This is a genomic window from Pseudomonas sp. LBUM1649, from assembly GCF_059716155.1.
In genome coordinates this window covers 5,484,395-5,707,500 of sequence record NZ_CP166807.1, presented here as the reverse complement: position 1 = coordinate 5,707,500, position 223,106 = coordinate 5,484,395, and the positions used below count along the sequence as shown (strand labels likewise).

The following is a 223,106-nucleotide window of genomic DNA, read 5'->3' as shown; positions in this document are numbered from 1 at the left end:
TGTAACGGGGCTCAAACCATACACCGAAGCTACGGGTATCACTTAGGTGATGCGGTAGAGGAGCGTTCTGTAAGCCTGTGAAGGTGAGTTGAGAAGCTTGCTGGAGGTATCAGAAGTGCGAATGCTGACATGAGTAACGACAATGGGTGTGAAAAACACCCACGCCGAAAGACCAAGGTTTCCTGCGCAACGTTAATCGACGCAGGGTTAGTCGGTCCCTAAGGCGAGGCTGAAAAGCGTAGTCGATGGAAAACAGGTTAATATTCCTGTACTTCTGGTTATTGCGATGGAGGGACGGAGAAGGCTAGGCCAGCTTGGCGTTGGTTGTCCAAGTTTAAGGTGGTAGGCTGGAATCTTAGGTAAATCCGGGATTCTAAGGCCGAGAGCTGATGACGAGTGTTCCTTTGGAACACGAAGTGGTTGATGCCATGCTTCCAAGAAAAGCTTCTAAGCTTCAGGTAACCAGGAACCGTACCCCAAACCGACACAGGTGGTTGGGTAGAGAATACCAAGGCGCTTGAGAGAACTCGGGTGAAGGAACTAGGCAAAATGGCACCGTAACTTCGGGAGAAGGTGCGCCGGTGAGGGTGAAGCATTTACTGCGTAAGCCCACGCCGGTCGAAGATACCAGGCCGCTGCGACTGTTTATTAAAAACACAGCACTCTGCAAACACGAAAGTGGACGTATAGGGTGTGACGCCTGCCCGGTGCCGGAAGGTTAATTGATGGGGTTAGCTAACGCGAAGCTCTTGATCGAAGCCCCGGTAAACGGCGGCCGTAACTATAACGGTCCTAAGGTAGCGAAATTCCTTGTCGGGTAAGTTCCGACCTGCACGAATGGCGTAACGATGGCGGCGCTGTCTCCACCCGAGACTCAGTGAAATTGAAATCGCTGTGAAGATGCAGTGTATCCGCGGCTAGACGGAAAGACCCCGTGAACCTTTACTATAGCTTTGCACTGGACTTTGAATTTGCTTGTGTAGGATAGGTGGGAGGCTTTGAAGCGTGGACGCCAGTTCGCGTGGAGCCAACCTTGAAATACCACCCTGGCAACTTTGAGGTTCTAACTCAGGTCCGTTATCCGGATCGAGGACAGTGTATGGTGGGTAGTTTGACTGGGGCGGTCTCCTCCTAAAGAGTAACGGAGGAGTACGAAGGTGCGCTCAGACCGGTCGGAAATCGGTCGTAGAGTATAAAGGCAAAAGCGCGCTTGACTGCGAGACAGACACGTCGAGCAGGTACGAAAGTAGGTCTTAGTGATCCGGTGGTTCTGTATGGAAGGGCCATCGCTCAACGGATAAAAGGTACTCCGGGGATAACAGGCTGATACCGCCCAAGAGTTCATATCGACGGCGGTGTTTGGCACCTCGATGTCGGCTCATCACATCCTGGGGCTGAAGCCGGTCCCAAGGGTATGGCTGTTCGCCATTTAAAGTGGTACGCGAGCTGGGTTTAGAACGTCGTGAGACAGTTCGGTCCCTATCTGCCGTGGACGTTTGAGATTTGAGAGGGGCTGCTCCTAGTACGAGAGGACCGGAGTGGACGAACCTCTGGTGTTCCGGTTGTCACGCCAGTGGCATTGCCGGGTAGCTATGTTCGGAATAGATAACCGCTGAAAGCATCTAAGCGGGAAACTAGCCTCAAGATGAGATCTCACTGGGACCTTGAGTCCCCTGAAGGGCCGTCGAAGACTACGACGTTGATAGGTTGGGTGTGTAAGCGCTGTGAGGCGTTGAGCTAACCAATACTAATTGCCCGTGAGGCTTGACCATATAACACCCAAGCAATTTGCTTACTTCGAGAGAAGCATCAGATTGCGGTGTGTGAAGACGAAACGAACCGAAAGTTCGAGATCTCACAAAACACCTGGCTATCACATACCCAATTTGCTGAAGCGAGGCCAACTGGCCACGACTCAGTACCCGAATTTCTTGACGACCATAGAGCATTGGAACCACCTGATCCCATCCCGAACTCAGCAGTGAAACGATGCATCGCCGATGGTAGTGTGGGGTTTCCCCATGTGAGAGTAGGTCATCGTCAAGATTAAATTCCAAAACCCCTATCTGCGTATGCAGGTAGGGGTTTTGTCTTTTCCCGAAAGAAAATCACGATGACTCGTGCACAAATTGGCACAGTTATTTTCGATTCAGGGCACTAGAATAGGCCCAACCTTTTCGGAGTCAGAGCGTTATATGCCAGATCCGGTTGACGCCTCAAGGCTGTCAGAATTACCGCTGAACGATTTGGTGGCATGCCACGAGTGCGACTTGCTGATGCGCAAGCCCGAGCTCGACCATGGCGAGAAAGCCCTGTGCCCGCGATGTGGCTACGAGCTCTATGCCCATCGATACAACGTCGTGCAGCGTAGTCTCGCCCTGGTTATTGCGGCACTGCTGTTGTATATCCCGGCGAACTTTTTACCCATCATGCAACTCAATCTGCTCGGGCAGTCGTCGCAAGACACTGTCTGGAGCGGGGTTGTCGCGCTTTTCGATACAGGCATGCAAAGCGTTTCAGTCATTGTGTTCCTGAGCAGCATGGCAATTCCGCTGCTCAAGCTGCTCTGCCAACTGGTCGTATTGCTGAGTATCCGTTTTGACGTCGGACGCAGCTACGGATTGCTGCTTTACCGTATTTACCACCATTTGCGGGACTGGGGGATGCTTGAGGTTTACCTCATGGGCGTACTGGTCGCGATCGTCAAACTGGCAGATATGGCAGCAATGACCATCGGCCTTGGCCTGGCGTGCTTCATTGGATTGTTGTTGGTTCAGGTCTGGCTGGAGGTCGTGATGTCTCCTCACCAGATCTGGCAGGCTTTATCAGGAGAGGATGCCCATGCGGGCGATTGATGCAGGCATTCTGATTTGCGCCGAATGCCATGAATTGAACAAGCAGGAAGCTGATACCGACGAACAGATCTGCACTCGCTGCGGCGCGCTGGTGCATGCCCGCAGCCCGAACAGTGTGGCGCGGACCTGGGCGTTGCTGATCACCGCCGCGATTCTTTACGTGCCGGCCAATGTGCTGCCGATCATGACCGTGAGCTCCCTGGGCAAGGGTGATCCCAGCACCATCATGTCCGGTGTTATCCAACTGGTTCAGCACGGCATGATTCCCATCGCCGCGGTGGTGTTTATCGCCAGCATTGTGGTGCCCACGTTCAAATTGGTGGGTATCGCCTTGCTGCTGTTTTCCGTGCAGCGCCGCCAGCCACTCTCGGCCCGCCAGCGCATATGGATGTACCGCTTTATCGAGTTCATCGGCCGCTGGTCGATGCTCGATATCTTTGTGATTGCCATCCTGGTGGCGGTCGTGAATTTTGGACGGCTTGCCAGCATCGAAGCTGATCTGGGCGCCATTGCGTTCGCCAGCGTGGTGATTTTGACGATGCTTGCCGCAGTAACTTTCGATCCCCGACTGATTTGGGATAACACGGAGTCGGACGACGACCATGACTGATCTGCCTACAGCTAAAACCCGACCTGCTTCGAACTGGTCGGCCATTTGGGTGTTGCCCCTGATTGCCTTGATCATTGGTGGCTGGCTCGGCTGGCGCGCCTACACCGAGACCGGTATCGAGATTCAGGTACGCTTCGAAAGCGGTGAAGGCATCCAGGCCAACAAGACCGAAGTCGTCTACAAAGGCATGTCGGTCGGCAAGGTGAAAACCCTCAAGCTTGATGATGAAGGCAGCTCCAAAGGGGTGATCGCGACCGTCGAGATGAACAAGGACGTGGAGCAATACCTGCGCACCAGCACGCGCTTCTGGCTGGTCAAGCCGAGCGTGACGCTGGCCGGTATCACCGGGCTGGAGACGCTGGTCTCGGGTAACTATGTCGCGATCAGCCCGGGTGAGGGCGAGCCTGCCCGCAAGTTCAAGGCCCTGGCCCAGGAGCCGCCGCTATCGGACGCCCAGCCCGGCCTGCACCTGACCATCAAGGCTGATCGCCTGGGTTCGCTGAACCGTGGCAGCCCGGTGTTCTACAAGCAGATCAAGGTCGGGCAGATCAAAAGCTACGTGCTCTCCGAAGACCAGAGTACTGTCGAACTCAAGGTCTTTATCGAGCCGACCTACGCCAAACTCGTGCGCAAACACACGCGCTTCTGGAATGCCAGCGGCATCAGCATCGATGCCAACCTGTCCGGTGTAAAAGTACGCAGTGAGTCCCTGGCCAGTATCGTTGCTGGCGGTATTGCGTTTGCCACGCCTGAAAACCGCAAGGACAGCCCGCCAACCGATCCGAGCCTGCCGTTCCGTCTTTATGAAGACTTCGACGCGGCCGCCGCCGGGATCAAAATCAAGGTCAAGCTAAGTGACTTCGAAGGTTTGCAGGCTGGCCGCACGCCGGTGATGTACAAAGGTATTCAGGTCGGCACACTCAAGGCACTCAAGGTCGATCCCGATTTGTCCGGTGCCAGCGCCGAGTTGACGCTGGACCCCCTGGCCGAGGATTACCTGGTCGATGGCACCCAGTTCTGGGTAGTCAAGCCGTCGATTTCCCTGGCGGGCATTACCGGCCTTGAAGCATTGGTCAAGGGTAACTACATCGCCGTGCGTCCCGGGGACAAAGGCGCCGCGCCGCAACGTGAGTTTGTCGCACGGCCTAAGGCGCCGCCGCTGGATTTGCGTTCACCGGGCCTGCACCTGGTGTTGTTCACCGATAACCTCGGCTCGCTGGAAGTGGGCAGCCCGGTGCTCTACAAGCAGGTCAAGGTGGGCTCGGTACAGAGTTATCAGTTTTCGCGCAAAAAGAAACAGCTGGTGATTGGGGTCCATATCGAGAAGGAATACGAAGACTTGGTCAACGCCTCTACGCGGTTCTGGAATGCCAGTGGCATCACGTTGACGGGCGGACTGACCGGCGGGATTCAGGTTAAGAGCGAATCGCTGCAAAGCCTGATGGCCGGCGGCATCGCCTTTGAAACACCGGAGGCCAAGGCGCCATTGCAGAAGCGCATCCCACGTTTCCGCCTGTTCGCCAGTCATGAGCAAGCCAACCAGAAAGGCGCAATGATCACGATCAAGGTCGACCGTGCCGATGGCCTGCATACCGGCACACCGATCCGCTTCAAGGGGCTGGATGTCGGCAAGATTGAAGACGTCGACCTGAGTGACGATCTGCAGTCGGTGCTACTGACTGCGCGGATCGATGAAGTCCCGGATCGCATCGCTCGCGTCGGCAGTCAGTTCTGGGTGGTCAAGCCCGAGCTGGGGCTGATCAAGACGTCGAACCTGGAAACATTGGTCACCGGGCAATACATCGAGGTGCAACCGGCACCGAAGAATCTGGGGCCGCAGAAGAACTTCGTGGCGTTGGCCAGTCCGCCGGAAACTGCCAAACAGGAAGCCGGTTTGAGCCTGGTGTTGAGCGCTCCTCGCCGTGGTTCGCTGAAGGCTGGTGTACCGGTGACTTATCGAGAAATCACCGTGGGCAAGGTCACGGGTTATGAGCTGGGCCAGACGGCTGATCGTGTGCTGATCCGCATCCTGATCGAGCCAAAGTACGCGCCATTGGTCCGCAGCGGCACGCGCTTCTGGAACACCAGCGGTTTTGACTTTGATGTTGGCCTGTTCAGAGGGGCGACGGTGCGTACCGAATCGCTGGAGACGATGATTCAGGGCGGTGTTGCCTTCGCCACGCCGGACGGCGAGCGCATGGGCAACCCGGCGCGGACGGAGCAGACATTCCCGCTGTTCGACAAGTTCGAAGAGGAATGGCTGACCTGGGCGCCGAAGATTTCGCTCGGTAAATAACCCTGAGCTAATAAGGCGTCAGGAATGACGCCTTCGCGAGCAGGCTCGCTCCCACAGGGGATTTATGTACACCGGTCCACTGTGGGAGCGAGCCTGCTCGCGAAGAGGCCCTTAAGAGCACTGTAAGAACCACAAAGAAGGCCGCGATCCATTGGAACGCGGCCTTTTTCGTATCTAACGGTTCAACTCAAACCGTATCCAGCTCCGGCTCATCCGCCTCAACATTTACAGTCGCCTTCACCTCATCGTGGCGACGAATGTACTTCCAGTCATCCTCATCGATGTAGATGCCAGCCGGGCCGCTGCCACCTTCCAGGTCGATGGCGACACTGGCGCAGACCTGCGGCTTCACACTGGCCAGGATTGGCACGAAGCCCAGTTGCAGACTGGTTTCGAGCAGCGCCGCCTGGTTTTTCTCGTCGATGTCCGCGGCCTCGTCGAGGTAGTACGGCAAGCGCACACGCCCGGCCAGGTCGCGGTCCATCAAGTGCAGCAACAAATACATGTTGGTCAGCGCCTTGATGGTCATGGTGGTGCCGTTGGACGCGGCGCCGTCGATGTCGGTGTGGATCACCGGCGATCCATTGACCTTGGTGATCTCGAACGCCAGTTCAAACAAGTCCTTGAGGCCGAGCTGGTTGTGGTTCGCCGCCACCAGCCGCGCCAGGTATTCCTTGGCCTCTTCGTTCTTGTTGTCTTGCTCGGCGCTCTGGCTGAGGTCGAAGACGGACAGGGTCTCGCCTTCTTCGTACTGACCGGCGCTGTGGATGATCTGGTCGATGTGCTTGAGTGCTTCTTTGTTCGGCGCCAGCACGATGCGGAAGCTTTGCAGGTTGGACACCTGGCGCTTGTTGATTTCGCGGTTGAACAGCGCCAGCTGGTGCTCGAGGCTGTCGTAGTCGCTGCGGATGTTGCGCAGGGTCCGGGCGATGTCGGTAACGGCCGCACGCCGGGCCTTGCCCAGGGTCAGGGCTTCATCGGTGCGGTGAGCGTAAGCGTTGATCAGCAGTTGCAGGCGACGTTCCATATCGTCTTCGCTGTCGAACTTGGCCACGCCCTTGAGGCGCACCTGGGCGTACAGCGCCTCGATCTGGCCATCGGCGCGCAGCAGGCCTTGCCAACTGTCCTGATAGTCGTTGAGCAGTGGCAGCAGGTTGTCCATCGAGTCGTCGACCGGATCCATGAACGGCGTGCCGAACGGCAGATCCGCCGGCAACAACTGACGGCGGCGCAGGGCGTCGTCGAGGGTGCGTTGCTTGGCTTCCATGTCACCGATCTGCCGGCCGACCAGTTGCAGCTTGGCCGACAGTTGCTGGACGCGCTCGGTGAAGGCATCGCTGGAACGCTTCAGTTCGTCCTGTGCGGCCTCCATCTGCGCCAGCTGCTCCAGCTTGTCGCTTTCTTCGGCGCTCAGGGTTTGCGCGCGACGGAAGTCTTCCAACGCTTTCTGGGCATCCAGCACCTGCTGGTACAGCGCTTCGGTCTGGGTCTTGCTCGCGGCGCGGTCGGCAGCCACGGCTTGCTGGGTCTTCAGTTGCTTGAGTTCTTTGTCCAGGCGCTCTTTCTGATCGCGCAGCGCGGCGCGGTCAGCCAGGGCTTGCAGAGCCGGTGGCTCGATGTGCGAGAGGTCGATCGACAGGCCCGGCACTTCGAAGCGCTCGCCTTTGAAAGCGTCGAGAATCAGCTCCATGGATTTCACCCATTCGCCGTTCTCGTCGAGGGTGATCCCGTGTTCGCCCAGCGGCAGGCTGAAAAGTGCGCTGTTGAACAGACGCATCAGGCGCTCGACGTCCTGTTGCGAGAACTCTTCGCGCAGACGCGCGTAGCTGTTGTTGTCGGCGTGATCCAGTTGCTGCTTCACCGACTTCAGGCGTTTTTCCAGATCGCGCAGGCGTTCCTCCAGGTCCTCGGCACTGAACTGTCGCGACTGCGCCAAGGCACCTGCCAGCTCGTCGTGGGCGTCCTTGGCCGCGAGCAATTGTTGCTCAAGCACCTTGACGTCATCGACCAGGGCAAACCGATGCTTGAGCACCGACAGCTCGCCGAGCCAGCGCTGGATGCCAGTAATTTCCCGCTCCAGACGCATCAGCTCCTGGGTGCCACCACGTTGATCGTTCTGCAGGGCGTCCTGCTCGTGGCGATAGTGCTCGGCCTGGATGGTCAGCTCTTCCTTGCGGGCGCTGGCGTAGTCCGACCAGGTGCCGAGCAGGGAGTCGAGCAGCGGCGAGATCCGGTGCAGCTTGCCGCGCAGGATGTCGCGCTGTTTCACGCCGTTGGCCAGGGCTTCGACCAATGGGCCGGCGGCCACCAGCGAGTTGTAGTCCTGCTCCATGCGGCGTACGTCGCGGAAGGCCTCTTCGCAGGCGGCGATGTAATCGACGCTACCGGAGCGCAAGCTGTGCTCGAACGCATCGAGAAACAGTTGCTTGAGCTTGGCCGCGGTGATTTCACGCATGTGCAGCAGGTTGATGAACAGTGCGCGGAAGGTCTTCAGGCTCTGTTCGCTGGTGGAGCGCAGGGGGATCAGTGTCAGGTCCAGCGGGATCGAGGTGTGTCCACCGACCAGCAAGCGGCGCAGTTCATCGGGCTTGAGTTCGTAGGCTTTCAGGCCTTCGCGCTCAAGGTTGCTGAACAGTTCTTTCTGGCGCAGGCAGGTGTCGTTTTTCTGGTAGTGGGCCAGGTCCAGCTGGCCGGCATAGGCAAAGAACTGGTGACCGAAGCCACCACCCGGACCGCGTCCGACCACGCCGATCACGTGAGGTCCATGGGGCAGGTTCACCTCCACCAGGATGTAGCTGGTGTCGGAGGCGAAGTAGAAGCGCCGGGATTGCTCCAGGCTGTACTTGCCGAAGCTCATGTCCGACATGCGCGCCAGGATCGGGAACTGCAGCGCATTGATCGAAGCGGATTTACCGAGGTTGTTCGCGCCATAGACCGACAGTGGCTCTTCCAGCGGGAACAGGCCGAGGCTGTAGCCGGCGGTGTTCAGAAGGGCAAAGCGGCGGATGCCGTAGCGTTCCTTGCTCATGCGTCGAGCTCCTGTTCTTCGGCAATGGCACGGGCTAAAGCGTCATCTTCGTTTTCGCCGGCGCTCTCTACCTCAAAGTCGCTGAGGTCGAGCGGGTCGTCGGTCTGCAGCAGTTTTTCGTCGCTGTCATCGTCGATCAGCACCGGTACCGGCAGCGGCAATACGCTGTGCAGGCTGGCCGCCAGGTCACGGTCCTGTTGCACTGACAGGCACACATCGAGGAAACGGTGCATCGGCGGCAGGAAGCGGTACACGCCGTTTTCTTCGCCGGCGAAGCCGAGCTGGGTCATGCGTCGCATGATTTTTTCTTCCAGCTCATCCTGGGTCTGCACTTCGGCCTGGATGAACAGGTCGCGGTACTTTTCCAGCAACGAAGGCAGTTCATCGCGACCGAGGCTGCCACCGTCGAGCACGGCGATCGGGTCGCGGCCCTGGTCGGCCAGGTGCTCGACGAGGATGAAGGTGAACAGCGCCAGGCGCTGTGCGGTCTTGTTCACCGTCGCGGCCGCCAGGTCCGGCACGAAGTAGTAGAAACCACGGGTGTCGCAGACCAGTTCAAACCCCAGGGCCTTGAACAGCGTGCGGTACTGGTCCTGGAAGTTCGACAGTTGGGCGTACAGCTCCGGGTCGCGGCGGCTGACGTGGTAGCCCTTGAACAGCTCGCGAAAGATCGGTGCCAGTTGGGACAGTTCGGATAGATCAAGATGCATATGGGGTGCTCGCAGAATCCTCGGCGGCGGCGTCGCCGACCGAGAGCAGGGCGAAGGAGCGCAGGCTGACCTGGTGCTCGTGTGTGTGGTAATCGCGACGTTCCAGGCGTTCGCGCTTGAAGCGTTTTTCCCGTGACAGGCGCGAGAACCAGTACAGCAATTCGTCGGTGGCGCCGTCCGGCTCCTGCTCCAGCAGCCAGGTCATCAGGTCCGGCAACGGCAGGGCGTCTTCGCAGCGTTCGAGCATTTCGCGAACCGTGCGTGGCGCACGCGGGGATTCGCCTTTCTGGGTCTTGTGGGCCTTGGGGAAGCGCGCCGGCTTCGGTTCGAAACGGGCCAAGGCGTAAACGTAGGCCTCGACCTGGCTGGCGCTGCCGAGGAAGGTGCTTTGCGGTCGTGTGAACAAGGGCATGGCCGCCTGCGGCACGGCATCGATGCCTTTTCGGCGAATGGCGGCCAGGGCCAGTGCCGCGCCTCGGGTGACGGCATTGTGGCGACGTGCCTCCTCACGCAGCGGCAGCAACAGTTCGCGCGCGTGACGCAGGGTCAACTGGGCACTGGTCTGCATTTCGAGGATGCGCGCGTGGGTGCGCAGCAGCATGTCGTCGTCGACCAGGTGGCCGAGGCGCTGCTGTTCGCTGAGCATCTTCAGCAGGACGGTTTCGACCTTGCGCACGCCTTGTTCGAAGGCGCCGTCGGCGTTCACCAGATCAATCATCGGCTCGACGTATTCGTCCCAGGTCGCCAGCACTTCAGCGTAACGCTGGCGCAACGGAATCTGCCGGTCGCTGGTTTTCGCCCGTTCGGCGACCGCCACCAATGCCTGTTCGTCGTTATCGAGTTTTTTCAGCACGTCACGCACGCGCATGTCGAGCAGGCGCAACTGGCGGGCCAGGTCATTGCCGTCGCGGATATCGAACGCGTCCTGGATATAACCGGCCAGACGCTCGAGGTGGCGCAGGTAGGCTTCGATTTCCAAACACAGGCCCAAACGGTGTTCACGGCGCAGGTAGGCGAGGAAGTCGTGAATTTGCGCGTTGAGCTCGAAACGGTTCGGGCTTTTCGCCACCGGAACCAGAATATCGAGGCGAATCCACACGTCCAGCAGGCTGGTGATGTCCTGCGGCGTACTGTCGAGTTGCTGGGCGCCTAGTTGCGTGCGCAGTTCGTTGAGGCTCAGGGTGCCTTGGTCGAAATGCTCACAAAGCGGCTCCAGAAGTGCCCAGTGTTCAGCGAGGGCGCGCAAGACGCGCTTGGGTTCGATCATCGGAATGGCCGGCTGGTTGGCGATTAAAAGCCGCGATTGTACTGCATCAGGCGCGATGCGATTCACTCTCGGGACGGGCTGTCGCCATTTTTCATAGGTGGAAAGACTATCGGTGAAGTCTATCGATCAACAGCGGGCGATCTTGAGCGAAGAGCGGTAGAATCTCCGCACTTTAGTTATCCACAAGTGGCCGACCTTTGCTTATCGAGTCCCGTCGTCGCGCTTATTTGAACGCCATGCAGGTGGTCAACTGGCTGCCGCGCACCGAATTGCCCTTTGCCGCCCCGTCGCGGCCCGAGCTGCTGGAGCCGCCCGAGGCCCTGGTCGTTGCTCCCGTGGCGCCGGTGCCCGTGGTCGATGCGCCCGTCTCGCCTGCGGTAAAACCTGCCGAACGGGTGAAGATCGAGGTGCCCCGGCCATCGCTGGCGAGCACGCGCACCGGCGCTACACCTGCGGCCGAGGAGGCACCGGTTGTCGCCAGGGTCGCGCCGGTGCCGCCGCCGCGCTTTGCCCTGCAACTGCTGCGAGCCGGTCGCTGCCTGCTGTTGGTGGAGTTACCCACAGGCGAATCGTTCCAGGCGCGCGACCCCGCTTATCTGCTGCTCAAGGACATGCTGCGTGCCGCCGGTCTCCCGGACAGCCCGCAGATCGTCGGCGAGCCGGTACGCTGGCCGCTGCTGGTGCGTGGGACGATGGACCAGGGCCCGGATGCGGCCCGTGACTTTGTGCAAGGTTTCCTCTCGGTGCGCATGGAAGAAGCGCCATGCGCTTGCCTCTGGCTGATCGGCCTGCCCGCGGTGCGGTTTGCCGGTGAGGCGGACGTCGATGCGTTCAACCGCGAACTGCAGATCGAAGGTCTGGGCTCGGCGTGGGCGGTACCGGGTCTGGAATTGTTAATGGAAGAGCCACAGCGCAAGGCCGCCGTGTGGCAAGCCATGCGTCGGCTGATGGCGCGCTGGAAAGAATCGAATGAGTGACGCTGTATCGTTCCGCCCGATGACCGAGGCGGACCTGGAAACTGTTCTGAAGATCGAATACGCGGCCTACAGCCATCCCTGGACCCGCGGGATTTTTCTCGATGGCCTGGGCAAGTATCAGATCTGGCTGATGTACGAAGGTCAGCAGCAGGTGGGCCATGGGGTGGTGCAGATCATTCTTGATGAGGCGCATCTGCTCAACATCACCGTCAAGCCGGAAAACCAGGGCCGAGGTCTGGGTTTGACTTTGCTGGAGCATTTGATGTCGATCGCCTACAAGGCCGACGCCCGGGAATGCTTCCTGGAAGTGCGTGACAGCAATACCGCGGCGTTCAAGTTGTATGAGCGGTATGGTTTCAACGAGATCGGGCGTCGACGGGATTACTACCCGGCGGTGGGTGGGCGCGAAGATGCGGTGGTCATGGCCTGCACCCTGGTGGATTGAAACCATCGCCATGGTTGAACGTCGATTCCTGTGTAGGAGCTGCCGAAGGCTCGGGCCGCGTTCGGACGATCTTTTGATCTTGACCTGAAAAATCAAAAGATCGCAGCCTACGGCAGCTCCTATGTATGGACTCGCCCCCACTGTCTACCCGCTTTTGAAAAACTGTCGCCCCGTTGCATCTATGTATCAGGCCTATTCATGGAAGCCGTCTTCGGCATCTGGCCAAAATTGGAAGAGCTCGTGGTATGCCGATTACAGTCAGGCCTCGAAGGCCAGTAGGAGCTTAGGCATCAATCCACGCCGGTCTTACCTGGGGTCAATTTTTTTCAACAAAGGGTCGGACAGTCAGTACCTCGGTGGCAGAACTCTGTCGCTCAGTGGCTCATCGTCGCTTGCTGGCCATCACCAGCGTGGCGACGATAAGTCTGATCATTCTGTAAAAGCACCCAGACGATTCGCAGGTTGCGGTTGGCTAGCCTGATCGCAGCCTCCTTACGGCCCAGCCGGCTCATCCAGCGCAACAAGCGGCGGTCATCGGGTTGCTGGGAATCAGGTCGTAGTTGTTGCAGCACCGCATGGGCTCCCTGGATCATCAGGCTGCGTAAATAGACATCACCTCGCTTGGTCATGCCCCCCAGCCGGACCGTCTGCCCGCTACTGTGCTGGTCAGGCACCATGCCAAAGTACGCGGCAAACTTGCGGGCATTGGGAAATCGCTCAGGCTTGCTTTCCTTGGCCACCAGTGCCGTGGCAGTGACTGGGCCGATGCCGCGCACAGTCATCAGTCGCTTCGCCGTCATGTCGGCGTTGGCGGCCACTTCCAGGCGTCCCGTCAGCACGCTGATGCGCTCGCCCAAATGGCGCCACTCGGCCAACAGTTCGTCGATCAGTTCACGCAGCAGGCCCGGCACCGGCTGGGTAGCATCCTCCAGTACCCGCGGTATTTTCTGGCTGATCGCAACATCGCCCTGCGCCAAAGCCACGCCGTGCTCGAGCAGCAGGCCGCGCATCTGATTACTGACGGCCGTGCGTCGACGCACATAGCCCTGACGAGCGCGATGCAACGCCTGCATTGCCAGTGCCGCAACGCTTTTGACCGGTACTGCGCAGATTTTTTCATCGCGACCCGCCCGCAAAATCGCCAGTGCATCGTTGCGATCATTTTTAGGCCCGCTGCGATGGGTGGCCACCAAACCGGCTGGAAGAATCCGCGCCAGGTTGCCTTGGTCTTGCAGCTGCCGGGCCCAGGCTTGAGCACCCGGACCGGTCTCCATCAAAATCACGACATGAGGCGGCAGCTGCCGGAGAAACTCATAAAACGCCTCACGCGACTTGATCCGCTGCTCGTAGCGCACTTGGCCAAGGACATCTTCACCGGCGACCTGAAAGACCTGCTTGGCCAGATCCACCGCTAAGGTTGTACAGGCCGACAAATCGGAAGAAGACAGGGATTGATCAATCGAACTATGATTTTTCATGGACTCGCCCTCGCTGTCGTTGGCTGTTTAGACTGCCAGCGTGGCGCATTGACGCCTCGGCTGGGGCGAGTCCATCCAATTACAGGTAAATCTGCAGATCAACGTTTCTTGTCCATTGGATCGCTCTGCGCCATCTCCGCCTCGTCCAGCCCATTGCCCCCACCAATGTCGTCTTCATCGACAATGCTCAAGTCCCAATCGGCCTGATCACCTTCACCCACTTCCTGGGCATCCCGCGCACCGTCTTCACGAATCAGCGTTTCCGGGCTCATGTCATCATCGGTAGAATCATGATCATCGGTCGATGCTCCCGTCATGCCGGCTTCACGCACGCGTTCTTCGGGCATCAGTTTCTCGCGTTCCTTTTGCGGCAATTCATCACCGATTTTTGCGCTGGGTTCTTCCGCGTCGAAATCCAGCTCATGCATCGAGCCCATGCGATCTTCGTTATCATCGATGGGTTCCGGTTGTACCGCATCGTACGGACGTCGTGAATCAGTCATGGCAATTCCTCATACTGTTAGCCTTATAGGGTGGACCCACTGGGTTGCAGAGAATTCCACCGGCATGGAGCGCCATGAACAGGCAGCAGCGGGCATTTGCATAACGCGCGTGACCCCGACGGACGGTTGTCTGTCAAAGCAGCGCACCATTATCGAGGCTTCATTGCATGAACGAATTACAAGATCTGATTGATAACAACGAGCGCTGGGCCGACGCAATCACCAAAGAAGATCCTGACTTCTTCGCCAAGCTGGCTCGTCAACAAACGCCGGAGTACCTGTGGATCGGCTGTTCCGATGCGCGGGTGCCGGCCAACGAGATCGTCGGCATGTTGCCAGGCGATCTATTTGTGCACCGCAACGTGGCCAACGTGGTGCTGCACACTGACCTAAACTGCTTGTCGGTGATCCAGTACGCGGTCGACGTGCTCAAGGTCAAACACATCCTCGTGACCGGCCACTATGGCTGTGGCGGCGTGCGCGCCTCGATGCAGGATCGCCAGTTCGGCCTGATCGACGGTTGGCTGCGTTCGATCCGCGATCTCTACTACGAGAAGCGTGAAGAACTCGCCAAACTGGCTACCGAAGAGGAACAGGTCGACCGCCTCTGCGAACTCAACGTGATTCAGCAAGTGGCCAACGTCGCCCATACCAGCATTGTGCAAAATGCCTGGCATCGCGGGCAGAACCTGTCGATTCACGGTTGCATCTACGGCATCAAGGACGGTCGCTGGAAAAGCCTGAACACCACCATCAGCGGTTTCGAGCAATTGCCGCCGCAGTACCGACTGCGTCCGGTCGAGACGTTGTAAGTCTCAGCAGCAGAAGGTTTGCCGACGCCAGTGTTGCAAAAGCATCTGGTCGTCGGCACCTTCCGTTAGCTGATAATCCAGCCGACGGTTATAGCGCAGGAGCGGGTATCGCCGGGGCTGGCGCTGGCGCCTTGAGCAGTTTGAGCTGGGCCTTGATCGATGCCGTCGCACATTTGCCTGCGGCCTGTGCGGACGTCAGCTTGCGAATCGAGGTGTAGAACAGCGCACAGGTTTTATCGGCCTGGGCCACTTGCCAGGTCTGAGTGCAGGTTTTCAGCTCGACATCAGCATTGCTGTCCGTTTCACGGCCCATGGCGGCCTGCCAGCACGCGGCACTCAAATCCTGGCCCATGACTTTCAGGCCCGCGGTATCGGCCTGGGCCAGGGCATCTTTACCGGTGTAACTGGCCGGATCGGCGGCGTACCAGATGTAGCTTGGATGGTTGGCGCCCAATACCGGTACTTTTACCCCGTCCACCGGGCTGATCGTCACCAGGCTCAACACGTTCACGGTTGGCCCGTATTGCTGCTTGATCCAGTTGCGCACCGGTACACCGAAGGCAACCGTTGGCAATGCCACGCCGCTGGAATGCAGGGTGACCTGCTTGACCATGCTGGTCTGGTAGTCCTTGAAGTAGTCGTAGACGCCTTCCAGGTCCTTGCCGGCGTTCGATGGTGCGGCAATCGGGGCGATATCGATGATGGTCTGGTAGCCCGGCGTCTGCTCGGCCGGGACGCCATTGACGGTCAGCAGCGTGGCCCAGCGATCCGTGGTGGCCGATTTCAGGTAATCCTGGGCCTGGGTCAGCGAATAATCGGGTGGGAAGTGCAGCAGTTCAACGCTTCTGCGGTTTTCCAGGGCCATGCCCAGTGGCAGGAAAAAATACCAGCTATAGGCCCACTTGCCGTCGGCATTCAGTTTGCGGGCAGCGCTGTAGGCCAGATCCCCGGCGTCAAGCAATGCTGCCAAGGGCTTTTCATAGCTTCTGGGCACACCCGTGATTTCGGCATGAAGTTGATCGTTATCGGTTTTGACCAGAACCTTGGCCGTGCTGTAGCCATCGCGCTGCACGCTTTGCGTCAGGTAATGCTCGACGGTCTGCTCCAGCGTCCAATTGCGAAAGCAGATCACGTTGCAGTTGTTGGGGTACGCGAACAAACGGCTGACGCGTTCGGTGCTGCCCAACTTCAGGGCGACATCGGCGTGGGCAGCGGTGCTCAGGTTGAGGGCTGCGAGGGTGAGGGCCGCGAGGGTGAGGCCTGCGAGTCTTAACATGCTCAGATCCTTTTCAGCGTGGTCGCGATACGAAGATGCACTTCATACTGGATCAACGCAATGATGCAGAAAAGTAGGCCTCACGCATTTTTTTTGAAGCGTGCGATGCAGCCCGCGATCAGTGATTGCGGGAAGCGTGAGGTCACGCGATCACAAGAGACGCAGCGCCAATTGGCTGCCGGCGCGCAAGTATTCAACCTGTGCGGTGACCGCATCCTTGACGATCGCCTCACCGGTATCGGTCAGTCTGGCTTTTTTGGCATCGAGGACGGCGCTCTGCAATAACTGCATGGCGACATCCATCGCTTTCTGAAAGGCCGTCACATTGTTGTGCTGGCCAAATTCGCGGACAACAGCGTCCATGCGGCGATCGGCATCGTCTCGCAGGGCCCTGTACTCAACCACCGAGACGTTACCGTCCTGGTAAATTTCATTGATCAACTCTTCCAGTGTCTTGGATATCGGTGTCATCGGATCTTCCTTGGGTTTTTGGTGATTGATACTCCAGGACAGGTTAATTCAACGAGGCGGGCTGCAAGAGTCAGGACTTGCCTTCGTATTGAGTGGGACAACGCTGCGCGTTTTGTAAGAAGGGATCTTTCAGTCTGTCGGTTTCGTTCGACTTCGCTATTCGACGCTGCTTCTCGACGTAGTTTCTCCCTGGTCCGACCCGCTGATGCGCGGGCGCCAGTGCAGGAGGGCACCGAGCATGATGAACAGGAAGTTGTAGGTGTTCAGGCCGGAAATCGCGCTGATCGCCGGTTTGGTGGAAAACTCATGGAACAGCCATCCAGCCGTCAGCAGCACCAGCAGGATGGTCAGCAGCGGGCTCCTCTGGACAGACGCAAACCTTAATTCAAGCGGATGTTTTTTGCGGCGCTGTTTTGCGGCTATGGGACTTTGGTCTAACGGGTTGTCCGCCGACGCGTTTGCGTAGACCATGGGCGCCTTGGTTTTTGCCTGTGCCAGAGTTCTTTTCATGACTGCCAATACCGATCCACGTCCGCAGCCGTTCAGCCGTTCGGACTACAAGACCCTGGGGCTCGCGGCCCTCGGCGGCGCGCTGGAAATCTACGACTTCATCATCTTCGTATTTTTCGCCCTGACCTTGAGCCAGCTGTTTTTCCCGCCGGAAATGCCTGAGTGGCTGCGGCTGCTGCAAAGCTTCGGCATCTTTGTCACCGGGTACCTGGCGCGGCCTCTGGGCGGGATCCTGATGGCGCATTTCGCCGACAGCCTGGGCCGCAAGAAGGTGTTCAGCCTGAGCATCCTGATGATGGCGCTGCCGTGCCTGCTGATCGGGATCATGCCGACCTACGCGCAGATCGGTTATTTCGCGCCACTGCTGCTGTTGGCCCTGCGCGTCCTCCAGGGCGCGGCGGTGGGTGGCGAGGTGCCGAGCGCCTGGGTATTCGTGGCCGAGCACGCGCCGGTCGGCCATCGCGGCTACGCCCTGGGCTTCCTGCAGGCGGGGCTGACCTTCGGTTATTTGCTCGGCGCGCTGACGGCAACGTTCCTGGCGCAGGCCTTCACCCAGGCTGAAATACTCGATTACGCCTGGCGTTATCCTTTCCTGCTGGGCGGGGTGTTTGGGGTGATTGGCGTCTGGCTGCGGCGCTGGCTCAGCGAAACCCCGGTGTTCATGGGCATGCAGGCCCGGCGCGAGACGGCTGTCGAGTTGCCGTTGCGGGCGGTCCTGCGTGAACATCGCCTGGCCATGCTGCCAGCGATGATCCTCACCTGCGTGCTGACGTCGGCGGTGGTGGTGTTCGTGGTCATCACCCCGACTATGATGCAGAAAACCTTCGGCATGACCGCCAGCCACACCTTCGCCCTGAGCGCACTGGGCATCGTTTTCCTGAACATTGGCTGCGTGCTCGCCGGTTTGCTGGTCGACCGCATCGGCGCCTGGCGCACAGTGATGCTCTATAGTCTGCTGCTGCCACTGGGCATCGGCGTGCTCTACGCCTGCCTGATCAGCGGCGGCAGCTGGGTCGGCCTGGCTTATGCGGTGGCCGGACTGAGTTGCGGGGTGGTGGGCGCGGTGCCGTCGGTGATGGTCAGCCTGTTCCCGGCGCGGATTCGCGTCTCGGGTATTTCCTTCACCTACAACATTGCCTACGCCGCCTGGGCGAGCATCACACCGTTGCTGTTGATCGGTCTGATGCCGTGGAGCCCGTGGATCTGCGTGATCTTCTGCGCGGTGATGGGCGCGGTGGGCGTGGGCAGCGCGGCATATTTCGGCACGCGGATGCCGAGAATCGCCAGTTGCCCGGCCGCCGGTACGGCGTGATAGAAAGGGGGCGATTGGCGCGGCGGCATTATATTTGTAGGACAACCTTCAAGCGCTCTTCAGAAAACCCCCGCAGGGCCGATGGCTAGGCTGTAAGTCGCTTTCTATCCCAGCCCATCGGTGCGTCCCCATGTTCAATAAACGCTTGAAGCAGGAGCTGTCGGCTCTTCGCGAAGAACTCTCCAGCCTTCAGCAAGTCAAGGAAAGCCTGGAAAGCGAGATGCTCGTGCTGACCCTCGATGTTGATGGGCGGGTGCAGTCGGTCAACCAGAACTTCCTCAGCGAGATGCACTACAAGAGCAACGAGCTGATCGGCCGGCACATCGAAGAGATCGTTCCGGATCATGTAAGAAACGACGAATTCCAGCTGCGTTTCAAGACCGCATTGAACCGGAGCGAGCACTTTGCCGGTGCCGTGCGTCTGTTGCGCGGCACCGGCCAGGAAGCCTGGTTGCGTTCGATCGTGCAGCCCGTGCGCTCGGCAGACGGCCGGATCAAGCATTTTTCGATTTTCTCCAGCGACCTGACCCGCACCATCGAGGCCTCCCGCGAGCATGAAAACTTGATCGGTGCGCTGGTGCGCTCGACTGCGGTGATCGAGTTCGACCTCAACGGCAACGTACTGACCGCCAACGACCGCTTTCTCAGCGGCATGGGGTACAGCCTGGGGCAGATCAAAGGCAAACATCACCGCACTTTTTGCCTTCCCGAGGAGTACAACAGCGCCGAGTACCAGAACTTCTGGCGCCGCCTGAGCGCAGGCGAGTTCGTGGCCGACCGTTTCAAACGCGTCGACAGCCACGGTCGTACAGTCTGGCTGGAGGCTTCCTACAACCCGGTGACCGATGCCAACAACAAGCTCTACAAAGTGGTGAAGTTCGCCACGGTGATCACCGATCAGATCAATCAGGAGCAGGCGGTGGCCGAAGCGGCCAACATTGCCTACAGCACCTCGCAGCAAACCGATCAAAGCGCCCAGCGCGGCAACGCCGTGGTGACGCAGGCGGTGGATGTGATGCGTGACCTGGCCAGACACATGCAAACCGCTGGCGATGGCATCGAAGCCTTGAACGAGCAATCGCTGGTGATCGGCACCATCGTCAAGACCATCAGCGGGATTGCCGAACAGACCAACCTGCTGGCGCTCAACGCGGCCATCGAAGCGGCCCGTGCCGGTGAGCAAGGGCGAGGTTTTGCAGTGGTGGCGGACGAGGTTCGGCAACTGGCTTCGCGCACCAGCCAGGCCACCGAAGAAATTGTCCTCGTGGTGCGGCAAAACCAGGACATGGCGCGTAACGCCGTGGCCCTGATGGCCGACGGCAAGCTCCAGGCGGAACAGGGCCTGGCGCTGGCGGCGGAAGCGGGCACGGTGATCGTCGAGATCCAGGACGGCGCGCAGAAAGTGGTCAATGCAGTGGGGCAGTTTGCCAATCAGTTGGCGACGTGACTTCTGCGCTTTTGAGGAATGCGTGACCCGCTGTGGGAGCGAGCCTGCTCGCGAAAGACGCCTCGGCGACGCGTTAAACCAGAAAGCACTCGTTATCGTTAGCGACCATCGCGAGCAGGCTCGCTCCTACAGTGACCATCGGCGAGCCGCTGGACGGCAAGACCTTGCAGTCGTAACGTGGCGGCTACCCAAGCTGCAAGCCATCCACAATGAGGTCAGGCAATGAGTAAACTGCGTGTGGGCGTTATTTTTGGGGGCCGCTCGGCCGAGCACGAGGTGTCGCTGCAATCGGCAAAAAACATTGTCGATGCACTGGATCGTTCGCGCTTCGAGCCGGTACTGATCGGCATCGACAAGCAAGGCCACTGGCACCTCAACGACCCCTCGAACTTCCTGCTGAACCAGGAAAACCCGGCCCTGATCGCGCTCAATCAATCCAATCGCGAATTGGCCGTGGTTCCGGGCAAGGCCCGTCAGCAACTGGTGGAAACTGCAGGTCCCGAGCTGCTGGGCCACGTCGACGTGATCTTCCCGATCGTCCACGGCACCCTTGGCGAAGACGGTTGCCTGCAGGGCTTGCTACGCATGGCCGATTTGCCGTTTGTCGGTTCCGATGTGCTGGGTTCGGCGGTCTGCATGGACAAGGACATCAGCAAGCGCCTGTTGCGTGATGCCGGTCTGGCCGTCACGCCGTTCGTCACCCTGACCCGCGCCAGCGCCGCGCGCACAGGCTTCGCCGAGGTCAGCGGCAAGCTCGGCCTGCCGCTGTTCGTCAAACCGGCCAACCAGGGTTCTTCCGTCGGCGTGAGCAAAGTGGCCGACGAAGTCGAATATGCGACGGCAGTCGAGCTGGCATTGAGCTTCGATGAAAAAGTGCTGATCGAGTCCGCGGTCAAGGGGCGCGAGATCGAATGCGCGGTACTTGGCAACGAAGATGCCATCGCCAGCGGTTGTGGCGAGATCGTGGTGCACAGCGGGTTTTACTCTTACGACAGCAAGTACATCGACGACAAGGCCGCTCAAGTGGTGGTCCCGGCCCAGATCAGCGTCGAAGCCAGCGAGTGCATTCGTGCCATGGCCGTCGAGGCGTTCCAGGTGCTGGGCTGCTCCGGGCTGGCGCGGGTCGATGTATTTTTGACTGAGAGTGGCGAAGTCCTGATCAACGAAATCAATTCGCTGCCGGGATTCACCCGCATCAGCATGTACCCGAAACTCTGGCAAGCTGCCGGTATGACCTACAGTGAACTGGTCACGCGGCTGATCGACCTGGCACTGGCGAAACACCAGGCTCGGCAGGCGTTGAAAATCAGTCGTTGAACACGCACGGGCGCGCTTGCCTGCGAGCCCGTCGACAGGGCCTGCCAGCGGCCAGGCAGACCCCTTCACGCCGTTGTGCGACTCAATCCCCCAATGCTTCCCCTTCACGTCGAGGATCGGCTCCACCGGCCAGCGACGCCTTCCCCTGTGAATCCTTGACCCGGACAATCGCCTGGGTGCCGCTGGTCATGTCGATCTCGCTCACAGGATGGCCCTTATCCTTCAGCGTCTGAATCAGTGCCGGGCTGAACTGCCCGCGTTCCAGTTCGGTCGGGCCATTTCGGCTGCCGAAGTTGGGCAGGTTGATGGCTGCTTGCGGATCGAGCTGCCAGTCGAGCAGGCCGATGGTGGATTTGGCCACGTACTCGATGATCTGCGAGCCACCGGGCGATCCAATGCTGGCAAGAAAGTCACCACTGCGGCGGTCGAAGATCAAGGTCGGGGCCATGGAGGAGCGCGGACGCTTGCCGGGTTCGACGCGGTTGGCGACTTTCTGTCCGTTCTCCTCGGGAATGAACGAGAAGTCGGTCATCTCGTTGTTGAGCAGGAAGCCCTGGACCATCACATGCGAGCCGAAAGCGGATTCGATGGTGGTGGTCATGGACACCGCGCCGCCCTGGTCATCGACCGCCACCACTTGCGAGGTGGAGATTCGCAGGGGGGAGCGGTCTGGCGCGTAAGCGACCTGGATGCCCGGCGGCGTGCCCGGTTTGGCCGTGCCCATGCTGTGCTCGCCGACCAGCGCAGCCCGGCTGGCCAGGTAAGCCGGGTCAATCAGGCCCTTGACGGGCACCGGCACGAAGTCCGAGTCGGCCACGTACTGCGCGCGATCGGCATAAGCCAGGCGCTCGGCTTCGCTGATCAAGTGCACAGCCTCGGCGGGCGGTTCGAAGCCAGCGGCTGTGTTGGTTTTGACCGGTTGCATCGGCGCCAGGGCCCAGCGCTTATCACGTGTCTCCAGGGCTTGCAGGGTGCCGAGGATCTGCGCCATGGCGATCCCGCCCGACGACGGTGGTGGCATACCACAGACCTGCCAGCGCTTGTAGTCGGTACACAAGGGCGCGCGTTCCTTGGCGCTGTAGTTGGCCAGGTCGCTCAGCGACAGGCTGCCAGGGTTGGAGTGCCCCTGGACCTTGGCCACGATCTCTTGCGCAATGGGCCCTTTGTACAAGGCATCCGGTCCTTCCTTGGCGATGCGTTGCAACGCGGCGGCCAAGGGCTGATTTTTCAACAGTGTGCCGCTGGCCTTCGGGCTGCCATCGGTATTCAGGAAATACGCCGTCATCTCTGCAGAGCGCCTTATGGACGAATCCGCAGCGATCAGCCGATGCAGGCGCGGTGAGATGACAAAGCCTTGCTCCGCCAGTTCGATGGCGGGCTCGAACAGCTGCGCCCATGGCAGGCGACCGTGTTTCTGATGGGCCAGTTCAAGGGCTCGCAACACCCCCGGCGTCCCCACCGAGCGCCCGCCAATCTGTGCCTGGGTGAAGGGCATCGGTTGGCCATCGGCCTGCAGGAACAGCTTCTCGGTGGCACCGGCCGGTGCGGTTTCGCGCCCGTCGTAAGTGCGCACGGATTGGCCATCCCAGAGCACGATCAACGCACCGCCACCGATGCCCGAGGACTGCGGCTCGACCAGCGTCAGAACCGCTTGCATGGCAATGGCGGCATCGATGGCCGAGCCACCCCGACGCAGCATCTCCCGTCCGGCTTCGGCCGCCAATGGGTTGGCGGCTGCCGCCATGTGGCTTGAAGCGTGTCGGCTCTGCAGGCCGGTGCGATAACCGGACGCGCTTTCCGGTGCAGTTGGCAGCGTCGGGACAGACGCGTTGTGGCAGGCGCCAAGGGTTAGCGCGGTGATGATCAGCGCGACGGCTGGCAGGCGCGCGCGACTCGAGTGGGAGGCTGAGAACACGGGGGGCACTCCGTCCGTGGGATAAATGTACCGGGGACTGTATCGGCGACCTCGCAGTGACGCAAACCAGGTTCCGAGGAGGGCCGGACGTTCATCGACACCTGCGTGATGACCACTGGTTGCATCTGCACGGCAATGCCCACGATGCGGTGGGCGAGAGATCAACTTGAATCTGCTTGAACAGTTCTATCCCGCCGACCGCGATTGGCAGGCCATGGTCTGGTTGCGCACCTGGCAAATCTGGGAACGGGCATTGTCGGCGCTACCGACGGTTCGTTGCTGATGTAGGAGCGAGCATGCTCGCGATGGTCGTCAACGATGACGCGTGCTGACTGACTAAACGCGGTGCCCTTGAGTCCATCGCGAGCATGCTCGCTCCTACAATGGAGCAGCCATTTTCTTGAGGCATAAAAAAACGGCCTACCTTGCGGTAAGCCGTTTTTAGTACTTGGTGGCTACACAGGGACTTGAACCCCGGACCCCAGCATTATGAATGCTATGCTCTAACCAACTGAGCTATGTAGCCAAGTGGCGCGCATTATTCACCGGTAATGCAGATGCGTCAAGCGTAAATTTAAAATATTTCTCTACGCTTTCAACCGCTTATCTTCCGGAGCCGAAAAACCGGGCTGGAGGAGGGCATCGATCGAGTTGATATCTGCCGAATACCGAGGTCGTTAGCAGGCTAAGGGGATGGCGCTGCCGCAGCGAAAAATGGCACATTGACCCACCTGCCCGTGTGCACCCCTCTGTTTTTCGGAAATTTCATGGCTATCAGCAACGTTCAGACCGCCACCGCAGCGGCGCCCGCGACTCCACAAAGCAGCCCTCTGGTCATGCGCATCATCGGCGCAGTGGCACTGGCGCACCTGATCAACGACCTGATTCAATCGGTGCTGCCGTCGATCTACCCGATGCTCAAGGCCAACTATGGCCTGACGTTCACCCAGGTCGGCCTGATCACCCTGACCTTCCAGCTGACCGCTTCGCTACTGCAACCCTGGGTCGGCTACCACACTGACCGCCACCCCAAGCCCTGGCTGTTGCCAGCCGGTACGGTCTGCACCTTGATCGGCATAGTGATGATGTCGATGGTCGGCAGCTTCCCGCTGATTCTGCTGGCGGCGGGCTTGATCGGTATTGGCTCCTCGACCTTCCACCCGGAAGCTTCTCGCGTGGCACGACTGGCCTCGGGTGGGCGATTTGGCTTGGCGCAATCGACCTTTCAGGTCGGCGGCAACGCGGGGTCGGCTTTCGGTCCGTTGCTGGCGGCGGCGATCATCATCCCTTACGGGCAAGGGCATGTGGCCTGGTTCGGCTTGTTCGCGGTGTTTGCACTGTTCGTGCTCTATCGGATCAGTCGCTGGTACGCCAACCACTTGAACCTGTTCAGGCTCAAGCAGGGCCAGGCAGCGACCCACGGCCTGTCCAAGGGCCGGGTGACCAGCGCGCTGGTGGTGCTCGGGCTGCTGGTGTTCTCCAAGTACTTCTACATGTCCAGCCTCACCAGTTACTTCACGTTCTACCTGATCGAGAAGTTCGACCTGTCGGTGGCCAGTTCGCAACTGCACCTGTTCCTGTTTCTCGGCGCGGTGGCCGCGGGGACATTCTTTGGCGGGCCCATCGGCGACAGGATCGGGCGTAAGGCCGTGATCTGGTTCTCGATCCTTGGGGTTGCACCGTTCACATTGCTACTGCCGCATGTGGACCTGTTCTGGACCAGTGTCCTCAGTGTGGTCATCGGCTTCATCCTCGCCTCGGCGTTCTCGGCCATCGTGGTGTACGCCCAGGAGCTGGTGCCAGGCAATGTCGGGATGATTGCCGGGGTATTCTTCGGCCTGATGTTCGGCTTCGGCGGGATTGGCGCGGCACTGCTGGGTCACCTGGCGGATGTCCACGGCATCGAATACGTGTACTTGCTGTGTTCGTTCCTGCCGTTGTTGGGCGTATTGGCGATTTTCCTGCCGCGTACCAAAAAGGCCTGATCACGCACCACGTGGCCGCAAGTGCGAGCTTGCACAAGACTTCCGGCTGAAAAGCCGGATAATGGCGGCCATTCGTTTGCTCGTTATTCTGGTATCCCGCATGGAAATCAAGGTCAACTTTCTCGACAACCTTCGACTTGAAGCCAAGTTCGATGACTTCACCGTGGTGGCCGATCAGCCTATCCGCTACAAGGGCGATGGTTCGGCACCGGGTCCCTTCGATTACTTCCTGGCTTCGTCGGCGTTGTGTGCGGCTTACTTTGTGAAGTTGTACTGCAGCACTCGCAATATTCCCACCGAAAACATCCGGCTGTCGCAGAACAACATCGTCGACCCGGAAAACCGCTACAACCAGATTTTCAAGATTCAGGTCGAGTTGCCGGCAGATATCTCCGACAAAGACCGCCAGGGCATCTTGCGCTCCATCGACCGTTGCACGGTGAAAAAGGTGGTGCAAGCCGGGCCTGAGTTTGTGATTGAAGAGGTGGAGAACCTGGATGCCGATGCCCAGGCGTTGCTGATGCCAGCTGCCAATTCAGGTTCAGAAGCGGGCACCTACATAATGGGCAAGGACCTGCCGCTGGAACAGACCATCGCCAACATGTCGGGCATCCTGGCCGACCTGGGCATGAAGATCGAAATCGCTTCGTGGCGCAATATCGTGCCCAATGTGTGGTCGCTGCATATCCGCGATGCGCACTCGCCGATGTGTTTTACCAATGGCAAGGGCGCGACCAAAGAAGGCGCGCTGGCGTCGGCGCTGGGCGAGTTCATCGAGCGACTGAACTGTAACTTTTTCTACAACGATCAGTTTTGGGGAGAAGACATCGCCAACGCGGCGTTTGTGCACTACCCGAACGAACGCTGGTTCCAGCCTGGCCCTAAAGATGCGCTGCCGGCCGAGATTCTCGACGAGTATTGCCTGCGGATTTTCAACCGCGATGGCGAGTTGCGTGGCTCGCATCTGTTCGACACCAACTCGGGCAACGAGGAGCGCGGCATCTGTTCGCTGCCGTATGTGCGCCAGTCGGACGGCGAGGTGGTATATTTCCCGTCCAACCTGATCGAAAACCTGTACCTCAGCAATGGCATGAGTGCCGGTAATACGCTAGCCGAAGCGCAGGTGCAGTGCCTGTCGGAAATCTTCGAACGCGCGGTAAAACGCGAAATCATCGAAGGTGAATTTGCCCTGCCGGATGTGCCGGCCGACGTGCTGGCGAAGTACCCCGGGATACTGGCCGGTATCCAGGCGCTGGAAGAGCAGGGGTTCCCCGTGCTGGTGAAGGATGCGTCCCTGGGAGGCGAATTCCCGGTGATGTGCGTCACCTTGATGAACCCGCGTACCGGTGGTGTGTTCGCCTCGTTCGGCGCGCACCCAAGCCTGGAAGTGGCGCTGGAACGCAGCCTGACGGAATTGTTGCAGGGCCGCAGCTTCGAAGGCCTCAATGACTTGCCCCTGCCGACCTTTGAAGGTCATGCGGTGACTGAGCCAAATAACTTCGTCGAGCACTTTATCGACTCCAGCGGCGTGGTGTCGTGGCGCTTCTTCAGTGCCCAGTCGGATTACGAATTCGTGGAGTGGGACTTCTCGGGCCAGGGTGAAAACTCCAATGTCGAGGAAGCCGCGACCTTGTTCGGCATTCTCGAAGGCATGGGCAAAGAAGTGTACATGGCGGTGTATGACCACATCGGTGCAACGGCCTGTCGCATCCTGGTGCCGGACTACTCGGAAATCTATCCGGTGGACGATCTGATCTGGGATAACACCAACAAGGCGCTGTTTTTCCGCGAGGACATCCTGAATCTGCACAGCTTGGACAAGGCCGGCCTGAAGGCACTGGTCAAGCGACTGGAAGACAGCGAGCTGGATGACTACACCGACATCACCACCTTGATCGGCATCGAATTCGACGACAATACCGCCTGGGGTCAGTTGACGATCCTGGAGTTGAAGTTGCTGATCTATCTCGTCTTGCAAAAATTTGATGAGGCGAAAGAACTGGTGGAAACCTTCCTTCAGTACAACGACAACACGGTCGAGCGCGGCTTGTTCTACCAGGCCGTGAATGTGGTGCTGGAAATGCAGCTGGACGAGGACCTGGAGCTGGTCGATTACGAGGCCAACTTCCGCCGGATGTTCGGTAACGAACGCATGGACGCCGCGATCGGCTCCGTGAACGGCAGCGTGCGCTTCTTCGGCTTGACGCCTACCAGCATGAAGCTGGAGGGTCTCGACAGACACCTGCGGCTGATCGACAGCTACAAGAAACTGCACTCGGCTCGCGCGAAGGTGGCGGGTTAATCCCGCTGATAACGCCCACAAAAAAAGCACCCTAGGGTGCTTTTTTTGTTGATGGCTGCAAACGTCAGACGTTGAAGCGGAAGTGCATCACGTCGCCGTCCTTGACGATGTAATCCTTGCCTTCCAGGCGCCATTTACCGGCTTCCTTGGTACCGGCTTCACCCTTGTACTGGATGAAATCGTTGTAGGCGATCACTTCGGCGCGGATGAAGCCTTTTTCGAAGTCGGTGTGGATCACGCCAGCGGCTTGTGGTGCGGTGGCACCGACGCGCACGGTCCAGGCGCGGACTTCTTCGACACCGGCGGTGAAATAGGTCTGCAGGTGCAGCATTTCGTAGCCGGCGCGGATCACACGGTTCAAGCCAGGCTCTTCGAGGCCCAGGGCTTCGAGGAACATGTCTTTTTCTTCGCCGTCTTCCAGTTCGGCGATTTCGGCTTCGATCTTGTTGCAGACCGGAACCACCATGGCGCCTTCTTCTTCAGCGATGGCTTTGACGATGTCCAGCAGCGGGTTGTTCTCGAAACCGTCTTCAGCGACGTTGGCGATGTACATGACCGGCTTGGTGGTCAGCAGGTGGAAGCCACGAATCACCGCTTTGTCATCGGCACCCATGTTCTTCATCAGCGTGCGCGCAGGCTTGCCGAGGGTGAAGTGAGCGATCAATTGCTCCAGCAGGCCCTTTTGGACAACGGCGTCCTTGTCACCACCCTTGGCATTGCGGGCGACTTTCTGCAGTTGCTTCTCGCAGCTGTCGAGGTCGGCGAAGATCAGTTCCAGCTCGATGATTTCGATGTCGCGTTTAGGGTCGACGCTGTTGGAGACGTGAATCACGTTCTCGTCTTCGAAGCAGCGGACCACGTGAGCGATGGCATCGGTCTCACGGATGTTGGCGAGGAACTTGTTGCCCAGGCCTTCACCTTTCGAGGCGCCGGCAACCAGGCCCGCGATGTCGACAAATTCCATGGTGGTCGGCAGGATGCGCTTCGGATTGACGATGGCCGCCAGGGCTTCCAGGCGCGGATCCGGCATCGGCACGATACCGGTGTTCGGTTCGATGGTGCAGAAGGGGAAGTTCTCGGCCGCGATACCGGATTTGGTCAGGGCGTTGAACAGGGTGGACTTGCCGACGTTAGGCAGGCCGACGATGCCGCAATTGAATCCCATGGTGTTTCCCCTCGGGTAAAAGTCAGGCCTTCTGGCTGTGCAGGTTTTTCATCGCGCGGTTCCATTCACCGGCGAGGATATCCGGCAGCACGCCGAGGGCAAAGTCGATGCTGGCATCGAGTTTTTCCTGTTCGGCGCGTGGCGCACGACCCAGGACGAAGTTTGAAACCATACTGGCAACGCCCGGGTGGCCAATGCCAAGCCGCAAGCGATGAAAGGTATTCTGATTGCCCAGTTGCGCAATGATGTCGCGCAACCCGTTGTGACCGCCATGGCCGCCGCCCACTTTGAGTTTGGCGACGCCTGGAGGCAGATCGAGTTCGTCGTGTGCCACGAGGATTTCTTCAGGCTTGATGCGGAAGAAACCTGCAAGGGCCGCCACGGCCTGGCCGCTGCGGTTCATGTACGTGGTGGGAATCAGCAGACGAACATCCTGACCCTGATGCGAATAGCGCCCGGTCAGGCCGAAATATTTGCGGTCCGCCACAAGGTTCACGCCTTGTGCGTTCGCGATGCGCTCAACAAAAAGGGCCCCTGCGTTATGCCGGGTCTGTTCGTATTCAGCGCCTGGATTACCCAGGCCAACGATCAGTTTTATGGCAGTCACGATAGGGGCCCTTCCTTGGAGTGGTGGATAACATCGCTGCAATCGGTGCGTGCGGCGAAAGTGGACGAAAATTGCTCATTTACCATAGATGTAAACTCCGCGTTCTCGCCCGCTTTCTCGCTACGCTCTAGTCCGCGATGTTTCCGGTCACTCCGGCGAACAGAGTAAAATTACTCTGCTGCGCCTTCTTCGGTAGCTTCTGGAGCAACACGTGGAGCGTGAACGTTGGCAACAGCCTTGTCATCGCCGTGTGCCAGGGCCACGAACTCAACGCCTTTAGGAGCCTTGAGGTCGGACAGGTGAATGATCGAACCGATTTCGGCGTTAGCCAGGTCGACTTCGATGAATTCAGGCAGGTCTTTCGGCAGGCAGGTCACTTCGATTTCCGAAACAACGTGCGAGATTTCGCCGCCTTTCTTGGTCGGAGCTTCTTCGCCAACGAAGTGTACAGGCACGGTAGCGGTCAGTTTCTGACCCGCTACAACGCGTACGAAGTCAGCGTGCAGTACGTGACCTTTGGCCGGGTGACGCTGCAGAGCCTTGATGATTACGTTCTGCTTGGTGCCGCCAACGTTCAGCTCGATGATGTGGCTGTAAGCCGCTTCGTTTTCGAGCAGTTTGGCAACTTCTTTAGCCAGCATGCTGATGGATTCAGGGGCTTTTTCGCCACCGTAAACTACAGCTGGAACCAGGCTTGCGAGACGACGCAGGCGGCGGCTCGCACCTTTCCCCAGGTCGGAACGCACTTCAGCATTCAGAGTAAAATCGTTCATGTTGTATCTCCAAAATAACCACACTCGCCCCAGCGTTTGCGACCAGCGCTAAAGGCGATATGGGCAAAAAAGCCCCGCCCCGACAGGAATGCCGGGGCGGGGCGCTTTTCGTCAACGAGACATTTCGAGAAGGGCAGGGCCCTTAGCGGAACATCGCGCTGATCGATTCTTCATTGCTGATGCGGCGGACCGCCTCGGCAACAACCGGTGCGATATCCAGTTGACGGATACGTGCACAGGCTTGTGCTGCAGCGGACAGCGGGATGGTGTTAGTCACCACCAGCTCGTCCAGCACGGAATTTTCAATGTTTTCGATCGCCCGACCCGACAGCACAGGGTGCGTGCAGTAGGCGAAAACCTTGGCAGCGCCATGCTCTTTCAAGGCCTTGGCCGCGTGGCACAGGGTGCCGGCGGTATCGACCATGTCATCGACCAGAATACAGGTACGCCCTTCGACATCACCGATGATATGCATCACTTCAGAGTGATTGGCTTTCTCACGGCGTTTGTCGATGATTCCGAGATCCACGCCCAGCGACTTGGCAACAGCACGTGCACGCACGACGCCACCAATGTCCGGGGACACGATCATCAGGTTTTCGAAGCGCTGATCTTCAATGTCATCCACCAGAACCGGGGAGCCGTAGATGTTATCTACCGGAATATCGAAGAAACCCTGGATTTGGTCAGCATGCAGATCAACCGTGAGAACACGGTCGATGCCGACTACGGTAAGCATGTCAGCCACGACTTTCGCGCTGATAGCCACACGTGCAGAACGCGGACGGCGATCCTGACGGGCATAACCAAAGTAAGGAATAACAGCAGTAATACGAGTAGCCGAGGAGCGGCGGAAGGCATCAGCCATCACTACCAGTTCCATCAGGTTATCGTTGGTCGGAGCGCAAGTCGGCTGAATAATGAAGACATCTTTACCGCGGACGTTTTCATTGATCTCGGCTGTAATTTCGCCGTCGGAGAATTTACCGACAGAGATGTCACCGAGAGGGATATGCAGCTGACGTACGACACGCCGAGCCAGATCGGGGTTAGCGTTCCCCGTAAAGACCATCATCTTGGACACGCGCAGTACCTGAAGGCTGAGGGTATACCTGGATGAGTATAGGAAAATGGCAGGGGCGGCTGGATTCGAACCAACGCATGGCAGGATCAAAACCTGCTGCCTTACCGCTTGGCGACGCCCCTGTATCTGTTGCAACGAGTACCCAGTACTCGTGTTCCTTTAGAGCAGACTTTGCAGCTTGCGATGCAACATCGAAATGTTGCTTCCTTTTGCTACAAACCCTGTAAGGGTCTCTGTAAGAAGGGCCGAGACTTTATCAGCTTCAGCTTTGCTTGGGAAGCCCCCAAACACACAACTTCCAGTTCCGGTGAGTTTTGCTTCGGTAAAATTACCTAACAAATTCAATGCGTTACGTACCTCTGGATAACGCCTTGCTACCACCGGCAAGCAGTCATTTCGACTGTTTCCCTTGGGAACGGGGCGCACTTTAATGGGAGGAGTGTTACGTGTCAACAACGGATCTGAAAAAATTTCTGCCGTACTTACAGAGACTTGCGGCACCAGCACGAGATACCAGGGTTCTTCCGGGTCGACAGGGGTCAGTTTCTCCCCCACGCCCTCGGCGAAAGCCGCATGGCCGCGCACGAAAACCGGGACATCGGCGCCCAGCGTCAGGCCCAGCGCGGCCAGTCGATCCTCATCCCAACCCAGTTGCCAGAGGTGATTGAGGCCGAGCAGGGTGGTGGCGGCATTCGAACTGCCGCCGCCAATGCCGCCGCCCATGGGCAGGATCTTTTCAATCCAGATATCCATGCCGAGCGAACAGCCGGATTGCGCCTGAAGTTGTCTTGCGGCTTTGACGATCAGGTTGCTGTCGTGCGGGACGCCTTCGAACTCGGTGTGCAGGCGAATGACACCGTCGTCGCGCACGGCGAAGGTGATTTCGTCGCCGTAGTCGAGAAATTGAAACAATGTCTGCAGCTCGTGGTAGCCGTCTTCACGGCGACCAAGAATGTGCAGCATCAAATTGAGTTTGGCTGGGGAGGGCAGGGTCAGGCGATTGGTCGGCATGTCACTGCCCCAATTTGCGCGGTTGCCAGGCCTTGATCACCAATGTGACATCCAGGTCGGTGCCGTGCAGTTTGATTCGCTCGGGCAACCAGTAGCCGTTTTGCTCGGTGTAGGCGGTATATTCGACCTGCCAGCCGTCCTGTTCGAGGTTGGCCAGGCGGCTGTCGCCATCGAGCGTCAAGCGGCTTTTGCTGTCCGGCGCCGGTAGCCCGCGGACCCACCAGGCCAGGTTGGCAACCGGCAGCTTCCAGCCCAGCTGCTCTTCAAGCAGGGCATCCGGGGACGACGCTTCGTAGCGCCCCTGGTTGGCGACTTCCAGGGAAACCTTGCCCGGACGCCCGGTCAGGCGCGCCGCACCGCGACCCAATGGGCCCGAAAGGCGGATGTCGTAGTAATCCTGGCGTTGCAGCCAGAACAGCGTGCCGCTGCCGGAATCTTTTGGCGCACGGATGCCGATCTTGCCGTCGATCTGCCAGCCGTCAAGGCTCGCAAGCTGCTGTTTGTGCTCGCGCCATTGCGCAGGGTTACCGTGGCCTTCGACCGATTCGCGGGCAGTGAAACCCGCGCAGCCGGCGAGCAAGGCGATGAAACTGAAAACGATGAGGTGGCGCAAAAACATAATCTTAAAGAGTCTCTGATCCGGTCAGGCGCTTGATGGTGCCGCGCAGGGTAGGGCTGTCGGGTTGTTCCTTGAGGAACTTGCCCCAGATTTGCCGGGCTTCATGTTGTTTGCCATTGGCCCACAGGACTTCGCCTAGGTGGGCGGCGACTTCCTGGTCGGGAAAGCGCTCCAGGGCCTGGCGCAGCAGGCGCTCGGCTTCGTCGAGATTGCCCAGGCGGTAATTCACCCAGCCGAGGCTGTCGAGAACCGCCGGGTCTTCCGGGCTGATCTGGTGTGCTTGTTCGATCAGCGCCTTGGCTTCAGCGTATCGCGTCGTCCGGTCAGACAGGGTATAGCCGAGGGCGTTCAATGCCATGGCATTGTCCGGGTCGCGCTTGATGATCAGGCGCAGGTCTTTTTCCATCTGTGCCAGGTCATTGCGCTTTTCCGCCTGCATGGCGCGGGTATAGAGCAGGTTCAGGTCGTCCGGGTATTTTTGCAGGGCTTGTTCCAAAACTTTCCAGGCCTTGTCGCCTTGTTTATTGGCGGACAGGGTTTCGGCTTCGATCAGATACAACTGGATCGCGTAGTCCGGTTGCTCGTCGCGTTCGGCCGCGAGGCGGGTTTGGGCTTCGGCGGTCCTGCCGTTGTTCATCAGGATATCGGCCTGGCGTAGCTGCGCCGGCAGGTAGTCGTTGCCCGGGCCGACCTTGGCGTACTCGATCAGCGCGCCTTGTGGATCGTTACGCTCTTCGGCGATGCGCCCCAGGTTCAGGTGCGCCGAGTCGACGTGGCTGTCACGGGCGATCAGGTCTTCCAGGTAGCCCTTGGCCTCGTCCCAGGCCTTGGCTTCCAGGCAGACGAGCGCCAGCGAATAACGCAGGTCGTCGTCTTCCGGGTATTGCTGCACCAGGCTTGAGAACTGGGACTTGGCGTCATCCATGCGGTCCTGTTCAACCAGCATGCGCGCGTAGGTCAGGCGCAGGCGCTTGTCGTCCGGGTATTTCCTGATGCTCTTTTGCAGCAGCGGCAAGGCTTCGTCACCGCGATCGAGGGCTTGCAGCAGGCGCGCGCGCAGAAGGATCGGGGCAATTTCGCCGTCGTCCGGCGGATTGTCTTCCAGCAGGGTCAGCGCGCCTTTGGTGTCGCCATCCTGTTGCAGCAGCAAGGCCTTGCCAAAAATCAGCTGGCCGTTGTTCGGGTGGCGCTGCAACAAGCGGTCGAAACTTTTCATAAGGCCATTGCGCGTGTCCTGGTCGGTATCGGCCGCGGACAGCGCGAGGAAGTCGAAATGGGTATCGCCCTTGCCTTGCAGCACTTTCTCCATGTAGACCATGGAGTCGTCATAGCGCCCGGCACGCGCCAGTTGCACGGCGGCGGCCCGCTGGGCCTCAAGGTCATCCGGAGCGTTCTTGGCCCAGATAAGTGCCGTGTCCAGGGCGGCCTGGTCGGCGCCCAGGTACTCGGCAATGCGGAAAGCTCGCTCGGAGATGCCCGCATCCTGAGTGTTGATGGCCTGGGTCACGTAGTTGTCCAGGGCGATGTCGAAACGATTGCGCTGGCCAGCCAGTTCCGCGCTCAGCAGGCTGAAGACGGTGTCTTCGCTGAACGAGCTGTAGACCTTGGGCTTTTCAGGGGCCGGGGTCGCGTCTTCGACCGGCGACGGGTCGTCCGTCGACACAGGGGCCAGAGCCTGGCAGCCGCTGAGAAAGACAAGGGCAAGGAGCAACGCGGAAGATCTATTCATATAGGAAGAGGACGACTAACCTGCGGTCGGGCCATCATGACACAAGCCTTCGGTCAAACATAACCGGCCGGCCAATTTCCATCTGCACCGCCCTTGTAGGAGCGAGCTTGCTCGCGAAAAACGCATAGGCGCCGTGTGCATTCAGGCACCCCGCGGCATCGTTAACGACCATCGCGAGCGAGCTCGCTCCTACAGGGGGGAGCGTGTAAACGAGAACCGCTCGCAAACCTGGGCGGTTCCTACCAGGGTGATAGATATCGAGTAGTTGTTCTGAATCTGACGAAGTAGGACAATTGCCGGCTTCACGTCACCACCAGCGACCTTGAATGGCCTTCCTTGCACTCGGTATTAACCACAAGACTGCTTCAGTAGACGTCCGCGAGCGCGTGGCCTTTACCCCTGAGCAGCTGGTTGAGGCCTTGCAGCAGCTCTGCCGACTCACCGACAGCCGCGAAGCTGCGATCCTCTCCACCTGCAATCGCAGTGAACTCTATATAGAACAGGATCACCTGTCGGCGGATACCGTGCTGCGCTGGCTGGCCGAATATCATCATTTGAGCCTCGATGAGCTGCGCGCGAGCGCTTATGTGCACGAAGACGATGCGGCAGTTCGTCACATGATGCGGGTGGCTTCCGGGCTCGATTCGCTGGTGTTGGGCGAACCGCAGATTCTCGGCCAGATGAAATCGGCCTACGCCGTGGCTCGCGAGGCCGGCACCATCGGGCCGTTGCTCGGGCGCTTGTTCCAGGCGACGTTCAATGCGGCCAAGCAAGTGCGCACCGACACCGCCATTGGCGAGAACCCGGTGTCCGTGGCGTTTGCCGCGGTCAGCCTGGCAAAACAGATTTTCAGTGACCTGCAACGCAGCCAGGCCTTGCTGATCGGCGCTGGCGAGACCATCACCCTGGTCGCCCGCCATCTGCACGACCTGGGTGTGAAGCGTATCGTGGTCGCCAACCGTACACTGGAGCGCGCGAGCACGCTGGCCGAGCAGTTCGGCGCCCATGCGGTGCTGCTGTCGGACATTCCGGCGGAGTTGGTGCGCAGCGACATCGTCATCAGCTCCACGGCGAGCCAGTTGCCGATCCTTGGCAAGGGCGCTGTTGAAAGCGCCCTGAAGTTGCGCAAGCACAAACCGATCTTCATGGTCGATATCGCCGTTCCGCGTGATATCGAGCCTGAAGTCGGCGAGTTGGACGACGTCTACCTGTACAGCGTCGACGATCTCCACGAAGTGGTCGCCGAGAACCTCAAGAGTCGCCAGGGTGCAGCCCAGGCCGCGGAAGAGATGGTCTCGGTCGGCGCCGAAGATTTCATGGTGCGCCTGCGTGAACTGGCGGCGGTGGATGTGCTCAAGGCCTATCGTCAACAGAGCGAACGCTTGCGCGATGAAGAATTGCACAAGGCCCAGCGCCTGCTGGCCAACGGCAGCAGTGCCGAAGAGGTGCTGGTGCAATTGGCACGCGGCCTGACCAATAAACTCTTGCATGCACCGAGCGTGCAGTTGAAAAAGCTCTCTGCCGAAGGTCGCCTCGATGCGCTGGCGATGGCCCAGGAACTCTTTGCCCTCGGTGAGGGCTCATCGGAAAGCTTTTCGGATAAGAAACCGCAATGAAAGCGTCACTGCTCAATAAGCTGGACATCCTCCAGGACCGTTTCGAGGAATTGACCGCCTTGCTTGGCGATGGCGAGGTCATTTCCGATCAGAACAAGTTCCGCGCCTATTCCAAGGAATACGCGGAAGTCGAGCCGATCGTCGGAACCTACAAACAGTTGCTCAAAGTGCAGGGCGACCTCGAAGGCGCCCAGGCCCTGCTCAAGGACAGCGACCCGGACATGCGCGAAATGGCCGTGGAAGAAGTCCGCGAAGCCAAGGAACGCCTGGTCGAGTTGGAAGCCGATCTGCAGCGCATGTTGTTGCCCAAAGACCCGAACGATGGGCGCAACGTGTTCCTCGAAATCCGCGCGGGCACCGGCGGTGACGAAGCGGCGATTTTTTCCGGCGACCTGTTCCGCATGTATTCGCGTTACGCCGAGCGTCGCGGTTGGCGGGTGGAGATCCTCTCGGAAAACGAGGGTGAACACGGCGGCTATAAGGAAGTCATCGCGCGGGTCGAAGGCGACAACGTCTACGGCAAGCTGAAGTTCGAGTCCGGCGCCCACCGCGTGCAACGAGTGCCGGCGACCGAGTCCCAGGGGCGCATCCACACCTCGGCCTGCACCGTGGCGGTATTGCCCGAGCCGGACGAACAGGAAGCGATCGAGATCAACCCGGCAGACCTGCGCATCGATACCTACCGTTCCTCCGGTGCGGGCGGTCAGCACGTGAATAAGACCGATTCGGCGATCCGCATCACACACTTGCCGTCCGGTATCGTCGTGGAATGCCAGGAAGAGCGTTCGCAACACAAGAACCGTGCGCGGGCGATGTCCTGGTTGTCGGCCAAGCTCAACGACCAGCAAACCAGTGCCGCCGCCAATGCCATCGCCAGTGAGCGTAAATTGCTGGTGGGTTCGGGGGATCGCTCCGAACGTATCCGCACCTACAACTTTGCCCAGGGCCGGGTGACCGACCACCGGGTCAACCTGACGCTGTATTCGCTCGACGAAATCCTCGCCGGGGGCGTCGACGCAGTGATCGAGCCGTTGTTGGCCGAGTACCAGGCCGATCAACTGGCAGCGATAGGTGAGTAAATGACGATCATTGCCAGTTTGTTGCGTGCGGCCGATCTGCCCGACTCGCCCACGGCGCGCCTGGATGCCGAATTGTTGCTGGCGGCCGCGTTGGGCAAGTCCCGCAGCTTCTTGCACACCTGGCCGGAACGCATCGTGCCGAGCGAAGCGGCGTTGACCTTCGCCGAGTATTTGCAGCGCCGCCGCAGCGGTGAACCGGTGGCGTACATTCTCGGCCAGCAAGGTTTCTGGAAGCTCGACCTGGAAGTCGCGCCGCACACGCTGATCCCACGCCCGGACACTGAGTTGCTGGTGGAGGCCGCGTTGGAGCTGTTGCCGGCCACCCCCGCCAAAGTACTCGACCTGGGCACTGGCAGTGGTGCGATTGCCCTGGCCCTGGCCAGCGAACGCCCGGCATGGAAAGTCACTGCCGTGGATCGGGTGCCGGAAGCCGTGGCCCTGGCCGAACGCAATCGCCAGCGTCTGCACCTGAACAACGCCACGGTGCTGCTCAGCCATTGGTTTGGTGCCCTGCAGGGTCAGTGTTTTCAACTGATCATCAGCAATCCGCCTTATATCGCGTCCGCCGACCCGCACCTGGTGGAAGGCGACGTGCGCTTCGAGCCGGCCAGCGCCCTGGTAGCCGGTGTCGACGGGCTCGACGATTTGCGCTTGATCATTGCCCAGGCCCCGGACCATCTGGACGCGGGCGGCTGGCTGATGCTCGAGCACGGTTTCGATCAGGCCGAGGCGGTGCGTGACTTGCTGCTGAACCGTGGTTTTGAACAGGTCCACAGCCGCATCGATCTGGGCGGTCATCAACGCATCAGCCTGGGGTGCCTGCCATGCTGAATGATCAGGAATTGCTGCGTTACAGCCGGCAGATTCTGTTGCAGCACATTGATATCGACGGTCAGTTACGGCTCAAGGAAAGCCGCGTGCTGATTGTCGGCCTCGGCGGGCTTGGCGCGCCGGTGGCGATGTACCTGGCCGCGGCCGGCGTGGGTGAGTTGCATCTGGCGGACTTCGATACGGTCGACCTGACCAACCTGCAACGCCAGATCATTCACGACACCGACAGCGTCGGCATGAGCAAGGTCGATTCGGCCATCAAGCGCCTGTCGGCAATCAACCCGCAGATCGGGCTGATCGCCCATCGCGCGGCGCTCGATGAAGACTCACTGGCTGCTGTTGTAGCCGGGGTCGATCTGGTCCTCGACTGTTCCGACAATTTCTCCACCCGTGAAGCGGTCAACGCGGCTTGCGTGAGCGCCAGCAAGCCGCTGGTCAGCGGCGCGGCGATTCGCCTTGAAGGGCAATTGTCGGTGTTCGACTCGCGTCGAGCAGAAAGTCCGTGCTACCACTGTTTATATGGGCACGGCAGCGAAGCCGAATTGACCTGCAGCGAGGCCGGGGTGGTCGGTCCCCTGGTGGGGCTGGTCGGCAGCCTGCAAGCCCTCGAAGCGCTGAAGTTGCTGGCGGGTTTTGGCGAGCCGCTGGTGGGGCGCCTGTTGCTGATCGACGCCTTGGGCACGCGCTTCCGTGAGTTGCGGGTCAAGCGTGATCCAGGTTGCAGCGTCTGTGGGCCCAAGCATGCGTGAAGCGCCGATTGGCGTATTCGACTCCGGTGTCGGTGGGCTTTCGGTGCTGGCCGAGATCCAGCGTTTGTTGCCTGACGAATCTCTGTTGTATGTCGCCGATTGCGGGAATATTCCTTACGGCGAGAAAACCCCGGAATTTATCAAACAGCGTTGCAGCGTCATGGCCGAGTTTTTTCAACGCCAGGGCGCCAAGGCCCTGGTCTTGGCTTGCAACACCGCCACTGTCGCCGGTGTTGCCGACTTGCGTCGCGATTACCCGCAGTGGCCCATCGTCGGCATGGAACCCGCCGTCAAGCCGGCCGCCGCCGCTACCCGCAGTGGCGTGGTCGGGGTGCTCGCCACTACGGGCACCCTGCAGAGCGCCAAGTTCGCCGCGTTGCTCGACCGTTTCGCCACCGACGTTCGAGTGATCACCCAACCCTGCCCAGGGTTGGTTGAGTTGATCGAAAAAGGCGATCTGCACAGTCCCGCCCTGCGTCAATTGCTGGAAGGTTACGTCCAGCCGCTGCTTGGCGAGGGCGCCGACACCATCATCCTGGGCTGTACCCATTACCCGTTCCTCAAGCCGCTACTCAAACAGATGATCCCCGACGACATCAGCCTGATCGACACCGGTGCGGCGGTCGCGCGCCAGCTTCAGCGCCTGCTGGCCGAGCGCGAATTGCTCGCCGCCGGACCTGCGCGTGCTGCGCAATTCTGGACGAGCGCCGATCCAGTTCATTTCACAAATATATTGCCGATCTTGTGGAATAACGCTGGCGTTGTGCGAAGCTTTGAAGGGTAAGCAAGTTTTGCGCAAGGGCAAGAATTTGGGGTGAACTTCTGCATAACCGTCGACTTCTATAGCTGGGAACGTAGAGCAACAAAAAAAACCAAACGTTATCGTTCGGAAAAGGATGTTTCTATGAAGCGACTCTTTTGCTTGGCCGCGATTGCGGCTGCACTGATGGGGCACAGTTTCACAGCACAGGCGGCAGGCGTGGAGTTCGGGGTCGGCCAGACCGGCGAATCGACCATGACGTATCGCCTGGGCATGCAATTCGATTGGGACAAGAGTTGGTGGCAGAGCGACGTGGGTCGTTTGACCGGTTACTGGAGCGGCGCCTACACCTATTGGGATGGCAACGAGACCACCAGCAACCACAGCCTTTCGTTCTCGCCAGTATTTGTTTACGAGTTTGCCGGTCAGAGCGTTAAACCCTACGTTGAGCTCGGGTTTGGCGTGGCGGTATTCGCCAGTACCGAAGTCGAAAGCAACGAACTGGGCAGCGCGTTTCAGTTCGAGGACCGCTTCGGTGTTGGCCTGCGCTTTGCCGGCGGGCATGAAGTCGGAATTCGCGCGACGCACTATTCCAATGCCGGTATTACAAGTCCGAACGATGGTATAGAAAGTTATGCACTGCATTACACGATGCCGTTGTAAGGCTCGGTAAATGTGGGTAATGCAATTTCCAGATGAGCAAGAAGCCTGTGGCGAGGGGATTCATCCCCGTTGGGTCGCGAAGCGGCCCCCAGCGTCCGTTCAAACAAACCGAGTTGTTCGGATTTACGACTGCTTCGCAGCCGAACGGGGATAAATCCCCTCGCCACATTTGAGCTTCAGCGATACGCCGTCGAAATCCCCTGGCGCTCCTCAATGCATTCCGGTGCCCCCATCTCGAATTCCCGGCAGATCAGCGGGCGTTTTTCGTAGATGGTGCACATCATCGTGTTGCGATCCAGCGCGGCGCACCAGCCATCATCCAGGCGCAGCATGACCTCCCCACCCCAGTCATCGGTGTCGATGAATCGCTCGGGCACGCCGGTATCGGTGATCAGCATGACTTCGAGCTGACAGCAGCAGGCTGCACAGGTCGAGCATGTAACGACCGGTTCGGAGATTTGGGTGTGGGGAATAGTTTTCATGGCGCGCAGTGTAAGGCAGTCGGTAGGTGCTGTGTGAAAGCCCTGACGGACGCTCAGACCTGTGGATCGCCAACCAAACGCTGCGTTCAAGCATCGAAGCGCCCGAGCAGCGGCGCGGTGATCGCCGAAGGTTTAGCCAGCAGCAACTGCGCGGTGCCGATGCTGCGCTCAAGAAAGCCGCCTTCGCAGTAACACAGGTAAAACTCCCACAGCCGCAGGAAATGCTCGTCGTAGCCCAATTCGCCAAGGCGAGCCTGGGCACGGCGAAAATTCACATGCCACAGGCGCAGGGTGCGCGCGTAGTGCAGACCGAAGTCCTCCATGTGCAGCAGGTTCATGTCGGTTTCGCGGCTGACGATCTCCAGCATTTTCTGCACACAGGGCAGGGCACCGCCGGGGAAAATATAGCGCTGGATGAAATCGACACTGCGCCTGGCCTGTTCGTAGCGCTGCTCGCGAATGGTGATGGTCTGCAGCAGCATCAAGCCGTTGCTCTTGAGCAAATGCGCACATTGCTTGAAGTAGGTCGGCAAAAAACGGTGACCAACCGCTTCGATCATCTCGATCGACACCAGTTTGTCGTACTGCCCGGTGAGGTCGCGATAGTCCTTGAGCAACAGCGTTACCTGGCCTTGCAGCCCCAGGTTTTCGATGCGTTGCGCGGTATAAGCGTGCTGCTCCCTGGAGAGCGTAGTGGTGGTGACTTTGCAGCCGTAATTCTGCGCCGCGTACAACGCCATGCTGCCCCAGCCGGTGCCGATTTCCAGCAAGTGATCGTCGGGTTTCAGGTCGAGTTTCTGGCAGATCCGCGCAAGCTTGTTCAACTGCGCTTGTTCGAGGCTGTCCTCGGGGCTCAGAAACTGTGCAGCCGAGTACATCATGGTCGGGTCGAGAAACTGTTCGAACAGGTCATTGCCCAGGTCATAGTGAGCGGCAATGTTTTTCTGGGAGCCCTTGCGTGTATTGCGATTGAGCCAGTGCAGTGCCTGGACGAATGGTTGACCGAGTTTCGCCAGGCCACCTTCGAGTGCATCCAGCACCTCAAGATTGCTGACGAAGATGCGGATTACCGCCGTCAGGTCCGGCGAGCTCCAGTAGCCATGAATGTAAGCCTCGCCCGCGCCGATCGAACCATTGCTCGCCACTAGCCCCCAGGCAGCGGCATCGTGGATCTGGATTTCTCCCAGCAAATGACTGCCGGCGGTGCCGAACACGTACCGTTCACTCTCGTCGATGACCACCAGTTGCCCATGCTGAAGGTGCGCGAGTTGACGCAGTACACCTCGGCGCAGCAGCGATCCGGTCAGGCCGTTGGTACTCAACAGGCTCGCTTTGGCAAAGGCACTAGAGGATTTCATGGCGGCGATCCCTGGGTGTAACGATGGCGGTTTTAAAGCTGCCATCGGCAGCCTGATGAGCAAATATCGGAACGCGTTTGAACAGCAGGCGCAGGGCCTGCCAGTAAATCGCCAGGCAGGTTTTCGCGGTCATCCAGGGGAAGCGCCGCAGGTACCGGTGCAGGCTGGCGCGATTCAGGGCTTCGCGTTTCAGGTTCAGCGTGGCGTCGAACAGTTTCAGATCGCCCTGCCAGTCCGCCATGTGCACACCGAGTTTTTTCGCAGCGGGGCTGAAGCTCATTCGGTGTTCGAGATCCCGGGGCAAAAACGGCGATACGTGAAAGGCCTTGGCGACGGTGAAATGTTGATAGAAGTCGTGCAGGTCCTCGGGCGTCCTGGCTGGCAGCACGTAGTGATAACGCTCGCGCCACGGGGTATTGGTGACTTCGGCGAGGATCGCCCCCAGTTGGCCATCGGCTTCGTAGCAGTAGAAAAAACTCACCGGGTTGAACGACAGGCCCCAGCTGCGAGGCTGGGTCAGCAGGCAGATCGAACCTTGTGGCGCATGGCCGAGCGCCTGGCGAACTTGTTCGCGCACGGCATCGCGCAGTCCCATGCCGTTACCGGTAAAGGCCTTGAGGTAGTCGCGTTCGCGAAACGAAAAGGGTGAAAAGCGGTGGCTGCCCGACAGTGGCGACAACCCCAGTACGGCGTCCTGTTCGTCGAGGTCGAGGTACAGCAAGCCGATCCGGTAGCGGAACTCATGGCATTTCGGCGAGAACCGCCGATGGGCGATCCAGCCGCTGTAAAGGGCGCTGTTCACAACGTTTCACCGAACGAGCGGGCAACGCGCAGCGCACTGACCACGCCATCTTCATGGAAACCGTTGGCCCAGTAGGCGCCGCAATAAAAGGTGTGTTGCGTACCGTTCAGTTCTTCCCAGCGTTCTTGTGCCGCCACTGCCGCCAGACTGTACTGCGGATGGGCATAGGTGAATCGGCCTAGCACCTTGGAAGGGCTGATCCCGGCGCTCTGGTTGAGGCTAACGCAGAAGGTGGTATCGCTTTCGAGGCCTTGCAGGATGTTCATGTCGTAGGTCACCGCAGCTCGTGTGTGGCCGGCGCCCCCGAGGCGATAATTCCAACTGGCCCAGGCAAGTTTGTTCGAAGGCAACAGCCGTGTGTCCGTATGCAGCACTACTTCATTGTCGGCGTAGGGCAGGGCGCCGAGAATCGACTGTTCGGCGGCGCTCGGCCTGGCCAGCAGGTTCAGCGCCTGATCGCTGTGGCAGGCGAATATCACTTTATCGAAGCGTTCACTGCCGGCGGTGCTGTGGATAACTACACCTCCGTCATCGCGCTCGACTTGCGTCACCGGACAATTGAGGCGGACCTTTTTGTCGAAAGTTACCGTCAACGGTTTGATGTAGGCACTTGATCCCCCCTCGATCACGCACCATTGCGGGCGATGATCGACCGACAGCAAGCCATGATTCTTGAAGAAACGGATGAAGCTTCGCAGCGGGAAACCCAGCACGTCGGCCATGGGCATCGACCAGATCGCCGCGCCCATTGGCACGATGTAATGCAGGATGAAGCGCTCGCCGTAACCACCGGCCTTGAGGTATTGATCCAGCGTGGTATCGGCGGTGATCCGGCCTTCGCAGAGGTCAAGCTGAGCTTGTTTGTTGAAACGCAAAATGTCCCGCAGCATGCCCCAGAAGCCCGGCGACAGCAGGTTGCGGCGCTGGGCAAAAAGGCTGTTGAGGTTGTTGCCGTTGTACTCCAGACCGCTGTCCGGGTCGGATACCGAAAAGCTCATTTGGGTCGGTTTGAAACCCACGCCAATCTGGCTCAGCAAGCGGATAAAATTCGGGTAGGTCCAGTCATTGAACACGATGAAGCCGGTGTCCACGGCATAGCGACGGCCATCGGCGGCCACTTCCACGGTGTGGGTGTGCCCGCCGACCCGGTCGCCGGCCTCGAACAGGGTGATCTCGTGGTTGCGGTTGAGCAGATAAGCGCTGGTCAACCCCGAGATACCGCTGCCGATGATGGCGATGTTCACGGTATGTCCTTGATCGGCGGGTTGCTGCGCACCATGCGTTTGCCAATGGCCAGCTGCACCCGGTTGGGCATTTTCGACAGTGGCCAGAGGACCGCCATGAACAGCGCCGGGAAGGCGATCTCCAGGGGTCGATGCTTGAGTTTGGCGAAGATGTGCCGCGCTGCTTTACCCGCCGGCACACTGAGGGGCATCGGGAAATCATTCTTCGCGGTCAAGGGTGTGTCGACAAATCCTGGGCTGACCACCGTGACTTCAATGCCCTCCGGCGCCAGGTCGATGCGCAACGACTCGAACAGGTAACGCAACCCGGCCTTTGATGCGCCGTATGCTTCAGCACGCGGCAGCGGCAGGTAGGTCACCGAGCTGGCGACGCCCACCAGGTGCGGCGCGAGACCTGCCCTTAACAGCGGGAGCGCTGCTTCAATGCAATAACTGCTGGCCAGCAGATTGGTGCGCACGACGTGCTCGATGATCGATGAGTCGAACTGCTGAACGTCGACATATTCACAGGTGCCGGCATTCAAAATCACGGTATCGAGCGAACCCCAGGCTTCTGCGATCTGCTCGCCGATTTCGCGCACGGTCTGGCTGTTGGTCAAATCGCCCGGAACAATCAGCACTTGCCCGGGATAGCGCTGCGACAACACTTTCAGTGGCACCACTGAGCGCGAACTGACGGCCAGGTGTGCGCCGGTTTTCAGTATTTCTTCGGCCAGCGCGGCGCCAATGCCGCTGCTGGCTCCGGTCAGCCAATACCGCCGTGGAGACGTAAAACTCATCCCATTCTCCTTTTCAGCCAGGCGATCGCTCGGCCCAATAGAGGTAAATGTTCATACATCAGTGCGCCGGCATCGAAGTAGTCCCGGTGGCGATAAACCTTGTCGTGCCAGCGCAGGTGTGAGCAGCCGTCGACGCGTATCAGCCGCCCGCTGGCCAGGCGCGGATGACGGTAGTTCATGACCCAGCGTAGGTAGCCTTCGCCTTCAGCCACCTGGTCGTAGCCGTGAAAATCGAAACGCAATTCGCTGACATTGGCGTAGAGCTCGCCGAAATAACTGCGCAAATTTCCGAGCCCCTGCACTTCATGCAGCGGATCAGTGAAGTGCACGTCGGTGGTGTAGAGCTCATCCAGGCGTTGCAGATTGTCTTTGTTCAGGTCTGCAAACTGCCGGGCAAAGCGCCGCAGGAAATCACTCATAGCCACCTCCGGCGTCATATTGTCGAGAAGGCAGGTTCTTGAACGCAGCCAGCGCGCGCGCGCGGGACGTACTTAGATTGACGATTGGCGACGGGTAATCCGCCACCCCGAACAATCCGCCGAGGTTCGCCGGGTTGTGCACGTCTTTCTTGTTCAGCCCCGCCAACTCCGGTAGCCAGTGCTTGATGAAGACACCTTCGGGGTCGAATTTTTCTGATTGGCTCAGCGGGTTGAAGATCCGGAAATAAGGTGCCGAGTCGGTACCGGTGGACGAACTCCACTGCCAGCCGCCGTTGTTCGCTGCAAGGTCGCCATCGATCAGGTGCCGCATAAAAAAGCGTTCGCCTTCGCGCCAGTCGATCAGCAGGTTCTTGGTCAGGAACATGGCCACCACCATGCGCAGACGGTTGTGCATCCAGCCGGTTTCCAGCAGTTGGCGCATGGCGGCGTCGATGATGGGAAGACCGGTGCGCGCCTGTTGCCAGGCGGCCAGTTCTTCAGGGGCGTGGCGCCAGGCCAGGGCTTCGGTTTCCGGGCGAAACGCGCGGTGGCGGGAAACCCGTGGGTAGCCCACCAGAATGTGTTTGTAGAACTCGCGCCACAATAGCTCGTTGATCCAGGTGACGGCGCCAACCTTGCCGCTTTCGAACTCGCCCTGATTGCTTTGCAGGGCAGCATGCAGGCACTGGCGCGGGGAAATGACGCCGGCTGCGAGGTAGGTAGAGAGCTGGCTGGTGCCGGGTTTGGCCGGGAAGTCCCGCTCACTTTTGTAGTAGTCGATCTGGGCGTCGGCGAAGGTGTCGAGGCGCCGCCGGGCTTCGCCTTCACCGGCAGGCCAGAGGACACGCAGGGTTTCGCTCGGCGTTTCGAAGCCCTCGACACTTGAGGGAATTGCGTCGCTGACGATACTCAGCGGCGCTTGAGCCATGGGCGCGCTGACCAGGTTCGGCAGTGAGCGGTGCAGACGGTCGTAGCACACCTTGCGGAACTGACTGAAAACCTGAAAGTAAGTGCCGGTTTTGGTCAGTACGGTGCCAGGCGAGAACAGCAACTGGTCGAGATAACTGTGGAGTGGGATGCCCTTGGCCTTGAGCAACTGCGCGACAGCTGCATCACGACGACTTTCGTGAATGCCGTATTCCTCGTTGACGTGAACGGCACCAATCTTCAATTGCTGGCAAAGATCGAGCAAAACCTTCTGTGCCTCGTCCCAGCGAGAGGCCTTGCGGATCAGCAAGGGAATATTCAGCTCGCCAAGTGCCTGGCTCAACTCAGCCAGGTTGCGTAACCAGAAGTCCACTTTGCACGGTGCATCGTCGTGTTCACGCCATTGCTCCGGGCTCAGTAGGTACACCGCCACGCACGGGCCAACCGCGGCGGCAGCCGAGAGGGCGGTGTTGTCGTTTATGCGCAAATCGCTGCGCAGCCAGATCAATTGCATGGTAGTGACCCCATTAAATCAGCCCACGCTGAGCGAGTGCCTGGTGTGCCAACAACGGATCTTCGGCCAGGGACAAATCAGCAATGACGGAGGTTCTGGTGGACAATTCGGTGTGGTGAATGGTCACCGTTGGTCCGACGATCATTTTTGGGCAACTGACGCCGTTCAAAAGTTTCGGCAGCTGCGAAAGGTTCATGGCTTTGCTGGAATACAGCAGTACGCCCCGGGCTTGCAGGTGATCGACCGCCAGCGCCAATTCGCCGACGGGCAGCGGCCAGTCGAACACCTCCACCGGGCAATCGGCGCTACTGATCAGCCACGCGGTTAGCCATAGGTGGGGTTCCAGTGGCAGGTCCGAATGGTTGATCAACAGCAGTGGCGAGGTGTGCAGCTGGCGGTTGTTATGGTAGATGCGCGCGCCGAATTTGCTGCGTAGCCAGGAATAAAAGAACACGCGCTCCATTTGAGCACCGAACTGTCCCTGCCAGCGTTGTTCCAGTTCTGCCAGCAATGGCATCAGCAGCTGTTCGCACAGGGTTCGCGGCGGGTACAGCGACATCGCCTGATTGATGGTGTCGTCCAACGTACGTTCGGTCAGTCGCGTGACCGCCTGCAGCAAAGTCTGGCGCAGCAATTGCCAATCGTTTTCCACCGATTCGCTAAAGGCCTGTGGGGTGTCGAGCAGTTGCTTGACCTGGCTGACGGCGACGCCGCGGTTGAGCCAGGTGAGGATCGTCAGGATCCGTTGCACATGCTCGGCCGAGAACAGCCGATGCCCCTTGGGTGTGCGCTGCGGCACGATTAAGCCATAGCGCCGCTCCCACGCGCGCAAGGTGATGGCGTTGACGCCGGTCTGCCTTGCCACTTCGCGAATCGGCAGCCAGCCTTCATCGAGGGCTTTCTTGAAGTCCGTGCCAAGGCCTTCGCTGGCGCTGCTATCGAGTGGGGTTTTCATTAGATGGCGTTTCGCAAGCTGAGATTTTCCGGGTGCGGTTGCAGGTAAACCTGTTGCGCGATGTACGGATCCGGATGTTGGCGAAAGTGATGCTTGAGCAGCGTCAGGGGCACCACCAGTGGCACGATGCCCAGGCGGTACTGGCCGATGACGTGCTGCATTTCCTGTTTGTCCTCGGCGCTTATCGCTTGTTTGAGATAGCCACTGATGTGCTGCAAGACATTGGTGTGGGTGCGGCGCGTGGCGCATTTTTTCAGGGCGGCCATCAGTTCGCTGAAGTATCGCGGGCCGAGTTCTTGCGGATCGCTGTGGCCCATATTGCCCAGCAGGTTGCCCAGGGTTTTGTATTGCACCGGGTTGTGAGCCATCAGCAAGTACTTGTAGCGCGAATGAAAATCCGTGAGGCCGCGTCGGCTCAGGCCATCTTGCAGCAGTTGCTGCCAGGCGCTGTAGGCGAACACGCGGGTAAGGAAATTTTCTCGCAGCACCGGGTCGTTGAGCCGGCCGTCCTCTTCAACCGGCAAGTCAGGATGCAAGGTGCAGAACGCCTGGGCGTAAATGCCTTGGCCACCGCCGTTCAGCGGTGCGCCGTTGGAGTGATAGACCTTGACCCGCTCCAGGCCACAGGATGGGGATTTTTGCATGAAGATGTAGCCGCAAATATCGTCCAGCTCCGTAGCCATTTTTTGCCCGTACTCGGCCAGTGGCCGGGTGACATTGAGGTGGCGATCGACCGTGCCGACGGCTTCGGGCTGATCCGGATCACCCACCAGCCGGATCGGCTCGCGAGGAATGCCCAGGCCGATGGCGACCTCTGGGCAGACGGGCACGAAGTCGAAGTAATCGGTGAGGATGCGGTTGCACAGTTGTGATGCCTTGTGCCCGCCGTTGTAGCGCACCTCGGCACCCGTCAGGCAGGCACTGATGGCGATTTTCGGTTTGGTGGCTGGCAGTAGCATCGGAGCACCTCGGAATCTAAACTTGTACAGATTCGTAATCATGTACAACTTAGCTTCATCATAGATCCAAAGGTGTGCAAGTCAAATTATTTGTATAAGTTTTAATGGGCCCTACGCCCAACCGAACTTCCAGTTGTTCTGATCGGAGAGTTTTTGCCACTCGATCCGTTCACTGCGTTGGGTAAGCACTGCCTGCAATTCAACCTCCCGCACCGTTCCGTCCTCATCACGAAACAGCTCAGTCACCAGAAAATGTTTTTCGCGGTGTTGCGGGTGCGCTGCTGTCCATTTCGACAGCAGCAATTTGCCGGGGTTGATGTGGTTCACTGCAAGTGTGCATGCAGGCGGCGGGCGGCTTCCTGGCCGCTGAGCCACGCACCTTCGACGCGTCCGGACAGACACCAGTCGCCGCACGCATACAGGCCCAGGTCCGCATCGGCCAGGGTGCCCCATTCATGGCTGCTGGCGGGGCGGGCGTAGAGCCAGCGGTGGGCCAGGCTGAAGCTGGGCGCGGGCATGGCATCGTGCAACAGCTCGGCGAATGCGCCGTGCAATTGCTCGATCACTGCTTCTTTTGGCAAGTCGATATGCTGGCGACTCCAGGCGCTGGTGGCGTGTAACACCCAGGTGTCGAGGGTGTTGTCGCGCCCCGGTTTGCTGCGATTGCGAGCCAGCCAGTCAAGCGGACTGTCTTGCACGAAGCAGCCCTCCATCGGCGTTTCCAGGGGAGTCTCGAACGCCAGTGCCACGGCCCAGGTGGGGTCCATTTTTACCCCGGCGGCGGCGCCAGCGAGCTTCGGCGCGGAGGCCAACAGTGCGGTTGCCTGAGGTGCCGGGGTGGCGATGATCACATGACTGAACGGACCATGGGTAAAGCCTTCGGCATCCTGCAGATGCCAGTGTTCTTCGCCGCGATACACCTCGGTGATCCGGCAGGCGAAATGCACTTCCAGGTCGCCCAGCAGGGCGCGGGTGATGGCGCTCATCCGAGGGGTACCGACCCAGCGCGTCTGTTCGTCCGGCGACAGATCGAGCTGGCCGCCATGGAAGGTATACAGCTGCGGTGTCCATTCGGCGACCCAACCATGGGCCTGCCAGCGCTGGACTTCGGTGACAAAGCGACGGTCGCGGGCGGTGAAATATTGCGCGCCCATGTCCAGGGCACCCGCATCGCTGCGCTTGCTCGACATGCGTCCGCCGCTGCCGCGGCTTTTATCGAAAAGTTGCACGACATGCCCCAGGTCGGTCAGGGCTTGTGCGGCTGAGAGTCCGGCAATGCCGGTGCCGATGATTGCGATAGGTACAGTCATAAGGGCCTCGTTTACCTGTCTGTACAGACTACGCCGGGGTTGAAACCTGTACAATATTGTTTTTTGGTATAACTTTCAGCGTTCTCGTTCTGACAGCTTGGCCTATTGTTAAACACAGAGCCTGCCCGATACCAAAAGATCCCTTACTTATAAAAATAGACTAGTGATCAGGGTAAAACGCCACGCGAGGAAGTAGTCATGCACATATTGCTGACCGGCGGTACTGGTTTGATAGGACGTCAGCTCTGCCGACACTGGTTGAGTCAAGGGCATCGCCTGACAGTCTGGAGCCGGACGCCGGCAAAAGTCGCCAAAATCTGCGGCGCCCAGGTGCGTGGTATTGCGCGGCTTGAAGAGGTGGGGCAAGACCCGGTGGACGCCATCGTCAATCTGGCCGGTGCGCCGATTGCCGATCGCCCATGGACCCACAAGCGCAAAGCCCTGTTGTGGAGTAGCCGCATCACCCTGACTGAAACCCTGCTGGCCTGGCTCGAAAGCCGTGAACAGAAACCGCAGATACTGATTTCGGGGTCCGCGGTCGGTTGGTACGGCGATGGTGGCGAGCGTGAACTGACCGAGAATTCGCCACCGGTCATCGATGATTTCGCCAGTCAGTTATGCATAGCCTGGGAGGAAACTGCCCAGCGCGCCGAAGGTCTGGGCATGCGCGTGATCTTCATTCGCACCGGGCTGGTGTTGTCGGCAGAGGGCGGCTTTTTGTCGCGCCTGTTGCTGCCATTCAAACTGGGGCTGGGCGGGCCTATTGGCAGTGGCCGGCAGTGGATGCCGTGGATTCATATCAACGATCAAATCGCCCTGATTGATTTTCTTCTGCATCAGCAAAGCGCCAGTGGTCCTTATAATGCCTGCGCGCCCATACCGGTGCGCAACCGCGAGTTCGCCAAGACGTTGGGCAGCGTGCTGCACCGCCCGACGTTCATGCCCATGCCGGCGCTGGCTTTAAAGGTCTGCCTGGGCGAGTTGTCATTGCTGTTGCTGGGCGGCCAGAAGGCAGTACCGGCTCGCTTGCTGGAAGCGGGTTTCACTTTCCAGTTCACTGATTTGCGCGCGGCCCTGGACGATCTTTCCAGCCGCCTTTGAAATAGGACGTTGCATGACCGATCACGCATTGCTTCTGGTCAATCTGGGCTCTCCGGCTTCCACCTCGGTGGCGGATGTGCGCAGTTACCTCAATCAATTTCTGATGGACCCGTACGTGATTGACCTGCCATGGCCGCTGCGGCGCTTGCTGGTGTCGCTGATCCTGATCAAGCGCCCCGAGCAGTCGGCGCATGCCTACGCGTCGATCTGGTGGGACGAGGGGTCGCCGCTGGTGGTGCTCAGCCGTCGCCTGCAACAGGCCATGACTGCGCAGTGGCATCACGGCCCGGTGGAGCTGGCGATGCGTTACGGTGAGCCGTCGATTGAATCGGCACTGGTGCGCCTGGCAGCACAAGGGCATAAGCGGATCACACTGGCACCGCTTTATCCACAATTCGCCGACAGCACCACCACGACGGTGATCGAAGAAGTCAAACGCGTACTGCGTGAGAAAAACCTCGACGTGCAACTGTCGGTGCTCCAGCCGTTCTACGATCAACCGGAATACCTCGATGCGCTGGTGGCCACGACCCGGCCTTATCTGGAACAGGACTTCGATCACCTCCTGTTGAGCTTCCACGGTTTGCCGGAGCGGCACCTGACGAAACTCAACCCGGGGCACAGCTTCGAAGGCGGGGGCGATTGCTGCGCCGGTGCACCGCCGCAAGTGGTCGCGACCTGTTATCGCGGTCAATGCCTGCGCACCGCCGCAGCGTTCGCCAAGCGCATGGGATTGCCGGACGGCAAATGGTCGGTGTCGTTCCAGTCGCGCCTGGGGCGAGCCAAGTGGATCGAGCCCTACACCGAAGCTCGCCTGGATGAACTCGGCAAAAGCGGCGTCAAGAAAGTGTTGGTGATGTGCCCGGCCTTCGTGGCCGATTGCATCGAGACGCTGGAAGAAATCGGCGATCGCGGGCTGGAGCAATTCCGCGAAGCGGGGGGGGAAGAGTTGGTGCTGGTGCCGTGCCTCAACGATGATCCGCAGTGGGCGAAGGCGTTGAATGCCTTGTGCGAAAGGGCGCCGTTGATGCTGTAAGAGGTGGTAATTGTGAAGAGGTGCCAATTGTGGTGAGGGGATTTAGCGAAACGTCGCACCGCCCCGTTGGGTCGCGCAGCGGCCCTAAAAAATGGGACTGCTGCGCAGTCCAACGGGGATGAATCCCCTCGCCACAGGGTTAGATCAGCGGCTCATTCGCCTTCTTGTGCTTCCAGCTGTCATTGCCCGGCAGGATCAGGTTCAGCGCAATCGCCACCACCGCGCAGAGCGCGATGCCTTTGAGGCCGAAGTCGTCCGGGCCGGTGCCAGTACCGACCAGCACGCCGCCAATACCGAACACCAGGGTCACCGAGACGATCACCAGGTTGCGTGCTTCGCCCAGGTCGATCTTGTGGCGAATCAGCGTGTTCATCCCCACGGCCGCAATCGAGCCGAACAACAGGCAGAGAATCCCGCCCATCACCGGCACCGGAATACTTTGCAGCAGCGCACCGAATTTGCCGATGAACGCCAGGCTGATGGCGAAGATCGCCGCCCAGGTCATGATTTTCGGGTTGTAGTTCTTGGTCAGCATCACCGCGCCGGTGACTTCGGCGTACGTGGTGTTGGGTGGACCGCCGAACAGGCCGGCGGCGGTGGTGGCAATGCCATCGCCCAGCAGGGTGCGATGCAGGCCAGGCTTCTTCAGGTAATCGCGACCGGTCACGCTACCCACGGCGATCACGCCGCCGATGTGCTCGATGGCCGGGGCCAGGGCCACCGGAACGATGAACAGAATCGCCTGCCAGTTGAATTCCGGGGCAGTGAAGTTCGGAATCGCGAACCAGGGTGCAGCGGCAATTTTCGCGGTATCGACCACGCCAAAGTAGAACGCCATGCCAAACCCCACCAGCACGCCGGAAATGATCGGCACCAGGCGGAAAATGCCTTTGCCGAACACTGCGACGATCAGGGTGGTCAGCAACGCCGGCATCGAGATCAGCATCGCCGTCTGGTAATGAATCAGTTCGCTACCGTCGCCAGCCTTGCCCATCGCCATGTTGGCAGCAATCGGCGCCATGGCCAGGCCGATGGAGATGATCACAGGGCCAATTACCACCGGCGGCAGCAGGCGGTCGATGAAGCCAGTGCCTTTGATTTTCACTGCCAGGCCGAGGAAGGTATAGACAAAACCGGCCGCCATCACGCCACCCATGGTCGCGGCGAGACCGAACTGGCCCTTGGCGAGAATGATCGGGGTGATGAACGCGAAGCTCGACGCCAGGAACACCGGCACCTGACGCCCGGTGACGATCTGGAACAGAATCGTCCCCAGGCCTGCGGTGAACAGCGCCACGTTCGGGTCGAGACCGGTGATGAGCGGCATCAACACCAGGGCCCCGAAGGCCACGAACAGCATCTGGGCGCCAGACAGCACCGTGCGCCAGAGCGGATCGTTGAACTCTTGCTGCATGCTCACGCGTCCTTCTGCTTGGTGCCGAAGATCTTGTCGCCAGCATCACCCAGGCCCGGGATGATGTAACCGTGTTCGTTGAGTCTCTGGTCGATGGAAGCGGTGTAGATGGTCACGTCCGGGTGAGCCTTCTCGACAGCGGCGATGCCTTCAGGGGCGGCAACCAGCACCATGGCGCGGATTTCGCGGCAACCGGCCTTTTTCAGCAGGTCGATGGTCGCAACCATGGAGCTGCCGGTGGCGAGCATCGGGTCGATGATCATCGCCAGGCGTTCGTCGATTTCCGGCACCAGTTTCTCGAGGTAGGTGTGGGCTTCGAGGGTTTCCTCGTTGCGGGCCACGCCCACGGCGCTGACTTTGGCGCCCGGGATCAGGCTCAGCACGCCTTCGAGCATGCCGATACCGGCGCGCAGGATAGGTACCACGGTAATCTTCTTGCCGGCGATCTTCTCCACCGACACGGTGCCGCACCAACCCTCGATATCGTAGGTTTCCAGCGGCAGGTCTTTGGTGGCTTCATAGGTCAGCAGTGCACCGACTTCCTGAGCGAGCTCGCGGAAATTCTTCGTGCTGATGTCTGCGCGGCGCATTAGGCCAAGTTTGTGACGGATCAGCGGGTGGCGGATCTCGAGGATGGGCATGGGAAAGGCTCCGGCGGCGGGCAAAAAAACCGGCCTAGATTAATCTATCCGAGGTTGTTGTCCTATAGACATAGAGTACGTTAGTCCACAAACGCTTGATCTGGCCGTTCGGGATGCGTACCTTTGCCCGCTTTTCCGAATCCGTCCCCCCCATTGGAGAGCGCCATGTCCGCTGATCTCGAGCATATCCGTCAAATCATGCGAGAGGCTGACTGCCTGTACACCGAAGCTGAAGTCGAGGCGGCCATCGCCCGCGTCGGTGCACACATCAACGATCAATTGGCGGACAGCAACCCGGTGGTGTTCTGCGTGATGAACGGCGGGCTGATTTTCGCCGGCAAACTGCTCACTCACCTGCAATTCCCGCTGGAAGCGTCCTACCTGCACGCCACCCGCTATCGCAACGAAACCAGCGGCGGCGAGCTGTTCTGGAAGGCCAAGCCGGAAGTGTCGTTCATCGACCGTGATGTACTGATCATCGACGACATCCTCGACGAAGGTCATACCCTGGGCGCTATCATCGACTTCTGCAAACACGCCGGCGCACGTAAAGTGCACACTGCCGTGCTGATCGACAAGGACCACGACCGCAAGGCTCGTCCGGACTTGAAGGCCGATTTTGTCGGTTTGCCGTGCATCGACCGTTACATCTTTGGCTACGGCATGGACTACAAAGGCTACTGGCGTAACGCCAACGGGATTTTTGCCGTTAAAGGAATGTAAGAACATGAACGTGCCGAGCTTTCTTGATCAGACCCTGTTCGCCGAGTTGGCCGAGAAAGCCGCGGCCAACCCTCGCGGGCGCCAGCATCACAACTTCCACCAGATGGCAGACGCCTGCCATCGCATGGCCGTGGGGTTGCAACCTTCGACGTATATCCCGCCCCATCGTCACCTGGGCGACAACAAGGCCGAAACCTTGTTGGTGCTCAAGGGGCGGCTGGGCGTGTTGATCTTCGATGAGTCCGGCGCTGTCCTGAGCAAGACGGTCCTGCAGGCCGGTGGCGACTGTGTCGGCGTGGACCTGCCTACGGGAGTGTTCCACGGCCTGGTAGTGCTCGAAGCCGATAGCCTGATGTTCGAGTGCAAGGCGGGTCCCTATCGTCCGGTCGGCGAAGGTGAGCTGGCGCATTGGGCGCCACGTGAAGGCGACCCCGGTGTTGCCGAGTATCAGGCCTGGATGCGCGCGCAGTTCGATTGATTGATTTTGCAACGCGTTCACCCTTGGAGCCTGTCATGAGTCTGTTTATCCGCTGCTGTGCCGCCCTGTTGCTGACCCTCAGCCTGCCCCTGGCGGCCGCCCCGGCACCTATGCACGGGCAGTTCCTGCCGCCGGATGACCTGACCCTGCGTGACGCGGAACCGGAGCAGCAACAACTGCTGCAAGTCACCGAGTATTCGGTGGTGGTCGGCAGTCAGCGCCAATCCAGCCAGCAGCCGATCCCGGTCACCTCGCCGCTGATGATTCGCCTCAAGGGCAAATCCTTGAACAAGGGTGCGACCATCAGTCAGGTGCTTGTCAATTTCGATGGCGAAAGCAAAAGCCTGAAAAAACCACTCTACGACGACAAGAGCAAAACGTTGACGCTTTATTACCCGCTGGCTCAATACCGGGTGGTCATCGACTTGTTGCGTAACGACACGGTGTATTGCCAGTTTCTCAGCTACGCCAACGGCCACATCTGGGCCGATCTGCACACCGGGGCTGTTCGTCCGCGTTGAGCCCGGCGCCCGCGCAGGGGTAAACTGCCCGCCCCGTGAAATGTCTGCGAGCTGGAGTCGGCAATGCGTAAAGATAAGAAACAAGTGATTGGTGACGAGATCGGCGATGAGCAGATCAAGTTGTTCCTCGATTTCGAACCGGTCGACGCGACTTCTCCGTCCCTGCACAAGCTGATCAAGGCCTACCGTGGTCTGCGGATCGACGACTTCGAGCGTTTCCTGACGTTCTTCGTCGAGGCAGGCCTGGACCTGGACGGCAAGGATGAGCACGGCAAGGACTTCGTTGCCCTGATCCAGGATCAGCGCAATGCGCCGGACTACATCGAGTTGATCGAGAAGGCTCGCGGCTGATCTATCTGAGGCGAACCGAATCCCCTCGCCACAAAGTCAGTTGAGCCAGCGATATTGGTTTCATCAGGCAAAAAAACGCCCCGCCATCAATGATGGACGGGGCGTTTTTCATGGGGCCGGATCAAGCGTAGCTTTCAGTCTCGCTACTGGCCTCAACCAGTTCCAGGGCAACGTTGTTCTGCGTGTTGATCTTGCGATACAGCGCCGCGTCGGTTTCCAGGACTTTCTCCCGGGCCGGGAAGATCTCTGCCAGTTTGGCAGCCCATTGACCCTTGGCTTTGCCCGGGAAGCATTTTTCGATCAGTTCCAGCATGATCGAAACCGTCACCGAGGCACCTGGCGAGGCGCCGAGCAGGGCGGCAAGGGAACCGTCCTTGGCCGCGACCAGTTCGGTACCGAATTGCAGGACGCCGCCTTTTTTCGGGTCTTTCTTGATGATCTGCACCCGTTGGCCGGCCACTTCCAGGCGCCAGTCTTCGGCTTTCGCTTCAGGGTAGAAGCGACGCAGGGACTCCAGGCGCTGCTCCATCGACTGCATCACTTCGCTGACCAGGTACTTGGTCAGGTCCATGTTGTTTTTCGCCACCGCCAGCATCGGGCCGATGTTGCCGGCGCGAACCGACATCGGCAGGTCCATGAAGGAACCGTGCTTGAGGAACTTGGTGGTGAAACCGGCGTAAGGTCCGAACAGCAGGGATTTCTTGCCGTCGACGACACGGGTATCCAGGTGCGGCACGGACATCGGTGGCGAACCCACGGCAGCCTGGCTGTAGACCTTGGCCTGGTGGTGCTTGACCACTTCCGGGTTGTCGCAACGCAGCCATTGGCCACTGATCGGGAAACCGCCGAAGCCTTTGCTCTCTTCGATGCCCGAAGCCTGCAACAGCGGCAATGCCGCGCCGCCAGCGCCGAGGAAGACGAACTTGGCGTCGACTTCACGGCTGTTGCCGCTGTTGACGTCCTTGATGCTGACAGTCCAGCCGCCGTTGTTGCGCTTGAGGCCGGTCACCCGCTTGCAGTACTTGACCTGGGCATCGGGGGCGCTGGTCAGGTGCTTGAGCAACTGGTTGGTCAGGGCGCCGAAGTTGACGTCGGTACCGTTGATCACGCGAGTGGCCGCGAGGGTTTCGCCAGGATCGCGCCCCGGCATCATCAGCGGCATCCACTCGGCCATCTTGGCCTTGTCTTCGGTGTATTCCATGTCGTCGAAGGCGTGGTGCTTGCTCAGCACGTTGAAGCGTTCCTTGAGAAAGGACACGCCGCTCTCGCCCTGCACGAAACTCAGGTGTGGCACCGGGCTGATAAACGATTTGCACGAGCCGAAAGTGCCTTTCTTGGTCAGGTACGACCAGAACTGCTTCGACACCTCGAACTGGGTGTTGATGTGCACGGCTTTCTTGATGTCGACGGTGCCATCGGCAGCCTGCGGCGTGTAGTTCAGCTCGCACAGGCCGGCGTGACCGGTACCGGCGTTGTTCCACGGGTTGGAACTCTCCGCGGCACCGGAATCCATCAGCTCGACGACTTCCAGCTTGATCGCGGGGTCGAGCTCTTTGAGCAGTACCGCGAGGGTGGCACTCATGATGCCGGCCCCAACCAGTACTACGTCGACTGCTTCGTTATGCGCCATTTAACGCGTCTCCAAAATCTGCAGCACCAAATTGTCGGCATGGCTGCCAGGAGTGACGGGGCGTGTCAGTGATGCCCCAGGTACCCATGGCAGGATCGCCATGTCCGAATCTTCGCAATTTTTCGCAACTTCGACGGACGCTACCTGCCGGGTCTAATAAGAGTCATATGAACTCATTTCAACGAGCGACTGGCAATTCGACTTATGGTCGATACATCCGCTTGTGCAACCAAATCCGTAGCGGACAGGCTTCAGGCTCCGGTATTCGAGGTGTACTCGGTCCTGTGTCGTTGGGCTGTACTGGACGCTAATGGTGCATATTCAGACGCAAAACTATTCATTTGCTCGCCACACTCTTGTGAAGTTGTGAAAACCCGTTTTTTTCACGCTCTTTTGGAGACGTGAACCTCAAAAAAGGGCTGTCCCAGCCTGGCACCGTGCCCGAAATACGGGCAAACAGCTCAGTGACCGAGCGTAATGACAGCTCTGCAGATTCGCGAAAAGTGGAGGTTTTGCCAAAGGAACAGCAAGCGCGCCAGCTTCACTCGATCTGTGTGGGCGGCTCTCTGTGGGCGGTGCGGGGTGCCAAAACCGAAGCATTGACGATGCTGCGAGGCCCGATCAGGAGACGTCCTTATAATCGGGGGGAGATTGTAGCGAAGAAACGCAGGGAATTGGTCGTGTTTAATGACTTTTATTAGGCGTCTGGTCAGGTCGCCATCAGGTGCTGTGCCCGTGAGTGCGGTGGATGCGGGCTGACGCGGGCACTGGCGGGCAGGGGTTGCTGCAGCCAGTTGAGGCGAATTTCTTCGATTTCGACCCAGCCATCGCCCATGGGCTGGAGGCTGCACTGCTTGAATGCCTGGCAATGGCCGTTGCTGTCGAGCAGGGCAAAGCTGCGGTGCCGTGGGCGTGGGGCGAACAGCGAAACGAGAAAGCGCATGGCGAAGTACCTTCCGGGTGACTGTTGTGAAGAATGGCAGCGAGCCGTTACGTGCAAGTGTATGGGGGGTGACAGATGTGTGACAGGAAGGGGATTCTGAAACTTTTGTCAGAATTTTCTGCAATTGTTGCGCTGGTTCGCTGCAGTGGCGCACCGCTATACTGCGGGCCTGTTAGTGCCTGATTCTGGAGAGAAGAGTATGTTGCAACGCCTGTTGTTCGGTTTGATCACTGTGACCAGCTTGACGTTGGTCGGCTGCGCCCACAGCCCGCAACAACTGAACCCGGAACCCAAGCTGACGGCTCAACTGGCGCCGGTCGGCCACGGCCAGCCGGTGGTGGTGCGAGTGGTCGACGGGCGTCCGTCGCCAACCCTGGGCACCCGTGGCGGTCTGTACCCGGAAACCAGCGCGATTACCGTGCAGGGCGCGCAGATCCTGCCGAAACTGCAGGCGCAGGCCGAAGCGGCCGTGCGGTTGCTGGGCTTCACCCCGACAGCTAATGCGCTGAACGCGCCACAAATCACCGTGACCCTGGCCGAGTTGAAGTACCAGTCGCCGAAAGAAGGCATGTACGTTACCGAAGCCACCATTGGCGCGACCTTCCGTTCCGATGTGCAGAATGCCAACCGTCGTTACAGCGGTCGTTATGGCGCGTCCCTGGACCAGCGTTTTGGCATGGCACCGAACCAGGAAACCAACACCAAGCTGGTCAGCGACGTGTTGAGCGATGCGTTGACCCGCTTGTTCAAGGATCCAACCGTGGGTCAGGTTCTCGGCGAGTAAACGGTTCGCCAGATGCCGAAAAGCCCGGTGCCAGCAATGACCTCGGGCTTTTTTCTTGGCCATTGGTCATTTGATTTGTTAATTGTCTCAACGGCAGGGGCAGGCGCGCAGGCTTTCGGTAGAATTCGCCCGCGGTCGCAGGTGAGGTGCCTGCTGCCAAGGTTTTTTTGAGGTTTGTGATGTCGCTGCATTTGATGACGCTGTTTACCGCCCATCCCGCCAAATTGATCAATCTGCTGGCCTTGCTGCTTACCTTCCCGGGCGGTTGGTTGCTGCACGCCACGCGTCGCCGTGAACAGCGCGCGATGGCCAGTCTCCAGGCGCAGCGCCAGAGCAGTCCAAGTCAGGAACCGACGCTGGATTGGGCAACCCTGCGCATGAACCGGTTTTTCTACCGCTTCGGTTTTGCCTGCCTCGGCTTGGCGCTGCTCGTATCCTGGATCAGCACGCGCGTCTGAACACTGTGGTGAGGGGCTTCAGTGGGGAGGGGGTTTTTGTGGCGAGGGGATTTATCCCCGCTCGGCTGCGAAGCAGTCGCAAACCCTGAGAATGCGGTGTATCAGAAAGATCGCAGTTACAGGTTTTGGGACTGCTGCGCAGTCCAACGGGGATACATCCCCTCGCCACAAGCGGTTAAAGCGGCAATCCAGCCTTCACCCGATACTGATTGCGCACCGGGGTCGCATATTGCAGCACCAGGTACGGGCGATGTTCTTCGGGGCAGGCGTCCAGGCGTTGCTGCCATTGATCCTGAGCCTTGGCCAGTTCGTCGGCCGGGAACATCTTGCTGGCGCTTGGCACCTGCAGTTGCGGGTCGGCATCCTGCCATTGGGCGTAGGCCAGGTAGTGCACCGGGAACAAGCGGTAACCGCCGAGAATCTGCCTGTCCATCTCGACCGCCAATTGCTTGGTGTCTTCGAACAGCTCGGTGATGGGCGCCGCAAAGTTCACGTGCACCCGGCCCTTGTAGCCGGTGATGCCCTTGGCGATGCTCACGTCATCCTCGCCCGGGGCCTTGGTGTAGCTGCCGGTGGTGGCGCGGATGTAGAGTTCGCGGGCCTTGGCCTGGTCGCACGGATCGTACTCATAGCTGATCGACACGGGGGTCAGGTTCAGCGAGCGGATAACCTCGCCGAACGGCTCGTCCTTGCGGCTCATGTGGAACATCTTGAGGATCGCCGACTCGGTGCGGTCGTCGCCGTCCTTGGCCCGACCTTCGGCCTGGGCGATCCAGATCGAGGCACAATCGTTGCGGATCGAATGGTTGATGTACGCCGACAGCAGTTGGTACGCCGCCATTTTCTCGCGGCGACCGCTGATCGAGCGGTGCACGATGAAGCTCTTGTTCAGGCGCATGAGATCGCTGACAAAGGGCTTCTGCAGCAGATTGTCACCGATGGCGATGCGCGGGGTCGGCAGGCCGGCGTGGTACACGGCGTAATTGACGAAGGCCGGGTCCATCACGATGTCACGGTGGTTGGCGATGAACAGATAGGCACTGCCGGACTTGAACTGCTCCACACCGGTGTACGTCACACCGTCCGTGGCGCGCTCGATGGTGTGGTCGACGTAGTACTCGACTTTGTCCTGCAAGGTGGCAACCGACGTGATGCCAGCGAACTCGCGGCGCAGCCGATGAGCTATAAGGGGTTTGAGTGCCCAGCCTAAGGCGCCGGCAAAACGCGGGAAGCGGAAGTGGGTGAGGATATCTAGAAACGCCTTGTCGCCGAGCAGTCGTGCCAGCACCGCTGGGACTTCGCAATCGTCGTAAGGTCGGATGGCATCGAATTCGCCCATCATGCTCTCTTGTTAGAAACGGCTAGGGTAAGTAAAGGTTTTGATCGAAAACCAGCGGGGCAGGGTCTGAAAAAGTAGTCAGACAAAATAGCCCTGCAAATAGACCGGCGATTATACGCACAAGTCACCTGGGGAGACCGCGATGCTGGAAACTGCGCAGTATGAATGTCCGTATTGTGGTGAGGCGGTTGAGACTACGCTGGATTTATCCGGCGGTGATCAAACCTATATCGAGGACTGTCAGGTCTGTTGCAAGCCGATAACCTTCGTTCTGCAAGTTCACGGTGAGGAATGGCATCTCGAAGTTTTCAGTGAAAACGAATGAGGGGTGTGTATGCAGCGAGTCTACGAACCGGAAAACCTGATGGAAGGCGAGTTGCTGCAGGGCATGCTCGCCAGCGAAGGCATCGAAGCGCATCTGGTGGGGCGAGATCTGGTTGGCGCCTCTGGTGAACTGCCGATCTTTGGTGTGCTGGGGCTGGCGGTGGATAATGACCAGGCTGAATACGCCCGCGAGCTGATCACCGCGTACAATGCTGCGCTGCCGCTGTCCGGCGATGAACCAGACAGCTTTCCCGGCACGCTGGTCTGTTAGGCTGGCGTTCGTTTGATCAAGAGTCGTGCTGCCCCATGTGTGGACGTTATGCCCTGTTTCGCTGGAATCGCGACTTTGCGACCCTGCCAGGTTTTCCAGCCGATCAACAGGCCCAGTGGAACATTTCCCCTAATGATTCGGTGCTGATGCTGCGCGCAGGCCAGGACGGCCAGCGTGAACTGGCCCGCGCCCGCTGGGGCCTGACACCGCCGTGGCTGACCGACTTATCCCGCACCCCGGCCCATGCCCGGGCCGAAACCGTTGCCGAACAGCCGATGTTTCGCGAGGCTCTGCGTCAGCGCCGCTGCCTGCTGCCGGCCAACGGTTTCTATGAATGGCGCGGTACCACTCGCAAGCGGCCGTACTGGCTGACACCAGGTGAGGGCTCGTCGCTGTTTTTCGCCGCCATTTGGGAGGCCTACCCGGTGCAGGAGCAGGTGTGGCTGAGCACGGCGGTGATCACGCAACCGGCGGCGAGTCAGCGTCGACCATTGATTCTCGATGAGGTGGGGCAGGAAATCTGGCTCGATCCCGAGACGCCGCTGCATGCCTTGCAAGCCTTGCTCGCCAGCGAACCCGCTGCGTTGCGTGAGCGGGTGCTGGCCAACATGGTCAATGATCCGAAGCTCAATGGGCCGGAGTGTCTTACTCCGGGTTGAAAAGATCGCAGCCTGCGGCAGCTCCTGTAGGAGCTGCCGCAGGCTGCGATCTTTTGACCTTGCTCTTGAACTCGCTGCTGTCCGTTCAACTGGCGTTGTGATTTTTTTCCTGCGTTGATGAGAGCTTTGCTGGAAATAGACGTCTTATCTCTTGTGTATCTGGCGTCGATACATTTCCACGCCTAGGATAGGCGGCAGTTTTCATGGAGTTTTTCGATGAACAAGATTTTGGTCGTAGGTGCACTGGGCGCAGCGCTTCTGCTCACCGGCTGCCAGTCGGTCAACACCACCAGCGGTGGCGCCGTGGGTGTTGAACGCAAGCAATACATGTTCAGCATGCTGTCCACTGATGAGGTCAATCAGATGTACGCCCAGTCTTATCAAAAGACCGTGGGCGAGGCGAGCGGCAAGGGTGTGCTGGACAAGACCAGCAGCGATGCCAAGCGCCTCCAGTTGATTTCCGATCGGCTGATTGCCCAGGCTCCGGTTTTTCGTCCGGATTCGGCCCAGTGGAATTGGGAAGTCAATCTGATCAAGAGCGATGAGCTCAACGCCAACTGCGGGCCTGGTGGCAAGATCATTTTCTATACCGGCCTGATGGACAGCCTGAAGCTGACCGATGACGAAATCGCCGCCATCCTCGGCCACGAAATCGCCCACGCCCTGCGCGAGCACGGTCGTGAGGCGATGTCCAAGGCCTATGGCATGGAAATGGCCAAGCAGGGCGCCGGTGCCTTGTTCGGCCTGGGTCAGGGCAGCCTGGCTCTCGCCGATGCCGTGGCCAACTACGGCATGACCTTGCCCAACAGCCGGTCCAATGAAAACGAGGCGGACCTGATTGGCCTCGAGCTGGCCGCGCGTGCCGGCTACGACCCGAACGCCGCGATCACCTTGTGGAACAAGATGGCCAAGGCATCGGAAGGTTCGCCGCCTGAGTTCATGAGTACTCACCCGGCTTCGTCGAGCCGTATTGCTTCGTTGCAGGCGGCGATCCCGAAGGTCATGCCGCTTTACGAGCAGACCAAGAAGCACTGATAAAGATGCGGTGAGGCCGCTGGCGCCATCGTCGGAACGCCGCCCGGAGCAAGCTCGCTCCCACATTGGTTTTGTGATCGACACTGACCCCTGTGGGAGCGAGCTTGCTCGCGAAGAACGATAACGCGGTCTACCGACCTACACCGTCAAACCCACCCGCTGCTCTGCATTGCCTTGTACACCGCGACAATCGCCAGGATGAAAAACGCCGACGCCGCCAGTCGACGGATCAACGTCAATGGCAGTTTGTCCGCCGCAAAGTTGCCCGCCAGAACCACCGGCACGTTGGCAATCAACATGCCGAGGGTGGTGCCGATGATCACCAGCCATAGTTCAGGATATTGCGCGGCGAGCATCACGGTCGCGATCTGGGTCTTGTCGCCGATTTCCGCGAGGAAAAACGCAATCAACGTGGTCAGGAACGGTCCGAACTTGCGGGCGGTACTGGCTTCGTCATCGTCCATCTTGTCCGGCACCAGGGTCCACAGTGCCGTCGCGGCAAAGCTGGCGGCGAGAATCCAGTGCAGCATCGTGTCGGAGAAGAAACTGCCAACCCAGGCGCCTACCGCGCCGGCCGCCGCATGGTTGGCCAGGGTCGCGGCTACGATGCCGGCGATGATCGGCCAGGGTTTGCGAAAACGGGCGGCGAGAATGAGCGCGAGCAATTGCGTCTTGTCGCCGATTTCGGCCAAGGCAACGATGGCGGTGGGTACCAGTAGTGAATCCAGCATCAGGGTTTTTCCTAAGGGGCGGGTCGACACGGCTATGACACGTACAGCCTTCCCGCCCCGGGTAAGGTGTTCGTGTCATAGGTCTTGTCAAACCCTGCGATCCGTCTGATGCGGACGCTTGGGTCGCATGCGCCATGGTCTGTTGACCAAGTATGTTGACGCATGCCGGACGAGCATGGCGCTCGTGGGAGACTACTCCCCTAGGACGGTGCGGATTCTGCCTAGGCAAAATCCATTCGGCAAGTACAAATGTCTATCCGCGTTTTGCACGGTAGATGCGGAAACCCTGTCCTTCGGCCTTGATTGCGCAGACCCCGAGATGCTCTTCGATCAGTGGTTGATACTTCAGGAAGCTATTCGCCACAAGCCGAAGTTCGCCGCCATTTTTCAGATGTTTTGCCGCTTTTCGCAGCAGGTTTTCTGTTGCGTAGTAATCGGTGTGCACGCCGACATGGAAGGGTGGGTTGCTCAGGATGGCGCTCAATCCCATCGGTGCAGCATCGATGCCGTCACCGGTAATGACGTCTGCTTCCAGACCGTTGGCCGCCAGGGTCAGGCGACTGCTGGCAGCGGCAAAGGCATCGACATCCAGCAACGTGACCTGGTTATGGGGATAACGACGTTTCACCGCCGCGCCCAACACCCCTGCGCCGCAACCGAAGTCCAGCAAGTGGCCGCTTGGCAGTTTATCGAGGTGTTCCAGCAATAGCGCACTGCCACGATCCAGTCGACCGTGGCTGAACACGCCTGGCAGGCTGATGACTTTCAACGGGCCTTCGGCCAGCGGCAATTCATAAGTATGGGCCAGGCTTTCCAGCGGTTTGGCGTCTGGTGCGTTGGCCACGGTGACCAGCCAGAGCTGGCAATGCCGCGCGCTGTCGAGCTTGCGTGGTTTGCCAAACGGGTTCAGCTGTTTGGCGGCGCCTTCGATGCCGCTTTTTTTCTCACCGACCAAGTACAACTCGCGGCCGGCCAGCCGAGAGGCGAGCGCGTTGAGGATGTAATCGGTCAGGTCCTTGGACTTGGGCAGAAACACCACGGCGCTATCGAATGCGCGCTCAGGCGCGTTAACACCAAAATGGCTGCGCTCGGCGAAGCGCGCATCCAGCGCGGCCTGATCGCCGGCGTGCCAACTCCAGCCATGGGCGTCGGGCAGGCGGCCCAACAAGTCGTCGGCGGGCAGACCGGCCAACAACACCGAACCCTGGAATAACTCAGCCTGACGAAGCAGTACTTCACTGCGCGGATCCATAACTGCTCCTGTGAAAAAAAGTGCCGCAGTTTATCAACTGACGACCCGCAGCGCCTCACCGTTGAAGTATCCCAGGGCGTTTTCGGTCAATTGGCCAACGATTCGCTGCCGCGCTTCGCGACTGCCCCAGGCGTTGTGCGGGGTGACGATCAGGCGTGGAATGTCCTGGGCCAGCAGTGGATTGCCGTTGACCGGCGGCTCCACGCTCAGCACGTCGGTGGCGGCACCGCCCAGGTGACCGTTGCGCAAGGCATCGGCCAGCGCCTGCTCGTCGATCAAGCCGCCACGGGCGGTGTTGACGACGAAGGCGCCGGGTTTCATCGAAGCCAGTTCTGGGGCCCCGATGAAGTGGCGGGTGTGTTCGTTGAGCGGGCAGTGCAGGGTCAGCGCGTCGATTTGCGGCAGCAGTTGTTCCAGCGGCAAGCGGTCTGGCCGGGCGGGGCGTCCCGGAATCTGGCCCAGCAGCACGTGCATGCCAAAGGCTTCGGCCAGGCGCGCGACCGCACCGCCCAATTCGCCATGACCGAGCAGACCAAGGGTTTTGCCTTGCAGCTCGACGATCGGGTAATCCAGCAGGCAGAACTGTTTGGCCTGTTGCCAGCGCCCCTCACCGACGGCTTTCTGATAGTCGGCCAGACGCGTTGCCAGGTTGAGCAGCAGCATGATCGTGTGCTGTGCCACGGATGGTGTGCCGTAACCCTGGCAGTTGCACACGGTTATTCCATGGGCACGGGCGGCCGCGAGGTCGACGTTGTTGGTGCCGGTGGCGGTGATCAGGATCAGTTTCAGCTCGGGACTGGCAGCGATGGCGGCCGCGTCGATCCGGATTTTATTGGTGATGGCGACGCTGGCGCCCTTGAGATGATCGATCACCTGATCGGGTAAGGTCTGGGCGAACAGCTGCAGTTCGCTGAAAGCTTCGCGCAGCGGGCTGAGGTCGAGATCGCCCAGGTCCAGGGACGGGTGGTCGAGGAAAACAGCGCGGTGAATGTTCGTCATCAACTGTACCTTTTGTGCAATGAACTGAAGGCGTAATCTGCCGAGCCTACCAGATGAAATAAATAGTTACGCTTGGCCTAAAGGAGCCCCCATGTACTGGACCGAGTTCTTGACCGTTGCGCTGATTCACCTGCTGGCCGTGGCCAGCCCCGGCCCGGACTTTGCCGTGGTGGTACGGGAAAGCGTGACTCATGGTCGTCGCGCCGGCACCTGGACAGCGCTTGGCGTCGGTACGGCGATTTTCCTCCACGTTGGTTACTCGCTGCTGGGCATCGGCCTGATCGTGTCCCAGTCGATCGTCCTGTTCAACGCCTTGAAATGGGCCGCCGCCGCTTATCTGCTGTACATCGGTTTCAAGGCGCTGCGGGCGAAACCGGCCAAGGCCGTGACAGACGATCTGCACAAGGAAGCCGGCGAGCGCACCGCGCGTGGCGCCTTCACTTCGGGGTTTGTGACCAACGGTCTGAACCCGAAAGCCACGCTGTTTTTCCTGTCGCTGTTCACCGTGGTGATCAATCCGCATACACCGCTGGCCGTGCAGGCCGGTTACGGGGTTTACCTGGCGGTGGCGACAGCGATCTGGTTCTGCCTGGTGGCCATGCTCTTCAGCCAGCAGCGCGTGCGCGCCGGTTTCGCCCGCATGGGTCATTGGTTCGACCGGACCATGGGCGCGGTGTTGATCGCCATTGGTGTGAAACTCGCGTTTACCGAGATGCACTGACCAAACACAAATCCCTGTAAGAGCTGCCGCAGGCTCGGGCCGCGTTCGGACGATCTTTTGATCTTCAAAAAGCCAAATCAAAAGATCGCAGCCTGCGGCAGCTCCTACATGTGCGGTTCTGCAAATCATCCCTTTGGCTGATTTGGCTGGCGATCAGGGGCACTACAGTGCTTACTCTACAGTCACGACCGAGTAGTCAGAAAAGGGATTCTTATGTTGCAGACTCGCGTTATCCCCCCAGCCGAAGGCGCTTACCAGTATCCGCTGCTGATCAAACGGCTGCTGATGTCCGGCGCGCGTTATGAGAAAACCCGCGAGATCGTTTACCGCGACCAGTTGCGCTACAGCTATCCGACCCTGATCGAACGGGTCGCACGGCTGGCCAATGTGCTGACGGCTGCCGGGGTCAAGCCCGGGGATACCGTGGCGGTGATGGACTGGGACAGCCACCGATACCTGGAATGCATGTTTGCCATTCCGATGATCGGCGCGGTGATCCACACCATCAACGTGCGCCTGTCGCCGGAGCAGATCCTCTACACCATGAATCACGCCGTGGACCGCTATGTCCTGGTCAACAGCGAATTCGTCGGACTGTACAACGCGATCGCCGGGAACCTGACCTCGGTCGAGAAAACCCTGCTCCTGACCGACCTGCCGGAAAAGACCGCCGACCTGCCAAACCTCGTCGGTGAGTACGAGCAATTGCTGGCAGCGGCAAGCCCGCAGTACGACTTCCAGGACTTCGACGAAAACTCGGTGGCGACCACGTTCTACACCACGGGCACCACTGGCAACCCCAAGGGCGTGTATTTCACCCATCGGCAGCTGGTGCTGCACACTATGGGTGTATCGACGATTATGGGGGCGATCGACAGCGTGCGCCTGTTGGGCACCAACGACGTGTACATGCCCATCACGCCGATGTTCCACGTGCATGCCTGGGGCCTGCCCTATGTGGCGACCATGCTCGGGCTCAAGCAGGTGTATCCGGGACGCTACGATCCGGAGTATCTGGTGGAGTTGTGGCGCAAGGAAAAAGTCTCCTTCTCGCACTGTGTGCCGACCATCCTGCAGATGGTCCTCAACGCCAAGGCTGCCCAGGACACTGACTTCGGTGGCTGGAAAATCGTCATCGGTGGCAGTGCGCTCAACCACGCGCTGTACGAAGCCGCGAAGGCCAAGGGCATTCAGTTGACCGCCGCCTACGGCATGTCGGAGACCGGGCCGCTGGTGTCCTGCGCGCACCTCAATGATGAACTGATGGCCGGAACCGAGGACGAACGCACCACCTACCGGATCAAGGCCGGTGTGCCAGGGCCGTTGGTGGAAGCGGCGATCGTCGACGCCGAAGGCAACTTCCTGCCGGCCGATGGCGAAACCCAAGGCGAACTGGTGTTGCGTGCGCCGTGGCTCACCGAGGGCTATTTCAACGAACCGCAGAAGGGCGCCGAACTCTGGGCCGGTGGCTGGCTGCACACCGGGGACGTGGCAACCCTGGACAGCATGGGTGTGATCGACATTCGCGACCGGATCAAGGACGTGATCAAGACCGGGGGCGAGTGGATCTCCTCCCTGGACCTCGAAGACCTGATCAGTCGTCACCCGGCGGTACGCGAAGTAGCAGTGGTGGGGATTGCCGATCCGCAGTGGGGCGAGCGGCCGTTTGCCTTGCTGGTACTGCGCGAGGGCCATGCCATCGGCGCCCGGGAACTCAAGGAGCATCTCAAGCCGTTCGTGGAGCTGGGGCACCTGAGCAAGTGGGCCATTCCGAGTCAGATCGCCCTTGTTACTGAAATTCCCAAGACCAGTGTCGGTAAGCTCGACAAGAAGCAAATTCGCATCGACATCACCAAATGGCAGGCCAACAACAGCACCTTCCTCTCGACGCTTTAAGCGTCCCTTGGCGTGCCCAAAAGGGCACGCCAGCCCCACCAAGCAAGCGCTTGGCTTGTCAAATCCGGATTTTCAGCCATTCTTGCCATGCCGACAGGTGTCGGCATGGCAAAGGACTGTTCCAGAGTGGCTGGCAGGCGCAAATCACACTTTAGAGGGATCAAGCACTACTACCTGCTGGCTATAGTCCGCTCAAGGATTTTTAAGAACGGAGCAAACGCACAAACCGGGGCGATGCAACTTTGGAATGACTTTTGGGAAGCCATGGCTCCCTGTTATCCAAGCGTTTTTAGAAGTGCTCACTGCCATAACAATAAAATGCACATGGAGTAGCGTCGATGACATCAGTAAACCAGTTCTGGCGCCGGGCTAAACTGCCTCTGGCCGTCAGCCTTGCCTCTACGCTCGCCGGGCCTGCATTCGGCGTCAGTTTCAACATCGGTGAAATCGAAGGTCAATTCGACTCTTCCCTGTCGGTCGGTGCGAGTTGGTCTACTGAAAGCGCCAACAAAAACCTCATCGGCGTCAACAACGGCGGTCGCGGCCTGTCCCAGACTTCCGATGACGGTCACTTGAACTTCAAAAGCGGTGAAACCTTCTCGAAAATCTTCAAGGGTATCCATGACCTTGAGTTGAAGTATGGCGACACCGGCATTTTCGTCCGTGGCAAATACTGGTACGACTTTGAGCTCAAGGACGAGAGCCGTCCGTTCAAGGACATCAGCGACAGCAACCGCAAGGAAGGCGCCAAATCCGCCGGCGGCCAGATCCTCGACGCTTTCGTCTATCACAACTACGCCATTGCCGATCAGCCAGGTTCCGTACGTCTGGGCAAGCAAGTGGTGAGCTGGGGTGAAAGTACCTTCATCGGCGGCGGTATCAACTCGATCAACCCGATCGATGTGTCCGCATTCCGTCGTCCCGGTGCCGAGATCAAGGAAGGCCTGATCCCGGTCAACATGTTCTACGTGTCCCAGAGCCTCACCGAGAATCTCTCGACCGAAGCGTTCTACCAGATCGAATGGGACCAGACGGTTGCCGACAACTGCGGCACCTTCTTCTCGCAACCGGACGTGATCGCCGATGGTTGCGACCAAAACCTGGCCGTGCTGCGGACCCGTAACGGGATCAACAACGCTCTGGCGGCGGCGGGGCTGCCGGCCGGGGCGCGTAACGCTGCCATCAACACGCTGGCTGCCAGGGGCGTGACCTGGGGTAACCCGGATGAAGGCGTCATTGTTCGTCGTGGTCCGGATCGCGATGCGCGTGACAGCGGCCAGTTCGGCGTGTCCTTCAAGTACATGTTCGAGCCGCTGGACACCGAGTTCGGTGGCTATTTCATGAACTACCACAGTCGTGCGCCGATTTTCAGTGGCAAGGGTGCCCCTGCGAGTGCCTATAACCCGCAGGCACTGGGCGCCGCACTGGGCGGCGCACTGATTGGCGCGGGCATTCCGCCCGCCGCCGTGGGTGGTATCGTGGGTGGCCCGACGGGTCTGGCTGCACAGTTTTTGCCGTTGCAAGTGGCAGGTAACTCCAGTTACTTCGTCGAATACCCGGAAGACATTCGCCTGTATGGCCTGAGCTTCTCCACCACGTTGCCAACCGGTACCGCGTGGAGTGGTGAAATCAGCTACCGTCCGAACGCACCGGTACAGCTCAACACCACCGACATCCTCTTTTCCGGCCTGACGCCACTGAACCCTAACGTTTCCGTGCTCCAGGGCGCGCCAGGGCAGGATCAGCATGGCTATCGCCGCAAGGAAGTGACCCAGCTGCAAACGACCTTGACCCACTTCTTCGACCAGGTGATGGGCGCCGAGCGTCTGACCCTGGTGGGTGAGGTCGGCTGGACCCACGTCGGCGGCCTGGAAAGCAATTCCAAGGCACGTTACGGCCGTGACCCGAGCTATGGCCCTGGCCCATTGCCAAACAATCAGTGCGTGACATTGAACAGCGGAACGCTGGCAGGCGGGCCGCAAAACAACGTCAGTCGCTACTGCGAAAACGACGGCTACACCACTGCCAACTCCTGGGGTTATCGCGGTCGCGCCATCTGGGAATACAACGACGTATTCGCCGGTGTGAACCTCAAGCCGAACGTGGCCTGGTCCCACGACGTGGAAGGTTACTCCCCTGGCCCTGGCGGCAACTTCGAGGAAGGTCGCAAAGCGGTCAGCCTGGGTGTCGATGCCGAGTACCAGAACACCTACACCGCAAGCCTGGCGTACACCAACTTCTTCGACGGCAAGTACACCACCGTGGATGACCGCGACTTCGTTGCGCTCAGCTTCGGCGTGAACTTCTAAGCACTGTATTTTCAGGACGAGCACACATATGAAAATAACCAAGAGTCTGTTCCACGTCGGTGTCCTGGGGCTTTCGCTGCTGGCGACCGGCGTAATGGCAGCGGTCCCGGCGGCAGAAGCGGACAAGCTGGGCAAGAGCCTGACCCCGATGGGCGCCGAAATGGCGGGCAATGCCGACGGTTCGATCCCGGCCTGGAAACCAATGGCGAAAAACGCCGGAAGCATCGACAGCAAAGGCTTCCTGTCCGATCCGTACGGGAGTGAAAAACCGCTGTTCACCATCACGGCGCAGAACGTCGACCAATACAAGGCAAAGCTCGCCCCGGGCCAGTACGCGATGTTCAAGCGCTACCCGGAAACCTACAAGATGCCGGTTTACCCGTCCCACCGCGGCGCCACCGTGCCGGATGACGTGTTCGCATCCATCAAGAAGAACGCCACCAACACTAATCTGGTGTCCGGCGGCAACGGTCTGGAGAACTTCGAAACCGCGATACCGTTCCCGATTCCGAAAAGCGGTGTTGAAGTCATCTGGAACCACATCACCCGCTATCGCGGTGGTAGCGTGACCCGTCTGATAACCCAGGCCACGCCGCAGCCAAACGGATCGTTCAGCCTGGTGTACTTCCAGGACCAGTTCGTGTTCCGCGACAAAATGAAGGACTGGGATCCGAAGAACCCGGGCAACATCCTGTTCTACTTCAAGCAGAAAGTGACCGCCCCGGCACGACTGGCCGGTGGTGTGCTGCTGGTGCACGAAACCCTCGACCAGGTAAAAGAGCCGCGCTCGGCGTGGGTCTACAACGCCGGCCAGCGTCGTGTGCGTCGTGCGCCGCAAGTATCCTATGACGGGCCGGGTACCGCTGCCGATGGCCTGCGTACATCCGACAACCTGGACATGTACAACGGTGCACCGGATCGCTACGACTGGAAGCTCGAAGGCAAGAAAGAGATGTACATCGCTTCCGACAGCTACAAGCTCGACTCGCCACAGCTGAAGTACGCCGACATCATCAAGGCCGGCCACATCAACCAGGACCTGGCTCGTTACGAGCTGCGCCGGGTCTGGCATGTGGTTGCCACCCTGAAGGAAGGTCAGCGTCACATCTACGCCAAACGTGACTTCTACATCGACGAAGACACCTGGCAGGCTGCGGTGATCGATCACTACGACGGTCGTAATCAACTGTGGCGCGTCGCCGAGGCGCATGCCGAGAACTACTACGACAAGCAAGTGCCGTGGTATGCCCTGGAAGCCCTGTACGACCTGCAATCGGGCCGTTACCTGGCGCTGGGCATGAAGAACGAAGAGAAGTCCGCGTATGACTTCGGCTTCACCGCCACCACCAGCGACTTCACCCCGGCGGCATTGCGCCAGGAGGGTGTTCGCTGACGTGCAATGACCTGAGGCCGCATCCTCCGGAAAAACGCCCCGACTGGTTCGGGGCGTTTTTTTGGGGGGGCTTTTCCCGTGTAGGAGCGAGCATGCTCGCGATGATCTCAAATGCACCGCGTGTATTCAGGTTCCCCGCGTCATCGTTGACGTCCATCGCGAGCATGCTCGCTCCTACAGTGTTCGTAGACTTTTTGTAGCCATTTGTAGCATTAACCTTCATTCCCTCCTCGTTTACCGCTAGTCTGCGGACATCTGCAACGCCGCCACCCGCAATTCAAACAAGAGCCGGCCATGACTGATCTGTCCCCACCACCCGGTCCTGCAAGCGTCGCTGTCGCCGCGTTGGACGGGCGCTTTTTCCGACCGCCATTGCCCGACGGCCATGTGCTGCGCCCACGTCTGTGCGAGCGCTTGAGCGCCGGTCTCGGTGGCAGGCTGCTGCTGGTCAGCGCACCGGCCGGGTTCGGCAAGAGTTCGTTGGCGGTGGAGTTCTGTCAGGCACTGCCGGTCCACTGGCAAAGTCTCTGGCTGGGGTTGAGCCCGCGAGACAACGACCCGGGCCGATTCCTCGAGCGGCTGCTCGAAGGCCTGCAGGTTTTTTTTCCGCAGCTGGGCAGGCAGTCCCTCGGGTTGTTGAAGATGCGCCAGCGGCATCAGCCGTTTGCCTTCGAAGAATGGCTGGACGGCCTGCTCGACGAGTTGGCCGCGCATCTGTCGACAGCGACCCCCCTGTTGCTGGTGCTCGATGACTATCATCTGGCCCAGGGGCCGGTGCTCGATCGCTGCCTGCAGTTTTTCCTCAATCACCTTCCCGATGGCTTGCTGGTGATGGTCACCAGTCGACAGCGTCCGGACTGGCACCTGGCGCGATTGCGCCTGTCGCGCCAGCTGCTGGAGCTGCATGAGCAGGATTTGCGCCTGACCCATGATGAAGCCTTGAGCCTGCTCGATCGGCACAGCAGTTCCTTGCGTGGCGAGGCGCTGGAAAACCTGATCCAGCGTAGCGAAGGCTGGGTTGCCGGGTTGCGCTTCTGGTTGCTGGCCGCCTCCGAGGCAGGCTCCCAGGGGGCATTGCCCCAGGCGCTCCACGGCGGGGAAGGGCTGATCCGCGATTACCTGCTCGAGGAGGTGATTGATTGCCTGCCCGCCGAGGTACAAGCCTTTCTCTACGACACCGCCCACCAGGAACGCTTTTGCAGCGAACTTTGCGACGCTGTTCGTGACGCCCATGACAGCGCCGAAATCCTGCGCTTTCTGGCTGCCCACCAGGTGTTCCTGGTGCCGCTGGACGAGCACGGCCACTGGTATCGCTATCACCATCTGTTTTCCGATCTGCTGCGCACACGGCCTGGCGCGCAATCGATGGTGCCGGCCGCCAGCCTGCACCTGCGCGCCTGTCGCTGGTTCAATGCCCAGGGCCTGCTTGATGAGGCGGTAGAGCAGGCGTTGCGGGCCGGGCACCTGGACGTTGCGGCAAACCTGGTACAAAACCTTTCCGAAGAACAACTGCTGGCCGAACAGAATGTCGGCATGTTGCTGCGCTGGAAAATGGACTTGCCCGATAGCCTGCTGATCAGCACGCCTCGACTGATTGTGCTCTATAGCTGGGCATTGGGGCTGGCCTGCCAGCTGGACGCCGCCGAGGAACTGGCCAGCCACCTGAGTCGCTTCCTGCCGGCGCCGTCGGCCACCGCGCAAAAGTCGATGCTGGCGCAATGGCTGGCCCTGAGCGGGATCATCGCGCGCGGGCGCGGTAACCGCGAACTGACGATACGTTATTGCACCGAAGCGCTGGAGAGCCTTCCGTGCAAGCGCTATGGCCAGCGATTGATGTGCCTCTCGACCCTGTCCAACCTGGCGATTGCCGATGGCGATATGTGGCGCGCCAGGGAATTGAATCGCGACTCCCTGGAACTGGCGCAACGGGTTGGCAACCCGCTGTTCGAGGCGTTGGCCCACTACGACCGCGCGCGAGTATTGCAGACGCGGGGCGAAATACTGCGTTCGCTGGATGAAGTCCGGCAAGGGCTGCAACGCTTGCAGGGGCTGTCTGCGCAGCGGCTCTATGCGGTACGCGCTCGACTGACGTTGTACGAGGGCTTCCTGTTGGCCGTGCGCCTGCAACCACAAGCGGCGCGGCTGCGCTTGCAGGTCGGTTTGAGCGAGGCCCGTGCCTGTCGCGACATCAGCGTCCTGATCGGCCATTGCGTGATCGCCCGGCTTGAAGGCAGCAGCGGTGAGTTCGCCAAGGCCTTTGCCGAGCTCGCCGAAGCCGAACGGCTGATGCACATCTGGGACGTACCGCCGATCTACTACCTGGCAATGATTACCCTGGTCAAATGCGAACTCTGGCTGGCCCAGGGGCGTACCGATCTGGCGCAAGCCTGGTTGACGCGATTGGGGCAGACCTATAACGGCGAGCAGCCGGCGGCGCCACCGGAATTCCATCCGCAACTGCCGCTGCATATCGAACTGCAGCAAGCGTTGCTGGAGGTCATCCAGAACCAGCCAATGCTGGCCGAAGGGCGTTTGAATGCGCTGCTCGAACATGGTCAGCAAACCGGTCGGCAGATGCTCAGTGCAATGGCGCTGACGCAAAAAGTTTCACTGTTGCTGGGCAGCGGACGCGAACCCGAGGCTCGCAAGGCGCTGGTTCAGGCATTGGACGCCGCAGCCGGCGGCGTGCTGCAACCCTTTGAAGGGCTGTTGACCGAGCATCCGGACTGGCTGCGTGGACAGCTTCAACTCTGTGCGCCGACCCCGGTTTCCCAGGATCTTGCAGAAAAACTTCCATCCATGGCCTCTCGCCCGCCGCTGGAGCCCATCCCCGCGTCGGAACAACTCAGCACCCGGGAAATGGCCGTCCTGCGCCTGATTGCCCAAGGGTGCTCGAATCAGGAAATCAGCGATCAGCTGTTTATTTCGCTGCACACGGTGAAAACCCATGCCAGCCATATCAACAGCAAGCTGGGGGTTGAGCGGCGTACTCAGGCGGTGGCTCGGGCGAAGGAGTTGGGGGTGTTGGTGTAGCGTTGGGCGGGTTTTCTCGCTGGCGCAGCCAAGAACCAGCCTTGGCCGCTTCGCCAGGTCGTTATGAAGTATGGTCAAGGGTTCGTCCATGGCGTGGCCAGTGACAGCGTGATGAGATAGCGCTCCTCTGTGGGCCGCTTCTGGTCCCTGAATCGATTCACTATCAACATCACTTGATACCGGTTGCACGCGTGCCAATAAGTTTTGCCGCCTTTGTTAACGTCCCGTAATTGGGCTCGCCACTCGGGAGTGTCGGCGAATGAAGGGAAGGAATCGACCTTGATGGGGGTCCAGCCAGCGTTGCGCCATTGCTCTTGCAGATCCAGCACGACCTTGAGGGTATCGTCGAGCAGCAGCGGCTCGATTTGTGGAGACATGCGGACACCGTGGATCTGTTCATCATCAAACATCACAGTAAAAAAACGGGCCAGAGGGGTTACAAAACCGTACTTGGGATCAATGAAGCGCAGGCGTGCATCTGATTTCGGAACACTGAACCATGAGCGCCCCGCAATGGCTGGGCCAATGTTAGCGCTGGAGCGCTGGCGCATAGACTCGTAGGGCTCGCCAATCAACAGGGCGATTTCCGGCTCATCCGAGAGTACTTGAATCGCGGCTGACGTCAGGAGGGCCGCCATCGCCAGTGCCAACACACCGCGTCGCCAGCCCATGCGCTGCATCAGGTTCACCGCACGCCTCCACCCCAGGCGATATCCCGAATCGATTGCTCAATCTGGTCGCGCTGGTCGCTGTGCAGTAAATCGTTAAACTGCGCCGCGGCTTTGAGCACAAAGGCCATGCGCCGTTCGATGTCAGCCAGGTTGGCAAAGGGATTGCTGCCAAAACCAATGGTGCGTCCGTCCTCGATGGGACGGCACTGGCTGGCCAGCGTTAGCTCGATGGCCTGAGCGGCACCGGAGGGGATGTTAGTGACGTAGGAGGCATGGTTACCGCGCAATAACCATTTCAGACCGTTGTCGTCGTACATCGCCGGTTGCAGGATGTTGACCTGTTCGTGCTTGGCTAGAAACTCAACACTTTTGGCAATGTTACCCGCCTCGATCGCCTCGAAGGCCAGGAGGATTTCCTCGTGGTCAGTCCCGAACTTCAGCGTTTCCTGCCCGACCGGCCACAACACCGGATATTGGCCATTCCCATAAATGTTGCTACGTGATTCCAGACAATCCTTCAGCGCCTCCAACCCCCGTTCCTTGTAGAACACATGCAGCGGATACACATCCAGGAACAGCGTGGTATTGCCCATGGCCAGCATCTCGTGCACAAACCGGTACATTCGTTGCGAGTACGACAAGGGAAGGTCGGCACCCCAATGGGTGAAGCCCCACACCGGGTTGTCCCGGTTGGCCTCTTCGTACTCGTGCTGGCGCTGCTCAAACGCCCGAATGGTCGCGCGCTTTTCCCGCTCACTGGGACTGAGCAAGCCTCTCAGTCCTTGTCTGGCACTGTCCCTCAATTGCTGTATCGCCTGCTCTTCCGCCTGAATCTTCTCAACCGTTTCGGCCGCGTGCAGCAGTCCGCAGCCCACCTGTTTCGAGGCGAAAGCCGCCAGCCCGGCCCACTGGAAACGCGGGTCATGGCGCCACAGTTGGGCGTAGGCGGCATTGATCGCCTTGTTGCGCGCCTTCGGGTCGGCGATCAACTTGCCGCCCGGTGCCACGACGTTTTCGACCCTTTGCTGGTACCCGCGCCAGAGGTTCTCGCAGACCGTCCCAGGCCGTTCGCTGAGCGTCGGTGAGGGTGCCCGCGCTGAAGTGAAACTGGATTGTCGTGGCGTCACCGGATTGCTGGGCGCAACGGGCGCGGCCGCCTGTCGAGGGGCACTCCTCGCGACTGGCGGCGCAGCACCCTGTCTGGAGTCATAGGTGGCGGTGGTAAACGAGGGGATGAGCCCGGCCTTGCAGGGGCAGCTGCTGCGGCTGTCCAACGAGCCCGCCATCAGCCTGCCGTGACTGTCCATGAACGAGATGCCACCGAGGATTTCGTAGGTGCCATCGTTTTTGCCGCAGGAAACCGGATCCCCTACGCGAGCATGGGCGAAGCCAAACATCATGATGCGGGTATCGGTCTCCAGTACCTGGCCACCGCAATTGGTCTTGTCACCCTTGCGAATGAAATATCCCTTTGCCATTGCTAGAACTCCTTGTTGACGATCAAATTGCTCCTGCTCCCGATGGAACGGAGGAGTGGCAAAATGCCGTGCACAGGGTTCTATACGGGGCTGTCAGGGGTAAATCGGACGTTTCCTTGCTTGCTGTAGTCCGTTTCCGCAATCTGGCGAGGGCAGTGAACGGCATCGGCGATGTCGTCGAGCTGTGCCAGAATAGGCCATCCATTTTTTCCAGGAACATCCATGGACGCTGCCAAACCTGCGCTGATCCGCGAAACCTTCCCCGTCGGCCCTTTGCAGTGCAACTGCACGATCATCGGCGATCCGATCACGAAAAAAGCCATCGTGGTCGACCCGGGCGGCAATCATGAGCTGATCCTCGCGCGGCTAGACGCCCTGGGCTTGAAGGTGGTCAGCATCATTCACACCCATGCGCACCTCGATCACTTCCTGGCCTCAGGCCAGTTGAAGGAGAAAACCGGCGCCACCCTGCATTTGCACAAGGAAGATCAATTTCTTTGGGACAACCTGGAGATGCAATGCCAGATGTTCGGCGTGCCCTACACGCCGGTACCGTCGCCGGACCGCTGGCTGGACGACGATGAAGAGCTGGCGTGTGGCTGTGGCGTGGCGTTGCACACACCGGGTCATACACCGGGCTCCATGAGTTTCTGGTTTGCCGATGCGAAACTGCTGATTGCCGGGGACACATTGTTCCGTCGCGGGGTAGGGCGCACGGATTTGTGGGGCGGCGACCAGGCGACCATCGTGCGTTCGATCAAGCAGCGTTTGTATACCCTCGACGAAGAGGCGACGGTCGTTGCCGGACATGGTCCGGACACCCGTTTGGGTGATGAAATGCGCGAGAACCCTTTTGTTCGCGCTTGAATTGTAACGCGCGGAATTATTACCTCGGGATATGATCCAACGCCCGCAAAGGTTCGATGCTTAAGTCCGTTGCACCACAGAATGCAAAAAAGTAGGAGCTCTTCATGTTCACCACGCCTCGTTTGATTATTGTCGCTACTGCCGTGGCATTGTTGGCCGGTTGCGCATCGCCCAACGCTTACGACAACCAGGGCCAGGCCGATAGCGGCTCCACAGGCATGAGCAAAACCGCCAAATACGGTGGCCTCGGCGCTCTGGCCGGTGCAGTGGCCGGTGCTGCCATCAACCACGACAACCGTGGCAAGGGCGCGCTGATCGGTGCTGCTGTAGTGGGTGCTTCCGCTGCCGGTTATGGTTACTACGCCGACCAGCAGGAGAAAAAGCTGCGTGCCAGCATGGCCAACACCGGTGTCGAAGTGCAGCGTGAAGGCGATCAGATCAAGCTGATCATGCCGGGTAACATCACGTTCGCCACCGATTCGGCGAACATCGCATCGAGCTTCTACCAGCCGCTGAACAACCTGGCAGGCTCGCTGAAAGAGTTCAATCAGAACCAGATCGAAATCGTCGGCTACACCGACAGCACCGGCAGCCGCCAGCACAACATGGACCTGTCTCAGCGTCGCGCCCAGAGCGTGGCGACTTACCTGACCTCGCAAGGCGTGAGCGGTACCAACCTGAGCGCCCGTGGCGCCGGCCCGGATAACCCGGTCGCCAGCAACGCCGACACTAATGGTCGGGCGCAGAACCGCCGGGTAGAGGTCAACCTGAAGGCGATTCCAGGCCAGCAGTATGGTGGTGAGCAACAAGGCAACGTTCAGCAATACCCATAATCGCCTGACTGAACCCCAGGCATAAAAAAACCGCCCGATTCTCAACAGATCGGGCGGTTTTTTTGTGTTGCCACAACTGGCCCCTTCGCGAGCAGGCTCGCTCCCACATTGGAAACGCGTTCCCCTGTGGGAGCGAGCCTGCTCGCGAAGGGGGCATTACAGGCAGCGAGGCATTCAGAAACAAAAAAGCCCCCGAACATTCACGTGTCCGAGGGCTTTATCACACCTGAAACCTGATTACTTCTTCAGGCCGTAATGCTCATCGAGCATGCCTGGGGCGTTCGGGGCTTTCGGTGCGTAGTCGCGCGGCGGTTCCTGATTGCGCGGCGGCGTCAGGCGTTCCCGTGGGGTCTGCGTCGCATCGGCCTGCAGGGAGGCCAGCAGGCGTTGGCGGGTCTGTTCGTCCAGGGCCAGGCGGTTGGCACCCTCGGCGAGATGATCCTGCACTTCCTGATAGCTCGCAGTCAGTTTCTTGACCAGTGTCGCAGTGCTGTTGAAGTGGGTCACCACCTCGTTCTGATAACTGTCGAAACGTTCCTGAATATCGTCCAGCTGACGTTGCGTGCTGCTAGGCGCGGCATTCGGCGCAAGGCGAGCGATCAGGAATCCAATGGCGACACCCACAACCAGGGCAAGAGTCGGCAACAACCAAACTAAGAGCGAGTGTTCCACGAGTCCTTCCTCTATAAACGGCTTTGCTTTACGTTAACGGCTCGAACCTGCGCTGTATACCGCGATTCACTCGCAATAGACAGCTACAGACAATTTGCTAGACGAGTCGACCCGATTCGAGGTCACGGAGTTCCTTCCTTGCTTATGCGTGAAACCCCTGTAGTGATTGACGGCCCGGTCGGGCAATTGGAAGCGCTGCTGCTGGATAATGAGCAGCCGCGCGGCCTGGCACTGATCTGCCATCCGAACCCGGTGCAGGGCGGCACCATGCTCAACAAAGTGGTCTCGACCCTGCAGCGTACCGCGCGCGATGCCGGTTTGATTACCTTGCGTTTCAACTACCGTGGCGTCGGTGCCAGCGAAGGCACCCACGACATGGGCACCGGCGAAGTCGACGATGCCCAGGCCGTGACCGAATGGTTTCGGGCCAAATACCCGGAATTGCCGCTGACCCTGTTCGGTTTTTCCTTTGGCGGTTTTGTTGCTGCAAGTCTCGGCGGGCGCCTGGAAGCGCAGGGCGAGCGGCTCAAGCATCTGTTCATGGTCGCACCGGCGGTCATGCGTCTGGGCGCTCAGGATCAACTGCCGCAGCATGGCGAATTGACGCTGATCCAACCGGAAACCGACGAAGTGATCGATCCGCAGCTGGTTTACCAATGGTCCGAGAAGCTTGAACGTCCCCATGAGCTGCTGAAAGTGGCAGAATGCGGACACTTTTTTCATGGCAAGCTGACCGATCTCAAGGATCTGATCCTGCCGCGTCTCTCGAATTGATTGCAGTCTGACAAGCGATTACCCATGACGACTCGTACCCGTATCCTCACCGGCATCACCACTACCGGCACGCCGCACCTGGGCAACTACGCCGGCGCCATCCGCCCGGCGATCGTCGCCAGCCGTGACAGCAATGCCGATTCGTTCTATTTCCTGGCTGACTACCACGCCCTGATCAAGTGCGATGACCCGCTGCGCATCCAGCGCTCGCGCCTGGAAATCGCCGCGACCTGGCTGGCCGGTGGCCTGGATGTGGACCGCGTGACCTTCTACCGTCAGTCCGACATCCCGGAGATCCCCGAGCTGACCTGGCTGCTGACCTGCGTCGCCGCCAAGGGCCTGCTCAATCGCGCCCATGCCTACAAGGCCTCGGTGGACAAGAACGTCGAGACCGGTGAAGACCCGGACGCCGGCATCACGATGGGCCTGTACAGCTACCCGGTGCTGATGGCCGCGGACATCCTGATGTTCAACGCGCACAAAGTGCCGGTCGGCCGCGATCAGATCCAGCACGTGGAAATGGCCCGGGACATCGGCCAGCGCTTCAACCACCTGTTCGGCCAGGGCAAGGAATTCTTCACCATGCCCGAGGCGTTGATCGAGGAAAGCGTGGCCACGCTGCCGGGCCTGGACGGCCGGAAGATGTCCAAGAGCTACGACAACACCATTCCGTTGTTCAGCAGCGCCAAGGAAATGAAAGACGCGATTTCCCGTATCGTCACCGACTCCCGTGCACCGGGTGAGGCAAAAGATCCGGACAATTCGCACCTGTTCACCCTGTTCCAGGCGTTCGCCACCCCGGCGCAAGCTGACGAGTTCCGCAGCGATCTGCTGCAGGGCCTGGGTTGGGGCGAGGCGAAGAACCGCCTGTTCCAGCTGCTGGACAGCGAACTGGGCGAGTCCCGCGAGCGTTACAACCAACTGATCGAGCGCCCGGCGGATCTTGAAGACATCCTGCAGCACGGTGCGAAAAAGGCGCGTGCAGTCGCGACCCCTTTCCTCAACGAGTTGCGTGAAGCGGTAGGCCTGCGTTCGTTCGTTGCCCAGGCTCAAGTGGCAGCGACCACCAAGAAAAAAGCTGCGAAAGCTGCACGTTTTGTCAGCTTCCGTGAAGACGACGGCAGTTTCCGCTTCCGTTTGCTGGCGGCCCATGGCGAGCAATTGCTCCTGTCGCGCAACTTCGCCGACGGTAAAACCGCAGGTCAGGTGACCAAGCAGCTGCAATCGGGCCAACCATTGGACGTGCGCAGCGAAGACCTGAGCTTCAGCGTCTGGCTTGAAGGTCAGTGCGTGGGTGACAGCCCGGCGTTCGCTGGCAGCGCCGCGCGCGATGCTGCGATCGAGGCATTGCGGATCGCCCTGACGCCAGTTCAGGAATAATCAACGGCTCGGCCCGACCAAGGGCTGATTGCCATTCCCACGGGCCATCGCTACAGTGACGGCCCGTTTTTGTTGCCTTGCTAACGAATTATGACGCCCCTAGAACGATATCAAGCTGATCTGAAACGCCCGGAATTCTTCCATGATGCCGCGCAGGAAACTGCCGTGCGTCATCTGCAGCGCCTGTACGACGATCTGGTCGCGGCCGAGCAGAACAAGCCGGGCCTGCTGGGCAAACTGTTTGGCAAGAAGGATCAGGCACCGGTCAAGGGCCTGTACTTCTGGGGCGGCGTGGGTCGCGGCAAGACTTACCTGGTCGACACCTTCTTCGAAGCGCTGCCGTTCAAGGAAAAGTCCCGTACTCACTTCCACCGCTTCATGAAGCGCGTGCACGAAGAGATGAAGACTCTGGGCGGCGAGAAAAACCCGCTGACCATCATTGCCAAGCGCTTCGCCACCGAAGCCCGGGTGATCTGCTTCGATGAATTCTTCGTTTCCGACATCACCGACGCCATGATCCTCGGCACCTTGATGGAAGAGCTGTTCAAGAACGGTGTGACCCTGGTTGCGACGTCGAACATCGTGCCGGACGGCCTGTACAAGGATGGCCTGCAACGCGCGCGTTTCCTGCCGGCCATCGCGCTGATCAAGCAGAACACCGAGATCGTCAACGTCGACAGCGGCGTCGACTATCGCCTGCGTCACCTCGAACAAGCGGAACTGTTCCACTTCCCCCTTGACGAAGCCGCCCACGAAAGCCTGCGCAAAAGCTTCCGCGCGCTGACGCCGGAATGTACGGCAGCGATCGAGAACGATGTGCTGATGATCGAGAACCGCGAAATCCGTTCCGTGCGTACCTGCGACGACGTGGCCTGGTTCGACTTCCGTGAACTCTGCGACGGCCCGCGCAGCCAGAACGACTACATCGAACTGGGCAAGATCTTCCACGCCGTATTGCTCAGCGGTGTCGAGCAGATGAGCGTCACCACCGACGACATCGCCCGACGCTTCATCAACATGGTCGACGAGTTCTACGATCGCAACGTCAAGCTGATCATTTCTGCCGAAGTCGAACTCAAGGACCTCTACACCGGCGGTCGCCTGAATTTCGAGTTCCAGCGAACCCTGAGCCGCCTGCTGGAAATGCAGTCCCACGAATTTTTGTCCCGGGCGCACAAGCCGTAGGACCCTTCGAAAAATGAAAAAGGCCTGCAAATGCAGGCCTTTTTTTATGACATCACCGCTGATCCCTGTGGGAGCGAGCCTGCTCGCGAAAGCGGTGTGTCGTCCAACAGTGATGTTGAATGTGACGGCCTCTTCGCGAGCAGGCTCGCTCCCACATTGGATCTCTGTTGTATCAGGCAGCCTGCTGAAACTGCTGCCGATACTGGTTCGGCGACAACTCCGTATGCTGGCGGAACAGCCGTGCAAAGAAGCTCGCATCGTCGTAGCCGACTTCATAACTGATGGTCTTGATGCTCTTGCGACTACCGGACAGCAAGCCTTTGGCAGTTTCGATTCGCAGTCTCTGCAGGTAGTGCAGTGGCTTGTCACCGGTAGCGGTCTGGAAGCGGCGCATGAAGTTGCGGATGCTCATGCCGTGTTCGCGGGCGACGTCTTCGAAACGGAATTTGTCGGCAAAGTGTTCTTCGAGCCAGTGCTGGATCTGCAGGATGATCACATCCTGGTGCAGCTTCTGGCCGCCGAAGCCGATTCTTCCCGGCGAGTAGCTGCGTTGTACTTCATAGAGGATGTCTCGCGCCACGGCCTGGGAGACGTTGGCGCCGCAGAAGCGCTCGATCAGGTAGATGTACAGATCGCATGCCGAGGTGGTGCCGCCCGCGCAATACAGGTTGTCGGCGTCGGTCAGGTGCTTGTCCTGATTGAGTTGGACCTTCGGGAAACGTTCCGCAAAGGCATTGAAGAAGCGCCAGTAGGTGGTCGCCTCCTTGCCATCGAGCAGGCCGGCTTCGGCGAGCCAGAACACGCCGGTGGCCTCGCCACAGAGTACAGCGCCGCGGGCGTGTTGCTGACGCAGCCAGGACAGGACCTGTGGATAACGTTTGCTCAAGGTATCGAAATCGTCCCAGAACGCGGGAATGACGATGATGTCGGCATTTTCCAGGCCGCCATCCACCGGGATCATCACGTCGCTGAAGGTGTTGACCGGTTTGCCGTCGGGACTGACCAGTCGGGTTTCGAACGCAGGAGTCAGGCCGTGGCCCAGTTGTTTTCCGTAGCGCAGGCTGGCGAGGTGGAAGAAATCCTTGGCCTGCATGAGGGTGGAGGCGAAAACCCGGTCAATGGCCAGGATGCTGACGCGCCGCAAGGGCGTGGAGGCTTGGTTAGACATAATTCAACTTTATTCTTATAGGGGAAAGTGGTCACCAGACGGCTGGATCGTCTTATTTTTTGTCGGATGTGTCCAGTGTCCTGTATCGGACGCGAGGCATAGTCTCTAAAGGTCTAGTCCTTCTAAAAACAAAGATAAGGTGCCGCATGATTCCCAGAACCTTGTTCAGTCCCGAGCACGAACTTTTTCGCGACAGCGTGCGAACGTTCCTCGAAAAAGAGGCGGTGCCGTTCCATGGGCAATGGGAAAAACAGGGCTATATCGACCGTCAACTCTGGAACAAGGCAGGGGAGGCGGGGATGTTGTGCTCGCATCTGCCGGAACAGTACGGCGGCTTGGGGGCGGACTTTCTGTACAGCGCGGTGGTTATCGAAGAGGTGGGGCGCCTGGGGCTGACCGGTATCGGTTTTTCCCTGCATTCAGACATCGTTGCGCCCTACATCCTGCATTACGGCAGTGAAATGCTGAAACACAAATACCTGCCAAAACTGGTATCTGGCGAGATGGTCAGTGCTATTGCGATGACCGAGCCTGGCGCCGGTTCCGACCTGCAAGGGGTGAAGACCACCGCAGTGCTCGATGGCGACGAGTATGTGATCAACGGCTCGAAGACCTTCATCACCAACGGTTTTCTGGCAGACCTGGTGATCGTCGTCGCCAAGACCGATCCGAAGGCGGGCGCCAAGGGCACCAGCCTGTTTTTGGTGGAGGCCAATACGCCGGGCTTCGACAAGGGCAAGCGTCTGGAAAAGGTCGGTATGAAAGCCCAGGACACTTCGGAACTGTTCTTCCAGGACGTCCGGGTGCCCAAGGAAAACCTGCTGGGCCAGGCAGGGATGGGGTTCGCGTATTTGATGCAGGAGTTGCCGCAGGAGCGCCTCACGGTGGCCATCGGCGGTCTGGCTTCAGCCGAAGCGGCGTTGCAATGGACCCTGGAATACACCCGCGAGCGCAAGGCCTTTGGCAAGGCGATTGCCGACTTCCAGAACACCCGTTTCAAACTCGCCGAGATGGCGACCGAGATCCAGATCGGCCGGGTCTTTGTCGACCGCTGCCTGGAGTTGCACCTGCAAGGCAAGCTCGACGTGCCGACGGCGGCGATGGCGAAGTATTGGGGCACGGACCTGCAATGCAAGGTGCTCGACGAGTGCGTGCAGTTGCATGGCGGCTACGGGTTCATGTGGGAATACCCGATTGCCCGGGCATGGGCGGATGCGCGGGTGCAGCGAATCTATGCGGGGACGAACGAGATCATGAAGGAGATCATTGCGCGGTCACTTTGATGCGGCGTGATTGATCGTTCCCACGCTCTGCGTGGGAATGCCTCAAGGGACGCTCCGCGTTCCAGCTTCAGAAAGGGACGCGGAGCGTCCCGGGCTGCATTCCCACGCAGAGCGTGGGAACGATCGGTACAAACTACGGGGCAGGATTCGGATGATCCCTGTGGATCGCCTCGATCCCTTCCAGCACTTCCTCCGACAGCTTCAAGTAGAAACTGGCGATGTTGCTTTCCAGTTGCTCCATCGTGGTCGCGCCAATGATGTTGCTGGTCACGAACGGCTGTTGCGTGACGAATGCCAGGGCCATTTGCGCCGGGTCCAGGCCGTGCTCGCGGGCCAGTGCGACGTAACGGCTGCATGCCGCTTCCGACTGCGGGTTGAAATAGCGGCTGAAGCGGCTGTAGAGGCTCAGGCGACCTTTTGGCGGACGCGCCCCACCTTCGTACTTGCCTGACAGGAAACCGAACGCCAGCGGCGAATAGGCGAGCAGGCCGCACTGTTCGCGAATGGCGATTTCCGCCAGGCCGACCTCGAAACTGCGGTTGAGCAGGTTGTAGGGGTTCTGGATCGACACCGCGCGCGGCCAGCCCCGGGCCTCGGCCAGGGCCAGGAAGCGCATGGTGCCCCACGGCGTTTCGTTGGACAGGCCGATGTGGCGGATCTTGCCGGCCCGGACCTGTTCGTCCAGCGCTTCGAGGGTATCCTCCAGGGGCGTCAGGTTGGCTTCGGTCTGGTGCTTGTAGCCCAGTTGCCCGAAGAAATTGGTGCTGCGCTCCGGCCAGTGCAGCTGGTACAGGTCGATGTAGTCGGTCTGCAGGCGCTGGAGGCTGGCATCCACGGCCTCGGTGATGTGCTGGCGATTGTGCCGCAGGTTTTTGTCGCGGATGTAGTCGATGGTGTTGCCGGGGCCGGCGATCTTGCTGGCGAGGATCCAGTCGCTGCGGTCGCCGCGGCTCTTGAAGTAATTGCCGATGTAGCGTTCGGTGGTGGCGTAGGTTTCGGCCTTGGGCGGCACCGGGTACATTTCAGCGGTGTCGATGAAGTTGATCCCGGCGCCCTTGGCGCGCTCGATCTGGGCGAAGGCGTCTGCTTCGCTGTTTTGCTCGCCCCAGGTCATGGTTCCGAGGCAGATTGCACTCACGTTCAGGTTGGTTCGGCCTAGTTGGCGATAGTCCATCGGGTGCTCCCTGGGCAAAACAATCATAAAAGCAGGTTGAATTATTTTTCGCAATCTGCATAATTGCGCACCTCTTTCTGCAGTGGAAGTGATGCGCCGCCGCCGAAGAATCTTGCCGTTGAACGGACGCGCCGACCCGAGCCCCCGAAAGCGTCTGTATCCGGCTGCCTTTGACTTGTCAAAGTACGCACTATTCAGTAAGATCCGCCGTCTAATTTACAGGGCGGCCCCTGAGGCTATAAAGAATGAAAACTTTTACTGCTAAACCGGAAACAGTACAGCGCGACTGGTTTGTCGTCGACGCTGCTGGTCAGACCCTGGGTCGTCTGGCCACCGAAATCGCGAGCCGTCTGCGTGGCAAGCATAAAGCTGAGTACACTCCTCACGTTGACACCGGCGATTACATCGTCGTTATCAATGCCGAGCAGATTCGTGTAACCGGTGCTAAAACCACCGACAAAATGTACTACTCCCACTCCGGTTTCCCGGGCGGCATCAAGTCGATCAACTTCGAAAAGCTGATCGCCAAGGCCCCTGAGCGCGTGATCGAGACCGCGGTCAAAGGCATGCTGCCTAAGAACCCACTGGGTCGCGACATGTACCGTAAGCTGAAAGTCTATGCGGGCGCTGCACACCCACATACTGCTCAGCAGCCCCAAGAACTGAAGTTTTAACGGAATAGTACATTATGTCGGCGACTCAAAATTACGGCACTGGCCGTCGCAAGACCGCAACCGCACGCGTTTTCCTGCGTCCGGGTACTGGTAACATCTCCATCAACAACCGTTCGCTGGATAATTTCTTCGGCCGCGAAACTGCCCGCATGGTAGTTCGTCAGCCGCTGGAATTGACTGAGACTGTCGAGAAGTTCGACATCTACGTCACCGTGATCGGCGGTGGTGTGAGTGGTCAAGCTGGCGCAATCCGCCACGGCATCACCCGCGCTCTGATGGACTACGACGAGACTCTGCGCGGCGCTCTGCGTAAAGCTGGCTTCGTAACCCGCGATGCACGTGAAGTTGAACGTAAGAAAGTTGGTCTGCGTAAAGCGCGTAAGCGTCCGCAGTACTCGAAGCGTTAATTCGCTTCCACGTTCAAAAAAGAACGCCCAGTTTCCTCACGGAGCTGGGCGTTTTTTTGTGCGTGCGATTTCTCAAAGAATTGCGCTGTGACAACTTGCCACATCAGCAGAGGCCCTATACTACAAGGCTTGGCAGTGGTGCCCTGGGGTAATTACCTTGTCAGAATTGGGGCTTTTCATTACCATTCGGCAAAATTTTTATAAGTACAGAGTTTTACTTAGTAGATGCCTGATTTAACAGGCCACAAAGCTGATGGGAGAGGACTGAATGAGCAATGACGGCGTGAATGCAGGCCGGCGTCGCTTCTTGGTAGCAGCCACATCCGTGGTGGGTGCTGCAGGAGCGGTGGGGGCTGCGGTCCCGTTCGTGGGGTCATGGTTTCCCAGTGCCAAGGCGAAAGCCGCAGGTGCACCGGTGAAAGTGAATGTCAGCAAGATCGAGCCAGGCCAGCAGATGATTGCTGAGTGGCGCGGCCAGCCGGTGTTCATCGTCCGCCGTACCGAGGAAATCCTGGGGAATCTGAAAAAGATCGAGGGCCAGCTCTCTGACCCGACCTCCAAGAACTCGACACAACCGACCTATGTCGACCCCGAAACGCGGTCGATCAAGCCTGAAGTTTTGCTGCTGATCGGCATCTGCACGCACCTGGGTTGCTCGCCGACCTTTCGTCCCGAAGTCGCTCCCGCAGACTTGGGCAAGGACTGGGTAGGTGGCTATTTCTGCCCTTGCCACGGCTCCCACTACGACCTGGCTGGCCGCGTCTACAAGTCGCAACCTGCGCCTTTGAACCTGCCAGTTCCCCCGCATTCCTATGAAACCGATGACATCATCGTCGTTGGCGTCGATACGGAGAAAGCGTGATGAGCAAGTTCATGGATTGGGTTGATGCGCGCTTTCCCGCGACCAAAATGTGGGAAGACCATCTCAGCAAGTACTACGCCCCGAAGAACTTCAACTTCTTCTATTTCTTTGGCTCCCTGGCGCTGCTCGTTCTGGTCAATCAGATCGTTACCGGTGTCTGGCTGACCATGAGCTACACCCCGTCGGCGGAAGAAGCCTTCGCTTCCGTCGAGTACATCATGCGCGACGTCGAGTACGGCTCGATCCTGCGCCTGCTGCACTCCACCGGCGCCTCGGCGTTCTTCGTCGTGGTCTATCTGCACATGTTCCGTGGTTTGCTCTACGGTTCGTACCAGAAGCCGCGTGAGCTGGTGTGGGTCTTCGGCATGCTGATCTACCTGGCGCTGATGGCCGAAGCCTTCATGGGCTACCTGCTGCCGTGGGGGCAGATGTCCTACTGGGGCGCCCAGGTGATCATCTCGCTGTTCGGTGCGATCCCGGTCATCGGCAACGACCTGACCCAGTGGATTCGTGGTGACTACCTGATTTCCGGCATCACCCTGAACCGCTTCTTTGCCTTGCATGTGGTTGCACTGCCCATCGTGATTCTCGGCCTGGTGGTGCTGCACGTCCTGGCGCTGCACGAAGTCGGTTCGAACAACCCGGACGGTGTGGACATCAAGAAATACAAAGACGAAAACGGCGTACCGCTGGACGGCATTGCCTTCCACCCGTACTACACCGTGAAAGATATCGTCGGCGTGGTGGTGTTCCTGTTCATCTTCTGTTCGATCGTGTTCTTCTTCCCGGAAATGGGTGGCTACTTCCTCGAGAAGCCGAACTTTGAAGTGGCGAACGCCTTCAAGACCCCAGAGCACATCGCTCCGGTCTGGTACTTCACGCCTTTCTACGCGATCTTGCGCGCGGTTCCGGACAAGCTCCTGGGTGTGATCGCCATGGGTGCGGCCATCGCCGTGTTGTTCGTCCTGCCATGGCTGGACCGTAGCCCGGTCAAGTCGATGCGCTACAAGGGCTGGATGAGCAAGATCTGGCTCTGGGTGTTCTGCATTTCGTTCGTGATCCTGGGTGTGTTGGGTGTTCTGGCTCCGACTCCAGGCCGTACGTTGCTGTCGCAGGTATGTACCTTCCTGTACTTCGCCTACTTCATTCTGATGCCGTTCTACACCAGGCTCGAGAAGACCAAACCGGTTCCGGAAAGGGTGACTGGCTGATGAAAAAACTATTTGCTGTACTGATTCTTGCTGCCCTGCCGGTGTTGTCCTTTGCGGCTGAACAGGGTGGTCCCGAGCTGGAAAAAGTCGACATCGACGTTTCCGACAAGGCTGCGATGCAGGATGGCGCGCGTACGTTCGCCAACTATTGCATGGGCTGCCACAGCGCCAAGTTCCAGCGTTATGAGCGTGTTGCCGATGACCTCGGCATTCCACATGAGTTGATGCTCGACAAGCTGGTGTTCACCGGTGCCAAGATCGGCGATCACATGAACATCGGCATGCAGCCGGCTGATGCCAAGACCTGGTTCGGTGCGGCGCCGCCCGACCTGACCCTGGTCGCTCGTGTGCGTGGCACCGATTGGCTCTACGGTTACCTCAAGTCGTTCTATGAAGATCCGTCGCGCCCATGGGGTGTGAACAACAAGGTCTTCCCGAACGTGGGCATGCCCAACGTGCTGGTCGGCCTGCAAGGTCGTCAGGTCGTCGGTTGCAAGCAGGTTCAAATCGTCGAGGACGGCAAGAAGCAATATGATCCGCTGACCGGTACGGCGCTGACTCATGAAGCGTGCGATCAGCTGACCATCGTGCCGAAGAGTGGTGCCCTGACCGAAGAGCAGTTCGATGAGAAGGTCAAGAATCTGGTAACCTTCCTGGCTTACTCGGCTAACCCGGTTAAGCTGCAGCATCAGCGCATCGGTACGTACGTATTGCTGTACCTGGCGTTCTTCTTCGTATTCGCTTACTTGCTCAAGCGCGAATACTGGAAAGATGTGCACTGATAAAGCTTCAAGCAATTGCTGTTAATCGCGCGCGCCCAAGGGCGCCTCTGAAGGGTAACGAGCCTGGTGAGCCAGGCGTTACGGGAGGCGCCCTCTGGGCGCGCTCGTTTTTCCGCTTCCGATAATTTCAACAAGCGAGGAGGATCGCCATGGGCGTGACCAATCGGTTGGCCTGTTACTCCGACCCCGCCGACCACTATTCCCACCGAGTGCGAATCGTACTGGCAGAGAAGGGTGTCAGCGCCGAGATCATTTACGTGGAGGCTGGTCGCCAGCCGCCTAAACTGATCGAAGTGAACCCTTACGGCAGCTTGCCGACGCTGGTCGATCGTGACTTGGCGTTGTGGGAGTCTACGGTGGTGATGGAATATCTGGATGAGCGTTACCCACACCCGCCGCTGTTGCCGGTCTATCCGGTGGCGCGTGCCAACAGTCGTTTGCTGATTCATCGTATTCAGCGTGACTGGTGTGGTCTGGTGGATCTGATCCTGGATTCGCGGACCAAGGAAGCGGCGCGTGCCGTGGCGCGCAAAGAGCTGCGCGAGAGCCTGACGGGCGTGTCGCCGCTGTTTGCCGACAAGCCGTTTTTCCTCAGTGAGGAACAAAGCCTGGTGGATTGCTGCCTATTGCCAATACTCTGGCGATTGCCGATTCTGGGTATAGAACTGCCGCGGCCAGCCAAGCCGCTGCTTGATTACATGGAGCGCCAGTTTGCGCGTGAGGCTTTCCAGGCGAGTCTGTCTGGTGTCGAACGCGACATGCGCTAAGGCTTAAGGAGCCGCTATGAACTCCAGTCGACCTTATCTGGTCCGTGCGCTCTACGAGTGGATTGTTGATAACGATTGCACCCCGCACATGCTGGTCAATTCCGAGTATCCCTCGGTACAGGTACCGCAAGGTTTTGCCAGTGATGGACAGATCGTCCTGAACGTATCGCCACAGGCTGTGCGTCATTTGCACATGGACAACGAGGCGGTGAGCTTCGAAGGCCGCTTTGGTGGGGTGCCGCATACCCTGTACGTGCCTATCGCATCGATCCTGGGCATCTACGCCCGGGAGAATGGCCAGGGCATGGTGTTCGATCTGGAGTCGCCCATGGAGGACGAGGAAGAGATCGAGCCGGATGATGATATTCCGCCTCCGGACAGCGAGCCACCGCGGCCAAGCGGGAGACCCAGCTTGAAGGTGGTGAAATAAAAAAGGGCGATCCGTAAGGATCGCCCTTTTTTATTTCTGTAGGAGCGAGCTTGCTCGCGATGGACGTTAACGATAACGCGTGCTGTCTGAATGAACGCGTGATCCGGACGTTTTTCGCGAGCAAGCTAGCTCCTACAGGGGGGTTAGTCGATGTACTCGAACAGTTTGACGATCTTCTGCACCCCGGAAACCCCTTGCACCAGGCTCGTCGCCTGAGCGGCTTCCTGCTTGGTCAACAAGCCCAGCAGGTAAACGATGCCGTTCTCGGTGACAACCTTGATGCGCGAGCCGGGGATGTTCGGGTCGGTGAGCATCTGGGTCTTGATCTTGGAGGTCAGCCAGGTGTCGTTCTGGCGGGCAAGGAAGCCGGAGGGTGGCAGAACCTGCAGTTCGTTGTGGACCGTCTTCACCCGCTGAACGGCTGCAGCGGCTTGTTCGGCCTTGGCCTTGAGGTCGGCACGCGGGGTTTGCCCGGCGAGCAGCACGACGCCGTTGAAGCTGGTGACGACAATGTGCGAGTCGTTGTCCAGGGCCGGATCGGCCTTGGCGATGTTGACGCCGACCTTGGTGTCGATCAACGAATCGTCGATCTTGCTGCCAAAAGTGCGGGTGCCGCGGTCATCTTCAATCGGTGCTTCTCGGCTGGCATTAACCACCGAGGTGCAGCCGCTGATGCCGAGGCAGAGGGTCAGGGCCAGTAGGCCGAGGCGATTAGGGGTCATTCTTCACTCCCGAACAGTTGGCTGTCGATCAAGTCGCAAAGGCAGTGGATCGCCAGCAGGTGGACTTCCTGGATACGTGCGGTGACGTTGGCCGGTACGCGAATCTCGACGTCCTCGGGCAAAAGCAGCGACGCCATGCCGCCGCCATCGCGACCGGTCAATGCTACGACAATCATTTCGCGATCATGTGCGGCCTGGATCGCTTGGATTATGTTTGCCGAGTTGCCACTGGTAGAAATTGCCAGCAGTACATCGCCCGGCTGGCCGAGTGCACGGATCTGTTTGGAGAAAATTTCGTTGTAGCTGTAGTCGTTGGCGATCGAGGTGATCGTCGAGCTGTCCGTGGTCAGCGCAATGGCGGGCAGGCTCGGACGTTCGCGCTCGAAGCGGTTGAGCAGCTCGGACGAAAAGTGCTGAGCGTCGCCAGCAGAACCACCGTTGCCGCAGGAAAGCATCTTTCCCTCGTTGAGCAAGGCGTTGACCATCACCTGGCTGGCTTGCTCGATGTGCGGTGCAAGTACTTCCATCGCCTGTTGCTTGGTGTCGATACTGGCCTGAAAAAGCTGGCGAATTCGGGATTGCATGTCCATCTGTGTGACCTTAATGAGCGCGGCTGTCCGGCACGTGAATGTGCAGCCCGCAAAGCAAAGAGCAAAAGTGTTGAGTGGTAGTGTCCGGTTCGGGGCGTAGGCAATCAGCTGTCGAAGGCATTTTGCAACCAGTTCAACTGATCGAGGTCGCTGTCGATCGCAACCACGTCGAAGCGGCAAGGGGAGTTGGCCCAGCGCGACTCTCGCTGAAGAAAATACTGCGCGGCAAAAATCAGTTTTTGCCGTTTGCGCTCATCGATGCTATCGAGCGCACCACCCCATTGAGTGTTTTTTCTGTAGCGAACTTCAACGAATACTACTGTATCGCCCTCCAGCATGACCAGATCAAGCTCGCCACGTTTGCACAACCAGTTCTGCGCCAGTAGCTGCAGGCCGTGTTGCTGAAGATGCTCGAGCGCATGGCGCTCGGCATCTTTACCGCATTGCTGGCGTGACCTTTCAGGCATCAGCGTGGGGTGTTCGGCAAGCGTTGAACCTGGCCATTGACGAACTCCGCCCATGGCAACTCACGCACCACCCGCTGGTTCTGGGACATGCTCAGGCTGCCCGATTGACCTTCGATACGGCTATCCGGCAGGGCCTTGAGCTGGCCCAGGCGTGGTGCCAGGCGATAGGCGTCCACGCCCATGGCGTACAGGCGGCCCAGGCTGCCGGCCGCTTGCGGCCATTGCGCGGTTACCTGGCGACGCAATGGGTCATTGGCGTCCAGCAACCATGGGGTTTCGCAGAAGCGCACGCCATTCATGTCGTTGTACTGGTTGACGTCGCCGCTGGCGCTGAAGACGTGGGACGTGGCGTAGACCGGAACGTCACCTGCGTACTGGAAATTCAGGGTCGGTTTGATCTGCTGCGCTTGTTGTGGCGTTGCGGCGAGGAAAATGAACTCGATGTCCTGGCGGCGCGAAGGCTGGGCGGCTACCTGCGAGCCAACAGTGGTTTGCAGGCTCTTGGCGCGACCTTCACTCTGGCGCAGCTGGAACATGTCGGCAATCTGCTGGGCCAGTTGTACCGGCTGATCGACGCGCTCGGTGGCGACGATGCTGCCGCCATTGGCTTGCCAGTCCTGGCTGAACGCCTTTAGTACGCGGTCGCCCCATTCGCCTTTGGGCACCATGATGGCGGCGCGATGCAGGCCGTCGGCGCGAGCGCGGCGAGAGACTTCGCGAGCTTCGTCTTCAGCGGCCAGGCCGAACTGGAACAGCTGGGCTGGACCTTGTGCGCCTTCGCTGTAGTTCAGTGCCAGTGTGGTGATCGGCAGTTGCGGGCGGGCGCTGAGCTGTTTAACCAATGGTTTTTCCAGAGGGCCGACGACCAGTTGCACGCCATCGGCCTGGGCCTTGCTATAGAACTCGTCGAGCGAGGTCAGGCGCGAGCTGTCGTAGAACTCGATGGCTGGAGGTTTCTGCCCGGCTTGTTGCGCCTGGTAGTGGGCGGCCATGAAGCCTTCGCGCAATGCTTTGCCGACCGACGCCAGCGGGCCGTCCTGCGGCAGGAGCAGGGCAATTTTGCTCAGGGGCTGGCTGGCCAGGTCCTTGAGGTTGGTCAGTGGCAGTGGCAGCTGGATGGCGGCCGGGTGTTTCGGGTTCTGCGCGCGCCAGTTGTCGATCGCTGCCTGCTGCTGTTCGAGGGTGCCGGCAGATTTCACCGCCAGCGCCAAGGCCATCCAGCCGCCAAGATCGTCGGTGGTGGTCGGCTGCAATTGATCGGTCGGCAGCGAAGCGATCAGGACCCAGATCGCCTCGTGGTTCTTGCTGGCCGCTTCACCGCTGAGCATGGGTGCGATGAAGATGCGTTCCCGTGCAGCGGCGAGGGTCTGGCCATCGGCTTCAAGGGCGCGGGCGTGAACGGTGCCGGTGCGCACCTGTTGCTCTTCCGGCATTTCACCGAGGCGCTGCAGGCTTGGATGGCTCAAGGCGCTCAGCGCAGCTTTCGGCTGATTGCGTGTCATGGCCAGTTCAGCCGCCAGGGTGTTGGCGAAGATCTGCTGGCCCGGCTTGAGTGTTTCCACGGGAACCTGTTGCAGGATCTGCGCGGACTGGCCGGCATTGCCCTGGCGATAGGCCAGGTCGGCTGCGCTCAGGCGCAGCAGCGCCGCGTCTTCCGGTGTTTTGCTTTGGGCGGCCTTTTCGAGCAGTTGCTCGATGCTGGCATCCGGGGTCCGTGGAAGTTCGCCAAGGCTGGAGGAGGGCGAGCTGGCGCAAGCCGCCAGCAAGGCAGCGAGGCATAGGGCAGAGAACAGCCGCAGGCAAGCGATCATGTAGTGTTCCTGATACTCGATCAAATTAGCGTGGAATTGTACCCAAGCACTGGCCGGGGCGCGATGTTGCTGGTGTGAATCGACCAATTTAGCTGGTGTAAATGTTGCTGAGCGGCACAAAAGGCTGCAAAAGCGGGTGCTGCTTGCCCGTATCGCGAGCGTCGCTACGCGCTACAATGGCCGTTTTATCGATCATGAGGTGTGCGCTTTGACTGCTCCAGGTGCTTTGAATTCCGCTGCTGGCTCGCTATATGTGGTGGCGACGCCCATCGGCAACCTGGACGATATCAGTGCCCGGGCGCTGAAGATTCTGCGTGAGGTCGCCTTGATTGCCGCCGAGGACACCCGTCATTCCCAGCGCCTGATGCAGCATTTCGGCATTCCCACGCCCCTTGCTGCCTGTCATGAACACAACGAGCGCGATGAAGGTAGTCGCTTTATTACCCGCTTGCTCGCGGGTGACGATGTCGCGTTGATCTCCGATGCTGGCACGCCGCTGATTTCCGATCCGGGCTATCACCTGGTCCGTCAGGCGCGTGCGGCGGGCATCAATGTGGTGCCGGTGCCGGGGGCTTGTGCGTTGATTGCGGCCCTGTCGGCGGCGGGTTTGCCATCGGACCGTTTCATCTTCGAAGGCTTCCTGCCGGCCAAGGCGGTGGGGCGGCGTGCGCGTCTGGAGCTCATCAAAGAGGAACCGCGCACGCTGATTTTCTACGAGGCGCCGCACCGTATCCTTGAATGCCTGCAGGACATGGAGCAGGTGTTCGGCGCCGAGCGCCCGGCATTGCTGGCGCGCGAACTGACCAAGACGTTCGAAACGCTCAAGGGCTTGCCGCTCGCCGAGTTGCGCGAGTTCGTCGAGTCGGACAGTAACCAGCAGCGTGGCGAGTGTGTGGTGTTGGTGGCGGGCTGGACGGCTCCCGAGGAGGAAGGCGCTGTCAGCAGTGAAGCGATGCGCATCCTCGATCTGTTGCTCGAAGAGATGCCGCTCAAGCGCGCCGCGGCGTTGGCCGCGCAAATTACCGGCGAACGCAAGAATGTTCTCTATCAGGTTGCGCTGGATAAACAGAAAGGTGAGTAAAAACCCGACGCGCTGGCGGGGCTGGAGGCGTTTATCGCTTGTTCTTCGGCCGCTCTGCCGTTAACCTTCGCGGCGGAGAGTCGATCGGACAGTCGCTGCCCTCTATGAAAATTAGGGGGGGGAGGAAAGTCCGGGCTCCATAGGGCGAAGTGCCAGGTAATGCCTGGGAGGCGTGAGCCTACGGAAAGTGCCACAGAAAATAACCGCCTAAGCGCTTCGGCGCCGGTAAGGGTGAAAAGGTGCGGTAAGAGCGCACCGCACGTCTGGCAACAGTTCGTGGCTAGGTAAACCCCACTTGGAGCAAGACCAAATAGGGTCCCAAGGCGTGGCCCGCGCTGGGACCGGGTAGGTTGCTAAAGATGTCCAGTGATGGCCATCGTAGACGAATGACTGTTCAAGACAGAACCCGGCTTACAGATCGACTCTCCACCTTTTTTCTCCCCTCTGCTTAAATCATTGAGCAGGGGTCCGATGATGGCAATTTCCCTCCTTCCTCAATCGTCCTCATTATCACTTTCGTAATATCAAAAAAATCTTACTCTTAATAAATCACTTTAACTTCTGAACGCAGCCCCTTGTGCTGATTCAAGTTGTTGGGCAGTTTCAACCGCCCGATCCTGCTAGCTCCTCTCTTTATGCTCCTAAATCTCAGTTCTGTAAGGGTTTTCCTTTAATCCGCGCCTTGACGGTGCGGTGGGCGCATTCCTATAGTGTGCGTAAGTGGCGAAAAGTGGCATGAAGTGGGTTTTTTGAGCTAAAAACGCTAGAATTTGGAGAAACGCTGACGTGTTTCGCGGAGCCAACGCTATCAGTCTCGATGCAAAGGGCCGTCTCGCCATGCCGAGCCGGTACCGCGACGAGCTGGTTTCGCGTAGTTCCGGTCAGTTAATCGTCACAATTGATGCCGTTGATCCGTGTTTGTGTGTTTACCCCCTCGATGAGTGGGAAATTATTGAAACCAAACTGCGCGCACTGCCTTCGCTTCACGAAGCGAACCGCCGTCTGCAACGTTTACTGATTGGTAATGCCGTCGACCTCGAGCTCGATGGCAGTGGTCGTTTTCTGGTTCCGCCGCGTCTTCGTGAATATGCCAAGTTGGATAAGCGCGCGATGTTGGTAGGCCAACTCAACAAGTTCCAATTGTGGGACGAGGATGCCTGGGATGCGGTTGCTGCCGCTGACCTGGCTGCTATTCAAGAACCGGGCGCGATGCCTGACGAACTGCGTGAATTGATCCTGTGACTATAGATAGCGGCTTTAACCACATCACCGTACTGCTTGACGAAGCCGTCGAGGCTCTCGCCGTACGTCCTGATGGCTGCTATCTGGACGGCACGTTCGGACGCGGCGGACACAGCCGGTTGATCCTCAGCCAGCTCGGTCCCGATGGTCGGTTGCTCGGGTTCGACAAAGACCCTCAAGCGATTGCCACCGGGCAGACGCTAGCGGCCGAAGACGGCCGCTTTGTCGTTGTACAGCGTAGCTTTGCCGAGCTGGGTGCGGAAGTTGCCGCGCGCGACATGAACGGCAAGGTCAGCGGTGTGTTGCTGGACCTTGGCGTTTCTTCGCCACAGCTGGATGATCCTCAGCGCGGTTTCAGCTTCCTCAACGATGGTCCGCTGGACATGCGCATGGACCCGTCCCGCGGGATCAGCGCTGCCGAATTCGTCAATACCGCGCCCGTGGAAGAAATCGCCCGGGTGTTCAAGGAATACGGCGAAGAGCGTTTTTCCGGGCGCATGGCCCGTGCCGTGGCCGAACGTCGTGATATCAAGCCGTTCGAACGCACCGCCGATCTGGCTGAAGTCCTGAAAGTTGCGAATCCGGCCTGGGAAAAGGGCAAGAACCCGGCAACCCGTGCATTCCAGGGCCTGCGCATTCACGTCAACAACGAACTGGGTGATCTGGAAGCCGGCCTCGAAGCGGCGCTGGAGAGCCTGGAAGTGGGCGGTCGCCTTGTGGTCATCAGCTTCCATTCGCTGGAAGATCGCATCGTCAAGTTGTTCATGCGCAAGCTGGTCAAAGGAGAAGCTGACAACCTGCCACGCAACCTGCCGGTTCGGCACGTCGCTTTCGAACCGAAAATCAAAATCCATGGCAAAGCGCAGACGGCCTCCGACGCCGAGCTGAAGGCCAACCCACGTTCCCGTAGTGCTGTCATGCGTGTGGCGGAGAAGCTGCGGTGAGCAAGCTTTTCGCCAAGCCACTTCCCGGCGGAAGCTTTTTCATGCTGCTGTTGTTCGTTGGCGTGCTCGTGTCGGCAATTGGCGTGTCCTACAGCGCACACTGGAACCGCCAGTTGCTGAACGCGCTGTACGGCGAATTGAGCGTGCGCGACAAGGCGCAGGCCGAATGGGGTCGCTTGATTCTTGAACAAAGCACCTGGACCGCCCATAGCCGTATCGAAGTGCTGGCCACCGAACAGCTGAAAATGCGCATTCCCGGCGCCGCCGAAGTGCAGATGGTGGCGCCATGATGAAACTCGAAGGCGCTCTTTTTCCATGGCGCTTCCGCCTGGTGCTGGGTCTGCTCGGCGTCATGGTGGCGGCGATCGCCTGGCGCATCATTGACCTGCAAGTGGTCGACCGTGCCTTCCTTAAAGGCCAGGGTGATGCGCGCAGCGTTCGGCATATTCCGATTCCGGCTCACCGTGGCCTGATCACCGACCGTAATGGCGAACCTTTGGCTGTCAGTACCCCGGTCACCACCCTGTGGGCCAATGCCAAGGAAATGCAACTGGCCAAGGAAAAGTGGCCAGCACTGGCTGCTGCGCTGGGGCAAGACCCCAAAGCCCTGGCCGAGCGCCTTGAGGCACAAGCCAACAAGGAATTCATTTATCTGGTGCGCGGGCTGACGCCTGAGCAAGGCCAGGCCGTACTCGACCTGAAAGTGCCGGGTGTCTACGGGATCGAAGAGTTCCGCCGTTTCTACCCGGCCGGTGAGGTCACCGCCCATATGGTCGGCTTTACCGACATCGATGACCACGGACGGGAAGGCGTCGAGCTTGCCTACGATGAATGGCTGGCCGGGGTCCCCGGCAAACGACAGGTGATCAAGGACCGGCGCGGCCGGTTGATCAAGGATGTCCAGGTCACCAAAAACGCCAAGGCCGGAAAGCCCTTGGCGTTGTCCATTGACCTGCGCCTGCAATACCTGGCCAACCGCGAGTTGCGCAACGCGATCATCGAGAACGGCGCCAAGGCCGGCAGCCTGGTGATCATGGACGTGAAGACCGGCGAAATCCTCGCCATGGTCAACCAGCCGACCTACAACCCGAACAACCGTCGCAACCTGCAACCGGCGATGATGCGTAACCGCGCGATGATCGACGTGTTCGAACCGGGCTCGACCATGAAGGCGATCTCCATGAGCGCGGCCATCGAAACCGGGCGCTGGAAACCGAGCGACACTGTCGAGGTGTATCCGGGCTCCTTGCAGATTGGCAAGTACACCATCAAGGACGTATCCAAATCCGAAGGACCGGTGCTCGACCTGGCCGGCATTCTGATCAATTCCAGTAACGTCGGCATGAGTAAGATCGCGTTCGATATCGGTGGCGAGACGATTTTCCGTCTCGCACAGAAAGTTGGTCTCGGCCAGGATACCGGCCTCGGCTTCCCGGGCGAGCGTGTCGGCAACCTGCCGAACTACCGTGAATGGCGCAAGGCTGAAACCGCCACGCTGTCCTACGGCTACGGTGTTTCGGTGACGGCGATCCAGTTGGTTCACGCCTTCTCGGCGCTGGCCAACAACGGTCGCCTCGCGCCACTGACGCTGATCAAAACCGACAAGGCGCCGCAGACCACCCAGGTGCTGCCGGAAGCAGTCGCGAAAACCATGCAAGGCATGCTGCAGCAAGTGATCGAAGCGCCGCGCGGTGTATTCCGTGCGCAGGTGCCGGCCTATCACGTGGGCGGCAAGTCCGGTACTGCGCGTAAAACTTCGGTCGGCACCAAAGGTTACGCCGAGAACTCCTACCGCTCGCTGTTCGCCGGTTTCGGCCCGATGAGCGATCCGCGTTACGCCATCGTGGTGGTTATCGACGAGCCGACCAAGGCCGGTTACTTCGGCGGTCTGGTGTCTGCGCCGGTGTTCAGCCGCGTGATGTCCGGCACCCTGCGTCTGATGAACATCACCCCGGACAACCTGCCACCTACCCAACAAGCGAACGCAACGCCGGTCGTTCCACTAAAAGCCAATGGAGGGCGCGGCTGATGTCTTTGAGCCTGAACAAGATTTTTCCCCACGCCGGCCACGATCTGTTGATCCGTGAATTGGCGCTCGACAGTCGCAACGTACGCGCCGGTGACTTATTCCTCGCGGTGCCGGGCGGCAAATTCGACGGCCGTGCGCACATTGCCGATGCGCTTGCGCGCGGTGCGGCGGCTGTGGCTTATGAAGTGGAAGGCGCCGCTGTGCTGCCGATCACTGACGTGCCGCTGATTCCGGTCAAGGGGCTGGCGGCGCAGCTGTCGGACATCGCCGGGCGCTTTTATGGCGAGCCGAGCCATCACCTGAAACTGGTGGGCGTGACCGGCACCAATGGCAAGACCAGCGTGACCCAACTGGTGGCCCAGGCGCTGGATCTGCTTGGCCAGCACTGCGGCATTGTCGGCACCCTCGGCTGCGGTTTTCATGGCGCGCTGGAAAGCGGCCTGCACACCACGCCCAACCCGATCGCGGTGCAAGCGACCTTGGGCGACTTGAAAAAGGCCGGGGCCAAGGCGGTTGCCATGGAAGTCTCGTCCCATGGTTTGGATCAGGGCCGGGTCACCGCGCTGGCGTTCGACGTAGCCGTGATGACCAACCTGTCCCGCGACCACCTGGATTACCACGGCACCATGCAGGCCTATGGCGAAGCCAAGGGCAAGCTGTTTGCCTGGAACGATCTGAAATGCCGGGTGATCAACCTCGACGACGAGTTCGGCCGGAAACTGGCCAACGACAAGCGCGAATCACGGCTGATCACCTACAGCCTGCTCGACAGCAGCGCTTACCTCTATTGCCGCCAGGCGCAGTTCGACGACGAAGGCGTGCGTGCCACGTTGGTCACGCCCCAGGGCGAACATCACCTGCGCAGCACGTTGCTGGGTCGTTTCAATCTGAGCAACGTTTTGGCGGCGGTTGGCGCCTTGCTCGGTCTGGATTACGCACTGGACGAAATTCTCAAGGTGCTGCCGAAACTCGAAGGCCCGGCCGGGCGCATGCAGCGCCTGGGTGGTGGTACCCAGCCGTTGGTGGTGGTCGATTACGCCCACACCCCGGACGCACTGGAAAAAGTCCTGACGGCCCTGCGCCCTCACGTCAAAGGCCGGCTGCTGTGCCTGTTCGGCTGTGGCGGCGACCGCGATCGCGGCAAGCGTCCGCTGATGGCCGAAGTGGTCGAGCGTCTGGCCGATGGCGTGCTGGTCACCGACGACAACCCGCGCACTGAAGACCCGGCAGTGATTTTCGACGACATCCGTGCCGGTTTCACCGCGGTGGATAAAGTGACCTTCGTTGCCGGCCGTGGCCAGGCAATTGCCCAGTTGATCGCCGGTGCGTCGGCGGATGACGTGATTGTCCTGGCCGGTAAAGGTCATGAGGACTATCAGGAAATCAACGGTGAGCGTCATGCCTTCTCCGATCTGGTCGAGGCCGATCATGCCTTGACCGCGTGGGAGGTGGCCCATGCTTAAAGCCTTGAAACTGAGCGAACTGACCGGCGCGCTGAGTGCGCGGTTGATCACCGCTGACGCGAGCTTCGACGCCGTCAGCATCGACAGTCGCGCGATCAAGCCGGGCCAGCTGTTCATTGCCTTGGCCGGTCCACGCTTCGATGGCCATGACTACCTCAATGAAGTAGCGGCCAAAGGTGCCGTGGCAGCCCTGGTCGAGCGCGAAGTCGCCGACAGCACGCTGCCGCAATTGCTGGTGGCCGATACCCGCCAGGCCTTGGGGCAACTGGGCGCGCTGAATCGCGCGGCGTTCACCCAGCCAGTCGCCGCCGTCACCGGTTCCAGCGGCAAGACCACGGTCAAGGAAATGCTCGCGAGCATCCTGCGTACCCGCGGTCCGGTGCTGGCCACCCGTGGCAACCTGAACAACGACCTCGGCGTGCCGCTGACCCTGCTCGAACTGGCGCCGGAACACACCGCCGCCGTGATCGAACTCGGTGCTTCGCGCCTGGGTGAAATTGCCTACACCGTGGGCATGACCAATCCCCATGTGGCCATTCTGAACAATGCCGGGACCGCCCACGTTGGCGAGTTTGGCGGGCCGGAAAAAATCGTCGAAGCCAAGGGCGAGATCATTGAAGGGCTGGCGGCCGATGGCGTCGCCGTTCTCAATCTGGACGACAAGGCTTTTGACATCTGGAAGACCCGTGCCGGCGAGCGCAAGGTTCTGACATTCGCCCTGAGTAACGTCAGTGCCGATTTCTACGCCAGTGATCTGGATCGCGACGCCCGCGGTTGCCCGGCGTTCAACTTGCACAGTCCTGAAGGTGTGGAGCGCGTTCAACTGAACCTGCTCGGCACCCATAACGTCGCCAATGCCATGGCCGCCGCGGCTGCCGCCCATGCCCTGGGTGTGTCGCTGTTCGGCATCGCCACCGGCCTCGGTGCAGTGCAACCGGTCAAGGGTCGCACTGTCGCGCAACTGGCCAGCAATGGCATGCGCGTGATCGATGACACTTATAACGCGAACCCCACCTCCATGTGCGCTGCCGTTGATATACTGGCCGGCTTTTCCGGTCGTACCGTTCTGGTGCTCGGGGATATCGGCGAGTTGGGCGACTGGGCGCAGCAGGGGCACCGCGACGTGGGCGACTACGCCCGTGGCAAGGTTTCTGCGCTGTACGCCGTCGGGCCGATGATGGTTCACGCCGTCAACGCCTTCGGACCACAAGCCTTTCACTTCAGCACGCAGGCTGAACTGATTAAGGCCCTGGGGGCCGAGCAAGACACAAATACCACCATTTTGATCAAGGGCTCGCGCAGTGCTGCGATGGAAAACATCGTTGCCGCTTTGTGCGGGACCAGTCTGGAGAAACATTAATGCTGCTGCTGCTAGCGGAGTATCTGCAACAGTTCTACAAAGGCTTCGCGGTCTTCCAGTACCTGACCCTGCGCGGGATTCTTGGTGTGCTGACCGCGCTGGTTTTGTCGCTGTGCTATGGCCCGTGGATGATCCGCACCCTGCAGAACCGTCAGATCGGCCAGTCAGTTCGCAACGACGGCCCGCAATCGCACCTGTCCAAGTCCGGCACCCCGACCATGGGCGGCGCACTGATTCTATCGTCGATCGGTGTCAGCACCCTGCTGTGGGCTGACCTGACCAACCGTTATGTCTGGGTCGTTCTGTTGGTAACCCTGTTGTTCGGGGCCATCGGCTGGGTCGACGACTATCGCAAAGTGATCGAAAAAAACTCCCGTGGCTTGCCGAGTCGCTGGAAGTACTTCTGGCAGTCGGTGTTCGGCCTGGGCGCGGCGATCTTTCTTTACAAGACCGCGGCGACGCCGGTGGAAACCACGCTGATCCTGCCGATGCTCAAGGACCACAGCATTGCCCTGGGTGCAGGTTTCATCGTCCTGACCTATTTCGTGATCGTGGGCTCGAGCAACGCGGTCAACCTGACCGACGGCCTCGACGGCCTGGCGATCATGCCGACCGTGATGGTCGGGGGTGGCCTGGGGATCTTCTGCTACCTGTCGGGTAACGTGAAATTCGCCGAATACCTGCTGATCCCTTATGTGCCGGGCGCGGGTGAGCTGATCGTGTTCTGCGGCGCGCTGATTGGTGCGGGCCTCGGGTTCCTGTGGTTCAACACCTACCCGGCGCAGGTTTTCATGGGTGACGTCGGCGCGCTGGCGCTGGGCGCGGCCCTGGGCACCATCGCAGTGATCGTCCGCCAGGAAATCGTCCTGTTCATCATGGGCGGCGTGTTCGTGATGGAAACCCTGTCAGTCGTCATTCAGGTTGCTTCCTTTAAACTGACCGGTCGCCGTGTGTTCCGCATGGCACCGATTCACCACCACTTTGAACTCAAGGGCTGGCCCGAGCCACGCGTGATCGTCCGTTTCTGGATCATCACCGTGATTCTCGTGCTGATCGGCCTTGCCACCCTGAAACTGAGGTAGAAACTCGTGTCCCTGATCGCGTCTGACCACTTCCGCATCGTTGTCGGCCTCGGCAAGAGCGGCATGTCCCTGGTTCGCTTCCTGGCGAACCGGGGCGTGGCGTTTGCGGTGGCCGATACGCGCGAAAGCCCACCGGAACTGGCCACGCTCAAGCGTGACTACCCGCAGGTGGAAGTGCGTTGTGGCGAGCTGGACGTCGAGTTCCTGTGCCGTGCCGACGAGCTTTACGTGAGCCCCGGCCTGGCACTGGCGACCCCGGCCCTGCAGGCCGCCGCTGCCCGTGGCGTGAAATTGTCCGGCGACATCGAGCTGTTCGCGCGTAACGCGAAGGCGCCGATCGTGGCCATCAGCGGTTCCAACGCGAAAAGCACCGTGACCACCCTGGTCGGCGAGATGGCGGCTGCGGCGGGTAAGCGAGTGGCCGTTGGCGGCAACCTGGGTACGCCGGCGCTGGACTTGCTTGGCGACGACGTCGAGCTGTACGTGATGGAGCTGTCAAGCTTCCAACTGGAAACCACCGATCAACTCAACGCCGAAGTGGCGACCGTACTCAACATCAGCGAAGACCACATGGACCGCTACAGCGGCCTGCCGGCTTATCACCTGGCCAAGCACCGGATTTTCCGTGGTGCCAGGCAGTTCGTGGTCAACCGCCAGGATGCCCTGAGCCGGCCGCTGATGGGTGAGGGCCAGCCATGCTGGACCTTCGGCCTGAACAAACCGGATTTCAAGGCGTTCGGAATCCGCGAAGAAGGCGGCGAGAAGTACCTGGCCTTCGAATTCCAGAACCTGATGCCAGTGCGCGAATTGAAAGTTCGCGGCGCCCATAACCAATCCAACGCCCTGGCGGCATTGGCACTGGGTCACGCCGTCGGCTTGCCGTTCGACGCCATGCTGTCGGCCCTGCGCACCTTCGCCGGGCTCGAGCATCGTTGCCAATGGGTCCGCGACCTGGATGGCGTGGGTTATTACAACGACTCCAAGGCCACCAACGTGGGCGCCGCGCTGGCGGCCATCGAAGGCCTGGGTGCGGACATCGACGGCAAGGTCGTGCTGATTGCTGGCGGTGATGGCAAGGGTGCCGAATTCAAGGACCTGCGCGATCCGGTGGGGGCCAACTGCCGCGCCGTGATCCTCATGGGTCGCGACTCCGACAAGATCGGCCAGGCCATTGGCGATGCCGTTCCACTGATTCGTGCGAGCTCCCTGGTCGAAGCCGTCGAGCAATGCCGCGCCGCTGCGCAACCGGGCGACGTGGTGCTGCTGTCGCCGGCGTGCGCCAGTTTCGACATGTTCAAGAACTACGAAGACCGTGGTCACCAGTTCGTCCAAGCAGTGGAGGAACTGGCATGAGTCTTCGAGGCATCATCAAGCCGTACCCATCGCCGCTCATCACCGGGCGCGGTATCGACCTCGACTTCCCGATGCTCGCCGGTTGCCTGACGCTGCTCGGCCTGGGGCTGGTCATGATTGCATCGGCCTCCACCGAAGTGGCGGCAGTACAGGCGGGCAGCGCCCTGTATTACATGATTCGCCACCTTATCTACGCGGTGCTGGGCCTGGGTGCCTGCATCGTCACCATGATGATCCCGATCGCCACCTGGCAACGCCTGGGCTGGTTGATGCTGCTGGGTGCCTTCGGTTTGCTGGTGATGGTGATCATTCCGGGGATCGGCCGTGAGGTGAACGGTTCGATGCGCTGGATCGGCTTCAGTTTTTTCAACGTCCAGCCTTCCGAGATCGCCAAGGTATTCGTGGTGATCTACCTCGCCGGTTATCTGGTGCGTCGCCAGAAAGAAGTGCGTGAAAGCTGGATGGGTTTCTTCAAGCCATTCATCGTGCTGCTGCCGATGGCGGGTCTGTTGCTGATGGAGCCGGACTTCGGTGCCACCGTCGTGATGATGGGCGCGGCGGCGGCGATGCTGTTCCTCGGCGGGGTCGGGCTGTTCCGCTTTTCCTTGATGGTTGTGCTGGCTGTCGGCGCGGTGGTGTTGTTGATCCAGATGCAGCCCTATCGAATGGCGCGTCTGACCAACTTTGCCGACCCGTGGGCTGACCAGTTCGGTGCCGGCTATCAGTTGTCCCAGGCGTTGATCGCGTTTGGTCGCGGCGAATGGCTCGGCGTTGGCCTGGGCAACAGCGTGCAGAAACAGTTCTACCTGCCGGAAGCCCACACCGACTTCGTGTTTTCAGTCCTGGCCGAAGAGCTGGGTGCCGTGGGTTCCTTGTGCACGGTGGCGCTGTTCGTCTTCGTCTGTATTCGCGGCATGTACATCGGTTTGTGGGCCGAGAAGGCAAAGCAGTTCTTCGCCGCCTATGTCGCCTACGGTTTGTCGTTCCTGTGGATTGGTCAGTTCCTGATCAACATCGGCGTGAACGTCGGCCTGCTGCCAACCAAGGGTTTGACGCTGCCGTTCCTCAGCTATGGCGGCAGTTCGTTGGTGATCTGCTGTGCCTGTCTCGGCTTGTTGCTGCGCATCGAGTGGGAGAGTCGAACCCACCTGGGCAGCGAAGAGATGGAGTTCCATGAGAGCGACTTCGCCGAGGAGCCGAACCATGGGCGCTAATGTGTTGATCATGGCCGGCGGCACCGGGGGCCACGTGTTCCCGGCCTTGGCCTGTGCCCGCGAATTCCAGTCCCGCGGCTACACCGTGCACTGGCTCGGCACGCCGCGCGGCATCGAGAACGAGCTGGTCCCGGCGGCCGGCATCGAACTGCATCGGATCAACGCCAGCGGTTTGCGTGGCAAGGGCAAGTTGTCTCTGCTCAAGGCGCCGTTCATGTTGCTCAAATCGGTCTGGCAGGCGCGGGCGATCATTCGTCGTTTGCAGCCGGCTTGCGTGGTGGGTTTTGGCGGATATGTGACCGGTCCTGGTGGCGTCGCTGCCAAACTGGCCGGCGTGCCGGTGATCGTTCACGAACAGAACGCCGTGGCCGGTACCGCCAATCGGTTGCTGGTGCCGTTGGCCGCCCGGGTCTGTGAAGCGTTCCCCGACACCTTTACCCTGTCGACCAGCCGTCGGACCACCGGTAACCCGGTGCGCACCGAGCTGTTCCTCGAAACACCGCGGACCGCCCTGGCGGGTCGCAAGGCGCGTTTGCTGATCCTGGGCGGAAGCCTGGGCGCAGAACCGTTGAACAAGCTGCTGCCTGAAGCCCTGTCGCAAGTCGCCGTCGACTTGCGTCCGGAAGTGTTCCATCAGGCCGGCAAAAACCATGATGAAGTGACTGCAGAGCGCTATCGCGCGGCTGGCGTAGAGGCGCAGGTGCAGCCCTTCATCAAAGACATGGCCCAAGCCTATGGCTGGGCCGACCTGGTGGTATGTCGCGCAGGTGCGCTGACCATCAGTGAACTGGCTGCCGCCGGTCTGCCCTCGATGCTGGTGCCGTTGCCCCACGCGATCGACGATCACCAGACCCGCAATGCCGATTATTTGGCCCGTGAAGGCGCAGCCTTCCTGATGCCGCAAAGAACGACCGGTGCAGCGGATCTTGCCGCGCGCCTGACAGAGGTCCTGATGCAACCACAACGACTCAACGATATGGCCACTGCGGCCCGCCGCCTGGCCAAACCCGATGCCACCCGTAACGTGGTCGATACCTGCCTGGAGGTGGCCCATGGTTGAGAATCAGAAAGCCATGCCGCACCCGGAAATGCGCCGCATCCGTCGCATCCACTTCGTCGGGATCGGCGGCGTGGGCATGTGCGGGATTGCCGAGGTGCTGTTGAACCTGGGCTACGAAGTGTCCGGTTCGGACCTTAAGGCTTCGCCGGTCACCGAGCGCCTGGAATCTTTCGGCGCGCAGATTTTCATCGGTCACCGCGCCGAGAACGCTGCCGCTGCCGACGTGCTGGTGGTGTCCAGTGCCGTGAACACTTCCAACCCGGAAGTCGCCACCGCGCTGGAACGTCGTATCCCGGTAGTACCACGGGCAGAAATGCTGGCCGAGCTGATGCGTTATCGCCACGGCATCGCCGTTGCCGGTACCCACGGCAAAACCACCACCACCAGCCTGATCGCCTCGGTGTTCGCCGCCGGTGGCCTGGACCCGACGTTCGTCATCGGTGGCCGCCTGAACGCCGCGGGCACCAATGCCCAGCTCGGCACCAGCCGCTACCTGATCGCCGAAGCCGACGAAAGCGACGCCAGCTTCCTGCACTTGCAGCCGCTGGTGGCCGTGGTCACCAACATCGACGCCGACCACATGGCGACCTACGACGGTGACTTCAACAAACTGAAGAAAACCTTCGTCGAGTTCCTCCACAACCTGCCTTTCTACGGCTTGGCGGTGGTGTGCCTGGACGATCCGGTGGTGCGTGAAATCCTCCCGCAGGTCAAACGTCCGACCGTCACCTACGGCTTCGGCGAAGACTGCGACGTGCGCGCCATCAATGTGCGCCAGCAAGGCATGCAGACGTTCTTTACCGTGCTGCGCCCAGACCGCGAGCCACTGGACGTGTCGGTGAACATGCCGGGCAACCACAACGTATTGAACGCCCTGGCAACGATCTGCATCGCCACCGACGAGGGTGTCAGCGATGAAGCCATCGTCCAGGGCCTGTCCGGCTTCCAGGGTGTTGGCCGACGCTTCCAGGTCTACGGCGAACTGCCGGTGGACGGTGGCCAGGTGATGCTGGTGGACGACTACGGTCACCACCCGACCGAAGTCGCCGCGGTGATCAAGGCCGTGCGCGGTGGCTGGCCGGAGCGTCGCCTGGTGATGGTCTACCAGCCGCACCGTTACAGCCGTACCCGCGACCTGTACGACGACTTCGTCAATGTACTGGCCGACGCCAACGTCCTGCTGCTGATGGAAGTCTATCCGGCCGGTGAAGAACCGATCCCCGGCGCCGACAGCCGCAAGTTGTGCAACAGCATCCGCCAGCGCGGCCAGCTCGACCCGATCTACATCGAGCGCGGTGTCGACCTCGCGCCGCTGGTCAAGCCGCTGTTGCGTGCCGGCGACATCCTGCTGTGCCAGGGCGCCGGTGATATCGGCGGTCTCGCACCGAAACTGTTGAAAAGTGAGTTGTTCGCCGGTGCCGTTGTCGCACCGGTCAAGGGGAAGTTGAAATGACTGCTGCCTACGCCAACCTCGTCAGCACCGTCGCGCCGAAAGACTTCGGCCGCGTCGCCGTGCTGTTCGGCGGCAAGAGTGCCGAACGCGAAGTGTCCCTGAAGTCGGGCAACGCCGTTCTCGATGCGCTGCAAAGTGCAGGCGTGGACGCGTTCGGCCTCGACGTCGGCGATGACCTGCTGCAGCGTCTGCTGAACGAAAAGATCGACCGCGCCTTCATCATCCTCCACGGCCGTGGCGGTGAAGACGGCAGCATGCAGGGCCTGCTCGAGTGCCTGGGGATTCCCTACACCGGCAGCGGCATCCTCGCCTCGGCGCTGGCCATGGACAAGCTGCGCACCAAGCAGGTCTGGCACAGCCTGGGCATTCCGACGCCACGTCATGCGGTGCTGAGCAGCGAAGCCGATTGTATTTCGGCGGCGACGGAACTGGGCTTCCCTTTGATCGTCAAACCGGCCCATGAAGGTTCAAGTATCGGGATGGCCAAAGTGAGTTCCGCGTCTGAATTGATCGACGCCTGGAAAGCGGCCAGTACCTACGATTCGCAAGTGTTGGTCGAGCAATGGATTCAAGGTCCGGAGTTCACCATCGCCACCCTGCGTGACCAGGTGTTGCCTCCAATCGCCCTGGGCACGACGCACAGTTTCTACGACTACGACGCCAAGTACATCGCCAACGATACCCAGTACCGCATTCCCTGCGGCCTGAACAGCGCCAAGGAAAAGGAACTCATGGACCTCACGGCGAAAGCCTGTGAAGCGTTGGGTATCGCCGGTTGGGGCAGGGCGGACGTGATGCAGGACGCCGAAGGGCAGTTCTGGTTCCTGGAAGTCAACACGGCACCGGGCATGACCGATCACAGTCTGGTGCCGATGGCGGCCCGTGCTGCCGGACTGGATTTCCAGCAATTGGTTCTGGCCATTCTGGCCGAGAGCTTCGGCAAGCAAGAGCCGCGAGGTTAAGACCATGCAAGGCGCACAGCTACGTCATCAGCCTACCGCACCGACCGGCCGCAAGCCGGTACCGCGGGGTGCCAGCCGAATGGTGGCCAAAGAGCCGATGTCCGCGCGCCTGCCCAAAGCCAACTTCGGTTTTCTCAAAGCCCTGTTCTGGCCAGTGCTGCTGGTAGCGCTGGGGTTCGGTACTTACGAAGGTGCGCAACGGTTGATGCCGTATGCCGACCGGCCGATCACCAAGATCGCGGTGCAGGGCGACCTGAGCTACATCAGCCAACAAGCGGTGCAGCAGCGGATCGCCCCGTATGTGGCGTCGAGCTTCTTCACCATCGACCTGGCGAGCATGCGCACAGAGCTTGAAACGATGCCATGGATTGCCCACGCCGAAGTGCGCAGGGTATGGCCGGATCAGGTGGTGATTCGCCTGGAGGAACAATTGCCGGTGGCCCGTTGGGGCGACGAATCGCTGCTGAACAACCAGGGGCAGGCGTTTACCCCGCGCGAGCTGGCCAATTACGAACACTTGCCGCAGTTGTTCGGTCCACAGCGGGCTCAACAGCAAGTGATGCAGCAATACCAGGTACTGAGCCAGTTGCTCAGGCCATTGGGCTTCTCGATTGCGCGCCTGGAGCTGCGTGAGCGAGGCAGCTGGTTCCTGACGACCGGCCCTGGCAGTGCCGGGCCCGGGATCGAACTGCTGCTGGGACGCGGCAACCTGGTGGAGAAGATGCGCCGTTTCATTGCCATCTATGACAAGACGCTCAAAGAACAGATTACGAACATTGCGCGCATCGATCTGCGCTACGCCAACGGCCTCGCCGTTGGCTGGCGCGAACCAGTAGCGCCGACGACAGCCCAACCGGCTGTCGCACAGAATTAAGAAGAGGCAGGACCCCATGGCAAACGTGCAAAGCGGCAAAATGATCGTCGGTCTCGATATCGGCACCTCCAAGGTGGTGGCGCTGGTAGGCGAGGTCGCGGACGACGGCACGCTGGAAATCGTCGGGATCGGCACCCATCCGTCCCGTGGGCTGAAGAAAGGCGTGGTGGTGAACATCGAGTCCACCGTGCAGTCGATCCAGCGCGCCATCGAAGAAGCGCAGCTGATGGCTGGTTGCCGCATCCACTCGGCGTTTGTCGGCGTGGCCGGCAACCATATCCGCAGCCTGAACTCCCACGGCATCGTGGCGATTCGTGATCGCGAAGTCAGCTCCGCCGACCTTGAGCGCGTACTCGACGCTGCCCAGGCCGTGGCGATCCCGGCTGACCAGCGGGTGCTGCACACCCTGCCGCAGGATTACGTGATCGATAACCAGGAAGGCGTCCGCGAGCCACTGGGCATGTCCGGTGTGCGCCTGGAAGCCAAGGTCCACGTGGTCACCTGCGCCGTCAACGCTGCACAGAACATTGAAAAATGCGTGCGTCGCTGCGGCCTGGAAATCGACGACATCATTCTCGAGCAACTGGCTTCGGCTTATTCGGTCCTGACCGACGACGAGAAAGAACTGGGTGTTTGCCTGGTGGACATCGGTGGCGGCACTACCGATATCGCGATCTTCACCGAAGGCGCGATCCGCCACACCGCGGTGATCCCGATCGCGGGCGACCAGGTGACCAACGACATCGCCATGGCGTTGCGCACCCCGACCCAGTACGCCGAAGAAATCAAGATCCGCTACGCCTGTGCCCTGGCCAAACTGGCGGGCGCCGGTGAAACCATCAAGGTCCCGAGCGTCGGCGACCGTCCGCCGCGCGAGCTGTCCCGTCAGGCCCTGGCCGAAGTAGTCGAGCCGCGTTACGACGAGCTGTTCACGCTGATCCAGGCCGAGCTGCGTCGCAGTGGCTACGAAGACCTGATCCCGGCCGGCATCGTGCTTACCGGCGGTACGGCGAAGATGGAAGGCGCCACCGAACTGGCCGAGGAAATCTTCCACATGCCAGTGCGCCTGGGCGTGCCCCACGGCGTCAAGGGCCTGGATGACGTGGTGCGCAACCCGATTTATTCCACTGGCGTTGGCCTGTTGATGTACGGCCTGCAGAAGCAATCCGACGGCATCTCGTTCTCGGGTATCGGCAGCCGCGACAGCTACAGCAACGAAGAACCCAAAGGCGCCTTGCTCGATCGCATCAAGAGCTGGGTGCAAGGCAATTTTTAAGAGCAGCTTCTAGCGGCAAGCTTCAAGCGGCAAGAGCAGAGCAAGAGCAGTAAAAGCGACAGGCAGTAAAAAGCAGTAGGCGAAAAAACTAGAGAACGTAAAGGAGAGGGAAAATGTTCGAACTCGTAGACAACATCCCCGCAAGCCCGGTTATTAAAGTTATCGGTGTAGGCGGTGGCGGCGGCAACGCCGTGAATCACATGGTCAAGAGCAACATTGAAGGCGTTGAATTCATCTGCGCCAACACTGATGCCCAGGCGCTCAAGAGCATTGGCGCGCGGACCATCCTGCAACTGGGTACCGGCGTGACCAAAGGTCTGGGCGCCGGCGCCAACCCTGAAGTAGGTCGTCAGGCCGCTCTCGAAGATCGTGAGCGCATTGCCGAAGTCCTGCAGGGCACCAACATGGTGTTCATCACCACAGGCATGGGCGGTGGTACCGGTACCGGTGCTGCGCCGATCATTGCCGAAGTGGCCAAGGAAATGGGGATTCTCACCGTTGCGGTGGTGACCCGCCCTTTCCCGTTCGAAGGCCGCAAGCGCATGCAGATCGCCGATGAAGGCATCCGCCTGCTGTCGGAAAGCGTCGACTCGTTGATCACCATTCCCAACGAGAAGCTGCTGACCATCCTCGGTAAAGACGCCAGCCTGCTGTCGGCTTTTGCCAAGGCTGACGATGTACTGGCCGGTGCCGTTCGCGGTATCTCCGACATCATCAAGCGCCCGGGCATGATCAACGTCGACTTTGCCGACGTACGTACCGTGATGAGCGAAATGGGCATGGCGATGATGGGCACTGGCTGCGCCAGCGGTCCGAACCGTGCACGCGAGGCCACCGAAGCGGCCATTCGCAACCCGTTGCTCGAAGACGTGAACCTGCAAGGTGCACGCGGCATCCTGGTGAACATCACCGCCGGTCCTGACCTGTCCCTGGGTGAGTACTCCGACGTGGGTAGCATCATCGAAGCCTTCGCTTCCGAGCACGCCATGGTCAAGGTCGGTACCGTTATCGATCCGGATATGCGCGATGAGCTGCACGTAACTGTCGTTGCTACCGGTTTGGGCGCTAAAATAGAAAAGCCGGTGAAGATCATCGACAATACCGTTCACACGTCGATGGCTTCCCAGCCGCAACAACAAGCCCCTGTTCGTCAGGAAGCTCCAGCGGTGAACTACCGTGACCTGGACCGTCCGACCGTCATGCGCAACCAGGCCCAGGCCGGTGCTGCGACTGCCGCGAAGATGAATCCGCAAGATGACCTGGACTACCTGGACATCCCGGCCTTCCTGCGTCGTCAGGCCGATTGATGAAATGTATCAGGGCTATGAAGTTGATTGGTGTTCAGCAAAGGCATGGTCTGCTATCATCGCCAGCCTTTGTTGATACCAGTTCGCAATTTGCGCTGAAGCGGCCCAAGCCATGATTAAACAACGCACACTGAAAAATATTATCCGTGCCACAGGTGTAGGTCTGCACTCCGGGGAGAAGGTATACCTGACCCTCAAGCCTGCGCCGATCGACACCGGCATTGTGTTTTGTCGTGCCGACCTCGATCCTGTGGTGCAAATACCTGCACGCGCGGAAAACGTTGGCGAAACCACCATGTCGACCACGCTGGTCAACGGTGACGTCAAAGTGGACACGGTGGAGCACTTGCTCTCGGCCATGGCTGGCCTGGGCATCGATAACGCCTACGTCGAGCTCTCCGCGTCTGAAGTGCCAATCATGGATGGCAGCGCTGGACCTTTCGTATTCCTGATTCAGTCGGCTGGCCTGGAAGAACAGGACGCCGCGAAGAAGTTCATCCGCATCCTGCGGGAAGTGACTGTGGAAGACGGCGACAAGCGCGCCACTTTCGTCCCTTTCGAAGGTTTCAAGGTGAGCTTCGAGATCGATTTCGATCACCCGGTTTTCCGTGACCGCACACAAAGTGCAAGCGTGGATTTTTCCAGCACTTCGTTCGTAAAAGAAGTCAGCCGCGCCCGTACCTTTGGTTTCATGAGTGACATCGAGTACCTGCGCAAGCACAACCTCGCACTCGGCGGCAGCGTTGAAAACGCTATCGTGGTCGACGCCGATGGTGTACTGAACGAAGACGGCCTTCGCTACGAAGACGAGTTCGTGAAGCACAAGATCCTCGATGCAATTGGTGACCTCTACCTGCTGGGCAACAGCCTGATTGGTGAGTTCAAGGGCTTCAAGTCCGGCCACGCGCTGAACAACCAGCTGCTGCGCAAGTTGATTGAGCAGACAGATGCCTGGGAAGTCGTGACGTTCGAAGACGCCAGCACTGCACCGATCTCTTACATGCGCCCTGTCGCGGCCGTGTAAGTAAAAAACCTCTCTAGTTTTTTAAAGGCTGCCTTCGGGTGGCCTTTTTTTATGTGTGCGAATATTGATCGCCGGCCGCTACAGCGCCACCACCCGGTTACGTCCAGTTTCCTTGGCTTGATACAATGCCTTGTCCGCGGCAAACATCAGCACCTCCAGGTTGATGTCGGTGCAGGCGTTCCAGGTGCTGATGCCAATGCTCACGGTAATCGGCGAGTCGGTGCCGTCGATCGGCGGTAGCTGCTCGACAGCCTGCCGAATGTTCTCGGCGATCTTTTGTGCGCCCGCCATGTCGGTTTCCGCCAGGACCACCGAAAACTCCTCGCCACCGTAGCGCGCCACCAGGTCGGCAGGCCGCCGAACGTGGGTGCGCAACACCTTGGCCACCGCACGCAAGGCCTCATCACCAGCTTGATGGCCATGGCGGTCGTTGAAGGCCTTGAAGTGATCGGCGTCGATCATCAGTAACGACAATGGTTTGCCGGAACGCTGGGCGCGAAACCATTCATGACGCAACGTCTGGTCGAGCGTGCGGCGGTTCGCCAGGTCGGTCAAGGCGTCGGTGGCGGCCAGTTGTGCCAGTTCCAGTTCGGCATGGTGACGCAGGCGCAGTTCGCGGCAGAGCAACCAGGTCAGCCACAGCAGGCACGCACACAGGGCAATCGTGGCCAGGCTGACCACCAACGCCGTGCGTTGCCACGAAGCAAACACTTCTGCACCCGACAGTGCCACGATGACAATCAGCGGCAGATTGCCAACCTGGGAAAAAGTGTAGAGCCGCTGGTCCCGATAGCGACTCGAGACACTGCTGAAGCTGCCGTTGCCTTCTTTGACGATGCGCTGGAAATTGGGGCGCTTGCTGAAGTCCGTGCCGGTCAGGTCCTCGCTCAGGCGAGGGACCTGGGCCAGCAGGATGCCATCCTTGTTGATCAGGCTGATCGAGCTATCAGGACCGATGTTCAGGCTGTTGAACAGCTGTTCGAAGTAACTCAGGCGCATGGCCGCTTCGGCGACCCCAAGGAACTCGCCTTGGGCGCCACTGATCCGGCGACTGAAGCTGATGCGCCATTCGTTGTTTGCCAACCGCGAGCGAAAAGGACGGCTGATGAACATGCTCGGGTCGCTGTTGTTCACGTGGGGCAGGAAGTATTCGCGGTCGGCAAAGTTGCCTGTCCTGGGTTCTCGCGAAGCCGAGTCGGCGAGCACGTTGCCCTGCTGATCGAGCAACAGAATGTCACCCTTGTACGGTGCCGCGGTGGCGCGATCGAACAAGGCCAGATGACGGATCTGCGGAGAAACGTGCATGAGGTCTTCACGTCGTGAGGCCGCGATCAAGCCCAACAAGGACACGTCGTAGAGCTCGACGTTACGCAGGACGTCGGCTTCGATCAATTGCACGATGTTGGCGGCGGAGCGGCTGGCTGACAGTTCGGCATTGGCGCGTTCACGCACCAGCAGAAACGCCACGATGCTCAGGATGGCAATCACCAGCAACACGCTGCCGAGAATCACCAGCCGCTCGGATCGCGTGGATTGGGTTGTTGGGTGAGATGTCGCGCTGCGCTCGCTCATGGTTCTGGTTTCTGCTGTCTAGGCGTCGGGAACATTCTTTTGCAAGAATCGGGCAGCGTCCCGGACACCCGCTATATCCACAGCATCCATTCTCACTCCGGATAAAAAAAGCCAGCAAAATGTGCCGGCCTTTTGTTTATTCAAGCTTAGAAGACATTGAGCGGGTAGTCGAAAATCACCCGGTACTCGGCAGCGGGTGGTAAAACCACAACGAAAAAAAGCCGCTGATGACAGCGGCGTTGAAGACAACTTTTCAATGGGAAGAGCCAATGAAAAGTGTCGAGGGAAACTGGAGCGATGCGCGTAGATCAGCTGTCTTTCTCAGCCTGCTTGGCCTGGGCACTCGACGATTGTGGGGCTTGGGTGGCCTCCTGAGCTTTGGCGGTCATCTCGATCTGGTGCTCTTCGTATGCGGCGGCCCGGGCGGCGTTTTGGGCGACGAAAGCCTGCGACTCTTCGGCCATGGCGAACGGAGACAGGAACAGAGAAGACAGAACGAAAGCGCTGGCAATACCCATACTGTTGGACATCTTTTAAACCTTCTTGCTTGGCAAGTGCTGTTTGGTGCGGGCAAAGATAAGGGGCTTGGGGTGAAGGAAAAAGAGCGGATTCATGGAAGGACTGTTACGCAAAGAGCAAAGATCGGTCGCCCCGGCACAATGCGCGTGAACGCTTTTTTGTAGGAGCTGGCTTGCCAGCGAAGGCGGCCTGACAGCCAACCAGTCGCTCGCGGATGTACCCGATCCACTGTGGGAGCTGGCTTGTCGGGTCGCCGCATCGCAGCGATGGCGGCCTGACAGCCGACCTGGATTTTGTTGACTAAGTACATATCCATTCCTGCGGTAACGGCCACCTATGGTTTCGCTTTTACAGCGAGTCACTTGGAAAAGCCTGTAGGAGCGAGCATGCTCGCGATGGAGGTCAACGATGACGCGGGGAGCCTGACACCCCGTGGTGCTCTCAGGTTTTTCGCGAGCATGCTCGCTCCTACAGGGCCCGCCGCGATGGGCCATCCTTGGCCCAGCGCGGCTAAACCGGCATCCATGCCGGTTTACCCACTGCGCAGAACCGGAACGAAGCCTCTCGAGGGGGCAAGAAAATCAAAAGCCAAAGCAAACAGCAAAAGCGAGGCGGCCTGACAGCCGACCTGATTTTGCAGCTGTACTCGCCCCCCCTGTAGGAGCGAGCATGCTCGCGAGAAATGTCCAGACAACGCGATCATCCAGACAGGGCGCGTAATCGTTGACATCCATCGCGAGCATGCTCGCTCCTACAGGGGATTGGGGATATCCGGAAAAGTCAGGTCGGCTATAAGGCCGCCTCGCTTTTGTTTTTGATCTGGGCGCCCCGTTAAACCACGATGGCCGAACGCAGGCATTGCGCAGTGGGTAAACCGGCAGGACGCCGGTTTAGCCGCGCTGGGCCAGGGATGGCCCATCGCGGCGACCCACGGAGCAATGCCTTCGTTACGGCATGCCGAGCCACAGCGAGGCACCGAGTGGTGGGGCAAAAGCCTTTTGCTTACTTTTCGCTGGGCCGGCATTCCGGCGTTTGGAAAAGTGAGTCGCCGTAAGGGCGAAACCCTAAGTGGTCGTTACCGCAGCAATGGATATGTACTCCGACAACAATCTCCCACAGGCTTTGACGCGGCATGGATCAACGTTGGTAGAGGCGCCGATGGAGGTAGTCACAGGTTGACGGACAGGCTCAGGGCGTGATGATGGGGCAAGAAGATCAAAAGCCAAAGCGAGGCGGCCGGCCGGCCTGTTTCGGGGGGAATGTGGGGCTGTCAGACGGGCAAATGCATGCCGAATGTATTCATGCCATGGTCGCTGCGCACGAACACATCCCCGCCATGCATCAGTGCAATCGCCTTGACGATGGCCAGTCCCAACCCGTGGTTGTTGCCACTGTTGCTGCGCGAGGCATCGACCCGGTAGAAGCGCTCGAACAGACGCGGCAGATGCTCGCTGGAAATCGGTACGCCCGGGTTTGCGACGCCGATGCTGACCTGGTGCTCGCCTGCTTCGATTCTCACCTCGATGACTTGCCCGGGGCGGGTGTGCTGCACTGCGTTGTTCAGCAGGTTGATCAAGGCCCGGCGCAGGTGGGCGATCTCGATTCGCACCAGGGCATCGCCGCTGACCTGAACCTGTACCTGGGCATCCTCGAGAATGAAATCCAGGTATTCCAGGGTCGTGGCCACTTCCTCGGCCAGCGAGGTGGACGTCAGTTTGGTGGCCTTGCTGCCTTGGTCGGCGCTGGCCAGGAACAGCATGTCATTGATGATCGAGCGCAGTCGCTCAAGCTCTTCAAGGTTCGATTGCAGCACCTCGAAATAGTGCTCTGCCGAACGCCCTCGTGTGAGAGCGACCTGGGTCTGGCCGATCAGATTGGTCAGCGGCGAGCGCAGTTCATGGGCGACATCGGCGTTGAACGATTCCAGTCGCGAGTAGGCCTGTTCGACCCGCTCCAGTGTCGAGTTGAACGAGTCGACGAACTGATTCAGCTCCGGGGGCAGCGATGCCAGCCGCAAGCGGCCTGAACGCAACGGAGGGGCCAGGCGCTGGGCTTCTTGAGACAGCTTGATCAATGGCTTGAGCCCGATCCGCGCCACCCAGTAACCCAGCGCCGAGGCCATCAGCACGCCAATAACCGCCAGGCTGATCAGGGCGATCAGCAACTGGTGCTGGGTATGTAAAAACGTTTCGGTATCGATACCGATCATGAAGCGCAGTGGCGGGCGCTGATCCTTGGCCGGGAATTGGCTGACCAGCACTTTCAGCGGGTAGGGGTGATCCGCCAGTTGCATGTCGCGCATGCCCAGCGGTCCTTCGGCGAAGGCACGGATGCTCGGTGTCGGATTGCCAAATTCGTAGTGCGGATCGCCGCTGACGATCCAGAAACTGATGCGCTTGTCTTCTTCGCCGAGCAGCTTGAGCTTGTTATTGATCTTCACCCAGTGCTCGGGCGTGCCGTAGCGGCCGACGGTGGATTCGAGCACGCTGTAACGTGCATCGAGTTCCGCTTCGGGCAGAAGGCCCAGGCCTTTGTCGACCTGCTGGTACAGCGCCCAGCCGATCAACAGGAACACCAGCAGCGCCACCAGCGTAAACATGCCGCTCAGGCGCAGGGCGATAGAGTTACTGGACACCACGGCTCTCCAGCACATAACCCATGCCGCGGATGGTGTGCAGCAATTTCTCTTCGAACGGCCCGTCGAGCTTGGCCCGCAAGCGTTTGATCGCGACTTCGACCACGTTGGCGTCGCTGTCGAAATTGATGTCCCAGACCATTTCGGCGATGGCGGTTTTCGACAGGATTTCACCTTGGCGACGGGCCAGCACACTGAGCAGCGAGAACTCCTTGGCTGTCAGGTCCAGGCGTAAGCCTGCGCGGGTGGCCTTGCGGCTGATCAAATCTATCCACAGGTCGGCGATGCTCACTTGCACCGGTTCGTGGCCACCGCTGCGCCGGGTCAGCGCCTGCAGGCGTGCCACCAGTTCGAGGAAGGAAAACGGTTTGCCCAGGTAATCGTCGGCACCGTCGCGCAGGCCCTTGATGCGGTCTTCGACCCGTTCGCGGGCGGTGAGCATGATCACCGGGGTTTGCTTGCGCGCACGCAAGGCGCGCAATACGCCGAAGCCGTCCAGGCCCGGCAGCATGACGTCGAGGACGATCACCGCGTAGTCGCTTTCCAACGCCAGGTGCAGGCCTTCCACGCCATCGCGGGCCAGGTCCACGGTGTAACCCTGTTCCGTCAGGCCGCGGTGCAGATAGTCCGCGGTTTTTTCTTCGTCTTCGATAATCAGAACGCGCATGACCCCGCCTCAGTCTGTGGTCGCCAGCGCCGGTACGGGCGAAGGTTTGGGCCTATGAAATAAACGCTCCAACCACAAGTATATGACCGGCGTGGTGAACAGCGTCAGTGCCTGGCTCACCAGCAAGCCGCCGACCACGGCGATCCCCAGGGGTTGGCGCAGTTCGGCTCCGGTGCCGTAGCCGAGCATCAGCGGCAGGGCGCCGAGCAGGGCGGCGAGGGTGGTCATGATGATCGGCCGGAACCGCGTGAGGCACGCCTGGTAGATCGCTTCTTCCGGCGCCATGCCACCCTTGCGCTGCGCGTCGAGGGCGAAGTCGATCATCAGGATGCCGTTTTTCTTCACGATGCCGATCAGCAGCACCAGCCCGATCAGCGCCATGATCGAAAAGTCCTGGCCGCAGATCCACAGCATGATCACCGCGCCCAGTCCGGCGGAGGGCAGTGTCGAGATGATCGTCAGCGGGTGGACGAAGCTCTCGTAGAGCACGCCGAGAATGATGTACACCGCCACCAGCGCCGCCAGGATCAACCATGGCTGGCTGGCCAGCGAACTCTGGAACGCTTGGGCCGCGCCCTGGAAGTTACCGCTGATGGCCGTTGGCATGCCGATGTCGACCTTGGCCTGGTTGAGCATGATCACCGCATCGCCCAGCGCCACACCGGGTGCCAGGTTGAACGACAGGTTAGCGGCCGGGAACATGCCGTCATGGGCGATGGACAGCGGCCCCACCGTTGGCGCATCGAATTGCGCCAGGGCCGACAGCGGCACCATTTCCCCGCTCAGGGGCGAGCGCAGGTAGAAGTAGTTGAGGCTTTCGGCCTTGCCGCGTTGCCGGGTGTCCAGCTCCAGGATCACGTTGTACTGGTTGATCTGGGTCTGGAATTCGTTGATCTGGCGCTGGCCGAAGGCGTCGTACAGCGCTTCGTCGACATCGCTGGCGGTCAGGCCAAAGCGTGCCGCGGCACTGCGGTCGATGCTGATATGGGTGATGCTGCCGCCCAGTTGCAGGTCGTTGGAAATGTCGCGGAAGGCCGGGTTGCCGCGCAGTTTTTCCGTCAGGCGCTGGGTCCAGGTGCTCAGGACTGCACCGTCATTGCTCTTGAGCACGTATTGGTACTGGGCCCGGCTCGGGCCGGAGCTGAGGTTGATGTCCTGCCCGGCGCGCAGGTAGAGGACGATGCCCGGTACTTTCATCAATTGCGGACGAATACGGTCGATGAACTCGCTGGCTGAAACATCGCGGTTGCCGCGTTTTTTCAGGGCGATCCAGAAGCGGCCGTTGGCGATGGTCTGGTTGCTGCCCGACACCCCGACCGAGTGCGAAAAGGTCTCGACTGCGGGGTCGGCGGCGACGATTTCAGCCATTGCCAGGTGTTTTTTCACCATGTCGCCGTAGGAAATATCGGCGGCAGCTTCAGTTGTACCGAGGACGAACCCGGTGTCCTGAATCGGGAAGAAACCCTTGGGAATAAAAATGTAACCGGCAACGGCCAGGGCCAGCGACAGACCGAATACGCCGATCATCAACTTCTGGTGCGCGAGCGCGCGGCGCAGGCCTTTTTCGTACAGCGCCAGCAGGCGTTCGCCGAAGCCCGGCTTATCGTGGGCGTGATGCACTGGCGCGCGCATGAACAGCGCTGCCAGGGTTGGCGCCAACGTCAGCGACACCACCACCGAAATCATGATGGTCGAGGTTGCGGTCAGGGCGAACTCCTTGAACAGGCGTCCGACCACGCCCCCCATGAACAGCAACGGAATGAACGCCGCGACCAGCGAGAAGCTGATCGATACCACCGTGAAGCCGATTTCTCCGGCGCCCTTGATCGCGGCCTCGCGCATGCCGTCGCCAGCCTCCAGGTGGCGGTGAATGTTTTCCACCACCACGATCGCATCGTCGACCACAAACCCCACGGCCACCACGATCGCCACCAGCGTCAGGTTGTTCAGGCTGAAGCCCATCACGTACATCAGTGCAAAACTGGCGATCAGTGAAACCCCCAGTACTGCCGACACGATCAGGGTTGCCGACAGCTGGCGTAGGAACAGCGCCATCACCGCCACCACCAGCATGATTGCGATCAGCAGGGTGATTTCCACTTCATGCAGCGATGCGCGGATAGTCTGCGTGCGGTCGATCAGCGTCTTGACCTGCACCGAAGCCGGCAGCATCGCTTTCAGGCCCGGAAGCGCCGCCTGTATCCGGTCCACGGTTTCGACGATATTGGCTCCCGGCTGGCGGAAGATCACCAGGTTGACGCCCGGTTGTGTGCCCGCCCAAGCCTGGACGTATGCATCTTCCGAGCCGTTGACGACTTTGGCGACATCCCGCAGATGAACCGGTGCGCCATCCTTGTAGGACACGATCAGTTGGTTGTATTCCTCGGGATGGAACAACTGGTCGTTGGTGGACAGGGTTGAGATGCTCGATTCCCCATACAGCGCACCTTTGGCCAGGTTGAGGCTGGTCTGCTGGATCGCCAGGCGAATATCGGCCAGGGTCAGGCCGATGGCGGCGAGTTTGTCCGCCGAGACCTGGACACGAATCGCCGGACGTTGCTGGCCGGTGATAGCGACCTGGCCCACACCGTCGATCTGACTGATCTGACGGGACAACAGGGTTTCCACCAGATCGCTGAGTTCGGGACCAGGCATCAAGGACGAGTTGACGCTGAGGATCAGCACCGGGCTGTCGGCCGGATTGACCTTGCGCCAGGTCGGCAGGTTCGGCATGTCCTTGGGCAGTTTGCCTGCCGCGGTGTTGATGGCGGCCTGGACTTCCTGGGCGGCGGTATCGATGCTTTTGTCGAGGGTGAATTGCAAGGTCAGGTTGGTTGAGCCCAGGGCGCTGCTCGAGGTCATTTGTGTCACGCCGGGAATGGCGCTGAATTGCACTTCAAGGGGCGTGGCCACCGATGACGCCATGGTTTCCGGGCTGGCACCGGGCAGTTGGGCAGCCACCTGTATCGTCGGAAATTCTGCCTCCGGGAGCGGCGCGATGGGCAGGCGCGGGAAGGCGATGACCCCCAGCAGCACCAAGGCAAACGTCAGCAGAATCGTTGCCACAGGGTGGTCGATGCACCAGGCGGATACCGAACCGTGGCCTTTCATGGCGCCGACTCCGATTGCACGACCTGCGGCGGCTCGGTGAGCACTTGCACGGTGGCACCGGGCTTGAGCCGCGACTGACCGTCGCTGACCAGCACGTCACCGGGATTTACACCTTTGATGATGCTCTGGCCGCTGCCTTGGTGAACCATCTGCACCGGCACGGTTTCAACCTTGTTGCCGTTTACCCGATAGACGAAGTGCTGATCGAGGCCACGCTGTACGACGGTGGGCGGTACGACCAGCGCGTCTTTATCCAGGGCTGTCTGAATCTTTACTGTCACCAGTAGGCCGGGCCAGAGTTTTTGCCCGGGATTATTGAATTCGGCTTTGGCGCGGATGGTGCCGGTGTTGGCGTTGATCTGGTTGTCGATCAAGGTCAAGTGGCCTTCGCCCAGCAGGTTGCCGGTTTCGCCGTCGGTGTCGGCACCGATGTAGGCCTTGACCTTGGCGTGTTGTGGATCGCTGATCAGGCCTTGCAGGGTCGGCAGCATTTGCTGCGGCAGGGAGAACTCCACGGCGATCGGGTCGATCTGGGTCACCGTGAACAGTCCTTGGGTGTCAGTCATGCGCAGGAAGTTACCTTCATCCACTGTACGAATACCGACGCGGCCACTAACCGGGGAGCGAATCTGCGTGTACGACAACTGCACCTGGGCCGCGTCAATCGAAGCCTGGTTGCCTTGAGCCGTGGCCTTGAGCTGGTTGACCAATGCTTGTTGCTGGTCGTAGGTCTGTTTGGAAACACCGTCGTCGACGCTCAACAGTTTGTAGCGTTTGAGGTTGACCTGGGCCACTTGCAGTTGCGCCTGGCTTTCGCCCAATTGCGCCCTGGCCTGGTCCAGACTGGCGCGGATCGATCGGTCGTCGATAGTGGCCAGCAGGTCGCCTTTGGCCACCAGTTGGCCTTCCTTGACCAGGATTTTGGTGAGGATGCCGTCGATTTGCGGTCGGACCACGACGCTGTGCAGCGACAGCACTGAACCGATGCCGCTGACGTAGCGGGGCACGTCTTGTTCGACCACGTTGACCACGCGCACCGGGATGGCGGTCGGTGCAGCCACTCTGGCCGCGGAGGGTTTGACCAGGTACCACGCACCCAGCGCTACCAGCACGATCAGAAAGGCTGCAAGAACAACGGTTTTTTTCTGAGTTCGCATGCGAGAGGGGCGCCGGGTCGGGAAATGGAAGTGTGCGCAGCTTTATCTACCTACGTTATATCCCTGTGACCCGGTCAGGAAGGTGACTGCTGACTGACAGCCGTGTCAGTTTGGTCGTATGGAGTCCCACTCGGTCACGTAGGCTGTTTTGCTTTTCTTGTTGTAGAGGCACAGTTCGGTACCTTGCCGGCCTTTCATGTGCTTTTGCGGGTACTGGCCTTGCAGCAGCAGGGCGGTGTAGCCGACCCGATCATCGAACTGTGCGGCGTTGCCGACGGGTTTGGCATTCGCAAGACCGCTGGCCTTGGTGCAACTGGCGAGTATGACTTTGTCGAAGGCGGCCCAGGCGTCGGGGCTGGAGGCGTGTACCTGGGTAGCGAGGGTAGTGAGGCAGACGAAGGTCAGGGTGACAGCTTTCATGGTTCAGGGATCCTTGGGCGGGTGCTGGCCAAGGTGTGAGTATGCCTGAAGGTCTGGGTCAGGCCGGAACCGGTTCCCGGCGGACCACATACATATCGGCGCTCTCATACAAGCGCCGTGCGCGAAAGTTGACTTCCAGCACTTTCAAATCGACATACCCTTCGCGCCGAAGTTGAAACACCTTGAAGGCATTGAGCAGCAACGCTCGCCCCAAGCCGCGGCCTTGAGCCCGCGGATGCACCACCAGATTTTTAATGTAGGCGCTGGTCCAGCACTGACATACACCCACGATACCCTGGGCATCCAGAGCGATGAAGCACAGTGTCGGATCATATTCAGGATCGGTTTCAAATCGCTGTTGCCATACGTCCAGAGCCGGGACGCGGCCACCTCCTTGCGAGTGACCCAGTTCCAGCAAGCGATGAACCTCTTCTGCCTGATCTGGACGATACCCGGTCAGGAGGATTCCCTGAGGCCAGATGATGGCGGGCACAGCTTCAACGAGACTGCGCCGCATGAGAAAGCAGAATTGCTCGTTCAAGACTCAATGACCTTGTTCGGCCACAGCCTTGGCCGCGTCGATCAGGCACTTGGTCAGCTCCGGCGAAGAGAACTTGGTCAGCACCGCATTCGCACCCGCAAGCCGTGCCTTTTCGCTGTTCATCGCACTGTCCAGGGACGTATGCAGCAGCACATAGAGGTGCGCGAAGTCCGGGGTTTCACGCAGGGTGCGGGTGAAGGCGTAGCCGTCCATTTCGGACATTTCGATATCGGAGACGATCAGGTTGATCTGCTGGGCGGTGCCTTGCAGATCCAGCAGGCAGTCGATGGCTTCCTTGGCGCTGCGGGCCGTGTGGCATTGAAGGCCCAGGTTGCGCAAGGTGTGCACCGATTGCTGCAGCGCGACCTGACTGTCATCGACCACCAGAATACGAGCGCTGCCCAGTATTTCTGCATCTTCCATGCTGAGCTCGGTCGGCGCCATGTCGATGGGTACCGGGGCGATGCCATGGATGACCTTTTCGATGTCCAGCACCTGCACCAGGGTGCCGTCGACCGAGGTGACGCCGGTGATGTACGAGCGCGAACCGCCAGAGCCGAAGGGTGGTGGACGGATGTCGGTGGTCAGGCAGTGCACGATCTTGCTCACCGCCTGCACATGCAAGCCTTGCTTGGAGCGGCTGACGTCAGTGACGATCAGGCACCCACCGTCAGGGTCTTCCAGCGGGCGCTCACCGATGGCGCGGCTGAGGTCGATCACCGACAACGAGGCGCCGCGCAGGGTGGCGATACCTTTGACGTGGGGATGCGATTCGGGGAGTTTGGTCAGTGGTGGGCAAGGGATGATTTCACTGACTTTGAGCAGGTTGATCGCCATCAGCTTGCCACTGCGCAAGGTAAACAGCAGAAGCGAAAGTGAATCTGCGCGGGCTTTGGTGGAGGACATAAAAACCTTCTGTGGAAAAAGGTGGTGAGGCGATCGGTGGATCACCCACAGCTATCGATGCCAGGTTATCGACTTGTCAGGGGCAGGCTTTAGTAAAAATCCCCTGAGCCGGTCCAGACCCATGCAAATTGAAACAAAAAAGCCCCGCCTCTTCAAAAGAGAGCGGGGCTCTTGTGTTACATCGAGCCGGGCGGAGTAGAACTTACTCGTCGTCGCCCATCTGCGATTGCAGGTAGTTCTCCATACCGATCTTGTCGATCAGGCCCAGTTGGGTTTCCAGCCAGTCGATATGTTCTTCTTCGGACTCAAGGATATCTTCGAGCAGTTCACGGCTACCGAAGTCGCCCACGGTTTCGCAATGCGCGATCGCCACTTTCAGATCGGCATGGCCGGTCTTCTCGATTCGCAGGTCACACTCGATCATTTCCTTGGTGTGCTCGCCGATCTGCAGCTTGCCCAGGTCCTGGACGTTCGGCAGGCCTTCAAGGAACAGGATGCGCTTGATCAGCTTGTCCGCGTGCTTCATCTCGTCGATGGATTCGTGGTACTCGTGTTTGCCGAGCTTGTTCAGACCCCAATCTTCGTACATGCGTGCATGCAGGAAGTATTGATTGATCGCGACCAGTTCATTGGCAAGGATCTTGTTGAGATGCTGGATGACTGTAACGTCGCCTTTCATGATGGGGTCCTGCCCTAGATTAACTGTCTATAAGGCAGAGTTTGAGCCGCACAACTAAGAGTGTCAAACCTAAGTTATTGAATAATATATGAAAATTAATCGGAATAAGAATGTTTGTGTTCCGCGTCTAGAGCCTAAGCAATTGATTTTCAGGCATAAAAAAACCGGACATGAGTCCGGTTCTTTGAAATACGGTATTTACGCAGCAGTAAATTCAACAGGAAAAGGGATCGCAGCCTGGGCCGTTTGCAATTTGGTCAGGGTCTCGCGGACCACTTCCTTGGCGAGGCAGGCACATTTGCCGCATTGACTGGCAACGCCGGTGGCCTGGCGCACTTCCTTGTAGCTGCAGCATCCTTCATAGATCGCATCGCGGATTTGGCCGTCGGTGACGCCAGTGCAGAGGCAAACATACATAAGTGAAAACCGTCGCTGTTTATGTCTCGAATGCGATGGATCTTAATGTTAACGAGAATGATTGTCAAAGTGCTTTGAGAGGGCTTTTTGACAGGCCTGACGAACGGTTGCCAACGATGCGCTGTAAACCGAAATACCCTTCGTCCTTTTTTACGTCCATGGGAGAAACCGTTACGGACAGGCCAAAAACGCAGTGTATGATGGCCGGTCTTTTCGAAACGGGTTCGTGTCACAGGGCTGTCGCCTGAAGGTGGCAGGCTGATGCAAACCTTGTTCTTAACGCTTCTACACCAGGAGATATCCAATGAGCGTACTCGTAGGCAAACAAGCCCCTGACTTCACCGTACCGGCCGTACTCGGCAATGGCGAAATCGTGGACAGCTTCACCCTGTCGTCGGCCATCAAAGGCAAATACGGCCTGGTGTTCTTCTACCCGCTGGACTTCACCTTCGTTTGCCCGTCGGAGCTGATCGCTCTGGACAACCGCATGTCTGAGTTCAAGGCGCGCAACGTTGAAGTGGTCGCTGTGTCGATCGACTCGCATTTCACCCACAACGCATGGCGCAACACCCCGGTAAACGATGGCGGTATCGGCGCGGTTCGTTACACCATGGCTGCCGACATCAAGCAGGAAATCATGAAGGCCTACGACGTTCAGTCCGCTGACGGCGTGGCGTTCCGTGGCGCATTCCTGATCGACGACAAAGGCGTTGTCCGCTCGCAGATCATCAACGACCTGCCGCTGGGCCGTAACATGGAAGAGCTGCTGCGTCTGGTCGACGCTCTGCAATTCCACGAAGAGCACGGTGAAGTTTGCCCTGCCAACTGGAAAAAAGGCGACAAAGGCATGAACGCTTCGCCAGAAGGCGTTGCGGCTTACCTGACCGAGCACGCTGCTGCACTGTAAGGCACGCTCCAGGTACAAAAAAACCGGCTATCGAGGCCGGTTTTTTTATGCTCGGGATTAAGTCACGCGCCCTGTAGGAGCAAAGCTTGCTCGCGATGGTCGTTAACGATAACGCAGGTAGTCTGACTCCCCGTGGTGTTCTTGAGTCCATCGCGAGCAAGCTCGGCTCCTACAAGGAGCAAAAGAGCAGAAAATCTTCAATCAATCGCCAAAGTCTTCCCAACCGCCCATTTGTTTCCAGCGGTTGACGATGCCGCAGAACAACTCGGCAGTCTTCTCGGTGTCGTAGCGAGCCGAGTGAGCCTCGCGACCGTCGAAGTCGATATCGGCAGCCTGACAGGCCTTGGCCAGCACGGTTTGACCATAAGCCAGACCCGCGAGCGTCGCGGTATCGAAACTGGAGAATGGATGGAACGGGTTGCGCTTCATGTCCAGGCGCGCGACCGCGGCATTGAGGAAGCCCAGGTCGAAACTGCTGTTGTGCCCAACCAGAATCGCCCGTTTGCAACCGTTGGCCTTGAGCGCCTTGCGCACGCCGCGGAAGATATCGTTCAGCGCCGCCTCTTCACTCACTGCCATGCGCAGCGGGTGATCGAGCTTGATCCCGGTAAACTCCAGGGCTGCCGCTTCGACGTTCGCTCCTTCAAAAGGCTCGACCCGGAAGAAGTAGGTGTGATCGGGGTACACAAAACCCTTTTCATCCATGGCGATCGTCGTTGCAGCGATTTCCAGCAGGGCGTCGGTGGCCGAGTTGAAACCACCGGTTTCTACGTCGACGACAACTGGCAGGTAGCCACGAAACCTGGCGGCCATTGGATGACGGGAACCGCCGCCACCGCCTTGACCTTCCTGTTCGTCGTCGAAATGGTCTTCACTCACGCGTGTTCCTCCAGCAGGCGCCAGCGCAGTTTTTCACCGGCGCGCAGCGGGATAACGGTCAGCTCGCCAAACGGCAGGCTGGTTGGGGCGGTCCATTCTTCGCGGACCAGGGTAATGCGATCGGTGTTGGCCGGCAGGCCATAGAAACGCGGGCCGTTGAGGCTGGCGAAGGCTTCGAGCTTGTCCAGCGCGTTGCGCTGTTCGAAGGCTTCGGCGTACATCTCGATCGCCGCATAAGCGGTGTAGCAACCGGCGCAGCCGCAGGCGGCTTCCTTGGCGTGCTGGGCGTGGGGTGCCGAGTCAGTGCCGAGGAAGAACTTTTCGCTGCCGCTGGTTGCGGCGTCGAGCAGGGCTTCCTGGTGCGTATTGCGCTTGAGGATCGGCAAGCAGTAGAAGTGCGGCCGAATTCCGCCCACCAGCATGTGGTTGCGGTTGTACAGCAGGTGATGCGCGGTGATGGTCGCGCCAACGTTGACTGACGCCGAGTTGACGAACTGCACGGCGTCGGCGGTGGTGATGTGTTCGAACACCACCTTGAGCGTCGGGAAACGCTCGACCACACGACGCATATGTTCATCGATGAAGATTTTTTCGCGGTCGAACACGTCGACATCGCCGCGGGTGACTTCACCGTGGATCAACAAGGGCATCCCGACTTCGGCCATGGCCTCGAGTGCAGGGAAGATCTTGTCGATGCTGGTGACGCCCGAGTCCGAGTTGGTGGTCGCGCCGGCCGGGTACAGCTTGGCGGCGTGAACGAAACCGCTGGCCTTGGCCTCGCGAATTTCTTCAGGCTGGGTGCGGTCGGTGAGGTACAGGACCATCAGCGGCTCAAACGGGCTGCCGGCCGGGCGGGCAGCGAGAATCCGCTGGCGATAGCCGTCGGCTTCAGCCGCATTGCGCACCGGTGGTACCAGGTTGGGCATGATGATGGCGCGGCCAAAGGTGCGCGCGACATCCGCGACGGTATTGGTCAACACGGCACCATCGCGAAGATGAATATGCCAGTCGTCGGGACGCAGCAGGGTCAGGCGGTCGGACATGAGGGGATTCCAGGCGGGTCAAACTGAAGGGAATGCTACCGGAAAAGACTCTTGCAGGCACTCGCTATCAAGTTTTACGGGAAGCTTCCGATATCCAACAGGTATGCCGTAAACATCTGTGTGTCGGTCTTTTTGTCGTAGAAGCCAGTGGAGCCTCCCGTGCGCCAGCGTTATTTAGCCTTGCTCAGTGTGTTTGCCAGCCTTCCCGCAATGGCGCTCACTTTCCAGACTCGCCTGGAGACCATTGAGTGGACGGTCGAAGGCGACAAATTCGAGTGCCGGCTGACTCAGCCGATCACCGATTTCGGCTCGGGCGAATTCGTGCGGCGCGCGGGCGAACAGGCGACGTTTCGTTTGAATTCCTACAACGCAATGATGGGCGGCGGTTCTGCCACCTTGCTGGCCGCTGCCGCGCCTTGGCAGCCGGGACGCGGTGATATCAATCTGGGCACGGTGAGGATCGGCAGCGGCAACGTCCTGTTCAACAGCTCGCAGGCCCAGGCTGGACGCTTGATCAGCGGCCTGATGGACGGACGCAGTCCCGTGGTCCGGCACTCTTCGGGCGATGGCCGGGCGTCGGAGGTGCGTTTGTTGCCGGTCAGGTTCAACAAGGCATTTGCCGACTATCAGGGCTGCGTGGCCAAGTTGCTGCCGCAGAACTTCGATCAGGTGAAGCAATCCCAGGTCGGCTTCCCCGGTGGCGGTATTGATCTGGATGCGGCCGCCAAGGCCAGGCTGCAAGTCATGCTGGAATACATGAAAGCCGATCCGACGGTCAATCGCATAGAACTGGACGGCCACTCCGATAACAGCGGCAATCGCCTGACCAACCGTGACCTGTCACGGCGTCGGGCGCTGGCGGTGATGGAGTTCTTCAAGGCCAACGGCATCCAGGAATCGCAAATCACCCTGCGTTTCCATGGCGAGCGGTATCCCCTGGCACCCAATTCCAGCAACGTTAACCGCGCGAAAAACCGTCGGGTAGCGATACGGCTGGAGCGGGGAGCCCCCGCGGAGCAGGTGGCCCCTCAAGCGACGAAGCCCGCCGCTTCGGCAACTTCCTGACCCCTTGGTCATCGTCGCGCTCTCGACATAATCTGTCGCTTCGTCGTCATAAGCTGTCGCGCCACTGTAAATTATCTTGCATGGGCGGTAGACTTGACGGCTTTCCGTAGAACCCCGTGGAGTGATGGCATGGCGGACGTAAACAAGGTCGTTCTGGCGTATTCCGGCGGCCTGGACACTTCGGTGATCCTCAAGTGGCTGCAGGATACTTATAACTGTGAAGTAGTGACCTTCACCGCTGACCTGGGTCAGGGCGAAGAGGTCGAACCTGCACGCGCCAAGGCTCAAGCCATGGGCGTGAAAGAGATCTACATCGACGACTTGCGCGAAGAGTTCGTGCGCGATTTCGTTTTCCCGATGTTCCGCGCCAACACCGTTTACGAAGGCGAGTACCTGCTGGGTACTTCCATCGCTCGTCCGTTGATCGCCAAACGCCTGATCGAAATCGCCAACGAAACCGGCGCTGACGCCATTTCCCACGGCGCCACCGGCAAGGGTAACGACCAGGTTCGTTTCGAACTGGGCGCCTACGCCTTGAAACCAGGTGTGAAAGTGATCGCCCCGTGGCGCGAATGGGACCTGCTGTCCCGTGAGAAACTGATGGATTACGCCGAGAAGCACGCGATCCCGATCGAGCGTCACGGCAAGAAAAAATCCCCGTACTCGATGGATGCCAACCTGCTGCACATCTCCTATGAAGGCGGCGTGCTGGAAGACACCTGGACCGAGCACGAAGAAGAAATGTGGAAATGGACCGTCTCCCCGGAGAAGGCTCCAGATAAAGCGCAATACCTGGAACTGACCTACCGCAACGGCGACATCGTTGCACTGGACGGCGTCGAAATGACCCCGGCCACCGTGCTGGCGACCCTGAACCGTATCGGTGGCGAACACGGTATCGGCCGTCTCGACATCGTCGAGAACCGTTACGTGGGCATGAAGTCCCGTGGCTGCTACGAAACCCCTGGCGGCACCATCATGCTGCGCGCTCACCGTGCGATCGAATCGATCACCCTGGACCGCGAAGTGGCTCACCTCAAAGACGAGTTGATGCCCAAGTACGCCAGCCTGATCTACACCGGTTACTGGTGGAGCCCTGAGCGTCTGATGCTGCAACAGATGATCGATGCCTCCCAGGCCCACGTGAACGGTGTGGTTCGCCTGAAGCTGTACAAGGGCAACGTGATCGTCACGGGTCGCAAGTCCGACGAGTCGCTGTTCGACGCCAACATCGCCACTTTCGAAGAAGATGGCGGCGCGTACAACCAGGCCGACGCAGCGGGCTTCATCAAGCTCAACGCCTTGCGCATGCGCATCGCGGCGAACAAAGGTCGCAAGCTGTTCTGAGACCTTTGATGTAATGGAATGTGTGGCCCGGTCGTCGACGGGGCCGCACATTTGAAAAGGGGGATCCTGCGCGCATCAGCTTTCTTCCTGGTTTTTGCTGCTACCTCTCTCATCCTTCCCTTCTGATTGATCGTCCACCGCTACGGGTTGCCGTGCGTCGATGGGCAAGTGTTGATCAATGACCGTCAAACCCTGTGAATTTAAATTGTAGGCAGCACAGAACGTTGTGCGGCAGCGTTTCTTCACGTGTTTTGAAGGGATGGCTGCACTTTCCTTGAGTTTTGAATCTGACTCGGTACAGGTGAGGAACATGACTGCGCGTGCAGCTTTTCCCGGTTCGTTGTGAATGCTTTCCATCAAGTGACTGAACTCGGCGCTTCCTGTCATCGCGCGTGCATCAACGACATACAGATCTCTCAGCCGTTCAGGCAAACGTACGCGGTGTAGCGCCGAATGAGCGACGCCAGAGACCGATTCTGAAGGTGGGTCTTGTGCTTTGGAGGGACGGCGAGTGGATCGGCCGCCAATGTCTGACGTCCTGCCAGCGGAAGTTCTACTCTTCTTGTTCTCGGGTTGCTCGGCACCGTCCATGACTTTTATGAAATGCTTTCCCTTTTCAAAGTCGGAGGGGGCGTAAAGCGATCGATAGTTGAAGTTGAGCGTGGCGAAGAATAGCAACAGCAGATAAAAGGGGAAGCTGATCAGGAACCAGATGTAGACGTCTCTATCCTCGTCATCGAGGAAGGGTAATGAAACGGCTGCCGATGTTTCAGACAGTGTGGCAAATATTGCAATCACTGTCATGGGGTTGCTTATTCTTTTTTTGAGCTTATCCATTTTCATTCTCGTTGGTCTGTTGATTGGGTGATGCTTGGTTGTTTTGAATTTAATGCATCTAACTGGTCTTGGGCATCCTGGAGTTTCTGTTTTTCAATTGATTTAATGTCAGGCAGGTGCTCTTCCTGTTTGTAATTTTCTTATGATCGATGCTGTGTTGTTTTTTGCTGTAAGAACGAGTGGATAAGTTGTGTGTGATGTTTCTGGAGTGGGGGTTGATATTGGATAACTCCGGTTGCCTTTAGTTTTTTAGTCGGGTAGACACATGTCTGATCGCTGTCTAAACATCAATTACTCTTGATTTTTTTGTTGCAGGTCGATACAAAAAAATAATTACAATTGGAAAGTCAAGACCTCAACAAAAGTTTTCTGCCCGGGGATTTCTTAGATTTTTTGTAAGAAAAATCTCTGATGTTTGTAGGGAATGTCTCTTGGTGCGAGTGGCCGGGGGGGGCGACATGCCAGGGACGAAACGACTAGGCTATTGTGCGGGCTCTAAAAATTCGAATAGCGAAATTGGACTTGCCCATGAATAAAGTGCTGATTGTGGATGATCACCCCGTCATTCGTCTTGCGGTACGAATGCTGATGGAGCGTCATGGCTACGAAGTCATTGCAGAAACAGATAATGGTGTGGATGCATTACAACTAGCCCGGGAATACATGCCGGACATTGTCATCCTGGATATTGGAATACCGAAACTGGATGGGCTGGAAGTTATTGCGCGACTGACATCGGCTGCGATGCCGATGAAAGTGCTGATATTGACTTCTCAGTCCCCTGGACATTTTTCCATGCGCTGCATGCAGTCGGGAGCCGCCGGATATGTGTGCAAACAACAGGACCTCACGGAGTTACTCAGTGCAATAAAGGCAGTCTTGTCAGGCTACAGTTACTTTCCCAATCAGGCCTTGCATACTGTGCGTGCCAGTCTTGGTAACGCCAGTGAAGCCGATATGGTAGATCGTCTGTCAGGGCGGGAAATGATGGTGTTGCAGCAGTTGGCCCGAGGCAAGACCAATAAAGAGATTGCCGATGGAATGTTTCTCAGCAACAAGACCGTCAGTACCTACAAGACCCGACTGCTGTTGAAACTCAATGCGCGCTCGCTGGTCGATCTGATCGAACTGGCCCAGCGTAACGGCCTGGCATGATGAGCCTGGGTTTGACGAAGTGCGACAGGCGAGCATTTATCGCGACTCGACACTTAGTAAAAAGCCTCCGTTTCGGGAGGCTTTTAGGTCTTACAGGTCAAAATCGTAATCGGCCAATTGCTTTTGCAGTCGGCGCTCCTCCAGCAGATTGTCGATGGTTCGGCGCTTGCTCAGGTTGGTTTTCGCAACTTCAGCCACCGGCTCGGCATCATCAGCCTCTACTGGGGTGAAGTCGTCATCTACGTCCAATTGCTCTTTGCCAGTGCTCATTTAGTACTCCAGGCGAAGAAGGCCTTTGGGGCTCCTTATATCGACAATCGTGCGACGGGTAAAAAAGATTTTTTCAATCGATAAATCGAAAAACCCAATAGCGGCTCAATCGTCCGAGGTCTTGTGCTTGTATTCGCACAAGTCTTCGATCCGGCAACTGCCGCAGCGAGGCTTGCGGGCCAGGCAAACATAACGTCCGTGAAGGATCAGCCAGTGATGGGAGTCGAGCAGGTACTGCCTGGGCACGAACTTCATCAATTTATTCTCGACTTCGACCACATTCTTGCCGGGCGCGATGCCGGTGCGGTTGCTGACCCGAAAAATGTGGGTGTCCACGGCCATCGTCAATTGGCGAAATGCAGTATTGAGCACCACGTTGGCGGTCTTGCGGCCTACGCCGGGCAAGGCCTCCAGTTCCTCACGGGTCTGTGGTACTTCACCGGCATGACGCTCAACCAGCAGTCGGCAGGTCTCGATCACGTTTTTTGCCTTGCTGTTGTACAGGCCGATGGTCTTGATGTATTCCGACAATCCTTCGACGCCCAAGGCATGAATCGCCGCAGGGGTGTTGGCAGCCGGAAACAGTTTTGCCGTGGCCTTGTTGACGCCGACATCGGTCGATTGCGCCGAAAGAATCACCGCAATCAGCAATTCAAAGGGTGAGGAATAGGCCAGTTCGGTCTTCGGTTGCGGATTGTCTTCATGCAGCCTGCGGAAAATTTCCAGACGTTTTGCGGCATTCATGTGCGATGCGTTTCCTCGAAGGCGGTCAGTGTGAGGGTGGCCGGCGGTGCCATGCCTGCCAGGCGGCGATCAGCAATCCCAGCAGTATGAAGCCGCCAGGGGCCAGCGTGGCCAGTTGCAAGCCACCGTCAGCGGTCAGCACCCAGCCCTGCCAATCCGCGTGTGTCGCAGCCGCCAGCCACGATAGATGATTGCCGAGTGTCCCGTAGCCAATGAGTTCGCGCAGCAGGCCTAAGGCCACCATCGATGCGCCGAACAGGCCACAGAGGCGCCAACGTTCCTGCCAGGGGCTCTGGAAGAAATCACTGCGGTCCAGCACGACGCATTGCAAGGCGATCAAGCCGGCATAGATCCCGGCATGCTGATGCCATTGCAGCGACCAGACCTGTGCCCCAAGTTCTGCGCAACTGGTCAACGTTGCGGCAAGCAGCACGCTGGCCGGCAAATGGGTCGCCGGGAGGAGGCGCGAGCGCAAGACGTTCATGCAGAGGCCAAAAGCACTGGTCACCACCATGAACATCAACCACAGGCCCAGGGCATTGACCAGTGAGCCGGTGGCGCCAATCAGCGGCACGAGCATCAAGGTGTTCTGCAACCGCAACGATTTATTCATCTGCAGGGCTCCCAAGCAGTGAGTGCCGGTGCTCATCGAAATAGCGCAATGCCTCATGGGTGGCATGGATCACCGCTCTTGAGGTGATGGTCGCTCCCGCAATCTGGTCGAACTGTCCCTGGTCTTTTTTCAAGGCCCAAGCGTTGTCACCCGGATCGGTTCGCGACCTGCCGGAAAATGCGTCAAGCCAGGCATTGGGCCAGTCGGCGATGCGTGCGCCGAGCCCCGGGGTTTCCGTTTGCTTGAGGGTTTTGATCCCCAGCAGTCTGCCGTCGGTATCGATGGCGATCAGCAAATCGATGGCGCCCGCGTAGCCCAGGGTCTGGCTGCGCAGCAACACGGCACAGGCTCGGCCGGCCTTGGTCGCGCGGTAACCCGCCAGCAGCGTGCTGTTGCCCAGCGCGGTGTTTTCAAGGCCGAGCGGTTGTTCCAGCGGTTGGTTGTCGTAGCTGTCGGGCGGTAGCAGGTCCAGCAGGTTGCGACTGTCGATCAGGCGCTGCTCCGCCGCAATGCGTGGCGCGCTGGCGTGCTGCGCGAGATAGGTCAGGCCAGCCCCGAGGGCGGCCAGTAATGCGAGGATGGCGGCGCTCGACGCTCGGCTCATGGTGCGCTCCGCTCTTGCCTGGCTGCCACCAGCCGCTCCAGCGCCGGTACACAGAGGTTCATCAACAGCACGGCAAAGGCCACGCCGTCCGGGTAGCCGCCCCAGGTGCGAATAAGATAGGTCAGCAACCCCACGCCTGCACCAAACAGCAATCGCGCACCGGGGCTTTTGGCGCCGGACACCGGTTCAGTGACGATGAAGAATGCTCCCAGCATGCTGGCGCCGGTGAGCAGATGAAACAGCGGCGAACCATGGGAGTCTGAGCCCGAACCGTTCCAGCACAACAGGCTGATGACGAACAGGCTGGCGAGCATGCCGACCGGTGCATGCCAGCTGAACACGCGGCGTTGCAGCAAAAACGCGCCACCGGCTAGAAAGGCCAGGTTGACCCATTCCACGCCGCTGCCGCCGAACTGACCAAAGGCCGGATTCGCCGAGAACAGTTCGTCCATGGTCAGGCTTTTGTTGATCCGCAGGCTGTCCAGTGCCGTGGCCCGGACCCAGGCGTCCGGGCTGTGGCCGAAGCCGAACACTTGCTGCACACCACTCCACAGGTCCATGACGTGGGAGGTAGGCCAATGGGTCATTTGTTGTGGAAAGGTCACCATCACCAGGGCGAAACCGAGCATCGCCGGGTTGAACGGGTTGCTGCCGACCCCGCCATACAGGTGCTTGCCGAACACCATGGCAAGCGCGGCAGCACTGACCGTCAGCCACCAGGGACAATAGGGCGGCAAGGCCAGGGCCAGTAGCGTAGCACTGACCAGGGCGCTGCCGTCGCTCAAGGTGGGCTTGAGCGCGCGTTTGCGCAAACGCAGCACCGCCGCTTCAACGGCCAACGCACTGCTGCCTGCCAGCAACAGGTTGATCAACACCCCCCAGCCGTAGAACCAGAACAACGCCAACATCCCTGGCAGCGTCGCCAGCAGAACCAGTTTCATCGCCTGCTGCAGGCGCTCGTCGACCGATTCAAGGGGCGGCATGGGCATCCACCTGGCCTTCGGCTTCGCTCAGGGCTCGCTCCAGGGCTTCGATCTGCTCGGCGGGTGCTGCGCTGGCCTGGGCTTTCTTCAGTTCGGCGCGGCGCATGGCCAGCTGAACTTTTGCGCGTTTCAGCTCGGCGTCCTGCGCCGGAGCCGCGACGGGTGCCCTGGGAGCCGGCGGCGCAGTGCGCTCCAGTTGGGCCAAGGCTTGCTCGGCGGCTTCAAACTGCTGTTGCAAGACAATCAACTGCGATTGCTGTTCGAAGGTCGGTGGATGACCGAAGGCCTTGAGCGACTTGTTCAATTGCGCCCGGCTCATCGCCAGGTCGACCTTGGCTTTTTTCAGGGCCGCATCAGCATTCGCGGCCTTCTGCGCGCGGACGCGCTCCAGGGCCGCCTGTACCGGGTCGAGCGTCATGTGTGTGTGTGCTGGGCTGGGCTGGGCGGCCCGTTGCGCACGGGCCTCTCGCTCGGCAGTTTTTTGTTGTTCTTCACGCTGCAAGCGGGCGTTGCGCTGCTCGAAACGGCGCCGTGCATGATTGCGTTTGGCGGCGCGGGCCCGTTGCTCTTCCAGGCTGAAGGCCAGGCCACCGACAATCGGCAGCACGCTGCTCAAGGGCAGCGGATGCATTTCGATGCAGTCCACCGGGCATGGCGCCACGCAAAGGTCGCAACCGGTGCATTCGTCGATGATGACCGTGTGCATCAACTTGGCCGCGCCGACGATGGCATCCACCGGACAGGCCTGAATGCATTTCGTGCAACCAATGCACTCCGCTTCACGAATATAGGCAATCTGCGCCGGGGCCGAGCCGCGACTGACGTCCAGTTCCAGCACCGGCACGTGCAACAGTTCGGCCAGGGCGTTGATGGTTTCACTGCCGCCAGGCGGGCATTTGTTGATGGGCTCACCGCTGGCGATACCGGCGGCGTACGGCTTGCATCCGGGATGGCCACACTTGCCGCATTGGGTCTGCGGCAAGAGGGCGTCGATGCGTTGAATCAGACTCATGTTTTGATCAGTCCGCTGAATCCGAGAAAGGCCACTGCAATCAAACCGGCGCCGATCAGGTCGATCGGCAGGCCGCGAAAGGGCAGGGGCACATCGTTGTCGAGTATGCGCTGGCGCAGGTCATGGAACAGACTCAGTACCAGCCAGAAGCCCAGCCCGGCACCGAGGCTCAAGGCTGTGGCGTTAAGAAATCCTTTGTCCTCCCGAGCGTTGAGCAATGCCACGCCAAGCACCCCGGCATTGCACAGCAGCAACGGCCAGAGGCCTTCGAAGGACAGTGTCGAAAACACCCGTGCAAGCAGCTTCAACAACGGACCGATCAGCAGCGTACTCAATGGCAGAAACACGAACAGGTGCAGCGCCGTCAACTCCAGCGGTACCAGCAGCCATTGATAGAACGCATAGCCGAGCACCCCGGTGATCAGCATCAGCCCGGTCGTCGCGATGCCCAGGGCATGGACTTGGCGACGTTCGCTGCCCAGCAGCGGATCGACACCCAGCGGCCAGTGCAACACGAGGTTGTTGAGCAGGGCGGTGCTGATAAGCGTAAGCAGGGTTTCGGTCATGATCGTGCTTTGTGGCGAGGGGATTTATCCCCGTTCGGCTGCGAAGCAGTCGTAAATCCGAACAACTCGGTCTGTTTGAACGGACGCTGAGGGCCGCTTCGCGGCCCAATGGGGCGGTGCGACGTTTCGCTAAATCCCCTCACCACACATTTCTTGCTCGCCTTAAAATTGTCGTAAGTGAACAGCATTGCGGCAAGAACGGGGCTTTTCAACGCAGCGGTCTAAAAAGTTTAGGCATTATCCGGCAAGGACGGAGGGTGGGCCAGACATGAAAATCCCACAGTCGCGCCAGGCACGACTGTGGGATCGGTTTACCGCAGTGCCTTACTTGATCCGCTGACCAGGCTTGGCGCCGCTGTCAGGGCTGAGCAGGTAGATTTCTTCACCGCCAGGACCGGCCGCCATCACCATGCCTTCGGAGATCCCGAATTTCATTTTGCGCGGCTTGAGGTTGGCGATCATCATGGTCAGGCGACCATCGAGCTTGGACGGGTCCGGATAAGCGCTCTTGATCCCGGAGAATACGTTGCGCTGCTCGTCACCGATGTCCAGGGTCAGGCGCAACAGCTTGTCGGCGCCCTCCACGTGTTCGGCCTTGACGATCAGGGCGACGCGCAGGTCGACCGCCGCAAAGGTATCGAACTCGATCTCCGGCGACAGCGGATCCTTGGCCAGCTCGCCATTACCCGCCGGTGCGGCTTCGCCGGTGTCGGTCTGGCTGGCGGTCAGGTCTTCTTTCGAGGCGTCGGTCATGGCCTGCACTTTTACCGGGTCGATACGGGTCATCAGCGGCTTGAACTCGTTCAGCTGATGGTTGGCGAGCAAGGTCGCGTGGTCGTTCCAGGTCAGCGGCGCGACGTTGAGGAACGCCTCGGCATCGGCGGCCAGCAGCGGCAGCACCGGTTTGAGGAAGATCACCAGTTGACGGAACAGGTTGACGCCGGTGGCGCAGATGGCCTGGACTTCATCCTGCTTGCCTTCCTGTTTGTTCAGCGACCATGGTGCTTTGTCGGCGATCCAGGCGTTGGCACGGTCGGCCAGGCCCATGATCTCGCGCATGGCGCGGGCAAAGTCGCGGGCTTCATAGGCGTCGGCGATGCTTGGCGCGGCGGCCAGGAAAGCTTCGGTCAGCTCCGGCGCGGCGTTGGTCTCAACCATCACGCCGGCATTGCCCTTGTTGATGAACCCGGCGCAACGGCTGGCGATGTTGACGACTTTGCCGACCAGGTCGGAGTTGACCTTCTGTACGAAGTCTTCGAGGTTCAGGTCCAGGTCGTCGACGCCACGGCCCAGTTTGGCCGCGTAGTAGTAGCGCAGGTATTCCGGCGACAGGTGGTCCAGGTAGGTCCGGGCCTTGATGAAGGTGCCACGGGACTTGGACATTTTCTGGCCGTTGACGGTCAGGTAGCCGTGCACGTTGATGCCGGTTGGCTTGCGGTAACCCGCGCCTTCGAGCATCGCTGGCCAGAACAGGGCGTGGAAGTTGACGATGTCCTTGCCGATGAAGTGGTACAGCTCGGCGGTGGAGTCCTTGCCCCAGAACGCGTCGAAGTCCAACTCCGGCGTGCGGTCGCAGAGGTTCTTGAAGCTCGCCATGTAGCCGATCGGCGCGTCCAGCCACACGTAGAAGTACTTGCCCGGCTCGTCGGGGATTTCAAAACCGAAATAAGGCGCATCGCGGGAGATGTCCCACTGTTGCAGGCCGGCATCCAGCCACTCGGCGATTTTGTTGGCGACGGCGTCTTGCAGGGTGCCGCTGCGGGTCCAGGTTTGCAGCATTTCCTGGAAGTCCGGCAGCTTGAAGAAGAAGTGCTGGGAATCCTTGAGCACCGGGGTGGCGCCGGAAATCGCCGACTTTGGATCCTTCAGGTCGGTCGGTGCGTAGGTCGCGCCGCATTTTTCGCAGTTGTCGCCGTACTGGTCTTCGGTGCCGCATTTCGGGCAGGTGCCCTTGATGAAGCGGTCGGCCAGGAACATTTTCTTTTCCGGGTCGAAATACTGCGTGATCGACCGCGTGGCGATGTGCCCGGCGTCGCGCAGCTTCAGGTAGATCTGGCTCGACAGCTCACGGTTTTCTTCAGCGTGAGTGGAGTGGAAATTGTCGAAGTTCACCAGGAACTCGGCAAAGTCGGCGCTGTGTTCAGCCTGGACGTTGGCGATCAGTTGTTCCGGGGTGATGCCTTCCTTTTCCGCGCGCAGCATGATCGCCGAACCGTGGGCGTCGTCGGCGCAGACATAAATGCATTGGTTGCCGCGGTGCTTCTGGAAGCGCACCCACATATCGGTCTGGATGTATTCCAGCATATGGCCGAGGTGAATCGAACCATTGGCATAGGGCAGGGCGCTGGTGACGAGAATCTTGCGTGGCTCGGACATGGGGCTCGGCTACTTGATGAAACGGAGGTCGGCCACTATAAAGCGCCGGCAAAGATATTTCACCCCTGCAAATCGTTGCCGGGCATGCCGTCCGGAAGACAGAAGGGGTAGGATACCCACCATCTTTTCCCAGTCTTGTTTCGGAGTTGCCCATGAGCGCCGTCAATCGCGCAGCGGTGGAAGCCGTCCTTCGCCAATACACCGACCCCTATCTGAACCAGGATCCGGTCAGCGCCGGTTGCGTGCGCAACATCGAGATCCAGGGCGAGCGCGTCAGCGTGCAGCTGGAACTGGGTTATGCCGCCGGTTTGTTCAAGAGTGGATGGGCGCAGATGCTGCAAATGGCCATTGAAGGCCTTGACGGTGTCAGCGCTGCCCGCGTCGACATCACCAGTGTGATCGCCGCGCACAAGGCCCAGGCACAGATCCCGGGCCTGGCCAACGTCAAGAACGTCGTGGCCGTGGCATCCGGCAAGGGCGGCGTGGGCAAGTCCACCACCGCCGCCAACCTGGCCTTGGCCCTGGCCCGCGAAGGCGCCAAGGTCGGGATTCTCGATGCGGACATCTACGGTCCGAGCCAAGGCATCATGTTCGGCATCGCCGAAGGCACCCGGCCACAGATCAAGGATCAGAAATGGTTCGTACCGATCCAGTCCCATGGTGTCGAAGTGATGTCCATGGCGTTCCTCACCGACGACAACACGCCGATGGTCTGGCGCGGGCCGATGGTCTCCGGCGCATTGCTGCAACTGGTGACACAAACTGCGTGGGGCGACCTGGATTACCTGGTCATCGACATGCCGCCAGGCACCGGCGACATCCAGCTGACCCTGGCGCAGAAAGTCCCGGTGGCCGGCGCGGTGATCGTGACCACGCCACAGGACCTGGCACTGCTGGACGCACGCAAGGGCGTGGAGATGTTCCGCAAGGTCAACATCCCGGTGCTGGGCGTGGTGGAAAACATGGCCGTGCACATCTGCTCGAACTGCGGGCATGCCGAGCATCTGTTCGGTGAGGGCGGCGGTGTGAAGCTGGCCAATCAATATGGCGTCGAGCTGCTGGCTTCGTTGCCACTGGCGATGGCTATCCGCGAACAGGCCGATGGTGGCAAGCCGACTGTGATCGCCGAGCCGGACAGCCCGATTGCACTGGTTTACCAGGAACTGGCCCGCCATGTCGGCGCGCGGATCGTGTTGCAGGAAGCCGCCACGCCGGCGATGCCGAATATCACCATCAGCGACGATTGATCCGCTGAAGAAACGCGATCCAATTGTGGGCGAGCTGTGGCGAGGGGATTTATCCCCGTTGGACTGCGAAGCAGGCCCATTTTTTTGGGGCGGCTGCGCCACCCAACGGGGATAAATCCCCTCGCCACAGCCGCTCCCACATATGTTTTGTGCAGGCCCTAAATACGCAATCCGCCATCCATCTCCAGAATCCGACCGGTGTAGTAGTCGTTTTCGAAAATGTAGGCCGCCGAGTGAGCAATCTCTTCCGGTTTGCCCATGCGCTTGAGCGGAATTCCCGATGTTATCTTCTCCAGCGCTTCAGGTTTCATGCCCTGCGTCATTTCGGTTTCGATGAAGCCCGGTGCAATGCCGGCCACGCGAATACCGTAGCGCGCCAGTTCCTTGGCCCAGGTCACGGTTGCTGCCGCGACACCGGCCTTGGCGGCGGAGTAGTTGGTCTGGCCGACGTTGCCGGCGCGGGAAATCGACGAAATATTGATGATCGCGCCGCTGTTGTTGAGCTCGACCATTTTCGCCGCGACTTCACGGGTGCACAGAAATACGCCGGTCAGATTGACGTCGATGACCGCCTGCCACTGGGCCAGGCTCATCTTGGTCATCTCGCCGTCCTTGACCTTGAGCAGCAGGCCGTCGCGCAGGATCCCGGCGTTGTTGATCAGGCCATGGATCGCGCCGAAGTCGTCGGCGACCTGGGCGACCATGTGGGTCACTTGCTCTTCGTTGGCGACGTTGCATAGATAGGCTCGGGCTTCGACGCCCAAGGCCGTGCAGGCAGCGACGGTATCGTCGAGCTTTTCCTGGTTCAGGTCCACGAGCGCCAGCTTCGCGCCCCTGGCGGCGAAATACTCTGCCATGGAGCGGCCTAAACCCTGGCAACCGCCCGTGATAATGATTACTTTGTCAGTGAGTTGCATTCGTATGCCCCCGGTAACAGATCTGAGTGGATTCCTTTTAGAGAGTCTCTCGATCTGCGCCTGACATGGCCTGGCTGCACATGAGAACTGCCCCGATCGCGTACCGGGACTTTCCCGGGGCGCCCGTCCGTTTTTTCGACGGAATCTCTATAAGGAGTCATAAATTGAGCGTTGAAGCGGCCAAGAATGCCCGAGAATTGCTTCTCAAGGAATACCGTGGAGTGCTTTCGACGCATTCCAAGTCTATGCCAGGTTTCCCGTTTGGTTCTGTGGTGCCTTATTGCCTGGACGACGAGGGTCGACCGCTGATGTTGATCAGCCGCATCGCCCAACACACCCATAATCTGCAAAAAGACCCGAAATGCTCGCTTTTTGTAGGCGAGCGTGGGGCCGAAGACGTGCAAGCCGTTGGTCGCCTGACCTATCTGGCCGAGGCACAACAGCTTCAAGACGAGGAGGCCATCGAAGCGGCCGCCGAGCGTTATTACCGCTACTTCCCTGATTCGCAGAACTATCACAAGGCCCACGATTTCGATTTTTGGGTGCTCAAACCTGTACGCCATCGGTACATCGGCGGTTTTGGTGCGATTCACTGGGTCAACGATCTGATCCTGGCCAACCCCTTTGCGGGCAAGGCCGAGGTGAGCATGGTCGAACACATGAACGCCGATCACGCCAAGGCCATTGCCCATTACGTCGATCTGGCCGGTCTGCCGAAAACCTCGCCGGCGCAACTGGTCGGTATCGACAGCGAAGGTATGCACCTGCGCATCGGTCAAGGACTCTACTGGCTGCGATTCCAGGCGCCATGTAATACGCCGACACAAGTCCGCGAAGCCTTGGTTTCCCTGGCTCACGCCGAGCATTGGCCGAAAAATGCAGTGGCTGACGCTTGAATTCACGAAACGGCGACGTCATCTAAGGATTACTGGCAAGGCATTCTTGCGTTGAGGAACCATTTGATGCGCCCTTTTTTGTTGCTCTTTCTGCTGTTCCCGGTGTTGGAGCTGTTCGTATTCGTCAAGGTGGCAGGGGCTATCGGGTTTTTCCCGGCCCTGCTGCTGATCATTCTCGGCTCGATGTTCGGGGTTTTCGTGTTGCGCGTCGCCGGGCTGGCCACGGCGCTGCGTGCCCGCGAAAGCCTGAACCGTGGCGAGCTGCCCGCCCAGACCATGCTTGAAGGCCTGATGCTGGCATTGGCCGGTGGCCTGTTGATCCTTCCGGGTTTCATCAGCGACGTGATCGGCCTGATCATGCTGCTGCCGATCAGCCGTCGCCTGCTGGCCAATAAAATGCGCCAGCGTGCCGAGGAGCAAGCGATCCGCCAGCGTGCGTTCGCCGATGACCTTCAGTCCCGTGGCGGCCCTGCGCCACGCGAGCCACTGGGCCGCGAGCCTAACGTGATCGAAGGCGAGTTCGAACACCGCGATACCAAGTAACACCCCTATCGGCACGGCATCTTCGGGTGCCGTGTTCGTTTTCGGGAGATCGCCGTAAAAATTTTTCGATCCCCGCCCTTGTAATAAGCTTATGCGCCCTTATGTAACGGTCACCGCAAGGTTTCTGGTGATCACGCCAGACAGACTTCCGCGGTTCGCTCGACGAACCGCACCCGGCACCGCCGGACTTTGTTAAACCCGCCGGGACTACACCGGCCGATGAAAACCACAATTAGGAGAGATCGACAATGAAGCTTCGTCCTCTGCATGACCGCGTCGTCATCCGTCGCAGCGAAGAAGAAAAGAAAACCGCTGGCGGTATCGTCCTGCCAGGTTCGGCTGCTGAAAAAGCCAACAGCGGCGAAATCCTCGCTGTCGGCACCGGCCGCGTACTGGAAAACGGTGAAGTGCGTGCACTGTCCGTGAAAGTGGGCGACAAGGTTGTGTTCGGTCCTTACTCCGGCAGCAACACAGTGAAAGTCGACGGCGAAGACCTGCTGGTAATGAGCGAGAACGAAATCCTCGCTGTTGTCGAAGGCTGATTACCCGCTCATTTTCCCGTTACTACAAAGTATTTAAGGAATATCGATCATGGCTGCTAAAGAAGTTCTGTTTGGCGATTCCGCCCGCAAGAAAATGCTCAAAGGCGTCAACGTCCTGGCTGACGCGGTAAAAGCGACCCTGGGCCCGAAAGGCCGTAACGTGATCATCGAGAAGAGCTTCGGCGCTCCGACCATCACCAAGGACGGCGTTTCCGTAGCCAAAGAAATCGAACTGGAAGACCGTTTCGAAAACATGGGCGCGCAGCTGGTCAAAGACGTTGCCTCCCGTGCCAACGATGACGCAGGCGACGGCACCACCACCGCTACCGTTCTGGCTCAGTCGATCGTCAACGAAGGCCTCAAAGCCGTCGCTGCCGGCATGAACCCGATGGATCTGAAGCGCGGTATCGACAAAGCGACCATCGCCATTGTCAAAGAGCTGAAAAACCTGTCCAAGCCATGCGCTGACACCAAGGCAATCGCTCAGGTTGGCACCATCTCGGCCAACTCCGACAACTCCATCGGCGACATCATTGCCGAAGCCATGGAAAAAGTCGGTAAAGAAGGCGTGATCACCGTTGAAGAAGGCACTGGCCTGGAAAACGAACTGTCGGTTGTAGAAGGCATGCAGTTCGACCGTGGCTACCTGTCCCCGTACTTCGTCAACAAGCCGGAAACCATGGTTGCCGAGCTGGACAACCCGCTGGTTCTGCTGGTCGACAAAAAGATCTCGAACATCCGCGAAATGCTGCCAGTGCTGGAAGCCGTTGCCAAAGCCGGCCGTCCACTGCTGATCGTTTCCGAAGACGTTGAAGGCGAAGCCCTGGCGACTCTGGTCGTGAACAACATGCGTGGCATCGTTAAAGTCGCAGCCGTCAAGGCTCCAGGCTTCGGCGACCGCCGCAAGGCCATGCTGCAGGACATCGCCGTTCTGACCGGCGGTACCGTTATCTCCGAAGAAATCGGCCTGAGCCTGGAAGCAGCCACCCTGGAAAACCTGGGCAGCGCCAAGCGCGTGACCATCTCCAAGGAAAACACCATCATCGTTGACGGTGCTGGCGTTGCAGGCGACATCGAGTCCCGCATTGCTCAGATCCGTGCTCAGGTTGCCGAGACTTCCTCGGACTACGACCGTGAAAAACTGCAAGAGCGTCTGGCCAAGCTGTCCGGCGGCGTTGCAGTGATCAAGGTTGGTGCTGGTTCCGAAGTAGAAATGAAAGAAAAGAAAGCCCGCGTTGAAGACGCCCTGCACGCTACCCGTGCAGCCGTTGAAGAAGGCGTGGTACCTGGCGGTGGCGTTGCGCTGATCCGCGCTCTGCAAACCCTGAACGATCTGAAAGGCGACAACGCTGATCAGGACGTAGGTATCGCTGTTCTGCGCCGTGCCGTTGAAGCACCGCTGCGTCAGATCGCTGCCAACAGCGGTGACGAGCCAAGCGTTGTGGTCAACGAAGTCAAGAACGGCAAAGGTAACTTCGGTTACAACGCTGCGACTGGCGAATACGGCGACATGATCGAAATGGGTATCCTGGATCCGACCAAGGTCACCCGTTCCGCGCTGCAAGCTGCATCGTCGATTGGCGGTCTGATCCTGACCACCGAAGCTGCGGTAGCTGATGCACCGAAGAAAGACAGCGGTGCTGGCGGCGGCATGCCAGACATGGGCGGTATGGGCGGCATGGGCGGCATGATGTAAGCCAGCCTTACCCCTGTACTAAAAAACCCCGTCTGCGTAAGCAGGCGGGGTTTTTTTTACCTTCGGCATGGCTTTGACGCCAGACCGCAGCGCGGCCATCGCGGGCAAGCCTTGCTCCTACAGGTATGTGGTGTTACGCAGGCATTGTGTCCGACTCCGTTCCTGTAGGAGCAAGGCTTGCCCGCGATGGCGTCAGTTCAGGCGCTTACAGGTTCCCTCTCGACTACCCGCTCAGCTTTCAATGCTGGCCGATAAAGAATCCAGTAATACGCCCCCAGGCAAATCAGCCAGCAGAACACCGCCGTCCACACGTTGTGCGAAAAAAAGTGTGCCCCCTGCAGCATCCGACCGATGGAAAACACCATGCCCAGGGCAAAGGCGAAAACCAGCGCCGCACGTGCCATGCGTGGACGGCGATCACGCAACACGAAGAACAGCGCAAACAGGGTGAATCCGGTCGCGGCGTGACCGCCAGGCCAGCAACGACCCGGTTTTTCCGTGGCCGGACGCGGGCTCAACAATTCACTGTAGGTCTCGTGACCGCCGAATTGCTCAAGGCTCCACGGGCATTGCACCGCTGTTACCGCTTTCATCGGGGTGACGAAGGAAGTCGCCAGCCCCAGGGACAGCACCAGGCAGCCCAATTCCCGCTTGAACGGCTTGAGCCGGGTCATGAAGAACGAACTGACAAAACCGAGGATAGCCAGCACCGAGAAGGCGATGACCACTTGCTTGGCCCGGTCATGCAGGACGGTTTCCAGGAAATAACTGTGCCGCCCGATGAAATCCCCGGCGACCGGGTCGTAGAACAACCTGGCCAGGTCCATGTCCAGGGTCGTCAGTTCGAGCAATACCAGAATGATTGCTGCAACGGCGGGAACACCCAGGCACACCCAGAAGTTGAGCGGGCGAGAAGCGGGGCGTGCAGAGATCGAAACCATGGCAAATCCTTGGTCAGTGAAGTGTTCTTGAATACGCAGCCGCGCGGAGTCTGCGCTCGATCCTGTCGTCAACCTGTGAACCGATAGTGAAAAAAACGTTGAGGCTCGAGCCGGCCATTTCGCCAAACTGACGACTGCACACAACCCTGGCCCTGAGTCACACTTGGCCTTAAGCTGCGCGGGCCAAGACGGCCGTTACTGTGTACGGAGGAGGTGCCCATGCGAATTTTATTGGTTGAAGACAACCGCGATATCCTGGCCAATCTTGCCGATTACCTGGGACTCAAGGGCTATACCGTGGATTGCGCACAGGACGGTTTGTCGGGCCTGCATCTGGCGGCCACTGAGCATTATGACTTGATCGTGCTCGATATCATGCTGCCCGGCATCGACGGTTACACCCTGTGCAAACGCCTGCGCGAAGATGCGCGGCGCGACACACCGGTGATCATGCTCACCGCTCGCGATCAACTGGACGACCGGCTGCAGGGCTTCAAGTCCGGTGCCGACGATTACCTGGTCAAACCCTTTGCCTTGTCTGAGCTGGCGGCGCGGGTCGAAGCAGTGATGCGTCGCACCCAAGGGGGCGGTCGCCGAACCTTGCAGGTCGGCGACTTGAGTTATGACCTCGACACGCTGGAAGTCACCCGCGAAGGCCGATTGCTCAAACTCAACCCGGTGGGCCTGAAGTTGCTGGCGGTACTGATGCAGAAAAGCCCGCATGTATTGCGCCGCGAAATTCTCGAAGAGGCCCTGTGGGGTGATGACTGCCCGGACAGCGACAGCCTGCGCAGCCACATCCATCAATTGCGCCAGGTGATCGACAAGCCGTTCGCCAAACCGCTGCTGCAAACCGTGCACGGTGTGGGTTACCGCCTGGCCGAGGGGCGTGATGGAGTTTAAACAGAGCCTTGCTCAACGGATCATCATTGCCTTTGCGCTGATGAGCGCACTGGTGGCGGGCGCCTTTGCCATGGGCATCGTCGCCACTGTGCACCTGGTGGAAGAAAAACTGATCTCGGCGGGCCTGGGCGGCGATTTGCAGCGCCTGTTGCTGATGGACAAAGTCTCGGACTGGAGCCATCGCCCGGAACCGGACCAGTTGTTCTATTTCAGCGGCGGGCCGGGTGATTTCGAGTTGCCCAAGGATTTGCGGCACCTGGATTCGGGGTTTCACGAGGTCTTTCGCGAGCAGCTGTCGTACCACGCGATGGTCGAGATCGTCGATGGCCGGCGGTATGTGCTGTTGCAGGACCAGAGTGACTTCGAAGAACGCGAGCGGGTGCTGTTTGCCGTGGTGCTGGTGGGGTTCGTGCTGAGTCTGGCGCTGGCGGTGTTCCTCGGCTGGGTGCTGGCACGCAAGGTGATGGCGCCGGTGGTAAGGCTGGCGCGCCAGGTCCGTCATCGCGATCAGTTGCTGGGGCTGGCACCGCCACTGGCGCCGGATTATGCGGCCGATGAAGTGGGTGAGCTGGCCGTGGCCTTCGACGCTACCCTCGGCCGTTTGCGCCAGGCGCTGACCCGCGAGCGCATGTTCACCAGTGACGTCAGCCATGAACTGCGTACACCCTTGATGGTGCTGGCCAGTTCCTGCGAGTTGCTGTTGGAAAACCCCGGCATCGATCAGCGCGGCCGTGCCCAGGTCGAGCGAATTGCCCGCGCCAGTGAAGAGATGCGCGAGTTGGTACAGACCTTCCTGATGCTGGCCCGCACCCAGCGCGAAGACGCCGGCATGTCTGCGCAGCAGACGTTGGGCGAAGTAGCCGATGGGCTGATCAGCCTGTGGCGCGAGCCGATCGAGGCCAAAGGTCTCAAGCTGATCGTCGACTGGGGAAGCCCACACAATACCCGTTACAACGCGACGCTTCTGCATGCGGTCATGGGCAACCTGCTGCGTAACGCGGTGCATTACACCGACCGGGGGTTTATCCGACTGAGCCTGATGCCCATGGGGTTCGTGGTCGAGGACAGTGGCGTAGGCATTCCCGAGGAAAAACGCGAAGCGATGTTCGAACCTTTCGTGCGAGGTAACGAGAAACGCGGAGAGGGCCTCGGGCTTGGGCTATCGTTAGTACAACGGATCTGTGAAAACCAGGGCTGGAGCGTCAGCCTGACGACCATGGAACCCAATGGCTGTCGTTTTCAGGTTCAGTTCAATACGTCAAATGTGAGTTGATCGGCCGGTAGAGAGCTGATCGAGATCGTCACTTGTAAAACTTCGAAACGATTCGAGGTTTCCCAATACAAATTTTTCACAATCAGATGACCTGACACTGACACATCGCTACCTAAGGTGGTCGGTATCAGAAGCTCAGGAGACATTGAAGATGGTGGATGGCCCGATCAAACTGGATTTTTCCAAAAAGTACGACGATCAACACGCCCAACGTTACCTGCGCAAGCATAAGGATGGCGTTGGCCGCCGCTTGTCCCACTGGCGCGATGAGCAAATGGCGCGCAAGGCGCTGACATTGGTCGGCGAACCGGGCCTGGTCCTCGATCTGCCCTGCGGCGCGGGGCGTTTCTGGCCGTTGCTGGCGGAAAAACCCAACCGCGTGATCATCGGTGCCGACAATTCCGAGTCCATGATCAAGATCGCTACACAGTCGCAACCGGCTGAAGTGGTGAAACGGGTACAACCCTTGCAGACGTCTGCGTTCGACATCGCCTTGCCGGATAACGCCGTCGACAGTATTTTCTGCATGCGTTTGCTCCACCACATCGGTGAAGCCGAGCATCGACTGGCGATCTTGCGCGAATTCGAGCGCGTCAGCCGTGACAGCGTCATCCTCTCGCTGTGGGTCGACGGTAACTTCAAAGCCTGGAAACGCAAGCGCGCGGAGAGAACCCGTGGGCAGGAAGGTTACCAAAATCGATTTGTATTACCGGCGGCTACCGTAGAAAAAGAATTTGAGCAGGCAGGTTTCCGTATTCAGGAACGTATCGACTTTTTGCCGCTCTATGCCATGTGGCGAGTTTATGTATTACGCAAGAGGTAACAGATGGCAGAGCAGGGTGCAGCAGGATCGGAGGTCGCTTCCCAGGACCGATTCGATTACTTCTGGAATCAGCGCGGAGAATGGGTGGAAGAGCCCAACGTCCGGCGCGGTGGTGAGAGTGGCGTGCAGCGCCTCATGGGCAGTGATGGACAACTGCTTTACGTAAAACGTCAGACCGGTCATATCCATCGTGGTCTTTTGCACCCTTTCGGACGGCCGACGGTGCTGCGCGAGCGTGATGCACTCACCGGCCTGCGCCTGCTCGGTGTGCGAGTTCCGGAAATCGTTTTCTGCGCTGCGCAACGCGATCCCGTGCACAAATGGCGCGCATTGCTGGTGACCAAGTCCCTGGACGGCTTCGAGGAAATCGAACATTGGTACGCCGGTGGCGGGCGCGAGCGCCATGGTGAGGCTGTGCACGATCGCGTGCTCAAGGACCTGGCCGAGAATCTGGCACGAATGCACAAGGGGCGTTGGCAACACAGCTGCATCTATATCAAGCACGTATTCGTTCGCGTCACCGGTGAGGGCGAGGCTGCCAAAGTCGAGGTCGCCTTGATCGATCTGGAGAAATGCCGGCAGCGATTGAGCGCTCGGCAGGCGGCTGCCCATGACATGAAGCAGCTGCGCCGCCACTCGTCATTCAGCGCGACAGACTGGAAGAAACTCGTCTATTTTTATGAGACGGCGTTTGGCAGCGCTATCAAAGGTTTATAGAAATGAAACTTGAAGTTGCGCGAGGTTTGTTTCTGGTAGGAGCCTTGGCAGTTGCTTCACTCGCGGTGGCGGCATGGGAGCAGCCCCGCACGCAAGTCCTCAGTTCAGTACACAGTGACGCGCACTGTCCGTTGCCACGGGTTGCCAAGGCATCGGTGGCGACTCAACCCGATCATGATTTGTTGCTGTTCATGTTCGGACTTTCTCAAGGATTGAGGCCGCAAAGTTGAACAGATTGAAGCCCAAATAAAAGGCCTCGCTGATGCGAGGCCTTTTTTGTGTGCGCCCAGCAGTGATCGTTCCCACGCTCTGCGTGGGAATGCCTCAACGGACGCTCTGCGTTCGGCTTTGGATGGGACGCGGAGCGTCCCGGGCTGCATTCCCACGCAGAGCGTGGGAACGATCAGCAGCACTAGGGTTTATCGGGTTTTGCCAGCAGCGTGTACACGCACGGCAACACAAACAGGGTAAACAACGTACCAATCGACATCCCCGTGGCGATGACCGTACCGATATCGAACCGGCTCACCGCTCCCGCCCCCGTGGCGATGATCAATGGCACCATGCCGAACACCATTGCCGCCGTTGTCATCAACACCGGACGCAGACGAATGGCCGCGGCTTCCTCCACCGCCTCGCGGGGCGTCAGGCCCTTGTCCTTGCGCAGCTGGTTGGCGAATTCGACGATCAGGATCCCGTGCTTGCTGATCAGACCGATCAACGTCACCAACCCGACCTGGGTATAGATGTTCATGCTCGACCAGCCGAGGAACAGCGGCAGCAAGGCGCCGCAGATCGACAGCGGGACGGTCACCAGGATCACCAGCGGGTCGCGGAAGCTTTCAAACTGGGCAGCCAATACCAGGAAAATGATCGCCAATGCCAGGGCGAAGGTCACCCACAGCGCACTGCCTTCCTGAACGTATTGCCGCGATGCACCGGCATAGTCGAAGGCAAAGCCCGCCGGCGCTTCTTCCCGGGCGATCTGACGCACGGCGTCGATGGCTTCACCCATGCTGACCAGCGGCACCCCGGACAGGATCGCCGAGTTGAGTTGCTGGAACTGGTTCAGTTGCCGAGGGCGCGCCCGGTCGGTCATGGTGATCAGGGTCGAGAGGGCAAGCAGTTCGCCCTGGGTGTTCTTGACGTAGTAATTGTTCAGCCAGTCAGGGTTATCACGGAAGGGCCGCTCGACTTGGGCAATGACTTTGTAACTGCGGCCATCAACGGTGAAACGGTTGATTTCCGCCTCACCCAGCAACGTCGCCAGCGTCCCGCCCAGGTCCTGCATCGACACGCCCATCTGGGCAGCCTTGGCACGATCGATATCCACCACCACTTCAGGCTTGTCGAAGGCCAGGTCGACGTCGACGAAGGCGAATTTGCCCGATTCCATCGCGCGTTTTTTCACCCGGTCGACCACTTGCAGCAGCAACTCGTAATCGTTGGCGGTATTGATGACGAACTGGAACGGCAGACCCTCGCCCGTACCCGGCAGGGAAGGCAGGTTGAAGCCGAAAACCTGCAACCCTGAAATGCTCTCCAGCTTGGCCTGAACCTCGGGCAGGATCTCCATCTGCGTCCGGCTGCGGTCGTTCCAGGGCTTGAGCAGGAAACCGCCGATTCCCGATTGCACACCGTTGAAGCCGTTGATCTGGAACGACGAGTAGTACTCGGGAAATGCCTTGAAGATCGTGATGAACTCGTCGGTGTAGGTGTTCAAGTAGTTGAGGTTCGTCGGTTGCGGAGCGTTGGCCAGCATGAAAATGATGCCTTGGTCCTCATCCGGTGCCAGTTCCGACTTGGTGAACTTGAGCAGCACGGGAATCAGGCACAGCACGATCACCGCGAACACCAGCACCACCGGCCGGGTGTTGAGGGTGCCGTGGAGCATAGTCTGGTAACGGCGCTTGAGGCTTTCGAAAATCATGTCCAGGCGATGGGCCAGGCCAGTGGGGTTTTCATCGTGACGCAGCAGCAGGGCGCACATCATCGGCGACAGGGTCAGGGCGACGATGCCGGAAATCACCACCGCACCGGCCAGGGTCAGGGCGAACTCCTTGAACAACGCCCCCGTAAGGCCCGTCAGGAAGCCTATCGGCGCATACACCGCCGCCAGGGTGATGGTCATCGAGACCACCGGCATGGCAATCTCCCGGGCGCCCTCGATGGCGGCGTCCAGCGGTGTCTTGCCTTCCTCGATGTGTCGGTGGATGTTTTCCACCACCACGATGGCGTCGTCCACCACCAGGCCGATGGCCAACACCATCGCCAGCAGGGTCAGCAGGTTCAAGGAGTAACCCATCATCTGCATGAAAAACATCACGCCGATCATGGACAGCGGAATGGTGACTACCGGGATCACCACCGAGCGCAATGCACCGAGGAACAGGAACACCACGACGATCACGATCAGCACCGCTTCGAACAGGGTCTTGATCACTTCGTTGATCGAGGCCTGGATGAACAGTGTGGCGTCGTAGGCAATTTCCGCCTCGAGGTTGGGGGGCAACTGGGCCTCCAGCTCCGGCATGATCTTGCGCACTTCCTTAATCACGTCCAACGGGTTGGCCGCGGGCGTGGCCTTGATGCCGATGTACACCGAGGGCGTTCCGCCGAACGAGCTGATGGTGTCGTAGTTCTCCGCCCCCATCTCGACCCGCGCGACATCGCGTAGCAGCACGCGACTGTCACCGTCGACCTTGAGCGGGATCGCGGCGAAGGCTTCGGCTGATTTGAGTTCGGTGTTGGCGTTGATGCTGGTGACCACGTACTCGCCTTTCACTTCGCCAGCGGCGGAAAGGAAGTTGTACTGGCGCACCGCGTTGGTCACGTCGCTGGCACTCAGGCCGAAACCGGCCAGCTTCACCGGGTCCAGCCACAGGCGCATGGCGAAGACCTGGTTGCCGAGAATCTCGGCTTCGGCCATGCCCGGCAGGGTCGCCAGTTTCGGCTGGATGACTCGCGACAGGTAGTCGGTAATCTGCGGGTTGCTCAGTTCCTTGCTGAAGAAACTGATGTACATCAGCGCCGAGGCATCGGCGGCTTCCTTGCTCAGCACCGGGTCTTCGGCATCCTGGGGCAGCTGGTTCTTGACCTCGTTGGCCTTGGCCAGCAGCTCGGTGAACAAGCGGTCGCTGTTGGCGCCGATGCGCGCGTAAATCGATATCACCGAGAAATTCTGGCGACTGACCGAGGTCATGTAGTCGATACCCTCGGCGCTGGCCAGGCTCTGTTGCAATGGTTGGGTGATGTAGCCCTGGATGGTTTCGGCGTTGGCCCCGGGGTACGCGGTGGTGACCGTGATCAGGGCATTTTCCATTTGCGGGTATTGGCGCAGCGGCAACTTGCTCCAGGCCTGGAACCCCAGCAGCACAATCAACAGGCTGACCACGGTGGCGAGCACCGGGCGACGGATGAACGGGTCGGTAAAAGCCATTGGGGGTTCCTTGATCAGTCAGCGCGTGGCTGACTGTTCTTCTCGGCCAGGGTCTTGTCGTCGCTGATGGCGATGTGCGCACCGTTGTCCAGTTTGATCTGGCCGGCCGTGACCACTTTTTCGCCGTTGCGCACGCCTTTGGTGATCACCACCTGCCCGTCGCGGCGTTCACCGGTTTCAATGAACCGCCGTTCAGCGATCAGGATCGGTTGGCCCTTGTCATCTTTTTCGAGGCTGCCGTCTTCGGCCTTTTTCTCTGCGACTACATAAAGGGAGTTGCCATAGAGCGTGTAGGTGATCGCGCTTTCCGGCACGACGATGCTCGGTCGGGGGTCGGGCAACATGACCTGCAGGCTGGCGAACATGCCTGGCAGCAGCTTGCCATCGGGGTTGGCCAGGGTCGCGCGAACCTGCATGTTGCGCGTGCTGTTCTCCAGTTTCGGATTGATCGCACTGATGGTGCCCGGGAAGGTCTGGGACGGATAGGCTGCGACGATGATTTCAACCAACTGGCCGATGGCGATCTTCGGCACCGACTGCTCGGGCACGAAAAAGTCGACGTAGAGGCTGCTGAGGTCTTGCAGGGTGGCAATCATGGTGCCACTGGCCAAATAGTCGCCAACGTCCACCTGACGAATGCCGATGGTCCCGCTGAAGGGGGCGACGATGCTTTTTTTGCCGAGCGCAGCCTTGAGTTGATTGACCGTGGCCTTGCTCTTTTTCTGTACCGCCGACAGTCGATCGAACTCGCCTTTGGAAATGGCCTGGCTGCCCACCAGCTGGCTACCGCGACCGTAATCGAGTTGGGCCAGCCCGAGGTCGGCCATGGCGGTTTCGAGCAAGGCGCTTTCCACGGCGCTGTCCAGGCGCAGCAGTGGTTGACCGGCTTTGACTTTCTGCCCGGACTCGAACTGCAAATCGACGACCGTGCCGTCGGTCTCCAGGCTCAGGTCTACGCCTTGCAGCGCCTTGAGCGTGCCGACTGTGGGCAGGCGGGCTTGCCATGGCCGTTCGGTGGCCGTGGCCACGGCGACGCTGATCGGCGGCTTGGGCGCGGAGAAGCCTTGAACCATCGTGTAGATGGAGAAGGCTTTATACCCGGCCAGCACCAGCACGATCAGTAGAACAACACCCAACATGATCAGCATGCGGCGACGCAGCATATTTCCAGTTCCTTGGAGAAAATCAGGTGAGACAGTGGGGCACATTACCGCGAGTGGGAAGGGGAATCCAACTGGCACTTCTCACAGGCAGACGCAGACCTGTAGGAGCAAAGCTTGCTCGCGATAGCGGCGGCACATCCAACATCGTAGTGGCTGATGCACCGCCATCGCGAGCAAGCTTTGCTCCTACAAAGAGCAGGGCTGAGTCAGATCAGATGCAGATGGTTGTCCCAGAGCCCCGCAGGCAGTTCCAGCGGTTTGGCGATCAAATTTGTCTGGCGGCAATCGTAGTACCGGCAGCGCCCCTGGCCCGAGGTTACGACGAATCCGTCGGCCACCGCGCCCACCCCGGCGCAATCGGGCAGTGGCGCGTCCAGCCGCACTTCGCCGCTGTCCAGGTCCCAGATGAAAAAGCGGTTGCCCCGAGGCGCGGTCAACGCGACCAGGCGCAAGTCACTGTGCACCGCAACGCTGGCGGTGTAATGCCCCATGGCCTGCAATTGATGCTCAGGCACCGGGAACGCCACGAACGGCTGGCCGGGACGCTTGATCGCCAGCAACTCCGAGTGCTCGTGAGCCGCCCCCATGAATTGCTGGCCGGCGACGATGGTGCCATCGCTGGCAATGCCCAGGTGACGCACGCTGTTCATCTGCTGGTCGAGGGTTTCCTTGCTCAGCAGGGTGCCGTCGCGCTGCATCAGGACCAGGCTCGGCTCCATGGCATTGAGGTTCATCTCGACCCGGCTTTCGGCTTCAGTGCGGATGCCGCCGTTAGCCACCACCAGGGTTTCGCCATCGGGCATCCACGACACTTGATGCGGGCCGATGCCGTGGGTGGAAATCTCGCCGCTGTGTGCCAACCGTTCGCCTTCGAACTTATACACACCGAGCAGGCCGCGACCCGGATCGGTGGTGTCGTTTTCGGTGGCGTACAGCCAGTCTCCGCTGTGGTGAATCACCGCATGACCGTAGAAGTGCCGGTTCGGCTGCGACGTCACGGTTTGCAGCAGCGTGCCGTCACGCAGGTCGATCAGGTAGCTCTCGGTGCCCGGACGCCGGGCAACGAACAGCGCGATCGGCAGCGCAGGGTGGTTGATGATGTCATGGCAGCGCTGGCCGACCTGGGTGGCAAACACCCGGGTGCCGTCCAGCCGGTAACCGACGGCGTAGTGCTTGCCGTCGGTATCGTCCCGCGCCGAGAGCAGCAGCGGGCTTTTATCCTTGTGCCTGGATAGCGTCCAGCCGCCCAGTGTCACCGCACCCAGCAGCAAACTCCCTAACTTCAGAGCCTGGCGTCGCAGCATGGAACTCGCCCTCATCAGTCACCGTCGTTGGCGTTGAAGCCCAGTTGGATGCCCAGCGCCTTGGCCAGCTCGCCTTCGTGCAGGCGGTGGACGACGTTGAGGCTGTCGTAGATATCATTGAGTTGCTGGCGACCGGCGTCGTCGTTGAGCATTTCGGTCAACGAGCGCTGGCTGCTGGCGAACAGTTTCAACGAGGCGGCATAGGCCGCGTCGATCTTGTCGGCCAATGGCTTCTGCTCGCTCGGCAACAGGCCACGCAGGCCTTTGTTGTCGACACCTTCCCACACGGTTTTGGCGGCGGCGAGGCTGGCTTCGATACTGGTCAGGGACGACTGGCTGCGCCAGGCATTGGCCTGGAAAGGCTGCGGCACGCCTTTGCTCTGGCGGCCCATCGGTGTGCCGAGCTTCTTCTTCAAGGTATCGAGGGCGGTGACCTGCACGCGCAGCAGATCGGCGATCGCTTCGTGGGAGTCGGCGTAACGCTGGTTCGGGAACTTGCTCATCTGCGCGAGCATGCCGTCGGTGTTGTTCCAGCTTTTGAGAATCTCTTCGGCCAGCTGTTTCTGACGCTCGCCAATGGCGATCAGCAGCGGGCAGTACTTGGCCTTCTGCTCGGCGTTGGCAACATCAGGCTTGCTGTCGAACAGGATGTATTCGTAGGCCGACAGGCCTTGAACCACCACACTGGATTTGGCCAGTGCCGCGGCATCGATTTGCGGTTGCGCGGTGACCAGTTGTTCGACCTGACGACCGACCAGGTTCTTCTTGTCCGGCCAGAATTGCACCTGCCAGGCACGGTTGCCCTCGGCCAGTGGACCAATCAGCAGTGGTTGCAGCTGGGCCCAGGCTTTTTGCGCGTGCAGGAAGTCGGCGCGGGCGGTTTCGAGGTTTTCCTTGCCTTCGCAGTAGGCGAGGGCGCTGACGGCCAACTGGCGGTCTGCTTCAACCCAGCGGGTGTAGGTCGGCAGAATCACTGACTTGGCGATCGCTGCCGAGGTGACGGCTTGCGGGTCCTGCGGCGAACAGGCGCCCAGGGCTAGCGCGGCAAGGCTGGTGAACAACAATTTGGGACGGAACATGTCGGGCTCCCGCTGGAAGATGCGTATTAAAGGGAATTCAAAAACGCCAGCAACGCAGCGCGCTGCTCGGCATTGAAAGACAAAACCTGTTGCTGCGCCGCTTTTGCCTCGCCACCATGCCAGAGCACGGCTTCGAGCAGATTGCGGGCGCGGCCGTCATGCAGGAACTGGGTGTGGCCACTGACCGCCTGCGTCAGGCCGATGCCCCACAACGGCGGGGTACGCCAGTCGCGGCCACCGGCCTGGAATTCAGTGCGGTTGTCGGCCAGGCCGTCGCCCATGTCATGCAGCAGCAGATCGGTGTACGGGCGAATCACTTGATTGGCCAATTCAGGTTCGGCGGCGTTGGCGGCGGTGGTGTACTTGGGTGTGTGACAAGATTGGCAGCCGGCCTGGTAGAACAGGTTCTTGCCGGCCAGCACTTCAGGTGCGCCGACATCGCGACGCGCCGGTACGGCGAGGTTGCGGGTGTAGAACAACACCAGACGCAGAATATTGTCGCTGACTTCCGGCTCGCCATCGGGGCCGTTGCCACTCGGTGCCTGCTTGCAGGCCGTTTGCGCGTCGCTGCAGTCGTCAAAGGGTCTCAGGCGGGTCGTGAGGCCCATATCACCGGAAAACGCGTGGACATTTTGTTGATTGAGGTTCGGTTGCCCGGCTTTCCAGCCAAATCGCCCGAGCACGGTTTTCTGCTGCACGTCATCCCAGACCCGGTTGGGGCGTCCGGCGATGCCGTTGTTGGACTTCGCATGGGCATGGGCCTGAGCTTGGGCGTTGGCCAGGATCGCCTCCTCCGGGATGGCCTCCAGCAAGCCCAGGCCAATCATCGGCGGCGCCACCCGTGCCGAGAATCGCGTGTCGGGGTGCATCGGGCCGTAGTTCAGTTGGGTGATGTTCAGGCTCGGTTTGCGCAGCTCGACTTCGGTGCCGTCCTTGAAACGAATCGACACCGCCGTGTAGTCGACCCGCACCTTGCCTTCCGGCGTGACACCGGGCACGGCCATGTCCTGGAACTGCCCGCCATAGACGGGCTCCGGTACGACACCTTGTTGCTCGATAACCTTGGCGTAGGCCGGGGCGTCGGGAATCGACAGGCGTATCAGCATCGACACGGCATTCGACGCATCGGCGGGCGGCGGGTGACCGCGCCCGTCCTTGATATGGCAGCCCTGGCAGGCATTGGTATTGAACAGCGGGCCGAGGCCGTCGCGGGCGGTGGTGGTCGACGGAGCGATCACCCAGGGGTTGCGAAAGAAACTGTTGCCGACGCTGAAGTCCACGCGCCGCGACGGCGGCAGGTTGGCGGAGGGCAGCGAAAACGCGTTCTGATCGGTCTTGCGTACGGTCGTGCTGCCACCGGAGCGGGCTTCACCGGGTTCGGCCTGGGTGAACTTCGGGGCGTCATCGCAGGCACTCAGGCCCAGGGCCAGCAACAGTGCGGACAAGCGAAGAGGCAGCGAGGGCATCAGACATCCTGCAAGACGGGCAAAACAAGGGCGCAAAGTCTAACAGGGCAGGGGGTTTTGAATAAGAGGAATTATCGTTTACTTGGACTGATCGTTCCCACGCTCTGCGTGGGAATGCCTCAACGGACGCTCCGCGTTCGGCTTTTGATTTGGGACGCGGAGCGTCCCGGGCTGCATTCCCACGCGGAGCGTGGGAATGATCGGCGACCCGAAGGTCGCCTTTTCATTCAGTCAGCGTTGATCAGAATTCGTGATCAGCGTTGTCCGGGTTCAGGTCGCTGATACCCAGTTTGCCAGCGGCGGCTTCGATCGAACCGGTCTGCTTGACCAAGGAGGCGATGGCGTCACGGACGATCTGGTTGCCGGCGGTGTTGCCGGCAGCGATCAGTTGGTCGTAGTGCTCACCCTTGTTGGCGTGGTCGACGATGACCTGCATCTTGGCTTCGGTGGCGGCCAGGTCGGCTTTGACCGCGGTGTCTGCAGCCGGGTCGGCCTTGGCCACCAGGGACGACAGGCTGGCGCCGGTCATTTTGCTGCCGTCGACGCGGGTGTATTCGCCCAGGTACACGTTACGCACGCCTTTGGCATCGTAGAACTGTGAGTTGTGGGTGTTGTCGCTGAAGCAGTCGTGTTCGTCTTCCGGGGAGTTGGCTTCCAGGGAAACCTTCATGCGCTCGCCCGCCAATTCGCCAAGGGACAGGCTGCCCATGCCGAACAGCATTTTACGCAGGCCGCTTTCAGCAGGTTCCGCTTCCAGGGTGGCGCGGTAGTTGTCGGCCACGTTCGGCTTCCAGTTACCGACCATTTCTTCCAGGTCGCTGACCAGCAGTTGAGTCACTGATTTCAGGTAGGCGCGGCGACGATCGTTGTGACCGCCGGTGGCGCCTTTGCCTTCCAGGTAGTCGGAAGCTGGACGGTTGCCGGCGCCAGGGCCGGTGCCGTTCAGGTCCTGGCCCCAGAGCAGGAATTCGATGGCGTGGTAGCCAGTGGCGACGTTGGCCTCGGAACCGCCCAGCTCGTTCAGGCTGGCGAGTTTTTCCGCAGTGATGTCCTTCACGTCGACTTTGTCTTCGCCGACCTGGATTTCAGTATTGGCGATGATGTTGGCCGTGGCGCCAGGGTTACCCAGTGCGTGCTCGTAGGATTTGTCGACATAGTCGATCAGGCCTTCGTCCAGTGGCCAGGCGTTCACCTGACCCTCCCAGTCGTCGATGATGGTGTTGCCAAAGCGGAACACTTCGCTCTGCAGGTAAGGAACGCGAGCAGCGATCCAGGCGGCCTTGGCGGCTTTCAAGGTGTCGGCGTTCGGCTTGGCGAGGAAGGCGTCGACGGCGGTTTGCAGGGTTTTCGCGGTAGATTCGGCATCGCTGTAAACAGCGAAAACAATGTCGGCATAATGCGCGACAACGGCTTTGGCAGCAGCTTCGTCGACCTTGCTGGCAGCGGCAGGTGCAGCGGCTGGAGCGGCCGGGGCTGCGGCAGTGCTGGCCGCCGGCGCAGGAGCGGCAGCTTTTTCCTTGTCTTTGCCTTCACCGCAACCGGCGAGGGAAATGGCGATGGCCAACAGACTGGCGGTAGCCAGAGGCATACGAATCATGGCGAACATCCTGCTTCGAGAGGGGGGTATAACGCGTCCAGCGCGCAAAACTGCCACATAATGCAAATCTTTCGCATTATGTGTAAAGGGTTGTGGTTGGAAATATTTCTTATTCAAACTGTAGGAGCGAGCCTGCTCGCGATGGTCGTCAACGATAACGCTGGGAGCCTGACGCCCCGCAGCGCTCTCAGGTTCATCGCGAGCAGGCTCGCTCCCACAGGGTGAAACCAAGCCGCGATTCTTACAAAATAGCCGCGTTACTGCGCTGGGCCTGCTTCAGATAAACCACCAGCTCCCGGGCCGGCAGCGGTTTGCTGTAGAAGTAGCCCTGACCCTCGTGGCAGCCTTCGGAGATGATGTAGGCCTCCTGCTCCAAGGTTTCCACGCCTTCGGCAATCACCTGCATGCCCAGGCTCTTGCCCAATTGAATGATGGCGCGAACGATGGTTGCGTCGTCATCGTCATCGAGCAGGTCCTGTACGAAACTCTTGTCGATCTTGATCTTGTCCAGCGGCAGGCTTTTCAGATAACTCAGTGACGAATAACCCGTACCGAAGTCGTCGATCGCGATCAGCGCACCGGAGCGGCGCAGGCTGAGCAAATGCTGTGCGGCGGTGCTGATGTCTTCCATCAGGCCGGTTTCGGTGACTTCCAGCTCCAGGCTGCGCGGGGGCAGGCGATACATCTGCATCAGGTTGTTGACCACCCGTGGCAACTCGGCGTGGTGCAACTGCACGGTGGAAAGATTCACTGCCATGCGCATGTCGCTGAAGCCCTGGTCGTGCCAGTCGCGCAACTGTTTGCAGGCCTGGTCCAGCACCCATTCACCGATGGCAATGATGGTGCCGTTCTTCTCGGCCAGGGGAATGAACAAGTCTGGCGGCACCAGGCCGTGTTTGGGATGCTGCCAGCGGATCAACGCTTCGACGCCGACCACCCGGTGATCGCGATAGCTGATCTGCGGTTGGTAGACCAGGAGGAACTGGTCGCGGGTCAGTGCCTCGCGCAGGTCTTTTTCCAGCTCGCGACGGCGACGCATTTCGGTGTCGACGCTGGCGATATAGAACTGATAGCGGTTGCGCGAGCGAGTCTTGGCCAGGGTCATGGTCTGCTCGGCTTTTTGCAGCAACTTCTCGGTACTGTCGCCATCCTCAGGGAACAGGGTAATGCCGATGGTGGCGCGCAGGCGGATCTGCTGATGATCCAGGGCAAACGCCGCTTCCAGGTCATCGAGAATGCTTTGGGCCAGTTCGGCGGCTTCGTAGGGTTGTTCGATATCGGCCTGGACCAGGGCGAACTGGTCGCCACCCAGGCGGGCGAGGGCGCCAAGGCGTCCGCTGTGCGCGCGCAGGCGATCGGCCAGGGCCAGCAGCAACTGGTCGCCGGTCTGGTAGCTGAACTGTTCGTTGATGCCCTTGAAGTCATCGAGCCCGACACACAACACCGCAACCCGGCGTTGCAGCTTGCCGGCATCGACGAGGATCCTGTCCAGCTGCGTTTGCAATTGCTGGCGGTTCGGCAGGCCGGTGAGAAAATCGTACTGGGCCATGCGCAACAGGCTGTTTTCCGCTTCGTGGCGCAGGTGGGTGTTGCGCTCGATGGATTCGAGCAACTGGTTGGCGGTGTTGATCCACAGCCCCAGTTCGTTCTTCTCGTGGCCCTTGAGCAATGGAATCTTGTGCTCGCTGGGGCGGTCGGGATTGATTTCGGTCAGGTGCTCGATGATTCGCGACAGGGGTTTGGTCAACAGCCAGTGATAGACCAGATACAGCACCAGCCCCATCGCCAGGGCACGCAATACCCCGGAAATGAAGATGATCACCGAACTGACGATAAAGCCCTTGCCGTAGGTGGCGGTGTCGAGGGTGATGCTCAAGTCGCCGTAATACTCGCTGTAAGGGCCGCGTCCCACCAACTGGGTGGTGAAGGTGCGTTCCTTGCCGAGGATCAGGTCGGTCAGCCAGCGACTGCTGGAGTGCTGCAACTCACGTGATTTTTGCGCCAGCATGGCTTCGTTGGGATGGCCTATGGACGCCTGACGCACGGCATCATCCTGAAACAGGCCTTCGATCACCTGCATGCCCATTTCCCGGTCCAGGCTGTAGACGGCCTGGGTCGAGGGGTCGCGGAACATGTCGAGGATGCGTTCGGCATCGCCGGCGACGGCCTGGCGTGTTTTATAGGCATCGAAAACGATCTGCGCGCAGCTCAAGACTACGCCGACGATCAATGCCGACAGGAGCACGACCCGGAGCAACTTCACCGACAAGCTGTTCTTGAGTTCCAGCTTCAAAGGGTAATTCCTTGTTCCGTGCGGGTAGCATCAAGTTGCCATGAGTATTGGCAATCCCGTGATGGCAGTCAAAGGGACAATCCACCCTGCGGGATTTTGCCTGCAGCTTGGCCGATTTGCTGTTGTCTGGGGCAATTGCCCGATGAGTACTGTGTCGGTAGTCGAGTCCTTCAACTTGAGGGGAATTGGGACAAAATTTCCTTTTGTTTGATGTTAGACGGCTGTGGCGTTGAGGCAAGGTGCCGGACGGGTCGTTCGCCCACAAAAAAGGCGACCCCCTTGCAAGAGTCGCCTTGGAGTTAACTACGGTTGTCGCTTATTCCGACAGTTTGTAGGCAATCACATAGTCACCCTGTTGGGTGCCCAGCGAACCGTGACCGCCAGCCACGACCAGCACGTATTGCTTGCCATCCTTGCCGGTGTAGGTCATCGGCGTGGTTTGCGCGCCCGCCGGCAGGCGACCTTCCCACAGTTGCTTGCCGTTTTTCACGTCGTAGGCACGCAGGTACTGGTCGAGGGTGCCGCTGAGGAAACCGACGCCACCGGCGGTGGTGAAGGTGCCGCCCAGGCTCGGGACGCCCATGCTCAGGGGGATCGGAACCGGCGAGCTGTCGCGCACGGTACCGTTCTTGTGCATCCAGATTTTTTCATGGGTGGTCAGGTCGATCGCGGCCACGTAGCCCCACGCTGGCGCCTGGCACGGCAGGCCCATTGGCGACAGCAAGGCTTCGAGCACCACGCCGTACGGCGCGCCCTTGTTTGGCTGCACGCCTTCGGTTTCGCTTTTGCGCGGGCCTTGGGCGGCGATTTCGGCGGCCGGGATCATTTTCGATTTGAACGCCATGTAGCTCGGGTTCACGAATGCAATCTGACGCACCGGGTCAACCGAGATACCGCCCCAATCGAACACACCGAAATTGCCCGGGTACACGATCGAACCCTGCAGCGATGGCGGGGTGAACGGGCCGTCGTAGCGCATGGATTTGAAGTCGATCCGGCAGATCAGTTGGTCGAACGGCGTGACGCCCCACATGTCGCGCTCTTGCAGCGGCGGCGGCATCAGGTTCAGGTCGGACTTCGGTTGCGTCGGCGAGGTGTGGTCGCCTTCCACCGCGCCTTGCGGCACCGGCACTTCGTTGATCGGCACGATGGCCTGGCCGGTGCTGCGGTCCAGCACGTAGATGCTGCCTTGCTTGGTCGACGCCAGGACAGCCTGTTTCACGCCGTCAGCGGTTTTCAGGTCCATCAGGGTCGGCTGGCCGCCGACGTCCATGTCCCACAGGTCATGGTGAGTGAACTGGAAGTGCCAGCGCACTTTACCGCTGGCGATGTCCAGGGCGGTCAGGCCGGCGGCGTGCAGTTCCGATTCGGGGGTACGCGCGCCGCCGAACTGGTCCGGGGTCTGGTTGCCCATCGGCAAGTACAGCATGCCGAGTTTTTCATCGACCGCGAACATGGACCACATGTTTGGCGAGTTGCGGGTGTAGGTCTTGCCATCGGCAATCGGCGTCGTATCGTCCGGGTTGCCGCTGTCCCAGTTCCACACCAGTTTGCCGGTGTGCACGTCGAACGCGCGGATCACGCCGCTTGGCTCGTCGGTGGAGACGTTGTCGGTGACATGACCGCCAATCACCACCAGGTCCTTGGTGACCGCAGGTGGCGAGGTGGAGTAGTAACCGCCGGCCGTGAAGCCTCCGATGTTGGCGCGCAGGTCGACCTGGCCCTTGTCGCCGAAGTCTTCGCACATCTTGCCGGTGTCGGCGTTCAGCGCGATCAGGCGCGTGTCGGCGGTCGGCAGGAAGATCCGGCGCGGGCAAGCGTTGGCGACGGGGGCGCTGGCGCTGCCGGTCGGGCTCTGCTCGGAGGCATAGACGGCGTCATCGTGATAGGTCACGCCACGGCAGGTCATGTGCGCCCAACCCTTGAAGTTCGCCGCATTCTGTGTCGAGAGCTTCGGATCGAAACGCCAGATTTCCTTGCCGGTGTCCGGGTCCAGCGCGATCACCTGGCTGTGCGGCGTGCACACGTAGAGCATGCCGTTGACTTTCAGCGGGGTGTTTTCGGCGGTGGTTTCACCCGGGTCGTTCGGCCCTGGCAGGTCACCGGTGCGGTAGGTCCAGGCCGGTACCAGTTTGTTGACGTTCTGCGGGGTGATCTGCGCCAGCGGCGAGTAACGGTCACCATGGGCGCTGCGGCCGTAGGAGTTCCAGTCGCCGTCGGGCATGGCCGGGGCGGTGTTGGTCATGCCCGGTACGCTGTCGCGGTCCAGTTGACCCTTGATTTCATCCGGGTGGGTGAACTGGCTGGCCAGGGCCGTTGCGCCCGCGATCACCACGGCCACGCTCAGGGCGCCGGTGCCCACGGGGGCAGCGCCATCACGCAGTAGCGGACGACGGAACCACGGCAGCAACATGACCAGGCCCAGCGCGAACAGCATCGCCAGACGCGGCACCAGTTGCCACCAGTCGAGGCCGACTTCCCACAGTGCCCAAACGGTGCTGGCGAACAGCACCAGTGCGTACAGGCCCAGCGCGGGACGGCGCGCGGCGATCAGCAGGATGCCGGTCAGCGCCAGGCCGATACCGGCCAGCAGGTAGTACAGCGAGCCGCCGAGCATGCTCAGCTTGATCCCGCCGGCCAGCATGGCCAGGCCCATTAGCAGAAGCAGTATGCCGAGCAGGGTCGGCAATAGACGGCTTCGACTCAAAGCACCCTCAGTGCTCATAGTGTGGTTCTCCGTGACGTTTCAAGTGGTCCCGCGCAGGGTCACTGTAGATGACGATACTGCGTGGGCGTGGTTCAGCTGTTTGTGTTTGGGCGCTGCACCCTGTAGGAGCAATGCTTGCTCGCGATTGCGGTCTGTCGGCTGCATCTGCGGCAATTGACACTCCGTCATCGCGAGCAAGCTTTGCTCCTACAAGGGTTTGTGGTGTTGGTTAGAAGGACGACTGGATCTTGATCCCGCCAATCAGCGCGTCATCGACCTCGTTCACGCCACCGGGGTGGCGGATGTATTGCAGGTTCGGGCGCACGGTCAGCCAGTTCGTGACGTGCACGCCGTAATAGAGTTCGGCGCTGTATTCGGTATCCTGCGGCGGCAGGAAAGCCGGGTTGTCGTAGTCAAAGACAGCCTTGGCCTGATTGCTCGCCTGGGCATTCTTGCGATACGCCGGGTTGACGTGCACGCGGGCCATGGCAAAGCCGATGTCATCCCTGGCGCGGGCATCGAACAGGCCTTTGTAGACGATGCCGGCCTGGACGTAGTTGTCGATGGCGTTGGTTTTCTTGTCGTGCATCGTGCCGTTGGCGAACAGGCTCAGGCCACGGGAATGGTCGCTGGCGCTGCTGGTGACTTGCTGCTGAAGGCCGAGCCACACACCGTGCTTGCTCGAAGCGCTGCGGTAAGCCTCGCCACTCAGGGCGGCAGGCTGGCCGTTGCTGTCGTTGTAGACATCGGTGGCGTCGGCGTTGCTGTAGTAATAGCCGGCACGGTATTCACCTGGCAGACCGTTGAGCTTTGGCGTCCACACCAGCTCCACCGGCAGGATTGCCCCTTGGGTGCCGCTGCCGCTGAGCTTGAAGCCGTTGTCGCGATCGAGGTTGGAGGGGTTTTGCTCATACGCCCCGACCTGCGCGTACAACTCGGGTGTCAAGTGATACTTGACCCGCATCGCCCACTGGCTGACGGGCCAGTTGTACCAGATATCGCCCACCCAGTTGCCGACCTGGGAACCGCAGAACGCCAGGTTCTGGAAGTCGCAGGGAAAACTGTTGAAGTCTTCACCTTCGCCGAAACGCCCGACCTTGATGTCGAGTTTCTGGTCGAAGAATTTCTGCTGGTACCACATCTGCGTCAGGCGCGTGGTCTGGCCACGGCCCCAGACTTCCTGCGCCGAGGTGAATCCACCGACTCGCGGGTCGTTAAGCCGGTCGTTGCTGATGTTGTTGCCGCTGCGTTTGGTGATGGTGAGCTGAAACTCGGCGTCGTTCCAGCCGAGGATTTTCTGCAGGTCCAGGTGAGTGCCGAAACCGAACTGATCGCTGTAGCGAGCGGTGCGATCGTGGTCGTAGCCGCCATGCAGATTGCTGCCCATTTCGCCGGTGTAGTCGATTGTGAAATCGTAGCCCTTTGCCGACAGTTCACCGCGGGTGCCGTTCCAGTCACCGAGCATCCACGGTGAGTCGCTATCGAAGGCTGGCGCCGCCTGGGTGCCGGTGGCGAGGCTCAAAGCGCTAAGCCCGGCGAACAGGCCCAAGGCTTTTCGGCGAGCGACAGACGTAAAGACAGCGCTGTCTTTCGATAATTGTAAATCAGGCATAGGGAAGAATTTCTTGATCTTTTTCTGGGGAATGAACGTGAACAGCAGACGCAAAGCGGATGGCAGAAGCGTTTCAGCCAGGGTGGGCGTAAGGATAATGTTCTGTTACAAATAGAGAAAGGGCTTTTACAGACATGCATCCTTTCAAATTTGGTAACAGTCCTGCAGGCGCTGCGATCTTTTCCGTTTCACCTACATTTAATCCAGAGCACACAGATCGCTTCCCCCGAGCGAAGCCCTCGGCTAAGGTGCGCGCCTTCTGCATTTTCACTTCGCCCAAAGGCCTGGCATGAACGAACACAACCCCGATCCGCTGCACGGCGTGACCCTGGAACAGATCCTCAATGCGCTGGTGACCCATTACCAATGGTCGGGGTTGGCCGAGCGCATCGATATCCGTTGCTTCAAGAGCGATCCGAGCATCAAGTCGAGCCTGACGTTCCTGCGCAAGACCCCATGGGCACGGGAGAAGGTCGAGCGCCTGTACGTGAAACTGATGCGCACCAAGCGCCCCGTCTGAACATGGTTACCCGGTCTGCCGCGAGGCGTCGTTTTGTAGCCGTGGCGGCGGTTCTCGGTTGGGCGGGATTGAGCATTCAGCTGTACCTGATTTTTTACTCGCGCTGGACACTGCAAGCCAGTCTGCTCGGCGGGTTGGTCAGCTTTTTCAGCTACTTCACCGTGCTGAGCAACACGCTGGTAGCGACAGTTTTCACGTGTGAACTGACGTCTCGAGAGTCGGCGGCGCGACGGTGGTTTTTGCACCCGTCGGTGAGCAGCGGCATTGCCGTGAGCATCGCCGTGGTGGGCCTGGCGTACAGCCTGCTGTTGCGCCATCTCTGGCATCCCGAAGGCTGGCAATGGCTGGCCGATGAACTGATGCATGACGTCATGCCGCTGCTGTTTGTGGCGTATTGGTGGTTCTGTGTGCCGAAAGGCACCTTGCGTCTGCGGCACATCGCGCTGTGGCTGATTTACCCGTTGCTGTACTTCGCTTACGCACTGCTTCGCGGGCACCTGTTGGCGGCTTATCCCTATCCGTTCGTTGATGTCGACAAGCTGGGTTATCCACAGGTGTTTGTGAATGCCGGCGGATTATTGGTGGGGTTTGTGGTGATTGCTTTGCTGTTGATGGGCCTGGATCGTCGGCGGCGGTGACCACTGTCATTTCTGGAGCTACCAGTTGCTCTTGGATGTACCCGATTTACTGTGGGAGCGAGCCTGCTCGCGATGAGCCTGAGATCACCGTGGGGTGTCAGGTGCCCAGCGTCATCGTTGACGACCATCGCGAGCAGGCTCGCTCCTACAGTTCATACCTCGTTTATTCCTCGTCGCTTTCGTCCAGCCGCCAGTAGCCGACGGCTTTGACCAACTGCTCGTTCAAGCCATGTTCGTCGAGCAAGACCCGGCGAACCTGTCGCGACACTTTGCTCTCCGTGGCCACCCATGCGTACAGATTGCCCTTGGGCACCTGCAGTTGTTTCACGGTGGTCAACAGGTTGGCCTTGCCGCCCTCACGCAATACCCAGATCACGTTGACCTGCGCGGCGCTTTCCAGCACCTGCTGTTCGGCGCCGTTTTCGACCTCGATCACCACCAGCGCCTTGCGATTGGCCGCCAGGCCTTCGAGGCGTCGGGCGATGGCGGGCAGGGCGGTCTCGTCGCCGATCAGCAGGTAGCTGTCGAAGATATCCGGCACGATCATCGATCCCCGAGGCCCGCCGATGTGCAGGAACTGCCCGGGTTGGGCTTGTTCGGCCCAAGTCGAGGCAGGGCCGTCGCCGTGCAGCACGAAATCGATATCCAGCTCCAGGGATTCCAGGTCGTAGCGGCGCGGGGTGTAGTCGCGCATGGCCGGCATTGGGCCGTTGTCTTTGCCGGCGCCGAGCACCAGGGTTTGCAGCGCCGCCTGTTCCGCCGCGTTCTGCGGGAACAGCAGTTTGATGTGGTCGTCCGTGCCGAGGCTGACGAAGCCGGCCAGCTCAGGGCCGCCCAGAGTAATGCGGCGCATGCGCGGGGTCAGGTCGACGACTCGCAAGACTTCAAGTCGACGCCGTTTGATCTCATGCACGACACGGTGAATGGTTTGGGAAGGCACGATAACGTCAGTCATTCGGCTGGCTCCTGAGCAGATTGAACGGCAGGGCCGTCGACAATGGCTTTGGCGGTGTTGTTGAGCAGAGTGGCGACGCGCTGGATTTCTTCCGGACTCCAGCGGCCGTGGTGCAGTTGCAAGGCATGGCGCAGGTTATGCACCGCCTCGTGGATTTCCGGCGGACGATCATGACCGCGCAGCGAGCGTTTGCTGACATCGATGCGTACCCGCACGCCTTCCAGAGCAATGGCCTGTTCGCTCAGGGACAGGCGGCCGGCGTCGGTCACGCTGTAGCGTTTTTTCCCGCCTTCGGCATCGCCCTGGATCATTTCGCTTTCTTCCAGAAAAGTCAGGGTGGGGTAGATCACGCCGGGGCTGGGGCTGTAGGCGCCGTCGAACATGCCTTCGATCTGGCGGATCAGGTCGTAGCCGTGGCAGGGCTGTTCGGCGATCAGCGCCAGCAGCAGCAATTTCAGGTCGCCGGGGGCGAATACCCGTGGTCCGCGACCGCCACGTTCGCGGCCGGGGCGTTTTTCGAAGCCGTCGCGACCGTCGCCGTGTTCGCGGTGCGGGGAATGATGGTCTCTCATTTTTTCCTTCTCCTGTCGTGTCTAGATACAACGTAAGATATATCTTATGGTGCATGCAAGCTTTATTGACCGACGGTCGGGAGACCAGCTTCCCACCGGTCCGATGGGACAAGGGAGTGCTGGCTATTTAGAGTAATTAAACTAATTATCAGGCTGTATTTATTGCTGGTAGTTAGTTTCTGGATAAGTAGTATGGGTCTTACAGAAGTTGTTTGTGTTTTTGTCTGTATGTTTTTTCAGATAAAACTGTGTGTAGGATACAGCTGATGGATAAATGTCGTAGTTTGCTGATTTAGTTACTTTTTCTACAGGTGTGCGGGTCACTTTTACTACATGTTTCGTAGAGATTTCGTACTTACTTTCTTAGGACTTTGGTCGATCATTATCCCCGTCGAAAGTTGAGCCGAAACGCCATCACTTTGGTTGTTGGCACGGATCATTAAAACTTTCCACGGACCAATCCTTTGAAAAAAACAGGTACTCAACAATGTTCAAGAAGTTTGCAATCGCCGTCCCGATGACCCTCCTGGCCCTCAGCACTTCGGTGGCGTTCGCTGCGGAAGAAACGCGCACCTCCATCAACATCAGCGCCACCATTCCTACCCAGGTCTTCCATGCCCAACCGGTCAATCCTGATTTCGGCAAGGATGAAATAATGGCCTACAACCTGGCGGCCGGTACCCTGAACCCGCTGCGTGCTGCTTACGATGTTCGACACACCAATGGTTCGGTCGGCGCTTATGTGGAAGGCGGGCCGCAACCCCTGTTCAACGGTAGCAACAACATCGATCTGACCTATACCTTCAACGGCGTCACCTTGACCGGCGCTTCTCAGGAAGTGGTTGGCGATACCGAGTCCAACGGGGGCATGCGGGCTGATCTGGTGATTGCCGCGGCCAAGCCCACTGCCACTCAAACGGGCCTGTACACGGCTAACCCGGTCGTGGTCTTCGATGCCATCCCGCGTATCCCATAAGACAGCCCTGACTTAAGGCTCGGCCTTATTCGTTAACACTTACCGGTCGATGGGTAATCACTGCCTGTCGATCGGGTTTTAACGCACTTATCTTCAGAGTATTTCGTTCATGTTCCCGATGACTTCCATCGCGACGGCGCTTGCCCTTTTTTTCTGCGCAACGGCTTTGGCCGCGCCAGCGGATAACGCTAATACGCCTCGAAGTTTGCTGGCGCAGGCCAAGGGTCTGCCCAGCGAGTTCGAAGAGCATTTTTTTGATGTGCCCTTGGCAGTGCGCGTGGAGCTTGACCAACAATTTCTCGGTGAGGCGATGGTGGTGTTAACACGCGACGATCGCATCACCCTCGTTGACTTCGCTGATGTCAGCGACAGTACGATCAAACCCGGTGAGCGCGACACCTGCCCGACGGCACGCGAGTGCGCCAGCGCAATGTGTTTGTCGGTCAGACCAGTAACTCGTCGCTTTCGGTGAATCATCGAATCACCAGCAAAAGCTCGGTCAATGCCAGGGTCTCCCACAGCGAAGGCAACACCGAAGGCACGGGCGTGGATCTGGGCTGGACCCAACGCACCCGACTGTTTGGCAGTGACGCCAACTGGCGGCTGTCATTGTTCGACCGACCCGGCAGCTTCAGTTCCGGTGACGACCGCAATCGTGGCATCGACTTGAGCGTCAACATTGCCCTGGGCGGCCCGGGTGAGCAGATCTCCGGCAGCATTGGCACTCGCACAGCCCGAGACGGCGGTCGGGATAACAACGCCTCGGTCACCTACCGCAAAGACCTGCAGGATCATCTGCTGCAAAGCGTCTCGGCCACTGCCATCACCGACACCTACGGCGTCGGCTTGAATGCCATGGCAACGATGCAGACGGACCTGGTCCACGGCGACGGATTCATCCAGCGTTCGTCTTACAACAATGACCTCACAGGCGGACTCAACCTGGACAGCACCGTGGCGGTGGGCGGCCAGAAGATGGTCATGACCAGCCAATACAGCCGCAACGGTGCCGGCATGATCATCGATGTGGAATCCGACATCGACGGCATCGCCCTGCGCGCCGATGATTTGAGCGGCGGCAGCGCGGTCCTCAGGCCGGGGCGCAATTTCGTGCCGATCACCGCCTACAAAAGCAGCACCGTGAGCTTCGATTTCGAGGGCAATCATGTGCCCGCCGCGACCATCCAGCCGGCGCGCTCCAGTTATCACTTGAACAAGGGTGGCGTGGGTTATCGCAAGGTGCAGGTGATGAAAACCCTCACCGTGCTCGGTCGTCTTGTCGACCCGCAGGGCAACCCACTCAAGGGCCATCACATTATCAACCACGCCAGCCGGGGGGTGAGTGAAGTGGACGGCTTCTTCTCCATGGAAATGAACGCCGGTTCACCGACCCTGGAGGTGCGTCGCGGCAGCCAGTTGTTGTGCCAGTTCCGCCTCGATCCGAGCCTTGGGCGCACGGAAAACAACGTGTTGATGATCGGCGATCTGCGCTGCACGCCGGACACCCTGGCCGATGCAACATCCATAGCTGCAAGTGCGGGTTAGTGAGCATGAAGAATGAAATGAGTGTGATAGGTCTACTAAAAAAAATCTCCAATGTCGTGATGTTGTCTGGAGTAATGGTGTCGGCGGGTGAAGCGGCGGTCATGGAGATAGAAGCGAAATTCAGTCCCGATCCAGCAAACCCGCTTGTTAATAAATTTATCAATACAACGAAATTCACCGGTTTCTGTACACAGACGGGCCGGTGCGAGCAGCTCGGGTTATCCAGTTTCAGGACTCCCATTACATTCACGGCAAGCAAACCGATACTGGCCCGGGCGAATCCCCGCGAAGCAGCAATGTTCCGCATTCCGGCGCAGTGGCGAACACTGACCGTCACTAAAGTAGGAGGCGCAAGCGTCACTGAAACGGCGGAAGTGAAAGTCCGTATGCCCGGTTTCGCGGTTCGCTATCGTCTTAGCCATGATGCGAGAGAGTTGGTAGGACGCCCAGATGCAGGTGACTTTGATGCTCACAGCCTTTTATGGCAAGGCGGGCTGTGGTCGGACGCTCCTTGGCCATGCCGGTGGGCAATAATGGCACATGGAAATAAGAGAGAGTTTGAAACTTTCTGGCACACTCCGGCCGGGAGCGCTTGTCATAAAACACCCAACTACACTATTCCGGGTTTTGACTATATATTTTTTGACTTTGCTTACCAGCTTGAAACCCCTGAGCCTTTAAAGTTGTCGCAAGGCACTTACACGGGAAGTATTCAGTACACCGTCGGCCCGGGCAAGGATCTTGATATGGGTGATGTCATGTTGCCTAGTGAAGACACCCTCACTCTAAACTTTACCCTTACCGTTGAACACATGCTAAAGGTTGAAATTCCCCCCGGTGGCAATCGTGTGGAGTTAGTCCCGCAGGGTGGCTGGCAATCCTGGTTGCAGCAAGGCCGAAAACCAACACGCTTGTTCAAGGACCAGACGTTCAATATCTCGGCCAGCTCGCGTTTTAAAATGCAGCTGGAGTGCCAATACACTCAGGATGGCAATACCTGCTCTTTGCAAGAGCCGGTTTCCGGTGACTTTGTGCCGTTGAACGTCAGCGTCAGTCTACCCAATGGCTTGACCGATGCAAGTGGGCAGCCGGTCACCCGTCGAACATTACTTCGCAATGGTAGTGGTTCCGAGTTGTTTCAACCCGGTTTTTATGTGGAGCGAAGGCCAGGGACGCTGCACTTCGAAATCCCCCAAAGCGAAGTGGCTGAAATTATCCGTCCTGGCCAATCTCGACATTATTCCGGGAATGTAACGGTTATCTGGGATTCAGAAGTCTAGTGGTTTGCAATATTCGAGTTTATTAAATGAGGTACAGGAATATGAAGCGCCTGTTGGCATTGTTTGGTTTTTGTTTGTGCACCCAGACCGTTCACGCCGGACCGAACATCAATATCGGCACCGTTTACGATTATCTGGACGGCGATAAAAGTACCTACCTGAAACGTGTATTCAATGGCGGCGACAGCACGGCGTTCGTCAAGGTCAACATTCTGGAAATCCTTTACGACGCCGATGGCAAGTCGCAGGAAGTCCCGCTTAAAACCAATGCCGACGGCAACTCCCGCGACGGCTTGATGGCCAGCCCGGCGCGGCTGATTGTGCCGGCCAATGGCATGCAGGGTACGCGACTGCTTTACATGGGCGAACGGGACCGCGAGCGTTATTTCCGCGTGCGTTTCGTGCCGGTGGTGCCCGAGAAGGAAGACGAGTTCGCCGTCTCGAGCGAAGAGCGTGAGGACTACAAGAAAAGCCTCTCCGCCGGGGTCAACGTATTGGCCGGTTACGGCGCGGTGTTTTTCGTACGGCCCAAGCAGGCACGCTTTGACAGCGCGATTGAAAACGTCGCGGGTAGCTACCGTATTCGCAACAACGGCAACACCGTGGTGGTGATCGACGAGTTCATGGATTGTTCAGCTAAAAACGAGCAGGACTGCCAGCCGACGACCAAGCATCACATCCTCGCGGGCCGGACGTTTCAGTTCGAGAAACAGACCGGTCGCGAGTACCGCTTCACTCTGGTTGAAGGTGACAGCAGCGAAAAACTCAACGTAAAGGGTTAATCCCGGGGAATGGCTATGTTCAAAAATCTGACCCTCGTGCTTGTCTCGGCCATTGCCCTGTGGACTTGTGCGTCGGTGTTTGCAGCTCGGGAGACACATCGTTTCGATGTCTTCGTGACGATCCCGACCCTGGCGTTCTACGTCATTCCCGCAGACCCCGGCTGGATTCATCGGGAACAGCAACTGCCGTGGAACCTGACCACGTCGACCCTGGGCGGTCTGCGCAAATACTTCGACGTGAAGAACGAAGCCGGCTCGATCGAAGCCAGGCTTGAAGGCCGGCCGTATCTGTCCAACGGCACCGATGCCCACGACATTGGCTTGCGCGTGCTGTTCAACGGCCAATTGCTGAGCGAGCGCGAAAACAGCGAAGTGGTGTCCTTGACCGACGCAGCCTCCGGCAAACGGGTGTTGCTGGAAATCATCCCGATGCCACCCGCGGACGGGGTGTACAAGCCCGGCAGTTACTTTGGCAGCGTCAATATGATCTTTAATGCGGTCTTGCCGAAATGGTGAATGTATTGCGCGCACGAGTCGTCCGGATACTGAGTGGCGGTACTGCCGGCGTGTCGTACGCGATATTTGCACTGTCGGCGCAAGCGGCAGTGGTGGATATCGAGGCTCTTTTCAAGCCTGACCCGAGCAAGCCGCAACAGAATGCATTCGTCAATCAGACGCCGTCCGAAGGGTTCTGTCGCCAGGTTCCGGCGGCATGCGAGCCCCATGGGTTGTTCAGTCTGGGCGCGCCGATTTCATTCAAGGCCAACGCGCCGATCCTGGCCAATCACACGGACCCTCGCCAAGGCGGCATGGCTCGGGTGCCCTCGGAGTGGAGAGACGTGCGCGTGATTCATGAGTCGGGTGATTCGAAAGTGCTTTCCATCCGTATTGGAGGTATTGGTCATGAGGCCGGGCTCCCGCGTGCCGTAAACGAATTAACCAATGGAGGATGGTGGGACGACTTGTGGGAAGGTGGTGGGTGGGTCTACGCACCCGCGCCTTGCGTAGGCGTAGGTCGACACACTTCCGGTTTTCATGGTTACAACAGTTTCTGGATGGTTCCGGTGGGCGCTGGCGTGTGCAGCAAGAAGGCAAGGTTCGAAATCCCGTTGTCCTTCAGTTATCAGTACTTTGTATTTGCCTATGAGCTACGCACCCCCGATCCGTTGAACATGCAGTCGGGTAAATACACCGGCTCCATCACTTACACAGTCGGCCCTCATCAGGATTTCGACATGGGCGATGTGATGATTCCGGCTGACAATCAACTGACCCTCAATTTCACCCTGGATGTGCAGCACACACTCAAGGTGGAAATTCCCCCCGGCGGCAATCGCGTCGAATTGGTGCCACAGGGCGGTTGGCAATCGTGGCTGACTCAGGGGCGCAGACCGACGCGGCTGTTTCGTGATCAGACCTTCAACATCTCGTCGTCGAGTCGTTTCAAGATGAACCTGGAATGCCAATATTCCCAGGACGGTCAAAGCTGCGCCGTACAAGATCCCGTGTCCACGCATACCGTACCGTTGAATGTCAGCGTGAGCTTGCCCCATGGCTTGACCGACGCGACCGAACAGCCCGTCAGTCGCCGGCCACTGCGGCGTGACGGTAGTGGCACTGAGTTGTTCCAGCCGGGTTTCTATGTCGATCGCAAACCCGGGACGCTGCACTTCGAGATCGCCCAAAGCGAAGTCGCCGAGATGATTCGCCCAGGACTACAGCGACAGTACTCGGGAGGTGTGACGGTTATCTGGGACTCAGATCTTTAGTTCGTCGCGGCATTGCTGATCGTGCCGGTGGTGCCTGCAAAAGAAGAGGAGTTCGCTGTCTCCCAGCGAAGAACGCGAGTACTACAGGAAGCCCCTCTGCGCCGGGGTCAACGTGTTAGCCAGGTGCTTGATTCCGACTTTACGAGGCTAAAGGGATGAACCGTTTTCAGGTGTTTAAACGATGTGCGGGTGCGGGTTTTTTTTTGTCGATGTGGTTGTCATCGGCCTGGTCTGAGGAGATGTCGATCCAGGCCTCCTTCAAGCCGGACTCGGCGAACCCGCAGCGCAATAAATTCAACAACGATACACCGCCCAGTGGGTATTGCGCCGCTTTCCCTCAGCAATGTATTGACAACGAAATGTTCAGCCTGCAAGTGCCGATTCGGTTCGACTCCAGTGCACCGATTCTGGCCAATCATCCATCTGAACGTCAGGGCGCCATGTTCAAAGTCCCGGCGCAATGGCGGGACCTGACGGTTTTTCATGAGAGCACCGGTGAAAGTGAAATGCTCAAAGTCCGGATCGCCGGACTCGGTTCGAGGTATGTGACCGAAGACATCATGAAATTGGTCGGCCCTACTGATACTTATCGGGATGCGCATTGGAAGCTGTGGGACGGCACATGGGTTAACACACCGCTGCCCTGCACCTACAGCGGCGTGGGGAGTATCTGGTCAAACGCCTACGGGTTTTTCTGGAAGACGCCCACGGATGGGGTGTGCTCAAGGCAGGCGAAGTTTGATATCCCGTGGCTGCGTTACGAGTACCTCGACTTTGCCTATGAACTGGTCACCCCCAACCCACTGGGCATGTCCTCAGGAAAGTACTCCGGAAAACTGACCTACACCCTGGGTCCCGGGATGGACTTCGACATGGGCGACATCATGCAGCCCAGTAGTTCGACCCTGGGATTGAACTTCGTTCTGGATGTTCAGCACACGCTAAAAGTCGATATACCGCCGGGCGGCAATCGCATTGAACTGATACCCCAGGGCGGCTGGCAATCGTGGCTGACGCAGGGGCGAAAACCGACGCGACTTTTCCGCGACCAGACCTTCAATATATCCGCCAGTTCGCGTTTCAAAATGCAGATGGAGTGCCAGTATGTCCAGGGCAATACCTGTTCGCTGAGTGAACCGCTGTCCGGTCATTTCGTGCCACTGAACGTCAGCGTGAGCCTGCCCCATGGCCTGACGGACGCTGGCGGCCAGGCCGTCAATCGCCAGCCACTGCGGCTGGACGGTAGTGGCACGCAGTTGTTCCAGCCAGGGATTTATGTGGATCGCACACCGGGAACGCTGCACTTCGAAATCCCGGCGAGTGAAGTCGCCGAGATGATTCGCCCAGGACTTCAGCGACAGTATTCGGGAAGCGTGACCGTCGTCTGGGATTCGGAAGTCGGGTGAGCCGGGATCAGCGCCGTGCCACCTCAACCGGCAGGCACTGCGTGTCGCTCCCCGGTTGCAGATACGGCGTGAGAATCGGTGCCATTCCCTTGAGCACTTGCACCGGTAACGCTGAGGTGAACTTGAAGGCTTCGGCCGTGCGTCCCGGCACGAACGCGGTCAGGGTGCCGAAATGGGTGTCGCCGATGAAGAACACAAAGGTCGCCGTGCGGTTGATCGACTTCGAACTCAGAATTCGACCACCCGAACCGATGGCTTCGATGCGGTTGTCGCCGGTGCCGGTCTTGCCGCCCATGGCCAACGGCTTGCCATCCGGCGTGATGAAACTGCCGGAAACCCGCTTGGCCGTACCGGCATCCACTACTTGCGACAAGGCTTCGCGCATGGCCGTGGCGACCTCGGACGGCATCACCCGTTTGCCGACGTCCGGGTCATTGATCAGTTTGGTTTCATAGGGTGTGTTCGCCGCGAAGTGCAGGCTGTCGATACGCAGCGTCGGCATGCGCACACCGTCGTTGAGGATGGTGCCGATCAGCTCGGCCAGGGCTGCCGGGCGGTCGCCGGAGCTGCCGATGGCGGTGGCCAGCGACGGCACCAGGTGATCGAACGGATAGCCGACGCTCTGCCAGCGCTGGTGAATGTCGAGGAAGGCTTCGATCTCCAGGATGGTGCGAATCCGGTTGTCACGGGCGCCCTTGTGACGGCTTTTAAACAGCCAGCTGTAGACTTCCTGGCGCTCGAACTGGCTGGCTTTGACAATGTCTTTGAACGTGGCGTCCGGGTGGGTTAGCAAGTAGCCCACCATCCACAGGTCCAGCGGGTGGACCTTGGCGATGAAGCCCTGGTCGGGCAAGTCGTAGGTGCCGGGTCCATAGGCGAGGTACAGGCGTTCGAGGCGCTCGTCGGTGAGTTTCTCTTTGTCGGTGAGCTTTTCGCCTGTGAGGTGCGAACGCACAAAGGTGTTGAAGCTTTGCTGGCTGGCCTGCGGCAACAGGTAACGGTGCACGGCGGCCAGGCGGATCGGTGTCGGGCGCATGCTGTCGAGGAAGGTCTCGAGCCGCGCCTGGGTGTCCTTGTTGCGGTATTTTTTCCAGAACTTGAGCAGGAACGACGTGCCTTCGCGGTCGGCGAACGAAGCCAGGTATTCCTGACGGCGAGGGTCGCGGTCATCCTTGAGCAATTCGGCCCTGTTGTTGGTGCCGGAATACGTGGTGTAGCGCACCAGGTCGCGCATCAGGCGAATGAATGGCAGGTTGATCGACTCGCGCAGGGCATCGCGCAGGGTCGGGTTGCGACCGTTGTCTTCCTTGCGAAAGTTATTGAACGTATGCAAGCCGCCACCGGTGAAAAACGCTTCGCCGGGGCTGGCCGAGTACTTGCGATCCAGCGCGGCGCCGAGCATGGGTTGCAGGCTGTGGTCTTTGTTCTCTATCAGGTAATCGACCACCCAGCGACTCAGGCGATCCTGATCCGGCACCTCGACTTTCTTCAGTTCCGGGACGGCCATCTCGGCATATTTGTCGTGCAACTCGGCAATGATTTGCAGGTAAGTGGTCAGCACGCGCATTTTTGCGGTGGAGCCCAGTTCCAGTTTGCTGCCTTCATTGATATCGAATGGTTGATCGGTGCTGTCGGTTTGGACCCGCACCCGAGAGCCATCCGGTGTCAGCTCGAACAACGTGAAGCTGTAGCGCACCTGGGTGGTGCTGGTGGGGGTCAGCAAGCGTTCGCCCATCAGGCCGATTTCCGCCGCATAGGCCGGGTCGGCCAGGCGTTTGAGGTAGGCGGTGGCCTGGGTTTGCAACTCGCCTTGCAAGGTGCTGGTGGCCGAAAGGTCGAGCCGGTCGAGATCGTACAGCGGACGATTGAGCAACCCGGCCAAGCGGCTGCGCGCCACGCTGATGCCCTTGTTGGTTTCGATCGGTTGAATGGTCGGTTGGGTCGCCCAGTCGCGATACGTCACTTTGCTGGCCAATGCCGCGGCGGCAAAGGGCGCATCGATCACGCCATTTTGTGCCAGCAAGCGGATGTGGCTGTCGGTGAGGTCGGCCAGTTCATCGTGGCCCTTGGTCAGGTAATGGGAAGGGCGGCGCTGGGCAATCATCAAGGACAGCATCTCGCGCAGGGCCAGGCCTTTTTCCGCCAGGGTTTTTTCATCCGTGGCGTCGCTCGCCAGGGTTTCGTTGGCCTTGTTGAAGTCGGCGCCGTACCACACGCGCAAACCCTCAGCCATGCCATGCACCTCACCGTGGCCCGGCACCGCCGACAGCGGCACGCTATTGAGGTAGTCGCGCACCACGTTCTGCCGAGCCTTGAGCGTTTGCGGCCCATCCTGATAGGCGCGCACGGTGGCGGAAATCATCTGGCGAATTTTTTCCCCGCCCGACACGGTCAACCCATCCGGTGAGTGCCGATACTTCTCGAGTTGCGTTGCCAGGGTACTGCCGCCCGCCGATTGACCGGGCAGGTGCAGCATCTTGGCGACCTGGGTATACGCCGCCATGCCGAATCGCGGCCAGTCCACGGCCGGGTTGGCGAGGGGCTGGCGAGGGTCGAGCAAAAAGCGGTTTTCGATGAACAGCAAGCTATTGACCACCACCGGCGGGATCGCCTCAAAGCTGGAATAGAGCTGTTGCGGATACTTGTACTGGTACACGGGGTTTGCGCGGCAATCGGTGATTGACAATCCTGCCTGGATTTTCTCCGCATAGGGCACGAACAGGCCCTTGGCCGTGTAGTCCATCAGTGCCGGGGAAAACCGGATCTGGGCGGAAATGACGTAATCACGCTTGAGCAGGCGCGGCAGGAATTCATCCAGCGAGCTGTAACCCAGACGCAGGTCGAATGGGCCAGCGCCAGGGTAGTGAATCGCGTCGCTGGGACCGGGTTTGAGTTCATAGCTCAGGGTTTTCGCGAACTTGCTGACTTCCCGGGCTTGAAACCTCGACGTGCGCATCTCCTTGGACGCCGCCAGGCCCAGGACAATCGCAATGATCACCAGCAGCAACCAGAACGCTTTCCAGCCGTGCTTGACGCGGCTGCGAGGAGGTTTTTCAGGTATTGGCGCTTCATCCACAGGTTCAGTCTGGACCACGGTTGTACTCGAATCGGATTGCTGTAAAGCGCCCATAGTCGATTGATCCATTCACGCAGATTGATCGGACTTGTCTGAAGCTTAGTCGGTGGTTGGCGTTGGTGAAAAAATTGTGAAGTCCCAATCATCGTGGATCCACTTTGATCTGTGGCGAGGGGATTTATCTGTGGTGAGGGGATTTATCCCCGTTGGGCGGCGCAGCCGCCCCCTGCGTCCATTCAGACCGACTGAGCTGTCAGGATTTACGACTGCTTCGCAGCCGCACGGGGATAAATCCCCTCGCCACAGTAAATCCTGTTTGGCATTACAGCCAACAGGCATCCCAAAGCGGGTAGTCACCAATTTTCTCTACAATTCCTGCTCGCAATGGGTTGGCGACGATATAACGTGCGAACGGCAAGAGATCTTCACCGTCGCGGATAGCCCGGTCGTGATAGCCGGTTTGCCAGAGTGGGCCACACCGACCAATCATTTTGTTCACTGCTTGGGTGCTGCGTGCTTTGGTAGCGCCGATAACGTTCCCCAGGTTGCTGTCATGCAACTGCATCAGCCAATGAAAGTGATCGGGCATAACAACCCAGGCAATTGAGCTCACTAGCCCCGAGTCCTGAGCTCGACGAAGTTCCGCAACAAGCAAGCGCCCTAAACGCCAATCAGAAAAGATGGGCTGGCGCTTGTGGATGACTGTGGTGATGAGATAGGCGCGACCGTTTTCGGAATGCCGGCCGAAGCGCAGGCGATGTGAATTCGGATGAGTAGGCAATCCATTGCTTCCTTAGCGTGATTGTCGGGTGACGCTATCAGGCTAGGTGCCGACAGCCATTTCGGGTCCTCAATTGTTGAGTGAAAATTCTGATTGTGACGAAGGACTGGTGAGTGCGGCTTTGTGGCGAGGGGATTTATCCCCGTCCGGCTGCGAAGCAGTCGTAAATCCTGACAGCTCAGTCAGTCTGAATGGACGCAGGGGGCCGCTTCGCGACCCAACGGGGATAAATCCCCTCGCCACAGTAAATCCTGTTCGGCATTACAGCCAACAGGCATCCCAAAGCGGGTAGTCACCGATTTTCTCTACAATTCCTGCTCGCAATGGGTTGGCGACGATATAACGTGCGAACGGCAAGAGATCTTCACCATCGCGGATAGCCTGGTCGTGATAGCCGGTTTGCCAGAGTGGGCCACGCCGACCAATCATTTTGTTCACAGCTTGGGTGCTGCGTGCTTTGGTAGCGCCGATAACGTTCCCCAGGTTGCTGTCATGCAACTGCATCAGCCAATGAAAGTGATCGGGCATAACAACCCAGGCAATTGAGCTCACTAGCCCCGAGTCCTGAGCTCGACGAAGTTCCGCAACAAGCAAGCGCCCTAAACGCCAATCAGAAAAGATGGGCTGGCGCTTGTGGATGACTGTGGTGATGAGATAGGCGCGACCGTTTTCGGAATGCCGGCCGAAGCGCAGGCGATGTGAATTCGGATGAGTAGGCAATCCATTGCTTCCTTAGCGTGATTGTCGGGTGACGCTATCAGGCTAGGTGCCGACAGCCATTTCGGGTCCTCAATTGTTGAGTGAATATTCTGATTGTGACGAAGGACTGGTGAGTGCGGCTTTGTGGCGAGGGGATTTATCCCCGTCCGGCTGCGAAGCAGTCGTAAATCCTGACAGCTCAGTCAGTCTGAATGGACGCAGGGGGCCGCTTCGCGACCCAACGGGGATAAATCCCCTCGCCACAACAGTGCTGTTACCAAATACCGTGCGCTTCAAAAAGCGAAATATCCTACAAGGCTCAGATAATTCATCTCCGTAGATGGGGGTTTTGCCGAGATTTACTCCTGATTTTTGTGGTTTATAGAGTGAAAATCTCTATCATCTGCTTTTTATACTACCCCCCCGCTGATCTCGCAGGTTTTGGCCTGCAAGACGGTTCTGCCCACGAAGCAGGGTCGGTCAAGGGAGGCGATGGCTTATCGGTCAACGCTTCGCCATTCGGTGGATATATCCAATAACAAGACGAGGTTGTACCCCATGCCCGTAGGCAATCACCTGCCCCACGGCGAGACCGCCCAGGGCGGCCCGCTCAAACGTGAACTCGGCGAACGACATATTCGCTTGATGGCACTCGGTGCCTGTATCGGCGTCGGTCTGTTTCTCGGTTCGGCCAAAGCCATTGAAATGGCTGGCCCGGCCATCATGCTGTCCTACATCATCGGTGGCCTGGCAATCCTGGTGATCATGCGTGCGCTCGGCGAGATGGCCGTGCACAACCCGGTCGCCGGCTCGTTCAGCCGTTACGCCCAAGACTACCTCGGCCCGCTGGCGGGCTTCCTGACCGGTTGGAACTATTGGTTCCTGTGGCTGGTGACCTGTGTCGCGGAAATCACTGCCGTGGCGGTGTACATGGGCGTGTGGTTCCCCGATGTGCCGCGCTGGATCTGGGCGCTGGCGGCATTGCTCAGCATGGGTTCGATCAACCTGATTGCGGTGAAAGCCTTCGGTGAATTCGAATTCTGGTTCGCCCTGATCAAGATCGTCACCATCATTGCCATGGTGCTCGGTGGTATTGGCATCATTGCATTCGGTTTCGGCAATGACGGTGTGGCGCTGGGGATTTCCAATCTCTGGACCCACGGCGGCTTCATGCCAAATGGTGTTCAGGGCGTATTGATGTCTTTGCAAATGGTCATGTTCGCCTACCTCGGCGTGGAGATGATCGGCCTGACCGCCGGTGAAGCGAAGAACCCGCAGAAGACCATTCCCAGCGCAATCGGCTCGGTATTCTGGCGGATCCTGCTGTTCTACGTCGGCGCGCTGTTCGTGATTCTGTCGATCTACCCGTGGAACGAAATCGGCACCCAGGGCAGCCCGTTCGTGATGACCTTTGAGCGTCTGGGCATCAAGACCGCCGCCGGCATCATCAATTTCGTGGTGATCACTGCCGCGCTGTCGTCCTGCAACGGCGGCATCTTCAGCACCGGGCGCATGCTCTACAGCCTGGCGCAGAACGGCCAGGCCCCGGCCGGTTTCGCCAAGACCTCCAGCAATGGCGTGCCGCGTCGCGCCTTGCTGCTGTCGATTGGCGCCCTGCTGCTGGGCGTACTGCTCAACTACCTGGTGCCTGAGAAGGTGTTTGTCTGGGTGACGGCGATTGCCACCTTCGGCGCGATCTGGACCTGGGTGATGATCCTGCTGGCCCAGCTCAAATTCCGCAAAGGGCTGAGCGCCAGCGAGCGTGCGGGCCTGAAATACCGCATGTGGCTGTACCCGATCAGCTCTTACCTGGCGCTGGCGTTCCTGGTGCTGGTGGTCGGCCTGATGGCGTATTTCCCGGATACCCGCGTGGCGCTGTATGTCGGCCCGGCGTTCCTGGTGCTGCTGACGGTGTTGTTCTATGTATTCAAGCTGCAACCGACCAATGCGACGCAAGGTGCGGTGCGTTCGGCCTCGTAAGTCGTAACGCCCGAAATGCAAAAGCCCCGATCGAAATGATCGGGGCTTTTTGGGTTTTCAAGATCAAAAGATCGCAGCCTCCGGCAGCTCCTACAGGGGAATGCGGTCCGTTTCTGTAGGAGCTGCCGAAGGCTGCGATCTTTTGACTGTCTGATTCAGCCGTTTGTTGAACTCCAGCCAGACCGCCAGCAACGCCATCAATCCAGCCCCCACCAAAGCAGTGAAGATCTGCATGGCGAACGCATCGTCCGTCAGCGCATTGAGCATGTCCGCCAAGGGCGCCAGCAGCACGCCCAGGCAGAAAATCTCCAGGGAAAAACGCCCCATGCGACAGCTTTGCTGAGCCAGCCAATTTTTTGTCCAGCCGGTATCGGGAAGCAGTTTCGCGGTGACGTAGGCCAGCGCCAGGAAGTGCAGCAGGCGCACAGGCGACAGGTTGGTCTTGCTGATCGGGTACAGCAGATTGCTCAGGCTGGTGGGCATCAGGGCGTCGTGGATCTGTGGCCAGCGCCAGGCGATAGTCAACACCCCGGCGAGTACTGCATAGACCGCCGCCGTCATGAACAACGGCTGGCGCACCAGCGGCCGGGTGTCGGGCAAACGTGGGCGTTGAGCATGAATCGCCGCCGCGCCGCCGAGGACAAACAGCAGTTGCCAGGCCACGGGGTTGAAGTACCAGACGCCATCCTTGATCGCGGCCAGGTTCCAGCCAAACAACGGCACGGTCAGGTACAGCGCAAAGGACACCGCCACCACCGGCCAGACCTTGCGCACCAGAATCGGCAGCACCAGCGGCAAGCCCGCCAGCAGCACGATGTACAGCGGCAGCGGGTCCATCAGGTTCGGTTTGAAACGCAACAGCAGCTCATCGATCAAGGCCTGCTGAGGGTCGCTGATGAAGTGGTGCATGCCCATTTCTTCCACCAGATCGCGGGTTTCCACGTGGCTGTTGGCGAAGAACACAATGCCCATCAACATCGCCAGCAGGAAGATGTGCACCACATAGAGCACCCAGGCGCGGCGCAGGATTTTCACACAGGCGATCAGCAAGCCTTCCCGTGCAAGCACTTTGCCGTAGGCCAGGACGGCCGCATAACCGGCCAGGAACACGAAGACTTCGGCGGCATCGCTGAAGCCGAAGTTGCGCAGGGTGATTTGACCCAAAGGGTTGTGGGGCACGTGATCCCAGAAAATGAAGATCAGTGCCAGACCGCGAAAAAAATCGATCCGGTGATCGCGCGCTAGCGTCATGACGGCAGGCTCGTAAACAGGTATTGAACAAAGGATTAGACGAAGGCGCAAAAACTTGCGCGCCACATATTGGCGGCGCGCAGGGTGGACTGATTCGCCGGCAATTGCAAAAGCGGGATATTTCGGAATGTCTCCTGGCGTGATCGCAGATCCTTACCGCTGGTCTGAAAGCTTGCCATTCCTGCGATTTCTGACAGCAGACAAGCTCAAATACTTGTGTGATCCGCGTTCTATCGCAGGAGCGTCACGTGAGACTTTCATGCAAAGGCTTGTCCAGCTACACCGTGATTGGCGTTGCGAACACGCTGATTCACTGGCAGATCTTTTTTCTCTTGAGCGTGGCTGCCGGCTTCACACAAGCGGCCAGCAACCTGGCAGCCTTTTGCGTGGCGGCCTCGTTTTCCTTTTATATGAACGCGCTCTATACCTTTGATGCCAAGGCGTCAGTCGGCGGTTATCTGTCGTTCATGGTGGCGATGGGTGCGCTCAGCCTCGGTGTCGGCCACGCCGGCGATGTCTGGCGGTTGCATGGCTTGCTGACCGTGGCGCTGTTTTCTGCGTTGAGCCTGGTGTTCGGTTTCCTGTTTTCCAAGTACGTGGTGTTTCGTGAGCGTGACCTATGAAGGTTTCGCTCATCGTCCCGGTGTTCAACGAAGAACAGGCGATCAATCTATTTTATCAGGCGGTACGACGTGAGTTGAAACTCGACGGGGCCGAAGTCGAGATCGTGTTTATCAATGACGGCAGTACCGATGGCACGGCCGAACAGGCGTCGGCCCTGGCGCAGGTGGACGAACAGGTGATGCTGATCAATTTTTCGCGAAATTTCGGCAAGGAACCGGCGCTATTTGCCGGTCTGGAATATGCCAGCGGTGATGCGGTCATCCCGATGGACGTCGACCTGCAGGACCCGATCAGCGTCATCCCGCGGTTGATCGAACAGTGGCAAAAAGGCGCGGACGTGGTTCTGGCCAAGCGCCGCGACCGCACCTCCGATAGTTATTTGAAGCGCCACAGCGCGGCGCTGTTCTACCACCTGTTGAATCGAATTTCCTACACCCGGATCGAAGAGAACGTCGGTGACTTCCGGCTCATGGACCGCAAGGTGGTGGACGTGATCCGCACCTTGCCCGAGCATCAATTGTTCATGAAAGGCGTGTTGTCCTGGGCCGGGTTCAACACAGTGGTGGTGGAATACGAGCGGGCCGGGCGCGTGGCAGGAAGCAGCAAGTTCAATGGCTGGAAACTGTGGAACCTGGCACTGGAGGGCGTGACGTCTTTCAGTACCGTGCCGTTGCGCCTGTGGACCTACGTTGGCGGCGGGATTTCGATTTTTGCGGTGCTGTACGCGGTGTACATGGTGCTGGACAAGATATTCTTCGGTAACAGCGTGCCCGGTTACCCCTCGTTGATGACCGCTATTCTGTTTCTCGGCGGCGTGCAACTGATCGGCATCGGTATCCTTGGCGAGTACGTCGGCCGGATCTACATCGAAGCCAAACACCGACCGCGCTATGTGGTCAAGGACATCGTCGGCGGCAAAGACAGGCGCGAACCCTAGCATGGGCAGGTTCAGCGATTTCTTCATCAAGGAACTCACTCGACGTCAGGCCTGGCTGTTTTTTCTGCTCGCGACCTTTGTGTATGTCCTGCCGTTGATCCTCGCGGATTATCCCTACATCGATGACAACTGGCGCTCGCTGTCGGCCGGCATGGCCTGGGCAAAGGAAGGGCGGTTGTTCGCCGAGTTGTTCTACAACGCGCTGACCTTCAGTAGTGGTGCGCCGAACATCTTCCCGCTGCCATTGTTGATCGCCACCCTGTCCATGTCCTGGGCACTGACCAGCCTGACCTTTCATCATTTCCGCCAACCGACCATCGCCTGCTGCCTGGTGCTGTTGCCGCTCTGGTACAACCCGTTCTTCCTGCAAAACCTGACCTATCAATACGACGGCCCGGTCATGATCTTGAGTGTGGTGGCGGTGATCTACGCCATCACCTTTCGTCATCCGTCGCGCAGCCTGCAATGGCTGGTGCCTTCCTTCCTGATTGCGCTGGCGCTGGGCCTGTATCAAGTCAGCATCAATGTGTTTCTCGGCCTGTGCTGTCTTGAAGTACTCAGGGCGGTCAATGACAAAGTGGCCTGGCCGCGGTGGGGCGGTTTGATCGGCTGGAGAATCGCCCAGCTGATTCTCGGTTGGCTGATCTACTGCGTCAGTGCATACCCCTTCATGGGGCAGGATCGCACTGTGTTGCTGAACGGTGCAGCGCAGCCTTTGCTGCAAATCCACATCAACATCGCGCGAGTACTGGAAAAAGTCGTGCTGCTGTTCCATGGCGGATTTGCCTGGGTGTCCGCCGGGTTGCTGCTATGCGCCATTGCCGGTGCTGTTCGTCTGGGATTGAAGGTTGTCGAGCGAAATGACAGCGTGCCGAAGAAACTCCTGATCGGCCTGTTGTGTTTGTTGGCAGTGCCGGTCGTGGTGTTGTTGGTATCCGGTGTCGCGCTGTTCTTCCGCGACTTCAACGAAGGCGCCAGGACCTTGATGGGGTTCGCGGTGTTGCTGGTGCTGCTGTTCTATTTGAGTCATCTGGCGCTGGCAACGGTCCACGAACGCTTGCCGCTGCTGTTGCTGATACCGCTGCTGGCCATGTTGTCGTTATCGTTTGCCTATGGCCGGGTCCTGACGGTGCAGAAATCCTTCGCCAGCAGTGCGCTGAACAGCCTTGAACGCGACATCACCAGCCATCAACCCTTGCGTGACGCCAAGCGCATTTACATGTCGGTGACCTATTCCGATCACTGGCTGCTGGGGGCGGCGGGTTCGTTCAAGCAGATGCCGGTGTTGCATTATCTGCTGAACGTCGACTTCTACATGCTGGCTGAAAACCTGCCCAAGGTGGGTATCACCAACGTGGTCGCGGAGAAGGAGCGACGCAACGCGACGCGGGTGGGTTATCAAGGCTACCCGCCGCTGGTGGAGAGCCAGTACTACCGGATTTACCTGATTGGGGATTACGGTTTTATCGTCATGAAGGAACCTGCCCCGATCAAATCGCTTCATTGGTGAAGCGCAATGTCGGGGCTGTGAAGGTCAGGCCGCCGCACAACTGGGGCCGAGTTGCTGCTGGTAACCAACGGCAACATGTACCCCTACGGTCCGACTCGCCGCATCAATACGGGGGCCTTTGATCATAGGTGGCGGACATGTGATCCTTGCCGCTTTTGAGTCAAAGGCCTTTTTTCATGTCGACGTTTCCTGCCCAACCTTGTGGACTTATCCACATCGCCGCCGCCCTGTTGATCGGCCCCGACGGCCGCACCCTGCTAGTGCGCAAGCGCGGCACCCAGGCGTTCATGCAACCGGGCGGCAAGATCGAGGCCCATGAACAACCGGTCAGCGCACTGGCCCGGGAGCTGGAAGAAGAGTTGGGGCTGCTCATCGATCCGACGCACGCCACTTTCCTCGGGCAGTTCTCGGCCCCTGCCGCCAATGAGCCGGGTTTTGTCGTACAGGCCGAACTGTTTCTGCTGACCATCGATGCTGATGTCACCCCGGCCGCCGAGATCGAAGAAGTGCTCTGGATCGACCCGGCCACCGACGGTGGTGTCGTCCTGGCGCCATTGACACGGGACCTGATCCTGCCGTTTTATCGAGCTTCGCTGACCGCGACCGCTTGATCATTTACGCAAAAGACTTCGCCCATGATCCCGCTTCAAGACCTGCTGATTTTCGCCGCTGCCGCGTTGTTGATGGTGCTGACACCGGGGCCGAACATGATCTACCTGATCTCCCGTTCGATCTGCCAGGGACGCAAGGCCGGGGTGACTTCGTTGCTCGGCGTGGTCGCGGGGTTCTTCGTGCATGTGTTCGCCGCCGCGGCCGGCTTGACCGCGGTGTTCCTGGCGGTGCCGATGGCCTATGAAGTGTTGAAGTGGGCTGGCGCGCTGTACCTGTTGTGGCTGGCCTGGCAGGCGGTCAAGCCGGGCGCGCGTTCGCCGTTCAAAGCCCAACAGTTACCACCGGACTCGTCGCGCAAGCTGATCACCATGGGTTTTCTCACCAGCGCCCTGAACCCGAAGATTGCGGTGTTTTACCTGTCGGTGTTTCCGCAATTCATCACCCCCGAGCACGGTTCGGTGTTCACTCAAAGTATCGTACTGGGGCTGACCCAGATCAGCGTCAGTTTCTGCGTGAACCTGATGATCGCCATGTTCGCGGCGGGCATCGCGTCATGGTTTGTCAGCAATCCGACCTGGCTGGCGATGCAGCGTTATTTCATGGGCTTTGTGTTGTCGGCGCTGGCGCTGCGCTTGATGCTTGAGCAAAAACGGATGGCCTGAACATGTGGACTTCGACAAGATCCGCTTTTGTGGCGAGGGGACTTGTCCCCGTTGGGCTGCGAAGCGGCCCTAAGACCTGCGAGCACGGTTGTCTGAAAAATGCAGGGGAGTGCTTCGCACTCCAACGGGGACAAGTCCCCTCGCCACAGGAGTGTTCTAACGAACCGCGCTAACACCATCCAGCGTCGAAAACGATGTGTCCTTGGCCGTCAGCAAAAAATCGCGCATATACGGCGCATCGAGCATGTCGGCCCGAATTGCCGCATACAGCGTCGCAAACAAGCCTTTCTCGCCCAGGCGCTTGGCTTTCACGTAGCCCCGTGAGCTGTATTCATGCAGCGCCCAATGGGGCATGCCGCACACGCCGCGGCCGCTGGCCACCAGTTGCATCATCATCACCGTCAGTTCCGAGGTGCGGACCTGGGCCGGTTCGACGTCGGCCGGCTCCAGGAAGCGCGTGAAGATATCCAGCCGGTCACGTTCCACCGGGTAGGTGATCAGGGTCTCGGTGAGCAAGTCTTGCGGGACGATGTAGGCCTTGCTGGCCAAGCGGTGCTGGTTCGCCACCGCGAGCATCGCTTCATAGGTAAACAGCGGCACATAGGTGATCCCTACCAGTTCCACCGGGTCGGACGTCACCACCAGGTCAAGGTCGCCACGGGCCAGGGCGGGCAGTGGGGCGAAGGAGAAGCCCGAAGCCAGGTCCAGCTCGACTTCCGGCCAGGCGTCGCGGAACTGGTCAATGGTTGGCATCAGCCACTGGAAGCAACTGTGGCACTCGATCGCCATGTGCAGGCGCCCGGCGGTGCCACCGGCCAGCCGCGCGATGTCGCGCTCGGCGGCGCGCAGCAGCGGCAAAGTGGCATCGGCCAGTTGCAGCAGGCGCAAACCTGCGCTGGTGAAACGCACCGGCTTGGTCTTGCGCACGAACAACGGCATACCCATGCGTTCCTCAAGCTCCTTGAACTGATGGGACAGCGCCGACTGGGTCAGGTGCAGGCGGTCGGCCGCATCCACCAGGCTATCGGCTTCGCGCAAGGCGTGCAGGGTCTTCAGGTGACGGATTTCAAGCACCGGGGGCTCCATGAGGAAAACTTGTGATCAACACGAAAAGGTTGAGTTTGTCTCATGATGGGTCGGATGTCGATAATAGCGCCATCTTTTACCCAGGAGCAATTCGACATGGCCGTAGCCAACACCCTTGGTTTTCCCCGCATCGGTGCCGACTGCGAACTGAAAAAAGCCCTCGAATCCTACTGGAAGGGCGACCTCGACCAAAAGGCGCTGAAAAGCGTTGGTCGCCAATTGCGCGCCACCCACTGGCAATTGCAGAAAGACGCGGGCATCGACCTGCTGCCGGTCGGCGACTTTGCCTGGTACGACCAGGTACTGACCCATTCCCTGGCCTTTGGCGTGATCCCCGAGCGTTTCGACAGCACGCGGGACGAGCGAGGCCTGCCGAGCCTCGACACGCTGTTCGCCATGGCCCGTGGCGCCACGGCGAGCTGCTGCGGCGGCGAGCACGGCAAGGCGCAATACGCCCAGGAGCTGACCAAGTGGTTCGACACCAACTACCACTATCTGGTCCCGGAATTCAGCGCTGAGCAAAATTTCAAGATGAGTTGGGAACAGCTATTCGACGAAGTCGACGAAGCCAAGGCCCTGGGTCACACCGTCAAACCCGTGATCATCGGCCCGCTGACTTACCTGTGGCAGGGCAAAGTCAAAGGCGAAGACTTCGACAAACTCGACCTGTTGGAACGCCTGCTGCCGGTCTATAACGAAATCCTCGGGCGTCTTGCTGCCCAAGGAGTGGAGTGGGTACAGATCGATGAACCGATCCTGACCCTCGACTTGCCACAAGAATGGAAAAACGCCTTTGAACGCGCCTACCATATCTTGCAGTACTCGCCGCTGAAAAAGCTGCTGGCGACCTACTTCAGCGGCCTGCAGGACAACCTCGGCCTGGCCGTCGGCCTGCCGGTGCAAGGCTTGCACATCGACGCGGTGCGCGCGCCGGATCAACTGCTGCACGTGCTCGATCGCCTGCCAACCTACAAGGTTCTCTCGGTGGGACTGGTCAACGGCCGCAACGTCTGGCGCTGCGAGCTGGAACCGGTGCTGGCACAACTGCAATTTGCCCAGGAGCGCTTTGGCGACAACCTGTGGGTCAGCAGCTCCTGCTCGCTGCTGCACAGCCCGGTGGACCTGGAGCGCGAAGACAAACTCGATCCGGAACTGAAAAGCCGCGAAAACGTGTCGCGCATCCACTCGCCGCGGGTGCCGGACACCGCCGAGATGGTCAAGTTGATCAGCAAAGCCGTGAAGCGGATCCCGGCCGAGCGGCTGTGGGTCAACCCCGATTGCGGTTTGAAGACCCGGGCGTGGCTGGAAACCGAGGCCGCCCTGGTGAACAGGGTCGCCACGGCACGACAACTGCGCAGCCAACTGGCTTGAGGACGATAACGGGAGCGGATCAACCGCTCCCGTGTTACCTGTCAGACCTGCTCGAAATGTCGCAATGCCGGTGATCTTTTGCCGATGTCGGCATAGGGAAGGTTGGCGTCATCGGCGTGGGTCAGAAACCGGTATTGCGGCAGTTTCAGGTGCGCCTTTTCGAACCCGGCGAAGATAGGCGCCGCCTTGGTGTAATGAAAATGGGCGTACCACAACACTTTGGGCGGGACGTCGGTCAGGTCCCAGATTTCGTATTCCTGCAGGTAATCGGCTCGGCCGTCAGGGCGTTTTCGCAGACTTTTGATCGGGCTGGTTTTACGTATCTCCACGGCGTTTTGGCTGATCAGATCATCGAGCATTCCATCCGTAGGGTTTTTGCTGCGCAGTGACTGCCGGGTGCGCATCTGCCGTCCGGTGGCAATCAGTTCCGTCGCCTTGTTACGCAGTTGCTGGATGACAGGGCTCTGTGGGGCAACGGCTTCGATATCGAGCGCCCGGCGCGTCAGTTCGCTGGCCTCACTGACCATCATGTGCTCCAGATCGACCGGGAGCATGTCCTGCGCTGCATAGGCTTGAATCTTCGTCTGATAGCCCTGCTGCGACTGCAGGCGGTTACGCGCATCTTCAATCATGGCACTGAGGTCCCTTTGCGCGGGACGAGCGGTCGGCTCTGGTGGATTGAGCAAGCGAAACTTGCCGTTTGCACCCTGTTCCCATATTTCCTCGACGCCACTGCGACCGGTCAGGATGTATTGGCGCTTCTGGGTTGTCGGTTCCCAGCGTTCTACCCCGATCAACAAGTGGTCGTCTTCAGTGGTGAAGACTTTCTTGCTGCGTTGCCCGGCTGGCAGGGCGGGAGCCGGTAGGTCGATGGCCTTGCTGGCCCGTTCGGCCATTTTCTCGATACCCTCCAGCAAGGGCGCCACAGCGTCGAGATGAAAGTGCTGTGGATAGCTGGCGGTCCAGACATTCATGCCACGACGGAATTGTCGGTAGTGCTCAAGGCACTCCTGAAGAATCTGATTGCGCTGGGCCCGGGTGGCGGTGACTTCCGGCAGGCTATATTGGACGAACAGTGCGCGGTCGACTTGGGTCCGCAGGCTGTCGGCTTGGGCCTGTAGATGGAACCAGGAGAGATCCTTTGTCGTGTCGAAGCGTTTGACGGTTTCCAGCAGATGACCGGTTTTCAGGTAAAGCAGATTGGATTCGCTGAGACGTCCGTTCAACATCGTTACTTCGGGTGTCAGTTGTGCCTTTTCGGCGCTGACCGTAATGCGCTCGTACCACCGGTTGAGGTCGCGCATTGCAGTTTCCATCTGCTCTACGTGGCCGATGAACTCCACACGCAGCTTTCGGATGTCGTGCAGAATCCGAATGCGTTCGGCGAGCGCACTGTCCGGTAGTGTGTCCAGTTGGTCGACTAAAGCGTCGATTTTGTCCATGAGCGGATCAGCCCGATGGTTGGCAAAGAAAACTCGCTGCTTTTGCCTGTCGGCGATCAGCAGGGCGTCATGACTTTGCATGTCTTTGAGTACGCGCCTTTTGTTGCCATGGGTCAGGGGCGCCAGGTCGACCAGTGTCTGATAGTGCGTGCTGGCCATTTCGATGTCGCCGATGCAGGCTGCTTCGGTGGCCCGAAGCAGGGCCGGACGGGCTTCGATGGGGCTGGTGTTGTACGTCTCCAGGGCCGCGTTGGTGCGCTGGACCCGAGTATCGAGCCGCGGCGCAAAGTCGTCGGCGGCTTCGGTCAATGCGTGGTGACGGCGAAACAACCGATCGGCCCACCACCGTGGCAGTCGTTGGCGAATGGCGGCCGGCCAGAGCGGGTCGAGGGTGTCCGCCAGATGCCCGAGCACGCCGCCACCACCCAGCCCGCCACCCTCGAAAGTCGACCCGTAAACACCGAACCAGGTGTCCCAGCGGCCTGCTTCATCGAGAGCGATGGGTTGCTTGTAGGTTTTTTTATGAGTGCCGCTCAGTCGCCAGCCGCGTGAGTCCTTGCTCGGTTCAACCTGGAAGATACGGCCCTGGCGAGTGATAAAGTCGCCATCGGCATGACGGTAGACATTGCGATAGACACCGTGCTCGACCGGTTGCAACCCGACGAGGGATATCGGTTTCTCATACTCGTAACCGGCGAAGCGTTGGGCGATGTGCCGCGCCTGGTATTTTGATGTCGGTGGCAAGGCCATGGCGCCTTCGCCGAGCGCCCGCAACTGACGAGCACGGGTCAACGCGCGGGCGGCCGTGGCCGATTTGGTGCCCACCCTACTGGGAAGAAGGTCCATGGCGGCATCGATCAAAGACAATAGCACCGACTCTATCTCTGTCAGGCCTTCACCCACATCAGCGCGTAACAGCGCCGCGACGGCCCGATTGGCACTGCTCCAGGCATCGTAGAGAGCAACGACTGCGCCAACAAAGGGCACAATACCCAAGGCCATTTTTATGTAATTCAATGCCTTCGGTCCGCTGAGCGCGTAGCGTTCCAGAAATAACGCATCGTTGGAACGCGAAGTGCCGCGATGGGCTTCGATCAGGCGTCCCATCTGTGTATTGAGCAGGTGCGCGGCCAGCGAAGTGACCGCCGGCCAGCGCACCCCGACACCGATCATGGCGTCGAAGTGTTTGAGTACTGCCTGGTTGATCCGGCTTTCATGAGCCCGCACGTCTCCCAGCAAGGCGCGACCGGCCAGATAGCTGACCATCTCGCTGCGCAGGCACAGGTTGAACAGGGACTTGCGCGCTTCTTCGAGGCTGTCGTAACGGCGCAGGAACTGGCCATCGGGACTGTCCGGCAGGTATAACAAAGTCATGCCGCTGGCCTGTTCCTGAATGAACGTCACGCCGGACAAGGTCACCGGGCCTTCGTTGGGGGTGTCCTTGCCGCCCGCGCTCAGGTAGGCCGGCAATATCTCGATGCGCTTGCCGCCTGCGTGCCAGGCTTGCGGGGTATCGGCGTCGATGGCGGTGTTCAGGACTTGCAGGTCGTCGAGGCTGATCTGCCTTTGCAGGCGTGCACACTCACCTTGCAGCTTGAGGGTCAGGCGCCAGGGCTCGATCAGGCATTCCCGGCGATGTTCCCTTACAAACAACGGTTCGCTGTGACTGCCCATGAAGGTGTCGTAGATGAGTTGTTCGTAGGCCTTGGGCAGATCCAGCTCCGGCAGCGTCTTGAGCAGGTAGGCATGGGTGATGCCGGCCGTCAGGGCTTGGCGTTCACCGGCGTCCGCCGTCGTGACCTCCACACGCATGAAGCCCAGGCGCAGGGACAAGGGCTCAAGCCGCATCGACGGCGTGTTGTCGATATTGAGCTGGGCCAGTTCTTCGAGTGACATCTTGCTTCTGCCGGCACTGGGCACTGCCACCAGTTTTTGCGGGGTGCCGGGAGCCGCACCGTCGGTCAGTTGTTTTTGCAGTGTGACGGAGTCGGGCAGGTCCAATTGGACGTCAAAGTCACCTTTGAGTGAGAAGTCTGTGCGCAGCTGCGCCTGAAGGTGTCGACGGGTGAATGCGTCGCGAGGCACCAGGGTTGTTTCCAGTTGTTCGTGGCTGCGCTGCATGGCCTGGATATAGTCGCTGGTCAGGCTTTTGAGCTTGGCACAGTCGGGTGCTGCCAAGGTGGCCAGCCAGGTGGGAAGACGGGCAACCATCAAGGCACTACGGCGTTGTTCCTGTATATGCGTGAGGGCCAGACTTCTCGCTGCGTTCACCGGGACCTGCAGCAACGCCAGTGTTTGTCTGCGCAGCTTTTCCAGTTCCTGCGCACGTTGTGACGCCTGCGCGCTGTCAGGATAGCGCTGGCGTGTTTGCGCGGCCTGTTCTTCGAAAAGGCTGATCTGTTGATTGAGGCTGTACAGCAGCGGATCTGTCGTGATGGTCTTCAGTTGCAGGGTCAGCATCGAGTCCTGTCCCTGGATTTTCAATAACTGCTGTTCCAGGTCTTTGCGGTTGGCCAATCGCTGCAAGCCGCCGCCGATGCCGGGCCAGTAAAGCAGCAGACTGTGGGGCGAGTCTGGATTGGACAGCGTTTGCGGTGGGGCAATGACAAACACCCCTTTGAGCTCCTGGCGCAAAGGGTCGCCAGTATCTGTTCTCATACTCAGCGACAGACTGGCGAATGCAACGTCAGGGTCGTGCTCGGCGGCATCAGGCGTGTCCAGCAAGACCCTGAGCAATTCGAGTTCCGTGCTATCGAGCTGATTGAGCGTGCGTTGAAGTTCAACCTCGGCCTTCAAGCCGTCCTTGTGTGCCTGGTAAAGTGCGTTGAAGCCACGATTGAAAGTTGTCAGGTCCAGCGTGCGCGATCGGTAAAGCAGGGTGGATGCGGCCGTGTCTGCAGCAAGCTCTGCGGTTTCCAGCGCCTTGAGTGTGTTGTCGAGTGCCTGATGACGGTCACTGTCCAGAGCTTCACCCAGCAGTGTTTCCAGCGCCGCACGCTGTTTGCCAAGCGAGGTCTGGCGTAACGCCAGTGGAATATCGGCAGCCAGGCTATCGAATAGCGATGATTGATCTTCATCGCCAAAGCCTTCGGTCAGCTCCAGGTCCTCAAGGGTGGGCGCTTGGGCAAACACCTCGGCGAGGGGGGCTTGCAGTGCGGGCGAAAACAGTTCCGCGATGCCTGTCGTCAATGGCCCGGTCTTGGCCGTGTATTCAAACCTGTAATGGCTGGGTAACTCTGGCGGAGCGAGTAATTGCGTGGACAACCAATGCTCCATGTCGCTGCGTTCTTTGAAGGCCTGGACGGGAACCGGTCGAGAGGGCAAGTACAGCAATTGCGCGACCGGTTGCTGGTTGCCCACGCTAATCACCCAGGCCGCCGGGAGTTTCAGGATGCTGTTGTCGCTCAACTTCAGCGCCAGGTGTTCGCAGTGGATCAGTTGATCGTCCAGACGCATTGCCAAGGTTTCGGAGTCCAGAACCAACCACAGCGGTTTCAATTGTTCGGCGCTCAGGGTTCTCAGGGCGAATGCCACTTGGGCCGCTGCTTCGATATGGTCGCGGTACAACTGATTGGCTCGATCACGCCGCGACAGCGGTGTACCGGAGGCGCGGGCAGCCCAATAGGCATTTGCGCCTTCGTTCAGCGGCGCGCCTGCGAACAGCGCCTGCAAACCTTCCTGGCATGCTTGCCAACGGGTCAAGGCGCTTTGCAACAGGCTCTGATCGATATTGCTCGGCAGCGTTGAAAACTCGGGTATGGCGGTTAACTCGGGGGTGGGGAGCGTCGGGAGCAGTCTTTCGGTCATAGTGACGGGGCTCTTCTAAGGGGAGCGGCGTGTCCACTCCTGATGGAGCGCCATTAAAAAAAAATCCCCCAGTCCTGTGGCACTACATAGTTATCGCGTCGACCACTGAGCGGCATTCATGAAACTGTCATGCAACTGTGGCAGCGCGCTTGAACAAACTTCATCAGACTCGCGCTCTACTGGGGTTCTGTGTTTCGGTGTTTTTCATGTGTGCACGATTTTTATCGACAGCGGCCTTTTTGACCGCGTTGTTGTTGAGTTTTCCATCTTTTTCGGCGTCTCGCTGTGACGTCAATGTGGCGACCGAACGGGTCGACCTGGATCAGGTAAGCCTGGCGTACCAGAGCATCGGTCGTGCCTCGGACCCGGCGTTGCTGCTGGTGATGGGCCTGGGTGGGCAGTTGATTCACTGGCCTGACGAAGTGGTGGTCGCGCTCTGTCAGCAAGGGTTTCGGGTGATTCGCTACGACAATCGCGACGTCGGCCTGTCGACATGGCGGCAAACCCCGGTGGAGGCCAATCTGACTTTTGAGGTGTTGCGCTACAAGCTGGGTTTGCCGGTGTCGGCCCCCTACTCATTGACCGATATGGCGGACGACGGGCTGAGCCTGATGGATGCGTTGCACATCGAGCAATTCCATGTGCTCGGTGCCAGCATGGGCGGCATGATTGCCCAGCACATGGCGGCGATGGCGCCACAACGGGTCGAGAGCCTGACCCTGATCATGAGCACTTCCGGAGCCGAAGGTTTGCCCGCGCCGAGTGCGGCGCTGCTGCAGTTGCTGGCGCGTCGGGGGGCACCCAATCGTGAAGTCGCACTGGAGCAGCAGGCGGACCTGCTGGCGGCACTGGGTAGTCCGGCGGTGACTGATGATCGACAGGCACTGCTGCATCAGGCGGCACTGTCGTATGACCGGGCATTCAATCCTGAGGGGGCCAAGCGCCAGATCCTGGCGATCCTGGCCGAGCCGAGTCGAGTGGCATTGCTTAACCAATTACGGGTGCCGGCGCTGGTGGTGCATGGCACGGCCGATCCGTTGTTGCCGGTGATGCATGGCGTACACCTGGCGGCGCATTTGCGTGGCAGCCAATTGAAGTTGATACCGGGGTTCGCTCATCGTTTTCAGGAAGCGTTCAAGGCGCCTTTGCTGGCGGCCGTATTGCCGTATCTGCGGGCTCATCGAGAGGACACTTCGCATTGGGCGCAGATTGAGCCTGTGGCTGAACACAACCTTCTTTAACGCACGATCTTGTCCACGTGAATGCCCAGTTTCTTCAGCCGGTACCAGAAGCTGCGCTCGGAGATACCGATCAACTGCGCCGCCGCAGCCTGCACACCGTTGCTCTGGGCACGGGCTGCCAGGATGTAATTCTTTTCGACGTGCGCCAGTGCGGCTTCCCCTTCGCGAAACTCCTTGTTGGCCACCGCGTCCAGCAGGTTTTTGTTGGTTGCGGCAATCACTCGCACCGGGGGTGTTGTCGCAAGCGTCAGCAACAGCGGGCATTCGCGCAGGGCTGTAACAGGGGGTTGTGATCAGCCGTGCAGGCGAACCCTGACGCTGACCAGCACCGTCGCCGCGCCCAGGGTTGCCTTGAGAATCAGATCCATCAGTGGCTCAGCCCGTACTTTTTCACTTTGTCGAACAGTGTGGTCTTGGCCATGCCCAGTTCCTGGCTGGCCTGGGTCAGGTTGCCGCCGCTGCGTTGCAAGGCGTCGCTCAGCAGGTTGCGCTCGAAAGCCTCCACCGCTTCAGCGAAGGCCAGGCCGTGGGCGCTGCCGCCCGCTCCAGGTTTCTTGAACGCCGGCAGGCCCAGGGCAAATCGCTCGGCGACGTTGCGCAGTTCGCGCACGTTACCTGGCCAGTCGTGGCTCATCAGGTTTGACAGGGTCTGGTTATCCAGTTCCGGTGCGGCGCGGTCGAAACGCAAGGACGACTGCTGCAAAAAGTACTCGAACAATTGCAGGATGTCTTCGCGGCGCTCGCGCAGGGGAGGCAGTTCCAGGGTCACCACGTTGAGGCGGTAATACAGGTCGCTGCGGAATTCACCGGCCTTGCTCGACTCGTCGAGATCGGATTTGGTGGCCGCGATCACCCGGCAGTCCACCGCCACGCTCTGGTTCGAACCGAGGCGTTCGAGGGTGCGTTCCTGCAACACCCGCAGCAGTTTGATCTGCAGGGGCAGGGGCATGCTTTCCACTTCGTCGAGGAACAGCGTGCCGCCATCGGCGTGCTCGATTTTTCCGATCCGCCGTTTGCCTGCGCCGGTGAAGGCGTTGGCTTCGTGGCCGAAGATCTCGCTTTCGAACAGGTTTTCCGGCAGGCCACCGCAATTGAGCGCCACGAATTGCCGGGTGTGCCGACGACTGAAGTCGTGCAGGCAGCGCGCGACCAGTTCCTTGCCGGTGCCGGTTTCGCCTTCGATCAGCACGTTGGCCGAAGTATCGGCGACATTGGCGATCAGTTCGCGCAGGTTCTGCATGGCCGGCGAGCGGCCGATGATCCGACCTTCGAGGGAGTCGCGCTCGGCCAGTTGCCGGCGCAACGACGAGACTTCCCGTGCCAGGCTGCGTTGTTCCAGGGCACGGCGGGCTACATCCACCAGGCGTTCGGGAGAGAAGGGTTTCTCCATGAAGTCGTAGGCGCCTTTCTGCATGGCGCCGACGGCCATGGAAATGTCGCCGTGACCGGTAATCAACACGACCGGCAGGCTGCGATCGCGGGCCTTGAGTCGGTTCAGCAATTCCAGGCCATCGATGCCCGGCAGGCGAATGTCACTGATGACGATGCCGGCGAAGTTCTCGCCCACCCGTTCCAGGGCTTCCTCGGCACTGCCGACACCGATGCAGGGAATGTCTTCCAGGGTCAGCGCCTGCTTGCAGCCGAGCAGCACATGGGGGTCGTCTTCGACGATCAATACACTAAGGTCGTTGTTCATATTGGCTCAGCGGAAGTGGGGCTTACCAACGGTAAACTGAGGACGAAAGCGGTACCACCGCTGGCCGGGTGCTCGACACCCAGGTGACCGCCAGTGGCAGCGGCCAGGCTCGCGGAGAGGGTCAGGCCGAGGCCCAGGCCTTGTTCGCCGGGTTTGGTGGTGAAGAAGGGTTCAAACAGATGCTTGCGCGCTTCGGCATCGATGCCGTGGCCGTTGTCCCGTACACGAAGCCGATATTTACCCTCGAATACTTCGCCTTCGAGCCACAACTCTGGCTGCGGTTGCGCCTGCATGGCGTCCAGGGCATTGCCGATGAGGTTGACCAGAATCTGCTCCAGACGGGTCTGGTCGATCTGCACTTGCACACCGTCGAAGTGGCGGTGCAGTTTCAAATGGGCGTTTTCAACGCGGCTGCCGAGTAACTGCAAGGCCGCGTCGACCCCTTTGCCAAGACAGGCCTGACCCTTGTCGTCACCGCGCCGGGCAAAGGAGCGCAGGCTGGCGGTGATCCGGCCCATGCGGTCGATCAATTCGTTGATGGTCTTGAGGTTGGTGCTGGCCACGTCCAGTTGACCGCGCTCAAGAAACCGCACGGTGTTGCCGGACAGGGTGCGCAGCGCCGCCAATGGCTGGTTCAATTCATGAGCGATGCTGGTGGACATCTGGCCAATAGCGGCGAGTTTCCCGGCCTGCACCAGTTCATCCTGGGCACGGCGCAGCGTCTCTTCGGCGTGACGGCGTTCGCGGATCTGCCCCTTGAGCCGCTCGTTGCTGGCGCGTAGGTCTGTGGTGCGTTCGGTAATCCGACGCTCCAACTGGTTGTTGGCTTCCTGCAAGGCTTCCCGGGCGGCGAGGCGGGTGGCGATCACTTTGCGCCGCTCGTTCCAGGCAATCAGCAGGAACGCCACGAGGGCAAATGCCACGGCGACCAGAATCCCCTGGTTGATCGCTTCGCGGCGCAGATCCTGTAGTGGCGTGAGCAGGGTGAAGTTCCACGGGGTATCGCTCAAGGGGCGGGTTTGCGACAGGTAGCTGATGTTTTCATCATCGGAAACCAGTTCGCTATTGGCCGGGAAGGTGAGTTTTTCCACGCCCTCGGACAGGGTTTCCCGGGCCAACGGTTGCAACTCGTTCAGCGGGAACCAGTAGTACTGGAGACTGCGGGCGAGCTTTTCCTTGGTTTCTTCGCTCAGCGGCACCACTGACTTCAGGCGCCGTGCCGGGTCACTGGAGAGAATGATGATGCCGTTCTCGTCGCTGACGAAGGCTTCCAGGCGCGCCCGCTGCCAGCGTTCTTCCATGGCTTCGAGGCGGACCTTGACCACCGCGACGCCAATGATCTTGCCGCGTTCTTCCAGGCCATGGGCCAAGTAGTAACCGGGTTCGCCGTTGGTGCTGCCAATGCCGTAGAAACGTCCGGGCTGGCCACGCACGGCGTTCTGGAAATAGGCGCGGAAAGACAGGTCTTCACCCAGGTAACTGTCGACATCGCGCCAGTTGCTGGTGGCCATGACACGGCCGGTGGTGTCCATCACGTAGATGGCCCGGCTGCGGCTGCGCCGGTTCAGGCCTTCGAGGTAATCGTTGACGGTCTGCCGGTGTTCCGGCGTCGGGTCGGCCAGCAGCTTGGAAACACTGGTTTCGAGTTCCAGCAGGCTGGGCAGGTAGGTGTATTTGCTGATCTCGCTTTCGACGGCGCGGGCGTGCAGTTCCAGCTGGCGCTGGCCGTTTTCGCCGAGGTTGCGGATACCATAGTGCTCACTGGTCCAGAAGCCGATATAACCCAGTCCGATCATCAGCGCGATGATCAGCGGCGGCAGGAACAGATGGCGAATCAGGCGAGGTTTCACGGCGAGTGATGGCGACGTGGCGCGATAGAGAATGGGGTCGCATTTCATCACAGATGCCTTGGGTCAACCACGGGTTTTTGTGGCGAGGGGATTTCTGTGGCGAGGGGATTTATCCCCGTTGGGCTGCGAAGCAGCCCCAGCATTTCAATGTCAAACCGCATGCAATGGTTTGACGACTGCTGCGCAGCCGAACGGGGATAAATCCCCTCGCCACAGAAAATTTTCTGGCCACAAAAGCCCGCTCCCACAGTTGGGGAGCGGTGTTTTCTTAGTGTTGCAGAATCTTGTTGAGGAAGTGCTGCGTACGCTCGGCACGGTGATTGATGTCGCCGAAGAAGTCCTCTTTCTTGCAGTCTTCGATGATCTTGCCCTGGTCCATGAAGATCACGCGGTCGGCCACTTTGCGGGCGAAGCCCATTTCGTGGGTCACGCACATCATGGTCATGCCTTCGTGGGCCAGTTGCACCATCACGTCCAGCACTTCGTTGACCATTTCCGGGTCCAGCGCCGAGGTCGGCTCGTCGAACAGCATGACGATCGGGTCCATCGCCAGCGCACGGGCAATCGCCACACGCTGCTGCTGACCACCGGACAATTGGCCCGGGTGCTTGTGGGCATGGGCCGAGAGGCCGACACGTTCCAGCAGTTGCAGGCCTTTTTTGGTGGCCTCTTCCTTGCTGCGGCCCAACACCTTGATCTGCGCGATGGTCAGGTTTTCGGTGATGGTCAAGTGCGGGAACAATTCGAAATGCTGGAACACCATGCCCACCCGCGAACGCAGTTTCGGCAGGTTGGTCTTCGGGTCGGCAATGGACGTACCGTCGACCACGATGTCGCCTTTCTGGAACGGTTCCAGGGCGTTGACGCATTTGATCAGGGTCGATTTGCCGGAACCGGACGGCCCGCACACCACGATCACTTCGCCTTTTTTGACCTCGGTGCTGCAATCAGTCAGTACCTGGAAGTCCCCATACCACTTGTTGATGCTTTTGATAGAGATCATACGGCGAACCTTTTTTGCAGACGCTTGACCAGCTGCGAGGCGGCAAAGCTGATGATGAAGTACACGAGACCCGCGAAAATCAGGAACTCATTGGAGCGGCCAATGATGTCGCCACTGGCGCGCGAAGCATTGAGGAAGTCCACCAGGCCGACAGCGTAGACCAGCGAGGTGTCCTGGAACAGGATGATGCTCTGCTGCAGCAACAGCGGGGTCATTTTGCGGAACGCCTGCGGCAGGATGATCAGGCGCATCATCTGGCCATAGCTCATGCCCAGTGCCTGGGCGGCACCCATCTGGCCCTTGGGAATCGACTGCACACCGGCGCGGACGATCTCGCAGAAGTACGCCGCTTCGAACATCATGAACGCCACGATGCAGGAGGTGAACGCGCCGATCGGGGTGTCTTCGCCGGTGATCCAGCGCAATACGAACGGCACCGCCAGGTAGAACCAGGTGATCACCAGCAGCAACGGGATCGAGCGGAAATAGTTGACGTAGGCGCCGGCAATGTTCGACAGCAGCTTGTTGTGGGACAGGCGCATCAACGCCAGGATCGTGCCGAGGATGATCCCGCCGATCACACCCATGACCATCAGCTTGAGGGTCATGACCATGCCGTTCCACAATCCGGGAATGGCCGGGATGATGCCCGAGAAGTCGAATTCCATCATTTACCCCCTACGGAAATCAGGCCCGGTACGGCGACTTTCTTCTCGACCAGACGCATCAGCAACATCAGGCTCATGTTCAGGGTGAAGTAGATCAGCGTGGCCAGGGTGAAGGCTTCGAACAGGTTGGCGGAGAACTCGGCGGTCTGTTTGGTCTGCGCCAGCAGCTCCATCAGGCCGATCAGCGAGGCCACGGAGGTGTTCTTGAATACGTTCAGGAATTCCGAGGTGAGCGGCGGAATGATGATCCGGTAGGCCTGGGGCAGCAGCACGTTCCAGTAGATCTGCGGCAGCTTGAAACCCATGGCGCGGGCAGCCGATTCCTGGCCGCGGGGCAGTGCCTGGATACCAGTACGCACTTGTTCGCAAACCCGTGCGGTGGTGAACAGGCCCAGGCACACGACGACGCTGAGGAACGCCGAGGTGGTCGGGTTCAGATCCTGCTTGTACCACTCTTGCAGGTCGGCAGGCAGCAGGTCGGGTACCAGGAAGTACCAGATGAACAGCTGAACCAGCAGCGGCACGTTACGAAAGAGTTCGACGTAGCAGGTGGCGATGCCCGATACGATGCGGTTCGGCACAGTGCGCATGACACCCAGGATCGAACCCAGTGTCAGGGCAATGATCCAGGCCGCGATGGCGATGCCGATGGTCCAGCCCAAACCGGTGAAGTACCAGTCGAGATACGTCTCGCTGCCAACGCCAGTGGACTTGAAGAACACGCCCCAGTCCCAGTTGTAATTCATTAGGGTCTCCCCTCAGATCGATCGATGTACAGGTACCCGCTTGGGGGAAGCTCCGTTCCCGCCTGATCTTGTCGGTCAGGCACACGCGAACGGCTCGACAGCCACCGGTTCGAGTTTCCAGAAATGCCAGCAGGGAGTGACAACCTCCCGAAAGGGCCGAGGCCCTCCCAGGAGATAAGGTTAGTCAGAAATCAGGATTTCTTGTCGTCAGCCGCTTTATCGGTCGGATTGGCGATCAGGGCCTTGAGCTCGTCGCTCATCGGGAAGTTCAGGTTCAGGTTTTTCGGCGGGATTGGCTGCATGAACCATTTTTCGTAGATCTTGTTGATCTCGCCCGACGCGTAGGTGGCCTTGATGGCGTCATCCACGGCCTTCTTGAACGGCTCGTCGCCTTTACGCACCATGCATCCGTAGATTTCGTAAGACTGTGGTGTACCGGTCACGGCCCAGTCAGACGCCTTCTTGGCCTTGGCTGCTTCACCGGCCAGCAGGGCGTCGTCCATCATGAACGCAACGGCACGACCGGTTTCCAGCATCTGGAAGGACTCGCCGTGGTCTTTGGCGGAGATGACGTTCATGCCCATTTGCTTGTCGGCGTTCATCGCCTTGAGGATGCGCTCGGACGTGGTGCCGGCGGTGGTCACGACGTTCTTGCCCGCCAGATCCGGGAAGTCCTTGTACTTGGAGTCTGCCTTGGACAGCAGGCGAGTACCGATTTCGAAGATGCCGACGGAGAAGTCGACTTGTTGCTGGCGCTCGACGTTGTTGGTGGTCGAACCGCACTCGAGGTCCACGGTGCCGTTCTGTACCAGCGGGATACGGGTTTGCGAGGTGACCAGGTTGTACTTGACCTGCAGGTTCGGCAGGTCCAGGTCTTTTTTCAGCGCTTCGACGACTTTCATCTGAATGTCGTGGGAGTAGCCGACCGGTTTGCCGGAAGCGTCCGCGATGTAGGAAAAAGGAATGGAAGCGTCACGATGCCCGAGGGTGATGACACCGGACTCTTTGATCTTCTTCAGGGTGCCGGTGAGTTCGGCGGCGAAAACTGGCGTGCTGATCAGAGCGGCAGCAATGGCTGCGCCCAGGATATGGGGAACGATGCGCATCAAATTTTCCTCGACATTGTTTTTTTTATGGAGCCAGTTTGTCGGCCCTTTTGTGCTTCGAATGCCTGCCGGGTCCTGAAGTGATGGCGCAACAGGCATTCGTCCAAGAGTGTAGAGCATGACTCGTGCCAGACCAGGCTTAACGGCTCAATACGTTGATTTATAAGGAAATTAAATATTTTTTGAAGTTTTTTTGGTCAGAAGACATCCGGTTAACCGAATTGACCGCCAAGTCGCGTTCGGAAAACCGAATGCCCCCGACAATCCGGGCTCCAGAATGCACAAAGCCCCTGGATCGTAAGATTCAGGGGCTTTGCATTACCTGGGTGGAGATCAGGCCGCTTCGATCTTGCTGCGGTTCTGCTCGACCTTGCTCAAATAATCGGCGAGCCTTTGCTGTTGCTCGGGGGTGGTGAACAAGCCGAGTTTGCTGCGACGCCACAGAATGTCGTGGGCGCTGGTCGCCCACTCTTCGCTGCACAGGTAATCGACCTCACGGGTGTAGAGGCCGCCACCAATGTGTTCGCCCATGTCGATGAGGTTTTGTACGCCTTCGAGCATGCGCCAGGTTCGACTGCCGTAGGTGGTGGCCCAGCGGCGCGAGATTTCGCTGGGGATCCAGTCGTACTTGTCGCGGATCAGCGAGCTCAGCGCCTGCGGTGTGCTCATGTCTTCGCCGCCCGGTAGGGTGGCGTTGGCGGTCCAGCTTGGCAAGATGCGCGGGAAGTGCGGCGCCAGTTGCGCCAGTGCCGATTCGGCCAGCTTGCGGTAGGTGGTCAGTTTGCCGCCGAACACCGACAGCAGGGGCGCTTCCTCGCCGCTGCCCGACAGCGCCAAGGTGTAGTCGCGGGTGACGGCTGATGGGTTGTCGGACTCGTCGTTGCACAGCGGACGAACGCCGGAATAGCTGTGCAGGATATCGTCACGGCCGATCTGTTTTTTGAAGTGGGCGTTGACCACTTGCAGCAGGTAATCGGTTTCGACCTCGGTGATCGCCACTTTTGCCGGATCCCCGGTGTACTCACGGTCGGTGGTGCCGATCAGGGTAAAGTGATTGAGGTACGGAATGGTGAATACGATGCGCTGATCTTCATTTTGCAAGATGTGCGCATGATCGCCTTCGTACAGCTTCGGCACGATCAAATGGCTGCCCTGGATCAGGCGAATACCGTAGGGCGATTCCATTTTCAGGTCGTCACGAATGAACTTGGCGACCCAAGGGCCGGCCGCGTTCACCAGCGCCTTGGCGCGGATCGACAGCAGGCTGCCATCGGCGCGTTCCAGGTGCAAGTGCCACAGGCCTTTGGTGCGACGCGCGCTGACGCAGCGGGTCTGGGTGTGGACGTGGGCGCCTTTTTCCCGGGCCGCCATGGCGTTCAATACCACCAGGCGCGCATCGTCGACCCAGCAGTCGGAATACTCGAAACCTTTGGTGATTTCGCTTTTCAGCGCGCTGTCGGGGCCGAACTTCAGGCTTTTCGAACCGGCCAGTTTTTCCCGTTTGCCCAGGTTGTCATAAAGGAACAGGCCGGCGCGGATCATCCAGGCCGGACGCAGATGCGGGCGATGCGGTAGCACGAAGCGCATTGGCTTGACGATGTGCGGGGCCTTGGCCAGCAGTACTTCGCGCTCGGCCAGGGCTTCGCGCACCAGGCGGAATTCGTAATGTTCAAGGTAGCGCAGGCCGCCGTGGATCAGCTTGCTGCTGGCCGACGAGGTGTGGCTGGCCAGATCATCCTTTTCGCAAAGGAACACCGAGAGGCCGCGACCGGCGGCATCTGCCGCGATCCCTACGCCATTGATGCCGCCACCGATGACGGCGATATCGTAGACCTCGGCGAGAGGTGGCGTAGGTGAAGTAGAAGTGGGCATCGGCTAAGGCCTCGGAATTCTTTGATTTTCTGTATTTGAATTCGAACATTAATGTTCATTTGCGAAAATCTTAGCCCATAAAGACGCGCACAGCCAGTCGACCTCGATTGAAAAAACTCATCGAAGGGCAGTTAAAAGAAAATATTCGAACATTTTTGCAGGCGAGCGAGGACTTTGTGGCGAGGGGATTTCTGTGGCGAGGGGATTTATCCCCGTTGGGCTGCGAAGCAGCCCCAGCATTTCAATGTCAAACCGCATGCAATGGTTTGACGACTGCTGCGCAGCCGAACGGGGATAAATCCCCTCGCCACAGAAATCCCTCACCACAATGGGGGGGTTAAACGACCTCGAGCCGAATCTTGTGCTGATTCAACAACTGCGCCAACGCCGGCACCGGCTGCTGGTCGGTGACCAGGCAATCGATCAGGCTGATCGGCCCCAGGCGGATCATGGCGTTGCGCCCGAACTTGCTGGAGTCGGCGGCGAGAATCACCTTGCGGGCGTTGGCGATGATCGCCTGGGATACCCGCACTTCCTGATAATCGAAGTCCAGCAGGCTGCCGTCTTCATCGATGCCGCTGATGCCGACCAGGGCAAAGTCGACCTTGAACTGGTTGATGAAATCGACGCTGGCCTGACCGACCACGCCACCGTCACGCCGCACATTGCCCCCGGTCAGCAGAACGTCGAAGTCGTCCTTGGCGCTGAGCATCGAGGCCACATGCAAGTTGTTGGTGATGATCTTCAGGTGATTGTGGTTGAGCAGGGCGCGGGCAATCGACTCGGTGGTCGTACCGATATTGATGAACAGCGAGGCGTGGTCGGGGATCTGCGCGGCAATGGCTTCGCCGATGCGCTGTTTCTCGTCGCGCATCTGATCGGCGCGCATGGCGTAGGCGGTGTTCTCAACACTGGAATCGTAAGCCGCGCCACCGTGGTAGCGGCGCAACAGATTGGCTTCCGCCAGTTGATTGATATCGCGGCGGATGGTCTGCGGGGTAACAACGAACAGCGTGGCCATTTCCTCGATGCTGACATAACCGCGTTCGCGTACCAGTTCGAGGATTTGCTGCTGACGGGGAGGCAGATTCATGGGGCGTCCTTTGGGCTGCCGTGCAAAATTTGCCCATGATGCCGCAGGAATCTGCTCCCTACCAGTTACATCCCGATACGAGCCCTCAGCCTGGCTTATTCAGCCCCTTCGTGTGGCTCCCAATCGCGTGTGCGGCTGACGGCTTTTTTCCAGCCGGCGTAGAGTTTTTCTTTCGCCGCTTCATCGAGTGTCGGTTCGAACTGGCGTTCGATCACTGCCTTGCCGCGCAACTCGTCCAGGCTGCCCCAGAAGCCGCAGGCCAGGCCCGCCAGGTAAGCGGCGCCCAGTGCCGTGGTTTCGCGCATTTGCGGGCGCTCGACCAGGGTGCCGAGAATGTCGGCCTGGAACTGCATCAGGAAGTTGTTCGCCACTGCACCGCCGTCAACGCGCAGGGCTTTGAGGCGTTCGCCAGCATCCTGCTGCATGGCGTCGAGCACGTCGCGGGTCTGGTAGGCAATCGATTCCAGCGCAGCGCGAATGATGTGATCGACGCGCACGCCACGGGTCAGGCCGAACAGTGCGCCACGGGCGTACGGGTCCCAGTACGGCGCGCCCAGGCCGGTGAAGGCCGGCACCAGGTACACGCCATTGCTGTCCTTGACCTTGTTGGCGAAGTATTCGGTGTCGTGGGCATCGTTGATGATTTTCAACTCGTCGCGCAGCCACTGGACGGTGGAGCCGCCGTTGAACACCGCCCCTTCCAGCGCGTAGGCGACTTCGCCACGTGGGCCGCAAGCGATAGTCGTGAGCATGCCGTGATTGGACTTCACGGCTTTGTCACCGGTGTTCATCAGCAGGAAGCAACCGGTGCCGTAGGTGTTTTTCGCTTGGCCGGCTTCGACGCACATCTGGCCGAATAGGGCGGCCTGCTGGTCGCCAGCGATCCCGCCGATGGCGATGCCGCTTTTGGTGCGGCCATAGATTTGCGACGACGACTTCACTTGCGGCAGCATTTCCCGCGGGATATCCAGCACTTCCAGCATCTTCACATCCCACTCCAGGGTGTGGATGTTAAAGAGCATCGTGCGCGAGGCGTTGGTGTAGTCGGTGACGTGCACCTTGCCGCCGGTAAATTTCCAGATCAGCCAGCTGTCGACGGTGCCGAACAGCAGCTCACCGTTGCGCGCGCGTTCGCGGCTGCCTTCGACGTTGTCGAGAATCCACTTGAGCTTGGTGCCGGAGAAGTACGGGTCGGTGACCAGTCCCGTGGTTTCGCTGATGTATTGCTCATGGCCATCGCGCTTGAGCTGCTGGCAGATCTCAGTGCTGCGCCGGCATTGCCAGACGATCGCGTTGTAGATCGGGCGGCCGGTGTTCTTGTCCCAGACCACGGTGGTTTCGCGCTGGTTGGTGATGCCGATGGCCGCGACCTGATCGTGATGCAGGCCAGCTTGCGCCAAGGCCTCGACCATCACCGCGCTTTGGGTGGCGAAGATTTCCATCGGGTCATGTTCGACCCAACCGGCTTGCGGATAATGCTGCGCGAACTCGCGCTGTGCGGTGCAGACCACGTTGGCGTCGCGGTCGAAAATGATCGCGCGGGAGCTGGTCGTACCCTGATCGAGGGCAATGATGTAGTTCTTGTTCTGAGTGTCGGTCATGTCGATTGCCTTGGACGAAATAGGGAATGAAGTCTGGCGCGCGAACAAACGGGCAGGGTCGCGCGCCAACGGTATCAAGAAGTTCTGGGCTTGCCGTCAATGGCAGGTAGTGCATCCTTTGTAGCAGGTGCGGCGCCAGGCAGGTGACGGGCAATCAAGCCGCGGTAGGCGGCAGCACCCAGGCAGGCACCGACAATCGGTGCAAAAACCGGAATCAGGAAGTACGGAATATCGCGGCCGCCAGTGAAGGAAATTTCACCCCAGCCAGCGAAGAAAGTCATCAGTTTAGGGCCGAAGTCTCGTGCCGGGTTCATCGCGAAACCGGTCAGCGGCCCCATTGAACTGCCAATCACTGCAATCAGCAGGCCGATCAGGATGGGCGCCAGCGGGCCATTGGGCAGGCCATTGTTATCGTCGGTCAGCGACATGATCACACCCATCAGGATGGCGGTGATGATCACTTCGACCAGGAACGCCTGGGCCGTGGACAGGCTTGGGTTGGGGAAGGTGGAAAACACCGACGCCAATTCAAGGCTGGCTGCACTGCCGCGAACCATTTGGTGAGTTTGTTCGAAATCGAAGAATAGATTGCTGTAGAGCGTGTACACCAGCAAGGCGCCGCAAAAGGCGCCAGCCACCTGAGCGATGATATAGAAAGGCAGTTTGCGCTTTTCGAAGTCGGCAAAAATGCTCAGCGCGATACTGACAGCGGGGTTCAGGTGGGCGCCGGAAACCCCGGCGGTCAAGTAGATCGCCATGCTCACGCCGACACCCCAGATAATGCTGATTTCCCAGAGGCCAAAGCTGGCACCCGCGACCTTGAGCGCGGCCACGCAGCCCGTACCAAAGAAGATCAGCAGCGCAGTACCCAGGAACTCGGCCATGCATTGGCTCGACAGCGACGGTTGTTGTAAAGCAGTTGTCATTGAAACCTCATTTTTTTTCTTGTCTGACGCTTCCATTCCATCATGGTCAAAGCGCGTTTTTCACTGAGGCAGGATCCCCATCCTGTTCCCGTTTTACAGCTGGGCACTGCGGTAGGACATTTCATACAGTTTCAGAAACGAAAAAATATAGACAAGAAACGCTGCTGTCAAAGGTCGAAAGTGAACCGTTGGTCACAAATAAACTATTAGTTGTGTGAATGATCGCGTCGCGGCGTGGGCGAAATCGGATCGGGCGCTTCTTGCAACGCTGCCGCGATAGAGCCTTTTGTGGATCAATGTCCTAGAATCCGGCCCAGGATTTTCTACTGCCACCAGTCTGGAGCTGTCATGACACCCGCATTGGATTTGCTGAAAAAGGTTCGGGCCGAACACCGTGTGCACAGTTATGAACATGACCCGAAGGCGGCGTCCTATGGGTTGGAAGCCGCGGAGAAGCTCGGACTGGACCCGGCGCAAGTGTTCAAGACCTTGCTGGCGGCCAGTGAAAAAGGCGAGTTGCTGGTGGCGGTGGTGCCGGTTGGCGGGAGCCTGGATCTGAAGGCCTTGGCGCATGCGGCCAAGGTGAAGAAAGTCGAAATGGCCGACCCTGCGGCGGCCCAGCGCTCCACCGGTTATCTATTGGGCGGTATCAGCCCGCTGGGGCAGAAGAAGCGCTTGCGTACCTTTATCGACAATTCGGCCCAGCCATTTGCGAGCATTTTTGTCAGCGCGGGACGGCGGGGCCTTGAAGTCGAATTGGCCCCCGCCGTGCTGGCCGAACATACCCAGGCAACATTCGCCGATATCGGCCGCGCCTGAACTGTGTAGGAGCGAGCATGCTCGCGATGGACTCGAGAACGCCGTGGGGTGTCAGGCTCCACGCGTCATCGTTGACCACCATCGCGAGCATGCTCGCTCCTACACAGGGGGGCGGGTTGATCAGTGCGCGGTGCTGTGGCGCCGGACGCCTGAATCGACGGTTGGAATTTGCGCCGCCTTGCTGCCGGATGCCTGGAACAGCACCAGATGTTCCGCCGCAACACGAATGCCGACTTCTGCGCCGATCAGATGGTCGACATGGCTCGGGAAGATCGATTCCAGTTGCGCGCCGGTCAGCATCTGCAGGCGATAAAGCGTCGAAGCGCCCTGGAAAGACTTGCCGACGATCCGCGCCTTCAATGCACTGTCTGGCGCATAAACGATATCGTCCGGACGCAGCAATACATCCACCGCACCGCCGACCGGCCAGGTGTAGGCGCGGTTGCCGCGCAATTCTCCGAGCTCCGTCTGCACCGACTCCGGGCTGCTCATCTGGCCACGAATGAAGTAACCCTGGCCGATGAAGCTGGCCACATAGGGTGTCAGTGGTTCGTGATAGAGGTTGTAGGGCGTATCCCACTGCTCAAGCCGGCCTTCCTTGAACACGCCGACGTGATCGCTGACCGCGAAGGCTTCTTCCTGGTCGTGGGTCACCAGAATCGCGCTGGTGCCGCGGGCCTTGAGAATGTCGCGCACCTCGTGGCTGAGTTTGCGGCGCAATTCACCGTCGAGGTTGGAGAACGGTTCGTCCAGCAGCAGCAATTGCGGTTCCGGCGCCAGGGCGCGAGCCAGGGCGACCCGTTGCTGCTGGCCGCCGGAGAGCTCGTGGGGGTAACGCTTGCCGAGGTTTTTCAGGTTGACCAGTTCGAGCAACTCTTCGGTGACGCGATCCTTGTTCGGATGTTTGCGAATGCCGAAGGCGATGTTGTCTTCCACGCTCAAATGCGGAAACAGGGCGTAATCCTGGAACACCATGCCGATGCGACGTTTCTCGGGCGCGAGGGTGAAGCCGGCACTGGAGATGGTCTCGCCAGCCAGCTGGATGTCACCTTCGTGCACCGGTTCGAAGCCGGCAATGGCGCGCAGGGTGGTGGTCTTGCCGCAGCCTGAGGAGCCCAGCAGGCAACCGATGTCACCGGCGTTCAAATGCAGGTTCAGGTTTTGCACCACGCGCTGGTCTTGATAGCCGCAGGCGAGGTTGCGCAGGTTAAGCAGTAATGGCTGGCTCATGCGTGGTGGTACGAAGGCGGGACGAGAAACTCGAGCAGGGCCTTTTGTGCATGAAGACGGTTTTCAGCCTGGTCCCATGCCACCGAGCGCGGGTCGTCGAGCAGGTCGACGCTGATCTCTTCGCCACGGTGAGCCGGCAGGCAATGCATGAACAGTACGTCCGCCGCCGCGAGGTCGAGCAGGGCGCGGTTGACCTGGAAGGGGGCAAACAGCTGAAGGCGCTTGGCAGTTTCTTCTTCCTGGCCCATAGAGGTCCAGACGTCAGTGCTCACCAGATGCGCACCGCGCACGGCGTCCTGCGGATCACGAACGATGGTCACCCGGTCACCGGCCTTGGCCACGAATTCGGGATTGGGTTCGTAACCTTCCGGGCAGGCGATGCGCAACTGGAAGTCGAACTGGATCGCCGCTTCTATATAGCTGTTGCACATGTTGTTGCCGTCACCGATCCAGGCCACGGTCTTGCCCTGGATGGAGCCACGGTGTTCGAGGAACGTCTGCATGTCGGCCAGCAACTGGCACGGGTGCAGGTCGTCGGACAAGCCGTTGATTACCGGCACGCGAGAGTTGGCGGCGAATTCGGTCAGGTTGCTGTGGGCAAAGGTGCGGATCATCACGGCGTCGAGCATGCTCGACATGACGATCGCGCAGTCGCCGATCGGTTCGCCACGGCCCAGCTGGGTATCGCGGGGCGACAGGAAGATCGCCTGGCCACCGAGCTGGATCATGCCGGCTTCGAACGAAATTCGGGTGCGAGTCGAGGACTTTTCGAAAATCATCCCGAGCACGCGGTTTTTCAAAGGCTCGAAAAGTACGCCGCGGTTACGCAGGTCTTTGAGCTCAACGCCTCGACGGATCACGCTGACCAGCTCTTGGGGCGTGCAATCCATCAGGGAGAGAAAGTGCCTTGCGCTCATCATTGACTACCTTTTTGCTACAAACCGCAGATGCTCAAAGCCTTGTTTAACGGAACAACGGGCGAGACCTGCGGCGTAAGCCGCACGGGGCGACGAAATAGGGGAAGGCGCGATCTTATAATTAAATGTCGCGTCTTACCAATAGGGCTACGGTTTTTAGGGGATTTCAGAAGGGGCTATGGGGTAACCGCAATAGCGCTTTTGAAGCCTGTTTCCTGCCAGCAGCCAAGCATTTGTACACCGGCGCCGTGGAACTTGGCAATCCAGCGGGGCGGGGATGACGAGCAGACAGGGGTTTGCGGCCTGTCGTGCGTGGCACCGGGCGCAGCCGATCTGAAATATTCGTCGCCCCTGAGCAGATCGAACCATCCAGGAAATCCAGTTGCACACGCCGCCGAGGTTGCCATCGAGCTGATCGCCAGCGGTTATCGGCAGGCCTGATGGCCACCGATTCACAAGACGAACGTCGCTGGCGCGGTGGCGGGGCAGGCGCCATAGTTTTGTTCCCGCGGTCGCTATTGCCCGCCCAGAACAAGACAGAGACTGGCCATGACCAAGACTCTCCATCACCGTGCGTGCCATTTGTGTGAAGCCATCTGCGGCCTGACCATCGAAACCACTGAGCTCGAAGGCAACCTGCAGATCACCTCGATCAAGGGCGACCCCCAGGACACCTTCAGCCGCGGGCACATCTGCCCCAAGGCGGTTGCCCTGCAAGACATTCAGAACGATCCGGATCGCCTGCATCAACCGATGCGGCGGGTGGGCAGCGAATGGCAGCCTATCCAGTGGGACGAAGCCTTTGACCTGATCGCAGAACGTCTGGCGGCCATCCAGGCGCGCCACGGGCAAAACGCGGTGGCGGTTTACCAGGGCAACCCCAGCGTGCACAACTATGGGTTGATGACCCACAGCAATTACTTTCTGGGCTTGCTGAAAACCCGCAACCGGTTTTCCGCGACGTCGGTCGACCAGTTGCCCCATCACCTGACCAGTCACTTGATGTACGGCCACGGTTTGCTGTTGCCGATACCGGACATCGATCACACCGACTTCATGTTGATCCTGGGCGGCAATCCGCTGGCCTCCAATGGCAGCATCATGACCGTGCCAGATGTCGAAAAACGCTTGAAGGCGATCCAGGCCCGGGGCGGCAAAGTGGTGGTGGTCGACCCGCGTCGCAGCGAAACGGCGGCGATCGCCGACCAGCATCTGTTCGTGCGCCCCGGTGGCGATGCGGCGTTGCTGTTCGGTCTGCTCCATACCCTGTTCGCCGAAAGCCTGACCCGCAACAGTCATTTGCAAGTGGACGGTCTGGATGAGGTGCGCGAAGCCGTGGCAGGTTTCACCGCCGAAGTCATGAGTCCATTGTGTGCGGTGCCGGCGGAACAAATCCGCCAATTGGCACGGGATTTTGCTGCCGCACCAACAGCGGTTTGCTACGGCCGCATGGGTGTTTCGACCCAGGCATTCGGCACGTTGTGCCATTGGCTGGTGCAGTTGATCAATCTGGTCACAGGTAACCTCGACCGCGTCGGCGGTGCGTTGTGCACCGAGCCGGCGGTGGACCTGGTGGCCTCGACGTCGGGTGGGCACTTCAATCTGTGGCAGAGCCGGGTCTCCGGACGCCCGGAATACGCCGGAGAACTGCCGGTCTCGGCGCTGGCCGAAGAGATGCTCACCGAAGGCGACGGACAGGTCCGTGCGTTGATCACCGTGGCGGGTAACCCGGTGCTGTCCACGCCCAATGGTCGCCAGCTGGAGCAGGCGCTGGACGGCTTGGAGTTCATGGTCAGTGTCGACCTGTACATCAATGAAACCACGCGATATGCCGACCTGATCCTGCCGTCCACCTCGGCCCTGGAAAACGATCATTACGACACCACCTTCAATATGTTTGCGGTGCGCAACGTCAGCCGTTTCAACCGCGCCATCCTGCCCAAGCCTGGAGGTGCATTGCACGACTGGGAGATTTTCGTCGGGTTGGCCAAGGCGTTCGCGGCAAAGACCGGCAAGGAGTTGAAGCCCACCATCGCCCCGGCGCAGATGATCGACCGCGGTTTGCGCATGGGACTGTACGGCGACGCGTCGCCGCACAAGCTGTCATTGGCAACGCTGTTCGATCATCCGCATGGGGTGGACTTGGGGGCGTTGAAGCCCAATCTGGTGCCACGCCTGAAAACCGCCAATCAGCGAATCCAGGCCGCTCCTGCGGTGATCCTCGCCGACCTAGCACGTTTCGCGGCGTTGCAGGCACCGGCTGCCGATGAGTTGCTGATGATTGGCCGCCGGCATGTGCGCAGCAATAATTCGTGGATGCACAACTATCACCGTCTGGTGAAGGGCAAGCCGCGTCACCAGTTGTTGATGCACCCGGATGATCTGGCCAGTCGCGGGTTAAGCGACGGGCAGAAGGTGCGGGTCAGTTCGCGGGTCGGGGTCATCGAAGTGGAAGTGCTGGCCAGCCTGGATATGATGAAAGGTGTAGTCAGCCTTCCGCACGGTTGGGGACATGCGCGGCCGGGGGTGCAAATGACTATCGCCAGCGGTCAGCCGGGCTCCAGCGCCAATGACCTGACTGACGAGTGTCAGCTCGACGAATTGTCGGGTAATGCGGCGTTGAACGGCGTTCCTGTGACGGTCGCAGCGGCCTGATCGCATCTGACGGAGAGACCGAGCAGGGCGCTCGGCTTTCCGTTACAATGCGCCACCGTGCCGACCCATGAGTCGGAAAGTTCAGCCGAGGTGCTCCATGGATATCATCGAAACGATTAAAGAGCAGATTGCCAACAACACCATTCTGCTTTACATGAAAGGCTCGCCGAATGCCCCGCAGTGCGGCTTCTCCGCGAAAGCCGCGCAGGCCGTGATGGCGTGTGGCGAAAAATTTGCGTACGTGGATATCCTGCAGAACCCGGAAATCCGCGCCAACCTGCCAAAATACGCCAACTGGCCAACCTTCCCGCAATTGTGGGTGGCTGGCGAGCTGGTCGGCGGTAGCGACATCATGACCGAAATGTCCGCTGACGGTTCGTTGCAGTCCCTGATCAAGGATGCGGCTACCAAAGCTGCGGCAGCCAAGACCGAAGCCTGATACAAGGCATCTAAAAAGGCCCTTCACGGCAAACCGTGAAGGGCCTTTTTTTCGTCTGCCAATTGTAGGAGCGAGCATGCTCGCGATGTACCTGAGAACCCCGCGGGGCATCAGGCTACCAGCGTTATCGTTAACGTCCATCGCGAGCATGCTCGCTCCTACAAGGTGCGGGAAGGTTGTTCTATGGAGTCAAGCTGACTAAGATGTCAGAAAATTCATCCTATGATTGGATGACAGGGCGAATCCTATGTCAGAAATTTCTCCATTGATTAAGCGTTCCCTGGTCGATCAGGCCTTGGAACAGTTGCGCCTACGCATCAATCAGGGCGTCTGGGCGGTGGGCCAGCGCTTGCCCACCGAGCCCGAGTTGTCCGCAGAGTTGGGCATCAGCCGCAACACGGTGCGCGAAGCCATGCGTGTGTTGGCGTTTTCCGGGCTGATCGAGATTCGTCAGGGCGATGGCAGTTATCTGCGTGCCGTGGTCGATCCGCTGGACACCATGAAGGCCTTGACTCGTTGCTCCCAGGAGCAGGCCCGTGAAACCCGGCACATCCTCGAAGTCGAGGCCATCGGCCTGGCTGCATTGCGCCGCACCGAGGAAGACCTGGTGGCATTGCGCGAGGCATTGGGCGTCAGCGGCAGCCACTATCACGGCGATCTCGACACCTATATCGCTTGCGACCTGGTGTTCCACCGCCGTCTTGTGGACGCCGCGCACAACCCGACACTCAGCGAGTTGTATCGCTATTTCTCCAGCGTTGTGGGCGCGCAATTGCGCCACTGCCTGAACATCACACCCCGGCGCCAGGAGGTATTCGACCTGCACGTCGAACTGCTCGATGCCGTGGAGCAACGCGACCCGGAGCGGGCCAAAGCCCTGTCGAGGCAGTTGATCAATGAACCTTGAAACCGAGAGCACCATGTCCAGCCAGCACACCGATCTCACCTCACCCAAGCGCACGGCAGAGCTGGAAGAGCTGCTGATCGACGCCGAGGCCGATGACGAGGTCCAGCAAACTCAGCCGATCCTGGGTCGGCGGTGGCTGTTGCTGCTGGGCCTGATTCTGGTGGCGCTGAACCTGCGCCCGGCGCTGTCGAGCATGGCGCCGATGCTGAGCGAGGTGTCGAAAAGCCTCGGTCTGTCAGCGTCACAGGCCGGGTTGCTGACCACGTTGCCGGTGCTGTGCCTGGGCCTGTTCGCCCCGCTGGCACCGGTGCTGGCGCGTCGTTTCGGCGCGGAGCGGGTGGTGTTAGGCATTCTCCTGATGCTGGCGGGCGGGATCATCCTGCGCAGTTCCTTTGGCGAGATCGGCCTGTTCGCCGGCAGCGTACTGGCGGGCGCCAGCATCGGTGTGATCGGTGTGTTGCTGCCCGGCATCGTCAAACGCGACTTCGCCAAACAGGCCGGGACCATGACCGGTGTCTACACCATGGCCCTGTGCCTGGGCGCGGCCATGGCGGCGGGCGCCACGGTGCCGCTGAGCGAACACTTCGACAAGAGCTGGGCGCTGGGCCTCGGGTTCTGGGTGATTCCAGCCTTGATCGCGGCGATTTTCTGGCTGCCGCAAGTTGGGCAGAAACACGGCGCGCATAACGTTGCCTACCGCGTCCGGGGATTGTTGCGCGACCCGTTAGCCTGGCAAGTCACCTTGTACATGGGCCTGCAATCGTCCCTGGCCTACATCGTGTTCGGCTGGTTACCGTCGATCCTGATCGGTCGTGGCCTGACCGCAACCCAGGCCGGTCTGGTGTTGTCGGGTTCGGTCATCGTCCAGTTGGCCAGCTCTCTGGCGGCGCCGTGGCTGGCGACGCGCGGCAAGGATCAGCGTCTGGCCATTGTGATTGTCATGGCGCTGACCCTCGGCGGTTTGTTTGGCTGTTTGTATGCTCCGATCGAGGGCCTGTGGGGCTGGGCGATTCTGTTGGGGCTGGGGCAGGGGGCGACGTTCAGCCTGGCATTGACCCTGATCGTATTGCGCTCGCGCGATTCCCACGTGGCGGCGAACCTGTCGAGCATGGCCCAGGGTTTCGGTTACACCCTGGCATCCATGGGGCCGTTCGCAGTCGGCATCGTGCACGACTGGACCGGCGGCTGGACCGCCGTGGGCTGGATCTTCGGCGTGATCGGCCTCGGCGCAATCATTGCCGGCCTCGGTGCCGGGCGTTCGCTGTACGTTCAGGTGGTCAGTGAGAAGGTCTGAACTACAAGTAAACAACCTCCAGTGTCGCCGAGCCGTCGAGTTGCACCTCGGCGCTGAGGTCCAGCTCGGAGGTGGGCGAGATGACGGTTTCGACGGTCACCCGGCTCGTCAGGTTCTGGATAGCGATCGGGCCGGCGCTGCTGCCGGCCACGTCGGTAAACCCCAGGTAACTTCTGGCGCCAATCGCAATCGAACGGCTGCTCGATGAGCTCCACGCCACGCCGCCCGTGGTGGAGTCGGTTCTGAAGACTTGCGACAGATCGTCCACCACAGTGCTGGCTGGCTCGAAGTGCAGCGAATACAGGCCGATTTTATTGTTGCTGCGGTCGAGGTTCAGGCCGTAATAAATCTCGCTGTTGACGATGGCCGAGCCGTCGCGGTTGTCACGCATGAGCAGGGCGAAACGTGTCGGGGCAGTGCACTGGATGCCGAGGTCTAGCGTCTGGTCGCGCAGTCGCGTTCGTTCGTCGACGCTCAGGTTCTGCCGGGGGATTTTTCCGAAATCTACGAGGCCGCTGTTGGACAGGCTTGGGGTGCAGGCTAGCGGGGTGATGGTTCCTTTTACGCTCAGATCCGTCGACGAGGCGGCGAATGTGAGTGGCGAAGTCGTGACGATGAACGCCATCGTCAGAGCATGGGCGATTATTTTCATGG

General features: G+C 59.6%; 197 protein-coding genes, 2 tRNA genes, 2 rRNA genes, 1 other RNA gene, 5 pseudogenes and 1 riboswitch (1 of these 208 cut by a window edge). Of the genes and pseudogenes, 106 read left to right on the top strand and 101 right to left on the bottom strand.

Going from position 1 to position 223,106, the window contains the following annotated elements; all coding sequences use genetic code 11:
- From ACA058_RS26390 to ACA058_RS26370, 5 genes are all read left to right on the top strand, one after another.
- Positions 1-1,772: ribosomal RNA gene (locus ACA058_RS26390) — 23S ribosomal RNA — on the top strand; it begins 1,120 nt to the left of the window's first position.
- Positions 1,773-1,930: 158 nt separating this feature from the next.
- Positions 1,931-2,046, top strand: a 5S ribosomal RNA gene (gene rrf, locus ACA058_RS26385).
- Between the two features lie 149 nt (positions 2,047-2,195).
- Entirely contained in the window at positions 2,196-2,855 is a 660-nt protein-coding gene (locus ACA058_RS26380; protein ID WP_497640007.1) for a paraquat-inducible protein A, read from the top strand.
- Positions 2,842-3,465 carry a paraquat-inducible protein A gene (locus tag ACA058_RS26375; protein ID WP_497636581.1) on the top strand — a complete coding sequence of 208 codons (624 nt, stop codon included), beginning with the start codon at positions 2,842-2,844 and terminating at the stop codon, positions 3,463-3,465. The genes ACA058_RS26380 and ACA058_RS26375 overlap by 14 nt, the downstream gene beginning before the upstream one ends.
- A complete protein-coding gene (locus ACA058_RS26370) occupies positions 3,458-5,761 on the top strand; it encodes a PqiB family protein (protein WP_497636580.1) in 2,304 nt (767 codons plus the stop codon). Before ACA058_RS26375 ends, ACA058_RS26370 begins: the two co-directional genes overlap by 8 nt.
- A 187-nt stretch (positions 5,762-5,948) precedes the next feature.
- Here the strand turns inward: ACA058_RS26370 and mksF are convergent, their stop codons facing one another.
- The 3 genes from mksF to mksB are packed head-to-tail and all read right to left on the bottom strand — an operon-like array spanning position 5,949 to position 10,766.
- The gene (mksF, locus tag ACA058_RS26365) at positions 5,949-8,789 is read right to left on the bottom strand and encodes an Mks condensin complex protein MksF (protein ID WP_497636579.1); all 2,841 of its coding nucleotides are present in this window, start codon (positions 8,787-8,789) and stop codon (positions 5,949-5,951) included.
- Positions 8,786-9,499, bottom strand: a complete 714-nt coding sequence (gene mksE / locus ACA058_RS26360; protein WP_497636578.1) for an Mks condensin complex protein MksE — start codon at positions 9,497-9,499, stop codon at positions 8,786-8,788. The genes mksF and mksE overlap by 4 nt, the downstream gene beginning before the upstream one ends.
- Complete coding sequence (gene mksB, locus ACA058_RS26355; protein ID WP_497636577.1) at positions 9,489-10,766, bottom strand: Mks condensin complex protein MksB; 1,278 nt, start codon at positions 10,764-10,766, stop codon at positions 9,489-9,491. Before mksB ends, mksE begins: the two co-directional genes overlap by 11 nt.
- Before the next feature lie 236 nt (positions 10,767-11,002).
- On the opposite strand from mksB, the gene ACA058_RS26350 reads away from it, so the two are divergent.
- Both ACA058_RS26350 and rimI read left to right on the top strand, forming a co-directional pair.
- Positions 11,003-11,743 carry an energy transducer TonB gene (locus ACA058_RS26350; RefSeq protein ID WP_497640006.1) on the top strand — a complete coding sequence of 247 codons (741 nt, stop codon included), beginning with the start codon at positions 11,003-11,005 and terminating at the stop codon, positions 11,741-11,743.
- Positions 11,736-12,188 carry a ribosomal protein S18-alanine N-acetyltransferase gene (gene rimI, locus ACA058_RS26345; RefSeq protein ID WP_497636576.1) on the top strand — a complete coding sequence of 151 codons (453 nt, stop codon included), beginning with the start codon at positions 11,736-11,738 and terminating at the stop codon, positions 12,186-12,188. The genes ACA058_RS26350 and rimI overlap by 8 nt, the downstream gene beginning before the upstream one ends.
- Positions 12,189-12,562: 374 nt before the next feature.
- Here rimI and ACA058_RS26340 read toward each other — a convergent pair whose 3' ends face one another.
- Positions 12,563-13,621, bottom strand: coding sequence for an IS110 family RNA-guided transposase (locus ACA058_RS26340; protein WP_497639851.1), 1,059 nt, complete (start codon positions 13,619-13,621; stop codon positions 12,563-12,565).
- Between the two features lie 143 nt (positions 13,622-13,764).
- Complete coding sequence (locus tag ACA058_RS26335; RefSeq protein ID WP_497636575.1) at positions 13,765-14,169, bottom strand: serine kinase/phosphatase; 405 nt, start codon at positions 14,167-14,169, stop codon at positions 13,765-13,767.
- A gap of 167 nt (positions 14,170-14,336) precedes the next feature.
- Here ACA058_RS26335 and can point away from each other — a divergent pair, with 167 nt between their 5' ends.
- Positions 14,337-14,981 (top strand): carbonate dehydratase, encoded by a 645-nt coding sequence (can, locus tag ACA058_RS26330; RefSeq protein ID WP_497636574.1) that lies wholly within the window; start codon positions 14,337-14,339, stop codon positions 14,979-14,981.
- An 88-nt stretch (positions 14,982-15,069) separates the two neighbouring features.
- Here can and ACA058_RS26325 read toward each other — a convergent pair whose 3' ends face one another.
- The 3 genes and pseudogenes from ACA058_RS26325 to ACA058_RS26315 all read right to left on the bottom strand — a co-directional run.
- Entirely contained in the window at positions 15,070-16,257 is a 1,188-nt protein-coding gene (locus ACA058_RS26325) for a hypothetical protein (RefSeq protein ID WP_497636573.1), read from the bottom strand.
- A 150-nt stretch (positions 16,258-16,407) separates the two neighbouring features.
- Complete coding sequence (locus ACA058_RS26320) at positions 16,408-16,728, bottom strand: hypothetical protein (protein ID WP_497636572.1); 321 nt, start codon at positions 16,726-16,728, stop codon at positions 16,408-16,410.
- A gap of 207 nt (positions 16,729-16,935) precedes the next feature.
- A pseudogene (locus ACA058_RS26315) lies at positions 16,936-17,097 on the bottom strand (short-chain fatty acid transporter); the annotation flags it as partial.
- A 139-nt stretch (positions 17,098-17,236) separates the two neighbouring features.
- On the opposite strand from ACA058_RS26315, the gene ACA058_RS26310 reads away from it, so the two are divergent.
- The 4 genes and pseudogenes from ACA058_RS26310 to ddlA all read left to right on the top strand — a co-directional run bounded on the left by ACA058_RS26310 (position 17,237) and on the right by ddlA (position 21,314).
- Positions 17,237-18,550, top strand: coding sequence for an MFS transporter (locus ACA058_RS26310; RefSeq protein WP_497636571.1), 1,314 nt, complete (start codon positions 17,237-17,239; stop codon positions 18,548-18,550).
- Positions 18,551-18,680: 130 nt separating this feature from the next.
- Positions 18,681-19,409: pseudogene (locus tag ACA058_RS26305) on the top strand (PAS domain-containing protein); the annotation flags it as partial.
- Positions 19,389-19,997, top strand: coding sequence for a methyl-accepting chemotaxis protein (locus ACA058_RS26300; RefSeq protein WP_497640005.1), 609 nt, complete (start codon positions 19,389-19,391; stop codon positions 19,995-19,997). The pseudogene ACA058_RS26305 and the gene ACA058_RS26300, both read left to right, overlap by 21 nt.
- Positions 19,998-20,219: 222 nt before the next feature.
- Positions 20,220-21,314: a D-alanine--D-alanine ligase gene (gene ddlA / locus ACA058_RS26295; RefSeq protein WP_497636570.1), complete on the top strand. Its 1,095-nt coding sequence runs from the start codon at positions 20,220-20,222 to the stop codon at positions 21,312-21,314.
- Positions 21,315-21,396: 82 nt separating this feature from the next.
- On the opposite strand, the gene ggt is transcribed toward ddlA, so the two are convergent.
- The gene (gene ggt, locus ACA058_RS26290; RefSeq protein ID WP_497636569.1) at positions 21,397-23,229 is read right to left on the bottom strand and encodes a gamma-glutamyltransferase; all 1,833 of its coding nucleotides are present in this window, start codon (positions 23,227-23,229) and stop codon (positions 21,397-21,399) included.
- An 80-nt stretch (positions 23,230-23,309) separates the two neighbouring features.
- Here ggt and ACA058_RS26285 point away from each other — a divergent pair.
- A pseudogene (locus ACA058_RS26285) lies at positions 23,310-23,512 on the top strand (DUF2817 domain-containing protein); the annotation flags it as partial.
- A gap of 166 nt (positions 23,513-23,678) precedes the next feature.
- Here the strand turns inward: ACA058_RS26285 and ACA058_RS26280 are convergent.
- Positions 23,679-23,755 (bottom strand) — tRNA-Met (locus tag ACA058_RS26280).
- Positions 23,756-23,996: 241 nt separating this feature from the next.
- Between ACA058_RS26280 and ACA058_RS26275 the strand changes: the two genes are divergently transcribed.
- Together ACA058_RS26275 and ACA058_RS26270 are read left to right on the top strand one after the other, a co-directional pair.
- On the top strand, positions 23,997-25,214 hold the full coding sequence (locus tag ACA058_RS26275) for an MFS transporter (protein ID WP_497636568.1): 1,218 nt from the start codon (positions 23,997-23,999) through the stop codon (positions 25,212-25,214).
- A 100-nt stretch (positions 25,215-25,314) separates the two neighbouring features.
- Positions 25,315-27,516: an OsmC domain/YcaO domain-containing protein gene (locus ACA058_RS26270; RefSeq protein ID WP_497636567.1), complete on the top strand. Its 2,202-nt coding sequence runs from the start codon at positions 25,315-25,317 to the stop codon at positions 27,514-27,516.
- Between the two features lie 64 nt (positions 27,517-27,580).
- Here ACA058_RS26270 and ychF read toward each other — a convergent pair whose 3' ends face one another.
- The 8 genes from ychF to ACA058_RS26230 form a co-directional block, all read right to left on the bottom strand.
- On the bottom strand, positions 27,581-28,681 hold the full coding sequence (gene ychF, locus ACA058_RS26265) for a redox-regulated ATPase YchF (protein WP_497636566.1): 1,101 nt from the start codon (positions 28,679-28,681) through the stop codon (positions 27,581-27,583).
- A gap of 22 nt (positions 28,682-28,703) precedes the next feature.
- On the bottom strand, positions 28,704-29,288 hold the full coding sequence (gene pth / locus ACA058_RS26260) for an aminoacyl-tRNA hydrolase (protein WP_007973893.1): 585 nt from the start codon (positions 29,286-29,288) through the stop codon (positions 28,704-28,706).
- A gap of 170 nt (positions 29,289-29,458) precedes the next feature.
- Positions 29,459-30,061, bottom strand: a complete 603-nt coding sequence (locus ACA058_RS26255; RefSeq protein WP_497636564.1) for a 50S ribosomal protein L25/general stress protein Ctc — start codon at positions 30,059-30,061, stop codon at positions 29,459-29,461.
- Between the two features lie 142 nt (positions 30,062-30,203).
- Positions 30,204-31,145, bottom strand: coding sequence for a ribose-phosphate pyrophosphokinase (locus ACA058_RS26250; protein ID WP_003171603.1), 942 nt, complete (start codon positions 31,143-31,145; stop codon positions 30,204-30,206).
- Positions 31,146-31,192: 47 nt separating this feature from the next.
- A tRNA-Gln gene (locus tag ACA058_RS26245) sits at positions 31,193-31,267 on the bottom strand.
- Between the two features lie 37 nt (positions 31,268-31,304).
- Positions 31,305-32,156 (bottom strand): 4-(cytidine 5'-diphospho)-2-C-methyl-D-erythritol kinase, encoded by an 852-nt coding sequence (ispE, locus tag ACA058_RS26240; RefSeq protein WP_497636563.1) that lies wholly within the window; start codon positions 32,154-32,156, stop codon positions 31,305-31,307.
- Position 32,157: 1 nt separating this feature from the next.
- On the bottom strand, positions 32,158-32,775 hold the full coding sequence (gene lolB / locus ACA058_RS26235; RefSeq protein WP_497636561.1) for a lipoprotein insertase outer membrane protein LolB: 618 nt from the start codon (positions 32,773-32,775) through the stop codon (positions 32,158-32,160).
- 4 nt (positions 32,776-32,779) lie between these two features.
- A complete protein-coding gene (locus ACA058_RS26230) occupies positions 32,780-34,504 on the bottom strand; it encodes a tetratricopeptide repeat protein (protein WP_497636560.1) in 1,725 nt (574 codons plus the stop codon).
- A 326-nt stretch (positions 34,505-34,830) separates the two neighbouring features.
- On the opposite strand from ACA058_RS26230, the gene hemA reads away from it, so the two are divergent.
- From hemA to ACA058_RS26200, 6 genes are all read left to right on the top strand, one after another.
- On the top strand, positions 34,831-36,120 hold the full coding sequence (gene hemA / locus ACA058_RS26225) for a glutamyl-tRNA reductase (RefSeq protein WP_497636559.1): 1,290 nt from the start codon (positions 34,831-34,833) through the stop codon (positions 36,118-36,120).
- Positions 36,117-37,199 carry a peptide chain release factor 1 gene (gene prfA / locus ACA058_RS26220; protein WP_497636558.1) on the top strand — a complete coding sequence of 361 codons (1,083 nt, stop codon included), beginning with the start codon at positions 36,117-36,119 and terminating at the stop codon, positions 37,197-37,199. The genes hemA and prfA overlap by 4 nt, the downstream gene beginning before the upstream one ends.
- Positions 37,200-38,030 carry a peptide chain release factor N(5)-glutamine methyltransferase gene (prmC, locus tag ACA058_RS26215; protein ID WP_497636557.1) on the top strand — a complete coding sequence of 277 codons (831 nt, stop codon included), beginning with the start codon at positions 37,200-37,202 and terminating at the stop codon, positions 38,028-38,030.
- A complete protein-coding gene (locus ACA058_RS26210; RefSeq protein WP_497636556.1) occupies positions 38,024-38,779 on the top strand; it encodes a molybdopterin-synthase adenylyltransferase MoeB in 756 nt (251 codons plus the stop codon). The genes prmC and ACA058_RS26210 overlap by 7 nt, the downstream gene beginning before the upstream one ends.
- The gene (gene murI, locus ACA058_RS26205) at positions 38,772-39,563 is read left to right on the top strand and encodes a glutamate racemase (protein WP_497636555.1); all 792 of its coding nucleotides are present in this window, start codon (positions 38,772-38,774) and stop codon (positions 39,561-39,563) included. The genes ACA058_RS26210 and murI overlap by 8 nt, the downstream gene beginning before the upstream one ends.
- Before the next feature lie 120 nt (positions 39,564-39,683).
- Positions 39,684-40,202 carry an acyloxyacyl hydrolase gene (locus ACA058_RS26200; RefSeq protein ID WP_497636554.1) on the top strand — a complete coding sequence of 173 codons (519 nt, stop codon included), beginning with the start codon at positions 39,684-39,686 and terminating at the stop codon, positions 40,200-40,202.
- 176 nt (positions 40,203-40,378) lie between these two features.
- On the opposite strand, the gene ACA058_RS26195 is transcribed toward ACA058_RS26200, so the two are convergent.
- The 11 genes from ACA058_RS26195 to ACA058_RS26145 form a co-directional block, all read right to left on the bottom strand.
- The gene (locus tag ACA058_RS26195) at positions 40,379-40,684 is read right to left on the bottom strand and encodes a YkgJ family cysteine cluster protein (RefSeq protein ID WP_497636553.1); all 306 of its coding nucleotides are present in this window, start codon (positions 40,682-40,684) and stop codon (positions 40,379-40,381) included.
- Positions 40,685-40,770: 86 nt separating this feature from the next.
- A complete protein-coding gene (locus tag ACA058_RS26190; RefSeq protein ID WP_497636552.1) occupies positions 40,771-42,042 on the bottom strand; it encodes a class I SAM-dependent methyltransferase in 1,272 nt (423 codons plus the stop codon).
- Positions 42,029-42,844, bottom strand: coding sequence for a DUF1365 domain-containing protein (locus ACA058_RS26185; protein WP_497636551.1), 816 nt, complete (start codon positions 42,842-42,844; stop codon positions 42,029-42,031). Before ACA058_RS26185 ends, ACA058_RS26190 begins: the two co-directional genes overlap by 14 nt.
- Complete coding sequence (locus tag ACA058_RS26180; protein WP_497636550.1) at positions 42,841-44,088, bottom strand: NAD(P)/FAD-dependent oxidoreductase; 1,248 nt, start codon at positions 44,086-44,088, stop codon at positions 42,841-42,843. Before ACA058_RS26180 ends, ACA058_RS26185 begins: the two co-directional genes overlap by 4 nt.
- Positions 44,085-44,867, bottom strand: coding sequence for an SDR family NAD(P)-dependent oxidoreductase (locus tag ACA058_RS26175; RefSeq protein WP_497636549.1), 783 nt, complete (start codon positions 44,865-44,867; stop codon positions 44,085-44,087). Before ACA058_RS26175 ends, ACA058_RS26180 begins: the two co-directional genes overlap by 4 nt.
- Positions 44,864-45,286, bottom strand: coding sequence for a nuclear transport factor 2 family protein (locus ACA058_RS26170; protein ID WP_497636548.1), 423 nt, complete (start codon positions 45,284-45,286; stop codon positions 44,864-44,866). The genes ACA058_RS26175 and ACA058_RS26170 overlap by 4 nt, the downstream gene beginning before the upstream one ends.
- A complete protein-coding gene (gene phrB / locus ACA058_RS26165; protein ID WP_497636547.1) occupies positions 45,279-46,727 on the bottom strand; it encodes a deoxyribodipyrimidine photo-lyase in 1,449 nt (482 codons plus the stop codon). Before phrB ends, ACA058_RS26170 begins: the two co-directional genes overlap by 8 nt.
- A 13-nt stretch (positions 46,728-46,740) precedes the next feature.
- On the bottom strand, positions 46,741-47,682 hold the full coding sequence (locus tag ACA058_RS26160) for a MerR family transcriptional regulator (RefSeq protein ID WP_497636546.1): 942 nt from the start codon (positions 47,680-47,682) through the stop codon (positions 46,741-46,743).
- On the bottom strand, positions 47,682-48,641 hold the full coding sequence (locus ACA058_RS26155; protein ID WP_497636545.1) for a YbgA family protein: 960 nt from the start codon (positions 48,639-48,641) through the stop codon (positions 47,682-47,684). Before ACA058_RS26155 ends, ACA058_RS26160 begins: the two co-directional genes overlap by 1 nt.
- A 111-nt stretch (positions 48,642-48,752) precedes the next feature.
- Complete coding sequence (locus ACA058_RS26150; RefSeq protein WP_497636544.1) at positions 48,753-48,968, bottom strand: TIGR02450 family Trp-rich protein; 216 nt, start codon at positions 48,966-48,968, stop codon at positions 48,753-48,755.
- Complete coding sequence (locus ACA058_RS26145; protein WP_497636543.1) at positions 48,965-49,951, bottom strand: NAD(P)/FAD-dependent oxidoreductase; 987 nt, start codon at positions 49,949-49,951, stop codon at positions 48,965-48,967. Before ACA058_RS26145 ends, ACA058_RS26150 begins: the two co-directional genes overlap by 4 nt.
- Before the next feature lie 198 nt (positions 49,952-50,149).
- On the opposite strand from ACA058_RS26145, the gene ACA058_RS26140 reads away from it, so the two are divergent.
- Positions 50,150-51,052 (top strand): TIGR01777 family oxidoreductase, encoded by a 903-nt coding sequence (locus tag ACA058_RS26140; RefSeq protein WP_497636542.1) that lies wholly within the window; start codon positions 50,150-50,152, stop codon positions 51,050-51,052.
- A gap of 13 nt (positions 51,053-51,065) precedes the next feature.
- The gene (gene hemH, locus ACA058_RS26135; RefSeq protein WP_497636541.1) at positions 51,066-52,088 is read left to right on the top strand and encodes a ferrochelatase; all 1,023 of its coding nucleotides are present in this window, start codon (positions 51,066-51,068) and stop codon (positions 52,086-52,088) included.
- A 139-nt stretch (positions 52,089-52,227) separates the two neighbouring features.
- On the opposite strand, the gene ACA058_RS26130 is transcribed toward hemH, so the two are convergent.
- Complete coding sequence (locus ACA058_RS26130) at positions 52,228-53,502, bottom strand: uracil-xanthine permease family protein (protein WP_497636540.1); 1,275 nt, start codon at positions 53,500-53,502, stop codon at positions 52,228-52,230.
- A gap of 2 nt (positions 53,503-53,504) precedes the next feature.
- Positions 53,505-54,143 carry a uracil phosphoribosyltransferase gene (upp, locus tag ACA058_RS26125; protein WP_497636539.1) on the bottom strand — a complete coding sequence of 213 codons (639 nt, stop codon included), beginning with the start codon at positions 54,141-54,143 and terminating at the stop codon, positions 53,505-53,507.
- Positions 54,144-54,308: 165 nt separating this feature from the next.
- On the opposite strand from upp, the gene ACA058_RS26120 reads away from it, so the two are divergent.
- The 4 genes from ACA058_RS26120 (at position 54,309) to ACA058_RS26105 (ending at position 56,216) form a co-directional block, all read left to right on the top strand.
- The gene (locus tag ACA058_RS26120; protein WP_046818972.1) at positions 54,309-54,866 is read left to right on the top strand and encodes a hypoxanthine-guanine phosphoribosyltransferase; all 558 of its coding nucleotides are present in this window, start codon (positions 54,309-54,311) and stop codon (positions 54,864-54,866) included.
- Positions 54,867-54,870: 4 nt separating this feature from the next.
- Positions 54,871-55,344: a WbuC family cupin fold metalloprotein gene (locus ACA058_RS26115; RefSeq protein WP_497636538.1), complete on the top strand. Its 474-nt coding sequence runs from the start codon at positions 54,871-54,873 to the stop codon at positions 55,342-55,344.
- 35 nt (positions 55,345-55,379) lie between these two features.
- Positions 55,380-55,865 carry a hypothetical protein gene (locus ACA058_RS26110; RefSeq protein ID WP_497636537.1) on the top strand — a complete coding sequence of 162 codons (486 nt, stop codon included), beginning with the start codon at positions 55,380-55,382 and terminating at the stop codon, positions 55,863-55,865.
- Between the two features lie 63 nt (positions 55,866-55,928).
- A complete protein-coding gene (locus tag ACA058_RS26105) occupies positions 55,929-56,216 on the top strand; it encodes a PA4642 family protein (protein ID WP_497636536.1) in 288 nt (95 codons plus the stop codon).
- 121 nt (positions 56,217-56,337) lie between these two features.
- Here ACA058_RS26105 and mqo read toward each other — a convergent pair whose 3' ends face one another.
- Complete coding sequence (gene mqo / locus ACA058_RS26100; RefSeq protein WP_497636535.1) at positions 56,338-57,846, bottom strand: malate dehydrogenase (quinone); 1,509 nt, start codon at positions 57,844-57,846, stop codon at positions 56,338-56,340.
- 709 nt (positions 57,847-58,555) lie between these two features.
- A complete protein-coding gene (locus ACA058_RS26095) occupies positions 58,556-58,789 on the bottom strand; it encodes a hypothetical protein (RefSeq protein ID WP_497636534.1) in 234 nt (77 codons plus the stop codon).
- Positions 58,790-58,988: 199 nt separating this feature from the next.
- On the opposite strand from ACA058_RS26095, the gene ACA058_RS26090 reads away from it, so the two are divergent.
- Both ACA058_RS26090 and ACA058_RS26085 read left to right on the top strand, forming a co-directional pair.
- A complete protein-coding gene (locus ACA058_RS26090) occupies positions 58,989-59,573 on the top strand; it encodes a YajG family lipoprotein (RefSeq protein ID WP_008060219.1) in 585 nt (194 codons plus the stop codon).
- A gap of 179 nt (positions 59,574-59,752) precedes the next feature.
- Positions 59,753-60,031, top strand: coding sequence for a hypothetical protein (locus ACA058_RS26085; RefSeq protein ID WP_497636533.1), 279 nt, complete (start codon positions 59,753-59,755; stop codon positions 60,029-60,031).
- A gap of 175 nt (positions 60,032-60,206) precedes the next feature.
- On the opposite strand, the gene ACA058_RS26080 is transcribed toward ACA058_RS26085, so the two are convergent.
- Positions 60,207-61,373, bottom strand: a complete 1,167-nt coding sequence (locus ACA058_RS26080; RefSeq protein ID WP_497636532.1) for a 1-acyl-sn-glycerol-3-phosphate acyltransferase — start codon at positions 61,371-61,373, stop codon at positions 60,207-60,209.
- A 139-nt stretch (positions 61,374-61,512) separates the two neighbouring features.
- On the opposite strand from ACA058_RS26080, the gene ACA058_RS26075 reads away from it, so the two are divergent.
- From ACA058_RS26075 to ACA058_RS26060, 4 genes are all read left to right on the top strand, one after another.
- Positions 61,513-61,695 carry a CPXCG motif-containing cysteine-rich protein gene (locus ACA058_RS26075; protein WP_497636531.1) on the top strand — a complete coding sequence of 61 codons (183 nt, stop codon included), beginning with the start codon at positions 61,513-61,515 and terminating at the stop codon, positions 61,693-61,695.
- Between the two features lie 9 nt (positions 61,696-61,704).
- Positions 61,705-61,965, top strand: a complete 261-nt coding sequence (locus tag ACA058_RS26070; RefSeq protein ID WP_497636529.1) for a putative signal transducing protein — start codon at positions 61,705-61,707, stop codon at positions 61,963-61,965.
- Positions 61,966-62,000: 35 nt separating this feature from the next.
- Positions 62,001-62,624 carry an SOS response-associated peptidase gene (locus tag ACA058_RS26065; RefSeq protein ID WP_497636528.1) on the top strand — a complete coding sequence of 208 codons (624 nt, stop codon included), beginning with the start codon at positions 62,001-62,003 and terminating at the stop codon, positions 62,622-62,624.
- Between the two features lie 216 nt (positions 62,625-62,840).
- Positions 62,841-63,659 (top strand): M48 family metallopeptidase, encoded by an 819-nt coding sequence (locus ACA058_RS26060; RefSeq protein WP_497636527.1) that lies wholly within the window; start codon positions 62,841-62,843, stop codon positions 63,657-63,659.
- Positions 63,660-63,805: 146 nt separating this feature from the next.
- Here ACA058_RS26060 and ACA058_RS26055 read toward each other — a convergent pair whose 3' ends face one another.
- From ACA058_RS26055 to ACA058_RS26045, 3 genes are all read right to left on the bottom strand, one after another.
- Complete coding sequence (locus tag ACA058_RS26055; RefSeq protein WP_008016665.1) at positions 63,806-64,390, bottom strand: TMEM165/GDT1 family protein; 585 nt, start codon at positions 64,388-64,390, stop codon at positions 63,806-63,808.
- 89 nt (positions 64,391-64,479) lie between these two features.
- Positions 64,480-64,603, bottom strand: a riboswitch (yybP-ykoY riboswitch).
- Between the two features lie 40 nt (positions 64,604-64,643).
- Positions 64,644-65,642 carry a methyltransferase gene (locus ACA058_RS26050; protein ID WP_497636526.1) on the bottom strand — a complete coding sequence of 333 codons (999 nt, stop codon included), beginning with the start codon at positions 65,640-65,642 and terminating at the stop codon, positions 64,644-64,646.
- Between the two features lie 33 nt (positions 65,643-65,675).
- Positions 65,676-66,641, bottom strand: a complete 966-nt coding sequence (locus tag ACA058_RS26045; RefSeq protein WP_497636525.1) for a 2-hydroxyacid dehydrogenase — start codon at positions 66,639-66,641, stop codon at positions 65,676-65,678.
- A gap of 91 nt (positions 66,642-66,732) precedes the next feature.
- On the opposite strand from ACA058_RS26045, the gene ACA058_RS26040 reads away from it, so the two are divergent.
- From ACA058_RS26040 to ACA058_RS26020, 5 genes are all read left to right on the top strand, one after another.
- Positions 66,733-67,362: a LysE family translocator gene (locus ACA058_RS26040; protein ID WP_497636524.1), complete on the top strand. Its 630-nt coding sequence runs from the start codon at positions 66,733-66,735 to the stop codon at positions 67,360-67,362.
- 213 nt (positions 67,363-67,575) lie between these two features.
- Complete coding sequence (locus tag ACA058_RS26035) at positions 67,576-69,258, top strand: fatty acid--CoA ligase (protein WP_497636523.1); 1,683 nt, start codon at positions 67,576-67,578, stop codon at positions 69,256-69,258.
- A gap of 338 nt (positions 69,259-69,596) precedes the next feature.
- A complete protein-coding gene (locus ACA058_RS26030; RefSeq protein WP_497636522.1) occupies positions 69,597-71,567 on the top strand; it encodes a DUF1302 domain-containing protein in 1,971 nt (656 codons plus the stop codon).
- A gap of 28 nt (positions 71,568-71,595) precedes the next feature.
- Entirely contained in the window at positions 71,596-72,960 is a 1,365-nt protein-coding gene (locus ACA058_RS26025; RefSeq protein ID WP_497636521.1) for a DUF1329 domain-containing protein, read from the top strand.
- 294 nt (positions 72,961-73,254) lie between these two features.
- A complete protein-coding gene (locus tag ACA058_RS26020) occupies positions 73,255-75,993 on the top strand; it encodes a winged helix-turn-helix domain-containing protein (protein ID WP_497636520.1) in 2,739 nt (912 codons plus the stop codon).
- A gap of 74 nt (positions 75,994-76,067) precedes the next feature.
- On the opposite strand, the gene ACA058_RS26015 is transcribed toward ACA058_RS26020, so the two are convergent.
- Both ACA058_RS26015 and ACA058_RS26010 read right to left on the bottom strand, forming a co-directional pair.
- Positions 76,068-76,682, bottom strand: a complete 615-nt coding sequence (locus ACA058_RS26015) for a hypothetical protein (RefSeq protein WP_497636519.1) — start codon at positions 76,680-76,682, stop codon at positions 76,068-76,070.
- Positions 76,679-78,142 (bottom strand): PAAR domain-containing protein, encoded by a 1,464-nt coding sequence (locus tag ACA058_RS26010; RefSeq protein ID WP_497636518.1) that lies wholly within the window; start codon positions 78,140-78,142, stop codon positions 76,679-76,681. Before ACA058_RS26010 ends, ACA058_RS26015 begins: the two co-directional genes overlap by 4 nt.
- A gap of 222 nt (positions 78,143-78,364) precedes the next feature.
- Here ACA058_RS26010 and ACA058_RS26005 point away from each other — a divergent pair, with 222 nt between their 5' ends.
- Positions 78,365-79,009: an MBL fold metallo-hydrolase gene (locus ACA058_RS26005; RefSeq protein WP_497636517.1), complete on the top strand. Its 645-nt coding sequence runs from the start codon at positions 78,365-78,367 to the stop codon at positions 79,007-79,009.
- Between the two features lie 104 nt (positions 79,010-79,113).
- Complete coding sequence (locus ACA058_RS26000) at positions 79,114-79,842, top strand: YiaD family glycine zipper/OmpA-like lipoprotein (RefSeq protein WP_497636516.1); 729 nt, start codon at positions 79,114-79,116, stop codon at positions 79,840-79,842.
- 237 nt (positions 79,843-80,079) lie between these two features.
- Here the strand turns inward: ACA058_RS26000 and ACA058_RS25995 are convergent, their stop codons facing one another.
- Positions 80,080-80,514: a Z-ring associated ZapG family protein gene (locus tag ACA058_RS25995; RefSeq protein WP_497636515.1), complete on the bottom strand. Its 435-nt coding sequence runs from the start codon at positions 80,512-80,514 to the stop codon at positions 80,080-80,082.
- Between the two features lie 144 nt (positions 80,515-80,658).
- Here ACA058_RS25995 and ACA058_RS25990 point away from each other — a divergent pair, with 144 nt between their 5' ends.
- The 3 genes from ACA058_RS25990 to zapE all read left to right on the top strand — a co-directional run bounded on the left by ACA058_RS25990 (position 80,659) and on the right by zapE (position 83,853).
- On the top strand, positions 80,659-81,288 hold the full coding sequence (locus ACA058_RS25990) for an alpha/beta hydrolase (protein ID WP_497640004.1): 630 nt from the start codon (positions 80,659-80,661) through the stop codon (positions 81,286-81,288).
- Between the two features lie 24 nt (positions 81,289-81,312).
- On the top strand, positions 81,313-82,668 hold the full coding sequence (locus ACA058_RS25985; RefSeq protein WP_497636514.1) for a tryptophan--tRNA ligase: 1,356 nt from the start codon (positions 81,313-81,315) through the stop codon (positions 82,666-82,668).
- Between the two features lie 90 nt (positions 82,669-82,758).
- Positions 82,759-83,853: a cell division protein ZapE gene (zapE, locus tag ACA058_RS25980; protein ID WP_497636513.1), complete on the top strand. Its 1,095-nt coding sequence runs from the start codon at positions 82,759-82,761 to the stop codon at positions 83,851-83,853.
- 172 nt (positions 83,854-84,025) lie between these two features.
- Here zapE and ACA058_RS25975 read toward each other — a convergent pair whose 3' ends face one another.
- The gene (locus ACA058_RS25975; protein ID WP_497640003.1) at positions 84,026-84,946 is read right to left on the bottom strand and encodes a GlxA family transcriptional regulator; all 921 of its coding nucleotides are present in this window, start codon (positions 84,944-84,946) and stop codon (positions 84,026-84,028) included.
- 221 nt (positions 84,947-85,167) lie between these two features.
- On the opposite strand from ACA058_RS25975, the gene ACA058_RS25970 reads away from it, so the two are divergent.
- Complete coding sequence (locus tag ACA058_RS25970) at positions 85,168-86,304, top strand: acyl-CoA dehydrogenase family protein (RefSeq protein ID WP_497636512.1); 1,137 nt, start codon at positions 85,168-85,170, stop codon at positions 86,302-86,304.
- A 133-nt stretch (positions 86,305-86,437) separates the two neighbouring features.
- On the opposite strand, the gene ACA058_RS25965 is transcribed toward ACA058_RS25970, so the two are convergent.
- Positions 86,438-87,478, bottom strand: a complete 1,041-nt coding sequence (locus ACA058_RS25965) for an NADP(H)-dependent aldo-keto reductase (protein ID WP_497636511.1) — start codon at positions 87,476-87,478, stop codon at positions 86,438-86,440.
- 245 nt (positions 87,479-87,723) lie between these two features.
- Between ACA058_RS25965 and rplM the strand changes: the two genes are divergently transcribed.
- The 7 genes from rplM to ACA058_RS25930 all read left to right on the top strand — a co-directional run bounded on the left by rplM (position 87,724) and on the right by ACA058_RS25930 (position 92,611).
- On the top strand, positions 87,724-88,152 hold the full coding sequence (gene rplM / locus ACA058_RS25960) for a 50S ribosomal protein L13 (RefSeq protein WP_497636510.1): 429 nt from the start codon (positions 87,724-87,726) through the stop codon (positions 88,150-88,152).
- A gap of 14 nt (positions 88,153-88,166) precedes the next feature.
- Positions 88,167-88,559 (top strand): 30S ribosomal protein S9, encoded by a 393-nt coding sequence (gene rpsI / locus ACA058_RS25955; protein WP_003205364.1) that lies wholly within the window; start codon positions 88,167-88,169, stop codon positions 88,557-88,559.
- Between the two features lie 268 nt (positions 88,560-88,827).
- Positions 88,828-89,421, top strand: a complete 594-nt coding sequence (gene petA / locus ACA058_RS25950) for a ubiquinol-cytochrome c reductase iron-sulfur subunit (protein ID WP_008060255.1) — start codon at positions 88,828-88,830, stop codon at positions 89,419-89,421.
- The gene (locus ACA058_RS25945) at positions 89,421-90,632 is read left to right on the top strand and encodes a cytochrome b (protein WP_497636509.1); all 1,212 of its coding nucleotides are present in this window, start codon (positions 89,421-89,423) and stop codon (positions 90,630-90,632) included. The genes petA and ACA058_RS25945 overlap by 1 nt, the downstream gene beginning before the upstream one ends.
- Complete coding sequence (locus ACA058_RS25940) at positions 90,632-91,414, top strand: cytochrome c1 (RefSeq protein ID WP_497636508.1); 783 nt, start codon at positions 90,632-90,634, stop codon at positions 91,412-91,414. The genes ACA058_RS25945 and ACA058_RS25940 overlap by 1 nt, the downstream gene beginning before the upstream one ends.
- Before the next feature lie 149 nt (positions 91,415-91,563).
- Positions 91,564-92,181 carry a glutathione S-transferase N-terminal domain-containing protein gene (locus tag ACA058_RS25935; protein WP_007972581.1) on the top strand — a complete coding sequence of 206 codons (618 nt, stop codon included), beginning with the start codon at positions 91,564-91,566 and terminating at the stop codon, positions 92,179-92,181.
- Positions 92,182-92,197: 16 nt separating this feature from the next.
- Complete coding sequence (locus tag ACA058_RS25930) at positions 92,198-92,611, top strand: ClpXP protease specificity-enhancing factor (protein ID WP_007943725.1); 414 nt, start codon at positions 92,198-92,200, stop codon at positions 92,609-92,611.
- A 143-nt stretch (positions 92,612-92,754) separates the two neighbouring features.
- Here the strand turns inward: ACA058_RS25930 and ACA058_RS25925 are convergent, their stop codons facing one another.
- The 4 genes from ACA058_RS25925 to ACA058_RS25910 form a co-directional block, all read right to left on the bottom strand.
- Positions 92,755-93,333, bottom strand: a complete 579-nt coding sequence (locus tag ACA058_RS25925; protein ID WP_150702954.1) for a BON domain-containing protein — start codon at positions 93,331-93,333, stop codon at positions 92,755-92,757.
- Entirely contained in the window at positions 93,330-93,923 is a 594-nt protein-coding gene (locus ACA058_RS25920) for a phosphoheptose isomerase (protein ID WP_007972584.1), read from the bottom strand. The genes ACA058_RS25925 and ACA058_RS25920 overlap by 4 nt, the downstream gene beginning before the upstream one ends.
- A gap of 104 nt (positions 93,924-94,027) precedes the next feature.
- Positions 94,028-94,390, bottom strand: a complete 363-nt coding sequence (locus ACA058_RS25915; protein ID WP_459732693.1) for a YraN family protein — start codon at positions 94,388-94,390, stop codon at positions 94,028-94,030.
- Positions 94,390-96,201, bottom strand: a complete 1,812-nt coding sequence (locus ACA058_RS25910; protein ID WP_497636507.1) for a penicillin-binding protein activator — start codon at positions 96,199-96,201, stop codon at positions 94,390-94,392. The genes ACA058_RS25915 and ACA058_RS25910 overlap by 1 nt, the downstream gene beginning before the upstream one ends.
- Before the next feature lie 208 nt (positions 96,202-96,409).
- Between ACA058_RS25910 and rsmI the strand changes: the two genes are divergently transcribed.
- From rsmI to lpxC, 18 genes are all read left to right on the top strand, one after another.
- Positions 96,410-97,282, top strand: coding sequence for a 16S rRNA (cytidine(1402)-2'-O)-methyltransferase (gene rsmI, locus ACA058_RS25905; RefSeq protein WP_497636506.1), 873 nt, complete (start codon positions 96,410-96,412; stop codon positions 97,280-97,282).
- Between the two features lie 76 nt (positions 97,283-97,358).
- An RNA gene (rnpB, locus tag ACA058_RS25900) (RNase P RNA component class A) lies at positions 97,359-97,712 on the top strand.
- A gap of 356 nt (positions 97,713-98,068) precedes the next feature.
- Complete coding sequence (gene mraZ, locus ACA058_RS25895) at positions 98,069-98,524, top strand: division/cell wall cluster transcriptional repressor MraZ (RefSeq protein ID WP_033040298.1); 456 nt, start codon at positions 98,069-98,071, stop codon at positions 98,522-98,524.
- Positions 98,521-99,468: a 16S rRNA (cytosine(1402)-N(4))-methyltransferase RsmH gene (rsmH, locus tag ACA058_RS25890; RefSeq protein ID WP_497636505.1), complete on the top strand. Its 948-nt coding sequence runs from the start codon at positions 98,521-98,523 to the stop codon at positions 99,466-99,468. The genes mraZ and rsmH overlap by 4 nt, the downstream gene beginning before the upstream one ends.
- Complete coding sequence (ftsL, locus tag ACA058_RS25885; RefSeq protein ID WP_497636504.1) at positions 99,465-99,758, top strand: cell division protein FtsL; 294 nt, start codon at positions 99,465-99,467, stop codon at positions 99,756-99,758. The genes rsmH and ftsL overlap by 4 nt, the downstream gene beginning before the upstream one ends.
- The gene (locus ACA058_RS25880; protein ID WP_497640002.1) at positions 99,758-101,497 is read left to right on the top strand and encodes a peptidoglycan D,D-transpeptidase FtsI family protein; all 1,740 of its coding nucleotides are present in this window, start codon (positions 99,758-99,760) and stop codon (positions 101,495-101,497) included. Before ftsL ends, ACA058_RS25880 begins: the two co-directional genes overlap by 1 nt.
- Entirely contained in the window at positions 101,497-102,960 is a 1,464-nt protein-coding gene (locus ACA058_RS25875; RefSeq protein WP_497636503.1) for a UDP-N-acetylmuramoyl-L-alanyl-D-glutamate--2,6-diaminopimelate ligase, read from the top strand. Before ACA058_RS25880 ends, ACA058_RS25875 begins: the two co-directional genes overlap by 1 nt.
- A complete protein-coding gene (locus ACA058_RS25870) occupies positions 102,953-104,320 on the top strand; it encodes a UDP-N-acetylmuramoyl-tripeptide--D-alanyl-D-alanine ligase (RefSeq protein WP_497636502.1) in 1,368 nt (455 codons plus the stop codon). The genes ACA058_RS25875 and ACA058_RS25870 overlap by 8 nt, the downstream gene beginning before the upstream one ends.
- Positions 104,320-105,402 (top strand): phospho-N-acetylmuramoyl-pentapeptide-transferase, encoded by a 1,083-nt coding sequence (mraY, locus tag ACA058_RS25865; RefSeq protein ID WP_497636501.1) that lies wholly within the window; start codon positions 104,320-104,322, stop codon positions 105,400-105,402. The genes ACA058_RS25870 and mraY overlap by 1 nt, the downstream gene beginning before the upstream one ends.
- 6 nt (positions 105,403-105,408) lie before the next feature.
- Entirely contained in the window at positions 105,409-106,755 is a 1,347-nt protein-coding gene (gene murD, locus ACA058_RS25860) for a UDP-N-acetylmuramoyl-L-alanine--D-glutamate ligase (RefSeq protein WP_497636500.1), read from the top strand.
- Positions 106,752-107,969 (top strand): putative lipid II flippase FtsW, encoded by a 1,218-nt coding sequence (ftsW, locus tag ACA058_RS25855; protein ID WP_497636499.1) that lies wholly within the window; start codon positions 106,752-106,754, stop codon positions 107,967-107,969. The genes murD and ftsW overlap by 4 nt, the downstream gene beginning before the upstream one ends.
- Positions 107,959-109,029: an undecaprenyldiphospho-muramoylpentapeptide beta-N-acetylglucosaminyltransferase gene (gene murG / locus ACA058_RS25850; RefSeq protein WP_497636498.1), complete on the top strand. Its 1,071-nt coding sequence runs from the start codon at positions 107,959-107,961 to the stop codon at positions 109,027-109,029. Before ftsW ends, murG begins: the two co-directional genes overlap by 11 nt.
- Positions 109,022-110,482: a UDP-N-acetylmuramate--L-alanine ligase gene (gene murC / locus ACA058_RS25845; protein WP_497636497.1), complete on the top strand. Its 1,461-nt coding sequence runs from the start codon at positions 109,022-109,024 to the stop codon at positions 110,480-110,482. The genes murG and murC overlap by 8 nt, the downstream gene beginning before the upstream one ends.
- Complete coding sequence (locus ACA058_RS25840; protein ID WP_497636496.1) at positions 110,479-111,444, top strand: D-alanine--D-alanine ligase; 966 nt, start codon at positions 110,479-110,481, stop codon at positions 111,442-111,444. The genes murC and ACA058_RS25840 overlap by 4 nt, the downstream gene beginning before the upstream one ends.
- Before the next feature lie 4 nt (positions 111,445-111,448).
- Positions 111,449-112,318 carry a cell division protein FtsQ/DivIB gene (locus ACA058_RS25835; RefSeq protein WP_497636495.1) on the top strand — a complete coding sequence of 290 codons (870 nt, stop codon included), beginning with the start codon at positions 111,449-111,451 and terminating at the stop codon, positions 112,316-112,318.
- Between the two features lie 16 nt (positions 112,319-112,334).
- Positions 112,335-113,594 carry a cell division protein FtsA gene (gene ftsA, locus ACA058_RS25830; RefSeq protein ID WP_034149519.1) on the top strand — a complete coding sequence of 420 codons (1,260 nt, stop codon included), beginning with the start codon at positions 112,335-112,337 and terminating at the stop codon, positions 113,592-113,594.
- Positions 113,595-113,707: 113 nt separating this feature from the next.
- On the top strand, positions 113,708-114,901 hold the full coding sequence (gene ftsZ / locus ACA058_RS25825) for a cell division protein FtsZ (RefSeq protein WP_046819017.1): 1,194 nt from the start codon (positions 113,708-113,710) through the stop codon (positions 114,899-114,901).
- 112 nt (positions 114,902-115,013) lie between these two features.
- The gene (lpxC, locus tag ACA058_RS25820) at positions 115,014-115,925 is read left to right on the top strand and encodes a UDP-3-O-acyl-N-acetylglucosamine deacetylase (RefSeq protein ID WP_008060300.1); all 912 of its coding nucleotides are present in this window, start codon (positions 115,014-115,016) and stop codon (positions 115,923-115,925) included.
- A 78-nt stretch (positions 115,926-116,003) separates the two neighbouring features.
- Here lpxC and ACA058_RS25815 read toward each other — a convergent pair whose 3' ends face one another.
- The 11 genes from ACA058_RS25815 to ACA058_RS25765 all read right to left on the bottom strand — a co-directional run bounded on the left by ACA058_RS25815 (position 116,004) and on the right by ACA058_RS25765 (position 128,549).
- On the bottom strand, positions 116,004-117,497 hold the full coding sequence (locus ACA058_RS25815) for a GGDEF domain-containing protein (protein WP_497636494.1): 1,494 nt from the start codon (positions 117,495-117,497) through the stop codon (positions 116,004-116,006).
- 308 nt (positions 117,498-117,805) lie between these two features.
- Positions 117,806-118,027, bottom strand: coding sequence for a hypothetical protein (locus tag ACA058_RS25810; protein WP_497636493.1), 222 nt, complete (start codon positions 118,025-118,027; stop codon positions 117,806-117,808).
- A 1,259-nt stretch (positions 118,028-119,286) separates the two neighbouring features.
- Positions 119,287-120,651, bottom strand: coding sequence for a heavy metal sensor histidine kinase (locus tag ACA058_RS25805; RefSeq protein WP_497636492.1), 1,365 nt, complete (start codon positions 120,649-120,651; stop codon positions 119,287-119,289).
- Positions 120,641-121,318, bottom strand: coding sequence for a heavy metal response regulator transcription factor (locus ACA058_RS25800; RefSeq protein WP_497636491.1), 678 nt, complete (start codon positions 121,316-121,318; stop codon positions 120,641-120,643). Before ACA058_RS25800 ends, ACA058_RS25805 begins: the two co-directional genes overlap by 11 nt.
- Positions 121,319-121,327: 9 nt before the next feature.
- Positions 121,328-124,429: a multidrug efflux RND transporter permease subunit gene (locus ACA058_RS25795; protein WP_497636490.1), complete on the bottom strand. Its 3,102-nt coding sequence runs from the start codon at positions 124,427-124,429 to the stop codon at positions 121,328-121,330.
- Positions 124,426-125,586, bottom strand: coding sequence for an efflux RND transporter periplasmic adaptor subunit (locus ACA058_RS25790; protein WP_497636489.1), 1,161 nt, complete (start codon positions 125,584-125,586; stop codon positions 124,426-124,428). Before ACA058_RS25790 ends, ACA058_RS25795 begins: the two co-directional genes overlap by 4 nt.
- A 105-nt stretch (positions 125,587-125,691) precedes the next feature.
- Complete coding sequence (locus ACA058_RS25785; RefSeq protein ID WP_497636488.1) at positions 125,692-126,006, bottom strand: hypothetical protein; 315 nt, start codon at positions 126,004-126,006, stop codon at positions 125,692-125,694.
- Between the two features lie 58 nt (positions 126,007-126,064).
- Positions 126,065-126,523, bottom strand: coding sequence for a GNAT family N-acetyltransferase (locus tag ACA058_RS25780; RefSeq protein WP_497640001.1), 459 nt, complete (start codon positions 126,521-126,523; stop codon positions 126,065-126,067).
- Positions 126,524-126,550: 27 nt separating this feature from the next.
- Positions 126,551-127,453, bottom strand: a complete 903-nt coding sequence (locus ACA058_RS25775) for a chemotaxis protein CheV (RefSeq protein ID WP_008057527.1) — start codon at positions 127,451-127,453, stop codon at positions 126,551-126,553.
- A 202-nt stretch (positions 127,454-127,655) separates the two neighbouring features.
- Complete coding sequence (bfr, locus tag ACA058_RS25770) at positions 127,656-128,132, bottom strand: bacterioferritin (RefSeq protein WP_497636487.1); 477 nt, start codon at positions 128,130-128,132, stop codon at positions 127,656-127,658.
- Between the two features lie 198 nt (positions 128,133-128,330).
- The gene (locus ACA058_RS25765; protein ID WP_008057530.1) at positions 128,331-128,549 is read right to left on the bottom strand and encodes a bacterioferritin-associated ferredoxin; all 219 of its coding nucleotides are present in this window, start codon (positions 128,547-128,549) and stop codon (positions 128,331-128,333) included.
- Between the two features lie 304 nt (positions 128,550-128,853).
- Between ACA058_RS25765 and ACA058_RS25760 the strand changes: the two genes are divergently transcribed.
- Complete coding sequence (locus ACA058_RS25760; RefSeq protein WP_008057532.1) at positions 128,854-129,456, top strand: peroxiredoxin; 603 nt, start codon at positions 128,854-128,856, stop codon at positions 129,454-129,456.
- Positions 129,457-129,657: 201 nt separating this feature from the next.
- On the opposite strand, the gene rnt is transcribed toward ACA058_RS25760, so the two are convergent.
- A complete protein-coding gene (rnt, locus tag ACA058_RS25755; protein WP_497636486.1) occupies positions 129,658-130,335 on the bottom strand; it encodes a ribonuclease T in 678 nt (225 codons plus the stop codon).
- Positions 130,332-131,378 carry a dihydroorotase gene (gene pyrC / locus ACA058_RS25750; protein WP_497636485.1) on the bottom strand — a complete coding sequence of 349 codons (1,047 nt, stop codon included), beginning with the start codon at positions 131,376-131,378 and terminating at the stop codon, positions 130,332-130,334. Before pyrC ends, rnt begins: the two co-directional genes overlap by 4 nt.
- A gap of 159 nt (positions 131,379-131,537) precedes the next feature.
- Here pyrC and ACA058_RS25745 point away from each other — a divergent pair, with 159 nt between their 5' ends.
- Positions 131,538-132,443, top strand: a complete 906-nt coding sequence (locus tag ACA058_RS25745) for a flagellar protein MotY (RefSeq protein ID WP_497636484.1) — start codon at positions 131,538-131,540, stop codon at positions 132,441-132,443.
- A 129-nt stretch (positions 132,444-132,572) separates the two neighbouring features.
- On the top strand, positions 132,573-133,790 hold the full coding sequence (locus ACA058_RS25740) for an argininosuccinate synthase (RefSeq protein WP_497636483.1): 1,218 nt from the start codon (positions 132,573-132,575) through the stop codon (positions 133,788-133,790).
- Positions 133,791-133,865: 75 nt separating this feature from the next.
- On the opposite strand, the gene ACA058_RS25735 is transcribed toward ACA058_RS25740, so the two are convergent.
- Entirely contained in the window at positions 133,866-134,627 is a 762-nt protein-coding gene (locus ACA058_RS25735) for a hypothetical protein (RefSeq protein ID WP_497636482.1), read from the bottom strand.
- Positions 134,628-135,155: 528 nt separating this feature from the next.
- Here ACA058_RS25735 and ACA058_RS25730 point away from each other — a divergent pair.
- On the top strand, positions 135,156-135,782 hold the full coding sequence (locus ACA058_RS25730) for a response regulator transcription factor (RefSeq protein ID WP_008057539.1): 627 nt from the start codon (positions 135,156-135,158) through the stop codon (positions 135,780-135,782).
- A gap of 90 nt (positions 135,783-135,872) precedes the next feature.
- On the opposite strand, the gene ACA058_RS25725 is transcribed toward ACA058_RS25730, so the two are convergent.
- The 8 genes from ACA058_RS25725 to metG all read right to left on the bottom strand — a co-directional run bounded on the left by ACA058_RS25725 (position 135,873) and on the right by metG (position 142,950).
- Positions 135,873-136,052 carry a PA3496 family putative envelope integrity protein gene (locus ACA058_RS25725; RefSeq protein WP_008057542.1) on the bottom strand — a complete coding sequence of 60 codons (180 nt, stop codon included), beginning with the start codon at positions 136,050-136,052 and terminating at the stop codon, positions 135,873-135,875.
- A 105-nt stretch (positions 136,053-136,157) separates the two neighbouring features.
- The gene (gene nth, locus ACA058_RS25720; RefSeq protein WP_497636481.1) at positions 136,158-136,796 is read right to left on the bottom strand and encodes an endonuclease III; all 639 of its coding nucleotides are present in this window, start codon (positions 136,794-136,796) and stop codon (positions 136,158-136,160) included.
- Between the two features lie 25 nt (positions 136,797-136,821).
- On the bottom strand, positions 136,822-137,409 hold the full coding sequence (locus tag ACA058_RS25715; RefSeq protein WP_497636480.1) for an Rnf-Nqr domain containing protein: 588 nt from the start codon (positions 137,407-137,409) through the stop codon (positions 136,822-136,824).
- A complete protein-coding gene (locus tag ACA058_RS25710; RefSeq protein ID WP_497636479.1) occupies positions 137,402-138,013 on the bottom strand; it encodes an RnfABCDGE type electron transport complex subunit G in 612 nt (203 codons plus the stop codon). The genes ACA058_RS25715 and ACA058_RS25710 overlap by 8 nt, the downstream gene beginning before the upstream one ends.
- A complete protein-coding gene (locus ACA058_RS25705; RefSeq protein WP_497636478.1) occupies positions 138,010-138,996 on the bottom strand; it encodes an RnfABCDGE type electron transport complex subunit D in 987 nt (328 codons plus the stop codon). Before ACA058_RS25705 ends, ACA058_RS25710 begins: the two co-directional genes overlap by 4 nt.
- Positions 138,983-140,008 carry an electron transport complex subunit RsxB gene (rsxB, locus tag ACA058_RS25700; protein WP_497636477.1) on the bottom strand — a complete coding sequence of 342 codons (1,026 nt, stop codon included), beginning with the start codon at positions 140,006-140,008 and terminating at the stop codon, positions 138,983-138,985. Before rsxB ends, ACA058_RS25705 begins: the two co-directional genes overlap by 14 nt.
- The gene (locus tag ACA058_RS25695; RefSeq protein WP_497636476.1) at positions 140,005-140,574 is read right to left on the bottom strand and encodes an Rnf-Nqr domain containing protein; all 570 of its coding nucleotides are present in this window, start codon (positions 140,572-140,574) and stop codon (positions 140,005-140,007) included. Before ACA058_RS25695 ends, rsxB begins: the two co-directional genes overlap by 4 nt.
- Before the next feature lie 324 nt (positions 140,575-140,898).
- Positions 140,899-142,950 (bottom strand): methionine--tRNA ligase, encoded by a 2,052-nt coding sequence (gene metG / locus ACA058_RS25690; protein WP_497636475.1) that lies wholly within the window; start codon positions 142,948-142,950, stop codon positions 140,899-140,901.
- A 152-nt stretch (positions 142,951-143,102) separates the two neighbouring features.
- Between metG and apbC the strand changes: the two genes are divergently transcribed.
- Positions 143,103-144,197, top strand: coding sequence for an iron-sulfur cluster carrier protein ApbC (gene apbC / locus ACA058_RS25685; protein WP_008057550.1), 1,095 nt, complete (start codon positions 143,103-143,105; stop codon positions 144,195-144,197).
- A gap of 158 nt (positions 144,198-144,355) precedes the next feature.
- Here apbC and ACA058_RS25680 read toward each other — a convergent pair whose 3' ends face one another.
- Positions 144,356-145,114 (bottom strand): SDR family oxidoreductase, encoded by a 759-nt coding sequence (locus tag ACA058_RS25680; protein ID WP_497636474.1) that lies wholly within the window; start codon positions 145,112-145,114, stop codon positions 144,356-144,358.
- Positions 145,115-145,278: 164 nt separating this feature from the next.
- Between ACA058_RS25680 and ACA058_RS25675 the strand changes: the two genes are divergently transcribed.
- From ACA058_RS25675 to groL, 4 genes are all read left to right on the top strand, one after another.
- The gene (locus ACA058_RS25675; RefSeq protein ID WP_497636473.1) at positions 145,279-146,010 is read left to right on the top strand and encodes a HugZ family pyridoxamine 5'-phosphate oxidase; all 732 of its coding nucleotides are present in this window, start codon (positions 145,279-145,281) and stop codon (positions 146,008-146,010) included.
- 66 nt (positions 146,011-146,076) lie between these two features.
- Entirely contained in the window at positions 146,077-146,553 is a 477-nt protein-coding gene (locus ACA058_RS25670) for an FxsA family protein (RefSeq protein ID WP_497636472.1), read from the top strand.
- Between the two features lie 248 nt (positions 146,554-146,801).
- Entirely contained in the window at positions 146,802-147,095 is a 294-nt protein-coding gene (locus ACA058_RS25665) for a co-chaperone GroES (RefSeq protein ID WP_020799908.1), read from the top strand.
- 49 nt (positions 147,096-147,144) lie between these two features.
- Positions 147,145-148,791 carry a chaperonin GroEL gene (gene groL, locus ACA058_RS25660; protein ID WP_497636471.1) on the top strand — a complete coding sequence of 549 codons (1,647 nt, stop codon included), beginning with the start codon at positions 147,145-147,147 and terminating at the stop codon, positions 148,789-148,791.
- Positions 148,792-148,988: 197 nt separating this feature from the next.
- On the opposite strand, the gene ACA058_RS25655 is transcribed toward groL, so the two are convergent.
- Positions 148,989-149,732 carry a phosphatase PAP2 family protein gene (locus ACA058_RS25655; RefSeq protein WP_497636470.1) on the bottom strand — a complete coding sequence of 248 codons (744 nt, stop codon included), beginning with the start codon at positions 149,730-149,732 and terminating at the stop codon, positions 148,989-148,991.
- A 219-nt stretch (positions 149,733-149,951) separates the two neighbouring features.
- Between ACA058_RS25655 and colR the strand changes: the two genes are divergently transcribed.
- From colR to ACA058_RS25630, 5 genes are all read left to right on the top strand, one after another.
- The gene (colR, locus tag ACA058_RS25650; protein ID WP_497636469.1) at positions 149,952-150,635 is read left to right on the top strand and encodes a two-component system response regulator ColR; all 684 of its coding nucleotides are present in this window, start codon (positions 149,952-149,954) and stop codon (positions 150,633-150,635) included.
- Positions 150,625-151,908, top strand: a complete 1,284-nt coding sequence (locus ACA058_RS25645; RefSeq protein ID WP_497636468.1) for a sensor histidine kinase — start codon at positions 150,625-150,627, stop codon at positions 151,906-151,908. Before colR ends, ACA058_RS25645 begins: the two co-directional genes overlap by 11 nt.
- 154 nt (positions 151,909-152,062) lie before the next feature.
- Positions 152,063-152,731 carry a class I SAM-dependent methyltransferase gene (locus ACA058_RS25640; RefSeq protein ID WP_497640000.1) on the top strand — a complete coding sequence of 223 codons (669 nt, stop codon included), beginning with the start codon at positions 152,063-152,065 and terminating at the stop codon, positions 152,729-152,731.
- A gap of 3 nt (positions 152,732-152,734) precedes the next feature.
- On the top strand, positions 152,735-153,448 hold the full coding sequence (locus ACA058_RS25635; protein WP_497636467.1) for a lipopolysaccharide kinase InaA family protein: 714 nt from the start codon (positions 152,735-152,737) through the stop codon (positions 153,446-153,448).
- Between the two features lie 2 nt (positions 153,449-153,450).
- Positions 153,451-153,678 carry a hypothetical protein gene (locus tag ACA058_RS25630; protein ID WP_081504798.1) on the top strand — a complete coding sequence of 76 codons (228 nt, stop codon included), beginning with the start codon at positions 153,451-153,453 and terminating at the stop codon, positions 153,676-153,678.
- A 182-nt stretch (positions 153,679-153,860) separates the two neighbouring features.
- On the opposite strand, the gene ACA058_RS25625 is transcribed toward ACA058_RS25630, so the two are convergent.
- The 9 genes from ACA058_RS25625 to ACA058_RS25585 all read right to left on the bottom strand — a co-directional run bounded on the left by ACA058_RS25625 (position 153,861) and on the right by ACA058_RS25585 (position 170,108).
- Complete coding sequence (locus tag ACA058_RS25625) at positions 153,861-156,887, bottom strand: multidrug efflux RND transporter permease subunit (RefSeq protein WP_497636466.1); 3,027 nt, start codon at positions 156,885-156,887, stop codon at positions 153,861-153,863.
- 14 nt (positions 156,888-156,901) lie between these two features.
- Positions 156,902-158,050, bottom strand: coding sequence for an efflux RND transporter periplasmic adaptor subunit (locus ACA058_RS25620; RefSeq protein ID WP_497636465.1), 1,149 nt, complete (start codon positions 158,048-158,050; stop codon positions 156,902-156,904).
- A 206-nt stretch (positions 158,051-158,256) separates the two neighbouring features.
- Positions 158,257-159,354 carry a DUF1513 domain-containing protein gene (locus ACA058_RS25615; protein WP_497636464.1) on the bottom strand — a complete coding sequence of 366 codons (1,098 nt, stop codon included), beginning with the start codon at positions 159,352-159,354 and terminating at the stop codon, positions 158,257-158,259.
- A 14-nt stretch (positions 159,355-159,368) separates the two neighbouring features.
- Positions 159,369-160,433 (bottom strand): imelysin family protein, encoded by a 1,065-nt coding sequence (locus ACA058_RS25610; RefSeq protein WP_497636463.1) that lies wholly within the window; start codon positions 160,431-160,433, stop codon positions 159,369-159,371.
- 26 nt (positions 160,434-160,459) lie between these two features.
- Positions 160,460-161,899, bottom strand: a complete 1,440-nt coding sequence (locus ACA058_RS25605) for a di-heme oxidoreductase family protein (RefSeq protein ID WP_497636462.1) — start codon at positions 161,897-161,899, stop codon at positions 160,460-160,462.
- Positions 161,900-162,140: 241 nt separating this feature from the next.
- Entirely contained in the window at positions 162,141-163,496 is a 1,356-nt protein-coding gene (locus ACA058_RS25600) for an imelysin family protein (protein WP_497636461.1), read from the bottom strand.
- Positions 163,497-163,737: 241 nt separating this feature from the next.
- Entirely contained in the window at positions 163,738-165,789 is a 2,052-nt protein-coding gene (locus ACA058_RS25595; RefSeq protein WP_497636460.1) for a putative bifunctional diguanylate cyclase/phosphodiesterase, read from the bottom strand.
- Between the two features lie 316 nt (positions 165,790-166,105).
- The gene (locus ACA058_RS25590; RefSeq protein WP_497636459.1) at positions 166,106-168,514 is read right to left on the bottom strand and encodes a glucose/quinate/shikimate family membrane-bound PQQ-dependent dehydrogenase; all 2,409 of its coding nucleotides are present in this window, start codon (positions 168,512-168,514) and stop codon (positions 166,106-166,108) included.
- Between the two features lie 211 nt (positions 168,515-168,725).
- Positions 168,726-170,108 carry a carbohydrate porin gene (locus ACA058_RS25585; protein ID WP_497636458.1) on the bottom strand — a complete coding sequence of 461 codons (1,383 nt, stop codon included), beginning with the start codon at positions 170,106-170,108 and terminating at the stop codon, positions 168,726-168,728.
- 289 nt (positions 170,109-170,397) lie between these two features.
- On the opposite strand from ACA058_RS25585, the gene ACA058_RS25580 reads away from it, so the two are divergent.
- Together ACA058_RS25580 and ACA058_RS25575 are read left to right on the top strand one after the other, a co-directional pair.
- The gene (locus ACA058_RS25580; RefSeq protein ID WP_497636457.1) at positions 170,398-170,628 is read left to right on the top strand and encodes a VF530 family protein; all 231 of its coding nucleotides are present in this window, start codon (positions 170,398-170,400) and stop codon (positions 170,626-170,628) included.
- A 2-nt stretch (positions 170,629-170,630) separates the two neighbouring features.
- On the top strand, positions 170,631-171,266 hold the full coding sequence (locus tag ACA058_RS25575; protein ID WP_497636456.1) for a Pr6Pr family membrane protein: 636 nt from the start codon (positions 170,631-170,633) through the stop codon (positions 171,264-171,266).
- Between the two features lie 163 nt (positions 171,267-171,429).
- Here ACA058_RS25575 and ACA058_RS25570 read toward each other — a convergent pair whose 3' ends face one another.
- Both ACA058_RS25570 and ACA058_RS25565 read right to left on the bottom strand, forming a co-directional pair.
- A complete protein-coding gene (locus tag ACA058_RS25570; protein WP_497636455.1) occupies positions 171,430-172,221 on the bottom strand; it encodes a siderophore-interacting protein in 792 nt (263 codons plus the stop codon).
- A complete protein-coding gene (locus tag ACA058_RS25565) occupies positions 172,218-172,793 on the bottom strand; it encodes a PadR family transcriptional regulator (protein WP_497636454.1) in 576 nt (191 codons plus the stop codon). Before ACA058_RS25565 ends, ACA058_RS25570 begins: the two co-directional genes overlap by 4 nt.
- 487 nt (positions 172,794-173,280) lie before the next feature.
- Here ACA058_RS25565 and ACA058_RS25560 point away from each other — a divergent pair, with 487 nt between their 5' ends.
- The 8 genes and pseudogenes from ACA058_RS25560 (at position 173,281) to ACA058_RS25525 (ending at position 180,551) form a co-directional block, all read left to right on the top strand.
- Complete coding sequence (locus tag ACA058_RS25560; protein WP_497636453.1) at positions 173,281-173,769, top strand: CS1 type fimbrial major subunit; 489 nt, start codon at positions 173,281-173,283, stop codon at positions 173,767-173,769.
- Between the two features lie 109 nt (positions 173,770-173,878).
- Positions 173,879-174,241 (top strand): hypothetical protein, encoded by a 363-nt coding sequence (locus ACA058_RS25555; protein WP_497636452.1) that lies wholly within the window; start codon positions 173,879-173,881, stop codon positions 174,239-174,241.
- A pseudogene (locus ACA058_RS25550) lies at positions 174,169-175,314 on the top strand (CS1-pili formation C-terminal domain-containing protein); the annotation flags it as partial. The gene ACA058_RS25555 and the pseudogene ACA058_RS25550, both read left to right, overlap by 73 nt.
- Positions 175,315-175,319: 5 nt before the next feature.
- Positions 175,320-176,594, top strand: a complete 1,275-nt coding sequence (locus ACA058_RS25545; RefSeq protein ID WP_497636450.1) for a hypothetical protein — start codon at positions 175,320-175,322, stop codon at positions 176,592-176,594.
- A 41-nt stretch (positions 176,595-176,635) separates the two neighbouring features.
- Positions 176,636-177,376, top strand: coding sequence for a molecular chaperone (locus tag ACA058_RS25540; RefSeq protein WP_497636449.1), 741 nt, complete (start codon positions 176,636-176,638; stop codon positions 177,374-177,376).
- 15 nt (positions 177,377-177,391) lie between these two features.
- Positions 177,392-177,892: a CS1 type fimbrial major subunit gene (locus ACA058_RS25535; protein WP_497636448.1), complete on the top strand. Its 501-nt coding sequence runs from the start codon at positions 177,392-177,394 to the stop codon at positions 177,890-177,892.
- On the top strand, positions 177,886-179,145 hold the full coding sequence (locus ACA058_RS25530) for a hypothetical protein (protein WP_497636447.1): 1,260 nt from the start codon (positions 177,886-177,888) through the stop codon (positions 179,143-179,145). The genes ACA058_RS25535 and ACA058_RS25530 overlap by 7 nt, the downstream gene beginning before the upstream one ends.
- Positions 179,146-179,300: 155 nt before the next feature.
- A complete protein-coding gene (locus ACA058_RS25525) occupies positions 179,301-180,551 on the top strand; it encodes a hypothetical protein (RefSeq protein ID WP_497636446.1) in 1,251 nt (416 codons plus the stop codon).
- A gap of 7 nt (positions 180,552-180,558) precedes the next feature.
- Here ACA058_RS25525 and ACA058_RS25520 read toward each other — a convergent pair whose 3' ends face one another.
- From ACA058_RS25520 to ACA058_RS25510, 3 genes are all read right to left on the bottom strand, one after another.
- Positions 180,559-183,681 carry a transglycosylase domain-containing protein gene (locus ACA058_RS25520; protein ID WP_497636445.1) on the bottom strand — a complete coding sequence of 1,041 codons (3,123 nt, stop codon included), beginning with the start codon at positions 183,679-183,681 and terminating at the stop codon, positions 180,559-180,561.
- Positions 183,682-183,949: 268 nt separating this feature from the next.
- On the bottom strand, positions 183,950-184,408 hold the full coding sequence (locus tag ACA058_RS25515) for an REP-associated tyrosine transposase (protein WP_497636444.1): 459 nt from the start codon (positions 184,406-184,408) through the stop codon (positions 183,950-183,952).
- A 261-nt stretch (positions 184,409-184,669) separates the two neighbouring features.
- Complete coding sequence (locus tag ACA058_RS25510; protein ID WP_497636443.1) at positions 184,670-185,128, bottom strand: REP-associated tyrosine transposase; 459 nt, start codon at positions 185,126-185,128, stop codon at positions 184,670-184,672.
- 537 nt (positions 185,129-185,665) lie between these two features.
- On the opposite strand from ACA058_RS25510, the gene ACA058_RS25505 reads away from it, so the two are divergent.
- Positions 185,666-187,087 (top strand): amino acid permease, encoded by a 1,422-nt coding sequence (locus tag ACA058_RS25505; protein WP_497636442.1) that lies wholly within the window; start codon positions 185,666-185,668, stop codon positions 187,085-187,087.
- A 90-nt stretch (positions 187,088-187,177) separates the two neighbouring features.
- Here the strand turns inward: ACA058_RS25505 and ACA058_RS25500 are convergent, their stop codons facing one another.
- A complete protein-coding gene (locus tag ACA058_RS25500; RefSeq protein ID WP_497636441.1) occupies positions 187,178-188,338 on the bottom strand; it encodes an OpgC family protein in 1,161 nt (386 codons plus the stop codon).
- Positions 188,339-188,586: 248 nt separating this feature from the next.
- Between ACA058_RS25500 and ACA058_RS25495 the strand changes: the two genes are divergently transcribed.
- The 5 genes from ACA058_RS25495 to ACA058_RS25475 all read left to right on the top strand — a co-directional run bounded on the left by ACA058_RS25495 (position 188,587) and on the right by ACA058_RS25475 (position 192,683).
- The gene (locus ACA058_RS25495) at positions 188,587-188,961 is read left to right on the top strand and encodes a GtrA family protein (protein ID WP_497636440.1); all 375 of its coding nucleotides are present in this window, start codon (positions 188,587-188,589) and stop codon (positions 188,959-188,961) included.
- Entirely contained in the window at positions 188,958-189,899 is a 942-nt protein-coding gene (locus ACA058_RS25490; protein ID WP_497636439.1) for a glycosyltransferase family 2 protein, read from the top strand. Before ACA058_RS25495 ends, ACA058_RS25490 begins: the two co-directional genes overlap by 4 nt.
- Before the next feature lies 1 nt (position 189,900).
- A complete protein-coding gene (locus tag ACA058_RS25485) occupies positions 189,901-191,409 on the top strand; it encodes a glucosyltransferase domain-containing protein (RefSeq protein WP_497636438.1) in 1,509 nt (502 codons plus the stop codon).
- Positions 191,410-191,585: 176 nt separating this feature from the next.
- Positions 191,586-192,020, top strand: a complete 435-nt coding sequence (locus tag ACA058_RS25480) for an NUDIX hydrolase (RefSeq protein WP_497636437.1) — start codon at positions 191,586-191,588, stop codon at positions 192,018-192,020.
- A 24-nt stretch (positions 192,021-192,044) separates the two neighbouring features.
- Entirely contained in the window at positions 192,045-192,683 is a 639-nt protein-coding gene (locus tag ACA058_RS25475) for a LysE family translocator (protein ID WP_497636435.1), read from the top strand.
- 156 nt (positions 192,684-192,839) lie between these two features.
- Here ACA058_RS25475 and metR read toward each other — a convergent pair whose 3' ends face one another.
- Positions 192,840-193,757: a transcriptional regulator MetR gene (metR, locus tag ACA058_RS25470; protein ID WP_008056654.1), complete on the bottom strand. Its 918-nt coding sequence runs from the start codon at positions 193,755-193,757 to the stop codon at positions 192,840-192,842.
- Between the two features lie 108 nt (positions 193,758-193,865).
- Here metR and ACA058_RS25465 point away from each other — a divergent pair, with 108 nt between their 5' ends.
- Entirely contained in the window at positions 193,866-195,140 is a 1,275-nt protein-coding gene (locus tag ACA058_RS25465) for a hypothetical protein (protein WP_497636433.1), read from the top strand.
- A 41-nt stretch (positions 195,141-195,181) separates the two neighbouring features.
- Here the strand turns inward: ACA058_RS25465 and ACA058_RS25460 are convergent, their stop codons facing one another.
- A complete protein-coding gene (locus ACA058_RS25460; RefSeq protein ID WP_497636432.1) occupies positions 195,182-200,389 on the bottom strand; it encodes a dermonecrotic toxin domain-containing protein in 5,208 nt (1,735 codons plus the stop codon).
- 206 nt (positions 200,390-200,595) lie between these two features.
- Here ACA058_RS25460 and ACA058_RS25455 point away from each other — a divergent pair, with 206 nt between their 5' ends.
- Complete coding sequence (locus ACA058_RS25455) at positions 200,596-201,630, top strand: alpha/beta fold hydrolase (RefSeq protein WP_497636431.1); 1,035 nt, start codon at positions 200,596-200,598, stop codon at positions 201,628-201,630.
- Here the strand turns inward: ACA058_RS25455 and ACA058_RS25450 are convergent.
- From ACA058_RS25450 to ACA058_RS25400, 11 genes and pseudogenes are all read right to left on the bottom strand, one after another.
- A pseudogene (locus ACA058_RS25450) lies at positions 201,627-201,788 on the bottom strand (helix-turn-helix domain-containing protein); the annotation flags it as partial. The gene ACA058_RS25455 and the pseudogene ACA058_RS25450 overlap by 4 nt on opposite strands.
- Positions 201,789-201,997: 209 nt before the next feature.
- Positions 201,998-203,326: a two-component response regulator AauR gene (gene aauR, locus ACA058_RS25445; protein WP_497636430.1), complete on the bottom strand. Its 1,329-nt coding sequence runs from the start codon at positions 203,324-203,326 to the stop codon at positions 201,998-202,000.
- Positions 203,323-205,224 (bottom strand): two-component sensor histidine kinase AauS, encoded by a 1,902-nt coding sequence (aauS, locus tag ACA058_RS25440; protein WP_497636428.1) that lies wholly within the window; start codon positions 205,222-205,224, stop codon positions 203,323-203,325. The genes aauR and aauS overlap by 4 nt, the downstream gene beginning before the upstream one ends.
- A gap of 220 nt (positions 205,225-205,444) precedes the next feature.
- Entirely contained in the window at positions 205,445-206,179 is a 735-nt protein-coding gene (locus tag ACA058_RS25435; protein WP_497636427.1) for an amino acid ABC transporter ATP-binding protein, read from the bottom strand.
- Positions 206,176-206,847, bottom strand: coding sequence for an amino acid ABC transporter permease (locus ACA058_RS25430; protein ID WP_497636426.1), 672 nt, complete (start codon positions 206,845-206,847; stop codon positions 206,176-206,178). Before ACA058_RS25430 ends, ACA058_RS25435 begins: the two co-directional genes overlap by 4 nt.
- Positions 206,847-207,593 carry an amino acid ABC transporter permease gene (locus tag ACA058_RS25425; RefSeq protein WP_497636425.1) on the bottom strand — a complete coding sequence of 249 codons (747 nt, stop codon included), beginning with the start codon at positions 207,591-207,593 and terminating at the stop codon, positions 206,847-206,849. Before ACA058_RS25425 ends, ACA058_RS25430 begins: the two co-directional genes overlap by 1 nt.
- 191 nt (positions 207,594-207,784) lie before the next feature.
- On the bottom strand, positions 207,785-208,699 hold the full coding sequence (locus tag ACA058_RS25420; RefSeq protein ID WP_497636424.1) for a glutamate/aspartate ABC transporter substrate-binding protein: 915 nt from the start codon (positions 208,697-208,699) through the stop codon (positions 207,785-207,787).
- Positions 208,700-209,032: 333 nt separating this feature from the next.
- The gene (gene glpD, locus ACA058_RS25415) at positions 209,033-210,571 is read right to left on the bottom strand and encodes a glycerol-3-phosphate dehydrogenase (protein ID WP_497636423.1); all 1,539 of its coding nucleotides are present in this window, start codon (positions 210,569-210,571) and stop codon (positions 209,033-209,035) included.
- A gap of 337 nt (positions 210,572-210,908) precedes the next feature.
- Positions 210,909-211,664 (bottom strand): DeoR/GlpR family transcriptional regulator, encoded by a 756-nt coding sequence (locus tag ACA058_RS25410; RefSeq protein ID WP_497636422.1) that lies wholly within the window; start codon positions 211,662-211,664, stop codon positions 210,909-210,911.
- Between the two features lie 95 nt (positions 211,665-211,759).
- Positions 211,760-213,265, bottom strand: a complete 1,506-nt coding sequence (glpK, locus tag ACA058_RS25405) for a glycerol kinase GlpK (protein WP_497636421.1) — start codon at positions 213,263-213,265, stop codon at positions 211,760-211,762.
- Between the two features lie 74 nt (positions 213,266-213,339).
- The gene (locus ACA058_RS25400) at positions 213,340-214,191 is read right to left on the bottom strand and encodes an MIP/aquaporin family protein (protein WP_497636420.1); all 852 of its coding nucleotides are present in this window, start codon (positions 214,189-214,191) and stop codon (positions 213,340-213,342) included.
- A 348-nt stretch (positions 214,192-214,539) separates the two neighbouring features.
- Between ACA058_RS25400 and ybaK the strand changes: the two genes are divergently transcribed.
- A complete protein-coding gene (gene ybaK, locus ACA058_RS25395; RefSeq protein ID WP_497636419.1) occupies positions 214,540-215,010 on the top strand; it encodes a Cys-tRNA(Pro) deacylase in 471 nt (156 codons plus the stop codon).
- A 120-nt stretch (positions 215,011-215,130) separates the two neighbouring features.
- Here the strand turns inward: ybaK and ACA058_RS25390 are convergent, their stop codons facing one another.
- Both ACA058_RS25390 and argF read right to left on the bottom strand, forming a co-directional pair.
- Entirely contained in the window at positions 215,131-216,240 is a 1,110-nt protein-coding gene (locus tag ACA058_RS25390) for an ABC transporter ATP-binding protein (protein WP_497636418.1), read from the bottom strand.
- Positions 216,237-217,157, bottom strand: a complete 921-nt coding sequence (argF, locus tag ACA058_RS25385) for an ornithine carbamoyltransferase (RefSeq protein ID WP_497636417.1) — start codon at positions 217,155-217,157, stop codon at positions 216,237-216,239. Before argF ends, ACA058_RS25390 begins: the two co-directional genes overlap by 4 nt.
- A 549-nt stretch (positions 217,158-217,706) precedes the next feature.
- Here argF and ACA058_RS25380 point away from each other — a divergent pair.
- The 4 genes from ACA058_RS25380 to ACA058_RS25365 all read left to right on the top strand — a co-directional run bounded on the left by ACA058_RS25380 (position 217,707) and on the right by ACA058_RS25365 (position 222,452).
- Complete coding sequence (locus ACA058_RS25380; RefSeq protein ID WP_497636416.1) at positions 217,707-219,812, top strand: molybdopterin oxidoreductase family protein; 2,106 nt, start codon at positions 217,707-217,709, stop codon at positions 219,810-219,812.
- Between the two features lie 97 nt (positions 219,813-219,909).
- On the top strand, positions 219,910-220,251 hold the full coding sequence (gene grxD, locus ACA058_RS25375; RefSeq protein ID WP_497636415.1) for a Grx4 family monothiol glutaredoxin: 342 nt from the start codon (positions 219,910-219,912) through the stop codon (positions 220,249-220,251).
- A 247-nt stretch (positions 220,252-220,498) separates the two neighbouring features.
- On the top strand, positions 220,499-221,158 hold the full coding sequence (locus ACA058_RS25370) for a FadR/GntR family transcriptional regulator (protein ID WP_497636414.1): 660 nt from the start codon (positions 220,499-220,501) through the stop codon (positions 221,156-221,158).
- The gene (locus ACA058_RS25365; protein WP_497636413.1) at positions 221,148-222,452 is read left to right on the top strand and encodes a CynX/NimT family MFS transporter; all 1,305 of its coding nucleotides are present in this window, start codon (positions 221,148-221,150) and stop codon (positions 222,450-222,452) included. The genes ACA058_RS25370 and ACA058_RS25365 overlap by 11 nt, the downstream gene beginning before the upstream one ends.
- Before the next feature lies 1 nt (position 222,453).
- On the opposite strand, the gene ACA058_RS25360 is transcribed toward ACA058_RS25365, so the two are convergent.
- Positions 222,454-223,104 carry a DUF1120 domain-containing protein gene (locus ACA058_RS25360; protein ID WP_497636412.1) on the bottom strand — a complete coding sequence of 217 codons (651 nt, stop codon included), beginning with the start codon at positions 223,102-223,104 and terminating at the stop codon, positions 222,454-222,456.
- Between the last annotated feature and the right edge of the window lie 2 nt (positions 223,105-223,106).

Bases quoted from the DNA above. Each gene is read 5' to 3' on its own strand.
- ACA058_RS26380 (WP_497640007.1), top strand. From the start codon at position 2,196: ATGCCAGATCCGGTTGACGCCTCAAGGCTGTCAGAATTACCGCTGAAC.
- ACA058_RS26130 (WP_497636540.1), bottom strand. From the start codon at position 53,502: ATGCAGCAAGAGTTCAACGATCCGCTCTGGCGCACGGTGCTGTCTGGC.
- ACA058_RS26085 (WP_497636533.1), top strand. From the start codon at position 59,753: ATGTCGCTGCATTTGATGACGCTGTTTACCGCCCATCCCGCCAAATTG.
- ACA058_RS25365 (WP_497636413.1), top strand. From the start codon at position 221,148: ATGAACCTTGAAACCGAGAGCACCATGTCCAGCCAGCACACCGATCTC.
- phrB (WP_497636547.1), bottom strand. From the start codon at position 46,727: ATGCAATTGATCTGGCTGCGCAGCGATTTGCGCATAAACGACAACACC.
- ACA058_RS26090 (WP_008060219.1), top strand. From the start codon at position 58,989: ATGTTGCAACGCCTGTTGTTCGGTTTGATCACTGTGACCAGCTTGACG.
- ACA058_RS26025 (WP_497636521.1), top strand. From the start codon at position 71,596: ATGAAAATAACCAAGAGTCTGTTCCACGTCGGTGTCCTGGGGCTTTCG.
- ACA058_RS26190 (WP_497636552.1), bottom strand. From the start codon at position 42,042: ATGAAATCCTCTAGTGCCTTTGCCAAAGCGAGCCTGTTGAGTACCAAC.
- ACA058_RS25410 (WP_497636422.1), bottom strand. From the start codon at position 211,664: ATGAATCTGCCTCCCCGTCAGCAGCAAATCCTCGAACTGGTACGCGAA.
- apbC (WP_008057550.1), top strand. From the start codon at position 143,103: ATGAGCGCCGTCAATCGCGCAGCGGTGGAAGCCGTCCTTCGCCAATAC.
- ACA058_RS25500 (WP_497636441.1), bottom strand. From the start codon at position 188,338: ATGACGCTAGCGCGCGATCACCGGATCGATTTTTTTCGCGGTCTGGCA.
- ACA058_RS25485 (WP_497636438.1), top strand. From the start codon at position 189,901: ATGGGCAGGTTCAGCGATTTCTTCATCAAGGAACTCACTCGACGTCAG.
- ACA058_RS26320 (WP_497636572.1), bottom strand. From the start codon at position 16,728: ATGACACCGATATCCAAGACACTGGAAGAGTTGATCAATGAAATTTAC.
- ACA058_RS25710 (WP_497636479.1), bottom strand. From the start codon at position 138,013: ATGAGCCGAGCGTCGAGCGCCGCCATCCTCGCATTACTGGCCGCCCTC.
- ACA058_RS25935 (WP_007972581.1), top strand. From the start codon at position 91,564: ATGGGCGTGACCAATCGGTTGGCCTGTTACTCCGACCCCGCCGACCAC.
- ACA058_RS25600 (WP_497636461.1), bottom strand. From the start codon at position 163,496: ATGATTCGTATGCCTCTGGCTACCGCCAGTCTGTTGGCCATCGCCATT.
- ACA058_RS25490 (WP_497636439.1), top strand. From the start codon at position 188,958: ATGAAGGTTTCGCTCATCGTCCCGGTGTTCAACGAAGAACAGGCGATC.
- ACA058_RS25460 (WP_497636432.1), bottom strand. From the start codon at position 200,389: ATGACCGAAAGACTGCTCCCGACGCTCCCCACCCCCGAGTTAACCGCC.
- mksF (WP_497636579.1), bottom strand. From the start codon at position 8,789: ATGAGCAAGGAACGCTACGGCATCCGCCGCTTTGCCCTTCTGAACACC.
- ACA058_RS25425 (WP_497636425.1), bottom strand. From the start codon at position 207,593: ATGAATTACAACTGGGACTGGGGCGTGTTCTTCAAGTCCACTGGCGTT.
- hemA (WP_497636559.1), top strand. From the start codon at position 34,831: ATGGCCTTCCTTGCACTCGGTATTAACCACAAGACTGCTTCAGTAGAC.
- argF (WP_497636417.1), bottom strand. From the start codon at position 217,157: ATGAGCGCAAGGCACTTTCTCTCCCTGATGGATTGCACGCCCCAAGAG.
- ACA058_RS26070 (WP_497636529.1), top strand. From the start codon at position 61,705: ATGCAGCGAGTCTACGAACCGGAAAACCTGATGGAAGGCGAGTTGCTG.
- ACA058_RS25680 (WP_497636474.1), bottom strand. From the start codon at position 145,114: ATGCAACTCACTGACAAAGTAATCATTATCACGGGCGGTTGCCAGGGT.
- ACA058_RS26005 (WP_497636517.1), top strand. From the start codon at position 78,365: ATGGACGCTGCCAAACCTGCGCTGATCCGCGAAACCTTCCCCGTCGGC.
- ACA058_RS25605 (WP_497636462.1), bottom strand. From the start codon at position 161,899: ATGCCCTCGCTGCCTCTTCGCTTGTCCGCACTGTTGCTGGCCCTGGGC.
- ACA058_RS25465 (WP_497636433.1), top strand. From the start codon at position 193,866: ATGGCCGTAGCCAACACCCTTGGTTTTCCCCGCATCGGTGCCGACTGC.
- groL (WP_497636471.1), top strand. From the start codon at position 147,145: ATGGCTGCTAAAGAAGTTCTGTTTGGCGATTCCGCCCGCAAGAAAATG.
- ACA058_RS26210 (WP_497636556.1), top strand. From the start codon at position 38,024: ATGCTGAATGATCAGGAATTGCTGCGTTACAGCCGGCAGATTCTGTTG.
- ACA058_RS25645 (WP_497636468.1), top strand. From the start codon at position 150,625: ATGGAGTTTAAACAGAGCCTTGCTCAACGGATCATCATTGCCTTTGCG.
- petA (WP_008060255.1), top strand. From the start codon at position 88,828: ATGAGCAATGACGGCGTGAATGCAGGCCGGCGTCGCTTCTTGGTAGCA.
- prmC (WP_497636557.1), top strand. From the start codon at position 37,200: ATGACGATCATTGCCAGTTTGTTGCGTGCGGCCGATCTGCCCGACTCG.
- ACA058_RS25630 (WP_081504798.1), top strand. From the start codon at position 153,451: ATGAAACTTGAAGTTGCGCGAGGTTTGTTTCTGGTAGGAGCCTTGGCA.
- ACA058_RS25380 (WP_497636416.1), top strand. From the start codon at position 217,707: ATGACCAAGACTCTCCATCACCGTGCGTGCCATTTGTGTGAAGCCATC.
- bfr (WP_497636487.1), bottom strand. From the start codon at position 128,132: ATGAAAGGCGACGTTACAGTCATCCAGCATCTCAACAAGATCCTTGCC.
- glpK (WP_497636421.1), bottom strand. From the start codon at position 213,265: ATGACCGACACTCAGAACAAGAACTACATCATTGCCCTCGATCAGGGT.
- ACA058_RS26040 (WP_497636524.1), top strand. From the start codon at position 66,733: ATGTACTGGACCGAGTTCTTGACCGTTGCGCTGATTCACCTGCTGGCC.
- ACA058_RS25360 (WP_497636412.1), bottom strand. From the start codon at position 223,104: ATGAAAATAATCGCCCATGCTCTGACGATGGCGTTCATCGTCACGACT.
- zapE (WP_497636513.1), top strand. From the start codon at position 82,759: ATGACGCCCCTAGAACGATATCAAGCTGATCTGAAACGCCCGGAATTC.
- lolB (WP_497636561.1), bottom strand. From the start codon at position 32,775: ATGTTTTTGCGCCACCTCATCGTTTTCAGTTTCATCGCCTTGCTCGCC.
- ACA058_RS26080 (WP_497636532.1), bottom strand. From the start codon at position 61,373: ATGATGGGCGAATTCGATGCCATCCGACCTTACGACGATTGCGAAGTC.
- ACA058_RS26160 (WP_497636546.1), bottom strand. From the start codon at position 47,682: ATGAAAACCCCACTCGATAGCAGCGCCAGCGAAGGCCTTGGCACGGAC.
- ACA058_RS25945 (WP_497636509.1), top strand. From the start codon at position 89,421: ATGAGCAAGTTCATGGATTGGGTTGATGCGCGCTTTCCCGCGACCAAA.
- ACA058_RS26065 (WP_497636528.1), top strand. From the start codon at position 62,001: ATGTGTGGACGTTATGCCCTGTTTCGCTGGAATCGCGACTTTGCGACC.
- hemH (WP_497636541.1), top strand. From the start codon at position 51,066: ATGACCGATCACGCATTGCTTCTGGTCAATCTGGGCTCTCCGGCTTCC.
- ACA058_RS25585 (WP_497636458.1), bottom strand. From the start codon at position 170,108: ATGCCTGATTTACAATTATCGAAAGACAGCGCTGTCTTTACGTCTGTC.
- ACA058_RS26325 (WP_497636573.1), bottom strand. From the start codon at position 16,257: ATGTTAAGACTCGCAGGCCTCACCCTCGCGGCCCTCACCCTCGCAGCC.
- mksB (WP_497636577.1), bottom strand. From the start codon at position 10,766: ATGATCGAACCCAAGCGCGTCTTGCGCGCCCTCGCTGAACACTGGGCA.
- aauS (WP_497636428.1), bottom strand. From the start codon at position 205,224: ATGAAATGCGACCCCATTCTCTATCGCGCCACGTCGCCATCACTCGCC.
- ACA058_RS26020 (WP_497636520.1), top strand. From the start codon at position 73,255: ATGACTGATCTGTCCCCACCACCCGGTCCTGCAAGCGTCGCTGTCGCC.
- ACA058_RS25910 (WP_497636507.1), bottom strand. From the start codon at position 96,201: ATGATCGCTTGCCTGCGGCTGTTCTCTGCCCTATGCCTCGCTGCCTTG.
- ACA058_RS25655 (WP_497636470.1), bottom strand. From the start codon at position 149,732: ATGGTTTCGATCTCTGCACGCCCCGCTTCTCGCCCGCTCAACTTCTGG.
- ACA058_RS25925 (WP_150702954.1), bottom strand. From the start codon at position 93,333: ATGACCCCTAATCGCCTCGGCCTACTGGCCCTGACCCTCTGCCTCGGC.
- ACA058_RS25590 (WP_497636459.1), bottom strand. From the start codon at position 168,514: ATGAGCACTGAGGGTGCTTTGAGTCGAAGCCGTCTATTGCCGACCCTG.
- ACA058_RS26375 (WP_497636581.1), top strand. From the start codon at position 2,842: ATGCGGGCGATTGATGCAGGCATTCTGATTTGCGCCGAATGCCATGAA.
- ACA058_RS26035 (WP_497636523.1), top strand. From the start codon at position 67,576: ATGTTGCAGACTCGCGTTATCCCCCCAGCCGAAGGCGCTTACCAGTAT.
- ACA058_RS25705 (WP_497636478.1), bottom strand. From the start codon at position 138,996: ATGCCGCCCCTTGAATCGGTCGACGAGCGCCTGCAGCAGGCGATGAAA.
- ACA058_RS26155 (WP_497636545.1), bottom strand. From the start codon at position 48,641: ATGCTACTGCCAGCCACCAAACCGAAAATCGCCATCAGTGCCTGCCTG.
- ACA058_RS25915 (WP_459732693.1), bottom strand. From the start codon at position 94,390: ATGCCTGAAAGGTCACGCCAGCAATGCGGTAAAGATGCCGAGCGCCAT.
- ACA058_RS25555 (WP_497636452.1), top strand. From the start codon at position 173,879: ATGTTCCCGATGACTTCCATCGCGACGGCGCTTGCCCTTTTTTTCTGC.
- ACA058_RS26010 (WP_497636518.1), bottom strand. From the start codon at position 78,142: ATGGCAAAGGGATATTTCATTCGCAAGGGTGACAAGACCAATTGCGGT.
- ftsA (WP_034149519.1), top strand. From the start codon at position 112,335: ATGGCAAACGTGCAAAGCGGCAAAATGATCGTCGGTCTCGATATCGGC.
- ACA058_RS25970 (WP_497636512.1), top strand. From the start codon at position 85,168: ATGATTCCCAGAACCTTGTTCAGTCCCGAGCACGAACTTTTTCGCGAC.
- ACA058_RS25570 (WP_497636455.1), bottom strand. From the start codon at position 172,221: ATGACTGACGTTATCGTGCCTTCCCAAACCATTCACCGTGTCGTGCAT.
- ACA058_RS25475 (WP_497636435.1), top strand. From the start codon at position 192,045: ATGATCCCGCTTCAAGACCTGCTGATTTTCGCCGCTGCCGCGTTGTTG.
- ACA058_RS26110 (WP_497636537.1), top strand. From the start codon at position 55,380: ATGAGTCTGTTTATCCGCTGCTGTGCCGCCCTGTTGCTGACCCTCAGC.
- ACA058_RS25765 (WP_008057530.1), bottom strand. From the start codon at position 128,549: ATGTATGTTTGCCTCTGCACTGGCGTCACCGACGGCCAAATCCGCGAT.
- ACA058_RS25930 (WP_007943725.1), top strand. From the start codon at position 92,198: ATGAACTCCAGTCGACCTTATCTGGTCCGTGCGCTCTACGAGTGGATT.
- ACA058_RS25965 (WP_497636511.1), bottom strand. From the start codon at position 87,478: ATGGACTATCGCCAACTAGGCCGAACCAACCTGAACGTGAGTGCAATC.
- murC (WP_497636497.1), top strand. From the start codon at position 109,022: ATGGTTGAGAATCAGAAAGCCATGCCGCACCCGGAAATGCGCCGCATC.
- rplM (WP_497636510.1), top strand. From the start codon at position 87,724: ATGAAAACTTTTACTGCTAAACCGGAAACAGTACAGCGCGACTGGTTT.
- mraY (WP_497636501.1), top strand. From the start codon at position 104,320: ATGCTGCTGCTGCTAGCGGAGTATCTGCAACAGTTCTACAAAGGCTTC.
- ACA058_RS25635 (WP_497636467.1), top strand. From the start codon at position 152,735: ATGGCAGAGCAGGGTGCAGCAGGATCGGAGGTCGCTTCCCAGGACCGA.
- ACA058_RS25505 (WP_497636442.1), top strand. From the start codon at position 185,666: ATGCCCGTAGGCAATCACCTGCCCCACGGCGAGACCGCCCAGGGCGGC.
- ACA058_RS26275 (WP_497636568.1), top strand. From the start codon at position 23,997: ATGGCTATCAGCAACGTTCAGACCGCCACCGCAGCGGCGCCCGCGACT.
- mksE (WP_497636578.1), bottom strand. From the start codon at position 9,499: ATGCATCTTGATCTATCCGAACTGTCCCAACTGGCACCGATCTTTCGC.
- ACA058_RS26145 (WP_497636543.1), bottom strand. From the start codon at position 49,951: ATGACTGTACCTATCGCAATCATCGGCACCGGCATTGCCGGACTCTCA.
- ACA058_RS26170 (WP_497636548.1), bottom strand. From the start codon at position 45,286: ATGAGTGATTTCCTGCGGCGCTTTGCCCGGCAGTTTGCAGACCTGAAC.
- ACA058_RS25920 (WP_007972584.1), bottom strand. From the start codon at position 93,923: ATGGACATGCAATCCCGAATTCGCCAGCTTTTTCAGGCCAGTATCGAC.
- ACA058_RS25810 (WP_497636493.1), bottom strand. From the start codon at position 118,027: ATGTCCAACAGTATGGGTATTGCCAGCGCTTTCGTTCTGTCTTCTCTG.
- mqo (WP_497636535.1), bottom strand. From the start codon at position 57,846: ATGGCGCATAACGAAGCAGTCGACGTAGTACTGGTTGGGGCCGGCATC.
- ACA058_RS26030 (WP_497636522.1), top strand. From the start codon at position 69,597: ATGACATCAGTAAACCAGTTCTGGCGCCGGGCTAAACTGCCTCTGGCC.
- ACA058_RS25400 (WP_497636420.1), bottom strand. From the start codon at position 214,191: ATGACAACTGCTTTACAACAACCGTCGCTGTCGAGCCAATGCATGGCC.
- ACA058_RS26270 (WP_497636567.1), top strand. From the start codon at position 25,315: ATGGAAATCAAGGTCAACTTTCTCGACAACCTTCGACTTGAAGCCAAG.
- ACA058_RS25610 (WP_497636463.1), bottom strand. From the start codon at position 160,433: ATGTTCCGTCCCAAATTGTTGTTCACCAGCCTTGCCGCGCTAGCCCTG.
- ACA058_RS25715 (WP_497636480.1), bottom strand. From the start codon at position 137,409: ATGAATAAATCGTTGCGGTTGCAGAACACCTTGATGCTCGTGCCGCTG.
- ftsZ (WP_046819017.1), top strand. From the start codon at position 113,708: ATGTTCGAACTCGTAGACAACATCCCCGCAAGCCCGGTTATTAAAGTT.
- colR (WP_497636469.1), top strand. From the start codon at position 149,952: ATGCGAATTTTATTGGTTGAAGACAACCGCGATATCCTGGCCAATCTT.
- ACA058_RS26075 (WP_497636531.1), top strand. From the start codon at position 61,513: ATGCTGGAAACTGCGCAGTATGAATGTCCGTATTGTGGTGAGGCGGTT.
- rimI (WP_497636576.1), top strand. From the start codon at position 11,736: ATGAGTGACGCTGTATCGTTCCGCCCGATGACCGAGGCGGACCTGGAA.
- ACA058_RS25870 (WP_497636502.1), top strand. From the start codon at position 102,953: ATGCTTAAAGCCTTGAAACTGAGCGAACTGACCGGCGCGCTGAGTGCG.
- ACA058_RS25560 (WP_497636453.1), top strand. From the start codon at position 173,281: ATGTTCAAGAAGTTTGCAATCGCCGTCCCGATGACCCTCCTGGCCCTC.
- ACA058_RS26195 (WP_497636553.1), bottom strand. From the start codon at position 40,684: ATGAAAACTATTCCCCACACCCAAATCTCCGAACCGGTCGTTACATGC.
- ACA058_RS25790 (WP_497636489.1), bottom strand. From the start codon at position 125,586: ATGCGAACTCAGAAAAAAACCGTTGTTCTTGCAGCCTTTCTGATCGTG.
- ACA058_RS25625 (WP_497636466.1), bottom strand. From the start codon at position 156,887: ATGGCTTTTACCGACCCGTTCATCCGTCGCCCGGTGCTCGCCACCGTG.
- ACA058_RS26115 (WP_497636538.1), top strand. From the start codon at position 54,871: ATGAACGTGCCGAGCTTTCTTGATCAGACCCTGTTCGCCGAGTTGGCC.
- ACA058_RS25735 (WP_497636482.1), bottom strand. From the start codon at position 134,627: ATGGATAAGCTCAAAAAAAGAATAAGCAACCCCATGACAGTGATTGCA.
- ACA058_RS25545 (WP_497636450.1), top strand. From the start codon at position 175,320: ATGAAGAATGAAATGAGTGTGATAGGTCTACTAAAAAAAATCTCCAAT.
- ACA058_RS25520 (WP_497636445.1), bottom strand. From the start codon at position 183,681: ATGGGCGCTTTACAGCAATCCGATTCGAGTACAACCGTGGTCCAGACT.
- ACA058_RS25535 (WP_497636448.1), top strand. From the start codon at position 177,392: ATGTTCAAAAATCTGACCCTCGTGCTTGTCTCGGCCATTGCCCTGTGG.
- metG (WP_497636475.1), bottom strand. From the start codon at position 142,950: ATGTCCGAGCCACGCAAGATTCTCGTCACCAGCGCCCTGCCCTATGCC.
- ACA058_RS25525 (WP_497636446.1), top strand. From the start codon at position 179,301: ATGAACCGTTTTCAGGTGTTTAAACGATGTGCGGGTGCGGGTTTTTTT.
- rpsI (WP_003205364.1), top strand. From the start codon at position 88,167: ATGTCGGCGACTCAAAATTACGGCACTGGCCGTCGCAAGACCGCAACC.
- ACA058_RS25740 (WP_497636483.1), top strand. From the start codon at position 132,573: ATGGCGGACGTAAACAAGGTCGTTCTGGCGTATTCCGGCGGCCTGGAC.
- ACA058_RS25390 (WP_497636418.1), bottom strand. From the start codon at position 216,240: ATGAGCCAGCCATTACTGCTTAACCTGCGCAACCTCGCCTGCGGCTAT.
- ACA058_RS26120 (WP_046818972.1), top strand. From the start codon at position 54,309: ATGTCCGCTGATCTCGAGCATATCCGTCAAATCATGCGAGAGGCTGAC.
- ACA058_RS25785 (WP_497636488.1), bottom strand. From the start codon at position 126,006: ATGAAAGCTGTCACCCTGACCTTCGTCTGCCTCACTACCCTCGCTACC.
- ACA058_RS26055 (WP_008016665.1), bottom strand. From the start codon at position 64,390: ATGCTGGATTCACTACTGGTACCCACCGCCATCGTTGCCTTGGCCGAA.
- ACA058_RS25975 (WP_497640003.1), bottom strand. From the start codon at position 84,946: ATGCAGGCCAAGGATTTCTTCCACCTCGCCAGCCTGCGCTACGGAAAA.
- ACA058_RS25370 (WP_497636414.1), top strand. From the start codon at position 220,499: ATGTCAGAAATTTCTCCATTGATTAAGCGTTCCCTGGTCGATCAGGCC.
- ACA058_RS26140 (WP_497636542.1), top strand. From the start codon at position 50,150: ATGCACATATTGCTGACCGGCGGTACTGGTTTGATAGGACGTCAGCTC.
- ACA058_RS26105 (WP_497636536.1), top strand. From the start codon at position 55,929: ATGCGTAAAGATAAGAAACAAGTGATTGGTGACGAGATCGGCGATGAG.
- ACA058_RS25540 (WP_497636449.1), top strand. From the start codon at position 176,636: ATGAAGCGCCTGTTGGCATTGTTTGGTTTTTGTTTGTGCACCCAGACC.
- ACA058_RS26310 (WP_497636571.1), top strand. From the start codon at position 17,237: ATGACTGCCAATACCGATCCACGTCCGCAGCCGTTCAGCCGTTCGGAC.
- ACA058_RS25940 (WP_497636508.1), top strand. From the start codon at position 90,632: ATGAAAAAACTATTTGCTGTACTGATTCTTGCTGCCCTGCCGGTGTTG.
- ACA058_RS26255 (WP_497636564.1), bottom strand. From the start codon at position 30,061: ATGAACGATTTTACTCTGAATGCTGAAGTGCGTTCCGACCTGGGGAAA.
- ACA058_RS25780 (WP_497640001.1), bottom strand. From the start codon at position 126,523: ATGCGGCGCAGTCTCGTTGAAGCTGTGCCCGCCATCATCTGGCCTCAG.
- ACA058_RS25725 (WP_008057542.1), bottom strand. From the start codon at position 136,052: ATGAGCACTGGCAAAGAGCAATTGGACGTAGATGACGACTTCACCCCA.
- ACA058_RS25835 (WP_497636495.1), top strand. From the start codon at position 111,449: ATGCAAGGCGCACAGCTACGTCATCAGCCTACCGCACCGACCGGCCGC.
- ACA058_RS25875 (WP_497636503.1), top strand. From the start codon at position 101,497: ATGTCTTTGAGCCTGAACAAGATTTTTCCCCACGCCGGCCACGATCTG.
- ACA058_RS25840 (WP_497636496.1), top strand. From the start codon at position 110,479: ATGACTGCTGCCTACGCCAACCTCGTCAGCACCGTCGCGCCGAAAGAC.
- nth (WP_497636481.1), bottom strand. From the start codon at position 136,796: ATGAATGCCGCAAAACGTCTGGAAATTTTCCGCAGGCTGCATGAAGAC.
- ddlA (WP_497636570.1), top strand. From the start codon at position 20,220: ATGAGTAAACTGCGTGTGGGCGTTATTTTTGGGGGCCGCTCGGCCGAG.
- ACA058_RS25795 (WP_497636490.1), bottom strand. From the start codon at position 124,429: ATGAAAGGCCACGGTTCGGTATCCGCCTGGTGCATCGACCACCCTGTG.
- ACA058_RS25695 (WP_497636476.1), bottom strand. From the start codon at position 140,574: ATGACCGAAACCCTGCTTACGCTTATCAGCACCGCCCTGCTCAACAAC.
- rsxB (WP_497636477.1), bottom strand. From the start codon at position 140,008: ATGAGTCTGATTCAACGCATCGACGCCCTCTTGCCGCAGACCCAATGC.
- ACA058_RS25775 (WP_008057527.1), bottom strand. From the start codon at position 127,453: ATGTCCTCCACCAAAGCCCGCGCAGATTCACTTTCGCTTCTGCTGTTT.
- ychF (WP_497636566.1), bottom strand. From the start codon at position 28,681: ATGGGATTCAATTGCGGCATCGTCGGCCTGCCTAACGTCGGCAAGTCC.
- prfA (WP_497636558.1), top strand. From the start codon at position 36,117: ATGAAAGCGTCACTGCTCAATAAGCTGGACATCCTCCAGGACCGTTTC.
- ACA058_RS26350 (WP_497640006.1), top strand. From the start codon at position 11,003: ATGCAGGTGGTCAACTGGCTGCCGCGCACCGAATTGCCCTTTGCCGCC.
- ACA058_RS26200 (WP_497636554.1), top strand. From the start codon at position 39,684: ATGAAGCGACTCTTTTGCTTGGCCGCGATTGCGGCTGCACTGATGGGG.
- ACA058_RS25430 (WP_497636426.1), bottom strand. From the start codon at position 206,847: ATGGAATTCGACTTCTCGGGCATCATCCCGGCCATTCCCGGATTGTGG.
- can (WP_497636574.1), top strand. From the start codon at position 14,337: ATGAACGAATTACAAGATCTGATTGATAACAACGAGCGCTGGGCCGAC.
- ACA058_RS25815 (WP_497636494.1), bottom strand. From the start codon at position 117,497: ATGAGCGAGCGCAGCGCGACATCTCACCCAACAACCCAATCCACGCGA.
- ACA058_RS26335 (WP_497636575.1), bottom strand. From the start codon at position 14,169: ATGACTGATTCACGACGTCCGTACGATGCGGTACAACCGGAACCCATC.
- ftsW (WP_497636499.1), top strand. From the start codon at position 106,752: ATGAGTCTTCGAGGCATCATCAAGCCGTACCCATCGCCGCTCATCACC.
- ACA058_RS25455 (WP_497636431.1), top strand. From the start codon at position 200,596: ATGTGTGCACGATTTTTATCGACAGCGGCCTTTTTGACCGCGTTGTTG.
- ACA058_RS26230 (WP_497636560.1), bottom strand. From the start codon at position 34,504: ATGAATAGATCTTCCGCGTTGCTCCTTGCCCTTGTCTTTCTCAGCGGC.
- ACA058_RS25730 (WP_008057539.1), top strand. From the start codon at position 135,156: ATGAATAAAGTGCTGATTGTGGATGATCACCCCGTCATTCGTCTTGCG.
- upp (WP_497636539.1), bottom strand. From the start codon at position 54,143: ATGCCCATCCTCGAGATCCGCCACCCGCTGATCCGTCACAAACTTGGC.
- ACA058_RS25580 (WP_497636457.1), top strand. From the start codon at position 170,398: ATGAACGAACACAACCCCGATCCGCTGCACGGCGTGACCCTGGAACAG.
- ACA058_RS25985 (WP_497636514.1), top strand. From the start codon at position 81,313: ATGACGACTCGTACCCGTATCCTCACCGGCATCACCACTACCGGCACG.
- ACA058_RS25760 (WP_008057532.1), top strand. From the start codon at position 128,854: ATGAGCGTACTCGTAGGCAAACAAGCCCCTGACTTCACCGTACCGGCC.
- glpD (WP_497636423.1), bottom strand. From the start codon at position 210,571: ATGCCCACTTCTACTTCACCTACGCCACCTCTCGCCGAGGTCTACGAT.
- ACA058_RS25800 (WP_497636491.1), bottom strand. From the start codon at position 121,318: ATGCGCGTTCTGATTATCGAAGACGAAGAAAAAACCGCGGACTATCTG.
- ACA058_RS25670 (WP_497636472.1), top strand. From the start codon at position 146,077: ATGCGCCCTTTTTTGTTGCTCTTTCTGCTGTTCCCGGTGTTGGAGCTG.
- pyrC (WP_497636485.1), bottom strand. From the start codon at position 131,378: ATGTCCGACCGCCTGACCCTGCTGCGTCCCGACGACTGGCATATTCAT.
- ACA058_RS25530 (WP_497636447.1), top strand. From the start codon at position 177,886: ATGGTGAATGTATTGCGCGCACGAGTCGTCCGGATACTGAGTGGCGGT.
- murG (WP_497636498.1), top strand. From the start codon at position 107,959: ATGGGCGCTAATGTGTTGATCATGGCCGGCGGCACCGGGGGCCACGTG.
- ACA058_RS25565 (WP_497636454.1), bottom strand. From the start codon at position 172,793: ATGAGAGACCATCATTCCCCGCACCGCGAACACGGCGACGGTCGCGAC.
- ACA058_RS25435 (WP_497636427.1), bottom strand. From the start codon at position 206,179: ATGATCTCTATCAAAAGCATCAACAAGTGGTATGGGGACTTCCAGGTA.
- murI (WP_497636555.1), top strand. From the start codon at position 38,772: ATGCGTGAAGCGCCGATTGGCGTATTCGACTCCGGTGTCGGTGGGCTT.
- ispE (WP_497636563.1), bottom strand. From the start codon at position 32,156: ATGCCGACCAATCGCCTGACCCTGCCCTCCCCAGCCAAACTCAATTTG.
- ACA058_RS25665 (WP_020799908.1), top strand. From the start codon at position 146,802: ATGAAGCTTCGTCCTCTGCATGACCGCGTCGTCATCCGTCGCAGCGAA.
- ACA058_RS25420 (WP_497636424.1), bottom strand. From the start codon at position 208,699: ATGCGCATCGTTCCCCATATCCTGGGCGCAGCCATTGCTGCCGCTCTG.
- ACA058_RS25480 (WP_497636437.1), top strand. From the start codon at position 191,586: ATGTCGACGTTTCCTGCCCAACCTTGTGGACTTATCCACATCGCCGCC.
- ACA058_RS26060 (WP_497636527.1), top strand. From the start codon at position 62,841: ATGAACAAGATTTTGGTCGTAGGTGCACTGGGCGCAGCGCTTCTGCTC.
- ACA058_RS26370 (WP_497636580.1), top strand. From the start codon at position 3,458: ATGACTGATCTGCCTACAGCTAAAACCCGACCTGCTTCGAACTGGTCG.
- ACA058_RS26050 (WP_497636526.1), bottom strand. From the start codon at position 65,642: ATGGATCCGCGCAGTGAAGTACTGCTTCGTCAGGCTGAGTTATTCCAG.
- ACA058_RS25990 (WP_497640004.1), top strand. From the start codon at position 80,659: ATGCGTGAAACCCCTGTAGTGATTGACGGCCCGGTCGGGCAATTGGAA.
- ACA058_RS25880 (WP_497640002.1), top strand. From the start codon at position 99,758: ATGAAACTCGAAGGCGCTCTTTTTCCATGGCGCTTCCGCCTGGTGCTG.
- ybaK (WP_497636419.1), top strand. From the start codon at position 214,540: ATGACACCCGCATTGGATTTGCTGAAAAAGGTTCGGGCCGAACACCGT.
- ACA058_RS26175 (WP_497636549.1), bottom strand. From the start codon at position 44,867: ATGAGTTTTACGTCTCCACGGCGGTATTGGCTGACCGGAGCCAGCAGC.
- ACA058_RS26045 (WP_497636525.1), bottom strand. From the start codon at position 66,641: ATGACGAACATTCACCGCGCTGTTTTCCTCGACCACCCGTCCCTGGAC.
- aauR (WP_497636430.1), bottom strand. From the start codon at position 203,326: ATGAACAACGACCTTAGTGTATTGATCGTCGAAGACGACCCCCATGTG.
- ACA058_RS25620 (WP_497636465.1), bottom strand. From the start codon at position 158,050: ATGCTGCGTCGCCGCATGCTGATCATGTTGGGTGTTGTTCTACTGATC.
- ACA058_RS26000 (WP_497636516.1), top strand. From the start codon at position 79,114: ATGTTCACCACGCCTCGTTTGATTATTGTCGCTACTGCCGTGGCATTG.
- lpxC (WP_008060300.1), top strand. From the start codon at position 115,014: ATGATTAAACAACGCACACTGAAAAATATTATCCGTGCCACAGGTGTA.
- ACA058_RS25615 (WP_497636464.1), bottom strand. From the start codon at position 159,354: ATGCTGCGACGCCAGGCTCTGAAGTTAGGGAGTTTGCTGCTGGGTGCG.
- ACA058_RS25575 (WP_497636456.1), top strand. From the start codon at position 170,631: ATGGTTACCCGGTCTGCCGCGAGGCGTCGTTTTGTAGCCGTGGCGGCG.
- grxD (WP_497636415.1), top strand. From the start codon at position 219,910: ATGGATATCATCGAAACGATTAAAGAGCAGATTGCCAACAACACCATT.
- ACA058_RS26095 (WP_497636534.1), bottom strand. From the start codon at position 58,789: ATGCGCTTTCTCGTTTCGCTGTTCGCCCCACGCCCACGGCACCGCAGC.